Raw genomic sequence first — 226711 nt, 5'->3', positions numbered from 1 at the left:
CCTGCGCGACGGTCTGGTGCGCGACCTGCGCATGTCGGTGAATAGCCTCGAATCCCTGCCGCGTATCTATGATCGCTGCGTGGAAGCGATGGCCGAATTACGTCATCCACGCGCCTGATCGCTCAGGCCACTCAGGCGCGCGAAGCGGCAAGCGGGCGCGTGGGCGACGGAAGATTGAAGCATTGGATATTCGGGGCTGACACATCGTGTCGATTTCGGTCGATTTGGACGGTATGTCAGCCACGCAACCCCTTTTATGGAGATTGCCATGCAACAAGACCCGATCGTCATCGTTTCCGCTGCCCGCACGCCGATGGGCGGCCTGCAAGGGGTGTTCGGCGATGTCGCCGCGCCCCAGCTCGGTGCCGCCGCCATCCGTGCAGCCGTCGAACGCGCTGGCCTGAAGCCGGAGCAGGTCGACGAAGTCGTCATGGGCTGCGTGCTGCCCGCCGGTCAGGGACAAGCGCCCGCGCGTCAGGCCGCGCTCGGTGCAGGCCTCCCGCTCGCAGCCGGTGCCACCACCGTCAACAAGATGTGCGGCTCCGGCATGCGTGCCGCGATGTTCGCGCACGACATGCTCGCTGCCGGTAGTGCCGACGTGATCGTCGCCGGCGGCATGGAAAGCATGAGCAACGCCCCCTATCTCCTGCCCAAGGCGCGCGCCGGCATGCGCATGGGCCACGGTCAGGTCATCGACCACATGTTCTTCGACGGTCTGGAAGACGCTTACGACAAGGGCCGCCTGATGGGCACCTTCGCCGAGGAGTGCGCCGACCGTTATGCCTTCACCCGCGAAGCGCAGGACGCCTTCGCCATCGCCTCGCTCGAACGCGCGCAGAACGCCACGAAAGACGGCTCGTTCGCATGGGAAATCACCGCCGTGACGGTGCCCGGCCGCAAGGGCGACACCGTCGTCGAGCAGGACGAACAGCCGTTCAAGGCCAACCCCGAAAAGATTCCGACACTCAAGGCCGCCTTCCGCAAGGACGGCACGGTCACGGCCGCCAACTCGTCGTCGATCTCCGACGGTGCCGCCGCACTCGTGCTGATGCGCGAATCGACCGCCAAGCACCTCGGCCTCACACCGCTCGCCCGCATCGCCGGTCACAGCACGTTCGCGCAGCAACCGGGCCTGTTCACCACGGCACCGGTCGGCGCGATGCGCAAGCTGTTCGAGAAGACCGGCTGGTCGACGGCCGATGTCGATCTGTTCGAGATCAACGAAGCCTTTGCCGTCGTTGCGATGGCCGCGATGCACGAGTTCGATCTGCCGCACGAGAAGGTCAACATTCACGGCGGCGCATGCGCGCTCGGCCACCCGATCGGCGCGTCCGGCGCACGCATTCTCGTCACGCTGATCGGCGCACTGCGCAAGACCGGTGGCAAGCGTGGCGTGGCGAGCCTGTGTATCGGCGGTGGCGAAGCGACGGCGATGGCCATCGAACTCGTCTGACCGACTCGTCTGATCAACGTACGCGTCTGAACTCACGCCGGCACCCAACGCCGGCCCACCGTTTTAACGGGGACCTATCGACGTCATGAAAACAGCGCTCATCATCGGTGCCTCACGCGGCATCGGCATGGAATTCGTGCGGCAGTATCGCGAAGACGGCTGGCGCGTGTTCGCCACCGCACGCAGCGAGGACGGTCTGGCCGCCCTGCGTGAACTCGATGCCGAAGCCCTGAAGCTCGACGTCACGCGCGTGGAGTCGTTGTCCGGCCTGTCGTGGCAACTCGACGGCGTAGAACTCGACGTGGCGGTCTACAACGCCGGCGTGAACTCCGAACGCACGACCGGTCTCGCGCCGATCACGAAGGATGAGTTCGACCGCGTGTTCCACACCAACGTGCTTGGCGCGATGCAGGTCGCGCCGCTCGTGCTGCCCTTTGTGGAAGCGGCGGGCGGCAGCTTCGGTTTCCTGTCGAGCCGCATGGGCAGCGTCGAACTGATGGAGTCGAACGGCAGCTGGTTGTATCGCGCAAGCAAGGCCGCTGTGAATTCGGTCGTCAAAGCCGTGTCGCTCGAAGCGCAGCGCGCCACGTGCGTCGCCATGCACCCGGGTTGGGTACGCACCGACATGGGCGGCGAGAACGCCGACATCGACGTCGAGACGAGCGTGTCCGGCATGCGCCGCGTGCTGGCCCGCGCCCCGGGCGAGCGCGCCACGCACAACGGCGGCTTTTACAACTACGACGGCACGCCGTTCCCCTGGTAAATCACGCAACACCGTAGCACTTGCAGCACCCGTAGCACCCATAAGACGCTGTTGCCACACCGCCGTATCTTTTGATTCGCGGGCCAGAAACGTCACTCGGAAACGGAGCCAACATGACGTCCGCCATCGACTTTTATTTCGACTTCGCATCCCCGTACGGGTATTTTGCGAGCACCTGCATCGACGACATCGCTTCGCGCAATGGGCGTGGCGTCGCGTGGCATCCGATTCTGCTCGACATCGTCTACAAGGTGAACGGCACGGGCGCACCGGTGCAGCATCCGATCAAGACGGAGTATCTGAAGAACGACGTGGCGCGCACCGCGCGCTTTCACGGCATCGACTACAAGCGGCCGACGCATTTCCCGATCCCGACGCAGGCCGCCGAGCGCGCCGTATTGTGGGTGCAGGACCATCGCGGCGGCGACTTGTCGGCAGAGTTCGCGAAGTCGATCTTTCGCGCGCTCTACGTCGACGACGTGAACATCGGCGACCCGGCGGAACTGGTACGGCTCGGTGAGGCGCTCGGCATCGACGGCGCAGCCCTCGACATCGGCATGCACTCGCCCGCCGCCAAGGACCACCTCAAGGCGGAGATCGATCTGGCGATGGCGCGCGGCGTGTTCGGCTCGCCGTTCGTGATCGTGGACGGCGAACCGTTCTGGGGCTTCGACCGTTTCGCGCAGGTCGAGGCCTGCCTGAAGCACGGCAGGATCTGACACCGAAACACCACAAGGCAATTCATACGATGGCAAGCCCCCAATCGCCGCAAGACAAAGACCGTGAAGGCTGCCCGTGCGGCGGCCTCGCGTTCGAGGATTGCTGCGCACGTTACCTCGAACACGGCGAGATTCCGCCCACGGCTGAAGCGCTGATGCGCTCGCGCTATACGGCGTTCGTGCGCCAGAACGCGCCGTATCTGCTCGACACGTGGGCGGCACGTACGCGGCCTGCCGCGCTCGACTTCGGCGACGCCCCGCAGTGGCTCGGCCTTCAGGTCAAAGCGCATCTGCAACGCGACGAACACCACGCCGAAGTCGAATTCGTCGCCCGTTACAAGGTCGGCGGACGCGCCCATCGGCTGCACGAACGCAGCCGCTTCGAGCGCACCGACGACGGCCGCTGGCGCTACATCGACGGCGACCTGTTCGACTGACCTGGCGACGACATCCAGCACATCGCTCATTGCGTCGCTCAGCACAAGCACTCAACTAAAACTCACACTCCACCGGATTTCGTCACATGCCGATTCTCGAAAGCAAACTCAACCCGCGCGGCGAAGACTTTGCACGCAACGCGTCCGCGATGCAGACCGTGGTCGACGAACTGCGCGCGCGCATTGCACAACTGGCCGGTGGCGGCGGTGAGGCCGCACGCAAGAAGCACACCGGCCGCGGCAAGCTGCTGCCGCGCGATCGCGTGCAACAACTGCTCGATCCGGGCTCGCCGTTTCTCGAACTCTCGCAACTCGCCGCGACCGGCATGTATCACGACGACGCCCCGGGTGCGGGCATCATCACCGGCATCGGCCGTGTGTCCGGCCAGGAATGCGTGATCGTGTGCAACGACGCCACCGTCAAGGGCGGCACGTACTACCCGATGACGGTCAAGAAGCACCTGCGCGCGCAGGAGATCGCCGAGCAGAACCACCTGCCGTGCATCTATCTGGTCGACTCAGGCGGCGCGAACCTGCCGAATCAGGACGACGTCTTCCCCGATCGCGATCACTTCGGTCGCATCTTCTACAACCAGGCGCAGATGTCGGCGCAGGGCATTCCGCAGATCGCCGTGGTGATGGGCTCGTGCACCGCTGGCGGCGCGTATGTGCCCGCGATGAGCGACGAGTCGATCATCGTCAAGGAACAGGGCACGATTTTCCTCGGCGGCCCGCCGCTGGTGAAAGCGGCCACGGGCGAAGAAGTGAGCGCCGAAGATCTCGGCGGCGCCGACGTCCACACGCGCCTGTCGGGTGTCGCCGATCACTTCGCGCAGAACGACGCACACGCGCTGTCCATCGCGCGCAGCATCGCCGCAAACCTCAACCGTCGCAAGCCGGCGACCGTCGCGACCAAGACGCCGGTCGAACCGAAGTACGACGCGCGTGAACTGTACGGCGTGATCCCCGCCGACACGAAGAAGCCGTTCGACGTGCGCGAAGTGATTGCGCGTCTGGTCGACGGTTCCGAGTTCGACGAATTCAAGGCGCGCTACGGCACCACGCTGGTGTGCGGTTTCGCACACCTGTGGGGCTACCCGGTCGGCATCGTGGCGAACAACGGCATTCTGTTCTCGGAGTCTGCGCAGAAGGGCGCGCACTTCATCGAGCTGTGCTGCCAGCGCAAGATCCCGCTGATCTTCTTGCAGAACATCACGGGCTTCATGGTCGGGCGCAAGTATGAGAACGAAGGCATCGCCAAGCACGGCGCGAAGATGGTGACGGCCGTCGCCACTGCGAACGTGCCGAAGTTCACCGTGATCATCGGCGGCTCGTTCGGCGCGGGTAACTACGGCATGTGCGGTCGCGCCTACTCGCCGCGTTTCCTGTGGATGTGGCCGAACGCACGCATCTCCGTGATGGGTGGCGAGCAGGCGGCGTCGGTGCTCGCCACGGTCAAGCGCGATGGCATCGAGGGCAAGGGCGGTCAGTGGAGCGCAGAGGAAGAAGACGCCTTCAAGCAGCCGATCCGCGATCAGTACGAGCGTCAGGGGCATCCGTTCTACGCGAGCGCGCGCCTGTGGGACGACGGCGTGATCGATCCGGCGGACACGCGCACGGTGCTCGGTCTCGGCCTGTCGGCCGCGCTCAATGCGCCGATTCCGGAAACGCGCTTCGGCCTGTTCCGGATGTAAAGCGCGCGTCACCGTCCACATCGGCTCATCGAGGAATTCCGTCATGCAACTCGCTACGCTCAAGTTCAGTGTCGACGCCCACGTCGCCACCGTCACGCTCAACCGTCCGGACGTGCGCAACGCGTTCAACGAAACCGTCATCGAAGAACTGACCGGCACGTTTCGCGCGCTGGCCACGAACGACGACGTGCGCGCCATCGTGCTCGCCGCTGAAGGCGTCGCGTTCTGCGCAGGTGCCGATCTGAACTGGATGAAGAAGATGGCCGGTTACTCGGACGCCGAGAACCGCGCCGACGCCATGACGCTCGCCGTCATGCTCAACACGATCTATCGCTGCCCGAAGCCGGTGATCGCGCGCGTGCAGGGCGACACGTATGCGGGCGGTGTGGGTCTCGCCGCTGTGGCGGACATCGTGGTCGCTGTCGACACGGCGCACTTCTGCCTGTCCGAAGCCAAGCTCGGCCTGATTCCCGCCACCATCGGCCCGTATGTGATCCGCGCGCTGGGCGAGCAGGCGTCGCGTCGCTATTTCGTGACGGCGGAACGCTTCACGGCCGCCACGGCGCAGCGTCTCGGTCTGGTGCACGAAGTCGTGGCCGCCGATGCGCTCGACAGCACCGTCAGCGCGCTGGCGAAGGCGCTCGTCGACAACAGCCCGAACGCCGTGAAGGAGTGCAAGCGCCTTGTGCAGGACTTCGCCGGGCGCGCTATCGACGAGGCGGCCATCGCCGATACGGCCGAGCGCATCGCGAAGATCCGGGCCTCCGACGAGGGTCGCGAAGGGGTGCGTTCGTTCCTAGAGAAGCGCTCGCCGTCGTGGCGCGACGCTTCCTGAGCGCACGGCACAAAAACGGCCTGTTTCGACGGTTACAAATTTTTTTTGGGAGGGGTGACGGCGGAGATGCCTGAACGTTATCGGCGGGTTTTGCGAAATTGTCGATAACGTCTCTTTACGGCTCATAAAACAGCGAGTTTTCGCACCAAATCCGCCTATTGCCCTGCCAAATCGCTTTGCCTACCATGCGCCCATCCCCCACCTCCGGCCACGTGCAGCAGCGCAGCGCGCCATGCCCCGCACCGGCCAGCCAGACGGACGACGAACGTCGGGCATCTCGCCCGGTTCATCACCCGTCACGGCCCTCAAAGGAGTCAAAGATGGACGCCACCCCGCGCCCTCCCCACGGTCCCGGCGATCTCGCCGCGCGCAGTCTGCGACAGGTCTGGCACCCCTGCACGCAGATGAAGCAACAGGCAAAGCTGCCCCTCGTCGCGCTGTCTCACGGCGAAGGTCCCTGGCTCGTCGATACCGGCGGCGAACGCTATCTCGATGCCATCAGTTCATGGTGGGTCAATCTGTTCGGTCACGCGAACCCGCGCATCAATGCGGCGCTGATCGATCAGTTGGGCCGCCTCGAACACGCGATGCTCGCCGGTTTCACGCATGAGCCCGTCGTGTCCTTGTCCGAGCGTCTGTCGGCATTGACCGGCGGCGTGCTCGGCCATGCGTTCTTCGCGTCCGACGGCGCGTCGGCCGTCGAGATCGCCCTGAAGATGAGCTTTCACGCGTGGCGCAATCAGGGTCACAGCGACAAGCGCGAATTCGTTTGCGTACGCAATGGCTATCACGGCGAAACGCTCGGCGCGCTGGCCGTGACCGACGTCGCCCTGTTCCGCGACGCTTACGATCCGCTGCTGCGCCATGCGCACGTCGTGGCCTCGCCGGACGCGCGTCAGGCCCGCGACGGCGAGACGGCCGTCGACGTGGCCCGCTGTGCCGCCGCCGAACTCGACACGCTGCTCACCGAGCGCGAAGGGCGAATCGCCGCCGTCATCGTCGAGCCGCTGGTGCAATGCGCCGCCGGCATGGCGATGCACGATCCGGAATACCTGCGCCTCGTGCGCGCGCTGTGCGACAAGCACGGCGCTCACATGATCGCGGACGAAATCGCCGTCGGCTGCGGCCGCACCGGCACGTTCTTCGCGAGCGAGCAGGCCGGTATCTGGCCCGATCTGCTCACGCTCTCCAAGGGCATCAGCGGCGGCTATCTGCCACTCTCGCTGGTGCTCTCGCGCGACGCGATCTACGACGCCTTCTACGACGACGACACCGCGCGCGGCTTCCTGCACTCGCACTCGTACACCGGTAATCCGCTGGCGTGCCGTGCCGCGCTGGCCACGCTCGACATCTTCGCGGACGACGACGTTCTGGCCCGCAACACCGTGCGCGCTGCGCGCCTGACGCAAGCCCTCGCACCGCTGGCCGACGATCCGCGCGCGAAGCACTTCCGTCATCGCGGCATGATCTGGGCTTTCGACGCTGTGCTACCGGACGCCCCCGGCGCGGCCGGAGCCTTCGCGAAACGCTTCTACACCGAAGCCCGTGCGCGCGGCGTGTTGCTGCGTCCGATCGGCTCGACGGTGTACCTGATGCCGCCGTACGTACTCGACGACGGCACCACCGACTGGCTGGCGACGCAAACGCTCGCGGCTTTCGACGCAACGATGCAGCAGGAGGTGGCCGCATGACGACCCATCCCCCACATCCCCTGCTCGACCGCCTCGACGCCGGGCTCGCCGAGATCGACCGTCAGCATCTGCGCCGCCGTCATCGCGTGGTGAGCACGCCGTGCCAGCCGCATGTGAACGCCGACGGCCGCGACGTACTCGCCTTCGCGAGCAACGACTATCTCGGGCTGGCCGCGCACCCGAAGGTCGTCGAAGCGCTCATCGAAGGTGCGCAACGCTATGGCGCTGGCAGCGGTGCGTCGCACCTCATCAGCGGCCATTCGCAGGCGCACGCGGAACTCGAAGACGCGCTCGCCGACTTCATGTCGCCGCATCTGGTCGACGGTCGCGCGCTGTATTTCTGCACCGGCTACATGGCCAATCTGGCGACGATCTCCGCGCTCGCCAACAAGGATTCGGATATCTTCTCCGAAGCGCTCAACCACGCCTCGCTGATCGACGGCGCACGGCTCTCGCGCGCGAAGACGCACGTCTATCCGCACGGCGACGTCGACGCCCTCGCAGCATTGCTCGAAGCCAGCACCGCCGAGACGAAGCTGATCGTCACCGACGGCGTGTTCTCGATGGACGGCGATATCGCGCCACTGCCGCAGTTGCTCGCGCTCGCCGAGCGTCACAACGCGTGGCTCATCGTGGACGATGCGCATGGCTTCGGCGTCGTGGGTGACAACGGACGCGGCGTGTTCGAACACTTCGATATGCGCTCGCCGAACCTGGTGATCATCGGCACGCTTGGCAAGGCCGCTGGCGTCGGCGGTGCGTTCGTCGCCGCGAATCGCAGCGTGATCGAGTGGCTGATCAATCGCGCCCGTCCGTATATCTTCACGACGGCGGCAGCGCCCTCGCAGGCGCACGCGTTGCTCGCGAGCCTGAAGATCATCGCGGGCGACGAAGGCCGCGAACGTCGCGCCACGCTGCAAGCGCGCATTGCGCAACTGCGCGATTCGCTCACGCTCAAGCACTGGCATCACATGGTCTCGCCCACGGGCGTGCAGCCGATCATCCTCGGCGAGAACGCCGCCGCACTGCACGCGCAGGCCGGGCTGGCAGAAGCCGGATTGTGGGTGCCCGCGATTCGTCCGCCGACGGTCGCACCGGGCACGTCGCGCCTGCGCCTCACGCTCAGTGCCGCACATACGGCCGAAGACGTGGCGCGCCTGACCCGCGCCATCAATCAACTCGACAACGACTGGACGGAGCACGCGCATGGCTGAACGCAACCTCATCACCGCCGCCAATGCCCCGACCGAGCGTGCGACGCCCGCGCGTCACGCGTTCTTCGTCACGGGCACCGACACCGAGATCGGCAAGACGCTCGTCTCGTCGGCGTTGCTGCATGCCGCAGCGCGTCGCGGACTGGTGTGCGCCGGGCTGAAGTCGGTGGCCGCAGGCGCATCGGAACACAACGGTCGTTTCGTCAATGAAGATGTGGAGCAGTTGCACGACGCGAGCAATCTGAAGCTGCCCGACGACTGGTACTGCCCGTACGTGCTCAAGGACGCCACCGCACCGCACATCGCTGCTGCCGCCGAAGGCATCGACCTCGATTGCAGCGTGATCCGGGCGGGCTATGCACGGGTTGCCGCGCGAGCGGACCTCGTGATCGTCGAAGGTGTCGGCGGCTTTCGGGTGCCGCTCGGCCCCGATGCCAGCGCGCCCGACACCGCCGATCTGGCGCGTCAGCTCGGCCTGCCGGTGATCCTCGTCGTCGGCCTGCGTCTGGGCTGCATCAGCCATGCGCTGCTCACCGCCGAGGCGATCACGTCGCGCGGTCTCACGATTGCCGGATGGGTCGCTAATCACGTCGATCCGGAGATGCGTCATGTGGACGCGAATGTCGATGCGATTGCCGCGCGACTCGGCGCACCGCTGCTCGGACGCGTGCCGCATCTGCCTCACCCCGACGCGGCGACCGCCTCCGGTTATCTCGACATTGCGCCATTGGTCGACAGCGCACTGCATCGCACTGCGCAAACGTCGTCCGGCCCTCGCCCGCATACGGCCCCCTGAGCGCGATCCACACACCGTCATCGCGCCAACATCGAACACACAGAATTCAAGGAATCTCACCATGCAAGTTCACGCACACACCGCCGCTCACGGCCACGACGAAGCGCTGCGCCGTAACGACACGCCCTGGACCGTCGCCGACATCGAAGCGCTGTTCGCCCTGCCGTTCAACGACCTGATCTTCCGCGCACAGCAAGTGCACCGCGAGCATTTCGACGCCAACGCCGTTCAGCTCTCGACGCTGCTCTCGATCAAGACCGGCGGTTGCCCGGAAGACTGCTCCTACTGCCCGCAGTCGGCGCGCTACGACACCGGCGTGGAAGCCGAGAAGCTGATGCCCGTCGAAGAAGTGGTCGCCGCCGCACAACGCGCCAAGGAAGCCGGTGCTACGCGCTTCTGCATGGGCGCCGCGTGGCGCAGCCCGAAGCCGCATCAGGTCGACGCCGTGGGCGAGATGGTGCGCAGCGTGAAGGCGCTGGGTCTGGAGACGTGCGTGACGCTCGGCATGCTGCGCGACGGTCAGGCGCAGCAACTGCGTGACGCAGGTCTCGACTACTACAACCACAACCTCGATACGTCGCCGGAGTTCTACGGCCAGATCATCACGACGCGCACGTATCAGGACCGTCTCGACACGCTCGCCCGTGTGCGCGACGCCGGTCTCAAGGTGTGCTGCGGCGGCATCGTCGGTCTGGGCGAGACGCGCCGTGAGCGCGCCGGTCTGATCGCGCAGCTCGCGAACATGTCGCCGTATCCGGAGTCGGTGCCCATCAACAACCTGATGAAGGTCGAGGGCACGCCGCTGGAAAACAACGAGAGCGTCGATCCGTTCGACTTCGTGCGCATGATTGCCGTGGCGCGTATCACGATGCCGCGCGCAATGGTGCGTCTGTCGGCCGGGCGCGAAATGATGGACGACTCGCTGCAATCGCTGTGCTTCCTCGCCGGGGCAAATTCGATGTTCTACGGCGAAAAGCTGCTCGTGACGCAGAACCCGCAAGCCGAAGCCGACCGCGCGCTGCTCGCGCGTCTCGGTATGCGCACGTCGACCGAGGAGAAGCTCGGTGCGGAGAATGCTGGCGACGCTGGCGAGTGCGACGCATTGAAGCCCTGCGCGACCCACTAAGCGGAGCAACGCAGTTGCCGCGCAAGCGTTGAAGGATGAAAGCCGCCACATCGATCAGATCGCACAAGACGATCCGATGTGGCGGCAAAGCTGAATAGCAAAGAGAATGGTGCCAATGCGCTGACGCCCCGTCACAAGCGGGGACGTTAGCCCTCGGCGCCGCCCAAATCGATCATTTTCCGGAGGCAACATGTTCGACAAAATCCTCATCGCCAACCGCGGCGAAATCGCGTGCCGTGTGGCCGCCACGGCTGCACGGCTGGGCATCCGCACGGTCGCTGTCTATTCCGACGCCGATGCACACGCCAAGCATGTGGCCGTGTGCGACGAAGCGGTACATGTCGGCGGTGCGGCCGCGCGCGAAAGCTACCTGCGCATCGACGCCATCATCAATGCCGCCAAAGCCACGGGCGCGCAGGCGATCCACCCGGGCTACGGCTTCCTGTCCGAGAACGAGGCGTTCGCCGCCGCCTGCCATGAGGCAGGCATCGTCTTCATCGGCCCGCCGGTCGGCGCCATCCACGCGATGGGCAGCAAGAGCGCCGCCAAGACGCTGATGGAAGGCGCGGCCGTGCCGCTAGTGCCGGGCTATCACGGCGACAATCAGGACGCCGCCTTCCTCCACGCGCGCGCCGACGAAATCGGCTACCCGGTGCTGCTCAAGGCCAGCGCCGGGGGGGGCGGTAAAGGCATGCGCGTGGTCGAGCGCACCGAAGAATTCCGCGCCGCGCTCGCCTCGTGCCAGCGCGAAGCGGCGAGCAGCTTCGGCGACGAACGCGTGCTCGTGGAGAAGTATCTGACGCGTCCGCGTCACATCGAAATTCAGGTGTTTGCCGACACGCACGGCAACTGCGTCTATCTGTTCGAGCGCGACTGCTCGGTGCAGCGCCGTCACCAGAAGGTGCTGGAAGAAGCACCCGCGCCGGGCATGACCGAAGCGCGTCGCCGTGCCATGGGCGAAGCCGCGTGCAATGCCGCACGTGCTGTAGGTTACGTGGGTGCAGGCACCGTCGAGTTCATCGCCAATCAGGACGGCTCGTTCTACTTCATGGAGATGAATACACGTCTTCAGGTGGAGCACCCCGTCACGGAAATGATCACTGGCCTCGACCTGGTCGAATGGCAACTGCGTGTGGCGGCCGGCGAAGTGCTGCCACGCAAGCAGGACGAGCTGCGCATTCACGGTCACGCGCTCGAAGCACGTATCTACGCCGAGAATCCGGATAACAATTTCCTGCCGTCGACGGGCACGCTCTCGACGCTGCGCCCGCCCGCGGCGGTGCAGTTCGAAATCGGCGGCACGACGTCGCCCGCTGGCGTGCGGATCGACTCGGGTGTGCGCGAAGGCGACACCATCTCTCCGTTCTACGACCCGATGATCGCCAAGCTGATCGTGTGGGGACAGGACCGCGACGAAGCGCTCGCGCGCATGCGTCGTGCGCTGGGCCAGTACCGTGTGGTCGGCGTGCAAACGAACATCGCGTTCCTCGGACGTCTCGTGGCGAGCGAGCCGTTCGCCGGGGCCGATCTGGACACGGGCCTCATCGAACGCCATCGCGACACGCTGTTCCCGGCCGCAGCGCCAGTGCCCGCCACGACGCTCGCGCTGGCCGTCGCCGCGCAGCTCGCGCGCGAGACCGTCGTCGGCTTCCGTAAGTATCAGGACAGCATCGACCGTCATTCGCCGTGGCAACTCGCGACGGGCTGGCGGCTGAACGGCGACTATCAGCGCACGCTCTCGTTCGATCATGGTGAAACGCGCCTCGACGTCGTGCTCACGAGCGGCGCACAGGCCAGCACGCTGACCGTCGACGGGCAAACGTTCCCGTACCGCTACACCCACGACGCCGGCGTGTACCGCGTGACGCTCGGCGAGCGCCGCGTGCAAGGCCACGTCGACTTCGAACACGAGACGGCTCACGTCTTCGCCGACGGTCAGTCGTGGACGCTGCGCTGGCACGATCCGCTCGCGCAGGCAGGCGCGCAGGAAGGCGGCGAAGGCCGTCTGACCGCGCCGATGCCGGGCAAGGTCATCGCCGTGCTTGCGGTGGCAGGCACGAAGGTCGAGAAAGGCGCGCCGCTGCTCGTGATGGAAGCGATGAAGATGGAACACACCATCAGCGCACCGGCCGACGGCGAGATCGAAGAAGTGCTGTACGCCGTGGGAGATCAGGTGCCGGAAGGCGCGCAGTTGCTGGCGTTCAAGCGGTGAGTTTTCCAGCGCGATAAGTCCTGCGTCGCGCGCGACGCCTCGGCTTTACGTCGACGTCGCGCCGACGTCATGCTGAATCACGCCGAGTCACACCGAATCGTGCGCCGACGCGCTGAGGATCGTCTGACGCCGGAATTGCTCCGGCGTCAGTCCCGACTGGCGCGTGAACATCTCGATGAACGCCGACGGTGTGGCGTAGCCCAGATCGAACGCAATCGACTTCACCGTCCGCCCCGCCTCCAATCCCTCGATGGCCCGCAGAAAGCGCATGCGCTGCCGCCATTGCCCCAGCGTCATCCCCAGCTCCGTCAGACAGTGACGCGCCAATGTGCGCTCCGTCATCGACATCGTCTTCGCCCATGCGGCGAGCGTGCGGTTGTCGGCAGGTTCGCTTTGTAACGCTTCCAGCACACGCACCAGCGACGGCGAACTCGCCTGCGGCAGAAAGCGTGGCTCCGCCGGGGCCAGCGCGATCTGGTCGATGAGCACCTGCGCGAGCCGACGGTCGGCATCCGTTTCCGGACACGCGACACCGCGCTCAGCGAAGTCCAGCAGGATCGCGCGCAGCAAGCCGCTGATGCGCAACGTCGCCGCCTTCGCCGGGAGGGCACTGGCGAGCGAGGCGTCGATGTACACCGATCGGTAAATCACGGCGTCCGCATTGAAGCTCGCGTGCGTCGCCTTCGGCGGCACCCACACGGCGTACTGCGGCGGCGAGAGAAAGCGTGTGCCCTCGATCTCGATCTGCATGACGCCGTTCGCCACGTAACTGAACGTGCCCCAGTCGTGACGATGCGGCACCCAGGCGGTCTGCGCGTCGAACTCGTCGTAGCGGAAGTAGACCGGGTACGGCAGCGTCTTGAAGGTCGGCCAGTTGTAGCGAACGGTCATGGTGAGGGGCAGAACGGGGCGCCTGCCCGTGCGGGTCGATGGCGTCCATATTACAGTTCGCCGGTCTCCTCTGCGCAAACTCGCGTCCGGTGTCATGCTGCTGGCTGACGCGCGTCGCCCCGGCGGGGGTTCAATGGACTCGACCGGCCCGGCGGCCGCTGGCCCCACGCGCTGCAACGCATTCCTTTGCATCAGGAGAACACATGAATATCGGATTTCTCGGACTCGGCACGATGGGTGCCCCGATGGCACGCAATCTGTTGAACGCAGGCTTCTCGCTGCGCGTATGGAACCGTTCGCGCGGCCCCGTGGACGCACTTGCGGCCGAAGGCGCCACGCCGACGGCGAGCCCCGCTCAGGCCGCGCTGGGCGTCGACGTGCTGATCGCCATGTTGGCCGACGACGAGACGTCGCGCACGGTGCTGTGCGATGGCGGTGCGCTGCACGCGCTCACGCGCGGTGCCATCGTCGTGAACATGGCCACCGTCTCGCTGGATTTCGCTCGCGAGATGCGCGTACAGTGCGAAACGCTGGGACTGCGTTATCTGGCAGCACCGGTGCTCGGACGCGTAAACGTAGCCGAAGCCGGAAAGCTCAACGTGCTGGTGGCGGGCGAGGCGTCCGTCATCGATACGGTCCAGCCGCTGTTCGATGTGCTCGGTCAGCGCACCTGGCGGTTCGGCGACACGCCCGAGCAGGCAAACGTCGTGAAGCTCGCGTCGAACTTCATGATCGCCAGCGCCATCGAGTCGATGAGCGAAGCGGCCGCGCTAGCACAAGGGCACGGTGTCGCAGGCAGCGACTTCCTCGAGATGGTCACGTCGACGGTTTTCAACACGCCCGCCTACACCGGATACGGCGGGGCGATTTCGAAGCAGGTGTTCGAACCGGCCGGCTTCAAGCTCGCGCTCGGCGCGAAGGACGTGCGTCTCGCGTTGCTCGCGGGCGAAGCCGCAAACGTGCCCCTGCCGTTCGCGAGCGTGCTGCGTGACAACCATCTCGACAGCCTCGCGCACGACGAGGGTCAGCTCGACTGGGCTGCGCTTTCGCGCGTCGCCTTGCGCCGCGCCGGTTTGCCGCGAGTTCAGGACGCAGCCGGCAAGGAAGATAAAGACCGGTCCTGACGTTAGCTACGCGTCCAGCGGGGAACTTCGTCAGCACGCTTATCGCGGTGTTTGCACAAGGTTCCTAAGGAGGGTTCCTAGAAAATCTGGCAGCGGCCTCGGACGGCGGTCGCTGCCATGCGGATCTCCGGTGTTTCGGAATTTTCATAAGGAATCCGAACAGGTGTTCGCCAATATTCTCGGTGTCGATTTCAACCATGCGCGCCAACGCGCTCGACATCATGAACCAACGTCCACACCTGAACACCGGCCTGCGCACTCTCGCGCTCGCCGCGACTCTCGCGTTGCTCGCACTGCCGTCCGGCGTCAGCGCACAAAGCAATGTCACGCTCTACGGCACGATCGACTCCGGTGTCGTGCATGCGAACCACACGGCGGTCCCGAACGGTCCTGAGTCGTTCACCGGCATCACAAGCAACATCATCGGCGGCAGCCGCTGGGGCCTGCGCGGCACGGAATCGCTGGGGCGCGGCCTCTCAGCGCTGTTCCAGATCGAAAGCGGTTTCAATGCCGTCAACGGCTCGATGGGCAACGGCGGCCTCGCGTTCGGGCGCAAGGCCATCGTCGGTCTGCGCAGCGATGCGTGGGGCGAAGTGACGATCGGCCGGCAGTACGATCCGGTCGTCAATCTCGTGCAGGGGCTGACCGCAGACGGCTACTTCGGCGGTTTCTTCGCCACGCCGGGCGACGTCGACAACTACGACAACGGCGCACGCATCAACAACTCGATCCGTTACGCCACGCCGAACTTCGGCGGTCTGCAATTCGAAGGCATGTATGCGACCGGCAACGTCGCGGGGAAGACCGGTGCAGGTCGCTCGTACGGCCTGGCCGGGGCCTACAGCAACGGTCCGATCGCGCTCGCGGCCGGTTACTTCTTCGCGGACGGCGGCAGCAATCGTGGCAACCCGCTCGCCAACGGCGACTGGCCGTATCGCGAGTGGACGAGCAGCGCGGGTTCGCTGTTCAATTCGCCGATCAATGCCGGTTTCCGCACGGCAAGCAAGGTGAGCATTGCACGGGTGGGCGGTAAGTACGCGATCGGTCCGGCAATTCTCGGTGTGACGTTCTCGAACGCGCAGTACGCGAGCGACGCCATGTCGCTGTTCACCGGCACCGCGAAGTTCGACAGCGTGAATGCGTTCGCCACCTATGCGCTCACACCGGCCATCAATACCGGCATCGGCTACAGCTACACGCGCATGCGCGCCGACGGCTCCCTCGGGGCGCATTACAACCAGTTCAATGCGGGCGTCACCTATGCATTGTCCAAGCGCACGTCCACTTACGTGATTGGCGGCTATCAGCAAGCGGTCGGCAAAACCCTGAATCAGGGACAAGCCGTGGAAGCGACGGCCTCGGTCGGTTCCTACGGCATCGACGCCGGTGCCCGAACGCAGTTGCTGCTGGGCATGGGGCTGAAGCACAGCTTCTGATCGTTCGTCTCCGGCCAAATCAGCCAATCGGCCCAAACCCGTGAAGGCATGCGGGTTTCGGCCGATTTTCCCTTGGATTCAACGATCTTTAAATTCAAACGATCGTTTGGAATATTGGATTAATGAGTCTAAAAAAATACACTATTTACGATTTTAAGGGTTTACCCTATTCGGGAATCTATTTAGAATTCACTCCATTGAAGTTACATGCAGTCGCAACCGGCGCTCACCACGCTTTTTGATTTCCCTTCGAATTCGATGCGTATCGGTTCATCCCGGATCGTCTCGGCGCTGCACTCAACGGGGAGAAGTGTTGTGGTTTTCGTCAGTTGGTTGGTTGTCGCGGCATTGGCCGTTTCGGTGTCGGCAGCGCGTGTGAAGCAGTTGCATCGCCGTGCAGTGCGCAACGCCTCGGCAGCGCACATGGACCGCGTGTTGCGCTATCGCCGTAGCCACCGTGTCACGCCGTGCCCCCGCATTCAGTTTAAGGACGCCGCGTAATTCAGCGTCGTCTTGCAGCAGGTGGTAGCAGTAGCAGTAGCAGTAGCAGTAGCAGTAGCAGTAGCAGTAGCAGTAGCAGTAGCAGTAGCAGTAGCAGTTCGGAAGTCTTGTAGTGCTCGTAGTTCCGCTTTATCCGCAGTAGCAGTTCAGCAAGTCGCAGTATGAGTCGTTTGAAGTCTGCATCGCTGTACACGCATCAACCGCAGTCCTGTAGTTCAGAAGGTCTCGCATCACCGCAGTACCCTGCAATATCTAAGCAATATTCAAGCAACATCCAGCAATACCAAAGCAATACCCGCAGTTGCAATTCGCAGTACCGCAGTACTCATGCTGTATTCCGGCGCTTGTGTGATGGCCGGATGGAGAGTCAGCCCTCCCTGTTGTTACGAGGCATCGCTCTCACGCGTTAGTGCCGTACCGCCGCCCGCGCTGTATTCAGGCGGCGGATTGCGCGCCCACAGCCTCGTATTGCCCACGCGTTACTTAAATCAACCCGACGCCACGATCAGACATCGCGTGCATCGGCGGACCGAAATCGTCCTTACCCTGACGACGTTTCGTTCGCTCGACGTGTCCGCCATGTGCGCCGCAAAGGCCCGATCCCACGCAGTCGGATCCGGCTCGCCCGCGTTATCGCGCGGGCGTTTGGCATGCGCCTACCCGCGCGTCATGCCCGATGTATTAAAAAGAGAAAATTGAAAGTCATGAACACCGACCCAGAGCGCATCACCCTCACCATCAGTCTGCATCCGAACGACCTGAAGCAACTCGATCACGCGTGTCAGCGTGTGGGCATGCGCCGTGAAGATTTCTGCGTGCTCGCCACGCATCTGGAAGGCGCTCGCGTGCTCAATGGCGAAGGTCTGGCTGCACTGGCCCGTCCGTTCAATTTCGCCGCCGGCCTGCCTGCGGCGCTGCGCGGCGCGTTCGCACGCCTGTGCACGCGCTAAGTCGCTGAGCGACCGATACGCTAAGCGCTAGGTGCCTTCGGTATCGTTGGCACCCTTACCGCCTGCACCGCCCGTACCACCCGCACCGCCGGTCGCGTCCTCGCGATCCGGCGCAGCCCCAGCGCCGGACATGCCGAGCGCGCCGGCATCGAGCACCACCATCCCGTCGCGCCCCTGACGTTTGGCCCGATACAACGCACGATCGGCTTGCTGAAGCCACGCCTGCGGGGTATCGAAAGCGCTCGAAAAAGGCACGAGTCCGATACTCACCGTGCACTCCGTGAGCGACACCCGAAGCGCTTCGTCCTGCTGCATCTGCGCTTCCGCCTGCGCCACGCGGGCGCGCAAATCGGCGAGCAGCCGATGCATCAGATCCCGTCCCGCGACTTCACCGGTGTTGACCAGCACGGCACCGAACTCTTCCCCACCGTATCGTCCGACTGCGTCGATCTCACGCAGACGCTGACGCAACAATCCGGCAAAGCGACGTAGCGCCGAGTCGCCTGCTGCGTGGCCGAGCGTGTCATTGATGCGCTTGAAGTGATCCAGATCCATCAGCACCAGACACGCCGGTTGCCCCGTGTGAGCGCAATGCTCGTGGATGTCGGCCAGCCGCTGCTCCCACGCACGTCGATTGAGCAGTCCCGTCAGGCCATCGTGCCGCGACAGGTACTCCATTTCCCGCGAGCGCTGCGACAGCTTCTGTGCCAGGTCATACGTGACCTTGCCAAGTGCGACGGGATAGAGAATCACCATCGGCAAACTCGTGATGACGTTGAAGGTATCGGACGCGGGGGCCCAGGCGAATCCAAGCAAGGCGATCCCGATCAGGCCGCCCACGACATTGGCCAGTAGTCCCTGAAGGAAAAGCCGCACGCCGCCCGCGCCGATGTTATCCATCGACATCATCGCGAGAACGACGACGCTGGGCAGCAGGTTGAACTGCATCGCAGCGACCCAGAAGCCGCCGAATGCCGCGTCGATCATTAGATTCGTGCGCTCGGCCCGGTAAGGGACCGGACGCGATAACGCGAGCACGCAGGCCAGATGCGGCCAGACGAAACCGTGGAAGATCACCAGCGCCCACAACCACAGCGGCGTGGGCGGATCGAGTCGATAGAAGACACCGGCGACACAGAAGAATCCGATGCCGAGACCGATGGTCCGCAAACGATAGATGCGTCGTACGAAACGCTTGCCCTTGCCGGCGACGGCCGGATCGATACCCGCAGCGGAAGACGCCAAAGCGGCGGTCCCCGTCCTTCTGCGGTGTGGCGTGCCGTCGGCGCGCGCGTTGCTGTCTTGCTGACTCACTGACACCATGCTGCTCCGATCGACCCTCACGAACCACGGACCACGAATCAAGAACGACGGACTACGAAATGCGCGCACGATGCCTTTCGCACCGTGGGGCCGGGCGTTGCGCTTCGTGTGTTCGAAGACATCCGCAGGCGCTCGTTGCAAGGGCCCGGAGGCGCCATTCTACCTGCGGGCAATGTCCGTGAGCGATTCCGAAGTGCCTGGCGTCGAGCGGGGCGATGGGGGACGCCGACGTCGCGTCCGAAATCCCTTATCGTTTGTCCGAAATTCGCTATGCGACGGATACCGTTAGGGCGGACAATTTGCCTCAGTTCGCAAGTCACCCGCCGGTCGGCCTGTCGACAGTTCGACCCGTAGTTCGTTAGACCGCTCGACCGGCACATCGCATACATCATGGCTAATTTCATTCTGCCGCTGACCGCAGTGCTTATCTGGTCGGCCAACGTGATCGTCAACAAGCTCGCCGTCGGTCATATCTTCCCTGCCGAAATCGCCTTCCTGCGCTGGTTCGCCGCCGGGCTGCTGCTCACGCCGTTTGCGTTGCCCGCATTGTGGCGCGCTCGCCGTCAATTTGTGCCGCATATGGCGCAGTACGCCACCCTTGGCGTGCTGGGCATGGCGATCTATCAGGGGCTCGCCTATTCGGCGGCGCATTACACGAGTGCCACCAATATGGGGATCATTCTGGCGCTGCTACCCCTCACGACGCTCGCGCTCGCCGTCATGCTGCTGGGCGACGCCCTGACCGCCGGCGCGCTGGCCGGCGGCTTGCTGTCGATCGGTGGCGTGCTGCTGGTCGTCGGGCACGGCTCGCTGCTGCATCTCGCCGATCAGGGCATCGGTGTGGGCGACGCCATGATGGTCGCCGCCATGCTGGCGTACGCCGTGTACTGCGTGCTGTTGCGCAAATGGCATCTGCCGCTCGCGCCGCTACCATCGCTGTACGCGCAGATCATGTTTGCCGTCGTTGCGCTGCTGCCGTTCTACCTGATTTCGGAGAAGGCCGGTGTTTCGATGGATAACCTGCCGGAACTGGCCTTCGCGACGATTCCAGTGTCCATCGCCGCCCCGTTTATCTGGATGATCGGCGTCGCCCGCATCGGCCCGCGTCGCGCCACGGTCGTCATCAATCTGGTGCCGATCTTCACAGCGCTGATCGCCGCCTTCGGTCTCGGAGAGCACCTTGCCGGTTATCACCTTGTCGGCGGTGCGCTGATTCTCGCAGGGGTCGCACTCGGCGAAAACTGGCATCTGCCGATTCGCAAAGCGCGTGAACCGATGCCTGTGGTGGCGGATGAATTGGGAAGTGTCCGATAAATTTTGCGCTATTAGCGTCACCGACTCTTTATAGAGGCCCGCCCGTCACGCATGGGGAGGAGAGCGATATAACGTCGCAGGGCGCGGGGGGATTGATTACGCTGTGTGACTCGTCAACGGAGTTCGCCATGCAAACCAATCCACTCGCCCAGTTCGGAGACCATCTGGCCCGCTTGCGTAAGGCGCGCGGCTGGTCGCAGGAGAAGCTTGCCCTCGAGAGCGGTCTGGCACGCTCGTACGTCAGCGGTATCGAACGGGGCAGACGCAATGTCGCCCTCGTCAATATTTGCGTGTTGGCAGACACCCTGGGCGTGCCAACGTCCGAAATGCTGCGTTTTGCACAAGCGGCCGCCGGTGCTGAAGATGTCGCGGTCGCCTCCGAGCGCACCCCGCTGCCACAGATCAGCCGGTCACTGTGCAAACTGGAGAACCGCGATCAGGTCTGGCTCGCGGAGATCATTCGCAGTCTCAGCTCGCGTCTGAGTCATGCCGCCCCGCCGTCCGCTACGAGCGCGTACGCACCCGCGTCCCAAGACACGGCATCCGCTGGCGCACATGCGCAGGCATACGACGACGACGCGATCGATGACAGTGAAGACCTGGACGCTGTCGACGATGCGGATTCCGAGGATCGTGTGGATGGCATCGAACATGCTGCTCACCGTGACGTGACTCACGCGTCTTTCGACGGCAGTCTGGCCCGCGCCGCCATGGACCCCGCCTTCGACACCGGATTTCCTGTCCGACATCAAACCGCCTCCGCCTCGCCAGCCCGCCACCCCGGAATGACCGAAGCGTCGTCAGACGTCGACGTCACGCATGCCGACGCGCAAGCGAGCGGCGTCTCACATCGCATTGCAGACCCGGATCGTCGTCAGGAAGGCGAAATGGATCGAACGGATCAAACGGATCGCTCATCACGTGCTGCCGCAGCGCCGGGCCCGGACGTCGTGGCGCAAGAGAACCCATCGCGCTGGCCTGCCAGAAGGGAAGAACGCGATTGAGGGGGCGATTGAAGGGCCGATTGAGGGGGCAATCGAGAGAGGCTCGAAAGCGTGCGCCATCGCGACGCCATTAGTGCTTAGGACATCGCGCAAAGTCCCTCGGCCATACGGGGGGCGATGCGCGATGATTCGTCTCGTAAAAGTGACTGATTAACCTATTAAAAATAGCCGCCCTTGCGCGAGCCGCGTCGTCGACGAACGGAGCGTACGTGGCGGCGCGCGCATCAACGACGACAGGAGTGACAGCGCGTCGACGTCTACCGCAATTCCACGAGGCTCGACACAATATCCGGCTCGACTCGTCATCATCGAGTGACATCCCAACGCGGAACCTTTCAGAATCCCCGCTCTACTTCTACCGGTCAGACCAGTGTCACACTGCGCGGCGCTGGCTGACGGAGGGCGACAAGGCGTCTCGCAGCGCGCCGGAGCCATCGCGCGGTACGTGAACTAGCGCCGCCACCATCATCGGAATGACTGCATTCGTTGTGCCTTCTCCGAAAGTCCGCAAAAAATCTGCGCGACGCTCCCGGTAGTTCGTGCCTCACAAACGAGGGACACCCGAGGCACCGTCCCCGATGCCGGATTTTTGTTCCAATCTTCTCGTCCCGAACAAGGAAACTTTTTTATGGACACCAATTTATTTCGATTCGGCAGACATCTCGCCGGTTTGCGCAAGAAGTACAACTGGGCGCAAGACAAGCTTGCGCTGGAGAGCGGTCTCGCACGTTCCTATCTGAGTGGTGTCGAGCGCGGCAAACGCAATATCTCGCTGCGCAACATCTGCATTCTTGCCGACACGCTGGGGCTCCCCCCGCATGAGCTACTGGCGTTCGATGCGTCGAACGGTATGGCGGCGGACATCGGTGCGAGCGTGTCGGTCCCGTGCGATCCGTATCCGTCGCTCAATCGCGCCATGCAGAAGTTGTCCGACCGCGATCAGGCGTGGATGGCCGATCTGGTCCGCACCCTGAGCCTGCGGCTGGGCCACGGCTTGTTGCGTGACGAATGAATGTGAAAGACGCGCTCGCCGGATCAGTCGTTGCCGAGGAAGGCGTCGACCGCGCGGTGAAACGCGATCGGATTGGCGAGGTTCATGCCGTGCGACGCGTCCTGAATCACCATGCGACGCGCTTCCGGCATCGCATAGGCCAGCGCGTTGAGCACATCCGGATACGGCGCCGGACTTTCCGCGCCGCCCATCAGCAACACCGGTGCGTGAAGCGCGCCGAGCGCGTCGATCGGCAGCGGCGTGCGCGGCTCGGCGACTTGTCCGATCAGGGTGCGCGCATTGTCGCGCACCATCTGCTTGAACCAGGGCACCATGCGACGCCACGTGTCCGGACCGCTCACCGTGTCGATAAAGAGTGCGAGACCCCCGTCGATATCGCCCGCTTCGATGGCTTTCAATGCCGCTTCACGGAAATTGCCGCGCTCGCTGTCGAGCGGAATCTGCACGGGGCCACCGCTGATTTCCACGCCCGGATCGGCGAGGATCAACGAGCGGACGGTGTCGGGTGCGAGCAAAGCGGTGCGCAGCGCGACATAGCCGCCGCGCGAATGGCCAAGCACATGCACGGGGCCAACACCGAGCGCCGTGATGAAGGCCGCGAGGTCTTCGGCGTGTTGCTCGCCGGAGAACTCTCCGTCGTGACCGTTCCAGGCTTCGGGAAAATAGTGACGCAGGCTGACCGAGATAACGCGCCGACGTTGCCCCAGCGGGGCCATATTCGGCTTGAAGTATCGGTAATCGCAGAGCGATCCGTGAACCAGCACTAGCGGTGCGCCGACAGCATCGGCGGGTGCGGGAGTTTCGACGTAGGCCATCGGATAGCCGTTGACGTCGATCGTTTGCGGTGCAGGAACCGGCATGGGGATACATCAGGTAAGACGAAGGCGCCAGTATACCGAGCTTGCGGCCCCTTCGCTGCGACGCGCCACGGGCATGACGCGCCTCTCGGAGGCGTTCCGCCGGACCGCGATGGCGCGCGTCCCGTCGCGCACGAGCCGAGTGCAATGGCCCCGCGACGGCCCCCCCCACACCTGACACAGGGCGCTGCACGGCCTGGTGTATGCTTGCGGCTTTCTTCAATCCTGCGGTTTCCCGGCATGGCGCTCAAAGCCACTATCTTTAAGGCCGAGGTGCAAATCACCGACCTCGACCGTCACTACTACGCATCCCACAACCTGACGATTGCCCGTCATCCGTCGGAGACCGACGAGCGCATGATGGTGCGCGTGCTCGCGTTCATGTTGTACGCGGGCGAGCGTCTCTCGTTCGGCAAGGGCATTTCCACGGCCGACGAGCCGGATCTGTGGGAGCACGACTTCGGCGGCGATATCGTTCGCTGGATCGATGTCGGCCAGCCGGACGCCCGTCGTCTGGTCAAAGCGGCCGGCCGTGCCGAGCATGTCGACGTGATCGCCTACGGCGGCAAGCCGGCCGCCGTGTGGTGGCAGGCCACCGAGAAAGAGATCAACCGTCTGTCGAACCTCACCGTGCGGATGCTCGACGACGAATCCGCCGAAGCCCTGACGGCGCTGGCCTCGCGCACGATGCGCCTGCAATGCACGATTCAGGACGGCGAAGTCTGGGTCGCAGACGACAGCCACAATTTCGCGGTGAAGCTCGAAACGCTGCGCGCGGCCACCCGCGACTAAGCCTTTGGCTCAGGCCTCGCCCGAATACATGGGCGAGCCTAAGCTGCGTTACACTTGACGTTAACGTAAATCGAGTGAACGCAGCTGTTGCGACGGCACGCGTCCACCCACGCCTGCCGCGCACCTCATGGACATCCTGATCTTCTCTCCGGACGGCAAGACTGCCGCCTATGAAACCGGCCTCGCCGAGCATCTGCCGCAGGCCAACATTCGTGGCTGGCAGCCGGGCGACACCGCCCCCGCCGACTACATCGTCTTGTGGAAGCCGAACGCCGAAGTCCTGCAACCCCGTGAGCGTCTGAAGGCGATCTTCAACATGGGCGCGGGTGTCGACGGCGTGCTCGGCGCGCACGGCGAGAGCGCGCACCGCCTGCCGCCCGGTATTCCGCTCGTGCGCCTCGAAGATGCCGGTATGGCCGACCAGATGGCGCAATACGTCAGCGCCGCCGCCCTGCGGTATTTCCGCCGCCTCGACGACTTCCAGACCCAGCAAACCGAAGGCCAGTGGAAATTCCAGAAGCCGAACCGGCTCGCAGACTTCCCCGTCGCGGTACTGGGTTACGGCACGCTCGGCGCGCATGTGGCCAAAGCGCTGAAGACGTTCGGGTTTCCGGTGCGCGCATGGAGCCGCAGCGAGCGTCAAGACGACACGGGCATCACCCTCTATCACGGCGCTCATGGCGATTCGGGCTTCGACGCCTGCGTGTCGGGCGCACGCATTCTCGTCAACCTGCTGCCGCTCACGCCGCAAACGGTGGACGTGCTGAACGCCGACCTGTTCGCGAAACTGGCGCAGGGCGCGTACTTGATCAACGTGGCGCGCGGCGCGCATCTGGTCGACGACGATCTGCTGGCCGCCCTCGACAGCGGCCAGATCGCCGGGGCCACGCTCGACGTGTTCCGCACTGAGCCGCTGCCGGCCGAGCATCCGTTCTGGCGTGCCCCGAAGATCACCGTCACGCCGCACATCTCGGCGCTGACACTACGTGACGAGACCGTCGCGCAGATCGCAGGAAAAATTGCCGCGATGTCGCGCGGCGAAGCCATTACCGGCATCGTCGACCTGACACGCGGCTACTGAGCGAACGAACGAGCGTACAAACCAACGACTGAGCCGCCACCCGAACGCGTCGCGGCCGCCCCCCACCAGACGAATTAGAGGAGACCGATCCCCATGTCCGCATCTCATCTGCCCCAACGTGTGAAAGTGGTCGAAGTCGGCCCGCGCGACGGCCTGCAAAACGAAAAGCAGCCCGTCGCCACAGACATCAAGATCGCACTGGTCGACCGCCTCTCGGCTGCGGGCTTCGCCAACATCGAGGCGACGTCGTTCGTCTCGCCGAAATGGGTACCGCAGATGGCCGACGGGGCCGAAGTCATGGCCGGCATCACACGTCGTCCGGGCACGATCTATTCGGTGCTCACGCCGAACATGCGCGGCTTCGAGGGCGCTGTCGCTGCGAAGGCGGACGAAGTGGTGATCTTCGCCGCCGCGAGCGAAGCCTTCTCCCAGCGCAATATCAACTGCTCCATCGAAGAAAGCATCACGCGATTCGAGCCGGTTGCCCGCGCCGCCAAAGACGCTGGTCTACGTCTGCGCGGCAGCATTTCGTGCGCACTCGGCTGCCCGTATCAGGGTGAGGTGCCGGTCGCGAGCGTAGTCGACGTCGTCAAACGACTCGCCGCGCTCGGTTGCGACGAGATCGACATTGCCGACACCATCGGCGTCGGCACGCCCACCCGCACCCGCGAAGTCATGGACGCCTGCGCGAAGGCGTTCCCCATCGAGCGTCTGTCGGGGCACTTCCACGACACCTACGGTCAGGCGACGGCCAACATCTACGCCGCATTGCTCTCGGGCATCTCGATCTTCCATTCGTCCGTCGCCGGTCTCGGCGGCTGTCCGTATGCCAAGGGGGCAACCGGCAACGTCGCGACGGAAGACGTGCTGTATCTGCTGCAAGGGCTGGGCATCGAGACGGGCATCGATCTCGAAGCGGTCGTGCACACAGGCGACTTCATTTCGCAAGCCATCGGCCGCCCGAACGCCTCGCGCGTGGGCCGCGCCATGCTCGCAAAGCTGAAAGACGCCGCTGCCTCGACTAACTGACGTCTGCCCCAGAAGCGCCCCCACGGACCCGATCGAACCGACCATGAGCGACACGCCACAAATCCCCGAATCCGCCGACGAAGACCAATTGCCCGAAGGCGCGCGCCACGTCGCGCGGCTACTCGCGGGCATGGGCCACGACCAGCCGATCGTACTGCTGCCCGCCACCGGCAAGACGTCGGCCGAAGCCGCCGCCGGCCTCGGCTGCGAGGTCGCACAGATCGCCAAGTCGATCATCTTCCGTCGCGCGGCGGACGACACGCCGGTGCTCGTCATTGCCAGCGGCATCAACCGCGTGGACGAAAAGAAGGTCGCCGCGCAAGTGGGTGAACTCGCCCGCGCCGACGCCCGCTTCGTCAAGGAAAAAACCGGTTACTCGATTGGCGGCGTGAGCCCGATCGGACACGTCGTATCGCCTGTCACGCTGATCGACGAAGATCTGCTGAAGCTCGCGAGCCTGTGGGCCGCCGCCGGCCACCCGCACGCTGTGTTCAACCTGACGCCGCAGCAGTTGGTGGCGATGACGGGCGCGCCGGTCGTCGACGTCGCTCTGCGTGGCTGACCGTAGCTAAGCGTCGCCGACGACGCACGATCGACCTGCGGTCGACACACCGTCACCGCTCACAAGAACAAGGAGACCTGCCATGCCGAGCCCCGAACTTGTGCCGGGCCTGACATTCGAGTGGACGTATCGCGTGCCGAAGAAGGCCGTCGTCCCCGAACTCTACGACGATGTCGAGCTTTGCCGCGACATGCCAGCGGTGCTGGCTACGGGCTATCTCGCAGGCATTCTGGAATGCGCGTGCCTTCAGGCGATCCGTCCGTATCTGGACTGGCCGCGCGAGCAGTCGCTCGGCACGCTCGTCTCCTTCACGCATCTGGCGGCGACGCCGGCGGGCGACACGCTGCGCATCCGGGGCAAGCTGATCGACGTCGACGGGCGTACGCTGCGCTTCGAAGTTGCCGCCTGGGACGGTCTCGACAAGGTCAGCTCAGGCACGCACGAGCGCGTGATCGTCGATCAGGAACGCTTTCACGGCAAATTGCGCGAGAAAGCGGCCAAGCTCGGCCTGCCCATCTGAAACCGACGCGCCACGCGCCCCCACTGCTCATGACCTCGTTCGATTCCCCCGTCCCGTCGCCCTGCACCAACATCTGCCGCATGAATCCCGCGACGGGTTGGTGCTCGGGCTGCTGGCGCACCATCGACGAGATCGCGGCGTGGTCGACGATGGCGGACGACGCCAAACGCCTCGTCTGGTCGCTATTGCCCGCGCGACGTGCGGAGCATGAGCCGCCACCTGAGATGCATCGTCGCGTGGTCGTGAACAAGCCGGGTACCGGCGACGCTTAGCGGCTTTCGCAACACGCGCCGACACTCACGCCAATACTGCTCAACTATCGTCCCGACTACTGTCATTACTCATGGGAAAAATCGTTGCCGTCGGCGAGACGTTCTCCGCCAACCATCACTTCTCGCCGGATTCGATCCGCGAGTTCTCCACGCTCGCGCACGACTTCAATCCGCTACACCTCGACGCCGAGTACGCCGCTGCCGATCCGCGTTTCGGGGGACTGATCTCGTCGGGCACGCAGCAGATGTCGTATCTCGCCGCATTGCTCGCCACGCACTACTCGAAAACGGCACAACCGCTCGGCCTGGAGTTCGACATGAAGCTGCGCCGCGCCGTGCATGCGGGCGACGACATCACCGTGCGCTGGACGGTCACCGACAGTTTGTGGAAAGAGAAGCTGGCAGGCGACATCGTGTCGCTCGACGGCGAGGCCGTGAATCAGCACGGCGAGACGGTGATCGCGGCCACGGCCAAGATTCTCGTGTGCCCCAAACCGGCCTGATCGCTGACGCAAGCGAAAGAACATCCCATCGCCTAACGAGATACGCCCAATGACCTCGCTTACCCTGCCCGCCGGGTTGCGCGTGTTCGAGCGCGGCTGGCTCTCATCGAACAATGTGCTGTTCCTCGGCCATGAGCCCGCGCTCGTCGATAGCGGCTACGTCAGCCATTCGGAACAAACGCTGGCCCTCGTGGCGCACGCACTGCCCGAAGGCCAGCCGCTCGCGCGCCTCATCAACACGCATCTGCATTCCGACCACTGCGGCGGCAACGCCGCCTTGCAGGCCCGCTACGGCTGCCGCACGTGGGTGCCCGCCGCCGAGGCCGATCCCGTGCGTCACTGGGACGAACGCCGCCTGTCGTTCGACGCGACCGGCCAGCAATGTGCACGCTTCACGTTCGACGACACACTCTCGCCCGGCGACACTGTGCCGCTCGGCGAACACGAATGGCTGGTGCTTGGCGCGCCCGGACACGATCCGCACGCGCTGATGCTCTACAACGCCGCCGACGGCATTCTCATCTCCGGCGACGCGCTCTGGGAACGCGGCTTCGGCGTGATCTTCCCGGAACTCGACGGCGAGTCGGGATTCATCGAGCAGGCCGCCGTGCTCGACCTCATCGAACAGTTCGACGTCTCAATGGTCATTCCCGGGCACGGCAAGCCGTTCGACGACGTCGACGGTGCACTCGCTGCCGCACGCGGCCGTCTCGACTATCTGCAAAGCGATCCCGCCCGCAACGCCCGCAACGCGTTGAAGGTACTGATCGTGTTCAAGTTGATGGCCGAAGGACAGATGACGGGTGCAATGCTCAAGGCGACGCTCGATACCGCGCGCGCCTGGCGCAATGCGGCGGCGATGCTCGCCCCGCCGTCCGGATGGCCCGCGTTGCTCGACGCGCTCGTCGCGGAATTGGCTAAGGCCGGTGCGCTGCGCTACGACACCGAAACGGACACGTTGCACGCCGTCTGAGCCGGTGTGCGTCCCGCTTCGTCGGCAAAAAAATAACGCCGCTCGCCAGTGACGGCAAGCGGCGTTTGAGGACGTGACGTGCCGGACGAACGCTGCGGTCGCTAACGCGGCGCTCGTCCTGCGACACCGGCTACCGGTGTCCCCTGGCACGCGTCTTTATCGTAGTCAGCACAGAGCGTCGACCCAAGAGGACTTTCCCTGATACGGAGACAAAAGGCGCGGCGGAACCGAAGCTTTCTTCGAGACGCAGTGCGCCGAGCCGCCATCGAATCCCCCTATAATCGAACGATCGTTCGCGAAAGTGCGTTGCCGTATAGGCGACACGCGCGTCCGGCAATTGCGCGTCGACGCAAGGCATGCAACGGACACCGCCCCCACGGAACGTTCTGTTCAAGGAGACTTCATGGCCCTTCCCAAGATTCTGCAAAACCTGGCGTTGCCTGTCGTGGCGTCGCCGATGTTCATCGTGAGCTATCCGGAACTGGTGCTCGCGCAGTGCAAGGCCGGTATCGTCGGCTCGTTCCCCGCGCTCAACGCGCGCGAGCCGCAGATTCTCGAAGACTGGTTGTCGCGCATCACCGAAGAGCTTGCGTCGTACAAGGCCGCGAACCCGGATGCCGTCGTCGGCCCGCTCGCCGTCAACCAGATCGTGCATCAGTCGAATCAGCGGCTTGAACACGACGTGCGCGTGTGCGTCGAGCATCGCGTACCGATCTTTATCACGAGCCTGCGTGCGCCGCCCAAGGAAGTGCTCGACGCGGTGCACAGCTACGGCGGTATCGTGCTGCACGACGTCATAAATCTGCGTCACGCCAACAAGGCGCTCGAAGCCGGCGTGGACGGTCTGATACTTGTGGCGGCGGGCGCGGGCGGGCATGCGGGCATGCTCTCGCCGTTCGCGCTCGTGGGCGAAGTGCGCAAGATCTTCGACGGCCCCATCGTGCTCTCGGGCTCGATCGCCAACGGTGGCTCGATTCTCGCCGCGCAGGCGATGGGCGCAGACCTCGCCTATATCGGCACGCGCTTCATTGCGTCCGCTGAGGCGAATGCGAGCGAGACGTACAAGCAGGCCATCGTCGACGCCAGTGCCAACGACATCATCTACACGAACCTGTTCACCGGCGTGTCGGGCAACTACATCCGCCAGAGCATTCTGAATGCGGGCCTCGATCCGGAGAACCTGCCCACGGCCGACAAGACCGCGATGAACTTCTCCAAGGCGAAAGCGTGGAAGGACATCTGGGGCGCGGGTCAGGGCGTGGGCTTGATGGACGACGTACGTCCGGCGGCGGACATCATTGCGCGCCTCAAGCAAGAGTACGACGACACGCGCAGGCGTCTGGCGGGCTGACGTAGCTCGGCGCGAGATCGCTTGCGTCTCGCGCCGGATAGCAACGCCGACATTCCCTCGCAAATTCGCAGAACCGACAGCGCTATCCAACGAAACGCAAGCATCCGCGCGCATGCCAGTGGCAAGCTCCTCCCCCCGGGCCGGCGCATGACGCTGTCGTCGACGACACATGCACGGCCCGCCTTGTGTGTTTTACGGAGGCCTTCCTATGTCGCATGTGCCACACCATCGCGCGATCGGTTCCGCGCCCTGCTACAGACTCTCCCCCACCGCAAATCGTCGCCAGAGCAGCCGCTTCGGCGTGCATGAGTTTCCGCGTCATTTTCGCGGAACGCGCGCTTCGCCGCGTGCGCACGTGTCGGCGGCAAACGGCCCGTGCCGAAGCGCCCCGAGCAAAGCATCGTCCCCGATGCACTGGCAGACGGTGTTCGCGCTGACCGTCGTCGCCAACCTCGTGCCGCACACGCTGGCAGGCCCGAGGCTCCCGTTCTCGCGAGACAAGCAGCGCCTGGACGACGACATCGGGAACGACACCGTCCTCCATACCTCTGGCACCTTCGCTGGCACGGCAGATGACGTGCAGCGCGCTCCCGCACCGCATTCCGCCATTAAGTCCGACTACTCCATGCCTGAACTGATGCGCGCGTTCGGCGCATCGAGCGCACCGTTCCAGAATCTTGCGCAGGTGATCAACGAGATGAACGTCCTCGTTGCCGGCGAAGAACTCGACCGTGAAACGCTGGAGACCGTAAAAGATGTCGGTGCCTTCATCGACATGGTGACGGCGTTGATTCCATCGGTACAAAGCGCGCGGCTCGGCGGTCATGTGGCGGAGGCTGCCGCCGATGCGTCGGAGGGCAAGCCCACGAATGCCGAGCGCATCGGCGCATTGATCCAGATGAGCGATCCACGCGCGCTAGGTGTGTCGGTGCCCATGCAGGCCGGTGAGCCGTCGGCGGATCTTGTGCCTTCGGCGTGGGTGCCGGCTGAGCGTCCTGCCTCGGGTCATGACGTCCTCGACGTCGAGCACACCAACAACGGCATTAACGTCGAACCCAAGGCGGAAGGCGACGCCATTTCCGCAGCACCCGCCGCCGCCCCTGCAAACGCGCTCGAACCGCCGCGAAGCGGCCATCCGGCAAGTCTCTCCGAACATCGCATCGACGGCGAAAGCGATCATCTTCGAGGGTACGAACAAGCGCTCCCGCCGGGGGCGCACCCCGACACGTCGCATCCACAGTTGTTCGTCATCGACGCCCGACACTATCTCGGCGGAGAGGTCGGCTTCTATCGCCTGAGCGCGTCACCGCAAGCGAATCACTGGTTGGTCGACGCCCCGCGCGGCACCCGCGCTCAAGTACCGGTGACGTACGACCCAGAGACCGGGAGATGGCAGGCGCAAGCACCGTTGCGGCTATGCGGCGGCGGTTGCGGTCCGAGCCGGGAGTCGACGCCCGACAGCGTTGCGATGAGTCAGAACCAGATCGCGGACGCCATCCGTCACATTCCCGATCGCGATGTGCGGGACTCGATTCAGCTCGCCTACCGCGATCTGAGTCAGTTGCATCTGATGCGTACCAATCGCGAAGATCTGCGCCCGCTACGCGACAACTCCATCGTCGAGCACCGCCAGATTCTGGTGCCGCAGCTCATGCGTCTTGATCCATATGCCACGCTCTTCGAGCAACAGCGCGAAGCGGCCGAGATCACGGCGATTCACTACGACGCTTACATCGACACCGGTGTGTACGACCTCAGTCCGGAAGCATTCTGTCAGGAGAACGCCGAGATTCTGTTTCACTACCTGCTCGCGCGCGGCGTGCCCAGTCATCACATCCGCATCATGACGGTGCAACCCAAGAGCCAGCCTGCGCATGTCATGGTGATCTATACCGAATCGGATCATTTCATCGATCTTCTCGATCTGTCGACGCCCCAACCGCCGATCGAGGGCAGCGTCGACGGCATCAGCTCGGAGCGCTTCACCGCCGCGCTGTTCCTCACACGCGACTCCACCGTTCTGCTCGACCCGTGGAGCCGGGTCAAGGCGTCTTCGTTCGCCGATACGGACAGCATCGAGGAACTGATGACCGACCTGGATATGGCGCTTGCCGATACGGGACACCGTTCCGGCAAGCCGTTCAGGGTGGCGCTCACGCGCCCCTACCCGGCACCTCGCGATCGCGCGCTCGCTGCGCGGTCGAGTCCGAGCGGATCACGTGGCTCGCGTGGTTCGCAAGGCTCCGGCGGATCTCAGGAATCGAAGGGTTCCGACGGTTCCGGCAGCAGCGTGATTCAGACGTCGACGGCGACGTGAAGCGGCTGCTTTCATCGGATGAAACGCTTCGCGGGTATCCGGCATTTACATCGCTATCCGAAATAACGATCATCCAAAAACGATAATCGATCCGACCGATGCGCAAGCCCGGCACGTCGGTGCGATGGCAGTCTTCATCTCCCGGGCCACCGAAACGTCATGGTGCTGCACATGCGCCATGACGTTTCGGTGGCCCACCACTTCGGGAGAGGACGCCATGCCGTACGCCTTGCATCACAGTCCCCGGCACTTCACACCCCACTACGGGCTGTCACCCGCACGTCAGCATCGTGAGTCGTCGTCCGGCGCGTCCGACGGCTTTCATGTCACCTTCCGTCGGGCCCGGTATGCACGGCGCGCCGGCCATCACACACACGATGTCCCGCAAACACACCGCGCATCGAAAGTGGCACAGCGTGCGCCCGGCATCTGGCCGACCGCATTCGCGGTGTTGTTCGTGGCCAATCTCGTGTCGCCGGCTGCGGGTGCCATCCCGCGTCGAAATCTCGTCTCCGACGCGAATGCCGACCACTCCTTTCTTTCGCAACGCGCATCAGGTCCGGCTTTCGCGCCGCAGATCGAAGCGTCAGAAAACGGTACGTCTACGCCTGACGACGTCGACATCCGTCTCGTCGATCGTACCTACATCAAGACCGCCTACACGTTGCTGGACTTGCTCAGGATCGTCGCCGCATCGCGCTCGCCGTTCGAGGAATTCGGCGCTTCGCTGGGCGAGGCGTACGAAGTCTTCGCGGACGAATCGGTCGCCCCCGAAACACGCAAGTCCGTCACGCGCGGCGGCAAGGTGCTGGACTTATCCACGAGTCTGATTCCTCAGGTGCGCCTGAGCCGCGTACCTGGCGACATTTCGTATGTAGCTGCCCAACAGATCGAAGGCAAGCCGACCGTTGGGGACGACATGGTGATGTTGATGCGCGTGCTCGATCCACGCGCGTGGCAAGGCGATCCACAGACGGAAGTCGTGGTACCTCGCGTGGCGGCCTCGGACGCCGAGACGCTTCACACGCCTATCCAACCGAAGCCGCGTGCAGGGCAAGGCCCAGTGCAGGTGATTCGTCGTCCGGCCCCATCAGAAATGCATGCACTGGATGTCGACGGTCTCGGACACGAAGCGGACACTTTGCCGGCAGCCCCCTTCGAAGCATCGGCCTCACCCGACGTGCCAGGCGGCTCGCTCCAGGTTGCCGCCGGGGGGCATTCGGATGATGTACCCATGCGTGGCCAAGCGCCGGATGTCGTGGCCGTTCCCCTGCCGCGCCCGAACTCGCACCGCCGAGACCTGCTGCGAAGTCCGGCGTCCGTCGTCCGTCGAAAGGGACGAACACGCCCCTGTGGCTAGCCCCGAAAGACGAGCGCATCGGGGCCGTCGAGTTGCCGGACAATCTGGTCGCAGAGAGGCCGACGAGCCGCTTCGCCATCCGAGGCGAGTTCGACCATCTAGACGGCTACGAGCAGACGTTCACGCAGGCGGAGTTGCCCACGGACAAAGCGACGCGTCTTGTCTTCGTCGGCGGCCATCGCTACCTGCGCGGCGAAGCGGGCTACTACCGCATATCGCAGGGCCTCAGCGGCGATCACTGGCTCATCGACGCGCCGCGTCAAACGCGGGCGCAGGTGCCGGTGACTTACGATCCAGTGACCGATCAATGGCGTGCGCACGAGCCGCTACGCGCATGCGGCGGCGGTTGCGGGCCGAGCCGTCCCATCAGCCCCGACAGCATCGCCACGAGTTTCGACAGCATCTTCTCCGCCACCATGCACGTGACCGATGAGGGCGCACAGGAAGCCATTCACAACGCCTTCGCGGACCTGAGTCGCCTGCATCTGACGCGCTCCAACCGCCCCGATCTGCGCGCATTGCGCGACAACTCGATCATCGATCACCGCGCCGCCCTGCGCGTGGCGATGCGTGACATCGACCCTCAGTTGCCACTCGTCAAACAGCAAAGTCTGGTCGCCGAAGCCACGGCACGGTACTACTACTCCCATCCGTTTGCCGAGGCGTTCTGTCAGGAAAACGCCGAAATTCTCTTTCACTTCCTGCTTCAGGACGGCGTGAGCAGCGACCAGCTTCGCATGATTACCGTCCAACCGAGGAACCGTTCGCCGCACGTCATGGTGCTCTTTACGGAGTCGCATCGTTTCATCGACATGCTCGACGCATCGACGCCTCGCCTTCGCGAGAGCCTGCGTCCGGACGGCCTCTCGTCGGGACAGTTCGCGTGGGCGGCCTACATGACCCGCGACACGACGCTGCTGCTCGATCCGTGGAGCCGCAACAAGGCTGTCTCGTTCGTATGGGCCAACGATCCGCAAGACGTCGTCGACATTCTGGACGTGGCTTTCGCGGACATCGGCCATCGCAACGGCAGTCCCTACACGGTATCGATCACCCGGCCGCTTGCCTCGCGCCGAAGCTCGCCCGGCAGTCAGTCCAGTCTGGGGAGTTCCGGCAGTTCCGGCACGAGTTCGGGCACCTCGCGCAGCTCGCTGTCCTCCTCAAGCCCTCGCCTGAGCGCGTCGATCCGGCCTGCGGCAGGACAGCGTCGCGCTTCCGTACCGAGGGATCCCGAACCGCCGGGAAATGAATCGTCCGAACCCGCGTCACAAGCCGACTGACACATCGCTCGCCTCATCCCTATCTTCGGAGACGTTGCTATGCCTTATGCCTCGTATCGTCGTGCCACCTCCGTCGCGCCCGCTTATCCCCTCCCGCACGCCGTCCAGCATCGCAAGGCGTCGACGCGCACCGACGCCGGCAGGCATGTGCAGACGGAACGACACTTCAGCGCCGCGTTCGCTCAGGCACGTCTCGCGACGCAGTCATACCCTTCCCGCACTTCACTCACCTCGCAAAGCCATTCGCCCGCGATGCAGGGCCGCTCACGACACAGCCCCCCTGTCGCATCCACGCAGACCGTCTGGCCGGCCGCTTTCGCGCTCATGCTCGTCGCCAACCTGATCACGCCCGTCAACTGCGTCGACCCGGTCGCCGCCTTCGTGCCGAAAGCCCCACGTCGCTGCCAGGACAATGATGCGGCGGAAACCGATGCGCCCGGCTGTGCGTCGCAGGCGCAGCCAATGCCAGACAGCATCGACACCGCCGTTCGCGCCGATCCTCGCGTACTGGCGCGTCCCCTTGCCAGTGCGCTGCGACCCGCGCGAGTGAGCACGGTGGGCAAGAAGATCGCGAAAACGACGGTCGATAAGCCCCGCGCGCCGATGCCCTCCGTCCACATCGAATCGCCCGAGAAATCCTTGAAGGATCTCGAGAAAAAGGTGGCTGCGACCGATCTGGAACGCTTGGTCGACCATGCCGACGTCGACGCTCCCGCACCACAAGCTTCACCTGGCGACATGTCCGGCGAGACGCCCGACTTGTTCATCGCCGGCGAGCAAACGTATTTGCTGGGATACGCACAGCACATCCCGAAACACCGCCTGCCGTCCGGTGGTGTTAAGCGATTGGTGATCGTCGACGGTCAGCAGTACCTGCGCGGCGAGAACGGCTTCTACCTCGCGAGTCCGGCGTCGAACGCCGACCATTGGCTCGTGGATGCGCCGCGCCGCACGAAGGCGCAGGTGCCGGTCACGTATGACCCGCACCTGGATCTTTGGGTCGCGCATGAGGCACTGCGCTTGTGCGGCGGCGGTTGCGGAAGCAGCCGTGTTACGACGCCCGACAGCATCGCAATGAATCGTCACGAGGTCGATGCGGTGCTCAGTCATCTGCGAGACGACGATGCGCAGAACGCTATTCTCTCGGCCTACAACGACGTGTCGCGTCTGAAGCTGCTGCGCTCCAACCGACCGGATCTCCGGCAATATCGCGACTTCTCGATCATCCCGAATCGAGAGGCGATCCGCACCGCCCTCCAGCACATTCCACCCGACACACCGCTCTACGAACAGCAACGACTCGCCGCGGTCATCACGGCGAGCCATTACCGTCTGAATCTGGGCACGGAAGCGTTTTGTCAGGAGAACGCCGAAATTCTTTTTCACTTTCTGATCGAAAACGGCGTTCATGGCGATTGCATCCGCATGATTACCGTTCATCCCAAGGGGCGCTCGCCGCATGCGCTCGTACTTTATACGGAATCCGAAGAATTGATCGACGCGCTCGAACTTGCGACACCGGTCGAATACGAAGGCGCCGGTGCCGACGGCATTTCCGGCAACAATTTCGCCGGACTCATCATGAATGCGCAGGACACGACGATTTTGCTCGATCCGTGGAGCCGAGTGAAAGCCGTCGGCTTTGCGCTATCGAAAGACCCGCAGGAGACACAGCGCGTGCTCGACGCGGCCTTTGCCGATGTCGGGCACCGGCCGGGCGAGGCCTACCGCGTCTCGCTCACGCGCCCGCTCGGGCCGCGCCGCACCGGGACAAGTCGAAGGGGGAGTCTGGCGAGTCAGGGAAGTGCCGGAACGGTGTCGAGAACGTCGAGTTCGGGGGGCACGTCGGGGGCACGGGGTTCGTCGAGTTCGCTAGCATCTCTCGATGGGCAAAAATCGCCGCTGGGCAACGAGCGCGAGAACGAGAACAAGGGCGCGGACGGCGCATAAGCGCCGCCAGTCGGTCACATCGATCACATCAATCGCATCGGCCGGCGCGCGTTGCACGCGCCGGCTTCACCACTTAATACGTGTAGACGCCACGTCCCGTCTTGCGTCCCAGATAGCCGGCCGCGACCATCTCCTTGAGCAGCGGGCACGGACGATACTTCGAGTCCGCGAACTCTTCGAAGTACACGTTCATCACCGACAGGCAGACGTCCAGACCGATCATGTCGGCCAACGCGAGCGGGCCGATCGGATGATTGCAACCGAGCTTCATGCCTTCGTCGATTTCTTCCGGCGACGCGAGATTCTCCGCGAGCACGAAGAACGCTTCGTTGATCATCGGCACCAGAATCCGGTTGACGACGAAGCCCGGCGCGTTCTTCACCGTGATCGGGGACTTGCCCAGTTGACGCGCCAGCGCGTCGACGCGCGCATGCGTCTCGTCGCTCGTTTGCAGTCCGCGAATCAGCTCCACGAGGGCCATGAGCGGCACCGGGTTGAAGAAGTGCATGCCGATGAAGCGGTCGGGGTTCGCGACGACGGCCGCCAGCTTCGTGATCGAGATCGACGACGTATTCGACGCGAGGATCGCCCCCTCCTTCACCGCCCCTTCGAGCTGCTTGAGAATCTTGACCTTCAGGTCGAAGTTCTCGGTGGCCGCTTCGATCACGATGTCGGCCGTGCCCAGCGCAGCGTAGTCGGTGGACGTCGTGATGCGCGCGAGGGCGGCGTCCTTGTCGGCGGCGGTGAGCTTGTCTTTCTTGATGAGGCGGTCGAGGCTGCCGGCGATCGTCGCCACGCCCTTTTGCACGGCCGCGTCGCTGATGTCGACCATCGTCACCGGCAGTCCGGCCACCGCACAGGCCTGTGCGATGCCGTTACCCATCGTGCCAGCGCCAATGATGCCTACGTGTTGAATCGTCATGTCGTCTCTGCTCCGTTTGTGCTTGAAAGGTGGCGTGGGATACCGTCTTGCGCGGTGCACAAATCATAGCGCGGACACGTCGGATCGGTGACACATGAAACCGCTGTGCGGAATGGCCAACGCGATTGATAAGGCGCGTCCTGTACATCGCCGTCGCGCAAAGAAAAAGGGGCAGACCCCACGGTCTGCCCCTTCGTTGATTCCACCGTCACGCGCATGGGATGCGCGCGCGTCGTGGCATCAGAACTTCATGCGAATGCCACCACCGAAGGTGTCGCCGCCCGACATCGTGCTGACCTTGTCGTTCATGTATGCGGCGTAGATATCGGTACGCTTGGACAGGTTGTAGTCATAGCCCAACGCCCACGTCTTGCGGTTGACGTTGCTCGCGCCCGAGCTCTTCGTGTACGCGTACGACGCGAGCACCTTGCCATTGCCCAGCGGCACCGACACGCCGAGCTGGCCACCGTTCTCCGACACACCGCCGCCGGTGATGTTGTTGCGGATGTACTGGTACTGACCGAAGAACTTCACGACTTGCAGGTCGTACGTCGCGCCCAGTTGCAGTGCTTGCTGGCTGCGAAAGCCCGTGATGCCGGCCATGTCGTCCGGCACCGAGTCGAACTTGACCTGCTGGTAAGCGACGGTCGCGGCGAACGGACCGTTGAAGTACAGCGCGGAGGCGCTCCACTTGTTCTGGCCGGTTTCGCCCGCCTTGTTGCCGAAGGCGTACGAGACTGCGCCCGTCAGGCCCTTGAAGTTCGGCGTGGTGTACATCACGGCGTTGCTCCAGCCGGAGTCGCCCACAACGCCCTGACCGGCCTGACCGATGAAGGTGTGGAACACCATCGGGCTGAAGGTGTACGAATCGACGAACGGGTTGAACAGAATCGTCGAGACGAAGTACGACGTGGTCAGACGACCGATCGTGACGGTACCGGCCGTGTCCGACTGCAAGCCGACGTAGGCGTTGCGCGAGAACATCGAGTCGCCCTGGAAGCGGCCGTACTGACCGTTCTGCGGACGGAAGAAGTCTTCCAGCACGAAGACAGCCTTCAGGCCGCCGCCGAGGTCTTCGTTACCCTTCATGCCCCAGTACGACGTCGACATGCCGCCGCCACCCTGCGTCCATGCCCGGTCGCCGCCCGGGTTCTTGACCGCGCCCACCCAGGCGTCGACCTGACCGTAAAGCGTGACGTTCGATTGTGCGAGTGCCGGTGCGCTCACCGCCCCCATGCACGCGCCCAGAACGAGTGCCCCACCCATGCCCTTGGCCATACTGCGCTTCATTGACTTCTCCTTGGTTTATGTATTTTGTGTGCCTGCTCCCGCCCTGCACGGGACCTTGCTGGCGCCCTTTCGAGAAGCGCCTCCCTGATAAACGGCCGTGATTCTCGCACAGCCCCGCCGTGCGCAGAAAGACCGGAACGGCAAGGAAAAAACACCACACGAAGTGGCTGAGAAATGGTGGGGAGACAAAATTCGGACGACCATCCGCGCCACAATTAATCCTGGTATAACGGGATCGATATAAGGCGTATATTGCGGGGTTAGCAATCGCTCACATTCGCCGTGAGAAGCACGAATCATGGGCGTCGCTCAAGCGCGACTGGCGGATGTCTTTGGGGAGAGGAGAACGCATCCAATGTTGCACATGTGCAACATTCGGTGCAGATCGGGGACGACTGGGGAGGGGTTCGGGGGTGGTGCGCAAGGATTGGCGGCGAGACTGGCGACGCTTCGGCTGCGCCTCATGGGGTCGCTTAGAAGCCACGTCCCCGGCGTGCACCGCCTTCATTGCCGCGCTGGCCGCGCGGCTCACCCTGCGGCGTGTACTGGCGCTCGCGGGGCTCGGCCGGTGACGCCCAGTTCGGGTAAGCGGCCTGCCCACGCCCACGGTCCGCGTTGAAACGGCTGATGTCCTCGCGCAGCGACGCCTTGTTCACGTCCAGCATTTCGCGCCCACGCCCGCCATCGGCCCAGGCAGGGTAGGCACACACCAGCAGTAACAGGAAACAACAGCGAAGTCGCGCACTCATTTGGGTTCAGCCACATCTCCCGACCGCTACGGTGGGGCCGGTTGCACGAGGTGCGTTCTGCATCGGCGGGTTGCCAATGCGCCATACACCTCATGAGTGACTTTACCGGGACAGTCGAATGAGCGTCGACCGAAAAAGTGTTAATACGCGATGCGGTCTGCAACCGTTTGTAACCGGGATGTCATCGCGAAACTCGGGCGATTCCGGCTTGCCGGACAGATCAACGCAAACTCAGCGCAAACCCAAGCCCAGCATGGATGAGCGGGCGACGGCGTGTCGAATTACTTGTCGCCGATCTGCTTTTCCACCGACAGCGAAATCTCGCGCATGCGGTCGCCGCGCGGCGTCACGAGATCCTGCGCTGTGATGGTGAAATTGACCGGACGTGCGTACTTCCGGCTCGCGCTCTGCCATTCGGCGGGCAGCCCGGCCGGGTTCGTCGTGGTGGTGCGCATTGTCGTCACACCGCGCGTGCAGCGGGCCACGTCGGTCGCGAACTTCTGCGCCTGATTACGCAAATCCATCGGCGTGATCTTCTGGTAATCCCAGATGCACTCGTAGGTCGGTGCCAGTCCAGTCGCGCGAAACACCTTGCAATCGCCACCGGGCACCGAATACGTCGCCTGATAGCTCTCACCGCGCTCGCTCTTGGCCACTAGCGGTCCCGACACGTCTTCAAAGCCGGTTTGGGCGCTCTTGGCCAGCATCAGAATGCCTTCGCACTGGTCGGCAGCAAAGGCCGACTGCGCAGCACACAGACTTGCCAGCAAAGCCCATCGTTGAAAAGAATTCGTTGCCATTATTGGAATGTTTGACTGTGGTACGGCGCATTAGTGGTGACCGAGGTGACCGGGTCATGCGGGCGCGGACCACTTTCGATATCGCCTGGAATGGTGACATTAGAACGCAAAGTGCGCGCGGACGAAACCACGGTCACAAGGGAAAACGTGCGCCATTTCGAGTCCGGAAGTGCCTGATAGTTCGCATCGTGGGTCAACCGTGCGCTCATCCAAAAAGCCGATTGGCGTATGGCGCACGCGTCCTATACTCAAAGCGCAGTCAAACTGCATAGGCACGGCCGGGGACCGATGGTGGTCCGAAGCATGACGGCAATGCCCCTCGGTGCCAAGTCTCCTTGGCCCATACCATGCCGCGCCGGTACACGCGGCTGGCGATGCCCCGACGGGGCCTCAACCGGCGGCTTAGCCCGCCGGTTTCCATTTGTGCCGACACTTCTGCGCTGCCCTCATGCCGATGGACTAAGCGAAAGTGCGGATTTCGCCGCGCGTGCCGGTCTGCAACTATCGAATCACAAGACCAATATTTACCGGGCACTCACCTTCGGGAAGTCAACGGAGCGTTTGTGTACACCAAGGGTTACGGCACACCGCACCTGATCGACTTCGTTCGCGGTCATGGTGGCACGCTCGCGCACGTGCTGGGTGCGCTCGGTAAATTTCGCCACCGTCACGGCCACTGGCCGTCGCGTCTGTTTCTCTATCCCGAAACGCTTGCTGCGCTGGTGCAGGATCTCACGCCGCTCGGCTTCTACCGTGTTCAGCAACGGCTCGACGTCATCGCCGATCTGGAGCGCGATCTGTTTTGCGGGGACGATTGCGGCAACGTCGCGATCTACCGCGTACAGGTGGCCTCGGATCCGGCCGAAGTCGACGCTGCGGCCATCTGGCTGGGTCTGATGCTCCCCGAGGCGCTGCAAACGGACGGCCGACCTCGCCCCTCGGCCACGCCGGCACCGCCGCGCTGACGACGGCACTCGCGTTGTCGGCCGCTGTCACAGAAATATCGTGATCCGCAGCTAGTCTGGCCTGCCGCCGGTGACCGATTCATGACACCGGCGGGACGGCGGCTCACTTCTTCATCTCATTTTTCAAATGACTCGGACGATTTGACTGCGCGGGGCGCTAAGCCTGCGCACCTTTGTACCTCCGCACTCTTTTACGCCGGAGAGATGTCATGAACCGACTCGCGATCGTTCTGGATGGACTGATGCTGCTCTACCTGGCGGCGGCCACCGTTGTGGGCGTGCAATCGAGCGCCGCCGACGGGCACGAAATGCTGACCAGTGTGCTGGGCGTGCTGCTCGCCCTGTGCGTGCTCGGCGTCATTGCGGCCCCGTTTTACGTCTCGCTGGTCGTGCTCGTCGCACAGTCCGAGCGACACCTGAAGCTCGCCGCGTGGCTGCATCGCGTGCTGCTGACGCTCATGGTCGCGCTCACGCTCATCTCGCTGCTCGCGCGCGACACCATCGAGGTCTCCGCACCGCTGTTCGTGCTCGTTGCGCTGGTGTGCGTCGTCAACCTCGTCGCGCTGTCCAGACGGCGCACGCACTTCGAGACGTTCCATCTGTTCGAGCATTGAAACGGTCGACGTGGCCGTTGGCGTCAGTGTGGGTGGCCGTCTGAATTGCCGTCGTCGACAGTCGATGTAACCGATGGTGTGCCGCACGTCGATTTGCGAGTGGCGCGCGGGCGATGCTAGACTGCGCGGCATGAATCGCTGGCGCAAACTCCTCGTGCTGTTGCTGTTGTGCGTAACCATGCCGTTGCAGGCCATGGCCGCACTGCGCACGCATTGCGCGCCGGGAACGCCCGCGGCTTCGATGCAGAGTCCGTCCGCTGCGACGGTTGATGCGGTTGATGCCATGGCAACCATGGCGATGCATCACGCAATGATGTCCGGCGACGCAATGTCCGGCATGCATCATCACAGCGACGAAACCGCGACGGCCGTCACGGCCAGCGACACGGGCGACGCCACGCATGCGTCATCGCAGACGTCGCAGACATCGCACAATCACCACGCGAGTTGCTCGGCCTGTGCGGCGTGCGTCGTCTGCACCGCGCTGCCGCAAAGCGTCGTACTGCGCGTGCCGGACGCACAGCCGTCCGCCGCTATTCCGTTCCTTCGCACATCTGCGACCAGCGCCATCGTCCCTGTCCTCGAACGCCCTCCCAAAGCCCTCGCCGTCTGACGGCTTCGCATGACGACCTGTGTCGATGCGGCATCACCTGATGCCTGCACGCGCCCACGGTCGACTTCCAGCCGTCTCCGTTCCCCCCGTCAGACTGATTTACGAACTGCCTCGCGACCGGCACGGCCACGCTTGATCCGCCTGCTGCGGTCGATGTGTCGATTGCGGTCGCTGCTGTTGAGGCGACCGCCACGTCCATCACATTCGTCACGCGCGTCGTAAGTCCGTCTGCCCGATGAACATGCGGTGCCGTGCCGTGCGCTCAGCCTTCCGAGGCGCGTGTCGCTACGCCTTGCATCGCCAGATCGACGAGTCTTTCGATGACGTTTCTTTCCTTACGACGGCACGCCTGGTGTGTGCCCGTCGCGCTATCGCTGTGGGGTGTGAGTTCGCCTCCCGCCGTCGCCGCTGAACCGGCGACATCAACGGTTGTCCCCGACGATCCCGCGTCTCCCGACGCTCCTGCCGGACCGATACCCGCCCCCGTGCTGGGTGACTTCGCCCGCCCCGCGTTGTCCGTCGCCACCAGCGACTGGCGCATGGTGAACGCCAGCGTTTCGGGCATGCCCGAGATGTCCGGATCGGGTCATGCCATGACGAGCCACAGCGGGCATGTCACAAGTCCGCCCGCCAAGACGGGGCACGAAGCGATGGGACATGCCATGCCGATGGCCCCCTCGCCCGCGCCCATGGCATCGGGCCACGAGGGCATGGGGCACGCCATGCCCATGACGTCGCCGTCCGGTACACCTCGCGACCCGCATGCCGCTCATGGCGGACAGGGAGGGCCGCAATGACGAGCGCTCTCTTGTCGCCCAAAACAGCGAGGGCTTCCACATCTCTCACGCGCCATGTCACAGCATCCAGGCCGCGCCATCTCCTGCGCCGGACGCCGATGGTCGTTGCCGCGCTGGCGACGCTGGTGCTGTCCGGTTGCGCAACGTTCAGCGACGACAGCGGCTTTGCGCCCGTCGCAGACGCCACGCAGCAGCGCCTCGGCAAGTCGGCCGTCTGGGCACGCGACGACGCCGCCACACAAGCGCTCGCCAAACAGCGCGACGATTTGCTGGCACGTCCGCTCGACATCGATACCGCCGTCCAGCTCACGCTGCTGAACCATCGCGGCTTGCAAGCGACGTACGCTGAACTCGGCATTGCCGAAGCCTCGCTCGTTCAGGCGGGACGTCTGCCCAATCCGCGCTTCTCCTTTCAGCGCGTGCAAGGCGGAGGCGACGTCAGCATCGAACGCACGTGGGGCATCGATTTCGTCCGTGTTCTGACGATGCCGCTCGCTTCGCGTGTCGAAGCGCGCCGGTTCGCACAGGTGCAGGCGCAAGTCACGCAAGCCATCGTCGAGCAGGCGACGCTCACGCGCCGCGCATGGATCGATGCCGTTGCCGCGCAGGAGCGCGTGCAGATCCTTGAGCAGACGAGCCTCGCTACGCAAGCTGCCAGCGAACTCGCCGACGGCATGGCACGCGCGGGTAACTTCAGTGCCATGCGACGCACGCAGGAGAACCTCGTCTACGCCGATACGGCCGCGCGTCTCGCACGTGCCCGCGAGCAGGCGAACGCGGCACGCGAACAGCTCGCGCGGCAAATGGGTCTCTGGGGGCAGCAACTGAGCTTCACGCTGCCGCAACGTCTGCCCGCCTTGCCCGCGACCCGCCCTGCATGGCCCGACGCCGAAGCGCAGGCCATCCGCGAACGCGCCGACGTGCGCGCCGCACGCGCAGCGCTCGACGCAACCGCAAGCGACCTCGGCCTGACCCGCGTCACGCGCTTCGTCAACGTGCTGGACACGGCGTATCGCAACAACAGCGCCACCGGTTCACCGAGCGAGCGTGGCTATGAAATCTCGCTGGAAGTGCCGCTGTTCGACTGGGGCTCGACGCGCATCGCCGGGGCCGAAGCGCGCTATCGCCAGAGCGTTGACCGTCTCGCCGACACGGCCGTTGCCGCACGTGCGGACGTTCGCACACGTCGTGCGCAGACGCTCGCTGCGTGGGACATCGCCGAGCATTACCGCACGACCATCCTGCCGATGCGCCAGCGCGTGTCCGACGAATGGCTGCTGCGCTACAACGGCATGCTCGCCAGCGTCTTCGACCTGCTGACGGATGCGCGCGAGCAACGCGACACAGTGCTTGGTTACATCGACGCGACGTCCGACTACTGGCTCGCCGATGCGGCATTTCGCGAGAGTCTTGGCGGCGGGATGCCCGAATCATCGGCGTCACGCTCGCCGACGGAAGCTCCCATGCCGATCGCCTCGCCCTCGTCTGCTGCGCCATCAGCGCCCGCCACGCCACCTGCTCCCGCGCAGCCCGCTTCATCTCAACCGTCTCACCAACACGGAGGTGGCGCATGACTTCGCGCCGACGATTCCTGCGTGATGCCAGCCTCGCCGTCGTAGGCGCGGCCGCCGTCGAACGCACCAGCCTTGCAGCACTGCCGGAGGCCGCCACCCGCAGCGACGCCAGTACCGCCAAACCGCTCGCCCCGCCCAACGGACGCCCCTACCGCCCCGTCGTCACGCTCAACGGCTGGACACTCCCATGGCGCATGCGCAACGGCGTCAAGGAATTCCACCTGGTCGCAGAACCCGTGGTGCGCGAAATCGCGCCCGGCATGCAGGCCAACCTCTGGGGCTACAACGGCCAGAGTCCGGGGCCGACCATCGAAGTCGTCGAGGGCGACCGCGTGCGTCTGTACGTGACGAACCGGTTGCCCGAGGCCACGAGCGTGCATTGGCACGGCCAGCGTCTGCCCAACGGCATGGACGGCGTAGCTGGCCTCAACCAGCGCGCCATCGCACCGGGCCAGACGTACGTCTACGAGTTCGAAGCGAAGCGCCCCGGCACGTTCATGTATCACCCGCACGCCGACGAAATGATGCAGATGGCCATGGGCCTCATGGGCTTCTGGGTCACGCATCCGAAAGACCCGTCGTTCATGCCGGTCGATCGCGACTACGTATTTCTTATCAACGCCTATGCCATCGACCCCGGCACGCGCACACCGCGTGTGAACGAGATGACGGACTTCAATCTCTGGACGTGGAACAGTCGTGCGTTTCCCGGCATCGACCCGCTGGTGGCCCGTCAGGGGGACAGGGTGCGTATTCGGATCGGCAACCTCACGATGACGAATCACCCGATTCATCTGCACGGACACGAGTTCAAGGTCACCGGCACCGACGGCGGCTGGGTGCCGCCCACCGCGCAATGGCCGGAAGTCACCACCGACGTGGCCGTCGGACAGATGCGCGCCATCGAGTTCGACGCCACCGAACCCGGCGACTGGGCCTTTCACTGCCACAAGTCGCACCACACGATGAACCCGATGGGCCACGACGTGCCGACCATGCTCGGCGTGAATCAGCGCGAGATCGCGAAAAAGATCACCCGCATCATTCCCGACTACATGGCGATGGGCGAAACCGGCGCTTCGATGAACGGCATGGAGATGCCGATTCCCGAGAACACGCTGCCGATGATGACGGGCACCGGTCCCTACGGCCCCATCGAAATGGGCGGCATGTTCACCACCCTCAAAGTGCGGCAAGACCTGCCGCGCGACAGTTATCGCGATCCCGGCTGGTATCGCGCGCCACGCGGCACCGTCGCAAGTCCGTGGCAAGGCAGCACTTCAGCGTTACCCTCTACCCATCGCCCGCCCGCAAGCGCAGGCAAAACCGGAGTCAAATCATGATTCGTCCGATCTTCACGTCGCTGTTCAACGGCTCGCTCGCCGCGCCCCTCGTCCTTGGTGCCGCCACGCTTGTGCTCAGTCTGCCCGCGATGGCCGACGATCCGCACGCCATGCACATGCAGCACGGCCACAGCAGCGAAGCAGCCGCCATCGGTGAGCCCGGCAACGATGCGCAGGCCACCCGCACGGTCGACGTCGACATGCGCGACACCATGCGCTTCTCGCCAGCCACGCTGACGGTGAAGCGTGGCGACACGGTGCGCTTCGTCGTCACGAACAACGGCAAGGTCCGTCACGAAATGACATTGGGGACGGCGGCGTCGCTCGCCGAGCACGCGAAAATGATGCAGCAGATGCCGGGCATGACCCACGCCGAGCCGAACGCGGTAACGGTCGAACCCGGTCAGCGCAAGACGCTGGTGTGGCACTTCACGCAAGCCGGAACGGTGGATTTCGCTTGCCTTGAGCCGGGGCACTTCGAAGCGGGCATGCGAGGGGTGGTGAACGTCCGCTAATGCACGATGCGGCGCGACGGCGAGCACCGGTAAGCGATGCAGCGAGACGTATAGCGATAGCGAACCGCCTCGTCAGTCGTCGCTTCGCACAAGTCCGCCGCTGAGGGCTTCGGTGGCGTCGGCCTCGAACGCTTCGACGTCGCGCACCTTGAGCCGCAGGCGCAGGGTGACGGCGTCGTCGTAGGCGGCGTCGAGCACCTCCGCCGCGTGTCGCTCCGCCAACCGGCGCAGCGTTGCCTCGTGCGCAAACGAACAACGGTAACGAGGTTCGACCGTCGGTTCGACCGCGGTGAGCGTTGCAAGCTTTAGCGCTTCGCTCACCGCTTGTCCGTATGCGCGTGTGAGGCCCCCCGCGCCCAGTTTGATCCCGCCGTAGTAGCGCACCACGACCGCGAACACGTTCGCCAGCCCCTTGTGCATGAGGACGTTGTACATCGGCTTGGCGGCGGTGCCTCCCGGCTCGCCGTCGTCGTCGAAACCCGACGCCCCCTCGCACAGCAGCACCCAGCAGTAATGCGTGGCGTTCGGATAGCGCACCCGCAGTGCGTCCAGTTCGCGCATGGCCGCTTCGCGCGATGCCACGGGCATGACAATGCCGATAAACCGGCTCTTTCTAATGTCCAGCTCGGTCTCTACCGGCGCTGCCAAAGCGTACATACGACAGTCTTCCCCTTACAGCGTGACCTCGCCACGCGCGATTTCAATGACGTTGCCGCCCACACGAATCTCGCGGTCCGCGGTGACTTCGAGCGTCAGACGGCACGCACGCTCGATAGCGTCGCCCTGCGACACGCGCGCGCGCACGGGCAGCGGATAGCCCTGCCCGATCAGCCAGCCACCCAGATTGGCGCATGCCGAACCCGTGCCCGGATCTTCGCTGACACCGCCACCCTGTGTGGTGAAGAAGTAACGCGCGGTGACCTGCAACTCGTTGCCCTGGCGATCGTCGATGGAGAACACATAACCCGTCTTGCGCTCAAGGCTCGAGAGCGGCCAGCGCTCCAGCTTGGCACTGTCGGGCTGGGCGCGGGCGACGGCGTCGGCATCGCGCACCGGGATCAGCAGCTGATCGGCCCCGGTATCGACCCACTGCGGCGACTGCGCGAGATCGTCGCGGCTCAGGCGCACGAGCGCGGCGATATCCGAATCCGCTTCGGTGGCCTTCTGGATCTTCGGCTCGCCCGACGACGGTGCGGTCAGCGTCCAGTGATCGCCCTGCGCCTGCACCGGCACGAGACCGGCGGCGAACTGAAGCGTGACGTTATCGCCCAGACCGCGCAGCGAACGCAGCACGTGCGCGGTGCCAAGCGTCGGATGGCCCGCGAAACGCATTTCGTAGCCAGGGGTGAAAATGCGCACGTGAGCGTCGGCCGTCTCCGAGGGAAGAATGAACGTCGTCTCGGACAGGTTGAACTGACGGGCCAGCAATCGCATTTCCTCGTCGCTCATGCCGCGCGCGTCTTCGAACACGCACAACGGATTGCCGCCGAACGTGGATTCGGCGAAGACATTGACGATACGGAATGCGTAACTGCGACTCATGGCGATGCTCCAGTAAGAGGTGGATCGTGACGGAATCGAACATTGATGCGGCCACCCATGCTTCGTGAGCACGGGCCACCGCCGGTTGGCCGGTCGTCTGGCCTTTCGAAAGAAGGCTCGTAGTCTCGCACATCGCGCCGCAGCACGGGCGTCCCGCGCCGCGCTAACGCTCACTTTCGGTGTTTTGCACCCCCGGCCCTCGGAATCGTCCGATCTCCGGGTTGAAAACACGCTGGAATCAGCGTCGATCAATTGACAACCATAGCGAGACAATAATTCTCAAATCAGATGGATTGTGGTTCTCTCAGGGGACTCTAAAATGTCATTCATCGAGGCCAACACAGCCTCCTAACCAAACGATGAAGTGACAGGAGCCCATCATGCTGGACATCAGAAAAGCTGCAGACCGAGGCGTTGCCAACCATGGCTGGCTGAACTCGCACCACACGTTCTCGTTCGCGAATTACTACGATCCGAAGCAAGTCGGCTTCTCCGATCTGCTGGTGATCAACGACGACCGCGTGGCACCGGCACAGGGCTTCGGCAAGCACCCGCACCGCGACATGGAGATCTTCTCGTACGTGCTCGAAGGCGCGCTCGAACACCAGGACACCATGGGCACGGGTTCCGTGATCGAGCCGGGCGACGTGCAGTTGATGAGCGCAGGCCGCGGCGTGGCGCACAGCGAGTTCAACCACTCGAAGACCGAATCGGTGCACTTCCTGCAAATCTGGATCGTGCCGAACCAGACGGGCATCGCACCGGAGTATCAGCAACAACGCTTCACGGCGGAAGAAAAGCGCGGCCAGCTGCGCAAGATCATCTCGCCGGACGGCAGCGACAACTCGCTGCACATCCATCAGGATGCGCGCGTGTACGCCGGGCTGTTCGACGGTGACGAGTCGGCCACGCTGACGCTCGCACCGAACCGCTACGCCTACGTGCATGTGGCACGCGGCAGTGTGAGCGTGAATGGTGTGGCGCTGGGTGAAGGGGATGGTGTACGAGTGCGCGATGAGACGGCACTCACGCTGTCCGGCGGCAACGATGCCGAAGTGCTTGTGTTCGACCTGCGTCCGGTGGAAACGCCTGATTTCTAAGGCGCGGATCGTGCAGATCGCGCTGATCGCGCGGGTCGGCAACGGTGGTCGTGGCGTACGGGCAGCTTCCCGCCGTGCGCCACACCTCGGGCACCGCCTTCCCTCGGTGCCCACGCGGCCGGTACCTCACGGTGCCGGCCGCATCTTTTTCTAGCGTCGACGAACGCGATCGAGCGTCGACAAGCGAGCGCGCTTTAGGCGTCGCGCATCGAGAGCGAGCAGGCGTCCCCGCGGGCATCGCGACTCACGGTAACTCGCGACAGCCCCACGAGATGCGGCGCGAGTGCGCGCCAGATAAACGCGCAGAGATTCTCCAGCGTTGCCGGACCGAGTCCGGCGACATCGTCCAGCAGACGGTGATCGAGGCGTTCGCTCACCCGCGTAAGGGCCGTGTCGAGTTGCGCCAGATCGAGCACCATGCCCGATTCGCTCATCGGCGCGCCGGTGACTTCCACCGTCGCGCGATAGCTGTGCCCGTGGATGCGACGACTCGCATCCATGCTCGGCGGATCGATGTCACGGCGGTTCAGTGTGTGCGCCGCCTCGAACACAAAGCTGCGCGACAACGTGAACTGCGCGCGCGTCTCGGGGGTGGCGTGCGAGCGCGCACTCCGCTCTGACGGCTCAGGCGTTCGCTTCAACGCGCGCTCGCGCGGCCCGCCCGGCTTCCCCGCGTGGGTACGACTCATGCGCTCACGCCTCGTCGGCCATTTCCAGCGGCAGGGCGTGCTCGTCGTCACGCCACGCCTTATCGCCCTGCGCGAGTTCGACGGCGCTCAGGTGGCAAGCGCTGAATGCCTTTTCGATGGCATCGCGATCCAGATCGCGCCCGATGAACACCACTTCGTTGATGCGGTCACCCCACGGCGCTTCCCAGTTCGATTCGATGGCCGTGCGTTGCGGGTCGCCCGCGGGCGGCCACAAATCCGGATCGGCCGCAGCCCACCATTGGCCGACCGACTCCAGCGTCGCCGTATTGCCTGCGCGCGAGTAAGCGAGCGCCCATGCCGGACGATTAGCCGCCCAGACGTAGCCCTTCGCGCGAATGAGTCCGTCGAACGGCATCGACATGAATGCCGCGAAACGCGCCGGATGCATCGGCTCGCGCTGACGCAGCACGAAACTCGTCACGCCGTACGTATCCGCTTCCGAATCGTGTTCGCCCACGAGCGCTTGCGCCCAACCGGCCATCTGCTCCGCGCGCACGGGGTCGAACAGGCCAGTCCCCAGCACTTCGTTCAGCGGCACCTGACCGCGCTCGCCCAGCACGATCTTGGCGGACGGATTGAGACCGGTGATGAGTGCCTTGACGGCATCGAGTTGCAACGCGTCGACGCAATCCACCTTGCTCACCACGACCACATCGGCGAACTCGATCTGCTCGGTCAGCAACTCTGCGAGACGGCGCTCGTCTTCCTCACCGGCGACTTCACCACGTTGCGCCAGCGTGTCCAGCCCGTTGAAGTCCTTCAGCACGTGCAAGGCGTCGACAACGGTCACCATCGTGTCCAGACGCGCAATGTCGGCAAGCGACTGCCCCGCTTCGTCGCGGAACTCGAACGTGGCGGCCACCGGCATCGGCTCGGCAATGCCCGTCGATTCGATCAGCAGATAGTCGAAGCGGCCGTCCTGTGCGAGTTCGCGCACGGCGATCAACAAGTCTTCGCGCAACGTGCAGCAGATGCAGCCGTTGCTCATCTCGACGAGGCGTTCTTCCGTACGCGAAAGCGCCGCCCCAGCGTTGCTCGCGCCTCGCTCGACGAACGATGCGTCGATGTTGACTTCGCTCATGTCGTTGACGAGGACCGCTACGCGCAGGCCGTCGCGATTGCGCAGCACATGGTTGAGCAGCGTGGTTTTGCCTGCACCGAGGAATCCGGAAAGGACGGTGACGGGCAGACGGCTATCGGCAGCGGAAGCGCCGCCGCTTTGGGAGAGAGGGTGAGTCATGACAACAAAGTCCTGTGGTCTTGTGGGGCATGCGTTCGCCCGAAGGATGCGCGCCGACGTCGCCCCACTGGAGGCGGGTGCTGCCACACCGGTGCCTGGGTTGACCGGTACGGCAAGGCGTGACGCCGTTGGCGCGCGCCGTCGGGGGGACCGGCGCAGCGTCACGTCAAAAGCTGGCGCGTCAGCGCGCATTCGTGGCGATGCCAGTCATTCACCGGACATCGCGCGGCCGGAGCCGACATCGACGCTCAGACGACGCGCGTTTCACACTCCTCTGGCGCGCCGTCGCGGATTCGTCTTCAGCCAAATAAAGGGGCCAACTCAGCAGCCGATTAAATGCAACAGAGTTGCAATATGGCGCGATGATACGGCGAGCCATCTTGTTTTGCAACTCAGTTGCACATAACCCACAGGTTTCGGTCCGGACGTTCGCCCCCGCGCCCTACGTCACAGGGGATTCGACATCGACGCGCTATCGACGGGTTATCGACCCGGCAAGGGCGCGACATGATGCCGCGCACGCCGTCCGGCGGTGGAACCGGCAGGCCGCTGCGCCTGTCTGCAAGGTCTGCGATACTGCGCGAGCGGCGCGCCGGTGTGCTTTGGGCGCCATTGCCTCTGACGGTTGGCTCACGCAGTTCGACAATCCTCGCGGGCCGCCGCTGCCGGGTGGCCGCACTCAGAACCACTCAACACGTTTCCGTCTCTTTAGCCGAATTCGATATGCGCACTTCCAACATTGCTTCCTCCGCTGTTCAGGCCCGTCGTGCAACCGGTGCGCTGCGTCGCGCGACGCAGGGGCTTACTGTTGCCGCTGTCATTGGACTGGCCAGCTTGTCGCAGGGGGCCTGGGCGCACGCGCACATCGCGTCGAGCGAACCGGCCGCACAGACCACCGTCGAAGCACCGAAATCGGTGCGTGTAACGTTCGACTCGGCGCTCGAAGGCGCGCTCTCGAAGCTCACCGTCGTCGACGCCAAGGGCAACGCCGTCACGCAGGCCAAGCCCGAACTCGATGCCGCTCGCAAGACGCTCACGCTCGCCGTCCCGACACTCGCCGCCGGGGACTATCAGGCGAACTGGGTGGCCGTGGCGAGCGACGGTCACCGTACCCAGGGCAGCTTCAAGTTCACCGTGAAGTGATGCCGGCAGATCTGGCCGCCGGCACCTGGCAGCCCGCCACGGCGGGCTTGCTGAATCTCGCGCTGGCACTGGCCCTCGGCGTGTTGCTGTTGCGCAGCCCGCATGCGGTGCGCAGTGGCCTCACGCGGCGCGTGCTGCCTGCGTTCGCGGCCGGGCTGGCCGTGCTCGCGTGGATCGCCTACGTGCTGGCAAGCACGGAGGCGATGACGGGTGGCGAATGGGAAGATTCGTCGGCGATGTTCAGCGACGTGTGGGTCGTGCTCACGCAGACGCATTTCGGTCGCGCCCAGTGGGTGGCCGCCATCGGTGCGGCACTGCTGTGCGTGGGCGCGTGGACATGGTACGAAGCGCGGCGGCGTCTGCGCGCCGTCATGCCGATTGCCGACGACCCGCGCGATCGGCATCACCGTCGAGAGCATCTTCAGGAACGGTACGGCCGGTGGATCTATGCCGCCGGTGCCGTGATTCTTGCGCTTGCGCGCGCGAGCACGGGACACGCTGCCGATGCGTCGATGCCGTGGCTCGCCATCGGCGTGCATACGCTGCACGTGGCAGCGGCGGCGTCGTGGACGGGCGTGGTGCTGGTCGCCGGATGTGTGATCCCGGGCTGGCGTCACTGGCCCGTCGGGGCACGTGCCGCCTACGGCGAGCGATTGTCGTCGGTCGCCACGCTGGCGATGCTCGTCGCGCTCGTCACCGGCGCGTTCAACGCATGGCGCACGCTCGGTGAGAATGCGTCGCTCTGGTTCAGCGCGCAGAATGCCCCTTATCTGGCGTGGCTGATCACGAAGCTGGTCCTCGTGGCGTGTGCGGCGTTGCTGGGGGCGTGGAACCGCTGGCACTTTCTGCCGCGTCTCGCGCTCGACACCGGCGATACGACGCTCGATACGAGCGCCTTCGCACGCGTGGTCGCGATCGAGGCCCTTGTGCTGGTGATGGTGATGAGCTTCGCCGCGAAGCTCGGCACGACCATGCCGCCGGGCGTCTGACGAAGGACTTCGAATTCGATAGCAAGAAACGGAGCGCAGCATCGCGGCCGTCTCCCTAGACTGAAAGCCAGTCATCAGCCCTCGGGAGATCCTTGTGATGCACTTCTATCCTATGACCGCCAAACGTCCGTCCCCCAAGCACCGCGACCTGCACGACAACGACGCCTCGCACGGTAAATCGTCGGATAAGCGCACGGGACCGGCAACGTCCCGCTACGCCACCGACGACGCCAAGTGGGCTGCCGTCGTGGCGCGCGACAAGCAGGCGGACGGCGAATTCTTCTACTCCGTGCGCACGACCGGCGTGTTTTGCCGTCCGTCGTGTGGTGCGCGGCTGGCCCGCCGCGAAAACGTTGCTTTCCACACGGATATGGCGGCGGCCGAGCGCGCGGGCTTTCGTCCCTGCAAACGCTGCAAGCCCGATCAGGGCGCGCTCGACGCGCGTCATGCCGCGCTGGTGACCGCCGCCTGCCGCCGCATCGAGGCAGCCGAGGTGCCGCCGTCGCTCGAAACGCTCGCCGCAGAGGCAGGACTCAGCCCGCACTACTTTCACCGGCTCTTTCGCTCGGTGACGGGGGTGACGCCACGTGGCTATGCGAACGCCCGCCGCGCAGAACGCGTGCGTGACGCGTTGCCTGAAGCGGACAGCGTCACATCGGCCTTTTACGACGCCGGCTTCAACTCCAACGGCCGCTTCTACGCCAGCGCCGACGCCCTGCTCGGCATGAAACCTGCGGCCTTCCGCGCGGGCGGCAAGGCGGAGTCGATCCGTTTTGCCGTCGCACAGTGCTCGCTCGGCGCATTGCTCGTGGCGGCGACTTCGCGCGGTCTGTGTGCGATTTCGCTGGGCGACGATCCCGACGCACTCGTGCGCGAATTGCAGGATCGCTTCCCCAAGGCGGAACTCGTCGGCGCGGATGCCGAATTCGAGCGCTGGGTGGCGCAGGTGGTCGGCTTCGTCGAGTCGCCGCACATCGGCCTGTCGTTGCCGCTCGACGTGCGCGGCACCGCGTTCCAGCAGCGTGTGTGGCAAGCGTTGCGCGACGTGCCCGCAGGCGAGACGGCGAGCTACGCCCAGATCGCCGAGCGCATCGGCTCGCCGCGTGCCGTGCGCGCCGTGGCGCAGGCGTGTGCGTCCAACACCCTCGCCGTGGCGATTCCGTGTCACCGCATCGTGCGTAACGACGGCGCGCTGTCGGGCTACCGCTGGGGCGTGGAGCGCAAACGCGCGCTGCTCGTGCACGAGCATGAAGAACGGAGCGAGCGACACGACAGCGACCATCGTTCGGCCAAGGTGAAGCTGTGAGCGTTCGTGTGACGTCGCTCGACTGGGCCGCGCTGGAAGACGAACTGAACGCTTTCGGCGCAGCCCGCATTCCTAACCTGCTCAATGCCGACGAGTGCGCAGCGCTGTGCGAAATGTACGGGCAGACGAACGGACGCACCGGCACCACACCGACATCCGAACGGTTTCGCAGCCGGATCGTGATGGCACGTCACGGCTTCGGGCAAGGTGAATATCAGTATTTCGCCTACCCGCTGCCGCCGCTCGTCGCCGAATTGCGCGAAGCGTTCTACGCGCCGCTACGTGACATTGCGCACCGCTGGTACAAGGTCATGGGCATCGACACCCGCTATCCGCCGACGCATCGCGCCTATCTCGCGCAATGCCATGACGCCGGTCAGCGCCGCCCGACACCGTTGCTTTTGCGATACGAAGCCGGCGACTACAATTGCCTGCATCAGGATCTCTATGGGGAGCATGTCTTCCCGTTACAGGCGGCGATTCTGCTGTCGCAGCCCGGCGAGGACTTCACCGGTGGTGAGTTCGTGCTGACGGAGCAACGTCCGCGCATGCAGTCACGTGCCGAAGTGGTGCCGCTCACGCGCGGCGACGCGGTCGTCTTCGCTGTGCATCACCGGCCAGTGAATGGCACACGCGGCGTGTATCGCGTGAACATGCGGCACGGCGTGAGCCGTGTGCGCAGCGGCCATCGCCACACGCTCGGCGTGATCCTGCACGACGCGACCTGACATCCACCGCCTCCTCTGACATCGCAATGACGCTCGACCTCTTCGGCAACGATGCCGACGACGACACCACCAACGCACCCCAAGCCGACGAACTCGGTCCGGGCGCGTTTGTGCTGCGCGGCTTTGCCCGTTCGCGTCTCGCTGCGCTGCAAACGGATATCGATGCGGTGATTGCGCAGGCGCCGTTGCGTCACTGGCTGACGCCGGGCGGCAAGCGGATGTCGGTGGCCATGACCAATTGCGGCGACGTGGGATGGATCAGCGACAAGATGGGTTATCGGTACGGCACGCACGATCCGCTCTCAAAGCAGCCGTGGCCTGCGATGCCAGCGTCGTTCGTCTCGCTCGCAAGCGACGCGTCCGAGGCGGCCGGCTATCGTGACTTCTCGCCCGATGCGTGCCTCATCAACCGCTATACGCTCGACGCGCGACTGACGTTGCATCAGGATCGCGACGAACGCGAGTTGGGCGCGCCTATCGTGTCTGTCTCGCTAGGCTTGCCCGCGGTCTTCCTGTGGGGCGGTCTGCAAAGGGGAGACCGCACGCGGCGCGTGCGGCTGGAGCCGGGAGACGTGGTCGTGTGGGGCGGTCCCTCACGACTCGTCTATCACGGCATTGCGAGCGTCGAAGGCAGCTTCGACGCGCAAGCCGTGCGTTACAACCTCACGTTCCGGCAGGCGCGCTGATCGTCGTGATCACCCCGCGCGTCAGCGTCACCTGCCTGCCTCGTCTCAATAGCCGACCGTGAAACGCGCGCGCGGGTGCTGGTTCTTCTCAAGCTCGTCGACCAGCGCAATCGCGTAGTCTTCCATCGAGATCCAGCTCTTGCCGTTGGCGTCGACGAGCAGGCCATCGCCACCGATGCGGAACTTGCCCGTGCGCTCGCCCGGCTCGAACAGCGCCGACGGCGACAGGAACGTCCAGTTCAGCGCCGAATCCTTCGGCTCGGCGCGCAACACTTCCAGGAAGACGCGACCGGCACTCGCTTCGGGCTTGTACGCGTCCGGGAATTCCGGCGTGTCGATGAGCGCCTTGCCCGGTGCGATCTCGAGACTGCCCGCACCGCCCACCACCAGCAGACGCGGCACGCCTGCGCGCTTCACGGCGTCGACGAGTTTGGCGGCGTCCATCGAGACAAAGCGACCGGCGCTGATCACGGCATCGTGACCGGCGAGCAGCGGCGCGAGCGACGACGGATCGGACGCGTCGCCGTGCGCGACGGTGAGACCTTGCTCAGCTTCGACACGCTCCGGATTCCGGGCGATGCCCGTGACCGTGTGACCACGTTGCAGCAGTTCTTCGGCAACGCGCGTACCGACGCGGCCAGTGATACCAATCAGTGCGACTTTCATCAGGATGCTCCTGCGGATGAGGGGGGATGACTTGCGGGTGAAATTCGGGTGATTCAGATTGCGCAGCCGTCGGGGCCGCATTGCGGCAACGTGCCAGCGTCGCCAACGGCGGTGGGCTGCACCGCCAGCAGACGCTCGCGCAGCGCATCGCGCCAGGCATCCGGCTGACCGAGATAGCGGCCGGGTTCGAGCCGTTCCAACTGGCCGTCGATCTCCAGCGCGAACGTCGGGAAACCGCTGCCGCCCAGACGCGTGAGCCATGCGCGGCTATCGCGGAAGTGCTGCATGAGCGCGTTGGTGTCCTGTGCGTCGAGTGCTTTGCCGAAGGCGTCGCGGTCCAGCCCGAGGTCCGCCGCGAGATCGACCAGCACATCGCGATCGGCGATGCGTTTGCCGTCGACGTAATGCGCGCGCTGCACGGCGGCGAACATGTCGAGGCCGCGTCCCGCGAGCGCTTCGGCCGCCAGCACGGCGGCTGTGGGCGGTGCTGAATCGAATACGGCGGTGCCGTCACGCAGAAGACCGTCGAAGTAGGCGTCGCCGAACGGCTGGCCGGTCAACGATGCGATCCGGTGATCGTGCGGCATGACGTAGTTGCGCAGCTGCGGCGTGACGGGCTGTGCGTTCGGGCCCGCCATCATGCCGCCGCCGTGAAACGCGACGTCGAGACCGGCCACGTCGCGCGCAGCACGCACGAGGGGCGCGGCGGCGTAGCACCAGCCGCACAGCGGGTCGGCGATGTAATGCAACGTGGCTTGATGCGTCGTTTGCGAGGTAGCCGAAGTCATGGTGAGGTTCCTGTGTGTTGCAGCGCGGACGTCAACGACGATTTCGCGCTTTCCATGACTGCCATCGTAGTCGCGCCACTCGCGCAAAAAAAGCCCATAATGACGATCACTTTGTTGCATCGATCGAGCAAATCATGGACCGTCTGACGGCGATGCGGGTCTTTACGGAAGTGGCGGAGCGCGGCTCGCTGACGGCGGCGGCACAGCGGCTCGATATGTCGCGTGCGATGGTCTCGCGCTACCTCGCCGAACTCGAAGCATGGCTCGGCACCCGCCTGCTGCATCGGACAACCCGCGCCGTGAGCTTGACCGATGCAGGTAACGACGCCCTGCCGCGCTGCCGCGAAATGCTCGGCATCGCGGACGATCTGGCGTGCGCATCGAACGCCGACAGCACGCCGCGCGGCCTGTTGCGTGTCGCGTGCAGCACGTCGCTCGGGCAGGCGTTTCTGGCCGCCGCCGTTACGCGCTTCATCGTGAAGCACCCCGGCGTGGCGATCGATCTCGTGGTCGCGGACCGCACCGTCGATCTGGTAGACGAGCGCATAGACCTCGCCATTCGCGTGACGACCGAGCCGTCTCCCGGCCTCATCGCCCGCAAGCTTGCGACGTGCCATTCCGTCATCTGCGCCGCGCCGTCCTATCTGCAACGTCATGGCACACCGACGCGCGCCGAAGACCTCGCGCTGCACAACTGCCTGACGTACACCTACTTCGGCAAGAGCCTCTGGCAGTTCACGCACGACGGCGTGCCCCTCGGCGTGCCCGTGGGCGGCAATCTGTCGGCCAATGAAGTGAACGTGGTGTTCGCCGCGACGCTCGCAGGCGCAGGTATTTCGATGCAGCCGGTCTACTCGGCGCTGCCGCACCTGCGTGACGGTTCGCTTGTCGCGCTGCTACCCGATTACGTGCCGCGCGAAATGACCGTCTACGGCGTCTACATCTCGCGCAAGCAGATGCCCAGCGCCCTGCGCGCGCTGCTCGACGATCTGGTCGGGCAATTCCAGACGGGGCTCTTTCAGGACACGGGCTATCCGGGACGTCAGGCCGTCTAGTCGATCCGGACGCCACCGCTCGCGCATCGTCAGGCTCATCGTCTCATTAAGGTTCGGCGCGATCTGCAAGCGCGACGGCCCCGACCTGTTTCACACTGCGTGACGCATCGACGATGTCACCGAAATGTCACATTCACCGCGTACAAACGTCGCTTGCCTCGCCCGCCCGGGCAAGCCGACACGTTAAGGTTCCGTAGTCACCTGCGGTCCCTGCCCGTCAGTCCTTGCCGACCGGTCGCGGGCGCTTACGCGCGCCCCACTGCCCGACACGTCAAACAAGGACATCATGACGCACGACACCACGCCCCAGCCGCACGATCCGGCACTCGACGCCGACCTCTCGCACGACGACGATCCGACGAATCCGCAGCGTCGCCGCATTCTGCAAGGCCTGGCCGCCATCGGTGCCGCCGGTGCCGCTGGCGCTTCGCTGAGCGGCTGCGCGACCGAAGGCGGTGCCGGTGCGCCGACCGCCGTCGCCGCAGGCGGCACGTTCGACGCCCAGCTCAAGGCCAATGTGAAGACGGTCGTCGTGATCTATCTCGAGAACCGCAGCTTCAACAACCTATTCGCCGACTTCCCCGGCATCGAGAAGCCGCTGTCGAAGGTGGCCGCATCGAGCTACACCCAGCTCGATCGCGACGGCAAGACGCCGATGTCGCTGCTCCCGCCGGTGTTCGACGGTCTGGTGCCGCGCTCGCAGATGATCGGCGGCAAGAAGTACCACATCACCGAGAAGGACATCGCGCGCCAGCCGAACGCACCGTTCATGCTCAAGGACATCGAGGGCAAGCTGCTGCCGGAGTCGGTCATCACGCGCGACCTGTGGCACCTGTTCTGGCAGAACCAGATGCAGATCAACGACGGCGCGAACAACCAGTTCGCCGCGTGGGCCGACTCGGGCGGCCTGGTGATGGGCTATTACGGCGACACGGCCAAGACGCTCGACATGTACAAGATCGCGCAGCAGTACACGATGTGCGACAACTTCTTCATGGCGGCCTTCGGCGGCTCGTTCCTGAACCACCAGTTCCTCGTGACGGCACGCCCGCCGATGTATCCGAACGCCGCGCAAAGCCCGGCCAAGGACAAGGTCGCCGTGCTGGCCGACGGCCCGCAGGGTGTGCGTCTCGCGATTGCGCCCGACTCGCCCGCATCGGCTGCCGACGGCAAGCCGAAGTTCGTGCGTGACGGTGCGATCACGCCGGACAACTTCGCCGTGAACACGATGATGCCGGCGTATCAGCCGTCGCCGATCAAACCGGCCGCGTCGGGCGACAAGCGTCTGGCCGATCCGTCGAACCCGGCGACGCTACCGCCGCAGAACTACGCCACCATCGGCGACCTGCTCTCGACGAAGGGGGTATCGTGGGCGTGGTATGCGGGCGCATGGCAATCGGCGCTCGATCACAAGGGCGGCGCGGACAAGCCGAACTTCCAGTACCACCATCAGCCGCTCAACTACTTCGCCCAGTTCGCACCGGGCACGGCAGCACGCGAGGCGCACCTGCGCGATGGTGGTGAAGGCGACAGCCCGATCTCGAACAAATTCATCGCCGACGCGATTGCAGGCAAGCTCCCCGCCGTCACGTTCTACAAGCCGCAAGGCAACCTGAATCAGCACGCGGGCTATTCGGACGTGGAGTCCGGCGACCAGCACGTGGCGAACGTGCTCGCGCACCTGATGAAGTCGCCGCAGTGGAACAACATGGTGGTCGTGATCACGTATGACGAGAACGGCGGCTGGTGGGATCACGTAGCCCCCCCGAAGGGCGACCGCTGGGGTCCGGGCTCGCGCATTCCGGCCATCGTCGTGTCGCCGTTCGCCAAGCGCGGCAACGTCGATCACACGTTTTACGACACCACGTCGGTCCTGCGTTTCGTCACGCGTCTGCACGATCTGCCGACGCTCGAAGGCATCGCGTATCGCAACGCCGCCTTCGCAGCGCGCGGCACGAACCCGCCGGGCGACCTGACGAAGACGCTGAACTTCGCGTAATCGGCGCTGCGGTCAGCGATAAAAAAAGGGCACCTTCGGGTGCCCTTTTTCATGGTGTCGACGCGCGCGGCGCGGCGGTCATTCGTGCTCACTCCAACTCATCGAGCTCGTCCGAGCGCAGCAGCAGTTTGTCGAGCAGACGCTCGTACACACGCATCTCGTCGTCGCTCAGCGCTTCGAACAACCGTTCGTAATGCGTGCGTGCGGCATCGATCACCACGCGCCACACACGCTCGCCTTCCGGCGTGAGCGTCACTTTGACGGCGCGACCGTCGTGTTCGTCCGGGGCGCGACGCACGAGCCCTCGCGTGACCAGCCCGTCCGCCCCACGGCTCGCCTGGCTTTTGTCCAGATTCGCCCGACGCGCCAGCTCAGAATTCGACAATGCCCCGGCCGTGCCCACCGCCGCCAGCACACGCGATTCCGCCAGACTCAACTGCGCACTGTCCGCGTACGACTGCCCAATACGCCTGTCGTGCTGCTTCATCAGGCGGTGCATCTTGTACGTCAGGAACTGGTCGAGCGATTTGTGGGATGGCCGCATTTCAGTGTTTTCCCCTAGACGAAATGGGTCGATATTTGGTTGCGAACGCAACCTTAGCACACTAGAATTGTTGCGTTAGCAACTAAATGCTCGATGACGTTCCTCGTCATTCGCGCGCTGTGCCTGCGCCGCCTCCCCGCTGACACGAGGCCCCACGACACACGCGCCGAGCGGCTTTTCGGGTGCCGCATCACCATGCATAAACCAGAGACCACCCCGCGCGCGTCGCTGTATCACACGTATCGCGTCTATCCCCATTTTGCGCCGCAGGGCGACGCCCCGACCGTGCCCGTCACCATTGTGGGCGGCGGTCCGATCGGCATGGTCACGGCGTTGGCGCTCGCGCGTCACGGTGTGCGCTGCGTTGTGCTGCAAGCCGAACAGCAAGTCTCCGAAGGCAGTCGCGCGATTGTCTTCACGCGCCGCTCGCAGGAAATTCTGCAAGCGGTCGGCGTGGCCGACGCCGTCGTCGCCAACGGTCTGCCGTGGACGAGCGGTAACTCGTACTATCGCGGCCAGCGCGTGTTCCGCATGGAGTCTCCCGTCGATGAGGATGACCGCTTCGCGCCGCTCATCAACCTCCAGCAAAACGTGCTCGAGAGCTATCTCGTCGACGCCATCGAGCGCGAGCCGCTCGTCGAGATCCGCTGGGGCAACAAGCTGATCGGACTGACGCAGGACGACGAAGGCGTCGCGCTGCAAATCGATACGCCCGAGGGCGAGTACACGCAGCGCACGAGCTGGCTCGTCGCCGCCGACGGTGCACGTTCAACCGTGCGCACTGCGCTCGGCTTGCGCTTCGAAGGCGCGAGCTACGAGGGCCGCTTCGTCATCGCCGACATTCGCATCGACCTCGATCTGCCGACCGAACGTCTCGCCTTCTTCGCTCCCGACTGGAACCCGGGCAACACGGTGCTGATGCATCGTGAGCCGGGCGATATCTGGCGGGTGGACTATCAATTGCCGGTCGACGAGACGTCCGAACACGCTCTGCAACCGGAGACGATTCGCGCGCGCATCAACGCGCAACTCGACATGATGGGGCTCGGCGGCAAGCCGTGGGAACTCGACTGGTGCTCGGTGTACTCGGCGCGCGCGCTGACGCTGCCCGACTACGTGCACGGACGGGTGCTCTTCGCCGGCGACGCCGCGCACCTGCTGCCGATCTTCGGCGTGCGCGGAGCCAACACCGGTTTTCAAGACGCCATCGATCTGTCGTGGAAACTCGCGGCCGTCGTCAAAGGTGCGGCCCCGACGCCGTTGCTCGCGTCGTACACGCACGACCGAGTGGGGGCTGCACGCGAGATCATTTCGGAAGCGGGCAAGAGTACGCGCTTCATGACACCGCCGTCGCACGGATTCCGCGTGCTGCGCGACGCCGTGCTCGATCTCTCGCTCGATCATGAGTTTGTACGGCCGCTGTTCCACTGGCGCACGTCACGCGCGCACGACTATCGTCACTCGCCGCTCAACAGCTCGAACGACGACAACGCGACGATGTCCGCAGGCCCGACCGTCGGCGCGCCGACGCCGAACGTGAAGCTCGGCGAGAACGACTATCTCTACGACCATCTCGGCGCGGCGTTCCATCTCGTGACGTTCGGCGATGCGCCGCTCGACGACGCCCTGCGTCAGGCCATCGTGACATGGCGCGAGCGCGGCGTGCCCGTCAAGGTCATCGCCTTCGCGTTGTCCGAGCACACCGTGGCGGGTGCCGACCTCACGTTGCCCGACCCGACAGGCCATGCCGCTGCCAAGTACGGCGCGGCCGATGGCACGGCGTACCTCGTACGCCCCGATCACCATATCTGCGCCCGTTGGTTGCAGCTCGACGCCCCGCGTCTGGCCAGCGCCCTTGCGCAGGCGACGGCGCTCACCTGAACGCCCCGCTCTCCAAGGAAGCTCGTCATGACCGCTCAACAAACCGCCATCGCAGGCCTCGAAGACATTTACGACACCCTCGCGCTGGCGATCGACGCCACCCCGGCCGACAAGCGCGAGTTGCTGCTCGCCAAAGTCGTGCTGCTGCTCGCCAACGAGGTCCGCGATCCGCAACGCGTGATCGATCTCATTGCGCAGGCCGCGGGCAGCACGCAGGTGCAAGCCGCCTGAGTACGGCACACCGTTCCTTTCGGCGTCCGCCCACGATGGCGGACCCAACCTCAAAACACCGCCACACCCAACAAGGCGGGGAGCGCTGGAGAAGACACCCATCATGAGTCGTATCACGCCCGCCGCCGGTCTTGCCGGCGGTATTGCCGCATCCGTCCCCGACGCCCGCGCTCGCGCAGACGCCCCGGTCCACCGCGTCGCCAGCGAGGCGATGGAGCGTGACGTCGTTCGCAAAGTCTCGCGGCGTTTGCTCGGCTTTCTGTTCGTCCTGTTTCTGTTCTCGTTCCTCGACCGCATCAACGTCGGCTTCGCCGCACTCACGATGAGTCAGGACCTCGGGCTCACGAGCACGATGTTCGGCATGGCCTCGACGGTTTTCTATCTGACGTACGTGCTGTGTGGCGTGCCGAGCAACCTCATGCTCGTGAAGTTCGGCGCGCGTCGCTGGATCGGTGCGATTCTGATCGCGTGGGGTCTCGCATCGAGCGCGACGATGTTCGCGCATGACGCAACGAGCCTCTACCTGATCCGTGCCATCGTCGGCATTACCGAAGCAGGCTTCCTGCCGGGCATGCTGCTGTACATGGGCGACTGGTTCCCGTCCGCCGCGCGTGCACGCGCCAACGCGTGGTTCATGATCGCGATGCCGGTGACGTCGGCACTCGGTGCCGCGGCATCGGGCTATCTGCTGCGCCTCGATGGCGTGGCCGGACTCGCAGGCTGGCAGTGGCTGTTCGTACTCGAAGGACTGCCGACGGTGCTGCTCGGTCTCGTCACCTGGTGGTATCTCGACGACAAGCCGTCCGACGCGCGCTGGCTGAGTGCCACCGAGAAGCAGACACTCGGTGCGATGATCGAACGTGATCGCGCTGAAGCGACGGCACGACAAGCGAGTGCCACGTCGAACGCGAACACCAGCATGTGGCGCGCGATCTGCACGCCGAGCGTGGCGAAGTTCGCGCTCGGATACTTCTGCCTCGTCAACACGCTCTCGCTGGCGTCGCTGTGGATTCCGCAGATCGTGAAGAGCTTCGGCACGACGAGCAGCAACGTCACCATCGGTCTGCTTGCCGCCATCCCGTCCGTGTGCACGATTGCGGGCATGATCTGGTGGGGACGCCGCTCCGACCGTCTGCAAGAGCGACGCTGGCACCTCGTGCTGCCGATGCTGTTCTCTGCGGCGGGCTGGGTCGTCACGTGCTTTGCGCCGGAACCGTCGCTGCGTCTGGCAGGGGTGGCGATGGCGTCGACCGGCGCGTACACGGCGATGGCGATCTTCTGGACGGTGCCGGATCGCAGCCTCGCGCCGCACACTCGCGCACTGGGACTGGCCGTGATCAATGCGGTCGGCAACCTCGGTTCGGCATTGAGTCCCATCGTGGTCGGCGTGCTCAAGGACTGGACGCACTCGTTCACCTCGGGGCTGATGTTCGCCGCCGTGAGCCTGCTCGTCGGCATCGGCGTGTTGTGGTTCGCGCCACTGGGGCAGCGCAGCGCGCGTTAGTCTTCCCTGCCGGTTGAGGCATGGCGGTCACAGTTCCGGGTCATAATGCAAAGCGTCCGACCGATCCGAAAGATCCGACACATCTTTGCGTCCAAGGAACCCCGCCATGCCCGTGACAACACCGGTGGCCGCTCAGGGCCCCACGCTCGTCGTGCTCATCGACGCCGATAACGCCGCACCCGCCATCGTCGAAGGCCTGCTCACCGAAGTCGCCAAGTACGGCGTCGCCAGCGTGAAGCGGATCTACGGCGACTGGACCAAACCGAATCTCGACGGCTGGAAGAAGTGCCTGCTCGAATACTCGATCCAGCCCATCCAGCAATTCCGCTACACCGTCGGCAAGAACGCCACCGACAGCGCCATGATCATCGACGCGATGGATCTGCTCTACACCGGGCGCTTCGACGGCTTCTGCCTCGTCTCCAGCGATAGCGACTTCACGCGGCTTGCGTCGCGCATTCGCGAGCAGGGACTGATCGTGTACGGCTTCGGCGAGCGCAAGACACCGCAGCCCTTCGTCACCGCATGCGACAAGTTCATCTACACCGAGCTGCTGCGTCAGGACGATGAGCCGGACGACGACGAAGCGCCCACGCCGCGCAAGCGTCGCAGTGCCACCGAACTCAAGCGCGACACGCGACTCGTGCGGCTGCTGCGTAATGCGGTGACCGCTGTGTCGGATGAAGACGGCTGGGCCAGCCTCGGCGCAATGGGCAGCCACATCGCCAAGCAGGCACCCGACTTCGACGCACGCAACTATGGCTTCGGCAAACTGAGCGATCTGGTCGCGACCATCGGACTGTTCGATGTGGAGCAGCGCGCGGGCAGCGGCGGCAACAAGGGTATCTGGGTGCGCATCAAGCCGAAGCGGGGCGCTTCCGGGACCGCCGCCAAGCGAGGAGAATGAGCACGCGACGGCGCATCCACGCGCGTTTCGTTAAGTTTTTTTTCGCAAAACGCTTGCCAGCCTCGGAAATACCCCATATACTCGCGGTCTTTCTAGGCTCGTAGCTCAGTTGGTTAGAGCACCACCTTGACATGGTGGGGGTCGTTGGTTCGAATCCAATCGAGCCTACCAACGATTAAATGCAAAAGGCGTCACGCGAATTTCGTGTGACGCCTTTTGTGTTTTCAGCGACGGATTTTTTCGTCGACCGTCGCTGATCGTTGCGTTCCGCACGCCTCGCCGGTCCGTCCACCGGCGTTACAAAACGACACATCCCCAACACACTCGTAGCACCTGCTACGCGAGGCCGTCGCTAGACTGGCTTCAACGGTTTCAACAACGTGGCCCACGCCACCACCGAATCAACAAAGCAGGACTCATGGAGGACACCATGAAACGCATTCTGATCATCGCTGCCCTTGGCGCTGCTGCCGCCGTCGCTTCCACCGCTGCATCGGCGCACGTGGACGTCGGCCTCTATCTCGGCGTGCCCGCGCCGGTCGTCGTGGCACCGCAGCCGGTCTACGTCGCACCGCGCCCGGTGTATGTCGCCCCGCGCCCCGTGTACGTCGCGCCGCAACCGGTGGTCTACTACGGTCGCGACCGCTATGACGACTGGCGCGAACGCCGCTGGGAACACCGTCGCTGGGAAGAACGCCACGATCGCGGCTGGCATCGCGGCTGGTAATCGACGTCAATCGGCATCCATCGACGTCATTTGATCGCATGGCGCGTCTGCGCCGGGCAAAAGAACGAAGCGGCCCGCCGGTTGGCGTCGGCGGGCTTTTTAGCGGGAAGCGGCCCTGTCGCTTTCCGCGTTCTTTTGTCAGACGTTCGCTCGTCGATCGCCAATCGACCGCTCAAGCAGCGCGTCATCTCATTCATCGCAGCTCGCGATTCCCCCTAAGCACTGCGTCAGCGCCACCGCGTCGCCACCTCAGGCAGCTCCCGCTTCATCCACTCCACGAACGCACGCGTGCGCGACGGCAACAAGCGCGCATGCGGATAGACGATGTTCACCGGTCGCGCCGGTCCTTCGTAGTCCTTCAACACGCGCACGAGCCGCCCCTCATCCATCGCCTGCGCCACCTGATATGACAGGAAGCAGCCGTAGCCCATGCCGTCGACACACGCTTCGACGGCCGTCATGCCATGGCTGATTTCGAGATTGCCGTCGACGGGCACAACGAACTCCCTTCCCCCTTCCCAGAAGCGCCATTGGCCGTAACCGCCGCCGTGCGAGAGGATGCAATTCTTGCCGAGCAGATCGCGCGGATGCGTCACCTCGCCCTGCTCGGCAATGCACGCAGGACTCGCGACCACCACGCGGCGAATGGCCCCGATGCCCTGCGCGACGAGCGTGGAGTCGTCGAGCGGCGAAATCCGGATGCCGACGTCGATGCCCTCCTCCCACAGATTCACCACGCGGTCGTTGAGCAGGAGGCGGCATTTGACGTTCGGGTACGCGCGCAGGAACCGGAACATCGCCGGCGCGACGTGCATCTGCCCGAACAGCACCGGCGCAGTGACGACCAGCGTACCGCTCGGCGCTTCGTGACGTGCCGCCAGACGCGCCTCGGCCTCGTGCAACTCGCTGAGGATCTGACGGCAGGTGTCGAGATAGGTGCGCCCCTCTTCGGTGAGCGCGATGCGACGCGTCGTGCGATTGAGCAGCCGCACTTCCAGGGAAGTCTCTAGCGCCGCCAGCGTACGCACCACGGCGGGCAGCGATGAATCGAGCGCGCGTGCCGCCGCACTCAGGCTGCCCTGATCGACGATCGCCACGAAGGTTTGCATTGCGCGAAGTTTGTCCATGCGGCGCATCATTACTCCGATTTTCGGAGTAGTCAAATCAGGTTCACGATATTTATCCGGAAATCGACTGGATGGACAATTGTCCTATTGCGTGACGGTTCCGACGCTGGGGCTGCCGCATCCACTCACTCACGGAGATGCCCAATGACCCGCCCCACCGACATTCACGCCTACGTTCCGGCGCGCCCCGCACGTCCGATCAAGTTCTATCGCTTCGTGCTATCGGGGCATTGCCATCGCATCGAACTGATGCTCAATCTGCTCGACTTGCCGTATGAAGCGATCGACGTCGATCTGGCGACCGGCGAGAACAAGCAGCCGGCGTATCTCGCCATCAACCCGTTCGGTCAGGTGCCGGCCATCGACGACGACGGCGTGATCCTCGCCGATTCAAACGCGATCCTCGTCTACCTCGCGACCCGTTACGACGCACAGCACGCCTGGTTGCCGCACGACGCCGTGGCGGCTGCCCACGTGCAACGCTGGTTGTCGGTGGCCGCTGGCGATCTCGCGTTCGGTGCAGCGGCGGCGCGTGTGGCTGTCGTCTTCAACCGTGGCGTCGACACGACCGCGATGGTCGAGCGTGGCGTGTTGCTGCTCACGCGTCTCGAAGCGCATCTCACCGCACCGAACGCCACGCCGTTCGTCACGGCCGCTACGCCGACGATTGCCGACATTGCGCTGTACTCGTATCTGGCACACGCCCCCGAAGGCAACGTGTCGCTGCAACCGTATCCGGCCGTGCGCGCGTGGCTCGCACGCATCGAAGCGCTGCCGCGTTTCGTACCGATGCCGGCAACGGCGTGTGGTCTGAACGCGGTTGCCGCGTGAAGGCTGAATGAAGGCTGAATGAACGTCGCTTGCGTCGCCAGGGCCGTGTCCGATGCATTGCCCGAGCGCCGCCAGAACTGAAGGAGAGCATCATGAACGCCCCCGCCCCCTCACCGCTTCAATTGGAATCGCCCTTTCACGCGGGCGAAATGTACGTGCAGACGCTCGCCGGCTCCCGTGAGCAGTTGGCGGAGGTGGGGGCGCGCGTGATTCGTCTCGCGATGCCGGATCAGCATCGGCAGTTCTTCGCGCAGTTGCCGTTTCTCGTCATGGGTGGGCTGGACACCCACGATCAGCCGTGGGCTACGCTGCTGAGCGGCACGCCCGGCTTCGCGCATTCGCCCGATCCGACGCTGCTGCGCGTGAATGCCTTTCCGCCGCCGACCGATCCGCTGCACGGCGCGGTGACGGTGGGCGCGCCGATCGGCTTGCTGGGGATCGAGCCTTCGACGCGGCGTCGCAATCGCGTCAACGGCCCCATCGGCGAAGTCGATGCGCAAGGGTTCACGCTGCGGGTCGCGCAGAGTTTCGGCAACTGTCCGCAGTACATCCGCAAGCGCGAAGCGACTCCGCAGGCGCACGACGTGCCGCCGGTGGCCGAACCGCCGCAAACGTCGCTCGACGACGGTGCGCAATGGCAAATCGCGAGCGCCGATACGTTCTTCATCGCGACGCATTACGCAGGCGATGGGGCCACCGAGCGCAGCGCTGGCACCGACGTCTCGCATCGCGGCGGCAAGCCGGGGTTCGTGCGTGTGGAGGACGCCAAGACGCTGGTGTGGCCCGACTTTCGCGGCAATTCGTTCTACAACACGCTCGGCAATCTGCACGCGAATCCGCGCGCCGGGCTGGTGTTCGTCGACTTCGCGTCGGGCGACTTCCTGCATGTTGCGGGCGACGCCGAAGTGCTTTGGCATGACGAAACACAAAGCGGCTTCGAAGGCGCGCTGCGACTGGTGCGTCTGCATGTGCGCGAAGTCCGACGCGTGCGCGGTGCGTTGCCAGCCGCCTGGCGCGACGGCGAGGCATCGCCCAGCGTCGAGCGTACGGGCGCTTGGCCGACCGCTTGAGGTCGCCGGTGTCGGGCGCTTGCCCGCTTCAATACCTCCGTGTAAAGTGTGTTCACGCTCGTCGAGTGACGGGCGTGACTTCGTACCCATCCGATCCCTCCATCGATCCATGACTGCTCACGTATCCGTCCGTCTTGCCGTATCGCCGCCGCAACGCGGTGTCGGTGCTCGACTGCGCGGACGTTTTGCAGCCGTCGCACCTCCTCCCCCGCCGTCTGGCGTGGCACCGCCCGCCGTGGTGGTCGCCGACGCTGTCGTGGCTGTTGTGGCCTGACGCTACGCACGGCTCGCTGGGTGTCCGTCACCCGGCACAACACTTTTTCATTCGAATTTCAGCGGGTTCCGGTCGTCTGCGCGCTTTGCGCGAGACGCGATGACCTTGTGTCGATGTCTCGATGATGTCGTCTCGATGATGTCGCTCGGGCTGTGTGCCACTTCAGGCATACGACGTCGGCGATCTCGTGATGACATCGCGACGCAAACATCGCGCGGCACACCGGACACGCTGCTCAGGGGAAGATCGATGCAACTCGATGGTCTTGCATTGCGCCGGCATGGCGCGACGCTCTTGTTCGTTCTGTTGTGGAGCGGCGGCGCACTGGCCGCCAAATGGGGGCTGGCGCACGCGTCGGCGTTCGCGTTTCTCGTCATTCGGCTGGGGGTCGCGCTCGCGGCACTCACGCTGATCGCACTGACGCGTCGCCAATGGTGGCCAGCACCCGGCACCGGCTGGCAGGTGGCGGGCACGGGCGTGCTGCTCATCGGCGGCTATCAGGCGTCGTATCTGCTGGCGCTCGCCAGCGGCATCACACCGGGAGCGCTCGCGACGGTGCTCGGCGTCCAGCCGATCCTCACGCTCGTGGCGCTGGAGCGTCGTCATAGTGCGCGACGTCTGCTGGGTCTGGCGGTCGCGCTGGTCGGGCTGGCGCTCGTCGTCGCGCAAAGCCTGATGTCGGCGCGACTGTCGGCAGCAGGGTCTGTGTGGGCGCTCACCGCGCTCGCCTGTATGACGCTCGGCACACTCGCGCAAAAAGGGTCGCGGCAAACGCCCCTCGACGTGCTGCCGCTGCAATACGCGGTCGGGCTGGCGCTGGCATTGCTCGTCGCTCCGACGCAACCGTGGCATATCGACGGCACCCAAGGCTTCTGGCTGCCGCTGCTCTACATGGGCCTCGTGATTTCGGTCGGCGCGACGTTGCTGCTTTACCGAATGATCGCGTCCGGCAATCTGGTGACGGTGACGAGCCTGTTCTATCTGGTGCCCGTGGTGACTGCGCTGCTCGACTGGGGCATCTTCGGGCACCGGCCGACGGCGCTGGCCGTCGCGGGCACCGCAGCGATTCTGATGGGCTTGCGGCTGGCGCTCCGGTAGCGTACTCAGCGGCCATCTCGGCTAAGATTGTCATTCTCAGGGTGACAATGAGCATTGAAGTGCGCTCGTTGTCACCCGTCATTTCTTGAAGACGGAAATCCTGCCGATGGACCTGCTCGACGACATGCGCATCTTCGTCAGCGCCGTGGACGCCATGAGCTTTACCGGTGCGGCCGCGAAACTCGGGCTCTCGAAGCAGTTCGTGAGCCGCCGCATCTCTTCGCTGGAGCAATCGCTCGGGGTGCGCCTGCTGCTGCGCACGACCCGGCGGCTGGCCGTGACCGACCTCGGACGGGTCTATTACGAGCGCGCCCGGCGCATCCTTGAAGACGTGGAGGCCGCGAATCTGGCCGTGAGTAGTCAAGGGGAGCGCCCGCGCGGTAATTTGCGGGTGTCCGCCCCGATGTCGTTCGGCACGATGTTCCTCAGCTCGGCGATTCCGTCGTTTCTCACGACGTATCCCGACGTCACCATCGAACTCGAACTGAACGACCGCACCGTGGACATCATCGGCGAAGGCTACGACGTGGCGGTGCGCATCGGCGCGCTGGCCGACTCGTCGCTGATCGCCCGCACGGTCGCGCCCATGCGCATGGTCACGTGCGTCAGCCCCCGCTATCTCGAAACCCACGGCGCACCGCAGACGCCTGAAGATCTGAGCGATCACACGTTGCTGCCCTACGGCCACAGCCAGCGCGTGAGCTGGCACTACTCGCGTGACGGGCAGCCGCTGGAGATTCCGGTGTCCGGTCGGCTTCGCGTGAACAACGGCGAGCTGGCGCGCGACGCGGCGGTTGCCGGGCTGGGCGTGACGTGGCTGCCGGTGTTTATCGTCGCGCCCGCCTTGCTGGGCGGACGTCTCGTCACGGTGCTCGACGACTTCGAGCCGCCGCCGTCGTCGATTTATGTCGTCTACCCGCAGCATCGTCAGGCATCGCTCGTGATCCGGGCGTTTTCGGACTTTCTGGCGGCGGCGTGCGGCGTCGCGGGCACGCAGTGGTGAGCGGCGAAGGATGACAGCGTGGGAATGTCATCCCGGCGTGCGGGAATCCGACCGAGGTGATGGACAATTCACCGATAAAGGGTGGATAAAACATGATCGGATCGCGCCCAAAAGGCCATCAGACTTGACCATCCATAGCCCGGACGGGGATACTTGACAGGTTAAAAACCCAGCTTTTTCACGCCGATGACCACGATTCTGCAACACATCCCCACGGGACAACGGGTCGGCATCGCCTTTTCGGGCGGTCTCGACACCAGCGCTGCGCTGCTTTGGATGCGCCAAAAGGGCGCGATTCCCTACGCTTACACGGCCAATCTGGGTCAGCCGGACGAACCCGACTACGAAGAAATCCCGCGTCGCGCGATGGGTTACGGTGCCGAGAACGCCCGCCTGGTCGACTGCCGTGCGCAACTCGTGGCCGAAGGCATTGCCGCCCTGCAATCGGGCGCGTTCCACATCTCGACGGCCGGCGTCACGTACTTCAACACCACGCCGATCGGCCGCGCCGTCACGGGCACGATGCTCGTGGCAGCCATGAAGGAAGATGGCGTCAATATCTGGGGTGATGGCAGCACGTACAAGGGCAATGACATCGAGCGTTTCTACCGCTACGGTCTCTTGACCAACCCGGGCCTGCAAATCTACAAGCCGTGGCTGGACCAGACGTTCATCGACGAACTCGGCGGCCGCAAGGAAATGTCGGAATTCCTGATCGCCAACGGCTTCGATTACAAGATGTCGGTCGAGAAGGCCTATTCGACGGACTCGAACATGCTGGGCGCGACGCACGAAGCCAAGGATCTGGAACACCTGAACTCGGGCATCAAGATCGTTCAACCGATCATGGGCGTGCCGTTCTGGCGTGACGATTGCGCGATCAAGGCCGAAGAAGTCACGGTGCGCTTTGAAGAAGGCCAGCCGGTGGCGCTCAACGGCAAGACGTTTGCCAACGCCGTCGAACTGTTCGAAGAAGCCAACCGCATCGGCGGCCGTCACGGCCTGGGCATGAGCGACCAGATCGAGAACCGCATCATCGAAGCCAAGAGCCGCGGCATCTACGAAGCTCCGGGCCTCGCGCTGCTGTTCATCGCATACGAACGCCTCGTGACCGGCATCCATAACGAAGACACCATCGAGCAATACCGCGAGAACGGCCGCCGTCTGGGCCGTCTGCTGTATCAGGGCCGCTGGTTCGACCCGCAGGCAATCATGCTGCGCGAGACGGCCCAACGCTGGGTGGCACGCGCCGTGACCGGCGAAGTGACCATCGAGCTGCGTCGCGGTAACGACTACTCGCTGCTGAACACGACGTCACCGAACCTGACGTACAAGCCCGAGCGCCTGACGATGGAAAAGGGTGACTCGGTCTTCACGCCGCTCGACCGTATCGGTCAGCTCACGATGCGCACGCTCGACATCGTCGACACGCGCGAGAAGCTGATGACGTACGCCAAGGCCGGTCTGCTGACGTCGACCAGCGACGACGCACTGCCGCAGCTCGAAGGCAAGAAGGACTAAGCGGTCATTCACCGCATCGCTCGTCAGGGCGATGCGGCACGTGTTACCTGCTGCAACAGGCGGCGCGCCCCGAAAGGAGCGCGCCGCCTTTGTTTTTGGCGTGTCACGAGTGACGCGATAAGATACGGGCGAAAATAGGCTGCATCCCAAATTAATCGAAACCCTCCCCGCAATCGGGGTGCGCGTCGGCTCCGGACACCGGGGCGCGCGCATGCGTCGGAGACCCTGCATTGGTACGTCTGATTCTTTTGTTGCTTGGCGTGAATTATTTGCGTCGCCGGGCCCGAGCGCTGATCTGGATCGGCGCGATCTTCTTCGCCTTCGGCATGGCGTTGATCGTCGACGCGCTCGACGGTGTGGTGCACTTCCCGCTCAAGGTCTTCGCGTGGCTGCTGCTGCTCGAAGGGCTGGCGACGCTTGCCATCGCCACCATTGGGGTGGGCGGTCAGCGTCTCGTACGGGGGCTGAAGGGCGGCACCTTTACCGTCGCGGCACTGCTGGTCCTGCTGTTCGATCAACACAACGGCAACTTCTGGTTGTCGATGCTCTTCGGCACGCTGTTCCTCGCCGACGGCCTGCTGCAATGCGTGGCGGCGTATGTGGTGCGCTATCCGCGCTGGGCGTGGGCCATTGCCGGCGGTGCGCTGGAAATCGTCGTCGCGATCTTCTTCTATCAGCCCTACCCGACCCACTACAAAGGCACCCTGCCGTACGCCATCGGGCTCGGCCTCGTCTTCACCGGATGGAACGTGCTCGTGCTGGCCATGCGGGCGCGTCGCATGCGCGGCGACTTCCGCGTCGAACAGATTCTCGGCAGCCCGGAGGACAAGCGCCGCCTGTGGAGCGAGCGTCCGCGTGCGCCGCGCTGGGACGGCCCGCCCGCCGACTCCGAGCCGGCGCTCACGGTGCACGTGTGGACGCCTTCGGGGTCGTCCAAGGCCCCGGCACGCCGTCATCCGGTGATCGATCGCTACATTGCGGCTGTCGACAAGAACGGTGTGATCTCGACGGGACACGCGGCGCTGGAGAGTCACGAAGGCGTGTACGTCAGCCTGTACCCCGCCAAGGAAATCGACCGCTCGCCGGATCAGTTCGGACAGTTGCTGCGCGCCACGCGCGAGAACGACGTGCCTGGCACCTTCCAGCCGAACTACGCCACGGAGTCGAAGGCGTGGTGTCCGTCGACGGTCAAGGTGCGTATTCGTAACTACAGCCCGCAGCAATTGGCCGCTTTCTGGCAGACCTATCAGCAGAACGCCACGTATAACCTCACGCACCGTAACTGCTCAAGCAGTGTGGCCAAGGCGCTCGAAGCCGCGATCGAGGGCCGTGTGGGGCAGTTGCACGACGGCGGCGATGCCGGCTGGTGGACGTTCGTCCGCCTGTGGCTCACGCCTGAATTGTGGGTGGCCGCGCAACTGCGCAAGCGTGCGAAGACGATGGCCTGGACACCGGGTCTGGTGCTCGATTACGCGCGTGCGGTGAGCATGCTGGTCGATCCGCGCCCGTTCGGCTGGATCACGATGACGTCGCTGGCGCTGCGTCGCATGCGTCGCTCGCGCCGCGCATGGCGCGAGGCCGAGCAGGCCGCCTCGCAAGCGCAAGGCAACGCAACACACGCATCGCACGGCTGACGTCGGATCGAGACTTTCCCGGGGGGACGGTGTAACGTCACCCGTATTGGCACACGCAAGAGCAGCAGGCACCCGGGCAACGCGCGAGCGCTGCCCGCCCGAGCTTCAAACGCATTACCCAATACGAGGACTGTTCAACATGCTCAATCGCCTGTGGCGCTATGTCAGTGCCGCCCTGTTCGCCAGTCTGGTCATCGGCCGCGCAGCACACGCGATCACGCCCGAGGCCGCGCCCGTCACCATTCCGCACGGCGCGATTGTCGAGCGGCAACCGCTCAGGGTCGACTACGGACTTCCCGAAGCCGGCGAGCAATTCAGCATCCGTTACAGCTCCATCGACGGTGTCGGCGGTATTGAAGCGCGTGAAGACACCGGTGCCGTGTTCCTCCCCAAGGGGCCGACGCCCCCCGGCGGCTGGCCGGTCGTCGTCTGGGCACATGGCACGGTCGGCATTGCCAGCACCTGCGCGCCATCGCTCAACGTGCGCAGCGCACGCGACATTCAGTATCTCGGCACCTGGCTGTCGCTCGGCTTTGCGGTGGTCGCGCCCGACTACGCGGGTCTTGGCTCGCAGGGGCTGCATCACTATCTGAACGCCCGCGCCGAAGCGTATAGCGTGCTCGACAGCCTGCTCGCCGCCCGCAGCGTCTTTCCGTTGCAGAACCGTGTGATCTTCGTCGGGCAATCGCAGGGGGCGCATGCAGCGTTCGCCGCAGCGGGCTTCCAGCCGCTCTATGCCCCGGACGTGAAAGTGATCGCCACTGTCCTCACCGGTACGCCGTATTTCAACGCACAGACGTCCGCGGCCACCCTCTTTGCGGGGCAGCCCGATCCGGGCGCGCCGGACCCGAAGATTCCGTACGCGATGTACATCTTCCTGTCGGCCGCCGACCGCGATCCGTCGTTGAATCCCGCGAAGTACTTCTCTCCACAAGCGCTACCGGTGCTCGAGGAGGCCCGCACGCTGTGCATCGATACGCTGACCGATCACTCGACGGCCGCCGGCCTGAACGCCGGGAACAGCATGCAGCCGGGTATTCAGAAGCTGCTGGACAGCCAAACGCCGTCACTGCGCTATCCGACGCTGAGCGTCAAACATCCGGTGTTCATCGGTATGGGGATGGAGGACATCGACGTGCCGGTCATCATGCAGAAGGCATTCGCGCGGGATGTCACCAAGGCGGGCACGAAGACAACCGTGCGCATGTACGACGGACTCGATCACGACGCGACGGTCAATCCGTCCCTGCGTGACTCGGTGCCGTTCATCCTGCAACTGATGTCGACGAAAAGGCGTGCATCCGCACAATAACTAGAGGGATGGCTCTGGAGGCTGCGGTGCACTACGATGGTTCATCGCTGGACAAAGCCAACGCAAACCATTGACCCAAAAGAAACTTTCTTTTCGTTGCACCTACGCAACATGGAGGCGCTTACGTAAAAGTACATATGGTGCGATGCAACACGTCGTCCCATACTGAACTCGTCTCCTCCATGTCTCCTCCTGATATGGATTAAGCCCGCAACGCGCGGGCTTTCTTTTTTTGCGCGATCAGTCGATCGCTGCCGCGCACGCATCCGTCGGCGTCGCCAGCGCACCGCCAACCCCCGGAATGATCTTCAGTCCCGCCGAGGCCACACGGCAGGGTGCCGCCAGCAAACCGCATCCCGCCACCGACGTCACGAACGGCAGAATCGCGAATAGCGCCCACCAACGACGCAGATTGCGCGGTGCGGGCTTCGATGCCTGCCGACCGCCAAGGGCCGAATCGTCCGACTCCACCGAACGGCGAGGCTCGAGAGGGGCGGATGCATGGCTCGTCTCAATCGTACGGGCCGTACGGGTCGTATAGGCGTAAAGCGTCGCGATGGCCTTTCGGCTCATCGTATAAAACGTCGTCATGGGGGGCGTCCTGAGAAGGGCTAGTTGCCGGAATGACCGGCGGTTTGGGTGAGTTCTGTCAGTTCGGAGGTCGCAGGTCGGGTAGCCATCGCGCAGTCTTGGGAAGTACGCGCCGGGCGAATATCTCAGGCCGCCGGCGTCGTATGACCGATGTACGTGAAACGCGGCACTGGGCCGTGCTCCGTCATCACCGGTTCATTCCAGATGCGCAGCAACCGCGTGCTCATCGGCAAGCCTTCACGTGGGTAAAGCCGCGTGTAGACGACCACGGGTTCGTTCGTCTCGTCGGCACGGGCAATGCCCAGCGCGAGATAGCAATTCCCTTTGTAGTGACGATAGACACCGGGGCGAAACGCCTCGATTTCGGGCGTCGATTCCGCCGACGCCGCTGGCACATTCGAAAACATCGTTCTCTTCTCCTGCATTCCTGCATACGACTACCACGCGCAGCCGCGCATGAGACACCCTACGCCAGCATCGGGTTCCGACGCTTCAACGTCTCAGCGCGGCACTACGAGTCCCACCGACTTCGCCAATGGCGCGGGTGAAATGCCCGATGCGCCACGGAAAGGCTCATCCAGATTCACGATGAGTGCGACCACCATCCCAATTGCGCCCATGTGAATCGCGATGATGAGATTGCTTTTCCACGACCCCGGATAACGGCCGTTCATTGCCATCGCCGCGAGCATGAACAATGAGATGACCCACCAGAACACACCCGGTACCGTCTTTGTCGAGTTCTCGAACCGCCCTTGCCTCGCCTCTTCCAGTCGGTCCAGCAACGTGCGAATCGAGCTGGCGCTATCTTCGTGTCGCGCAATCACGCGGCGCGTGGCACCGACGAACGCCGTCAGCGCCGCCTCGGTGTTCGGCGAAAGATCGGGATCAGCCGTGCTCAACGTTTTCCATTCGTCCGTGACGGCGGAGGTCACGTAACCGCGTAGAAGCACACGCGCCGACTGCGCGTCGGCGTCGCCCACCGCTTTCAGCTCACGATCGAGGCGTCGCACCACCGATGCTTCGTGCAACGCCTGATCGTCGGCATGGCCGAGATTGGCCCGCACGTCGGTCAGCACATGGGCGAGCACGAAGACGATAAACGCTAGCAGGCTCCCGTGGACCACGTCGGCCACCGTGCCGCGCACCTCCGTCGGATCTGCGAGACGGTCGAACAGAACGACGCGCGCGAGCCAGGCGACGGCAACGGCAAGCAACGCCGTGCCGAGCGCCAGGCCGACGAGCAATAGTCCCGTCGGCAGCAACGTCATCTGATCCACCATCCACTGCATCCTTGTCTCCTGCTTCCCTGCTTCCCGGCATCGGCATGGTCGCGACAAAATCTCACGACACTCCCACGACAACCCGTTTCTTCGGTATTCCGAGCAGCGCGAGCGCAATGCTCCGCCGCCGATGCGGCGACTATACCTGATGCACAGAAGACGGCAACTTTAGAAAATTTCCGCGCCTGACAGCGGAAACGTGACGAAAGATTTCACAGCACTGCGCGATGCGAAAGACCGTCCCTACAGTGCTTTCGTCAGCAGCACGGTGGTGAAGCCGCTGTCCCATTCCTCGTCGGGATAGGTGGCCACTTCCCGATACCCATTGCGGACATAAAACGCGCGGCTCTGCACGTTGAACGTGTCGGTCTCGAGTCTTGCCAGCGGGTGGCCGAGCGACCGCATTGTCGCTTCTGCGTGTGCGAGCAGCAACGCACCGACACCGCGTCGCTGCTGAGAAGGTGCCACGTGCAATGCATCGATGAAATCACCCACCACGTGCACCATGCCGACGACATCGTCATCCGACGCGAACGGAACAGCCACCACGAATTCGGGCCAATGCGTCTGCACATAGGCGCGCGTGCGTTCACCGGAAGCGAATGCCGCCGCGACCTCCGGACGCAGCATCGGCGCCCATGTCGTCCGATACGTCTGCATGAGAAGGTTCGTCACGGTATCGATATCGGATTCACGTGCTTCACGCAGCACGATGTCGGAACGATGTTCAGGACCAGGCATTGCGAAGCTTCCTTGCAACGTCGATGTGCACCGTGACGTCACCGACCGGCCCGCGCGGCACATCGTCCTCACGCGGCTTCGGGAAAATGTCGTACAGCGGCAGCATCTTGTCGGACACGAAACGGCTGCGCGTGCCGTACACGTGGCGATCGCCCAGTCCGGTTTGCTGATGGACGTAGAACCGCTGCGGCACGACCAGTTGCAGCGACTCTTTTGCACGTGTCATCGCCACGTAGAGCAGGCGTCGCTCTTCCTCGATGTCTTCGTCGTCGCCAGTGCTCATATCGGACGGAATACAGCCATCGACCACGTTGAGCACGTACACCGAATGCCACTCCTGCCCCTTGGCGCTGTGAATCGTCGACAGGATCAGGTAATCCTCGTCGAGGAGCGGTGGACCGGATTGCGCGCTTGTGGCATCGGGGGGATCGAGCGTCAGCTCGGTCAGGAACTGCTCGCGCGAGCCGTACGTATTGGCGATGCGCGCGAGTTGTTCGAGATCGGCCTGACGCACGGCGGCATCGTCGAAACGTTGCGTGAGCAGCGGCGCGTACCAGCGCAGCGCCAGATCCACGTCTGCCGGCCACGCCAGGCGCATGTCGTGCAGCGTCATAAAGACTTCGACGAACGCTCGCCACTCCGTGGCGGCACCCGACGGTGGCTTGAACTCGGCCAGCACCTGCGCGGGTGTGGCTGACTGCGCCATGGCATCGAGCAACCGCGTAGCGCTCACAGGCCCGATGCCGGGGATCAGTTGCGCGACGCGAAAACCCGACAGACGGCTCGCCGGGTTATGCGCCCACCGCAAGATCGACAGCATGTCCTTCACGTGCGCCGCTTCGAGAAACTTCAATCCCCCGAACTTCACGAACGGAATATTGCGACGAGTAAGCTCCAGCTCCAGCGCCGCACTGTGACTGCCCGTGCGAAACAGCACCGCCTGTTGCGTGAGTCGCGTGCCGGTCTCACGTTGCGCCAGCACCTGATCGGCGACCCAGCGCGCCTGCCCCGATTCGTCGCTCACGTTGACGAGTTGCGGCAACCGGTCCGACGGCCGGTCCGTCCACAACGCCTTCGCGTAGCGCTCGTTCGACTCGGCGATCACGGCGTTGGACGCATCGAGAATCGGCTGCGTCGAACAGTAGTTACGCTCCAGCGTCACCACATGTGCCGGCTCGGCAAACTGGCCCGGGAAATCGAGGATGTTGCGGATCGTCGCCGCGCGAAACGCGTAGATCGATTGCGCGTCGTCGCCCACGACCGTCAGACCGCGCCCGTCCGGTTTCATCGAGAGCAGAATCTGCGCCTGCAAGCGATTGGTGTCCTGATACTCGTCGACGAGCACATGATCGAAGCGCGCATCGAGTTCGCGCGCCAGTTCCGGCGCGCCCATCGTCTCCGCCCAGTACAGCAGCAGGTCGTCGTAATCGAGCACGTGCTGCACTTGCTTCGCATCCACATAGCCGCCGAAAAGCTGCTTGAGTTGCGCCTCCCATTGCGCACACCACGGGAAATGCTTCGCAAGCACTTCGGCCAGCGGTGCCTGACTGTTCACCACGCGCGAGTAGATCGACAGACACGTGCCTTTGAGCGGGAAACGCGACTGCGTGGCGGAAAAACCCATATCGTGCCGGACCAGCCCGAGCAGGTCCTCGGCGTCGCTGCGGTCATGGATGGTGAACGCTTCCGACAGCCCGATGCGCGGCGCGAAATCGCGCAGCAACCGTGCGCCGATCGCATGGAACGTACCTGCCCACGGCAGCGACGGCGGTTGTGTCGACGACAGCCCCAGTACCTTCTGCAACACGGCCCCCACGCGCCGCTCCATTTCCCCGGCAGCACGTCGCGAGAAGGTGAGCAGCAGGATGCGGTTGGGGTCTGCGCCACGCACGATCAGGTTCGCGACCCGGTGCGCGAGCGTACTCGTCTTGCCGGATCCCGCCCCGGCAATCACGAGCAACGGACCGCCAGGCGCGCCATCGTCGCCCACGCCGAAGTCGACGGCTTCACGCTGACGGTCGTTGAGTTCGGCCCACGGATCGCGGGCGGCGGCGGACGGCTGTTCTGACATGCGAGTTGGCGGATGAACGGCGGGAAAACGGGGTTAGGTACGCTCAAAGAGTACTGTATATTTATACATTATAACGATGGGTTTTACGCCCATCGAGCCCCTAGCGAAATTCGGATGAATCCTCGCTGTTTCCCTCGTCGACAGCCCGCCACCCGCCCACGGCCCTTATGACCATCCGCACCGGCACGTCCTCCTGGACCGACCCCACGCTCATCGCGTGCGGACGGTTCTACCCGCCGGGCGTCGTTACACCGGCCGCACGCTTGCGCCATTACGCTTCGCAATTCGATCTGGTCGAGGTCGACAGCAGTTACTACCGGCTACCGGACGCCGACATCGCCTGGCGATGGACGCAACGCACGCCGTCCGCCTTTCGCTTTCACATCAAGGCGTTTCGCGCCTTCACCGGGCACCCCACCCCACTCGCTGCGCTGCCGTCCGATATCGCGCAGGCGTTGTCGTCACATCCGGCGTCGCATCAGGCGCATCGCCATCCCGCAACGCCGGACGGTGCCCAAATTGCTGCTGCCGACATCCCTACGGAGTTACGCGACGAGTTGTGGCGACGCTATCTCGAAGCCGTCGAGCCGTTGCGCCAAAGCGGGCAACTGACGGCCATCCACTTCCAGTTCTCGCCGAGGGTGCAGAACGACCGCGCCGGACGCGCACTCGTTTTCGAGACCGCCCGACGACTGGACGGGGAGCGCCACGCCATCGAATTTCGCCATCGCAGCTGGTTCGATGCCCCCTCGCGCGAGGCCGCGACGCTCGCCATGCTGAGGGAGACGGGCGCAGCGCACACGATCGTCGACAGCCCGTCGGGGTTCGATAACACCGTGCCCGCCGTGTGGGCCACGACGCGCGACGACCTGTGCGTCGTGCGTCTGCACGGGCGCAATGCCGCCGCGTGGAATCGCCGGGGCCTCACGGCGTCGTCGGGCCGCTTCGTCTACGAGTACAGCGCGAGTGAACTGATCGACATCTCTGCTCGCGTTGAACGGATCGCAGCGCTCGTCGACGACACGCATGTGCTCTTCAACACCAATCACGAAGATCAGGGGATGAAGAACGCCTCCGCGTTCGAACGTGCCCTCGCCGATCTGGCCCGCCTGCGTGCTTAAGGGCGACGTGCCTTGCCAGACGATGACGGATTCGCCCTGAGCGCCTTGCGCCACGCCGGCAGATCCGCAAGCCGCGTGCCTTCAGGCACTTCGCCATGTTTGCTGTGACCCACACGTTGCGCGCGATAGATGCCCGTGTGACCGGAACACAAATACGCAAGCACGCACGCGATAGCTGCGTAGCCCCCGATCTGCGGACCGAAAATCTCGATTGCCATTAACGTCGACGCAATGGGTGTATTCGCCGCCCCCGCGAATACGGCGACGAAGCCGATGCCAGCGAGTACTGCCGCCGGGAGCAGCAGCACATGGGACAGCGCATTGCCCATCGTCGCGCCGATGTAGAACAGCGGTGTCACCTCGCCGCCCTTGAATCCGGTTCCGAGCGTGATCACCGTGAAGATCGTCTTGCCGAGAAAGTCGTACCACGGCAGCGATGTCTGGAAAGCGTCGACGATGGTCGGAATACCCAGGCCGAGATACTGCGGCGTCCCCAGCGCCGTGGCCGCCACAGCCACCAGCAAGCCGCCGACGAACGGACGCAGCGGCGCATACGCGATGCGTCGTTTCATGAACGCGGACGTGGCGTGCGTCGCCTGTGCGAACGCCATACCGACCAGCCCGCAAAGCACGCCCGCCGCAGCGGCACTCAAAGCACCGGCAAGCGTGATCGACGGCGCGAACGCCGTCGGCGCAATCGTGTAGACGGTGTGGTGCACGCCCCACGCGTGGGTCACCGCGTCGCCCACGAGGGCAGCTACGAGGCACGGGAGCAAGGCGTCGTAACGCAATCGGCCGATGGCGAGCACTTCGAGGCCGAACACGGCACCCGCGAGGGGCGTGCCGAACACCGACGCAAACCCGGCGGCGATCCCCGACATCAGCAACACACGGCGTTGCTCGCCCGACAAGCGGAAGACGTGCGTCAACTGATCGGCCAGCGCGCCGCCCATTTGCACGGCCGTACCTTCGCGCCCGGCAGAGCCACCGAAGAGATGCGTGACCACCGTACCGAAAAGCACGAGCGGCGCCATGCGCAACGGCACGACCCGTTGCGGATCGTGAATCTCGTCGATCAGCAGGTTGTTGCCTGCTTCGACGCTCGCGCCGAGCCGTAGATAAAGCCAGCCGACCGCAAAACCGGCGACCGGCAACAGCCAGAGCAGCCAGGGGTGGACGAGGCGCGTATTCGTCGCGAGATCCAGCACGACAAGGAACAGCGCCGAGGCACTGCCCGCCATCACGCCGACGAGTGCTGCGAGCGCACTGGCATGCGCGGCGCGCGGCAATACGCCGAACAGATCGCGCAGGGAGGACCACAAAGGAGAATCGCGAAACATCTTCACAGGTTCGAACAGAGATGAACAACGTCGTCGACACATGGCCTGAACGCGAAGGGGAACCGTCTGCGGAATGCGACTTGAGGGGAACGAGAAAAACGCCCGTTCGCATAGCCCGCAACCTCCCGGCACGCCAGGATCTTGCAGGCATCATCAGCCCCGTTGCAGGGCGGTTTGCGAAACGAACGCCGGAGGAATGCCATCTCCGTGCAGCAATCGTGATGCTATCAGGAAGTGCGCGCACTCACAATGCGTGACATTTTTTGGGACGAAATGCCGAACCCGATCGGCGGATTCCGATAAATCGACCAAGTGCCGCTTTTCCCCCGCCCTCGCCCCTAGAATCGGCCTCAGATTCACGGAGGACAGCATGGTGGCGGACAGGGAATATGTGGAGCGGGTGAGGGATTATGGGTGGGAGGACGTCGGTGAGTTGTGGCGAGACGTCAAGCAACGTTCAACGCCCGGATGGGATCCGGGGAAAGCGCTTGAGTATCTGGTGCTGAAGGGGTTTGAGTTGAGTGGAGCGCAGGTCCGATGGCCCTACAGCGTCGACCTTTTCGGAACAAAGAACGTCGAGCAGATCGACGGGGTCGTGTACGTGGCCAACATCGCCGCGATGATCGAATGCAAAGACTATTCGACGCCTGCAAGTCGGGCGAGCCGGAAGTTGGCATACGGTCCCATTGCGAAATTGCAGGGACAGCTCGCGCGGCGTCCTTCTGCCCTGATCGGCTGTCTGTTCACCACGGGAGAATTCAGTCGATCGACGCTTGCGTTGGTCAATTTCACCAAGCCATCGACCATCTTGTGTTGGACCAGTCGCGACATCGACCAATGCGTTCGTCGGAAAGACTTCTCTGAAGCGCTAGAAAGCAAGCTTCGTGCGTGTATCGAAGACGCTACGCATTTCCACATCTCACCAAATCACAGCGGAGCGTGAATATGTTGAAGCGAAATATCGTGTGCCCATCATCGGACGGCGCGAACCTCCTCAAAGCCTGGATACCGCAACACGTTGTGGACTCGTCAATCTTCTATCTGAGCACAAGTCAGACGCTCGCAGACTGCCATGCCGCCCCGATCCTCCGGCAGAACGAACTACAACTTCTGCTGATTCGCAACGCCTATACCTATCATGAGGAACTGATCCTGGACATGGAAGGTGATTCAGAGGAGATGCTGTCTCTGTACTCGTCAGAGCGACGATTCGAAGTAGAGGTCGTGGCGCCTGCGCTTGAATGGATGCTCTTCGAGACACCGGAAATCTTCGAGACAATCTTTCGCGACAAGGCCACGTCCCGGCTTCAGTTAATCGGCTCCTATGAACCTGATCGCGCGATCCGGGAAGCCGGCACAACCGTCAACGACATCATTGCTCGCGTCGACGACAAGACCCGCGAATTGCTCCGCGCGACGCCCACGGCACAGCGAATTCTTAAGCGAATTGAACAGCTCGACGAAAAGGCCTTCACATAAGACAACGGCGAGGATGGTGCATAGCATCATCCTCGCCGTCATCGCCATCGATACAGCATTACCCGATGCGCGTCACTTCTTCCCAGCCTTCACCGCCTTCTCGATGCGCGCACCGACATCCGGATCGACCTGCTTCCAGTAGTCGAACGCGCGCTCCAGTACCGGACTGCGGACACCGCCGAGCAGGGCACCGGAGACGGTTTCAACGAGACGCGTACGGGACGCTTCGTCGAATACGTTGCGCACGAGGTCGCCCGGTTGCGAGAAGTCGTCATCGTCCTTGTGCAGCGTGTAGGCACTGCGGACCATGGCACCGTCGGATTCCCAGCCGTCTTCGGCAGCCCCCGTCTGATCGGCGTACGGACGTCCGCCGCTGTTGGGTACGTACACCGGCGCGTTGCCGCTATGCTCAAAAGCCATGTGACCGTCGAACATATACGTCTGCACCGGCACCTTCGGGCGGTTCACCGGCAGTTGGTGGAAGTTGGTGCCGATGCGATTGCGTTGTGCATCGTTATAAGCGAATGCACGTCCGAGCAACATCTTGTCCGGCGACAGACCAATGCCCGGCACGGTGTTGCCCGGCGAGAACGCCGCTTGCTCGATTTGCGCGAAGAAGTTCTCCGGATTGCGGTTGAGCGTCATCTTGCCCACCTTGATCAGCGGATAGTCCTTGTGCGACCACGTCTTCGTCAGGTCGAACGGATTGAAGCGGTACTGCTTCGCATCTGCGTACGGCATGACCTGCACTGACAGTATCCAGCTCGGGTTATCGCCGCGTGCAATGGCGTCGAACAGATCGCGACGGTGGAAGTCGGCGTCCTGACCGGACATCGTTGCGGCTTCGGCGTTGGAGAAGAACTCCATGCCCTGCTGCGTGTGGAAGTGATACTTGACCCAGAATTTCTCGCCGCTGGCGTTGACCCACATGTAGGTATGCGAACCATATCCGTTCATGTGACGCCAGGTACGCGGCAAGCCACGGTCGCCCATCAGATAGGTCACCTGATGCGCGGACTCCGGATTGTTCGTCCAGAAATCCCACTGCATGTGGTTGTCGCGCAGGCCCGAATCCGGCAGACGCTTCTGGCTGCGAATGAAGTGCGGGAACTTCATCGGGTCGCGCACAAAGAAGACCGGGGTGTTGTTGCCAACGAGGTCGTAATTGCCTTCGTCGGTATAGAACTTGAGGGAGAATCCGCGCACGTCGCGCCAGGTGTCGGGACTACCGGCTTCGCCTGCGACCGTTGAGAAACGCGCGAGCATGTCGACCTTCGCGCCCTTCTTGAACAGCGACGCCTTCGTATAACGGCTCACGTCTTCCGTCGTTTCGAAAATGCCGAAGGCACCTGCACCCTTGGCGTGCGGCTGGCGCTCGGGGACCTTCTCCCGGTTGAAGTGCGCCATTTGTTCGAGGAAATGAACGTCATGCAACAGGAGCGGGCCATCCGCCCCGACCGAAAGCGTGTTTCGGTCGCTTGCCGCCGGTGCACCGGCGCCGGTCGTCGAGCCGGTGTCCGGACGGTCTTTCTCTTTGCTCATACATACCTCCGATATGAAGGTGGGTGGGGAGAGGGAGAGAATAGGAGTCAGCAAAATCGCAAGTGGTTCAAAGCATAATACAAGACGGCGAAATGCACTCCCCGGCATCCGGTGCGTTGAATATTCGTCAACTTGCGATGGATCAAGCTTCCCGGTCTCTCCGTGCCTCTCCCCTCCAAGCCCCGCCCCCCAACCCTCACTATCGCAAGGCTTACAGCGCAGAAAACCCGCCGTCCACCACGATCTCAGCGCCGAGCATGTAGCGCGAATCGTCGCTCGCCAGGAACAGCGCCGCGCGGGCGATATCTTCCGGCGCGCCGAGATGGCCCACGGGAATACGCGACGCAATCTTCTGCTTCGCCTGCGCGACCTGTTCTGCCGAAGCGCCGCCGCGCGCGTGAATCGGTGTGTCCGTCGCACCGGGACTCACGGCGTTCACCCGAATCCTTCGCGACAGCAATTCGCTCGACCACGTCCGCGCCAACGACCGCACGGCCGCTTTCGACGCCGAGAGCAACGACAAGCCGGGCGTGCCGACCTGATTCAGCCATGACGTGTTCAGGATCACAGATGCGCCGTCGCGCAACACGGGCGTCACCGACTGCATCGAAAGGAAGACACCCTTCACGTTGATGTCCATGAGCGTGTCGTACTGCTCGGGCGTAGTGCCGTCGAGCGGTGTGGAGAAAGCGACGCCCGCGTTGGCGAAGAAAACGTCCAGTGCACCGAACGTCTGTTTGACGACATCCTGCATACGCTGCATGTCGTCGACGTGTCGCACATCCGCCTGAATCGTGACGATGCGCTCGCCGAGTTCGGCGCGCACTGCGTCGAGTTTGGCGGCGTCGCGTCCCACGATGGCAACGTGCGCGCCCTCTTCCACGAACAGTCGCGCCGTCGCGAGACCGATGCCACTTGCCGCGCCGGTAATCAGCGCCGTTTTGCCTTCGAGCTTCATTTGCATCCTCCTGACGATGGTTATGCGTGGCGGCCAGCCATCACGCCGCCGTCTACCGGCAGCACCGTGCCGGTGATCCACGAAGCTGCGTCAGAGGCCAGAAACAGAATGGCCTCGGCCACATCGCGCGGCTGGCCGTTGCGGCCAAGGGGGTGAAACGCGTTGAATTGGGGCAGCGTCGCCTTCACCTCGTCGTCGCTCATAAAGGTGTTGTAGACCGGCGTTTCCACAACGCCGGGCGCGACCGTATTGATGCGAATGCTCAACGGCGCAAGCTCGATGGCGAGATTGCGCGTCAGCGCATGCACACCAGCGTTCGCGGCCGAGTAGGCGGACGACGGTGTCGCGCCGACGGCCTGCAAAGCCCACAGCGACCCCGTCTGCACAATCGCACCGCCACCCCGCACCGACATGGCTTTGGCCGCCGCCTGCGCCATGAAGAACTTGCCTTTGAGGATGATGTCGAGGAAGCCGTCGTAATCGGCTTCGGTCAGCGAGAGGAACGCTTTCGGGCGGAACACGCCGGCGTTGTTCACGAGAATGTCCACGCCGCCAAAGGCCGATGTCGCCAGATCCACCAGCGCCTGCGCCGTCTCCGGACGCGCGATGTCGCCCGCCAGATAGCGCACGTTCGCACCACTCGTATCGATCTGCGCGGCCGCCGATTTGAGCTTGGCTTCGTCGCGCCCGCCGATGACGACCTTCGCACCGGCAGCGACGAGTCGCGTCGCCACTTCTTTGCCGATGCCCGAACCACCACCTGTCACGATGGCAACCTTGGAAGAAAAACTATGCATTTGCTGACTCCGGAGAAACGTTGAGGTGTCGCCGGACGGTGCCGCAATCCACGCAATTAGCGAAAATTCCCGTCCTTCGATGACTGCATTGTTCGCCTCGGGCAATCGCTTCACAAATCAGTCATTCTGCGTCGCATCAAAAGAAAATCTTTCTCACAGGGGCTCACATGAAAGCGCCCGTATTCCTGAACGCCTTGCGCGCGTTCGAAGCCAGTGCCCGGCACCAGAGCTTCTCCGCAGCCGCAGGCGAACTGAATGTGACGCCGGCGGCCGTCGGTCAGATGGTCCGCAGTCTCGAAGCGTGGCTCGGCGTGCCGCTCTTCGAGCGCAGCGCGTCGGGGCGAGCGCGACTGGTGCCGACGCAGGCCGCTCAGCGCGCGTTGCCCGATCTGCGCGACGGCTTCGACCGTCTGAATCTGGGATTCGCCAAGTTGCGCGAAGGCTCGACCGTCGGCGTACTGACGGTTGCGGTCAGCCCGGCCTTTGCCGCGAAGTGGCTTTTGCCACGCATCGACCGGTTTCAGACGGCGTGGCCCGACACCGACGTGCGGCTCGACACCAACCTGAAGCCGGTGGATTTCGTCGCACAAGGCATCGATATCGGCGTGCGCTACGGACTTGGCCATTGGCCGGGACTGGTGGCGGAGAAGTTGATGGACGAGGCCGTTTTTCCGGTCTGCGCACCGTCGCTATTGCGTGCGCATCCGGCACTGAAGACGCCAGCGGGATTGAAGGGGATGACGCTGATTCACGACTTGTCCGTCGACCGGAGCACCGGCTACGTGACGTGGCCCGCGTGGTTCGAACGCGCAGGACTCTCGACGCTGGAGACGCGCGCCGGGCTGAAGATCAACAACTCGGCGGCGGTATTGCAGGCGGCGGTCGACGGACACGGCGTTGCGCTCGCGCGCAGCGTGCTCGTGCGCGACGACCTCGCGGCGAACCGTCTGGTACGGCTCTATCCCGAGGTCGATTGTTCGTCGCCGCTCGCGTACTACGTGGTGTATCGCGCCGAGTGCGCCACGCTGCCGCGCCTCGCGGCGTTTCGAGAATGGTTGCAGCAGGAGGTTGCCGCACTGGGCATTGACGGCATTGACGGCACTGACCGCAATGTGCCCAAAGGGATTACGCCGCCAGCGCGCGGCACTGGCAAACCACGCGCTCGAAGCACGCAATCGCAAAATCGACGGACGCCTCGGAAGTAAACCGTCCAAGACTCAGTCGCACGGTGCGGCTCGCCGCTTCGCTGTCCAGCCCGATCGCGCTCAGCACGTGCGACGGTTGCCCGGAGGCCGAATTGCATGCCGACGTCGACGACACCGCGAGATTGCCATTGAGCATGAACGTGAAAAAGCCGGGGTGGCCGATCGTCAGGCTGAGCGTGTGGGGAATGCGACGGGCGTTCGCAGCGTTATGCACCACGCCATCGAGCACCAGCACACCGTCGAGCAGACGACGACTCAGCGCCTCGATACGCACGGTGTCGACCGTCATGTTCTGCATCGCCAACTCGCACGCCGTGCCCATGCCGACGATCTGATGCGTCGCCAGCGTGCCCGAGCGCAGACCGCGCTCATGACCGCCACCGTGCATCTGCGGCGCGATGCGCGACATCGCGTCCTTGCTCACATACAGGGCACCGATGCCCTTCGGGCCATACACCTTGTGCGCCGACATCGACAGCATGTCGATGCCCATGGCCTTCACGTCGATGGGGGTCTTGCCGAGCGCCTGCGCGGCGTCCACGTGCAGCAGCGCGCCTGCGGCATGCACGACCTTCGCGATGGCCGCGACGTCGGTCAGCGTCCCCAGCTCGTTGTTCACAAGCATGACCGACACCAACCCCGTATCCGGACGCAGCGCCGCCGCCACGATGTCCGCCGTAATCTCGCCGGTCGCCGAGGGCTTCAGATAGGTGACGGGTGCCCCGCGCTTTTCCAGACACGCCATCGTGTCGAGAATCGCTTTGTGCTCCAGCACGCTGGTGATCAGATGCGGGCGCGCCTGCCCCAACTCGGCATATCCCTTGAGCGCGAGATTGTTCGATTCGGTCGCGCCGGATGTCCAGACGATTTCAGCCGCATCGGCACCGATCAACGACGCGACCTGCGAACGCGAGCGCTCCACGAGACGGCGAGCGCTCACGCCTGCCGAATGCGAACTGGATGCGGGATTACCGAAAACGCCGTCGATGCCCAGACAGTCGGCCATCGCCGCGATAACGGCCGCGTCCGCCGGCGTTGTCGCCGCGTAATCGAAGTAGTGAAGTGTTTCGTTCTCGCGCATGATCGGCCCCCGCCAAAAAAGAGTGCATCGATCGTACGCGCGGGAGTGGGGAAAAGGCTTGCAGAATTACCCGTCGTTATGACGTTTCGTGGAATATCCTTCCCACAAAACCATATAACGAGAAAATTTCATCCACGAAACGTTAGTCAGCCTCATTCACCGGGAACCGGACGGTGACCTCCAGACCGCCCCCCGGGGCTTCGCCGAGCGTTACGACGGCGTGATGTTTGCGTGCGATTTCCTTGACGATAGCGAGTCCGAGCCCGGAGCCGTCGGCGGTGGATTGGGTGAGCGCCGTGGACTCGCGGCGATAGAAGCGTTCGAACACGGCGTCGCGCTCGTGCGCCGGAATGCCGGGGCCGTTGTCGACGATCTGAAGCATCGGCCCGTCGAGATTGTCCTGCGCGCCATTCGCAGCGCCCTCGACGCTTGCGCTACCCGCGCTGTCCACATGCCCCGTCCGCCCGCCGCGCCGCGTACGCACGGTGATAATCGCACCGTCCCCTGCATAACGAATGGCGTTGTCGATCAGGTTGCCGCACAACTCCGCGAGCAACTCACGTTGCGCCAGTACGGTCACAGGACCGTCGTGCTCGAAGCCGAGATCGATCCCCCTCGAACGGGCCACCGGCGACCAGTCGAGCGTGACGCTGCGCGCCGTCTCGTCGAGCCGCGTGGGCACCACCGCCACGGGCGGACCGTCCTCCGCTTCCAGACGCGACAGCGAGAGCAACTGCCGCACGCTCTTCGCCGCCTGCTTCACCGCCTGATTGAGACGTTCCACACGCTCACGCGCCTGCGCGCTCAACGATTCGCGCAGCGTCAGCTCGGACTCCGCCTGAATGATCGCCAGCGGCGTCTTCAACTGATGCGCGGCGTCTGCAAAGAAGCGCTGACGCGACGCCTGCATGCGCCCCACCCGTCCCACGTACTGATTGATGGACTCGACGAGCGGCTTGACCTCGGTCGGCAGATCGACGTTTTCGAGCGGCGTCGTGTCGTCCTCCTCGCGCGCGGCGACCTTGGCCGAGAGCCGGTTGAGCGGACGCAGGCCACGCGTCACACCGAGCCACACAATCGCGAGCGCCAACACCACCAGCAGCACTTCCTGCTGAAGCGCGCCGGTCAGAATCTGGCGGGCAAGCTCGTGACGCGCCTCCGTCGTCTCGCCGACCACGATCCACACGACGCGCGTCTTCGCGTTCGGCACGTCGTGGACCGGCAACTGAAGTGCGCCCATGCGCAACGTCTCACCGCGATACGTCGCGTCGTAAAACGCTGTGTGATACGGCTCCGGCGCAAGGCGTGCGGGCGGCAACGGCAGGTCGTGATACCCCGTGACGGCACGGCCATCGTTGTCGCCGCCCGCCACGCCGTCGCCACCCTCACGAATCACGTAGTAGATCTTGCCGCCACGATCCGACTCGAACATCTCCAGCGCGAGATACGGCAGATTGACCTGCACCTCGCCGTCGATCAGTTGCGTGCCTTCGCGAATCGACTTGATCGAGAACTCCAGCGAGCGGTCGAACGCCGAGTTGGCCGCGCTCATCGCACGCTGATACGTCAGCCACGTGTCGAGCGCGAGCAGCCCCAGCAACGGGAACAGCAGCCAGAGCGCCAGTTGGCGGCGAAGATTCGGTTGCGGCATGCGGTGACGGAACGTCCGAAGTCAGTCGACGGAAGGTGCGGGCGGTGCTGAGGGTGCTGGGGGAGCAACATCCGCCTTCTCTTCCAGCAGATACCCCAGCCCGCGCAACGTGACGATCGCCACGCGGCTGCCTTCGAGCTTCTTGCGCAGACGGTAGACGTAGATCTCGATGGCGTCCGGATTCACGGACTCGTCGATGCCGAAGAGCTTCTCCGACAGCGCTTCCTTGTTGATGGCGCGTCCGCTGCGCAGGATCAGCACTTCGAGCACGGCGCGCTCTCGCTTGGTCAGCGCAAGCAGCTCGCCATCCAGACGAAAGCTGCGCTCCACGCCGTCGAACACCAGCGGCCCGCACGTCACATCCGCGCTTTCGTGATGCTGAGAACGACGGATCAACGCGCGCGCACGCGCTTCCAGCTCATCGAGTTCGAACGGTTTTGAAAGATAATCGTCGGCCCCGAGATTGAGGCCTTTCACGCGATCTTCGAGCGAGCCGTGCGCGGTGAGGATCAGCACCGGCACCCGATTGCGGCGTGCGCGCAGCCGACGCAGGATCTCGAGTCCGTCCAGACGCGGCAGCCCCAGATCGAGAATCACGAGCGAATACTCCTGCGTGCGCAGCACGTGATCGGCCGCTTCGCCGTCGTGCATGCAATCGACGGCGAAGTTCGCCTGCGTCAGCGCTTCGGAGAGCGATTTGGCCAGACTCGGATTGTCTTCGACAAGCAGGATGCGCATGAGAACTAGGGAAATCCATGACCCCAAAATCGGGGCTCCGGCCGGATTCGACACGAAATCGAAAGCGAATTGAAAGTTTCGGCAAATTAACATGCGCCACGCGAAAACGACAAACCCCTTGCAAGGGGTCCTCCGGAGGATGACATGAAGCAAACGACAATGCCCCGCGCCCTGCTTGCGACGACGCTTGGTGCAGCACTCTTCTCGGCAGCGCTCTCCGCCGCCCATGCGCAGGTGCCCGCCGGCTATCCGGCGAACTATCAGGCCACCATCGACGGTGCCAAGAAGGAAGGCAAGCTGATCGTCTACTCGGTGACGGACACCGCGCTGGTGCGCCCGCTCATCAAGGACTTCGAGTCGATGTACGGCATCAAGGTCGAGTACAACGACATGAACAGCACGGAGCTGTACAACCGCTACATCAGCGAGTACGCCGCGAACAGCACCAGCGCCGACGTGCTCTGGAGCTCCGCCATGGACCTCCAGGTCAAGCTCGTGAACGACGGCACCATGGCGAGCTACGAGTCGCCCGAAGCCGCTCACATTCCGCAATGGGCGCAGTACCAGAAGCAGGCCTACGGCACGACATACGAGCCGCTCGCCATCGTCTACAACAAGCGCCTGTTGCCGGCGGGTGAAGTGCCGCAAACGCGTATGGAACTGATCAAGCTGTTGCAGACGAATGCCGCCAAGTTCAAGGGCAAGGTCACGACCTACGACATCGAAAAGTCGGGCGTGGGCTTCAACTACCTGACGCAGGACGTGCGCGTGAACCCGGAAGTGACGTGGGAACTCGTCGGCGCGATGGGCGCACTCAACCCCAAGCTGCAATCGAGCACGGGCGCGATGATGGAGCGCATCTCGTCGGGTGAAAACCTGATCGGATACAACATTCTCGGCTCGTACGCGTTTGCCAAGGCGAAGAAGGATCCGTCCATCGGCTACGTCTATCCGCGTGACTACACGCAGGTCGTGAGCCGTCTCGTGACGATCTCCAGGCAGTCAAAGAACCCGAACGCCGCCAAGCTGTGGGTCGACTATCTGCTCTCCAAGCGCGGTCAGACGCTGCTCGCCAATCAGGCCAACCTGTTCTCGATCCGTGCGGACGTCGACGGCGAAACCTCGATGGCGAACCTCACGCAGCAACTCGGCGCAGCGCTCAAGCCGATTCCTATCGGCGCTGGCCTGCTCGTCTATCTGGATCAGTCGAAGCGCCTTGAATTCCTCAAGCGCTGGCAGCAGTCGATCAAGCGTTGATACGCGAGCGCCGACGCTACTGCATCCGTACTCAGTTTTTCTAAGCCACAGGCCTCAAGTTCGGCAGCCGCGCCCTTGCCTCGTCTCCTGACGACGTAACGCGCGGCTCGCCTCTCCCCAAGCCTTTCTCGATATGCGCCCTGCGGGGTGCAGGGAGACCCTCATGCTGTCGTCCTCTACTGCCAACCGCGCTGAGGCACCTGCCGGCCCCACGCCTGCGGGTTCCGCCCCTCACGTGGCGCCCCCCTGGCGCGCGCTCGCGGCCACCTCGCGCTGGCTCGTCATCACCGTGCTCACGATTGCGGTGTTGCTGCCCCTGTCGTTCATCGTGTTGCAGAGCCTGCTCTCCGCTCCGTTTTTCGACGCCAGCCGCACGTTCGGCATCGACGGCTACCGCTTCATCTTCACCGATCCCGACTTCTGGTCGGCCGTGAAGAACTCTTTCATCATCGCATTCGGGATGCTGTTCATCTCGATCCCGTTCGGCGGCATTCTCGCCTTCCTGATGGTGCGCACCGACCTGCCCGGCCGTCGTTGGCTCGAACCTCTGCTGCTCACGCCGGTGTTCGTCTCGCCGATGGTGCTCGCGTTCGGTTATGTGGTCGCTGCCGGCCCGGTCGGCTTCTACTCGGTGTGGTTCCGCGAACTGACGGGCCTCGACGCCCCGTGGTCGGTCTACTCGATCTTCGCCATCACCGTGATCGTGGGCCTCACGCACGTGCCGCACGTCTACCTGTACTCGTCGGCCGCGCTGCGTAATCTCGGCTCCGACGTCGAAGAAGCCGCCCGCGTGGCCGGTGCTCGCCCGTTCCGCGTGGCGCTCGACGTCAGCCTGCCGATGACCATGCCTGCGCTGCTGTTCGCAGGCGTGCTCGTGTTCTTCCTCGGTTTCGAAGTCTTCGGTCTGCCGCTGGTGCTCGGCGATCCCGAAGGCCATCTGGTGCTCGCCACGTACCTCTACAAGCTGACCAACAAGCTCGGCGTGCCGTCGTATCACCTGATGGCGGCCGTGGCGATGTGCATCGTGGCCATCACCTTCCCGCTCGTGCTGTTGCAACGCCACCTGCTCAAGCGTGCAAACAAGTTCGTGACGGTCAAGGGCAAGGCCGGACGTCAGACAGTGTTGCCGTTGGGCATCTGGCGCTGGATCGCGCTGGCTATCGTGGCCGTGTGGCTGATCGTGACGGTGTTCGTGCCGATCTCCGGCATCGTGCTGCGCTCGTTCGTCACGCACTGGGGCGAAGGCGTCGCGCTCGGCGAAGTGCTCACGCTCGCGAACTTCACCGAGCTGTTCGAGCAGGACAACCTCGTGCGCGCCATCCTCAACACGCTGGGTATCGGTGTGATCGGCGGGGCGCTGGCCGTGGGCTTCTACTCGCTCGTCGCCTTTGCCGGTCATCGCCGCAACGACTGGGCCGCGAAGCTGCTCGACTACCTCGTGCTGTTGCCGCGCGCCGTGCCGGGCCTGCTCGCCGGTCTCGCGTTCCTGTGGATCTTCCTTTTCGTGCCGGGACTGCGCGAGCTGAAGAACTCGATGTGGAGCATATGGGTGGCCTACACGGTGGTGTGGCTCGCCTACGGCATGCGTCTTATCCAGAGCGCACTGCTGCAAGTCGGCCCCGAGCTGGAAGAAGCCGGGCGCAGCGTGGGCGGCACGCGTAGCCGTGTGAGTCTCGACGTCACGCTGCCGCTGGTGCGCTTCGGTCTGCTCGCCGCGTGGCTGCTCATCTTCATGATTTTCGAGCGCGAATACTCGACGGCCGTCTACCTGCTCTCGCCGGGCACGGAAGTCATCGGTTCGCTGCTCGTGTCGCTGTGGGCGACCGGCGCGGTCGATCAGGTCGCCGCGCTCTCTGTCATCAACATCGCGATGGTCGGCGCCGGTCTGGGCGTGGCGTTGCGCTTCGGAGTCAAATTGCATGGATAAGCTCATCGTCGACAACCTCTTTCTGAGCTACGGCGCCAACCCCATCCTCAAGGGGGTGTCGTTCGAACTCAAGGCCGGTGAAGTCGTGTGTCTGCTGGGTGCGTCGGGTAGCGGCAAGACCACCTTGCTGCGTGCCGTGGCCGGCCTCGAGCAACCGTCGCAAGGCCGCATCGCGCTCGACGATCAGGTCTTCTTCGACGGCGGCAAAGGCGTCGATTGCCCGGTCGAGCAGCGCTCGCTCGGTCTGGTGTTCCAGTCGTACGCGCTGTGGCCGCACCGCACCGTGGCGGACAACGTCGGCTACGGCCTGAAGCTGCGCAAAGTGGGCGCAGCGGAGCGTCGCGAACGGGTGCAGAACGCCCTCGACCAGCTGGGCCTCGGTCATCTCGCCGAGCGCTTCCCGTTCCAGCTCTCGGGTGGTCAGCAGCAACGCGTCGCCATTGCGCGTGCGCTCGTCTACAACCCGCCGGTCATTCTGCTCGACGAACCGCTCTCGAACCTCGACGCCAAGCTGCGCGAGGAAGCCCGTGCGTGGTTGCGTGAGCTGATCGTCTCGCTGGGCCTGTCGGCGCTGTGCGTCACGCACGATCAGACCGAAGCCATGGCGATGTCGGACCGCATTCTGCTGCTGCGCAACGGCCGCATCGAGCAGGAAGGCACGCCGGCGGAACTCTACGGATCGCCGCGCTCGCTCTATACCGCGGAATTCATGGGCAGCAATAACCGGATCGACGCTAAGGTCAGCACCGTGGACGGCGATCTCGTCACGCTGGCGGGCGACGGCTTCGCACTGCAAGCGCGCGCACGCGACACGCTCGCACCGGGGCAAGACGCGCAAGCCGTCATCCGCCTGGAGCGCGTGCAGGTGGCCGACGGCCCGGGCCACAACCGCGTGAACGCCCAACTCGTCACGTCGATGTATCTCGGCGACCGCTGGGAGTACCTGTTCCATTGCGGCGCGCTGCGCTTCCGTGCGTTCGGGCACGTCCCGCGTGAACCCGGCAACCACTGGGTGGAATTCCCGGCCAACGACTGCTGGGCGTTCGCGCAATCGAACGGCTAAGGGAGACATCGCCACGCAGGCACGCTTTTCATGCGACGCGCGGGCGCTCTCCCGCGCAACACCACGAGAAAGAGAAGAGAGGAGACAACAATGAAACGAAGCAGTATGGCGCGCGCCGCGCTGATCGCTGTGGGCGCACTGGCCGCGCAGGCGCACGCCCAATCGAACGTGACGATTTACGGGATCGTCGACGCCGGTGTCGAGTATGTGAATCACGCCGCCGACAACGGCGGTGCAATGCGTGCGGTCTCGGGCGGCAAAAACACGTCGCGCTTCGGCTTCAAGGGCACCGAAGATCTCGGTGGCGATCTCAAGGCCGTGTTCAACCTCGAGAGCGGTATCAATGTCGTAAATGGCCAGTTCGACGACGGCCCCGGCGCGATCTTCGACCGCCGTGCCACCGTCGGTCTGGCGCACAAGAAGTGGGGCCAGTTCACGCTCGGTCGCACGTTCACCACGACTTACGACTACATGCTCCAGTTCGACCCGATGGGCTACGCGCCGAACTACTCGTGGGCGACGAGTGCAACGGCCACCGGTGGACGCAAGGACGGCCTGTTCTCCCGCTCGGCCAACGCTGTGCGCTACGACGGCGAGTTCAATGGTCTGAAACTCGGTGCAATGTATGGCTTCGGCAACGTGGCCGACAGCATGAAGACGTCGTCGAAGTACGACTTTGCCATCGGTTACGAGAACGGTCCGTTCGCCGTCGTCGCCACGTACGACCGTCAGAACGGCGCGGGCAATAGCGTGACGCCGGCCGACACGACGGACTACATTCAGGGGATTCACGCCGGTGCGAGCTATCGCTTCGGCGGGGCCAAGATCATGGCCGGGTATCGCAACTACAAGAAGACGTTCGTGACCGCAGGCACTGCGTCGCTGCGCAGCGACATGTACTGGCTGGGCGCGTCGTACGACTTCACCCCGGCGTTCACGCTGTATGGCGCGATCTACCATCAGGACATCAAGGACGCGAGCGACGCCGATCCGACGCTCATCTCCCTGCGCGCGCAGTATGCGATGTCCAAGCGCACGGCGCTGTATCTGTCCGGTGGCTACGCATTTGCTAAGCACGGCCAGAAGGTCAGCCTCTCGCGCGACCTGACGGGTGCAGCAGACACGCAGGTCGGCGTGACGGCGGGCATCCAGCATCGCTTCTAAAACGCCGTAGCGACGTTTCCCATCGCTTCAAATTGCTTTAAACCGCTTCACATCGCTTCAAACCTCTTCGCATTTGCGTCAGCCAATGCGTTTCCTCAACGACGGCCCGCCGATGGCGGGGCGCACCGCTTGCCGGGCCGTCGTGCTTTTTTCCTCCTTTGGCAACACCAGCGACATCAGGAAAGCGATTCGATATGCGTCGAATGCGCGTAGACCTGACCGAAGCGATTCGCCAGGAAGTCCGGCAAGGCGATCTGTTCCTGACGCACGAAACCGCGCTGCGGGAGTTGCTTCGCGAAGAACATGTCGACGGCCGCGCAAATGGCCGACGCCGTCGTGATCTGGATGGCGCTCGCGCTGTGACCGTTGTTGCGCTCTGCGAAGATCTTGCGCGCGAACACTTCCTGCGTGAGCACACCGCGACGCAGTCCGTTCACCACCACGAAAATAAGCACCACGTCCTGCAAGGTGCTTGGAATCGCGCGCTTCAGGATCGTCTTGATCGTCTCCTGATCCTCCTTCAGACGCAGCTCGTTCAGCAGCACCTTCATCAACGCACCGTGTCCCGGATAGCGCACCGACTTGTAGTCGAGGTCGCGCACACGCCCGGCCAGCGTTTCGCATAACGTGCCGAGACCGCCCGAGGTGTTGAAGGCCTCGTATTCCACCCCGTCGAGCGAGAAGTGTTCGAGGTCTTCGAGCGGCTGCACGCTCAGCCGCGCGCCGTCGCGAATCGCCTCGCACGGCTGACAGTATTCGTTGATCAGCCCGTCGACGCTCCACGTCAGGTTGTACTTCAACGAGTTGGTCGGAAAGGCCGGAAGCGCACCCACGCGCATCTTCACCGAGTCGACGCGGTCGAACGCCGCCGCCAGATGATGCGCCGCGATGGCGATGAAGCCCGGTGCGAGTCCGCACTGCGGCATCAGCGCTGTCGACGCGCCTTCGGCCAGTTGCGCAATCGCATGCGTGGCTGCTACGTCTTCCGTCAGATCGAAGTAGTGACAACCGGCCGCCGCGGCGGCGGTTGCTGCGCTCGTGGCCATGGTGTACGGCAAGGCGTTGACGACAGCGTCGAAACCCGTAACAGCGCGTTGCAATGAGCCCGTGTCGTTGCCGGTAAGTTCGACGAATGCGTGCGCGTATTCGCGCACCGCTTCATAGGACTGCGCGTTGCGGTCGAACACCGTCACCCGGTAATCGCCACTGTCATGCAGCAAACGCGCGATGGTCTGGCCGATGTGTCCCGCACCCAGCAAGGCGATCTTCTTCATGTTTTCCCCCATTTCAGGAACGTCGGTCGATGCGTCCACACCGTATGAGGCGGGCCGCGCCAATGCCTTAATTCTAGGGAGAGGTACGGATGAAATGTAGCGTCAAATCGACGATATCTACAATATTTATGACGAAATGACGAATTATGCTGCCGATACTGCCATCTCACGGATACCGCATCGAGACATCGATGTCGGGCAAGTCACGCCGGAGGTTTGTCCAACGGCGCACGATTCGCGCACTGATGAGCATTTTTCGAAAGCTCATGCCGATCACACCCATCAATAATTCCACTCACCCACCGCATCCCGCGTGGGTTTCGCCTCCCTGACCCATCTTTCCCAAACATGGCTTCCGATCGATCCGGCACGACGGCCAGCGTCTCCGCTCAGACACGCAATCGCTACGATCGGCTGAGCCGAACGATGCATTGGCTTTTTGCGTCCGCCATTCTCTACACGCTGGTCGCCGGATACGCGTTGCACATCATCGACGACTCGCATCTCTGGCACATCGTCTCGATCACGAACATGTCGATCGCCACGGTGCTGCTCGTGTTGTTTCCGGTTCGCTGCGTCTGGGCTGCGATCCGCACCTCGCCTGCCGAAATCGCCGGCGTCTCCAGAGCACAGGGGGCACTCGCGAAGTGCACCCACAAGATGCTTTATTACCTGACCGGTCTGGTGCTCGTGAGCGGCTTTCTGATGGTCCCGCACGGCTATCTGCTGTTCGGCCTCTGGTACATCGAAACGCCCTTCGACGACGAAGTCATCACGCAACACTGGTTCGACATTCACCGCTACGCCTGTTACGCGCTTGCGGGTTCGGTGGCCTTGCATATGGCCGCCGTCGTCAAACATCAATGGATCTCCAAGACCAATGTCGTGCAACGCATGACATGAGCGCATGGGCGCCCGATTTCGGGAAGCCTCCCAAACGCAACGAGTGGGTTAACTGTCAAGATTCAGACATCCACTCTCAGAAAAACCGAAGTGTCGTGACAAGCGCTGTGATAGCGAATCCGCGCATTTCGCCTCGGAAACGTCCGACATCAGAGAGGCGTACACGGTGCCACGACGGTGCCACGCAACGTCGAGTCTCTAATATTTTTTGGAGTGCTATGCAATTCTCCGCCTCATCGTCCGCAAAGTCGCTTTTTGCGATGACACTGGCCGCCGCGGCTTCGACCGCAGCCTACGGCCACGGTGCCATCGAATCGCCCATGGCGCGACAGTACCAGTGCAAGCTCGACGGCGGGCACTGGCAGTCGTCGGACGGCTCGGCCGTACCGAATGCCGGGTGTCGCGCCGCCTGGCAAATCCTCAAGGACGAGAATCCGCATCGTCAGTTCGACCAATGGAATGAATTCGCGGGCTTCGCCCCCAATCAGGGGCAGAACCTCGAAGATGTCAAGCGCACCATCCCGAACGGTTTGCTGTGCGCCGGCGGCGACCCGACCAAGCGCGGCATGGATGCGCCGCAGAGCGCCGGCTTCCGCAAGACAGAAATCCAGAACGGCAAGATGACCCTGACGTGGTACGCCACGGCCACGCACAATCCGTCGTTCATGCGCGCCTTCATCACGAAACCCGGCTGGCAGAACACACAGCCGCTTCGCTGGGAAGACCTCGAACCGATCTATGAAGGCGAGACGCCGATGCCGGTGGACGATCGCTATCGGTACGAGCTGCAACTGCCGCCGGGCCGCACGGGCGACGCCATCATCTACAGCATCTGGCAACGTCGCGACTCGGGCAACGAGGGCTTCTACAACTGCGCAGACGTGACGTTCAAGGGCGACGGCGGACCGCCGCCATCGCCGTGGCATTACAAAGGCCCCTTCGTCACACCGAGCCTGACGCCGGTCGCGGGCGACAAGGTTCGCTTCCGAGTTCTGGCCGGACCGGGCAAGCAGGAGATCGTCGACGAGCGTATCGACATCACGGCGCAGAACCTCTCTTCGTGGACGTGGACCTTCGCCGAGGCGATCAGCGCCAAGCACGGTGCCATCGTTCAGATCGGCAAGAAGAGCGACAGCGATGTAATCACGTTCGATCGTAACGACATCCCGGGCAATGCCTCGTGGGCGACCGACAAGAACGCCGTCGCCGTCACGAGCCTGATTCCGGGCGGTGGCGATCCCGATCCGGTGGCACCGCCAGAGGCAAGAATCTCGGGCGCGTCGACGGTCAAGCCGGGTGAAACGCTCACGCTGACGAACGCCGGCACGAACGGGCCGAACTATCGCTACGACTGGCACGTGCACGGCTTCACGCCGATGAACGGCACGGCTTCAAGCTGGTCGGGGCAGGCACCGTCTGCACCGGGCAAGGCCACGGCAACGCTGGTCGTGACGGATATCGAAGGGCGCACTTCGCGCGCGTCGCACGACATCACGATTACCGGCGACGGCGGTGGGCAACACCCGGTCTGGCCGGCCGGACTGGGGTCGTACAAGGCAGGCGATGTCGTGACCGGACTGGACGGTCAGGCGTGGGCGTGCAAGCCGTTCCCGCACGGTGCGTGGTGCAACATCGCGCCGAACACAACGCCGTCGCAGTGGCCGTATGCGCCGGGCGGATCGGGCGTGCCTGCGGACGAAGCACAGCGCGCATGGAAACTCGCCAACTAAGCGCGGCGTTGGCCCTGACCGGACGTTGATCGAACGTTGATCGAACATCGACCGGACATTCGCGGCCCGAGTCCCGGCGGCACGTCGACGGCATTGTCGTCTTCGCCGGGATTCGCGCGGTCGTTGGCATCATCAGGAGTCTCGATTTGTCATCCTCCCCACGCCCCCTTACGTCCTACCGCCTTCATCGCACACCCGACCGACGCGCGCATCAAGCAGGCTTCACGCTGCTGGAGCTGCTGGTCGTGCTGCTCATCATCGCGTTGCTCGCGGGTTACGTCGGTCCCAAGCTTTTCTCGCAGGTCGACCGCGCGCGTGAGAAGACGGCCGTCGCACAAATGAAGTCGCTTTCCGACGCGCTCGGCCAATACCGGCTCGACATCGGCCAGTACCCGACCGAGGAGCAAGGCTTGCAGGCGCTCATGGCAGCACCGGCGGGCGTCGAGCACTGGCAGGGGCCCTATCTCGCCAAGGCACTGCCCAACGATCCGTGGGATCACCCGTACGTCTGGAAGAATCCGGGCACCAGTCACGACGTCGAGATCGTGACCTACGGCCCCGGCGGTGAAGGCGATACCGCGAAAGCCATCGTCTATGGCTTCTGAGCACGGACGTCACGACATGAAGCCGATTGCCCATGCCGCCGCCGCTTTCGCAATCGTCATTTCGATGACGTCGACCCCCGCGCTGGCCGATTGCTGGGACATCGCCGCCGACCGTTATCAGCTCGACCCGCTACTGCTATACGCCATCGCCCAGGTCGAATCGAATCTCGACATGAACGCCAGCAACGTCAATCGCAACGGCACCCGCGATATCGGGCTGATGCAGATCAACAGCATCCATTTGCCGACGCTCTCCCGTTACGGCGTGACCGAGCGCCGGTTACACGAAGACGCCTGCGCGTCGATCATCACCGGCGCGTGGATTCTCGCAGGCTTCGTGCGTCAGTACGGTTACGGCTGGGAAGCCGTGGGCGCGTATAACGCGGGCACAGGACCGGCACGCGCCCCGCTGCGCCAACGCTACGCCGACAAGGTGCGCAAACGTTATGCCGTGCTCGTGGCCGAACGCGACCGACGCATGACGCTGGCAGCCTGTCGCGCGTCCGGCGACGAAGCAAGTTGCGACAACGCGGCGGCCGCACGACGATGAAGACGTTCGAAGTTCGGGTCATTCGCGGTGCACAGGTGTGTGTCGAGCGCATCGACGCGACCGATGCCACGCAAGCGCGCCTGCGCCTCGAAGCCGACGGGTGTCACATCGTGTCGATACGCGCGACCGGTATATCGCTGATATCGCTGCGTTTGCCGTCCCGTCGTCCCCCGTTCGCGCTCGCGCTCTTCGCGCAGGAGCTCGGCACGTTGCTGGAGGCAGGGCTGACCGTCGTCGAAGCTATCGAGGCGCTGAGCGAGAAGGCCTCGCGCGCGTCCGACAAGCAACTGTTCGACGCCCTGCTGCACGCGATGTACGAAGGTCAGTCATTCTCATCGGCGCTGAGCCGCGCCCCTCACGCGTTCGCTCCGCTGTTCGTCGCCAGCGTCGCCGCCTCCGAGCACACGGGCCAGCTCGCCAGCGCGTTACAGCGCTACCGGCAGTACGAACATCACATCGACACGCTGCGCAAGCGCCTCCAGTCCGCGATGATGTATCCGGCCATCGTGCTCGCAGTGGGCGCAGTCATCCTCGTCTTCCTGTTGTTCTACGTCGTGCCCCGCTTCGCCGGGGTACTGCAATCGTCGCTTCACCTGCCGGCCTCGGGTCGTTTCATGGTCTGGTGGGGCGCGCTGGTCGACGCCCACGGCCCGTGGCTGCTCTCGGGCCTGAGCCTCGTGGTGACGGCGTTCGCATTCGCTGTGCGCTCGCCGTTCGTGCGACGGCACTGGCTGGCGGTCCTGTGGCGTCTGCCGAGGCTTCGCGAGCAACGCGAGCTATTCGTCCTCACCCGCTTCTACCGGACGCTGGGCATGCTGCTCGGCGGCGGCATGCCGGCCGTCGACGCCATCGCACTCGCCAGCAGTCTGCTTCCGCACAGCTTTGCGGCGGCCAGTGCGGACGCGCTCGCGAAGGTCCGCGCAGGCGTGCCGATGTCGGACGCCTTCGAGCAGCATGGACTGACGACCGCCGTCGCGGTACGGCTGCTGCGCGTGGCCGAGCGCGGCGGCGGCATCGACGCGATGTGCGAGCGCATTGCGCAGTTCCACGACGAGTCGCTGTCCCGGGCGCTGGACACCTTCAGCAAGGTCTTCGAACCGCTGCTGATGCTCGTGGTCGGCGGCGTGATCGGGCTGGTCGTCTTCCTGCTGTACATGCCGATCTTCAGTCTGGCCGACAGTCTCCAGGGATAGCGCGATGAATGCGATGACATCGACGACGACCACCTTCGCGGCGCAGCTCGTCACATGGCAGCAAGCCGCGCGCGATGCCGGCGAGTCTCTTGACGATTACACCGCGCGCCTTCTCCTTGCCGACAGCGCGCAGCTCGACACTGTGGCCCGTGCAGCGGATGTTGTTCCGCTCGCGCCCGATTCTCCTGAGATCGGGTCGCTGGCCCAGCGCATCCGCTTCGACCTCCTGTCGCTTGCCGACGCGGTACGCCATCGTGTGCTGCCGGTGTGCGTGGACGACGTCGGCTATCTGGTCATTGAGCGGCCGTTCGATCTCTCCGTGCGAAGCTGGTGCGTCGTCCATCCTCTCGCCAGCCGTCTGCGGCCTGCCATGACGATGCCCGGCGTCGTGGCCCGAGCGCTCGACGAGGCGGAACGCCGCGAGCGGGTACTGGAGACGTCCGCCGGTGCCGACGACACCACGGACACGCTGCGGCACGCCACCGAGATCTCGCGCGCCAGCATCGCCGGGCATGACGACGCCGTCGTCCGTCTGGTCGATGCCGCGCTGCTCGACGCGTTACGTTCGCGCGCAAGCGACATCCACGTCGAGACCACCGCCGACGGTCTCGCCATCCGCTACCGGATCGACGGCGTGCTGCATCTGGTCGGGCGCTGGTCCGGCAAGGAGGACGCCGAACAGGCAGTGTCGCGACTGAAGGTGCTTGCCGGGCTGGATATCGGCGAGCGACGCGTGCCGCAAGACGGTCGCTTCAAGGCGCGAATCGAAGGCGGCGACATCGACTTCCGCGTCTCGGTCATGCCAAGCATCCATGGCGAAGACGCCGTGCTCCGAATCCTCGACAAGCGCCACCGAAATGCCAACCTCACGTTCGCATCGCTCGGGCTCGACGACCACACGGTGGCGGGCATTCGCGCCACGCTTGCCAAACCGCACGGCATGCTGCTCGTCACCGGCCCGACGGGCAGCGGCAAGTCCACGACGCTCTATGCAGCGCTGGCCGAGAGCAACACCGGCGAGCGCAAGCTCATCACCATCGAAGACCCGGTGGAATACGAGTTGCCCGGCGTGTTACAGATCCCTGTGAACGAGAAGAAAGGACTGACGTTCGCGCGTGGCCTTCGTTCGATCCTGCGCCACGACCCGGACACGATTCTCGTCGGTGAGATTCGTGACGGCGAGACCGCGGCGATTGCCGTGCAGGCAGCGCTCACGGGGCATCTGGTGCTCTCGTCGCTGCACGCCAATTCGGCATTCGGTGTGCTGGAGCGCTTCCTTCACATGGGTCTCGATCCCGCGAGCGTGACCGAGGCGCTTCAGGCGATCGTCGCCCAACGGCTCGTGCGACGTGTCTGCGAATCGTGCGCCACCCTCTGCGCCCCGCCTGTCGACGTATCCGCCGCCCGTCAACTCGACGCTCACGAACTCACCGGCGGCAGGTGGCGGCAAGGTGCGGGGTGCGACGCTTGCCGCCACACCGGCTACGCAGGTCGCATCGCTGTGGCCGAAGTGCTGACGCTGGACGATGCGATTCAGGCCGCGCTGCTGCGACGCGCGTCTGCCGCACAGATGCGCGACATCGCCCGCAACAGCGGTCATGTCCTGATGCAGGACACAGCGCTCGCCGCCGCACGTAACGGACTGACCACTTTGCAGGAGATCACCCGTGTCTTTGGGATTTCGTGATCACGTCGTGCTCGTGGAGCGCGACGTCGTGTATGCGGCCTCTCGCGCCGTCAGCCTGCCGGGGCGCAACGTCGAGGTCTGGCGAACGCGCATCGATGCGGGCGGCGCGGAGGGTTGCGCGCAATTGTTCGATAAGTTGCCACGCGGGCGTCTCTCCCGCTTCGACCGGCTCCATGTACTCGCCGGTTTCGGCATCGCGCATTACCGCGTGGTGCATTGGCCCGAGGGTGCCAGTTCGCTTGCCGACCTCAGAGCGCTCGCGGCGGCGGCATTCATCGAACGTTTCGGCGACGCCGCACGCCGGTGGACGATCTCCATGACGCCGGGTGTCTTCGGCAGCCCTCACATTGCAGTGGCCGTCGACAGCGACTGGCTGATGGCCATGAAGGCACTCGCCGAGCAGGCCCGCATGCGTTGGGTATCGTGCCGTGGCGTGCTGCACGAGGTCGCGCGACGCACGCTCGATGCCAACACGGCAAACGTCACGATTGCCGTGCGTCACCCGCACGGGTTGTCGTGTCTGTTGCGACGCGACGGTCGGTGGCAGGACGCGTGTGCCTTGTCGTCGACGGGCTCCACCGTGTCGCATACGTTGACCAGCGTGCCGTCGCTCTGCGGTGCCTCTCCCGCCCCTGTTCGGATGTTCGACGCGTCCGGCGGGGAGGCACGCTGCGACGACGCCACCTCTCCCGCCGCGTCGCCCCATCCGTGGTTGTGGGAGACGGCATGAGGCACGTCTCGCGCTGGCGACGTCGGGCCGCCATGCCCATCGAATTGCGCGACACCCGCACCCGCGTCCGATGCATCGCCGTCGTCGTCATCACAGCGGTCCTCGTCGGTGCATGGCAACTCTGGCACGACGTGCAGGCCTTACGCGTTGCGCGACAACAGACACAGACGCTGACGCACGCGCTAGCAAGTGCCGAGCAACGTTGGCGTCGTGAAACGCGCGCTGGGCAGGCTGCCATGGCAAGCGGTGAGTCATCGACATCGACCGCGCTGTCCCTCATCGACCGACTGGGTCCCGCGCTTTCGCCCGACGTCGCGCTGCGCCGCCTCGAAGCGACGCCCGCCACGAATACCGTGACCCTCGCGTTCGAATCGCGGGACGTCACCAGCATGATCGCGTTCGCCACGCGGCTGGAACCGATGTTCGACATTCAGTGGCATCGCAGCGCGCCGAAGACGACTGCCACCACAAGCGTTGTCGAAGCGTCGATGACCCTCAAGCTGCGTGAACGGAGGGGATCGTGAATCGTCGTCCGTTGTCTCCCGGCGCTCACTCGCTCGACGCCTACATCGTGCGCGTCAGATGGCGTTTATCGGCCGCCGTCGATTGGGCTGGGGCGAGTGCCCTATGGGGGCTTGCTGCGCTCGTGATCGTTGTTGTGGCCAAATTCGCATGGCTCGCACCGGCGCTGCATCGCGAGCATCAACAGATCGACGCCAGGCAAGCCGAACTGGCGAGGCTGACGCAGCGTGTATCGGCGGCAGCTGCATCCGATTCGGCGAAACAAGCGGCCGCCGGATCGCCGCCGGGATACGCGCTAGCGCTCGGCAAGGTGTTCGATGTGCTGGACGGGAGCGGCATGCAAGTCGCGGACGTGCAGTATCAGATTGCACGTCCGCGCTCGGCGAAGGACGGACGCCCCCATCTCGTCGTGACGCTGCCAGTCGTCGGCACCTATCTCGACATTCGCCGCGCGCTGGGGCAGTTGAGCACGATGCCCGGCATCGGTATCGAAGCGCTCATCCTTGAACGCAAGCAGGTCGCAGACGCTCGTGTAACGGCCCGCCTGCGGCTCACGCTCCGGGAGGACGACGCATGAGTTCGCGCGCGTCTCGCCTCATCGTCTGGGGATTGCTCGGGATCACATTGCTCGTTTGCGCATGGCTCGCGTGGCGGGACCGCAGTGTGCAGGACGACGGCTTACAACTCACGGCGAGGTCGCCGACCTCAGCATCGAAAGCGACGCACGCCGCTCGCGCCGATGCGCCCGAGGCGTCGGTGCCTCCCGACCTCTTCCCCCCGCACCCGTGGAATGCGCCGGCGAAGGCGACCGTGAGCGCACTACCGCCGGTCAGGCCCGCTTCGCATCCGCCCACTGTGGCGGCACCTCTCTTCGAAGTCGCCGCCGTATGGCGCTACGACGCGCAGCCACCCATCGTCGTGCTCGCGCAGCAAGGCCACAGTTGGGTGATGTGCGCCGCCTGCGATGCGCCGGGACGCGTACGACCGGGCGACACCTTCGCCGGTGGCTACCGGCTGGATCGCATCGACGCGCATTCGCTCGTCTACACGCTCAAGGCCATTTCGCGAACGACAACGCTGGCATTGCCTACCCCCGATATGCACGACGTGCCCGCCCGCTGATCACCATGTTCAAGACGTACGACCGCTCCATCGCCTCTACCGCCTCTACCCCCGTCACGCCCGCCAAGCTCACGCGACTGGCGTTGCTCTGTCTCGTCCCGCTGCTCGGCGCGTGCGCCACACCGCGTGCTCTGTCCGACAGCGAAGCCGCCGTTGGGCGGGGCGACCTCACCGGTGCCGTCACCCTGCTATCAACACGACTGCTCGAAGATCCCGAGAGCATCGAGTTGCGCACCCGTTACCTTTCGCTGCGTCAGCAGCTCACTGCGCAGTATCTGCAACGCGCTGGCGACGCCATGACGCAAGGCGACGACACACAGGCACGGCATTGGCTGGCACAGACACGTCAGCTCGATCCCTCGAACGGCATGGCAGCGCAAATGCTCGACCGACTGGAGACGCAGGCGCGTCTGCGCGACCAGCTTGTCGACGCGCAGGCGAAGGCCTCGGTCGATCCTCAGGCCGCCATACAGATCGTCTCGCGTGTGCTGCGCCAGTTGCCTGACTGGAAGGAAGCGACCGCGCTTGCGAGTCAGCTGCGCGACGCCACCGATCACAAGACAACCGACAACGCGCTCAGCCCCGCGTTTCACAAGCCCGTCTCCCTGAACTTCAAATCGCGACCGCTGACGGAGATCTTCGAGATGATCTCGCAGATCACGGGCATCAACTTCGTGCTGGATCGCGACATCGATGCGTCGGCCACATCCGGTCTGAATGCGACGAGGACCACCGCCGAAGACGCCATCAATCTCCTGCTCGCCACCAACCGGCTCGAGAAGCAGGTGCTCAACGCGAACACGCTGATCGTGTTTCCTGCAACCGCCGAGAAGCTCGGCCAGTACCGCTCGCTGACGGTGCAGACGTTCTTCCTGAGCTACGCCAACGTCAAGCAAGCCGCCGCACAGATCAAGCAGATCCTGCGGCCGCGCGACATGTACGTGGACGAGCGTCTGAGCGCGATCACGGTGCGCGACAGTGCCGAGGCGGTCGATGCCGTCGCCCGCTTGGTCGAACTGATCGACCTGCCGACGTCGGAAGTCACGCTCGACGTTCAGGTGCTCGAAGTCATCAACGACGGGTCTCTCAATCTCGGCATCGACTATCCGTCCGGCGTGTCGCTGAATCTGTCGGACAGCGTGAAAGACCCGTCCGGCGGTATTTCGCTAAGCAACCTCGGGCGTTTGAACGCCGACGCGCTTACGCTGGACTTCGCCGGGCCGCTCGCGCGCCTGAACCTGCTGCAAAAGGCGAACAAGACGCAGATTCTCGCCAACCCCCGCATTCGCGTTCGCAATCACGAGAAGGCCACCATCAGCATCGGCGAGCGCGTGCCGGTGGTGAGTACGACCAACGCGAACGGCGTGGTCACCGAATCGGTCAGCTATCAGGACGTCGGCCTCAAGCTCGATGTGGAGCCGAGCGTCAGCCTGAACAACGAGATCGTCATCAAGGTCGCGCTCGACGTGAGCAACATCACGAATCAACTGGAGACCAAGGGGGGTCTCATCGTCTACAACCTGAGTGCGCGTGCGGCGAAAACGACGCTCAGTGCACGCAACAATGAGACGCAGGTGCTGGCGGGGCTGATCAATCGTCACGGTCAGGACAAGAAGGCGGGGATTCCCGGGTTGAGCCAGATCCCGTTTCTCGGGCGTCTCTTCGGCGGCGAGAGCAACGACTCGACGACCACTGAAGTCGTGTTGCTCATCACACCGCGTATCGAGCGCAGCCTCGCGCTGCCTGCCTCGCGCGTGAGTCGCTTCGACAGTGGCACGGAGCAGCGCCCCGGCGAGCAACTGCGCCTCGGGAATACGACGCACATGGTCATCTCCAACGGCACGAGCGGTGCTGTGCCAACCACAGGCGGCAATCGGCCCGGCGCCCTCCCGCCGCCGTTCGCAGCGCCATCGCGCAACTGGCGGCCGGTCCCACCACCGCCGCCGTCACTCGGCACCGATGCGCGACCCGCGTCGGCTCACCGGCCAGCATCGGCCTCCGATTCCACGACGTGGGCCGCGGATGCCGCGAAGGACCACGCTCCCGGCGCGCAAACGCCGCCCGGTGCCCGCGACGACGCGTCACCTGCCGTGATGGGTGGCAAGACGTTCGGGCCGCAGCCGCAAGGGAAGTGAGCGTGATATCCCGCATTCGTCATCCAACGGGAGAGCCTTCGTCGCGTGCGGCGCAACGCGGCTTCACGCTGATCGAGATGAGCGTGACGCTCGCGCTGCTGGCGTTGCTCGCAAGCGTGGCCTTTCCACTCACGCAGATGGCGCAGCGCCGGGTCCAGGAGGCCGAGCTGCGCCGGTCGCTGCGCGATATCCGGCAGGCCATCGATGCGTATCACAAGGCGTCGGAAGGGGGGATCGTCGCGCGCAAGGCCGATGCCACCGGCTACCCGCCCGACCTCACCGCGCTGGTTGACGGCGTGCGTGACGCGCGTGACCCGTCCGGCTCGCGTCAGCTTTACTTCATGCGTCGTCTACCACGCGATCCGATGTGTCATTGCCCGTCGCTCAGCGCCATCGAGACGTGGCGTGTGCGCAGCTACGACAGCCCGCCCGACGCGCCGTCCGAAGGCGACGACGTATTCGATGTCTACTCCTCCAGCGACGCCGAGGCACTTGATGGCACGTTCTATCGCGATTGGTAAGGTTGGTAAGGCAAGCCGCCCGCGCATTCGTGCGGTGCCGAAAATGCGGCAGAGGCGGCAGCGCGGATTCACGTTGATCGAACTGCTGGTGGTGCTGGCGATCATTGCATTGCTGCTCTCGATTGCCGCACCGAAGTATTTCCGTCAGTACGACAAGGCACGCGAGACGGTCATGCGTCACAACCTCACTGTGCTGCGCCATGCGCTCGACGACTATCGGGACGATCGCGGCGAAGCGCCTGCATCGCTCGATTCGCTCGTCTCCGACCGCTATCTGAAGGCGCTGCCCCTCGATCCGATCACAGGGCGAACCGACACCTGGCGGCTCGTTCCGGGTGACGACGACCAGCCTGCCGAGGTGCACAGCGGTGCGACCGGGCAAGCGCTCGACGGGAGCGACTATGCGACGTGGTAGCGCCAACCGCGCGACGCGCGTGGGCCGTCTGCATGCGCAACGCGGCAGCGCGTATTTCGGCATGCTCGTCGCGGTGGCGATCTTCGGGCTGATGCTCACACAGATGGCTGCGTTGTGGACGTCTCAACGCCAGCGTGAGCGCGAAGCCGATTTGCTTGCCAAGGGAGACGAGATACGTCGCGCCATCGGCAGCTACTACACGTCCGGTCCGGCCGCGGGTCGATACCCACCGTCGCTGGACGATCTGGTCGTCGACAAACGACAGGCACGCACGCTTCATCACTTGCGACGCGCCTATCGCGACCCGATGACGGACAACGAATGGCGCACGGTGCGGTCGCCGGACGGCGGCATCATGGGAGTGTTCAGCAGTGCTACGGGAAAGCCGTTCAGGCAGCAGGGATTTAGCGAAGCCGATAAGGCATTTGCCAATCAGAGCAGTTATGCAGGATGGGTATTTCTGTACACGCCGCAAGCAGCGCGACGGTGAACGGTGGACGTTCGGCAGACACCGATGGCTTGTTGGTTCTGTCGGCGATTCCTTTTTACGGCATTCATGTGTCATGAAAATGAAATTGCGGACATTTTTCGGGACGTGCACCGAGACGTTGCATCGAGCAGACATCGCATGCGTCTTTTCGTTAAGACACCTATGGAATTCCGGTTTGGTTCGATATAGTTCGGCCCGAACCCACGGGGCGCCCGTCCACAGGCGAAGGGTTCGAATTGATTAATAAGTTTTCGATAGAGGATTCGACCGATGAAAAAGACGCAACTGGCCGCCGCACTGGCTGGCGTGATCGCAGCCGCTGCAGCAGGTGCTGCGCATGCGCAAAGCAACGTTTCGCTGTACGGTGTGCTCGATGGCGGTCTGGCCTACGTGAGCAACGTTGGCGGCAGCAAGAACTTCACCACGGCTGACGGCCTGCAATCGGGCAACCGTTGGGGCCTGAAGGGTTCGGAAGATCTGGGCGGCGGCACGTCGGCCATCTTCACGTTGGAAAACGGTTTCAACATCACGAACGGCGCACTGGGTCAGGGTTCGCGTGAATTCGGCCGTCAGGCATTCGTCGGTCTGTCGAACAAGACGTACGGTAGCGTGACCATCGGACGTCAGTACGACTCCGTGGTGGACTACGTGAGCGGCCTGACCTCGGCCAAGCAGTTTGCAACGAAGCTCGGCGCTCACGTCGGCGACGTTGACAACCTGTACAACTCGTTCCGCATCAACAACTCGATCAAGTACACGAGCGCCAACTACGCCGGCTTCTCGTTCGGCGGCCTGTATGGCTTCTCGAACCAGGCCAACAGCGGCAACGGCACGGGCTTCTCGAACAACCGCGCATGGAGCCTGGGCGCGAGCTACGCCAACGGCCCGTTCAAGTTCGGTATCGGTTACCTGGAAGTCGGTACGCCGAACGGCGCGAACACCGGCGGTGCAGTGGCTGGCGACTACAGCGGCGACTTCTACTCGGCCAAGATCGGCACGGCAACGGTCGGTGTGGACAAGCAACGCGTGTTCGCCACGGGCGGCAGCTACAAGTTCGGCCCGGCGAACGTCGGCTTCATCTACAGCAACACGCAGCTGAAGTACGTGGGCGGCACGGGCGCACGCGTGTCGAACTACGAACTGAACGGCACGTACAACCTGACGCCGTCGCTGCTGCTCGGCCTGTCGTACACGTACACGGACGCCAGCACGCGTAGCGCCACGCTCGCCAACCTGAGCCCGAAGTACCACCAGGTCAACGCCGCAGTGGACTACCTGCTCTCGAAGCGTACGGACGTGTACCTGGTCGGCATCTATCAGAAGGCGGCTGGCGACGCGACGGGCGCATCGATCAACGGTGCGGGCGGTGCGTCGAGCACGAAGACCCAAACGGCTGTGATCTCGGGCCTGCGCCACAAGTTCTAAGCCAACGTCTTCGCGAGATGTTTAGTAGTTGATTGAGCTCCAGTATTTAAGGGAGTCCCGAAAGGGGCTCCCTTTTTTTCGTGGGTTGGTCTGGCGTTGGTGTCGTTTCAAGCCGATGGATTCGGTGGACCTGTCAAGGTTTACAGGTGCATAAGCGATGGTCTGCAACTAGATTGAAGAGGCGTTACCGGCTGTTTTCCTGATTCGCGTGCGCTTTGTGAAGATCGTGCACATCCGAAAATGTCGTTCTGATTTTGATTTGGATCGGAATTCATCATGGCAAACATTAGTATTCTTCGCGTCACCAAGCCGATCACTCGCTCGTCAGAGGGTGAACTTGAATTCGTAGGGACAGGATTCACGGGCGCATCGAAGGTTCACTTCATCGACCCGGCGGGAAAGAAGTTCACCGCAAAGAGCTTCAACGTCATCAACGACGAAATGCTCACCTGCGTTTGCCCGGTATTCAGTGAGAGCGGGTTGGCAAAAGCGTACATCACCGTGAACGGCGTGGATTCAGCCGCTGACAAAGAAGGGCCACTTTCCGCCTCGAGCGCTAGCGACGAATCGGACCTCGATGCACGTACCCTCACATACACCCTTCCCAAACAATTCGCGAACGAGTTTGAAGTTCTTCCGTTGGGCTTCGGACCGAATGATCCGAGGCCAAAGATTGGACTTCCTACGTAATTAGGCGTTCAGTGATAACTCGGTTGACGCGAATATCGCGGGCTTGCCAGAGCATCACGAACCCCACACTTTTCGGAGCGTGGGGTTTTGTTTCTTTCAGCGCCCATTCGGTTCGGCCGCCGTCGCTATGTCGCCGCATTCGGTCAACCTGTCACGGTTGACAGGTGCACAAGCGACGGCTGGCAACTACATTGGAGACGCGCAGGTCGCTGATTTCTTGATTCTCGTGTGCGGTGTGCAAGTTACGCACGCTCCGAAATGCTATTCCAACTTGGACAGGAGTTCGTCATGGCAAACATTTCTGCTGTGAATGTTACTGAGGCTGTCACTCGCTCTTCGGAAGGGGAACTCGAAATCAGAGGGACAGGATTCACCGGCGCATCGAAGATTCACTTCATCGACCCTGCGGGAAAGAAGTTCACTGCAAAGAGTTTCAACGTCATTGACGATGGAAAACTCACCTGCGTTTGCCCGGTATTCAGTGAGAGCGGGTTGGCAAAAGCGTACATCACCGTGAACGGCACGGATTCAACCGCTGACAAAGCGACGCCGCCTGATACTTCAGGGCTCAATCTCAACAGGCGCACTCCGTCGCGCTTCCTCGAATGCCAACTTCCCCGGCAATTCGAAAACGAATTTGAGGTTCTGCCGCTGGGCTGCGGACCCAATGATGCGATGCCAATTCACGGATAACTTCTTGACTTGTCGAAGGTTCGGCAACTAGGTGCTCGGCGCGTATTCCGCCAGATTACTGCGTCATCACAAACGCCACGCTTTTCGGAACGTGGGGTTTTCTCTGTTTGGTCGCGTTACCCCTTGCATCTTGCCGAATACAAGTTCGGTCCGGCTAATGTCAACTTCCTCTGCAGCGGTGCACAGCTGAAGTGCGTAGGCCGCGCGAGTGCGCGCATAGCGCCGGGAACACGAGAGCGACGCTTATGAGCAAAGCAACATCTGCCCCCAACTTGACCGGGCAAATGCCACTGAATTAGTATCGCGGCTGAAAACTACGTACCAGCGGGTGCGAAAAACGTAGCGCCGCCCGGGCAACCGGGTCCCACCGGGAGTGGGAGTTCTGCGACATGGCAGATAGAGAATCCCGCATGCGACGGCCACCTTTCGGTGGCCGTTGGTTTTTGTAGCGCGCCGCCTGTCCTTCCCAACCTCGAAAAATACGGCGTAAAGCACTTTGTGCCCCGACGTTTCGACACACCGTTAGCGCAATTTCGGCTTGCATCTTGCTAAAGTTTGAGTAGACTCAATACTGTACAAAAATACAGTATTTCGCATCGACTGGAGGAGCACAAAGTGAATCAAACTGCCAAAGGGCTTTTCGATGTCCAGCTCGGGCCGGAAGCGTTGAGTGCCGTCGCACAGGACACCGGGCTCGGGCGCATGTCGTTGGACAAGACGTATCACGGTGATTTGAGCGCCACGAGTCAGGGCGAGATGCTGGCGTTTCGCAGCGGCACGCCCGGCTCCGCCGGTTACGTCGCGATGGAAACCGTGCGCGGCACGCTGCATGGACGCAATGGGACGTTCGTCTTGCAGCACAGCTCGACGATGACGCGCGGTGTGCCCACACAGTCGATTACCGTCGTACCCGATTCCGGCACCGATGCGCTGACTGGCCTGACCGGTAACCTCGTCATCGAGATCACCGACGGGAAGCACGCTTACGACTTCAGCTACGCCCTCCCTGACGATCCGTCCTCCGCAGGAGAAGCGACATGAGCCATCGAGGCCGCGATCGCCAGATCGACAACATCGAGTTCAACGTCACCGACATTGCACGCAGCAAGGCGTTCTACGGCAACGTGTTCGGCTGGGCCTTCACCGACTACGGCCCGACGTACACCGAATTCACTGACGGTCGCCTCACAGGCGGTTTCACGACGGGAGAAGCGGTTCGCCCCGGCGGCCCGCTGGTGATCCTCTACGCAGACGACCTCGCCGAAACACAGCGCCGTATCGAAGCCGAAGGAGCGACGATCAGCCGTCCCGTGTTCTCGTTCCCCGGCGGTCGCCGCTTTCACTTCCTCGATCCCGATGGCTACGAACTCGCTGTCTGGTCGGCAGCGGCGTAGGCTGTAAGCGTCAGGCGTCCATCGCACTAACAGCGCCGACGTCGCTGCGCTGACAAAACAAAAGAGGCACCCGAAGGTGCCTCTTTGCGGTCTAACTGACACGACAAGGCCTCAAACACCGGCCCCAGTCACATCACTCCACCGTGACCGACTTCGCGAGGTTACGCGGCTTGTCGACGTCGGTGCCACGCGCGCAGGCGGTGTGATACGCCAGCAATTGCAGCGGCACGACGTGCAGAATCGGCGACAGCTGACCGTAGTGCTCCGGCATACGAATCACGTGGAGGCCTTCGGCATTCGCGATCTCCGTGTCCGAATCCGCAAACACATACAGCTGGCCGCCACGCGCACGCACTTCCTGCATGTTCGACTTCAGCTTCTCCACCAGCGCGTCGCGCGGGGCCACCGTCACGACCGGCATCTGATCCGTCACCAGCGCCAGCGGACCATGCTTCAGCTCACCCGCCGGATACGCCTCGGCGTGGATGTACGAGATTTCCTTGAGCTTGAGTGCGCCTTCCAGCGCAATCGGGTAGTGCAGACCACGTCCCAGGAACAGCGCATTTTCGCGACGGGCAAACTCTTCCGCCCACGCAATGATCTGCGGCTCCAGCGCCAGCACGCTGTGCAGTGCCGACGGCAAGTGACGTAGCTGCGTCAGATAGTCCGCCTCTTGCGCAGCGCTCAGACGGCCACGCAACTTCGCAATCGTCAGCGTCAACAGGAACAGTGCCGTGAGCTGCGTCGTGAACGCCTTCGTCGACGCCACACCGATTTCCGTGCCCGCGCGCGTGAGGTAATGCAATGCGGTCTGACGCACCATCGCGCTCGTCCCCACATTGCAGATCGCCAGCGTATTCGTCATGCCCAGCGATTGCGCGTGTTGCAGCGCCGCCATCGTGTCGGCCGTCTCGCCCGACTGCGAGATCGTCACGACCAGCGTCTTCGGATTCGGCACGCTGTCACGGTAGCGGTACTCGCTCGCCACTTCGACCTGCGTCGGAATCTGCGCCAGCGACTCCAGCCAGTACTTCGCCGTCATGCCCGAGTAGTAGCTCGTGCCGCACGCCAGAATCAGAATCGAGTCGACGTTGCTGAGCACCGCTTCGGCCTTCTCGCCGAAGAGCGTCGGCGAAATGCCTTCGACGCCTTCCATCGTGTCGCCAATCGCACGCGGTTGCTCGAAGATTTCCTTCTGCATGTAGTGACGATACGGTCCCAGCTCCACGGCCCCCGTGTAAGCCTGAACGGTGCGCACTTCGCGCTCGACCGCCGCATCGTTGCGATCCACGATCTTCACGCCATCCAGCGTGAGTTCAACGACATCGCCCTCTTCCAGATAGATGAACTGATCGGTCGTGCCCGCCAGCGCCAGCGCGTCGGATGCGAGGAAGTTTTCACCCTCGCCCACACCGACAACGAGCGGCGAACCCGCACGTGCACCGATGACGCGATGCGGCTCCTGCTTGCGGAACACGGCGATGGCATAAGCGCCATGCAGACGACGCGTCGCCAGACGAACCGCCTGATACAGATCGCCGGCCGCGCCGTTGGACAGAATGTGGTGAATCAGATGCGCAATGACTTCGGTATCGGTTTGCGACACGAACTCATAGCCAAGACCGCGCAATTCGTCGCGCAGGCTTTCGTGGTTCTCGATGATGCCGTTATGCACCAGCGCCACTTCGTCGCGCGAGAAGATCGGGTGCGCGTTGTTCGTGACCGGTGCACCGTGCGTTGCCCAGCGCGTGTGGGCAATGCCCGTCTCGCCTGTCAGTTGCGTTTGCGCAAGCTGCTCGTCGAGGTCGGCCACACGCGACACGCTGCGTGCGCGTTGCGGCACGCCATCCTTGAGTACAGCCACGCCGCAGGAGTCGTAACCACGATATTCAAGACGACGCAAACCTTCGACCAACACCGGTACAATATTTCGCCGCGCTACCGCGCCGACAATGCCGCACATATTCGTCTTCCTCAGTGCCAGAAACTCTGACTCGTTCTATCGGATGAGATCCGTGTTCACTCACCAGCGCACGCCCATCGAGCGCGCGCCGACACATAACCGCCGATTTTACTGCTTCTGCTTGCGCGGACGGACATAACCTGTCTTCGCTTCCTGCGTCTTGCCGTTGAGCACCAGCGCGTCTTCCGGCGTGTCCTTCCAGACGGTCGTACCGGCGGCGATGGTCGTGCCGCGCCGGACCGTGACGGGCGCGACGAGCTGCGTGTCCGAACCGATGAAGACGTCGTCCTCGATAATCGTGCGGTGCTTGTTCGCGCCGTCGTAGTTGCACGTGATCGTGCCCGCACCGATGTTCACGCGTGCGCCCACGGTCGAATCGCCGACATACGCCAGATGGTTCGCCTTCGAGCCCTTGGCCATCGATGCGTTCTTCACTTCCACGAAGTTGCCGATGTGCACGTCGTCCGCCAGATCGGCACCCGGACGCAGACGCGCGTACGGCCCGATGACGGCATCCGACCCGACCACTGCGCCGTCCAGATGACTGAACGCCTCGATACGGGTGCCCGCACCGATAGTGGTATTGCGAATGATGCAGTTCGCCCCGATGGTCGCACCGTCGCCGATCGTGACCTTGCCTTCGAAGACACAGTTCACGTCGATGGAGACATCGGTGCCGCAGGTGATTTCCCCACGCACATCGAAGCGCGCCGGATCGATCAGCGTGACGCCAGCCGCGAGCAACGCACGCGCCGCATTGCGCTGATAGTCGCGCTCCAGTTCGGCCAGTTGCGCCTTGTCGTTCACGCCGTTCGGCTCCCACGCAAACGCCGGCTGCGTGGTGACGACGGACACGCCGTCAGCCACCGCACAGGCGATCACGTCGGTCAGGTAATACTCGCCCTGCGCATTCTGATTCTTCAAACCGCCGAGCCAGCCCTTGAGGGCGCGCGTCGGTGCAACGATGATGCCCGTATTGATCTCGCGAATCGCCAGTTCAGCTTCGTTGGCATCCTTCTGCTCGACGATGCGCTGCACGTTGCCTGCCGCGTCACGAACGATGCGGCCATAACCCGTCGGGTTGTCCAGATCGACGGTAAGCACGCCCAGCTTGTCGTTGCCCGCCGCATCGAGCAGCCCTTGCAACGTTTCGAGGCGCGTAAGCGGCACGTCACCGTACAACACAAGCGTCGGCACCGATTCGTCGAGCTGCGACGCCGCTTGCTGCACGGCATGGCCCGTGCCCAATTGCTGCGCCTGCTCTGCGAACAGGATGTCCTCACCGGACACGGCTTCGCGCACGGCGTCACCACCGTGCCCGATCACGACGATGAGCTTGCCCGGGGAAAGTTGACGCGCGGTCGCAATCACGTGCGAGAGCAACGGGCGGCCAGCCAGCGGCTGCAACACCTTGGGCAACTTCGAGCGCATGCGCTTACCCATGCCGGCGGCGAGAATCACAATATTCATAGCGTCGATCAGTCGTCGAATTGCGTAAATTGATTAATGCGGATAATGCCAGCGTCGTCCTCATCGCCGCAGGGTGCTTCGTCGAACGCAATGTCGCCGAGCGGATCGGGTTGCCCCGTCGCACGCAAATTCCGGAAGTCGTGAAGGTTCGTGTCCATCAGATGCGACGGCACGACGTTCGACAACGCGCTGAAAATCGACTTGATGCGCCCCGGGTGCTGCTTTTCCCACAGGCGGATGAGCGACTTCATCTCGGCGCGCTTCAGGTTCGGCTGGCTGCCGCACAACGTGCACGGAATGATCGGGAACTGCTTGTACTCGGCGTAACGTTCGAGATCCGGTTCGCGCACATACGCGAGCGGTCGGATCACCACGTTCTTGCCGTCGTCCGATTGCAGCTTCGGCGGCATGCCCTTGAGCTTGCCACCGTAGAAGATGTTCAGGAACAGCGTCTCGATGATGTCGTCGCGATGGTGCCCCAGCGCGATCTTCGTCGCACCGAGTTCGCCCGCCACACGATACAAAATGCCGCGACGCAGACGCGAACACAGCGAGCAGGTGGTCTTGCCTTCGGGCACCACGCGCTTGACGATGGAATACGTGTCCTGATTCTCGATGTGGAAGTCCACGCCGATGGCACGGAAGTAATCCGGCAGCACGTGTTCGGGGAAGCCGGGCTGCTTCTGATCGAGGTTGACGGCGACGATCGAAAAATCGATCGGGGCGCGCTCGCGCAGCTTGAGCAGGATGTCGAGCATGGCGTAGCTGTCCTTACCGCCGGACATGCACACCATCACGCGATCACCCTGCTCGATCATGTTGTAGTCGCCGATGGCCTGCCCCGTCAGACGGAACAGACGCTTTTCGAGCTTGTTGTTCTCGAACGCGAGCTTCTGCGCTTTCTTCACGCTATCGGCGGCAGGGGCGTTGCCGGTCGCGGCCAGTGGCGCGCCGGTCTCGGGCATGACGGCACTCATGTCAGGCATCCTTCATCTGAAACACTTCGATGCCGACCGAGTGGCAATCGGGGTAGACGTCGGGCTTCTCGGTCGACACACCCACGGCACGCACACGCGGATGCGCCAGCAGCGCACGCGCGACGTCGTCGCAAAGGGTTTCCTGCAAATGAATGTGGCCCTGCCCCACACGCTTGGCGATGGTCTCGCGCATGAAGTCGTAATCCACGACTTCGTCGAGCTTGTCTTCCGTGGGCGTGCTCTCGGCGAGCGGGACGAACAGTTGCACATTGATCAGCACGCGCTGCTCGCCACGCTTTTCGTGATCGTGCACGCCGATGTTGATGAACACCTCGTAGTCGCGCAGGAACATGCGACGGCAGTCCATCAGGCGGGGGTGGGAAAGAGCGCTATGCATTTTGAAGACTCGTAATGACAATCAACGAGACCGGTCGGCGTCGGCCGGCTCGGTCAGAAATTTCACGTCACGCGACGAACTCGCGAGATGTTGGCCGCCGTCCACATACAACACCGTGCCGGTGACGGCCGGTGCCTGCGCCAGATAGGCGACGGCATCGGCGATATCGTCCGGCGTGGACGACGCGCCCAGCGGCGTAGACGCATGGGCGGCAGCAAAGCCCGCCGGGGTCTGGTCGACGGACAGGAGCGTGACACCGGGGGCGACGCCGACCACACGCAGACGCGGTGCAAACGCTTGCGCCAGCAAGGTCGTCGCCACGTCGAGCGCCGCCTTCGACAGCGTGTACGACAGATAATCGGGGTTCGGATTCGCCAGCTTCTGATCGAGCAGATTGACGACGACGCCACGCCGGTCCTCACCCAGCGCCGCGTGCATCTCGCGCGCCAGCACCAGCGGCGCGCCCGCATTCACGCGCATGTGGCGCTCCAGCGCCTGATAGCCGAAATCGTCGGCGCAATCGTACTCGAAGCGCGATGCGTTATTCACCAGACACGTCGGCACGCCCAACGCCTCACGACAACGTCCGATCAGCGCGATGGTAGCGGTTTCGTCGGCGAGCGACGCCTGCAACGCAATGGCGCGGCGGCCCATCGCCTCGATGGCGGCCACCGTTTCGAGCGCTTCGTCGTGCGAGCGCTCGTAGTGCACGGCGACGTCCCAGCCCAGGCTCGCGAGCTTCAGCGCGATGGCGCGTCCGATGCGGCGCGCGCCGCCGGTCACCAGCGCAACACGCGACACGCGTGGCACGTCGGACGTGCGAGCGGCGTCGTTTGCGTCGGGGACAGGGCGTGGCGTCGATGCAACGGTCATGCGGCGAATTCCTGTATCAGAGCAGGCGGATGAACGAACTTCGGGCGGTTGGGCGCTTCAGCGGCAGCGGGACACGACAGTCTGCGAACTTACGACAACGCTTCGAACTGAGATCGAGCGTTGCGCAAACTGGTGAAAAACACGCAAAAACAATCGAAAACGAACAAAAATCGGCGTAAAACACGTCGAATTCGCCCGCAGACGCACTATCTCAACCATAGCAGCCAGTCTGCACCGTCTCCGTTACAATGCCCGCATGAATCAGGCCGCACCGAAACCCCATAGTTTACCCGTTCCGGAGACGGACGCGCTCGAACACTCGCGCCGCCTCACGGCATATCTTGCCGACGCCATCGACGCGGACGGCGGCTGGCTGCCGTTCGATCGCTTCATGGAACTGGCGCTATACGCGCCCGGCCTCGGCTACTACGCTGCCGGTGCCGCCAAGTTCGGACGCCTCGCCGCCGACGGTAGCGACTTCGTCACCGCGCCGGAACTCACGCCGTTCTTCGCGCGCACGCTCGCGCGCCAGATCGGTGAAATCTTCGAACAGACGGGCGACGCGCAGGTGCTGGAGTTCGGTGCCGGCTCGGGACGCCTCGCCGCCGACCTGCTGCTCGCGCTCGAAGCCGAAGGCACGCCCTGCGAGCAGTACTCGATCATGGAACTCTCGGGCGAGCTTCGCGCCCGCCAGCGTGCCACCATCGAGAAAGCGGCACCGCATCTGCTCGATCGCGTGACGTGGCTCGATCAGTTGCCCGACGCCTTCCACGGCACGATGATCGGCAACGAAGTCCTCGACGCCATGCCTGTGCGCCTGTGGGCGCGCCGTCCGGATGCCAACGGTCAGCCGGTCTGGTTCGAGCGCGGCGTCGTGCTCACGGCGGAAGGCTTCGCGTGGGAGGAGCGGCTTTACACCGGCCCGCTGCCGGAAGCGCTCGACGCATTGGCCGATCTGCCCCCGACGCAGGAATATCTGACGGAGACGCATGAGGCCGCCGCGGCCTTCGTGCGCAGCGTCGCGCCGTTGCTGGCGCGCGGCGTGCTGCTGCTGATCGATTACGGTTTCCCCGCTCGCGAGTACTATCACCCGCAGCGCGCAAGCGGCACGCTCATGTGCCACTACCGTCATCACGCGCACGACGACCCCTTCTATTACCCGGGCTTGCAGGACATCACAGCGCACGTGGAATTCTCGGGCATCGCCGACGCTGGCGTGGAAGCCGGTCTCGACCTGCTGGGGTTCACGTCGCAGGCGCGCTTCCTGATGAATGCGGGCATCGTCGACCTGATGAGCGCGCTCGATCCGACGGATCCGAAGACGTTCCTGCCTGCGGCCGCTGCCGCACAGAAACTGCTCTCCGAGGCCGAGATGGGCGAACTCTTCAAGGTCATCGCCTTCGGACGCGCGATGGACGAATGGGCCGGTCTGGTCGGCTTCGTCAACGGCGACCGCAGTCACGCCCTCTGATTACACCCAACCGAGAGGCCGCCCGATGTTTCGCTGGATGTTCACCATCTTCTTCGCGATCTGCGTCCTCTCGGCGGCTGCTCCCTGGCTGACCAAGCTCGGCATCGGCCGCCTGCCCGGTGACGTGCGTCTGCGCTGGCGCGGCAAGGAAATGGTCTTCCCGTTCGCCTCGACCGTGCTGCTCTCGCTCGTCTTCAACCTGCTGATTCGTTTGCTGTAACAATCACCGCATCCCGCAACGGCCGCAACACCCGTTGCAACGCCGTTCTTCGACACGCCTCGCTCGATCCCGCCGCTTCTCCCCGTCATCCCCCATCAGTCCCCGTAAGTCCCCGCCAACGGTTCGTCGCGCCTTCGCGTCTCACCCCGTGAGGCATGCCCTGTCGTTTTTCAGGGTTAACTACGATTTGATCATTTGTTGCAAAAAAATTAACATGAAACAAATGATTCAATCATGAATCACGGGAAGACCATTTCAGGAGCAGGACATGATCAAGACGCGATTGACCGGGGTGATGCGCGCAACGCTGGCCGTAGCGATGACGTTGGTGGCTGGTGCGGCGCTGGCGCAGGGCGCATCGGAGACGCTGCAAAAGATCGAGAGCAGCGGCGTGATTTCCATCGGCCATCGCGAATCGTCGATCCCGTTCTCGTATTACGACAACGGCCACAACGTCATCGGCTACTCGCAAGACCTGTGCAACAAGGTTGTCGACGCGGTCAAAACGCGTCTGAAGAAGCCGGATCTGCAAGTCCGCTTCATCCCCGTCACGTCGCAGAACCGCATCGCGCTCGTGCAGAACGGCACGGTCGACATCGAGTGCGGCGTGACGACGAACCTCGTTGCGCGTCAATCGCAGGTCAACTTCTCGAACACGTTCTTCATCGCCGGTACGCGCCTGCTCGTGAACAAGAATTCAGGCATCAAGGACTTCCCGGATCTGGCGGGCAAGACGGTGGTGACCAATGCCGGCACGACCTCGGAGCGCATCCTCAACAAGATGAACAACGAGAAGAAGATGGGCATGAACGTGATTTCCGGCAAGGACTACGGCGAGTCGTTCACCATGCTTCAGGGCGGACGCGTTCAGGCATTCATGATGGATGACGTGCTGCTCGCCGGTGCGCGCACGATGGGCCGCAATCCCGACGATTGGATCGTGACGGGCAAGCCCCAGTCGTTCGAAGCGTACGGCTTCATGATGAAACACGGCGACGCCGAGTTCAAAAAGCTGGTCGACGACACGCTGGCCGGTGTGATGAAGAGCGGCGAGATCAACGCCATGTACAAGAAGTGGTTCGAGACGCCGGTGCCGCCGAAGAACATCAACTTCAATTTCCCGATGAGCGAACAGCTCAAGCAGCTCTACGCCAACCCGAACGACAAGGCGTTCGAGTAAGCCTGACGAGATAGCGAAGCAAACGACGAGGGGCATGCGAGATTCGGAAATCTCGCATGCCCCTCTGTCGTTCGGGCCGATGGATGGCTTAGCTGCCTTAGCTAGCTTGGTTGCCTTAGTCGCCTTCGCCGCCCAGTCCGGCCGCTTCGACGGCATCGATGCGCGCCGCCTGAACCGCTTCGCGAATCTTGCCTGGGTTGTCCGCGTATTGACCCGCCACAGCCCCGGCATCGATGCTGCGCGCCGCGTCAAGCGCCGCCAGCAAACGCTCGCGTTGCGGATACGGCGCTGTTGCGAAGTCGCCGCCACGTCCACGGGCATCGGCCTCGCACGCTTGCAGCACTTCGAGGAACCGCTCCGGTTTTCGCAGCGCGTCGCATCGCTCCAGCAGACGCACCAGCGCCCCCGCCCCAAACTTCTGACTCGCATGGATGTTGCCGTGCTCGCGCGCCACGACCTGCGCGAGCTCACGGCACTCGACCGGCACGCGCAACCGCGCGCACAACGGACCGAGCAAACCGACGCTGCGTCCCTCGTGTCCGATGTGACGCGGCAGAACGTCTTCCGGCGTCGTACCCTTGCCGAGATCGTGCGTGAGCGCGGCGAAACGCACCGGCAGCGAATAGCCCTGCTGCGCGGCGTAATCGAGCACCATCATTACGTGCACGCCGGTGTCTACTTCCGGATGGAAGTCGGCGCGTTGCGGCACGCCCCATAGCTGGGAGACTTCCGGCAGAATGCGCGCGAGCGCCCCCGCCTCACGCAGGACATCGAACATGCGCGACGGGCGATGCTCCATCAATCCGCGCGAAATTTCCTGCCAGACGCGCTCGGCCACCAGCGCATCGACCTCGCCGTTGGCCGTCATCGTCTGCATCAGCGCCATCGTCTCGTCGGCGACGGTGAAGTCGGTGAAGCGCGCGGCGAAACGTGCGCAGCGCAGTATGCGCACCGGATCCTCCGCGAACGCCTCGCCAACGTGACGAAACACGCGGGCGTCCAGATCGCGCTTACCGCCGTAGGGATCGACCAGTGTGTCGGACAGACTATCGTCCGGCAGCACTTCGCGCGCCATGGCGTTGATGGTGAAGTCGCGCCGGATCAGATCCTCTTCCAGCGTAACTTCCGGTGCAAAGTAGAACGCGAAGCCGTGATAGCCGCGCGCCGTCTTGCGCTCGGTGCGCGCCAGCGCGTATTCGGCTTGTGTCTTGGGATGCAGAAACACCGGGAAGTCGCGCCCAACCGGACGGAAGCCCTGTTGCACCATCTCTTCCGGCGTCGCACCGACCACGACATAGTCGCGGTCTTTCACAGGCAGTCCCAGCATGGCATCGCGAATCGCGCCGCCGACGGCGTAAATCTTCATGGGCGCACGTCGTAGAAAGCGACGCTCTGCGTTTCCGCACGCCCGGCCGCTACCCACGCCTGCACGGCAGGCACTTCGCGGATGCGTTGTGCATACGCCTGCGCATGTGCCGACAACGCCGGCTCGAACGTTGCGAAGCGCATCACGATGGGGGCATAGAACGCGTCGGCAATCGAGAAATCACCAAAGAGGAACGGACCTTCGTAGCGCGCGAGGCAGTCTTCCCAGATCGCTTCGACGCGGCGCACATCGGCGAGCGCTTCCGGCGTCGCACCGGCACCGGGCCAATGGGCGGCGACGTTCATCCACATATTGGTGCGCAACGCGGTGAAACCGCTGTGCATCTCGGCGCAAATGCTGCGCGCGTGCGCGCGGGTGCCGAGCGACTTCGGCCACAGTGGCAAGTGCGGATAGGCGTCGGCCAGATACTCGCAGATCGCGAGCGAATCCCAGACCGTGATGCCGTTGTCGATCAGACAAGGCACTTTGCCCGTCGGCGAATAGCGCAGGATCTGCTCGCGCGAATCGGGCTGTGCGAGCCACACGTTCTTCTCTTCGAACGCGATGCCGAAGTGCTTGAGCAGCACCCAGGGACGCATCGACCAGGAGGAGTACTTTTTGTTGGCGATGATGAGTTGCATGAGGACTTTCCTTGCCCGCGCAGCACCTGAGCGCCGCGCGTTGGCCTTTGATGGCGAAACGATGAGCTGATGAAGCGATATTGCGGCTGACGGTGCTACGTCGGCGGCTGGGCCGGGTCTAGCGTCCGGCGAAGCGGCGATAGTCGGCCATCCGCTTTTCCCAGTTGCCGCCGTTCAGATAGTCGACGGCGATTTCCAGCCCGTTGGGCGTCAGATCGAGTTCCGGGGCCAGCGGGCCGGTCAGCACGTTGTCGACGGTCATCGAGTCGAGGTTGTCGCGCGTAATGATCGGCTCGCCCGGCAGCTTCTCGAAGATCGCGGCCTGAAGCCGTGCGGTGCTGTCCGGCAGCGGCAGAATGGGACGCTCGCACCCGCACGCCGCGCCCGCAAAGCGCACCAGCGCTTCGAGCGTGTACACCTCCGGCCCGCCGAGTTCGTACGTCTTGCCGAGGGTGGCGTCGCACTCCAGCGCCGTTGCGAACGCCTGCGCGACATCCACCACATAGACCGGCTGGAAGCGTGCTTTCGCACTCGCCAGCGGCACGACCGGCAGACGCCGTTGCAGCTTCGCAAACGTATTCAGGAAATGGTCACCGGGGCCGAAAACCACCGACGGACGAAAGATCGTCGCCGCAATGCCCGACTCACGAATGACCGCTTCGCCGTCGCCCTTCGAGCGCTGGTACATGCTCGGGCCGTTCGAGTCCGCGCCGAGCGCGCTCATGTGGATCAGACGGGTCACGCCACGGTCGTTGCAGGCCTGCGCGATCTTGCGCGGCAGTTCCACGTGCGCCCGTGCAAACGCGCGGCCGTAGGGCGTGCCGCGGTCGCTATGCAGAATGCCGACGAGATTGATGACGGCATCGCTGCCGGCGATCACACGCTCAAGGGCGCGCGGGTCGTGCACGTCGCACTCGACGAGCTCCACGCCGGGCAGCACGCCGAGCGCCTTGGCGGCTTCGACACGCCGCGTCGGCAGACGCACGGCATGTCCCAACGTGACCAGCCGGGCCACCAGATGGCTGCCGATGAAACCGGTGCCACCGACGACACAAACGTTATAGCGCATGCGTCACCTCCGCGTTATGACTGTGGGTTCGCGGACCCGGCCAAACCCCGAAGACAGCGATTGGCCGTCACTGGGGCAGGATGACGCCGAGCCGCTCCTTGAGCGATTGCGGACGGCCCGTGATGATGGCCGAGTAATACGTCGTATTCGACAACACGTTCTCGACATACTGACGCGTCTCGTTGAACGGAATCGTCTCAGCGAAGATCGCGCCTTCGACCGGGCGCTCGAGGGTGGAGCGCCACGTGCGCGGCCGTCCCGGACCGGCGTTGTAACCGGCCGACGCGAGCACGGCCGAGCCGTCGAACTTATTGTAGATGTCCGACAGGTAGCTCGTACCCAGACGGATATTGGTGTCGATGTCGTGCATCATGCCCGGGCTGTAGTCGATGCCGATCTGCTTGGCGACCATCTTCGCCGTAGCGGGCATGACCTGCATCAGACCACCGGCTCCGGCGGACGAACGGGCATTGATGATGAAACGCGATTCCTGACGGATCAGGCCGTACGCCCAAGCCTCGTCGAGATCGACGATCTTCGAGAAGCGATCGACCTTGTCGCGGAACGGCATCAGATAGCGCAGCGAGAAGTCGTGCTCCACCTTCGTGCGATCCGCCGTATTCACTGCGCGGTCGAACAGTTCGATACCGTTGGCATACTGGGCGGCGGCGATCAACTGGCGGTCGGTCATGTTGCGCAGTTCCCAATTCCACTCGCGGTTGCCTTCGAAGCGCAGCCCCATGTCGTAGAACTTGGCAGCCCGCAGGAAGCCGGGGTTCGAGCGGTTGGCGTCGATCTCGGCACGCGTGACCACCGTGCTCGGCGGCAGCGTCGTCTTGTTACCCAGCTCCTCGTTCGCCAGTTGACCGTAGAAGTTCGGTTGCGACGCGATCTTCTGGAACTGCGCACGCGCGGCGTCGCCCTGCCCGGCTTCGCGCAGCGCGCGACCGTACCAATAAGTCCAGACACCGTCGTCGCGCAACGCGGCCGGCATCGCTTCGATGCCTGTGCGCACGAGATTCCAGTCACCCGCGCGCAACGCCGCGCGAATCTTCCATTCCTGCGCCGTGTTCGAGAGCTTGGCGTTGCCCGCCTGACGGTACCAGTTGATCGCCATCGGGTTCTGCGAGAGCGCACCGCGCATGCCGATCGCGCCCCAGCCGATGGCACGTTCGTCCTTCGACAGGTTGCCCGCGATGCTGCTGAAGCTGCTCGCGGCGAGCATGGCGTCCGAGCGGGCCATGCGCACGGTGGCGAGCAGCGCCAGTTGACGCGACGCCTCCGAGCCATCCACGCCGCGCGCCAGAATCTGCGCCGGACGCGTGGCCGCCATATCGAGCAGCGTGTCGTCCGGACGCGCTGCACCCAGCGCATCGGCAATCTGCTTGCCCAGCGAGGTGTAGTTCTCCTCGTAAGCCAGACGAATCTGATGCCAGACTTCCTGACGCGGCAACTGACCGCTCGCGGCCAGCGTATTGATCATGTCGATGCAACCCTCGCCGTAGTTCTTCGGCGTGGTCAGCAGATCCATGGCCGCCTGCGTGACGTTCTCCCCGCGCGAAGCGCGCGACATCAGCGCGTAGCACTTGACCTGGGTGTCGTCGTCGAGGGCGAACTTCGGATATTCGGCGTCGAACGTGCGCCAGTCGTGGCGCTTGCCCAGCACCAGCAGCCAGTCGTTGCGCATGCGATCGGCAATGGCCTGACCGTCATACGTGCGCAAGAAGGCGCGGATATCGTCGTCGGGAGCGTCGAGCAGCGCCTTGCCCGAACGGTCGAACATGCGCGGCTTGATCTGGAAATACTGGACGTACGACGGCACGTCGTAGTCGGTGAGCATCGCGGCGAGGGCAGCGGCACGCGGGGCGTCGTTGCTGCGGGCCGCTTCGCGTAGCTGGACGAAGATGTCGTCCGGCGAGCGCTGCGACAGCGCATCGGCGGACGGCGCCGAGCGGCTTGCCGCCGCCTGCGCCTTGGGACGCCCTGTCGCCTGGGTCGTGCTGCAGGCCACCAGCGCGGCAGCGGTGAGGGCGAGCGCGGCGGCGCGATATACTCGGGTCAAACGTTCGGACATCTTCGTGGAGCGTCGGGTAAAAAGTGAATTCAAGCATAGCACGGGACCCCGCCCAATCGGCGGCCCAGACGTCTGGAAATGAGGCGGATGCAACGCCCGCGAACGCACGCCCGAAGGCCTTGCTGCGTCGCTCGCTGCTCGACGCCCGCAGCACCCTCGCCGCACGCGCCGAGCTTGACGCCGCACTCGCCACCCGGCTGACTGACGAACTCGCGCGCCGCGCCCCGCGCTGCATCGGCTTTTATTGGCCCATTCAGGACGAATTCGACGCTCGCGGCGTCGTCACTGCATGGCTGGCCGCCGCCGCACCTGATCGGCCCAGACTCGCGGCCCTGCCGGTCGTCACAGCCCCGGCCACGCCGCTCGTCTTCCACCGCTGGACACCCGACACCCCCATGGTGGAAGGCCGCTACCGTATTCCGGTGCCGCGCGACACCGAAGTGGTCGTGCCCGACCTGCTGCTGGTGCCCTGCGTCGGCTTCACGCGCGAAGGCCTGCGCCTCGGCTACGGCGGCGGCTTCTACGACCGCACGCTGCATGCGATGAAGCCCGCCCCGCAAACGCTCGGCATCGCCTACGACATTCTGGAAGTTCAGGACCTCAGCGCCGAAGCGCACGATCTGGCGCTCGATGCCATCGTGACGGAATCGGCAATCTACGCCCGCCCCCTCGGCAACCAACGCTAATTCATGACAACGCTCAAGATCCTGCCGCTTGGCGACAGTGCGCTCGTGTGTGAAGCGGGCACCAGCCCCACGTCGGCCAACCTCGCCACGCAACGCCGTGTCTGGCATGTGGCGACGCTGGCCCGCGACTGGCCCGACGTGCGCGAAGTCGTCCCCGGCATGAACAACCTCACGCTGCTCTTCGATCCGATTGCCACCGATATCGAGGTGCTGAGCGAGCGCCTGCGCGACGCCTGGCAGACGCAACCCGCCGCCGGCGAAGTCGGACGCGACATCGAAATCCCCGTCCAGTACGGCGGCAAGCACGGCCCTGATCTCGCAGACGTGGCCAAACACGCGCGCTTGCAACCGAAGACGGTCGTACAACGCCACACCGCGCCGGAGTACATCGTCTACTTCCTCGGCTTTCAGCCGGGCTTCGCCTATTTGGGCGGTCTGGACGATTCGATTGCCGCACCGCGCCGCGCGGAGCCGCGGCTGTCCGTGCCCGCCGGTTCGGTCGGCATCGGCGGCAATCAGACCGGCATCTATCCGCTCAAATCGCCCGGCGGCTGGCAGATCATCGGCCACGCCACCAGCGCCCTGTTCGACCCCGCCGCGACGCCCCCCGCCCTGTTGGCACCGGGCGACCGCGTGCGCTTCACTATCGCGAGTCTCGACCTGTGATCGACATCCAGCGTGCCGGCCTGCTCACTACCGTGCAGGACCTGGGCCGAACCCGTCAGCGTGAATTCGGCGTCGCCAGCGGCGGCGCCCTCGACCCGCTCGCCTGCGCCGTCGCCAACCGGCTCGTGGGCAACGCCCCGAACACCGCCACCCTCGAAATCACGATGGGGACGTGTGTGATGCGCTTCACGTCGGCCACCCTCGTCGCGCTGACCGGCGCGGACTGCCACGCCGATCTCGACGGTACGCCCGTGTGGTCGTGGTGGCGCTTCCCCGTCGCGAAAGGCCAGACGCTGACGTTGCGTCCCTCACGCTTCGGCATGCGAACCTATCTGGCCGTGGCGGGCGGCATCGACGTGCCCGAAACGCTCGGCTCGCGCAGTACCGATCTGAACGGCGGCTTCGGCGGCTTCGAGGGCCGCGCCCTGCACGACGGCGACCGCATCGCCATCGGCCACCCGAGCGCCACCGCACGCAAGGCCGAGCCATTGGGCGTGCGTCCGCCGCTGTGGCTGTCCGACCCGCTCGCGCACCGCGTGCGCGTGTTGCCCGGCCCGGAGTACGACGACTTCACGTCCGTCACGCACAAGAGCTTCTGGGAGAACCCGTGGCAGGTCACGCCCAACAGCAACCGCATGGGCTACCGTCTGTCCGGTCCGGAGCCGCTCGCGCGCAAGAAGAACCGCATGCACGACCTGCTCTCGCACGGCGTGTTGCCGGGCGTGGTTCAGGTGCCGCCGTCGGGCCAGCCGATCATTCTGCTGGCCGACGCGCAGACGACCGGCGGCTACCCAAAAATCGGCACGGTGATCAGCGCGGATCTCTGGCGGCTCGGGCAGGCACGGCTCGGCAGCACGCTGTACTTTTCGGAATGCACGGCCGCCGAGGCGCGCGAAGCGCTGCGCGAGCAACTGCGCTATCTTGAGCAGATCGAACGCGCACTCGCGTGGCACGACCGCGGCATTCTGAGTACGCCGAAAGTGGCCGCCATTACGCGCAAACGCACTTGAATACGCAGACTTGAACACGCAAGACAGGCTGTCCCCGCAGGAGAAGGCATGATGAAGATCGACCTGAACGTCGACCTCGGAGAAGGTTGCGATTACGACGAAGCGTTGCTCGCGCTGGTCAGCTCGGCCAACGTGGCGTGTGGCTGGCATGCGGGCGACGCAGGCACGATGCAGCAAGTGGTGCGCTGGGCGCTGGAGAACGGCGTCGCCATCGGCGCACATCCCAGCTTCCCCGACCGCGAGAATTTCGGACGCACCGAAATGCGGCTCCCGCTCGACGAAATCCGCGCGGCCATGCTTTATCAGATCGGTGCGCTCGCCGCGATAGTGCGCGCGCAGGGCGGCTGGCTCACGCACGTCAAGCCACACGGGGCGCTCTACAATCAGGCGGCGCGCGACCGGGCACTCGCTGAGACGCTGGTCGAAGCGATTCGCGCGTTCGACACCGATCTCGCCGTCTACGGTCTGGCGGGTGGTGAACTCGTGAAGGCAGCGCGCGCGGCTGGCATGCACGCCGTCGAGGAAGTGTTCGCCGACCGTGGCTACAACCCGGACGGCTCGCTGGTCAAACGCGGCACCCCCGGCGCACTGATCGAGCGCGAAGAGGACGCGCTCGCACAAACGCTGATGATGGTGCAGGCGCAGCGCGTGCGCGCCATCGACGGCACGCTCGTCCCAATCCACGCGCAAACCGTCTGTCTGCATGGCGACGGCGAACACGCACTGGAATTTGCACAGCGCATCCGCAGTTTCCTGCTGGACGAAGGCATCGAGATCGCGCCGGTGCGCTGACACCGCACACGATCATCGTCCACGAACGAAAAACGCCGTCGCCGGGCATCCCGGGACGGCGTTTTCGCATACTGTGGACGTCGACGCCAGTGAGATCCACCGGCATCTGTCCGACAACTTACTGACCGAGTGTCGGCATGACGAGCGACGACGTGGCATTCGCCGGACGGCCTTCCGACCAGCGACGCGTGACCACCTTCGAGCGCGTGTAGAAACGCACCGACTCCGGCCCGTAGATGTGCTGATCGCCGAACAGCGAATTGCGCCAGCCGCCGAACGAGAAGTACGAGACCGGCACCGGGATCGGCACGTTCACGCCGACCATGCCGACTTCGATTTCGTCTTCGAAACGACGTGCAGCGCCGCCCGACGTCGTGAACACTGCCGTGCCGTTCGCGTACGGATTACGGTTGATGAGCGCAATCGCCTCTTCCAGCGTGTTCACGCGCACGACCGACAGCACCGGCCCGAAGATCTCGTTGCGATAGATCGACATATCCGGCGTGACGTTATCGAACAGGCACGGACCGATGAAGAAACCGTCGTCGCGCTGGGCGACCTTCAGGCCACGGCCGTCCACCACGAGCTTCGCGCCTTCGTCCACACCCGCGTCCACGAACCCCTTCACCTTGTCGCAATGCACGCGCGTGATGAGCGGTCCCATTTGCGCGACGGGGTCGGTGCCGTCGCCGACCGGCAACGCCTTCGCGGCTTGTGCGAGACGCGCCACCAGTTGGTCGGCCACGTCACCCACTGCAACCGCCACCGAGATCGCCATGCAGCGTTCACCCGCCGAACCGTACGCTGCACCGATCAGCGCGTCGACGGTGAAGTCGAGATCGGCGTCCGGCATCACCACGCCGTGGTTCTTCGCGCCGCCAAGCGCCTGCACGCGCTTACCATGCGCCGACGCCGTGCTGTAGATGTACTGCGCAATCGGCGTGGAGCCGACGAACGACACAGCGTTCACGTCCGGGTGCGTGAGCAGCGCATCGACGGCCGCCTTATCGCCGTTCACGACGTTGAGCACGCCGTCGGGCAAACCGGCGTCCTTGGCCAGACGCACCAGCAGCAGCGCCGCCGACGGCACCTTCTCCGACGGCTTGAGCACGAACGTGTTGCCGCACGCCACGGCCATCGGGAACATCCACAGCGGCACCATGGCCGGGAAGTTGAACGGGGTGATACCCGCGCAAACACCCACCGGCTGATGGATCGAGTACGTGTCGACGCCGGTGCCGACTTGCGGCGCGATCTCGCCCTTGAGCAGGTGCGGGATACCGATGGCGAACTCGACCACTTCGATGCCGCGCGTGACTTCGCCACGGGCGTCGTCGAGCGTCTTGCCGTGTTCTTGCGTGATCAGTTGCACGAGCGCTTCGCGGTTCGTCTCGAGCAGTTCACGGTACTTCATCATCACGCGAGCGCGCTTCATCGGCGGCGTGGCGCGCCAGCCCGGCAGCGCGGCACGTGCAGCGGCGACGGCCGTTGCGACGTCCTTCGTACCGCCCAGCGCCACCTGACGAATCACTTCGCCGGTCGCCGGGTTCGTCACTTCGCCAAAGCGCAGTTCGGCTTCGCCCGACGCGACGCTTGCGCCGCCAATCCAATGCTCGATACGTTCGGTGCTGACTCGTTGGTTCATGTCGATTTCCGTAAATACTGTGTGAATGCGTGGGTGCAGGCTTATGCCGACTTATGCCGTCTCGCGGATCGCTTCCGCGACGATGCCGAACAACTCGTCGATCTGCGCTTCGCTGATGATGAGCGGCGGCGAGAACGCGAGGATGTCGCCGGTGTAGCGGATCAGTGCGCCCTTCTCGAAGCACTTGACGAAGATCTCGTGCGCACGTGCGCCGGGCTTGCCGTCGCGCGTCGCCAGTTCGATGCCGCCGACCATGCCGAGGTTGCGAATGTCGACGACGTTCGGCAGATCGCGCAGACCGTGAATCGACTTTTCGAAGTGCGGGGCGAGCTTGGCAGCGCGCTCGAACAGGCCGTCGTTCTTGTAGAGGTCGAGTGCGGCGCAAGCGGCTGCCGCCGCCAGCGGGTGGCCCGAGTACGTGTAACCGTGGAAGAACTCGATGGCACCCGTGTTACCGGCGTCGACGATGGTGTCGTGCACGGTCGTCTTCACGGCGACGGCCCCCATCGGCACAACCGCGTTGTTCACGCCCTTGGCCATCGTGATGATGTCCGGCGTCACGCCGAAGTACTGGGCGGCGAACGGCTTGCCGAGGCGGCCGAGGCCCGTGATCACTTCGTCGAAAATCAGCAGGATGCCGTGCTTGTCGCAGATCTCGCGCAACTTTTGCAGATAGCCTTGCGGCGGCACCAGCACGCCGGTGGAGCCGGCCAGCGGCTCGACGATCACGGCAGCGATGGTCGACGCGTCGTGCAGCGTGACGATGCGCTCCAGTTCGTCGGCCAGATGCGCGCCCCACGTCGGCTGTCCCTTGGTGAAGGCGGCTTCCTTGATGTTGAGCGTGTGCGGGAGGTGATCGACGGCGGGCAGCAGTTGGCCGGAATACGCCTTGCGGTTCGGCGAGATGCCACCGACCGAGATGCCGCCGAAGCCCACGCCGTGATAGCCGCGCTCACGACCGATGAGGCGCGTGCGCTGGCCTTCGCCGCGTGCGCGGTGATAGGCGAGTGCGATCTTCAGTGCGGTGTCGACCGATTCCGAACCCGAGTTCGTGAAGAACACGCGATCGAGGCCTTGCGGCGTGATCTCGGCGATCTTGGCGGCCGCTTCGAACGCTTTCGGGTGGCCCATCTGGAACGTCGGCGCGAAGTCCATTTCACCGGCCTGCTGACGGATCGCTTCGACGATCTCGGTGCGGCAGTGACCGGCGTTCACGCACCACAGCCCGGCGGTGCCGTCGAGAATCTGACGATTGTCCGACGACGTGTAGTGCATGCCTTCGGCCTTGACCAGCAGTCGCGGCGAGCTTTTGAACTGACGGTTGTTGGTGAACGGCATCCAGAACGCCGTCATATCGAGATTCAGGTCTTTCATGTTCATCGCGGGGGCTCCCCAGGGGCGTGTCACGATCAGGAGGTCCCGGGTTGGCGACGCGAAGCCGCTCCCACGGGTGGATGGGATCGATGCTACGAGAGGCGAACCGGTACAGACATGTACAGTCACTCGGAAAATGGTTATTCTGTATCGGTCAATTGCCTCAACTGTATTGGCAACAGCCGATGAAGCGGACACCCGGCAGCCCCGCACCACGTGGGCTTGGGCCGAATGGCGCACCGCTCGGGATTTACCCGTACACCGCAGATTGAGTGTTCGATGGGTGCGCATGTCGCACGTCCGCTCGCCGTCCTTACCCGTACTTTCGTCAAACCATGGTCCAGCCGCTCGCCTTTACCCTGAACCGCACGCAACCCGAAGCGCTCGTCGACCAGATCGTGCGGGAGGTCGAGCGGGCATTGCAGCGTCAGACGTTGCACGCGGGTATGCGTATGCCGTCGATCCGGTCGCTGGCGAAGGCGCACGGCATCAGCACGTTCACGGTGGTGGAGGCGTACGACCGTCTCGTCGCGCACGGCACACTCGTGGCCCGGCGCGGCGCGGGGTTCTTCGTGGCCGGGGCGGCAGACGCGCGCGAGACCGGTTCGGCCAGTCCCGGTGGCAGTCTGTCGATGGGGGCTGCCGCGAGCGAAGTCACCAACGCCTGGTTACTCTCGGAGATCTTCGCGGACGACTCCATTGCGGTGAAAAGCGGCTGCGGCTGGCTGCCCGACAGTTGGCTCGACGAGGACGGTCTGCATGGCGCACTGCGTTCGCTGTCGAAGGGACCGGGCGCCCATTTCGCGCACTACGGGCATCCGCACGGGTACGGACCCTTGCGTCAGTGGCTCGCGCGCCGCCTTGGCGAGTTGTCCATCGACGCACCGCCCGAGCAGATCGTGCTCACGCATGGCGCGACGCAGGCGTTGGATCTGGTCGTGCGCACGTTGCTCAAGCCGGGCGACACGGTGCTGGTCGAGGCCCCTGCGTACTGCAATCTGCTGGCGGTGTTGCGGCTGGCGGGATTGAACGTCGTCGGCATTCCTCGCACGGAAGCCGGGCTGGACCTCGCGGCGCTGGAGCAGGCCGCGCAGACGCATCGCCCGCGCGCGCTGTTTGTGAACCCGGCGTTGCAGAATCCGTTGGGCACGTCGCTCACACCGGCGTCGGCGCATCGCATCTTGCAGTGTGCCGAGCAGCATGGCTTCTGGATCGTCGAAGACGACATCTATCGTGAGCTTGCCCCGGCGGGCACGCCCTCATTGGCAGCAATGGATGGTTTATCGCGCGTGATTTACGTCTCCAGCTTTTCGAAGACGATCTCACCGTCGGTGCGTGTGGGGTATCTTGCGTGTTCGCGCGATCTGGCGCATGAGATTGCCCGCAGCAAGATGGTCGCGGGGCTGACGTCATCCGAGATCAACGAGCGCATCGTGCACGCGATCCTGACCGAAGGACGTCATCGCAAACACATCGAGCGTCTGTCGGACCGCCTGACGCGCTCCCGCGCACGTCTCATCACCCAACTTCAATCACACGGCGTGACGCTACTCGCACAGCCCGAAGGCGGCATGTTCGTGTGCGGCAGCTTGCCGGATGCGACCCAACCCGCCCGCGAGTTGGCGGAAGCTGCGCTACTGGAAAGCATCATGCTCGCCCCGGGCGAGTTCTTCCTCGCCCACAACGAACCCTGCCACTGGTTCCGCTTCAACGTCGCGTACTCGGATGACGCACGGTTGTTCCGGTTTCTGGATAAGGCGGCGGCGGGGAAGCTGGCGGCGTGATTTACTCACGGCCAGCGCTCACCTCCGTCCATGGAACCAACAACGCGAATCGATGACGCGCGTTGTCGTGAAACACGATCCGGTTCCTTAAGACGTCCATGCCAATCGCACCAAGACTCACTACGCCGCCTTCGCGCGGAACAGCTTGAGAGGCGACCGGATGGCGGGAGATCGGCTGACCGTTAATCGTGAAGTCCACGAGTCGCGTGCGATCGTCGCTGTCGATCGCTTGCCCCAACAAGTCGACAGATCTGCGTCGAGCCTCGCCGACCACTTCACTGCTGATGATCGGCAGAGGTAACGTTGTCGCGTACGCCCCCGAATCGACAACCATGGGAATCCGCGCACCCTTAAATTCCACTGGAATTGCCATCACATGATGGATATTGGGCAATGCCCTTCCGTCGACAACACGAATCCGCCCAACGACCTCAGGGTCGAAGCGTGCGCCAACAAGAAAACAGTCGTCCCTGAAGTTCATCACCGACACATCGCCGCCAGCCAGATACTGTGGACTGACAATCCCTGAGAAGCCCTCGGCCATCAAAGGCGTCTCGTCAATGACGTAAATTGTCTGGGTCGTGCGGCGCCCCTCCGCGTCCTCCAACGCGATAACGCGTTGACGTGCGTGCGCAGAGGACGCGATTGTGTTCAGAACATGGCTACCGACGTTCGGCTCGCCCTCCTCGGGGACGAAGCGTTGATCCCAAATGACATGGCGATTCGACCCCGAATCAAGCAGCATCCGAGCGGGCTTCCCATCTATCGATACCGTAATGAACGGATCGCTCTTTCGCTCCGCGTTGCCGTACTGAATCGCTGACTCGAACACGGGCCTAACCGTTGGCCACACTTCGCTGCACCGCGCTGAACTGGCGTGAGCGAATAGCGGCTGGATGGACATCAGTGAAAGAAGTGAAGAGAAAACGAATTGTGCAAGTCGCTTGGCAAGCATAAAGGAGGCGAATCCAATGAGGTGATATTCACGATCTGTGAAGTATCAACGAGCCTCCGGCATTCCGAAATCGGATGATTCCGAAATTGCCCCTGCAATTGGCGACTGAAGCGTCAACGGCCACCTTCGACAGTTGACCCTCGCCTCCTTACGCCTCACACCCCACCCCAAACCGCTCCCGATACGCCACCGGCGTCACACCGTACTGACGTTGAAACGCGCGGCGCAGGTTCTGTTCGTCGCCGAAGCCGACACGTGCCGCGATACGTTTTAGCGACGCATCCGAATCGAGCAACGCGAAGCGCGCTGCTTCCAGACGCATGCGTTCCACGGCCTTCGCAGGTGTTGACCCGGTGCGGGCGAGATAGCTTCGGGCAAACGTTCTCGGACTCATGTTCGCCTGCTCCGCCAGTCGCATCACCGACAGGTCACCGTCCAGCCGCTGGGACATCCATTCATGCAGATCGCCGAACGGCGCGCCCGCCGCGACCTGCTCCTGCAACGGCGGACTGAACTGCGACTGCCCACCCGCGCGTTTTAGAAACACCACCAACCGACGCGCTGCCTGCAACGCCACATCCACGCCGCAATCGTCTTCGATCAACGCCAATCCGAGATCGATGCCCGCCGTAATCCCGGCCGACGTCCACACCGGGTCCGCGCGCACGTAAATCGGATCGGACTCGACCAGCACCTCCGGATAGCACGCCTGCAACATCGCCGTATCCAGCCAGTGCGTCGTAGCGCGTCGCCCATTGAGCAACCCCGCCGAAGCCAGCACGAACGCCCCCACGCACACCGAACACACGCGCCTCACGCGCGGCGCATAGTCGCGTAACCAGTCGCCTACCGGCCCCGGTACCGCCGGACGATGCGCCACCGCACCGCCCACCGCGATCAGGGTGTCGACCTGCATCGCGTCCAGCGCCCGCATCGGCTCCGTATGCAACGTGATGCCCGACCCCGTCTCCACCGGACCGCCATGCTCCGACACGACCACAGTCTTGTAGGGCGCGTCCTGCCCCTGCTCCGTGGCGTTGCGGATGACAGCGTGAAACGCGTCGAGCGGTCCCGCAAGATCCAGCAGAACGAACGGCGGCACAAGAAGAAACGCGACGAGACGAGGTTGGCTCATGGTGAACAGTCGGTGAACGGTCAGTCGACAAATCGAAATCAGGCCGTCGCGTGCGCCGGACGGCGCTTCGCATCGACGGCGTACCACACGGTCGCCAGCGCCGCGATCGTCAACAACGGGAACGTCGCCTGATTGATCGTCGCCCAGCCGAAACGCGCCAGCAATTGCCCCGCGAACAGACTCGCCAGTGCGGTGCCTGCAAAGGTAATGAATTCGTTGGCGGCCTGCGCACGTGCGCGCTCAGCCGGACGGTACGACATCGTGAGCAACGTCGTGCCGCCCACGAACATGAAGTTCCAGCCGACGCCGAGAAACGCCAGCGCCGCATAGAAGTATGCGAGGCTCGTCGACATCAGCGCCAGCACACCGCACAGCGCCGACATGCCAATACCGAGCAGCAGCACCGGCACCACACCCCAACGCTTCACGAGATGACCGGAGAAGAACGACGGCGCATACATGCCGACCAGATGCCATTCGATGATGTGCGCACCGTCGTCGATGCTGTGGCCGCACGCGACGGCTGCAATCGGCGTCGCCGTCATCACGAACATCATCACCATGAAGCCGATCAGATTGTTGGCAAGCGCCGCCACGTAAATCGGCTGGCGCATGATCTCGCCCAGCGGACGCGCAGGCAATTCCGCCACACCGCCCGCCGCCCCACCTGCTGCATGCACCGGCAAGTCACGCAGGAAGCCAACGAGTAGCAACAACGAGATGCCCGAGAGGATCGTCACGACGAGATACGAACCCGCGAACGTCACCGGCGCGAGCCAGTCCTTGCTGCCTGCTGCGAGCGCCGGTCCGATCACAGCGGCCAGCACGCCGCCCGTCAGCACGACGGAGATAGCGCGCGGCTTGTCTTCGACGGGCACGACGTCCGCCGCCGCCAGCCGGTAGTAACGCGCAAACGCCTGAAACACACCCACGCACGCCGTGCCCGCGCAGAACATCGCGAAGTGCTTCTCGTAGATCGCCATCACCGACACCAGCCCGCCCACGGTGCCGAACAGTGCGCCCAGCGCGAAGCCGAGCCGCTGGCCGAAGCGTTGAATCAGCATCGAAGCGAAGATCGTCGTAATCGCCGAAGCAACGGTAATGAGCGAGAACGGCAGCGTCGCATAGCCCTTGTCGGACGCGAGCATGTAGCCGACGAGACCCGTCAGCGTCAGGTCGACGGACAACGCCGCCGTGTAGAGCGCCTGACAGGCGGCGAGTACGGCGGCATAACGTCGGCCCAGTCGACGGCGCTGGTGCTCGGCAGGCTCGGAAGGTGGCGCGGTGCGCCCGGCAGCGGAATCGGTCATGGTGTGATGTCGAGTGAGTGAGTAGTCTTCAGTCGCCGCCATCTTGCCGCCAGCCCATTTGGCACGAATGCCAATCATGCATCAAAAAATGCCAGAACGGCGTGTCACATGCCCTCCGGCGGGGTACTTCCTCACGTCGATCTTCGGTGCGTGCATGGCGCGTGACCGCCCCCCCCCCCCGGGGAAACCGGTCTCGTTACCGTCGTCTCATCCGCTGCGGCCTATACTTTTTGAACCACTTCGCGTGGCGCTCTTCGCTCGCGGTGGTTCATGCATGCGTCATCAGTCTGTTTGTGCGAGGAGAGCATCATGGCTCGCAAATTCATCGATTGCCGGGAATTCCCCAGCGAAATGAACTGTTCGGTCGCGCTTAGCGCAGACTCCGAAAGCGAATTGCTGGAGGCCGCCGTGCAGCATGCGGTCACGGTCCACAAGCATGCCGATTCGGCAGAGCTTCGTTCGCTTCTGACATCCCTTTTTCATGACGGCACACCGCCAGTAGAATCGCCGCGCAAAGCCTGACGCCCTCGCGCACGAACGGACACGTCGACGCGCCAAGTCGGTGCGCACCAATACGGCGCGCCGTCGCACCACCGTGTCTCGCGCGCACGGCGGACCTCCTGAAAATCTTCCCCCACCGCCCCCGTCGCCACGCCATCGGCGCGTGATGGCACATAGTGACGGGACGCTGGCACGACCCTTGCGTTAATTCCCCGATACCGGATCGACCGGTCTAACCAGGAAAGGGGAAGACGTACCATGAAACGACGCACGCTACTCCAGATGGCGGCCCTCTCGGGCGCCGCATCGCTCACCGGCATGGCGCCCAACTTGTTCGCGCAGAGCAAGCAGCCCATCAAGGTCGGTATCCTGCATTCGCTCTCGGGCACGATGGCCATCTCGGAGACGTCGCTCAAGGACGTCGCGCTCATGACCATTGCCGACATCAACGCCAAAGGCGGCGTGATGGGCCGACCGCTCGAAGCCGTGGTCGTCGACCCCGCCTCGAACTGGCCGCTCTTCGCCGAGAAAGCCCGCCAGTTGCTCACCAAGGACAAAGTCGCCGCCGTATTCGGCTGCTGGACGTCGGTGTCGCGCAAGTCGGTGCTGCCCGTCTTCGAAGAACTCAACGGGCTGCTCTACTACCCGGTGCAGTACGAAGGTGAAGAGATGTCGAAGAACGTCTTCTATACGGGTGCTGCGCCGAATCAGCAGGCGATCCCCGCCGTGGAGTACGTGATGAGCAAGGAAGGCGGCAGCGCCAAGCGCTTCTTCCTGCTCGGCACCGACTACGTCTACCCGCGCACGACCAACAAGATCCTGCGTGCCTTCCTGCACTCGAAAGGTGTTGCCGACAAGGACATCCAGGAGGTCTACACGCCGTTCGGCCACAGCGACTATCAGACCATCGTCGCCAACATCAAACAGTTCGCGCAGGGCGGCAAGACCACCGTCATCTCCACGATCAACGGCGATTCGAACGTGCCGTTCTACAAGGAACTCGGCAATCAGGGCCTGAAGGCGACGGACGTGCCGGTCGTGGCGTTCTCCGTTGGCGAAGAGGAACTGCGCGGCATCGACACCAAGCCGCTCGTGGGGCATCTGGCCGCGTGGAACTACTTCATGTCGGTCAAGAACCCGACCAACGAAGCGTTCAAGAAGGAATGGTTCGCCTATGTGAAGGCCAAGGGCCTGCCCGGCGGCGACAAGCGCGTGACGAACGATCCGATGGAAGCCACCTTCGTGGGCATGCACATGTGGAAGCAGGCCGTCGAGAAGGCAGGCAGCGTCGACGTCGACAAGGTGCGCACCGCCATGATCGGCCAGACGTACAAATCACCGGACGGCTTCGACATGGTCATGGATGGCAACCACCACCTGCACAAGCCGGTGATGATCGGCGAAATCCGCCCGGACGGTCAGTTCAACGTGGTGTGGAAGACGAAGGCACCGGTACGCGCTCAACCGTGGAGCCCGTTCATTGCGGGTAACGAAGGCAAGCCCGACAAGGTCTGATCTTCCTTCCATTCCTTGCGCCGGAGCCGCACTCCGCCCTCCGGCGCATGCAGAGGTTTCGCATGATAACGATAAGACGCTGGACCGCTGCCGCCCTTGTCCTGCTTTCGCTGGGCGCTGCGCTGACAATCTCCCAACCCGTGCGTGCTGCCGTCACCGACGCCGACCTCACCGCCCTCGCAGGCGACGACTTCGACGCCAAGGCACAAGCCATCGATCACCTTGCCGCCGACGGTTCGCCGCAGGCGGCCGCGCTCCTCAAGGCACTGGCCGACGACTCGGCCGTGACGGTGGGCGAGCGCCTCGCGATTCAGAAGGACGACAAGTACGTCGATCCGATCACGGGCGCGCCGGTCAAAGCCGACGACGCCGGATCGCTCACGCTGAACAACGTGCTGCGCGCCAAGGTTGCGACGGCCGCCGCCGCCGGTGCGCTGCTGTCGACCGATCGCGACGCGCGCGCACAAGCCATCGACACGATGTTGCAGAACCCGTCGCCCGCGTTCAAGACGCTGATCGAGCAGGCGCGTCAGAAGGAAACCGATCCGGCGTTGCGCAAACGTCTCGATCAGCTCTGGGCGCAGTCGGCGCTGCACGACACCGATCCGAAGAAACGTCGGGAAGCCATCGACCTGATTGCTGCCGCAGGCGATCCGCAGATGCGCGATCTGCTGCTGCCCATCGTCGCCAAACAAGCGGACGGCACTTACGCCGAGCCCGACGCCACCGTGCGCAGCGCTGCCGACATCGCGCTCACGCAACTGGCCGCCGCACAACGCCGCAGCGAGTTCTTCGGCACGGTGTTCGCCGGTCTGTCGCTCGGCAGCGTGCTGCTGCTCGCAGCCCTGGGGTTGGCAATTACGTATGGCCTGATCGGCGTCATCAACATGGCGCACGGCGAGTTTCTGATGGTCGGCGCGTATGCCACCTACGTCGTGCAGACGCTGTTCCAGCGCTTCCTGCCGGGCGCGTTCGACTTCTATCTCGTCGCCGCCGTGCCCGCCGCGTTCGTCGTGGCCGCCGCGCTCGGGTTCGTGCTGGAGCGCACCGTCATCAAGCATTTGTACGGACGCCCGCTGGAGACGCTGCTGACCACGTTCGGTATCAGCCTGTTGCTGATTCAGGGGGTGCGCACGCTGTTCGGCGCGCAGAACGTCGAAGTCGTCAATCCGTCGTGGATGAGCGGCGGCGTCGCCGTGCTGCCGAATCTGATGCTGCCGTACAACCGCATCGTGATTCTGGTGTTCGCGCTGGTGGTGGTGGCGCTCACGTGGTCGGTGCTCAATCTCACGCGCCTCGGCCTGTTCATTCGCGCCGTGACGCAGAACCGCTCGATGGCCGCGTGCGTCGGCGTGAAGACGGGGCGCGTCGACAGCTACGCCTTCGCTTTCGGCGCGGGCATCGCCGGTCTCGGCGGCTGCGCGCTCTCGCAGATCGGCAACGTCGGCCCGGACCTCGGTCAGAGCTACATCATCGACTCGTTCATGGCCGTGGTGCTGGGCGGCGTGGGACAACTCGCGGGGACGATCGTCGGCGCATTCGGTCTGGGCATCGCCAACAAGCTGCTCGAACCCGTGTGGGGTGCGGTGCTCGCGAAGATCGCCGTGCTGATCCTGATCGTGCTGTTCATCCAGAAACGCCCGCAGGGCATGTTTGCGCTCAAAGGGCGCAGTGCGGAGGCCTGAATGCAGACGTCTAACTTTCTTCCCGAAGGCGTCGCCCCGACGACACCACTGGACGTGCCCGCGCGTGCACGCCTGCTGCCGAAACACGTCGCACCGGTCCTGCTGGCCTTCGTGCTGGCGGTGATGGTGATCGTGCCGGTGTGTGCGCTGGTGTTGCCAGCCACACATCCGTTGCATCTGTCGGCATACGCCATGACGCTCGCGGGCAAGATCATGTGCTACGCGATTGCCGCGCTGGCGCTCGATCTCGTGTGGGGGTACTGCGGCATTCTGAGCCTCGGTCACGGCCTGTTCTTTGCGCTCGGCGGCTATGCGATGGGGATGTATCTCATGCGCGGCATCGGACGCGACGGCGTGTATCACAGCGACCTGCCCGACTTCATGGTGTTCCTCGACTGGAAGGAACTGCCGTGGTACTGGACCGGCACCGAGCATTTCGCGTGGGCGATGTTCCTCGTCGTGGCGCTGCCGGGCGTAGTGGCGTGGCTCTTCGGGTATCTGGCGTTCCGCTCGCGCGTGAAAGGCGTCTATCTGTCGATCATCACGCAGGCGCTCACGTTCGCTGCCATGCTGCTGTTCTATCGCAACGAGACCGGCTTCGGCGGCAACAACGGCTTCACCGACTTCAAGCGCATTCTGGGCTACTCGATCACTTCGGCGAACACACGCACGGTGCTGTTTCTGGTGACGTTCGCCGTGCTGGTCGGCGCGTTTCTGTTGTGCCGCGCATTGGTGGTCTCGAAGTTCGGACGCGTCGTCACCGCCATTCGCGACGGCGAGTCCCGCGCCATGTTCCTCGGCTATCGTCCGCTCAGCTACAAGCTGTTCGTGTGGACGCTGTCGGCCATGCTGTGCGGCATCGCCGGTGCGCTCTATGTGCCGCAGGTCGGCATCATCAACCCGAGCGAGATGGCCCCGGTCAACTCCATCGAAATGGCGATCTGGGTCGCCATCGGCGGACGTGGCTCCCTCATCGGTGCGATTGCCGGTGCGTTCATCGTCAACGGCGCGAAGAGCTTCTTCACCGCCTACTTCGCCGAATACTGGCTGTTCTTCCTCGGCGCGATGTTCGTGCTGGTGCCGCTGCTGCTGCCGCAGGGCGTGATGGGTCTGGTCACGCAACTCACCCGTCAGCGCGCTCGCCACGCCCCCGTCGCAGCCGAAGGCGATGTGCCCCATCCCGTTTCCGGAGACCGCGCATGAGACCCGATTACGACATCAGCTGGCAGCAGGCCGATGCGCCGGAGGCCTCCGTCTCGGTCAGTGGCGAAGCGACGGGCATGTCCCACCTCGTGGTACCCGGCGAGATCGACACGTCGCACGGCCTCATCCTGTATCTGGAGAACATCTGCGTTTCGTTCGACGGCTTTCGTGCGCTGAACGATCTGTCGCTGTCGATCAAGACCGACGAGCTGCGCTGCATCATCGGCCCCAACGGCGCGGGCAAAACGACGATGATGGACGTCATCACCGGCAAGACTCGCCCCGACTCGGGACGCGCCTTCCTCGGTCAGACACTCGACCTCACCCGACTGGACGAACCCGCCATCGCGCAGGCGGGTGTCGGGCGCAAGTTCCAGAAGCCAACCGTGTTCGAGCATCACAGCGTCTGGGAGAATCTCGAACTCGCGTGTGCGGGGGACAAGCGCTGGTTCCGCGCGCTGTGGGCTGTGCTGACGCCGACCATCAAACGCCGCGTCGAGGAGGTGCTGGCGCTCACGCATCTGGAACATCAGGCGCATGTGCGTGCGGGTCAGCTGTCGCACGGCCAGAAGCAGCGGCTGGAGATCGGCATGTTGCTGATGCAGCAGCCGCAACTGCTGTTGCTGGATGAGCCCGCCGCAGGCATGACCGACGAAGAGACCGCGCAACTGGCCGAGTTGCTCAACCGTCTGCGCGGCCATTGCTCGATGATGGTGGTCGAGCACGACATGGCGTTCGTCGCCGCGCTCGCAGGGGAGGCAGGTCTCGTGACGGTGATGGCCGAAGGCCGGGTACTCGCCGAAGGCACGCTCGACGCCGTGCAACGCGACGAACGCGTGATCGAATCGTATCTGGGACGCTGACCATGCTGGAAATTCACGCACTCAATCAGTTCTACAGCGGCAGTCACATCCTGCGCAACGTGGAGTTCACGGTGCCCGACGCGCAACTCACCGTGCTGCTCGGACGCAACGGCGTGGGCAAGACGACGCTGCTCAAATGCCTCATGGGCGTGGTGCCGGTGAAGTCGGGCAGCATCGCATGGCGCGGCAAGACACTGACATCGGCCCCCTCGTATGCACGCGTGTCGAGCGGCATGGCGTACGTGCCACAGGGTCGCGAGATCTTCCCGCGCCTCACCGTCGAAGAGAACCTGCTGATCGGTGCGGCGAGCCGCCCGTCGCGTGAAGCGAAGCGCGGTGTGCCGGACGACATCTACGAACTATTCCCCGTGCTGCGCGACATGAAACAGCGGCGCGGCGGCGATCTGTCCGGCGGACAGCAACAACAACTGGCCATCGGACGTGCGCTCATGAGCGACCCGCAACTGCTGATTCTGGATGAGCCGACGGAAGGCATTCAGCCATCGATCATCAAGGACATCGGACGCACGCTGCGACGCCTGGTGGACGAGCGTGGCATGACGGTGTTGCTGGTCGAGCAGTACTACGACTTCGCGCTCGAACTCGCCGACCACTATCGCGTGATGAGCCGTGGTGCCATCGTCGCAAGCGGGCTGGGCAAGGACATGGAAGCCGACGGCGTGCGGCACATGGTGGCGGTGTGATGGCGTCGGCGACAACCGGCTGGCACGCCGAGCTGACGCTCGGCTTCGAGCGCCATGACGCCCGCACGGTGCTCGCGACGCGCCGTCATCAGGGGCCGCTCGTGGTGCAGAAGTCGTTGCATCCGGAAGGCCCCGGCATCTGTCATGCGGTCGTCGTGCATCCGCCCGGCGGCATCGCGGGGGGCGACGCGTTGTCCATCGATATCGACGTCGGCCACGACAGCCACGCCGTGCTGACGACGCCCGGCGCAACCAAGTGGTACAAGTCGCAGGGCCGCTTCGGCACGCAGGACATTACGCTGACGGTGCACGACGGCGCAAAGCTCGACTGGTTGCCGCTGGAGAACATCGTATTCGAGCATGCGGATGCGCGTCAGCGCGTGACTGTGCGGCTCGGCGAGAACGCGACCGTCATCGGCTGGGACGCGACGCTGCTCGGCCGTCAGGCGGCAGGTGAGCAGTGGACACAAGGCCACTGGCGCTCGAACTTCGCACTGCGCGACGCGCAGGATCGTCTGCTGTGGGCTGAGCAGGCAGTGCTCGGCGCGGAGGATGCACAGCGCACCGGCGCGACCGGCCTCGCGAGCTTCCCCGTCTTCGCCGCGCTCTGGGCGGTCGGCCCGGCGTGTACGCGCGAGCTGGCCGAGACATTGGCCGAGGAACTGCCATTCAGCGAGGATATCCGTGCGGGCATCACGTGCCTGCCCGGCAATGTCCTCGTCTTGCGCGTGCTCGGCCGTGAGATGGAAACGGTGCGCCAACTGCTGATCGCGCATTGGCTCAAGCTGCGTCCTATCGTGCATGGTGCACCGGCGGAACCGCTGCGGATCTGGGCGACGTGAAGTCGTTGGCGACAACCGCACGCTGCCGATGCCGGGTAATGCCGACGGCGCAGCCATCCTCCAACGCACCATTACAGTGACAACATCGGCGTCGTACCGCCGATGTCGCCCCATTTCGCACCAATATCGGGCACGCCTCGAACGCATCAAGCGTTCCGCACATCGCGCACGTCGTTGACCGACGGACCCCGCCGCGACTTCCCACAAACCTGCGCACCACGCGACAGCGTCAGGCACGAATCCTGCTACCTCACTGTATCGACCGGTCTGACCAGACGCGTCGATCTTTTGCATTCCCCCTTCACCTCATGCCGCCTAATGCACTACGTCCTTGATTTCGCCGACCTGCGGCAGTACTTCGCGCTGTTCGTGCGCGGTGCCGCGCTGACGATTGCGCTCACGGCCGTCTCCACGGTCATCGGCGTAGTCATCGGTGCGCTGTGCGCTGCTGCGCGCGAGGAAGGCTCGAACGGGTTCAAGTTCTTCGCCGGACTCTACGTCGAGCTGTTCCGCAACACGCCGTTCATCGTTCAGCTGTTCTTCATCTTCTTCGGGCTGCCCAGCATCGGCATTCATATCGACGAGACGAGCGCTGCCATCATCGCCATGAGCCTGAACCTCGGCGCATACGCGACCGAGATCATTCGCGCCGGCATGCGCGCCGTGCCGCGTGGGCTTTCCGAAGCCGGCCTCTCGCTCGCCATGACGCGTGGGCAGATCCTGCGTCATGTGATCCTGCCGCAAGCATTCGCCAAGGTGTTCCCCGCGCTCGCCAGCCAGATCGTCATCGTGATGCTCGGCTCGGCCGTCGTCTCGCAAATCTCCGTCCCCGATCTGTCGTATGCGGCCAACTTCGTCCAGTCGCGCACGTTCCGCGCCTTCGAGAGTTACCTGATCGTCACCGCGCTCTATCTGGTGCTCGCCATCGCGCTTCGTCGTGTGCTGATGCGCGCCGCTCGCCGACTGTTTCGCGGCATGGTGAAGGGAGGCGCGCGATGATCGAGTTTTCGATAGCGGACATGCTGCGCGGTCTGATCCTCGCCGGACGCTGGACGCTCGCGCTCTCCGCCATCGCCTTCGTGTGCGGGGGACTGGTCGCGCTGTTGCTGCTGGTGATTCGCGTCGGACGTGTGCAATGGGCTGCGCGCGCCGTGGCGCTTTACATCGAAGTGTTCCAGGGCACGCCGCTGCTCATGCAGCTCTTTCTGGTGTTCTTCGGCCTGCCGTTGCTCGGGCTGGAAGTGTCGCCGTGGGTGGCGGCGGCAGTGTGTCTCACGCTCTACACGAGCGCGTACCTGACGGAAATATGGCGCGGTTGTGTCGACGCCATCCCGCACGGTCAGTGGGAAGCGTCGTCCAGTCTGGCGATGCGTCACAGTGAACAGTTGCGTCACGTGATCCTGCCGCAGGCGCTGCGCATCGCGATTGCGCCGACGGTCGGCTTCTCGGTGCAGGTCGTCAAGAGCACGGCGCTCGCGTCGATCATCGGCTTCGACGAACTCACCAAGACCGGCACCATGCTTACCAATGCGACGTTCCAGCCATTCACCGTGTACGGCCTCGTCGCGCTGCTCTACTTCGCTGCCTGCTATCCGCTGTCGCTGTGGGCGCGTCATCTCGAAAGGAAACTCCATGTCGCTAATTAAGGTCCGGGGCATGCAAAAGCGCTTCGGCGAAAACCCCGTGCTGCGAGGCATCGACATGGAAGTCGAACGCGGTCAGGTCGTTTCGATCATCGGTAAGAGTGGCTCGGGAAAAAGCACGCTGCTACGCACACTCAACGGTCTGGAGCGGTTCGATGCGGGCAGCGTGGACGTGGACGGCGTGCTGGTCGGCGCACGCGACACCGATCTTCGCGCGCTGCGTCTGAAGGTCGGCATGGTGTTCCAGCAGTACAACCTGTTTCCGCATCTGACGGCGGGCGAGAACGTGATGCTCGCGCAGAAGGTCGTCAAGAAGACCGCGAAGCACGACGCCCGCGAAGTCGCCCGCACGATGCTGGCCAAAGTGGGGCTGGCCGACAAGTTCGACAGCTACCCGTCGCAACTCTCGGGCGGCCAGCAACAGCGCGTGGCGATTGCCCGTTCACTTGCGATGCATCCTTCGGTGCTACTGTGCGACGAGATCACCTCGGCGCTCGATCCCGAACTCGTCGCGGAAGTGCTCAAGGTGCTGGAAGACCTCGCCGCCGAAGGCATGACGCTGATTCTCGTCACGCACGAGATGCGCTTTGCCCGCCACGTATCGGACCGCGTGGTGTTCATGCATCAGGGGAAGATCTGGGAGTCCGGCGATCCGGAACAGCTCTTCACACAGCCTGCAACGCCGGAATTGCAGCGGTTCATCGCGCAATGACATTCAACCCTTTGCTCACCCTTCGCACCGAAATTCACTCGTCACGATGAAGCTCACTCCCCGCGAAAAAGACAAGCTGCTCATCTTCACCGCCGCCCTGCTGGCCGAGCGCCGACGCGCTCGCGGCCTGAAGCTGAACTACCCCGAAGCCGTGGCCTTCATCAGCGCCGCGCTGATGGAAGGCGCGCGCGACGGACGCACCGTCGCCGACCTCATGCACTACGGCACCACATTGCTCACGCGCGACGACGTCATGGAAGGCGTGCCCGAGATGATTCCCGACATTCAGGTCGAAGCCACCTTTCCCGACGGCACCAAGCTCGTCACCGTGCATCACCCGATTCCGTGACCTGACTTGACGGTGCACGTGTATCGCATCGCCTGTCATCGATAACCATAGACAACAACATTTCGCTGCACTTTAAGGATGCCCCCCATGGCCCGCCTCGAAAACACGTCTGACGCGCACATTGCGCTCCCCGCCTCCGCCCGCTCAACCGGCGCAGGTCGTCTTCGCCACCCTATGGCTCGCGTGGCCACGGGCCTTGCGCTGCTTGCCACATCGGGTGTCGCGCTGGCCCACCCGGGTCATCCGGGCCATGACGCCGTGAGCAGCTTCGCCGCCGGCTTCCTGCACCCGCTGACCGGCGCGGACCACCTCTGCGCGATGATCGTCGTGGGGTTGTGGAGTTCGCTGACGTCCAAACGCGTCTGGGCCGCGCCGCTCGCCTTCGTCGCCATGCTGGCCGCTGGCGGCCTGCTCGGCATGATGCATTGGTTCTCCCTGCCGGGTGTCGAGCCGATGATCGCCGTCTCGCTGCTCGTTCTCGGGCTGATGCTCGCGACACGCGCGCAACTGCCGGGATGGGCAGGCGCAGCGGTCGTCGGCACGTTTGCCGTCTTCCATGGTTTCGCCCACGGTGCGGAGCTTCCCACCGAAGCCAGCGCGATGCATTACATGGCCGGCTTCCTCGTCGCGACCGGCATGTTGCACTGCATTGGCATCGCTGCGGGTGTGGCGCTGCGCCATCGCACGGTGTGGGTGCCGCGCGTGCTGGGCGCGGGTGTGTTGGCTTATGGCGTGACGCTGCTCGCCGCAGCGGCCTGACGCCGGTTGCTGCCGCCAGGAGACGCCCATGATTCCCGGAGAACTGCTTCCCGCCGCTGGCGACATCACGCTCAACGAGGGGCGTGAGACCGTCAGCGTGACCGTGGCCAACACCGGCGACCGTCCGATCCAGATCGGCTCGCACTTCCACTTCTATGAAGTCAACGATGCCCTGCAATTCGACCGCGAAGCGGCGCGCGGCTTTCGGCTGAACATCGCCGCCGGCACCGCCGTTCGCTTCGAGCCGGGGCAACAACGCACGGTAGAACTCGTGGCGCTGGCGGGCGACCGCCGCGTCTATGGTTTCGCGGGTCGCGTCATGGGGGCGCTATGAAAATCTCTCGCCGCGCCTACGCGGAAATGTTCGGACCGACCACGGGCGACCGGCTGCGTCTGGCCGATACGGAACTCATCGTCGAGATCGAACGCGACTACACGATCTACGGCGAAGAGGTGAAGTTCGGCGGCGGCAAGGTGATTCGCGATGGCATGGGGCAATCGCAGCGCACGCGTGCGGACGTGGTCGACACCGTGATTACCAACGCCGTCATCATCGACCATTGGGGCATCGTCAAAGCGGACATCGGTCTGAAGGACGGACGCATCTGGGGCATCGGCAAGGCCGGAAATCCCGACATTCAGCCCGGCGTGACGATCCCGCTCGGGGGTGCTACGGAAGTCATCGCCGGTGAAGGCATGATCGTCACCGCAGGTGGCATCGATTCGCATATTCACTTCATCTGCCCGCAGCAGATCGAGGAAGCGTTGTCGTCGGGTGTCACGACGTTGCTCGGCGGCGGCACAGGCCCCGCGACGGGCACCAATGCGACCACCTGTACGCCGGGGCCATGGCACATGGAGCGCATGTTGCAGGCCGCCGACGGCTGGCCCATCAACCTCGGCTTTCTCGGCAAGGGCAACGTCAGTCAACCCGAGCCCTTGATGGAGCAGATCGAAGCCGGGGCCATCGGTCTGAAGCTGCATGAGGACTGGGGATCGACGCCCGCAGCCATCGACGCGTGTCTCTCAGTGGCCGACGCCACCGACACCCAAGTCGCGATTCACACGGACACGCTGAACGAAGGCGGCTTCGTCGAAGCGACAGTCGCCGCCATCAAGGGCCGCACGATCCACACGTATCACACCGAGGGCGCGGGCGGCGGTCATGCACCGGACATTCTGAAGGTGTGCGGCGAACCGAATGTGCTGCCGTCGTCCACCAATCCGACGCGGCCTTACACCGTCAACACGCTCGACGAGCATCTCGACATGCTGATGGTCTGCCATCACCTCGACCCGGCGATTGCGGAGGACATTGCGTTTGCCGAGTCGCGCATTCGTCGCGAGACGATTGCGGCCGAGGACATCCTCCACGATCTCGGCGCGCTGTCGATGATCTCGTCGGACTCGCAGGCCATGGGGCGTGTCGGGGAAGTGGTGATGCGCACCTGGCAGACGGCGCACAAGATGAAGGTGCAGCGCGGTGCGCTGGGGACGGACCCGTCGGCGTCGGACAACTTCCGCGTGAAGCGGTACGTCGCGAAGTACACCATCAACCCGGCAATCACGCATGGCATGGCGCATGAAATCGGGTCCATCGAAGTCGGAAAGTGGGCCGATCTGGTGTTGTGGGAACCGGCGTTCTTCGGCGTGAAGCCATCGCTGATTCTCAAGGGCGGCATGATCACGACGGCGCTGATGGGCGACCCGAACGCGTCGATTCCGACGCCGCAGCCGGTGCATTACCGCGAGATGTTCGGCGCACGAGCGGGGGCGCTAGCACGCACGTCGCTGACGTTCGTCTCCCAAGCAGCGTACGATGGCGACGTGGCTGGCCGTTTCGGGCTGGCCAAACGCATCGTGCCGGTGCGCAATATCCGGCAGGTGACCAAGGCCAACATGATCAATAACGACTGGCTGCCGAACATCAGCGTCGATCCCGAGACCTATCAGGTCATCGCGGACGGGCAATTGCTGACGTGCGAGCCCGCCACCGTGTTGCCCATGGCCCAACGCTACTTTCTTTTCTGATTTCGCCGAGCCATGTCGCAAGATTCCGAATCGTCCGCTGCTGAGAACCCCCTGTCGTCGACTGCGGCTTTGCGTCGCGTCGAGAAGCGCTTCGAAGCGGGACGCATCGCCGCCCCGCTCGCGCGCCGCGCCCCGGCACTCGTGCTGCCGTTCGACGCGCGCAGCAAGAGTCGTCTTCGCGCGACGCTGGAGACGGGGGAAGAGGTCGCGCTGTTCCTGCCGCGCGGCACCGTGCTGCGCGGAGGCGATGTGCTCGTCGCGGACGACGGCGGATTCATCCGCGTGGAAGCGGCGGCGGAGACGGTGTTGCTCGTCAGCGCGCCGACGGCCCTCGCGCTCACCCGCGCCGCGTATCACCTGGGCAATCGTCATACCCCGGTGGAAGTGGGCGACGGGTACCTCAAGCTTGAATATGACCCGGTCTTGCGCGACATGCTGCTGCGGCTCGATGTCGATGTCGCCGAAGCACTGATGCCCTTCGAGCCGGAAGCCGGTGCTTACGGTGGCGGGCACAAGCACGGTCACGACGCGACCTACGCCGAAGACTTCGAACTCGCGCAGCGGGTGTTTCACGAGCATCACGGTCATGACCATGATCACGGACATGAGCACGGGCACGTTCACGGTCCGGGCTGCGGTCATGATCACTCGCATAGTCACGACCACAATCATGTGCATGGCCCGGGCTGCGGTCACGATCACTCGCATGCGCACGGCCACGATCACGGACACGTGCATGGGCCTGACTGCGATCATGATCACGCGCATTCCCACGATCATGATCACGCGCACGACGATCGTCATGAACATGGCCCGGACTGTGGTCACGATCACGCAACCGTTGCAGGCGGCGAATCTCCGACAGTGAGCCCAAGCGATGACGGCAAGCCTGCCCAGCCCTCTCACTGAGCCGGTCGCGGCAGCGTCGCTGCAATCACTTGCGGCGCTGCTTCACCTCGCCTCGCCTGCGCTGCCTATCGGTGCCTTCAGCTATTCCCAGGGCCTCGAAGCAGCGGTCGAGCACGGCATCATCCACGACGCCCCCAGCGCCGAGCGCTGGATCGCCAGCCAGCTCGACGGCGTCTTCACGACAGGCGAAATGGCCTTGCTCGCGCGCCAATGGCGTCACTGGCAGGCGCGCGACGTCGCGGCGTTACGCCAGGTCAACGACTGGCTGCTCGCCACACGTGAGACCGCGGAACTGCGCGCCGAAACCGAACAGATGGGCTGGTCGCTCACCCAACTCGCGGTGTCGCTCGAATGGGGCGATGCCGAACAGCGTGCGCATCTGTCGTCGCTCAAACCGATTGCCCTGCCGACGGCCTTCGCCTTCGCTGCACTGACGCATGGCGCGCCGTTGCCGGATACGCTCGTCGCTTACGCGTTCAGTTGGCTGGAGAATCAGGTCGCCGGCGCACTCAAAGCCGTGCCGCTCGGGCAACTGGCGGCACAGCGCGTCATCGTTGCATTGCGTCCGCGCGTGGTCGACGCCGCCCATCGCGCCGCGTCGCTGCCGGACGATCAGATCAATACGTTTTCCCCGGCGCTCGCCATTCTGGCGTCACGCCACGAAACACAGTACTCACGGTTGTTCCGTTCGTAAGACGCGAGTTTCGCGTCGCCCTATTCGTCAGTTCCTGCGCCAACTTTCACTCACCGCCACCACGACATTCGCCATGACGACATCCGCCAATGCCCGTCGCACCAAGAAGAATCCGCCGCTGCGTGTCGGCATCGGAGGCCCGGTCGGCTCCGGCAAGACCACGTTGACCGAGATGCTCTGTAAAGCGATGCGCGATCGCTACGACCTCGTCGTCATCACGAACGACATCTACACGAAGGAAGATCAACGTCTGCTGACGGTCGCCGGCGCGCTGGAGCCGGAACGGATTCTCGGTGTGGAGACCGGTGGTTGTCCGCACACCGCCATTCGCGAGGACGCCTCGATCAACCTCGAGGCCGTCGAGCGCATGCTGGATCGCTTCCCCGATGCGGACGTCGTGATCATCGAGTCCGGCGGCGACAACCTTGCCGCGACGTTCAGTCCCGAGTTGTCGGACCTGACGATTTACGTGATCGACGTCGCTGGCGGCGAGAAGATCCCTCGCAAAGGCGGCCCGGGCATCACGAAGTCCGACCTGCTGGTGATCAACAAGACCGACCTTGCACCATACGTCGGCGCGTCGCTCGACATCATGCGCTCCGACACCCAGAAGATGCGCGGCATGCGTCCGTTCGTGATGGGCAACATGAAAGAGGGCAAGGGCCTTCAGGAAATCATCAGCTTCATCGAAGCGCGCGGGATGCTGGCGTGACGCGATGCTCGCGCCGCCAGCATTTTCCGTTAAGCGTTAAGCGGATAGTCCCTGGGAGGCCAGGGACGATTCACGCTTCGTAAAGACATGATGGTGATGGCATTCTCCTTCAACCGGTAGATCATTTGGTAACGCTTGTGAGGCACGATCACTCGTGCGTCGTCCGATTTATGGAGGCGCCCCAGTCTTGGAAAGGTACGCAGATTTCTCAAGGCGCGTTCTACACAAACATTCAGACTCAAAGCTGCGCGGGGATGGGCGTTCGACAACTGATTCCAGATGATGAGACGTTCTCGCAGCGCATAGTCTGACCAACGAATCGTCACAGTCACAGCGTACTCAACAGTCTCCGGTTGTATTCCTCGAACTCTGCACTAACAATTTCATCCGGCACGGTACGCCCGGCTTCAATGTCCCTCAGTCCCATCAGCACCCCGAAGAACTCTTCTACATCGAGTTCATCGGGATCGTGTGGCGTCTCAAAGTACCCGGGGTTTAGATCAATAGAGCATCCGGTCTTTACGACTTCGCTAGGCAACTTGCGGCCAGCGGCGACATCCGCGAGTCCGCGAATCGTCGCTTCGTACAACATCTGCGCTTCGCGGCGAATTTCTGCTTCCTCTTCCGGGCTGATGTCGAGTGGCGGTATTGGGATGGGTTCATACGCCGACTGGTGGCGTGGAAAACGGTCGGAGGACTGCTGTTCAACAATCTGCATCGTGATTCCTGACTAGGATTTGGGCGGGGGGCCACTCACGCGAGTGTTGCCAAATTAATCGTCAGGAAGGGGGCGAGTCAATCGGGTCGGGAGATTTCTCGGGCGATTCCTAAGCGGATCGCCCATTTTTCAGATGTCCCGACCGGATTACCGCTGGGCGACCGAAAACCCGTGTTCGCGAAGGAGTTGGAGCACCCCGTGCGGGCCGCCCAGATGCAACGTGCCGACCGCGACGAACACCGGCTTGCCCGGATCCGCGAGGAACAGCATCCGCGCCAAAAAACGACGGTTGCGTGAGTAGAGAATGCGCTCGTCGATGGCATCCGCCAACGTCGCATTGCGTCGCACTTGCAGCGCTTTACTCTGCGACCAGTCGAACACCAACTCGGCATCACCCGCGCGCCACAGACGGTGCAATTCCTCCACCTGCGCCGTCGCCTTCTTCGGCGTGAGCACCAGCTCCTGCGCCAGCAACTCGTTCTGCTGAGCCGCCGTCAGACCGGTGAACGCGTCCATCTGCTCGGCCAGCGACTCGAGACCGACGATGCGGCCGCGATAGATGTTCTCCAACTGGTTTTCCGTGCCGTACTCGGTTTGCAGGTCGGCGCCCATCGAATCCAGTGTCTCGACGAGTAGCGCCGCCAGCCACGGACGCATGTGGCGAATCTCGGCGAGCATCGCCGGATTACCCTTGAGACGGTCGCGCAACTGGCGCCAGAGCGGCGCAGGGATCAGCCTCGGCAGGCAGGCGCGCGAGCACATGCCGTATTTCTGGACGTCGTCCTGCGACATCGTCAGATCGTCGGGTGACAGCTCGAACGCCACCACCTTCGACACGCGCAGCGCATCGACCACCACTTTGCGGAACGGATAGTCGTCGGGTTTGCCCACGTGCAACGTGCCCATCACGTAGATGGTCATGTCACCCTTGCGCGCTTCATAGAACGGGAGATTGGCGCCCGGCGGCGGTTCGCCGGGCTCGGGGACCACCAACGGGAACGTTCGCGGTGCCACCGCGCGCGGAACGGCGGTCGTCGCCGCATCCAGCGTGACGGCCAGCGTCATCAGCAAGCAACCCAACAGCCAGCCGGTCAATGCAACGCCCCGGCGCACATGCGTCGCGCGTGGTGGTCCACCCAATCTCGTTATCCCTCTATCTCTTCGACCCGATGGCACGCCACCCGACGTCCTTCGATCTCTCGCAATTGCGGCACTTCCTGACGGCATCGGTCGACGGCATACGGACAGCGCGGCGCAAACGCACACCCCGGCGGTGGGCGCAGCGGCGACGGCAACTCGCCGATCAGCGGAATCTTCACACGCCGCTCCGACGCCTTGATTGCCGGCGTCGCCGACATCAATGCCTTCGTGTACGGATGCAGCGGCTTGCCGAACACGGCGGCCTTGGGACCGTGTTCGACCGCGCGGCCGAGGTACATCACCATGACGTCGTCGGCCACATGCTCGACCACCGCGAGATTATGCGACACGAATACGTAACTCGTCGCGTATCGGTCCTGCAAATCCATGAAAAGATTCAGGATCTGTGCCTGAATTGAGACATCCAGGGCCGAAACCGGCTCGTCGGCAACCACAATGGCCGGCGACAGGATCATCGCCCGGGCAATCGCCACCCGCTGGCGCTGACCGCCCGAGAACATGTGCGGATAACGCGCCACATGCTCCGGACGCAGGCCGACGGTGCGCATCATCGCAGCGATCTTCTCGCCCCGCTCGGCGCGGCTGAGCGACGTGTTGATCGCCAGCGGCTCGTCGAGCGCCTGTCCCACCGTCTTGCGCGGGTTGAGCGACGCGTACGGGTTCTGGAACACCATCTGGATGCGCGTGCGCAGCGGTGCCAGCTCGCCCGCCGATGCCGTCGTGGTCTCCGTCGCATCGACGAAGAGTCTGCCGGACGTGGGCGTCTCGATCAACGTCAGCACCCGCGCCAGCGTCGATTTGCCGCACCCGGACTCGCCGACCACAGCCAGCGTGCGCCCCGCTTTCAGTTCGAACGACACGCCGTTAAGCGCCTTGACGCTCGCCTGCCCCCTCAGCAACCCGCGGTTGACCGTGTAAAAACGCGTCAGATCCTGCGCGGCCAGCACCACGCGGTCATCTGGCGCACCTGCCTGCGGACTGGCCGGAGGCGTCGCAAATACCGTTTCGCTCATTGCGCCCCTCCCGTCGACTGTCCCATCGCCACTTCACCCGTGCCATGCGGCAACGGCTTGAAACACCGCACCATCGGCGAACCTACCGCCCCCGGCCCGACATAGGGCGTCAGCGCAGGCTGCACTTCGCGGCAGTGGTCGTCGGCGTAGGGACAACGCGGCGACAACAGACAGCCCGCCGGGCGGTCCTCGCGCCCCGGCACCACGCCCGGCAGCGTGTGCAATCGGCGCACACCCCGGTTGTGCTCCGGAATCGCCGAGAGCAGCGCCTCCGTGTAAGGGTGATGCGGCGCGTCGAACAGCGCCGGCACCTGCTGGACTTCGATGACCTGCCCGGCATACATGACGGCCACCTTGTGCGCGACTTCCGCCACGACCGCGAGATCGTGGGAAATCAGCACGAGCGACATGCCATAGTCCTTCTGCAGTTGCAGCAGCAAGGCCATGATCTGGGCCTGAATGGTGACGTCCAGTGCGGTCGTCGGCTCGTCGGCGATCAGCAGTTTAGGACGGCACGCAATCGCCATGGCGATCATGACGCGCTGGTTCATCCCGCCCGACAACTGGTGCGGATAGGCACCGAGCCGGTTGGCGGCGTCGGGAATCTCGACCTGCTCCAGCAGCTCGACGATCCGCTCACGCAGCGCCCGCCCGCGCAATCCCATGTGACGGCGCAGCACCTCGCCGATCTGATAGCCGATGGTGAAGCTCGGGTTCAGACTGGTGAGCGCGTCCTGAAAGATCATCGAGACGTCACGCCCGACGATATTGCGACGCTCGCGTTTGGACGCGTGGAGCAAGTCGCGTCCGTCGAATCGGACTTCATCGGCGGTGACGTGACCGGGCGCGTCGATAAGGCCCATGAGCGCGAGCATCGTCACACTCTTGCCGGAGCCGGATTCGCCGACCACGCCAAGGATCTCGCCCTGGCCGACGTCGAGGTCGATGGCGTCGACAGCACGTGCGCCGTCGAAGTCGACCGATAGATTTCGAATGGAGAGCAGGCTCATGCGATGCGTTTCAGTTTGGGGTCGAGGGCATCGCGCAGGCCGTCGCCGACCAGGTTGATGGCAAGGACCGAGATGACGATCGCGAGTCCCGGCAGCGTCACAATCCACCAGGCACTTTCCATATAGTCGCGTGCGGACGCGAGCATCGAGCCCCACTCCGCGAGCGGGGGCTGCACGCCAAGGCCGAGAAAGCCGAGCGCCGCCGCGTCGAGAATGGCCACCGAGAAGCTCAGCGTCGCCTGCACGATGAGCGGTGCCGCGCAGTTCGGCAGCACCGTCGAGAACATCAGGCGCAGCGTGCCCGCCCCGGCCATGCGCGAAGCAACGACGTATTCACGCTGCAACTCGCCGATGGCCGCCGCGCGCGTCAGACGCACGTACGCCGGCAACGTTACGATCGCAATGGCGATGGTCGTATTGGCCAGACCCGGGCCGATGACGGCCACCACAGCCACCGCCAGCAGCAGCGACGGCAGCGCCATCATCATGTCCATCAGACGCATGATCGGCGTGTCGAGCCAGCGCGGGAAAAACGCCGCCAGCAGCCCGAGCAGAATGCCGGGAATCAGCGAAAGCACTACCGACGACAGACCGATCCAGAACGACAGGCGCGCGCCGTGAATCAGACGCGAAAGAATGTCGCGTCCGGCCTCGTCAGTGCCGAGCAGAAAGCGCGTGTTGCCACCCTCGAACCATGCCGGCGGAATCTTCACGAAGTCGCGGTATTGCTCGATGGGACTGTGCGGGGCGATGAACGGCGCAAACAGCGCAGCCGCGAACATCAGCAACAGGATGATGGCCGCGACGGTTGCGCCACGGTTAGCGGTAAAGCTGCGCAGGAACTCCCGGATCAGGCGCGCGCGCGGCGTGGCCGTGACGGCGGCGGGAGGCGGCAGCGTAGCAGGCGTGTCACTCATTGTTGACCTCCTCAGTGCCGGATGCGCGGGTTGACGACGCCGTAGAGCACGTCGACCAGCAGGTTGACCAGAATCACGCCCGTCGCGATGAGCAGAATGCCGCCCTGCACTACCGGATAGTCGCGTCGGAGAATCGCATCGATCAGCCACTTACCGATGCCGGGCCACGAGAAGACGTTCTCGGTCAGCACCGCACCCGCGAGCAGCGTGCCGACTTGCAGCCCGATCACCGTGATGACGGGAATCAGCGCATTGCGCAGCGCATGCACGACGATCACGCGCCACGGCGACAACCCCTTCGCGCGCGCCGTGCGAATGTAGTCTTCACGCAGCACTTCGAGCATCGCGGAGCGCGTCATGCGAGCGATCACCGCGAGCGGCACGGTGCCGAGCACGATGGTGGGCAGAATCAGGTGGCTGACCGCCGAGCCGAACGCGCCCTCGTCTCCCGAGAGCAAGGTGTCGATGAGCATGAAGCCGGTCACGCTCGGTACGTCGTATTCCACGCCGATGCGCCCCGATACGGGGGTCCATTGCAGATCTACGGAGAACAGCATGATGAGCAGCAGCCCCCACCAGAAGATCGGCATGGAGTAGCCGGTGAGCGCAGCCCCCATGGTGGTGTGGTCGAGCATCTTCCCGCGCCGCAGCGAAGCGGCAACGCCTGCCGGCAAACCGACGGCGAGCGCGAAGATCATCGCGCAGAGGGCCAGTTCCAGCGTGGCCGGGAAGCGGGCGAAGAACTCGTGCAGCACGCCTTCGTTGGTGACGATGGAGCGACCGAGGTCACCCTGTGCGGCGTGCTTCAGATAGACGAAATACTGCGTGGTGAGCGGCTGGTCGAGTCCGAGCCGCTTCATCGCTTCGGCGTGCATGACGGGATCGAGATTGCGCTCGCCCACCAGCACTTCGATCGGATCGCCAGGAATGAGGTGAATGAGCGCGAACGCGAGGACGGTGATGCCGATGAACGTCGGGATCACCATGCCTAGTCGTCTCAGGACGAATCTCAGCATAGGAATGTTCCGTGGGGGCGTCGCGCGCCGCCGGTCCCCGGCGCAGGGACAAGTGGCGCATTGCCGCGTTAGTCAATCTTGTCAGTCGTGGACGATCTTCTGTCCGGGTGCTGCAAACTGGCCCGGGCGCGGCGGCCGGGCCAGTTCGCTTTCTTCTTGTCGTTAAAACGTCATCCGGCTTAGTCGAGTGACACGCCGGCAAAGCTGTTACGGCTGAACGGGCTGAGCTTGAAGCCCTTCACGTTCGTGGCCATCGGCTTGTACTGCGTCGAGTGCGCGATGGGCGAGAACGGCAGTTGCTGCGCGAAGATGTCCTGCGCCTGCGTGTAGAGCTTGGTGCGCTCCTTGACGTCGGTCGTCTGACGCGCCTGCTTGATGAGATCGTCGAACGGCTTGTAGCACCACTTCGAGAAATTGTTGCCGTTCATCGAGTCGCAGCCGAGCAGCACGCCGAGCCAGTTGTCCGGATCGCCGTTGTCGCCGGTCCAGCCAATGAGCATGGCATCGTGTTCGCCAGCCTTGGCACGCTTGATGTACTCACCCCATTCGTACGTCACGATGTTCGCCTTCACGCCAATCTTGGCCCAGTCGGCCTGAATCATCTCGGCCATCAGCTTGCCGTTCGGGTTGTACGGACGCTGCACCGGCATGGCCCACAGCGTGATCTCGATACCCTTCACGCCCGCCTTGTCGAGCAGGGTCTTGGCCTTCTCGGGATCGTAGCTGGCCGACTTGATGTTCTTGTCGTAGGACCATTGCGTCGGCGGCATCGGTGCACCGTTCGACAACTGGCCGGCCGAGCCGTACACGGACTGGAGGATCGCCTTCTTGTTGATCGCCATGTCGAGCGCCTGACGCACTTCCACGCGATCGAGCGGTGCCTTCTTGACGTTGTACGCCACGTAGCCGAGGTTGAAGCCCACCTGATCCGGCATCTTGATCTTCGATGCCTTGCCCTGCGCCTGGATGTCGGCCTTGAGCGCATCGACGTCTGCCGGACGCGGATACGTCACGACCTGGCATTCGTTGCGCTTGAGCTTCTGGATACGCACGTTGGCGTCCGTCGTGATGGCGAACACCAGCTTGCCCACCTTCGGCGGCAGGTTCGTGTTCCAGTACTCCTTGTTGCCGTCCAGACGCAGCGTGGCGTCCTTCGTGTAGCTGCGGAAGATGAACGGGCCGGTGCCGACCGGCTTGAGCGCGATGTCGCGCGGGTTGTTCGCGGCCATCAGCTTGTCTGCGTATTCCTTCGAGAGGATCGACGCGAACGACATGGCCAGGTTCTGGATGAACGGGGCGTCGACCTTCTTGAGCACGAAGCGCACGGTGTACGGATCGACGACCTCAATGCGTTCGATGTCCGCCTGCAAGCCCATGTCCACGTAGTACGGGAATTCCGCCGGGTAGGCCTTGCGGAACGGCATCTCACGGTCGCCCATGCGGTCGAACGTGAACTTCACGTCTTCGGCGTTGAAGTCGCGCGTGGGCTTGAAGTAGTCGGTGGTATGGAACTTCACACCCTTGCGCAGGTGGAAGGTGTAGATCTTGTTGTCCGGCGAGATGTCCCACTTCTCGGCCAGCGACGGCATCGTGCCCGTCTCGCCCGGTACGAAGGCAACGAGGCGGTTGTAGATCGCGTCGGCGGGATCGAAGTCGGTGCCGGTGGTCAGTTGTCCCGGATCGAAACCGGCGGGGCTGCCCTCGGAGCAGTAGACGAGAGTCTTGTTCGGGAGCTCGACGGCTGCCGCGGGCGGGATCACTGCCGCTCCGGCGAGCACGGTTGCAGCCAACAGCAAACGCAGGGTGTGAGTCTGTTTCATAGGCTCCTCGTATTTTGAGTTGACGCCCGGCGACGATCAGCCGCCGAGCCCACGAGGGATATTACTTAACCTTCACCTACGGAACAACACGCCAAATCCCTACTAAATTGCCCATTTGTGGCGTTTTTGATTAGGAAATCGCCCAATATTGATTTGGATTGACTTCCTGAGCGCTCATCAGGCAGCAAACATTGCGCGCCCCGCCCGGCCGCGCCTCACAGGCCGAGGCGCTGCCACATGGCTTTGGTCGCTGCCGCCGCGTTGAGCGTATAGAAGTGCAGGCCCGGCGCGCCCTCCTTGAGCAGTCGCTCGCACAGGGCCGACACGACATCGAGACCGAAGGCGCGGATCGCTTCGCGGTCGTCGCCAAAGCCTTCCAACCGCTTGGCAATCCAGCGCGGCACTTCCGCACCGCACATTTCCGAGAACCGCATCATCTGCGAGTAGTTCGTGATCGGCATGATGCCCGGCACGATCGGCACGTCCACGCCGAGGCGAGCGACGTCGTCGACAAAGCGGAAGTAGGCGTCCGCATTGAAGAAGTACTGGGTGATGGCTGCGTTCGCGCCTGCCTTCACCTTGTTGGCGAAGTGTTCCAGATCGTGACGCGGCGACTTCGCCTGCGGATGGTATTCGGGGTAAGCCGCGACTTCGATGTGGAACCAGTCGCCCGTCTCGGCACGAATGAACTCGACCAGCTCGGACGCGTAGCGAAACTCGCCGATCTCGCCCATGCCCGACGGCAGGTCACCGCGCAGCGCCACGATGTGACGGATGCCGTTATTGCGGTACGTCGTGAGAATGTCGCGGATGTTGTCGCGGGTCGAGCCGACGCACGACAAGTGCGGTGCGGCGTCCACGCCTTCGCGCTGGATCTCGATGACGGTGTCGAGCGTGCCCTGCTGGGTCGAGCCGCCCGCGCCGAACGTCACCGAAACGAACTTCGGGCCGAGCGGAAACAGTTGCTCACGCGTCGCGCGCAGCTTCTCGGCGCCGTCGGCGGTCTTGGGCGGGAAGAATTCGAAACTGAAGGAAGGTTGCGTCATGATCGTCTTGTTATCGTGGGTGCCGTTCATGCCGCACGCCTGGCGTGCACGAAGAACTCCCGGTTGCCGTCGCCGCCGGCGATGGGACTGTCGAGCCATGCGGCCACCGTCAGTCCGAGCGCGTCACAGGCGGTGCGGATTTTTGTCTCCACTTGCGCGTACTGCGCGGTGTCTTTCACGAGGCCACCGCGTGCGATGTGCTCCCGTCCCACTTCGAATTGCGGCTTCACCAGCATCAGCAGGTCGCCCCCCGGCGCGAGCAGCGGGGTCACGGCGGGCAGCACCAGCGTGAGCGAGATGAACGACACATCGCCCACGATCAGATCGAAGCCTGCCTCGGGTACGGCGTTCAGTCCGCCGTCCATTGCCGCTTCCGCCAAACGCTCATCGAGCATTTCGCGCGACAGATGCCGCGCATTGATCCCTTCGAGCGACGCGAGCCGTGGCTCGCCCATCAAACGCGGATGCAGTTGTCCGTGCCCCACGTCGACGCCGACGATCTGCGCCGCGCCCGCCTGCAACAGGCAGTCCGCGAAGCCACCGGTCGACAGGCCGACGTCGAGCACCACGCGGCCCGTCATGTCGAGTCCCGTCGTGGCGAGTGCACCGGCCAGCTTGAGGCCGCCGCGCGACACGTAACGGTCCTCGTCCGGCAATCCGTCCGCTGCCGCACGCACTTCCAGTTCCTCGTCGCTCGCCACTGGCTGACTGGCTTTCTTGAGCGCCGTCTCGGTGCCGGCGTAATACACGCGTCCGGCATCGATCAGACGTTGAGCAACGGTGCGCGACGCCGCCAGCCCTCGGGAGACGAGGGCCTGATCGGCACGAAGAGCTTGCGACATGACTACGGATTTCCTGCAAAGAACCGTCGACGGATGGCCGTCGACACTTACACGTTGGAGACGCGATCGCCGAACACCAGCGCCGAGAGAATCCACGAAATCAGGCTGTACAGCAGCGAGCCGAAGAGCGCCGCCCAGAAGCCGGAGACTTCGAAGCCCTTGACCACATGTGAGGCCAGCCAGAACAACAGTGCGTTGATGACGAAGATGAACAGGCCCAGCGTCACCACCGTGACCGGCAGCGTGAGCACGACGAGCAGCGGGCGCAGGAACGCGTTGATCAGGCCGAGCACGACCGCAACGATCAGCGCCGTGCCGATGCCCTTGAGCTGAACGCCCGACACGATGTACGGCAAAACGAGAAGCGCGATGGCATTGATGAGCCAAATCAGCAGCAGACGCATGGCAAGCTCCGTAAAACTTGCCGGTGCACGGCAGTCATGCCAGCACCGGCGGTGGAAAATTCAGGAACAGCAAAAGCGGGTAATGCAGAGGTATCCGGGGCAAGCGCAACGGCAACTGACGCCGTCGCACCGCCCTTCCATCCATACCACTCAATACTACTCAGACCACGCGCCGCTCTGCGCCGGTGCCTCGCACTCCTCCGTGCGGGACATCGGCGACCAAGCGGCGCGGCACATCAATAACGGTAGTGCGAAGGCTTGAACGGACCGTTCTTGTCGACGCTGATGTACTTCGCCTGATCGTCGCTCAGCACGGTCAGCTCGGCACCGATGCGGCCCAGGTGCAGACGTGCGACCTTCTCGTCCAGATGCTTCGGCAGCACGTACACGCTGTTCTTGTACTTGGCACCGTGCACGAACAGTTCGATCTGGGCGAGCGTCTGGTTCGTGAACGAGTTGCTCATCACGAACGACGGGTGACCCGTGGCGCAACCGAGGTTCACGAGGCGGCCTTCGGCCAGCAGAATGATGCGCTTGCCGTCCGGGAAGATGATGTGATCGACTTGCGGCTTGATGTTTTCCCACTCGTACTTGCGGGTCGACGCCACGTTGATTTCCGAGTCGAAGTGACCGATGTTGCAGACGATGGCCTGATGCTTCATCGCGGCCATGTGGTCGTGATCGATCACGTGGAAGTTGCCCGTTGCCGTCACGAAGATGTCGGCCTTGTCGGCCGCGTATTCCATCGTCACGACGCGGTAGCCTTCCATGGCGGCTTGCAGTGCGCAGATCGGGTCGATTTCCGTGACCCACACCGTCGCGCCCAGACCGCGCAGGCTTTGTGCGCAGCCCTTGCCCACGTCACCGTAACCGGCCACGAGCGCGATCTTGCCCGCGATCATCACGTCGGTAGCACGCTTGATACCATCGACCAGCGACTCACGGCAGCCGTACAGGTTGTCGAACTTCGACTTGGTCACCGAATCGTTCACGTTGATGGCCGGGAACGGCAGCGTGCCGTCCTTTTCCATCTGGTACAGACGGTGCACGCCGGTGGTGGTCTCTTCGGTCACGCCCTTGATCTGCGACAGGCGCTTGCTGTACCACTGCGGATCGATTTCGATGTGACGCTTGATGGCGGCGTACAACGCGACTTCTTCTTCGTTGGTCGGGTTAGCCACGACCGACAGATCCTTCTCGGCCTTGCTGCCCAGAATCAGCAGCAGGGTGGCGTCGCCGCCGTCGTCGAGAATCATGTTGGCGAACTCGCCGTTCGGCCATTCGAAGATGCGGTGGCTGTATTCCCAGTACTCGTCGAGCGACTCGCCCTTGAACGCGAACACCGGAATGCCGGCAGCCGCGATGGCGGCGGCGGCGTGATCCTGCGTCGAGAAGATGTTGCACGAAGCCCAGCGGACTTCGGCGCCCAGCGCGGTCAGCGTCTCGATGAGCACGCCCGTCTGGATGGTCATGTGCAGCGAGCCGGCAATGCGCGCGCCCTTGAGCGGCTGGCTGGCCTTGAATTCGGCGCGCGTGGCGACCAGACCGGGCATTTCGCTCTCGGCAATGGTCAGCTCTTTACGGCCCCATGCCGCCAGATTGATATCGGCAACGTGGAAATCGGAGAATTTCGAATCGACTACGGCGTTCATCACGCCTCCTTTCTCTAAAGTCTAGATAGTTGGGACGTGAGCGCCGTTCTCGGGGCCCACGCGCCAACGATCCGGGGGGTAATCCGGCGGCCGGCGGGGCCAATAGGAAGGATCTTGAGCCTGGCAGCACTTCGGCTGTCGCAACGCTCCTCAAGACCCCGGCATTGTAGCAAAACTGATGCGCGAAGTTACGGCAGGAGCGACGTCCGAAGGGTTATTTTTGTCAGACGGGAAGATGGGCGATCAGCGGCGCGGCGAGCACCATGAGCACACCGTTGATCATCATGACGAGGCTGGCGACGACGCCTTCTTCGCCACCGATCTGGCGCGCCTTGGCCGTACCGAAGCCGTGAGCGCCTGCGCCGAACGGCGCACCGCGCGCCATACGCGTACGCAGCGGCAGCCACGACAGCAGCGCCTCGCCCAGCAACATGCCGATCAGCCCGGTGATGATGACGAAGAGGCCGACCAGATCGCGCGAACCACCGACCTGATCCGACACGACGAGCGCGAACGGCGTCGAAATCGAACGGGCCAGCAGGCTGCGCGCCATCTCCGGCGGCAATTCGAACAGCCGCGCGAGGACATACGAACTACCGACGGCCACGACCATGGCGACCAGCACGCCGAACGTCAGCGCAAAGGCATGGCGGCGAATGATGTCGCGATGCTCGTAAATCGGCACCGCAAAGGCGATGGTCGTCGGTCCCAGCAGCCATACGAGCCAGCGGGAATCGGCAATGTACGTCGTATACGAAATATCGCCGCCGATCATCACGCCGATGACGAGGATCGGCGCGAGAATCGCCGGACCGAGCCATACCTTGCCGAAGCGCGCATAAAGGCGCTTCGACACGTAATAGAAGAAGACAGTGAGAACGAGCAGCAGGAGCGCCGTATGATTCATGACAATTCCCGGCGAATGCGATCAGCGTGAGTGGCGGCGCGGATGACGTTGGATGCGAAGTCCATCGGCAACATCAGCGTGCATCGTGCGCACGGCGGGCCGGAATCCGGGCGAAGGCCACTTTCAGACGGCGCTCGGCGCGGCAGGCGAAGTCGACGGCCAGCGCGGTCGAGACCATCACGAGCGTGGTGCCGACACCGATCACGGCCAGCAGTTGCAAACCTTCCTCACGCAGCAGATCGGTGTATTGCATGACGGCGGCGACCAGCGGCACGAAGAAGAGGATCATCTCGGCCAGAAACCAGTCTGCGCCGCGCTTGATCTTCTCCGTCTTCAGCACGCCGCTCATAAGCAGCGCCACAACGACAAGCAGGCCCAGCACACCGCCCGGCAGGGGCAGATGAAAATGACGCGATGCAGCATCGGCCGCCAGATAGATACCCGTCAGGAGCGCGATTTGCCAGAGCACACCGACGACGCCCTTGCTACGGCGATACAGACGGCTGGCGATCATCTTGGTCATGGCTGACTCCCTAAGGGTTTTCCTGGATATTGGAAGCAGTATAGGAAGCGGCGCAACATAAATATAATGAATTAGTCGTATCAGAACGATTCCAAATTGGAATAATTTAAGTATTAACCCTAATAGTGCATAAGGAAGCCATACAGGACGGGGCTTTCCGCCGAATTGCACCATTAGGGTGCAACCGAGAGAACCAAAATGGAACTGCGTGCGTTGCGAGGATTTGTGGAGGTTGTGCGACAGCAGAGCTTCACGGCGGCGGCCGAAGCGTTGTTCGTCACCCAGCCGACGGTGAGCAAAATGGTCAAAGCGCTGGAGGACGAACTGGGCACACCGCTCATGTTGCGCGAGGAGCGCGGCATGGGGCGTCGGCTTCAACTGACCGATGCGGGACGCGTCGTCTTCGAGCGCGGTCAGGACGTACTCGCCGCGCACGCACGTCTGCAACAGGAGCTGGCGGATCTGGAGACGGTGTCGCGCGGCGAGCTGTCGATCGGCATCCCGCCGTTGGGGGGCGACCTCTTCATCCCGGTGATCGGTGCGTTCCATCAGCACTACCCGGATATCGAGATGAAGCTGTTCGAGACCGGCTCGCGGGCCATCGAGCAGGCGTTGCTGGCGGGCGAGATCGAGCTGGGCGCGGTGCTTCTGCCCATCGATCCGACGGTGCTGGACGTACTACCCGTCTGTCATTACCAGTTGCGTCTGATCGCGCCCCGGGAGTCTCGCTGGGAAGGCCGTGCTTCTGTCGGTCTCGGTGAATTGCGCGACGAGCCCTTCGTCTTCTACGGCGAAGGGTTTGCCTTATCGGAACTGGTGATTGCCGCGTGTCAGCGCGCGGGGTTCACGCCGAAGATTGCGGGCCGCTCAAGTCAGTGGGACTTCATCGCATCGATGGTGGATAACGGCGTAGGGATTGCGCTGCTGCCGGAGCCGTTCTGCGCGCGGCTGGACCCGAAGCGTTTCGTGATAACGGATGTGCGCGATCCGGAGATTCCGTGGGATCTGGCGATGGCGTGGCGACGCGACTCGTATCTGTCGCATGCGGCACGACGCTGGCTCGCGTTGGCGCGCGACATCCTCGGGCCAGGTGGCGACGGCGAAGCGAAGGCCGCTATCGCGGGCGGCGCGCGACGCAAGTAACCGGGGTTTAGCGGACAGCCGGACGCACGGCCCATCCGGCACGCACGTGTGGCTGTCGTCCGCCGGGATTCGGCGATTGCGGTATCCTTGCCGCTGACAAATTTCCCCCTTTTGCCGTTGTATCGCGTCCATGGGATGCGAGAGCGGCGCGACACCTCGACTCTCATGCGCATCATTACCGCGAATCTGAACGGCGTGCGATCCGCCTCCAAGAAGGGCTTCTTCGAGTGGTTCGGCAATCAGAACGCCGACATCCTGTGCGTGCAGGAAATCAAAGCCCAGTTGCCGGACATGACGCCGGACTTCCTCAAGCCGCACGACTATCAGGGCTATTTCCACTACGCCGCGAAGAAGGGTTACAGCGGTGCCGGTGTGTACGTGCGACGTGAGCCCGACGACATCGTGATCGGCTGGGACAACGCCGAGTTCGACGCCGAAGGTCGTTATGTCGAAGTGCGTTACGGCAACCTGTCGGTGATCTCGGTCTACATCCCGTCGGGGTCGAGTGGCGAGGAGCGTCAGGCGGCCAAGTTCCGTTTCATGGCGGACTTCATGCCGCACCTGCTGGCGCTCAAGGCCGAGGGACGCGAAGTCGTGCTGTGCGGTGACGTGAACATCGCGCACAAGGAAATCGACATCAAGAACTGGAAGGGCAACCTGAAGAACTCGGGCTTCCTGCCGGAAGAGCGCGCGTGGCTCACGCAGTTGTTCGACGACCACGGCTACGTGGATGTCTTCCGCACACTCGATCAGCGTGCGGAGCAATACACGTGGTGGAGCAACCGCGGGCAGGCGTATGCGAAGAATGTCGGTTGGCGCATCGACTACCAGATCGCCACGCCCGGCATTGCTGGCAAGGCGAAAACGACCTCGGTGTTCCGCGACATCAAGTTCAGCGATCACGCGCCACTGATCGTCGACTACGACCACGCGCTGTAAGCACTGCGCTTCGTAGAATCCGGAAAAGCAAAGGCCAATCCTTGATGAGGGATTGGCCTTTTTGTTGGGTGAAAGACGTCACAAGAACACAGCGGCGTCGACCTGAAAGCGCTCTGCAAGCTTCTTCGCCACGGTCTTGCTGATCGCGCGCCGTCCCGAAAGAATGTCGCTCAGCAGCGTTTGCGACGCGACGTCGAGCAAGTCCTTTTGCCGAAGCCCATGCTCGGCCATCAGGTGCCGTAGCACTTCACGGGGCTCCGCATCTGGAATCTCGACGTATTGGGACTCCCACAGCTCAATCAGATCCGTGACGATGTCGAACAGCGACATGAGTGGGTTGGCGTGATCGCCTTCATCAAGATTGTCCGCCAGCACATCAGCTAAGCGCACCATCTGGCGATAGTCGGCCACGCTACGGATCGGGCGCAAATGCGCTTGCGCCTGCAACTGCGCCCAGGTCTGCGCCATCAGCGGCAAATTCCCAACGGCTTGTCTTCTTTTCATGATCGTCGATTCCCTTTGCTCCAGGCGTCGTACTCACGATGCGAGAAAACACCTCGAATGTAGAGCTTCTGCTGATCGTAGTGGAGGCAGGCCACGATGCGGAATTTGTTACCACCGACGTTGAACACAGTGAATCGCGGGGGGACATAGTCCGCACTACCGAACCACTGCTTAAGTTCGGAGAGGTTCTCCGCCCGGCACGTTGAAGCCAGTCGATACCACGCCGTCATCACATCTTGCGCGTCCGGACGACTCAACCAGAACTCTCTGAGTCGCGCCTTGGAAATCACCCGCATGCCCCCGCCTTTCCATGAATTCGAATTGGTCGATCATTGGGGGGACGCGAGAATATATCGCAAATTGCGATGTTTCGTAGGTGTGAACAGTCTGAAAAAAAGCCGGTTCGTTCGAACCGGCCTTGGAGCCATCCATTAATTGTCGATAGCGACCTGGTATATCACCGTGCCCCACCCGCAGCAGGCACACCATCGCCACCGTCGTCGTCAGCACCCCACGGGGCGACTTTGGGCAGGAGCAGCATGCCCGGAATCGCGAGTGCCGTGCAGATGAGGAAGAACGTCAGCCAGCCCACACCGTCCACGATGTAGCCCGTGCCCGCGTTCGCGAACGTGCGTGGCACCGACGCGAGACTCGTGAACAGTGCGAACTGTGTCGCCGTGTAACGCGGATCCGTCGTGCGTGCGATGTAAGCCGTGAATGCCGCCGTCCCCAACCCCGCCGTGAACGCCTCGAACGCGATCACCGCGCCCAGCCCCGCCACCACCGCACCGGCCTCGGCCAGCCACGCGAAGCCCAGCACCGACACCAGTTGCAGCACGCCGAACACCCACAACCCTCGGTTGATGCCTAACTTGATCAGCCAGATCCCGCCGATGATGCCGCCCGCCACGCTCGCCCAAAGGCTCGTCGCCTTCGCCACCACGCCGATCTGCGTCTTCGTGAAGCCCAGATCCAGATAGAACGACGTGGCCAGCGACGTCGCCATCGAATCGCCCAGCTTGTACAGAAAGATGAACGCCAGCACGAGCAGCGCCTGCGACCAGCCGCCACGCGTCACGAACTCGTGGAACGGCTCCACGACCGCCTCGCGCAACGTCTTCGGCGGCGTGCCGCGAATCTCGGGCTCCTTCACCACCAGCGTCATCACGATGCCCGGCAGCATGAACGCCGCCGTCGCGAAGAACACCTGCGACCACGGCAGATGGTCGGCCATGATCAGCGCCAGCGATCCCGGCACCAACCCCGCCACCTTGTAAGCGTTCACGTGCATTGCCGTGCCCAGCCCCTGCTCGCGATCGGACAGCAACTCGCGTCGGTAGGCATCCAGACAAATATCCAGACTCGCGCTGAAGAACGCGAGCGCCGCTGCCAGCGCGGCAATCGTCATCAGATCGCGCTGCGGTGAATACGTCCCCATGATCGCGACCGCGCCCGCCACCAGCAACTGCGTGACGAACATCCACCCGCGACGCCGCCCCGGCTTCCATCCCAGAAAATTGGGCGCGAAGCGGTCCATGAGCGGGGCCCACAGAAACTTCCACGTATAAGGGAACTGGATCAGCGCGAACAGGCCGATCGACTTGAGATCCACGTGCTCACTGCGCAACCATGCCTGCACCAGATTTAGCAGGATGAAAAGCGGCAAGCCGGAAGTGAAACCGAGAATCACGCAGATGAGCATCCGCGTGGGGTGGAAGACGCGCCCGTCGTCGGGCCGCAGCGAATCGGTCATGGAAAGGACAATTGGGGCCAGCCGCCTGCGATGCACGGCGCCCGGCCCCCGACGTCCATTGCTGCACGGGGTCCGGCGCTACGCTGCCCCGCAAGCTGCCGTCGGTTCAGGAACGCTTGACGCGATAGACCGCAAGACTACCACGCCAGTTCGCGCCCACCGACACCAATCGCCCGTTGTGGAGTACCGCGCGATCCAGAATCTTCACGCCGACGTCAGGCGCCAGCGCTTCGAAGTCCTTGATCGTCAGCACACGCACGTTCGGCGTGTTGTGCCACTGGAACGGCAGACTCTTCGACACCGGCATGCGGCCCTGCAACACCGACAGCCGGTGCGGCCAGTAACCGAAGTTCGGGAACGACACGATCGCTTCGCGTCCCACGCGCACTGTCTCACGCAGAATGTCCGCCGTGCGGTGAATGGTCTGCAACGTCTGCGACAGAATGACAGTATCGAAGCTCTGATCTTCGAACAGCTTCAGGCCGTCTTCCATGTTCTGCTGAATGACGTTGATGCCGCGCTGTGCGGACGCGAGGACGCCCGCGTCGTCGATCTCGATGCCGTAGCCGCTCACGTCGAGTTCGTCGGTCAGCAGACGCAGCAACGATCCGTCGCTACAACCGAGATCGAGCACCTGCGAGGACGGTTCGATCCATCGTGCGATAACGCGAAAGTCGGGGCGATCTGCAAGCGAGGCCGAAATGCGATGACGCGACGCCGCCAGTTGCGCGGCCTGCGCGCTGTTGGTCACGTGATTGGCCGGTGTAGTGGACTGGCTCATACGCCGACCTCCTGAGCGATACGTTCGTAATAAGCGCGCACCAGATTGTGATACCGCGCATCGGTAAGCAGGAAGGCGTCGTGACCGTGCGGGGCATCGATCTCGGCGTAGCTCACCGTGCGGCGCGTGTCGAGCAGCGCCTTGACGATCTCGCGCGAGCGCGCCGGGGCGAAACGCCAGTCGGTCGCGAACGACACGATCAGATATTTGGCGGACGTGTGCGACAACGCCTTCGCCAGGTCGCCACCGACCGTGCGCGCCGGATCGAAGTAATCGAGCGCGCGCGTGATCAGCAGGTAGGTGTTGGCGTCGAAGTACTCGGCGAACTTGTCGCCCTGATAACGCAGGTACGACTCCACTTCGAACTCCACATCGAAGCTGAAGCGGTAGCCGTCGTCCTTGCCGTTGCCATTGCCGTTCCCGCCTCCGCCCTTCACCTCGTCGACTAGCGCTTCGGCGCGTCGCAGCGCGCGGCCGAATTTGGTCGCCATGTCCTCGTCGGACAAATAGGTGATGTGCCCGATCATGCGCGCCACGCGCAAGCCGCGACGCGGCACCACACCGTGCGCGTAATAGTCGCCGCCGTGGAAATCGGGATCGGAGAGGATCGCCGAGCGTGCGACCTCGTTGAAGGCGATGTTCTGTGCCGAGAGCTTCGGCGTGGACGCGATCACCAGACAGTGCCCCACCCGCTCGGGGTACATGATGCTCCACGCCAGCGCCTGCATGCCGCCCAGACTGCCGCCCATCACGGCGGCAAACTTGCGGATGCCGAACGCGTCGGCCACACGGGCCTGCGCATTGACCCAGTCTTCGACCGTCACGACAGGAAAGCGCGCGCCGTACGGCGTGCCGGTGGCTTCGTCTAGGCTCATCGGCCCGGTCGAGCCGAAGCACGAGCCGAGATTGTTCACGCCGATGACGAAGAAACGGTTGGTGTCGAGCGGCTTGCCCGGACCGACCATGTTGTCCCACCAGCCGATGTCTTTGGGGTTGTCGGCAGCGATGCCGGCCACGTGATGCGACGCATTGAGCGCGTGACACACCAGCACGGCGTTGCTGCGATCGGCATTGAGCTCGCCATAGGTCTCGACCATGAGGTCATAGCCCGCGAGCGTGCTGCCGTTTTGCAATGCCAGCGGCTCAGCGAAATGCATCCGCTGCGGCGTGACGATTCCGATTGAAGATTCCATAAATCCCTGTCCGAAACATGCCGGGGGCAGCGTCATCGTCGAGACAAATCGACGGACGGTGTCCAGAAGCGTTCTGTGCGGGAAAAGGGGTCGACGGAAAAACGGCGGGGTGCGCGAACGACCTCTTTAGCCGCATTTTTATTGAATGTCCCACGACGGAGATCCTCCGTCAGAGTCATTCGCGCGCCCGCAAGCGAGTCACCAAATCGGCGCGCCAATCATCGCAACAAGGCCGGACGATATGTCGTCAGCCCTGTCACGCGTTGCAAAAGTATAACGTAATCTGCGCACAGGGCGCAGACGAGCCACCGCAGCCCAGATTAGCGCAGCAGCGCAGCCACTTGCGGCTCGGCCCCTTCGGCCGGCGAGCGCTTGAAGCCGCTCTTGGCAAAACGGTGCCAGCGACCCAGCACATACGAGACGAGCAGGTTGGCGCGCGAATTCGCGTCGAACGTTTCAGGCAGCGTGCCTTGTGCGGCAGCCAGGCGCAGCACCTGACGCAGCGACGCTTCGATGCGGTCGAGCAACTGGTTCATGCGCTCTTGCAGACGCTCGTGTTCGCCGACCAGTGCTTCGCCGGTCAGCACACGCGTCATGCCGGGGTTCTTCTCGGCGAAACCGAGCAGCATCAGCACGATGGCGCGCGCTTGCGTCACGCCATCCTGATCCTGTGCGGAAATCTGGTTGATCAGGCCGAAGATGGTCTGTTCGATGAATTCGATCAGGCCTTCGAACATCTGGGCCTTGCTCGCGAAGTGGCGATAGAGCGCCGCTTCGGAGACATCGAGACGCGCCGCGAGCGCGGCCGTGGTGATCTTCTCGCCCTTGGGCGTTTCAAGCATGGCCGCGAGGGTCTGCAACACCTGCACGCGGCGCTCGCCCGGTTTGGGACGGGTGGTCTTCACCGGCGCGGGCGCGGGCATGGCCTCCAGCGCGTCGGCGGTGCCGAAACCGGCGCCGTTCGAAGAGTTTTCCTGCTGCATCGTCTGGTCGTTATCAGTTGGGATTATGTAATCGTCGCGCGGCCAGGGGCTGGCGGGGAACCTGACTGAGCCCTCACCGGCCCGTCACTTGCCCCTCACATGCCTGGCACCTGCCCCGGTCGCCAGGTACGCCCTTAACTCGCGCAGAGATTGTACTTTGATATCTACGAAGTGTGGGCGGCCACTTCGCGCCATGACCTTGCCAAGACTGTTTCTCACCGGCAGATGCCCCGTGATCCAGACCGTCTTGATGCCGAAATGACGCAGGTGCTTCAGGTGCGAGCGCGTGTCCTCGACAAGCCATGTGTTCGCGGGTGTCAGTCCCTCACGCACGAGCAGACGGCGCAACATCGTCGGGTCGGGTTTGGCCCGCCAGCCACGACGGTCCGCCATGTCTTCGATGCTCACAAACCGCTCGAAATGACGGCCAATTCCCAAAGCCTCGACGATCGGCATGGCGTAGTGCGCCGGTGCGTTGGTCAGCAAAATCTTGCGTCCCGGCAGACCGGCCATCAGACGGGCAATGCCGCGCTCGGCGCGCAGCACCTCGGCCAGCGGCGGCAATTCATGGACTTGCGCAAGAAATTCGTGCGGATCGATGGCGTGATGCCGGATCAGTCCGAGCAGCACCGCGCCGTAGCGCTCGGTGTACGTCGAGCGCAAAAGGTTCGCTTCGTCGTGCGGCAGGCCCAGCTTCTCGACGATATAGGCGGTCATCGCGCGGTTGATGCGCGGAAAGATCGCGTGAGACGCGCGATGCAGCGTGTTGTCCAGATCGAACAGCCAGACCGGACCGCGCGTGCCGTGCTCGCTACGGGCGAGGTGCGCCCGGCGTCGCCGGCTCAGAACGTGAGAAGAAGACACGGAGATAGCGGAATTTTGCGAGGAGATACGTGAACATGACCGTCGTCGCGAGCGCAACGGGGTCTCAGCAAGCCAAGATGCTAGCGCGCGCCGCTCACTTTGACAAATCGGCTCAGCCTGCCTTATCCCCGCCTCCGGTCCCTCTGCGCTCCGGCATCTGTCGCGCCGTCAGCCCGCGCGCGCCTTCGCGCGCACCCGCAGCAGACTGACGCTCCCCCCCAGCGCCGCGAGTATCGTCGCGCTCACCATCGCCGCGCGCGCGCCGTCATCGCCATAGAGATCGAACAACAACGCCACCACGGCCGCCCCGAGCGTCATGCCGACGGTTCGGGCAATCGTCATCAGACCGCTCGCCGCGCCGCTGCGCTCGCGCGGCGCGCCCATCATGATGATGCGGTTGTTCGGCGTCTGGAAGAAGCCGAAGCCCACCCCGCAGATCACCATCCGCCAGGCGATGCCCCAGTCGCTCGCGTCCGCAGGCAACCACGCCAGCGAGGCCAGCCCCACTGCGAACACGCCCAGTCCCAGCGCACTCATGCGCGCGCTGTCGAAGCGATCCGATAGCCGCCCCGCGAGCGGCGCGATGAACACGATCACCAGCGGCCATGGCGTGATCAGCAGCCCCGTCGCCGCCTCACTGCGCGCGAACGTGTGCTGCAACAAGAACGGCATGCCGACGTAGGCCAGCGTCTGCGCCATATAACAAGCGACCGACGTGAGCGACGACAACGCCAGCACCGGCACCCGCATCAGATCGAGCGGCAGCATGGGCGTCTGACGACTGCGTTGATGCCGCACGAGCACCACCGCCACGACCAGCCCGAGCACGATCTGCAACGCGGCGACACCGTGATGCCCGGCCTCGCCGACATGACCGAGCCCGATGATGATGAGCGCGAGTGTCGCGGCGTTGAGCAATGCACCGGGCACGTCGATGCGCCGCTCGGCCCCCGGCGTGCGTGGTAGGAACCGGTACGACGCGCCCAGCGCAACCAGCCCGATGGGCAGATTGATGGCGAACAGCCAGCGCCAGTCGCCCAGGGTGAGAATGACGGCCGCCACGCTCGGCCCGGCCGCCGTCGACAGGGCGACGGTCAGGGCCAGCAGCGAGATCGCGCGGCCACCCATGTGCGGCGGGAACACCATGCGCAGTAACGCGGGGACAATCGTCGACATGCACGCACCGCAAAGCCCCTGCACCACGCGCGCCGCGACAAGCCACGAAAGCGAGGGCGCGAGCGCGCAGCCGAGCGACGCCAGCGTGAACCCGGCCACGCCGCACAGGAACACGCGCCGATAGCCGAGCTTTTCGCCCAGTGCCGCCAGCGGCAGCACGGCCATCGCAAAAATCAGTTGGTAAGCATTGACGACCCACACCGTCGAGGCGGGATCCGCGACGAGGTCGCGCGCGATGGTCGGCAATGCCACGTTGGCAATCGACGCATCGAGATTGCCGAGGAAGGTGCCCAGCAGAATGGAGGGCACGGCAATACGGCGTGCGCTCGCGCACAGACCTTCGGCCAGCGTCGCGGCGGGTGCCATCGGTTGCGTCATACGGCGGACTTCATCAATCGTTTTGGAGGGAAGAATGGAAAAAATCTCGGCCCGGGATTCGCTTCTCGCTCGCCAGTGCCTGCTTGGCATCATAGCCCGGGCCGGGCAGGAAAATCATGCGCAATGGTGCCGCTCGGGGAATGTTCGGCTGCACACGGTCATGCCGCACGACGTCTGCCGGATCACTCGCTCGTTATGCGCGGCACGCCACCACGACGCCGCCGCGCAACAGAGAGTGACGCAGCACCGCGTCACGTGCGATTCGCCCCCCCGGACGCCCCACACGTGCTCGCTACGCGGTGCCGCGCTTGATAAGACTCAGGCGTCAGAACGTGTGCTGAATGCCCAGCATCGTACCGAACTGGTTGCCACCGGTGACGACCGAACCGCCCGCCGCAATCGCCACTGCGCCGTTCTGGCTGTTCGCCACCCAGCCTGCCATGCCATACAACGACGTACGCTTCGAGAGCGAGTACGTGGCGCGACCGATGAGCATCGTGGCGTTAGCCTTGCTCTTCAGCTGGTAACGAATGGCCTGTGCGTCGAACGCCCAGGTGATCGTCGGCAGATACGTGAAGCCGATGAAGTAGATGTCCGAACGCAGCGATGCAGCGTCGGCGCTCACGTTGCGGTGAATCCAGCCACCGCCCACGCGACCCGTCGACCACTTGTAGTACGCGTTGATGACCGCGTGCGAATCGGTGTAGTTCGAGCTGGTCAGCGGTGCGGCTGCGCCGGTGTTGCCGCGCATCTGGTCGTACGACGCCGAAATGCCGAAGTTCTCGTAGTCGTAACCGAGCAAGCCCGTGAATTGCTTACAGGCCTGATAGTTGCCGGCGACGTTACCCGCGCAGTTCGTGGCCGACGGTCCGCCCGCGGCCGAGCCATCGCGCCCGAAGCTGTACGTTGCACCGACGGTCACGCCGGAGAACTTGCCCATGTACCCGATGGCGCTGTCGCTACGTGCGTTGGCGATGTACGGGTCGATACTGGCGAGCGAGAAGATCGACGGTCCGATCACGTCCGCGTTACCCGTCACGTAGAACGTCATGTTGTTCTGACGGCCGATGAGCACGGTGCCCCACGAACTCGACAGACCGACGTTGGCCTGACGACCGAACAGACGTCCGCCGTAGTTCAGACCACCCGTGCCCGGCTGAAAGCCGTTTTCCAACGTGAAGACGGCCTTGAGACCGCCGCCCAGATCTTCGACGCCCTTGAAACCGAAGCGCGACGGCACCTTGCCCGTGAGGGTCGGTTCGCCGACGAAGCTGCCGCCATTGGCAGCATTGTTGTAATAGGCGATGCCGGTATCGACGATCCCGTACAGCGTCACGTTGCTTTGCGCGTGCGCCAGGCCTGCACCCAGCAGCAGGCCAGCGGCCAATGCGTGTTTCACTTTCACTTCTGTCCCCTTGTTTTTAAATACACAGCTACTCCAAACCTCAACCTCCAGAGCGCCAACGACGTCGACGGTCCGGCCTTTGTTGGGACGGCACTGCGGCCGCCTCCGGTACTGCATTGCTTGCTCTTTCGGGTCACCGCTGCCGCCTCCTGTGCTGCTATTCGGCCTCGGTCCCCGTTGTTTTATGGCGCGACGTGAGGTGCTGTTTTTTTCCTCACGTCACGCTTCATGCTTCGCGTACGAAAGTGAAACGCGCTTCGCGCCGGGCGATGCGCCATCCCTGCGCCGTGCGCACAAACGTGTCCTCGAATTCGCCCATCACCTGACGGCCCTGCGCCGGACGTCCGAACGGTCCCGGCACGTCCCGTGCCGACCCGCTCCAGAGCAGCACGGTGCTGCTGCCGATGGCACCGGTCGCAGACGTCACCTCGATCAGCACGTTGCCGACGAGATGGCGCGTCAATCGGTCTGCCGGACGGTCGGCGTACGCCGCCGCAATCGCCACCGGGCCGACGAGCGTCTCGCCGTTGGGGCGCACCAGCACGCCCTTCTCGGCGAACAGCGCCGCCAGTCCCTGCGGATCACGACGGTCGTTACACATGACGAAGCGCATCACGAGGTCGTGACACGCTTGCTTGGCGAGCAACGCGTCGAGCGTTTGCTGATCGACGGCGTCGGGTGTTGATGCAATTTGTGCGGGTTGCGTGTTCTGCGTCATGCCGTCATCCCTTCGGTCGACGGCAAAGACAACCACGCACGCATGGCGGCAGCCACAGCTTCAGGACGTTCCATCGGGCTCATATGACCGCTGTGCTCCACCACGCTCAGCACCGCACCCGGGATCAGCCCGGTCATGATTTCGTGACGTGCGAGCGGGCTCCACGTGTCCTGTCGTCCGCACAGCACGAGCGTCGGGCAACGCACGTCCCCCAGTTGTGCGGTGGCATCCGGACGACCCAGCAGCGCATGGATCTGCGCAGCGAACTGATCGGGGTTGCTGCGCTCGATCATGTCGAGAATGGCGTCGAAGAGCGGCGTGCCGATCTGGTCGGGATGCACCATGCCCGTCGCCCAAACCTGTCCCATCGCGCGCATGCCCGCTTCGCGCGAACGGGCAAGCAACGTAGCGCGACCGCTACGCTCCTTCTCGGCGGCTTCGCCCTCGGGCAGTGCCTGATAGCCGGTGTCCAGTAATGCAAGATGGCTCACGCGTTGCGGTGCTCGGCGCAAGACTTCGAGCGCAACGCGCCCGCCCATCGAATGTCCGGCCAGTGCGAAACGCGGCTCGGGCGTCGTCGCCAGCACGTGATCGGCCATCGCGCCAATCGTGTCGAGCGCGCCCCACGCGGGCACGCGGCAATCGAATTCCGGCAGCAACGCGGCCGTAGCGGCCCATGCCACCTGATCGCAGAGCAGGCCGGGGAGCAGCAGCAGCGGCAGACGTTCCTGGCTCATACCGCGTCCCCCTTTGCCCACACGCGCGTCGGAATGCAGACGTCGCCATCGAACAGCCAGCGCGCGGTGCGCAGCAGGCCTGCACCGGTGACGTCGGTCTGCCCTTCGGCATCGAGACCGAGCGTCAGACGTACAGTGAATTCGCCCGTCGGATGTTCGATGGACACGAGTGGTGCGTCGCCATCCGGCACCACGGCCATCTCGTGACAGACGGTGCCCGGCAGCGCTGCTGCCGTCGCCACGCTGACGGCAGCCAGCACACCGATGGACGAATGGCAGCGATGCGGAATGAAGCAACGCGTGGCGAGTGCACCGCCGTCTTGCGGGGCCGCGACGAGACACATCTTCGGCACCGTGCGCGAACGCACGTCACCCAGGTTCATGCGCGGACCGACGGCGAGACGAATCGCTTCGATGCGTTCACGCATCGACTGGAACTGCGCATCCGCTTCGAGTTGCTGCCAGGACTCAGTGCCTGTGCAACCGAGGTCCGCTGCACGCATCAGTACGAGCGGCATGCCGTTATCGATACACGTGACGGTGACGCCCTCAACGACTTCCTGACGCGGCCCCGTCGGAAACAGCGCGCCGCACGACGACCCGGCGGTGTCGCGGAACATCAGTGGAATCGGTGCTGCGGTGCCGGGCACGCCGTCGATAGCTACATCGCCGTCGTACTTCGCGATGCCGCCCGGGGTCTGCACGGTGGCAACCGCCACCTGTCCCGTGTTGACCATGTGAATACCGACGTCGGTCACGTCGCCCGTTGCAGCGACGAGTCCTCGCTCGATCGCAAACGGGCCGACGCCTGCGAGCAGGTTGCCGCAGTTCTGTCCGTAGTCGACACGAGCTTCGTCGACTACGACCTGCGCAAAGAGATAGTCGACGTCGGCATCCGCACGCGTCGCACGCGAGACGATGGCGACCTTGCTCGTGAGCGGGTTCGCACCGCCCATACCGTCGATCTGACGCGCATCGGGCGAGCCCATCGCAGCTAGCAGCACAGCGTCGCGCGTGGCGGCGTCCGTGGGTAGATCGTCGGCAAGGAAGTACAGCCCCTTCGAGGTGCCTCCCCGCATGACGGCGGCGCGAATGCGCGTCTGTGAGTGCTTCATGTCGGACAAGTCGCGCCCCTCACTCGCCTTGCAACTCGTCGAGCGAGTCGACATAGCGCAAGCCCTTCGCGGCGAGACGCTCGCGCATCTTGTAGTAGTCGAGGCCGAGCGTGCCGCCCGCGAGGACACCGCGCTTGTAGGCCTCATCCGCACCGCGTGCAGCGGCCGCCTTCGCGACAGCCTGTGCCGTGGCGAACGGCACCACGACGACACCGTCGTCGTCGGCCACGATCACGTCGCCCGGATTGACGATCTGGTTCGCGCACACGACCGGCACGTTCACCGAGCCGAGCGTTTCCTTGACCGTGCCCTGCGACGAGATGGCCTTCGACCACACCGGGAATTTCATCTCCGTGAGCGTGCCGATGTCGCGGCAACCGGCGTCGATGATCAGCCCGGCAACGCCGCGCGCTTTCATCGACGTGGCGAGCAAGTCGCCGAAGTACCCGTCGTCACACGGCGACGTCACGCCGACCACGACGATGTCGCCCGGTTGCGCCTGCTCGACCGCGACGTGCAGCATCCAGTTATCGGACGGCGGTGCAAGCACGGTCACGGCGCTACCGGCCACCGCCGCACCGGCGTAGATCGGACGCAGATAGGTGGCCATCAGACCGAGACGGCTTTGCGCCTCGTGCACGGTGGCGCTGCCTGCGCTGCGCAGAATGTCGAGCGTAGCGGCATCGACACGGGGAATCTGACGAACGACGACGCCGCGAATCATGACAGTTGCTCCGTAACGACCGGCGTGAGACGCATCAGCCCTTCCGCGTACTTGATGTCGCGCGACGCGGTGATACCGATGTTGCGTTTGGCTTGCACACCACGTTGCAGCGCCACGCGCGTGTAGTAATCCCAGAGGTGTTCCTGACCGGCCATGCATTCGATGGCGGCGCGCTTCTTGTCCCACACCGGCGTGATGTCGACGAAGGTGTTCGGAATCCACTCGCACTGCTCGGTCTGATGCGGCTCGAACGCGAGCACAGCCGGCGCACCTATGATCTTCTCGCCCGGCTTGTGGCCTTCGGCCTGTGCGATCACGCGGGCTTCCTGCGTGACGTGCATGGCCAGCGGGTGATCGAAGTTGTACGGGTCCTTCTCCGAATGGCTCAACACGAAGGCGGGCTGCACATCGCGATAGATGTCGACGAGCTTGAATAGCGTCTCGTCGGATACACGCATCGGGTAGTCGCCGATATCGAGAAACTCGATCTCTGCGCCAAGAATGTCGGCCGCGCGTTGCGCCTCTTCACGGCGTGCGGCCTTGACCTTCGCTTCCGTCATCTCAGCGCCCTTGCGCCAGAGCTTGGCCGACTCGCCGCGCTCGCCGAACGACAGGCAGACGATCTTCATGCGATAGCCCTGCGCGACGTGCGTGGCAATCGTGCCCGCTGCGCGCCAGACGAAATCTGCCGAGTGGGCGCTGACGACGAGGCCAGCCAATCCCGAGTTGCTGCTGTGCTGTGTTGTGCTCATGTGTTTGACTCTGATACGTGTTGCGCGGCCCGGCGACGCTCGCTCAGGCGCTTTCCAGTCCGACCAGCGTGCCGAGCAATTCCGGCGACGCGGCCAGATCGCTGCTGCGTCCCGCCCAGACCTGACGGCCCCGGTCGAGCACCAGCGCGCGGTCGGTGAGTTCCAGTCCCAGTTCTGCGTGCTGCTCCACGAGCACCACGCCCATCCCACCGTCTGCCCGCAGCTTCCAGAACGCGTCGACCAGTTGATCGACGATGACGGGCGCGAGCCCCTCGAACGGCTCGTCGAACAGAATCACGCGGGGGTTGCCGATCAGTGCGCGGCCGATGGCGAGCATCTGCTGCTCGCCGCCCGAGAGTTGATTGCCCAGATTGCGACGGCGCTCCTTCAGACGCGGGAACAGGTCGTAGACGCGCTCCAGCGTCCAGGCCCCTTTGTCGTCGGCCGCATTAGCCACGTCGCCCATCGCCGAGACTTGCAGGTTCTCTTCGACGGAGAGCGACTTGAAGATTTCGCGCTCCTGGGGCACCAGCGCCAGTCCGGCGCGGGCGCGCTTGTAGGCGGGCCATGCGGTGATGTCGTCGTCGCGATAGCGCAGCACGCCGCCGTGACGCGTGGTGAGGCCGAGCAGGCTCAGCAGCAACGTGCTCTTGCCCACGCCGTTGCGTCCGAGAATCGCGACGGCTTCGCCAGCTGCCACACGCAGGCTCAGGTCTTCGAGCACGATGGTCTCGCCATACCCGGCACTGAGTCCGCCGGCTTCGAGCAGAATGTCAGTCATGATGGCGACGTCCCAGATAGATATCGCGCACGCGCGGATCGCTGCGCACTTCGTCCTTCTCGCCTTCCATCAGCACCGCGCCTTCGACCAGCACCGTAATGCGGCGCGCGAAGCGGAAGACCAGATCCATGTCGTGTTCGATGACCATCACCGCAACGTCTGCGGGCAGGCGCTCCAGCAGTTCGAACAACTTTCGGCCTTGCCCCGACGGCACACCGGCGACCGGTTCGTCGAGCAGCAGCACCTTCGGATCGAGCGCCAGACCCAGCGCGATTTCGACCTGACGACGCTGGCCGTAAGCGAGTTCGTTGATGCGTTTTCCAGCGAGGTCGATCATGCCGAGGTCGCGCAGACGCTCCGCCGCTTCCTCCACCACCGCCGGGCGATTCGCCAGCGGGCGACCGATGCGACCGTCGAGCCCGCGTCGCGACGTGAGCGCGAGGCCCACGTTCTCTGCGACGGTCAACGTGTCGAACAACGTGTTGAGCTGGAACGTGCGTGCGAGACCGAGCTTCACGCGCTTGTGCGACGGCATCGACGTCACGTCCGTGCCGCCCACGCGCACTACGCCCGCGTTCGGCTTGAGCACGCCCGTGAGCAGGTTCATCAACGTGCTCTTGCCCGCACCGTTCGGTCCGATCAGCGCGTGACGCGCGCCGACAGGCAGCGACAGCGTGACATTGCGCGTGACGTCCAACTGGCCGAAGCGCTTCGACAGTCCCTGAATTTCGAGTGCAGCGCTCACGGCGTCACCTCCTTGTCCGTGGTCGTTGCCTTGGTGTTCTCAGTCGGCGCAGGGACGGCGGCGGGTGCCGATGCCGAGCGACGCAGACGCGCCGCGAACCGGTCCACCAGACCGATGAGACCATCTGGTGCGAAGCGCACCACAACGATCAGCAACACGCCGAGTGCCGCGAGCCAGTTCGTCGGGTCGATAGCGGCGATGCGGTCGGACAGCACCATGAAGACAACCGCGCCGAGCACTGCACCGTACAGACGTCCGGTGCCACCGAGCGCGAGCATCACAAGCACGTTGGCCGAGAGCGTGAACGACAGCGTGTCGAGCGCGACGATGTTGTTGACCTGCGCCGAGAGTGCCCCTGCCACACCGGCAAGCGCAGCGGCAATCGTGTAGAGCATCAGACGACGCAGACCGACGCGCACGCCCAGAAGCGACATGCGCATGGCGTTCTCGCGAATGCCCTGCACCGTCAGACCGAACGGCGAGTTCACGAGGAACTGCGTGAGCAGATAGACGACGAGCAGCACCGCGAGCGCGTACAGATACGCCGTGTGACCGTAGATGTCGAACTCGAACATGCCGAGCACCGGCGAGATGCTGTAGCCCGTCAGACCGTCGTCGCCCATCGTGATGGACTTGGCGATGTTGCCCGCTTCGTACAGCAACGTGGCGCACGCGAGCGTGAGCATGATCTGCGTCAGTCCGCTCACCCGCAGCACCACGATGCCGGTGATCAGTCCGACAAGTGCCGCAACCACGGCACCGGCCACCAGACCCAGCAGCGGATTCGGCGAGACGTGCAGCGCGAACAGACCGGCCGCATAGGCACCGCTACCGAAGAACGCCGCGTGTCCCAGCGTCTCGATGCCGCAGTAGCCCTGCACGAGATCGAGCGAGAGCGCGAAGATGATCATGATCAGCACGCTCGTGGCGAGCGCCAGATACAGATCGGCGAAGAAGTACGTAGCGACAGCGGCGAGCAGCAGGAGCGCGTCGAGCATGCCGAGGCGCTTGCGACGCAGGGCCGGTGCGACTTGTGCAGCACCCGCCAGCGCTTGCGAGGGTTTCGTATGAGACATCGTCACCCTCCCCTTACGCACGACCGACCAGCCCTTGCGGGCGGATCAGCAGAATGGCCAGCACGGCCAGATAGATCATGAAGGCGCCGAGCGCGGGCACGTAGTAGCGGCCAAGCGTGTCGATCAGACCGAGCAGCAGACCGGCGTAGAGCGAGCCGCGCAGGCTGCCCAGACCGCCAGCGGCGACCACGATCAGCACCAGCACCAGATACTTCAGGCCGTAGTACGGCTCCAGCGGGAGGATCTGGCTCGACAGTGCACCGCCCAGCCCCGACAGGCCGCAACCGATGGCGAACGTAATCGAGAACACGAGCGGCACGTCGATGCCCACGCAGCGCGCCATGCGCGGGTTGTCGACGGCGGCGCGCAACTTCGCACCGAACGACGTGCGCTCCAGCCCCAGCCAGATGCCGAAGGCCACGACCGCGCTGCACACCAGCGCGAAGATGCGATAGACGGACACCGAGAACGCGCCGAAGTCCCACGTACCACGCAGGCCCTGCGGCACCGGAATCGTCTGCAACTCCGTACCTGCCATGTGCTTGGCAATCGCGCAGATGATGAACGCGAGGCCGATCGTCATGAGCAGCTGCCCCAGACCGTTGGCCGTGTAGACCCAGCGATACAGCGTGCGCTCAAGGATCGCGCCGAGCACCATCGTGCCGAGCACGCCGACGAGCAGGGCGACGAAGAAATCGAGGCCGGCACGCTGCATGGCCCACAAGGTGAAATAACCGCCGATCATGGCAAAGGCGGAGTGCGCGAGATTGACCACGCGCATCACGCCGAGCGTGACCGTGAGGCCCACGGAGATGAGAAACAGCAGCATCCCGTAGGCCACACCGTCAATCGACAACGACAGGAAAGTGGCAAGCGATTGCGTCATGAGGAATTACCGAAACCTAACGAACAGAGCGAACTTTGGGGGGCGTCGCCTGCGTTACTTCGCGGCCACTTCCGGGTGGCTGATATGCCACGGTTCGACCACCGACTTGTACGTGTCGATCGGCTTGTTGCCGAGCTTGCCGTCGATGGTTTCCACGCGACGGATGTACACGTTCTGCACGATTTCACGCGTCTTCGGATCGATCGACACCGGACCGCGTGCGCTCACCCACGAGTACCCCTTCACGGCGGCGATGGCGCGGTCGGCGTCCTTCTTGCCCCTGGTCGCCTTGATCATCTGAGCGATGAGCGTCATCGAGTCGTAGGCCGAGACCGAAGCGATCGACGGCAGTGCGCCCGGGCCGTACTTCGCCTTGTAGGCCTTCACGAACGCGGTGTTCTCCGGCGTCGTGAGGAACGGCGAGTAATGCAATGCGGTGATCGTGCCCAGTGCGCTGTCGCCAATCGCGGGCAGGTCCGATTCCATCGTCTCGGTCGTGGCGAAGAGCTGGATACCCGCCTTGTCGAGTTCGCGCTCCTTGAATGCCTTCACGAAACCGGCCGACATCGGACCAACCGGCATGAACATGAAGACGGCATCCGGCTTGGCGTCACGCACGCGTTGCAGATAGCTGGAGAAGTCCGTCGTGCCCAGCGGCACCTTCACTTCGACGGCGACCTTGCCGCCCGCCTTCTTGAACGTCTCGCTGTAAGCATCGATGGCGTCATAACCGGTGGCGAAGTCAGCCACCACGATGGCGGCGTTCTTCACGCCCTTCTTCGCGGCGTACTCGACAAGCGGCACGCTCACGGTCCACTGCGTGAAGCCGGTGCGCACGAAGTACGGCGACTTGAGCGTGACGCTGGACGTGCCCGAGTTACCGATGACGAGCGGCGTCTTGGTCTGGTTCACGACATCCGCCATCGCCAGCACGTTCGGCGTGAACGAGCCACCGAACAGGTACTGCACCTGATCGCGCACCACGAGTTCCTGTGCGAGCTGACGCGTGCGTTGCGGGTTCACGCCACCTTCGTCGCGCTCCAGGAGCACAATCGTATCGTCGCCGACTTTGCTCTTGTTCTGCTCCATCCACAGGTTGAGGCCGCGACGGTATTCCGTGCCCCACCACGACGCGGAGCCGGAGAACAGGCCCAGCACGCCGACCTTGATTTCCTCGGCACGTGCGACCGAAACGGCGGTGAATTGGCAAGCGCTCGCAAGTGCCACAGCGAGCCAGAGATGGCGCTTCATCATGGTGTCGTCTCCTCGTCGGCGTCGTAGCACCGATCCATTTTTCATGAAGCCGCGCCGGGGGTTGGCGCGCCTTTTCTATGTACCGGGACAGCTTAGGCAGACGAAATGAGCGCGTCGAACGACCTTCTCGCGTCGAGCGTTGCGTTTTTCGTATATCCCCGAGATTTCCCCTACGTTGCGAGACGTTTTTTTCGAGGGGAATTTCGCGCTGCGGGACGAGAGACGTTTCGCGAGTGGAACGCCCGCCGCACAAGGCACGACGGGCAGTCGTCAGGAGGCGTCGCGCCGTCGGAAAATCGTGCGCGAGCGAGTGAGGCGAGACATGCAAGTCATGGCGAATCCGGCGATTTTCGCCGCGCTCGCCGGGGCATCGGCGAGCGACCTGCAACGGATTTACGTCGGATGCTGCATCGTCGGCGCAAGCGCGCGTAATTCGTCGAGCAACTGCTCTGCGGCTGGCGAAAGCAAACCGTCGCGGCGCGTCGCCACGCCGATGGAACGGCGCGCGTGTTGCAACGTTACCGGCACCACGGCCAGTTCCCCCGTGCGCAACTCCGACGTGATCTGCACCGGCGAGAGCAACGCAAGACGGTCGCTCGACGACAGCAACCCGCGCACCACCGGTGAACTGCTCGCATGCACCTGCGTGTGCGGCAGCGCGAGACCTTCGGCATGGAACACGCGCTCGAACACGCCACGCGCCGGTGTGCACGGCAGCGGGCTGACCCAGCCGTACTCGGCCAGCTCTGCGAGCGTGGGCGTCTTTCCGGACGTCAGGCACGGATGGTCCGCGCGCGCGACCACCGACAGGTGATCTTCGAAAAGCGCTTCCTGACGGATATCCGGCGGCACGTCGTTGGCACGCAGCGCACCGACGATCATGTCGACGTCCGCCTGACGCAACTGACGCACGAGTGCTTCGTACGTGCCGTCGACCACCGTCACCGTGAGATAAGGCGACTTGTACAGCAGGCTGTCGATAGCCTTCGGCAACAGAAAGCCGCTCGATAGCGGCAACGCCGCCACAATGACGGTGCCTTGCTGACGTCCGCCGAACGGCGCAAGTTCGTCTTCGGCAATCGCCAGTTCGGCGAGCGCGCGTTTGACGGGACCGAGCAGCGCAACCGCCTCATCGGTCAGACGCGTGCCGCGCGGCGTGCGCCGGAACAGCTTGATGCCGATGAGGTCTTCGAGCTGATCGAGATTGCGCTGGATGGTCGGCTGCGAGCATTGCAGACGCGTCGCCGCCAACGGACCGCTGCCCAACTCTGCGACGGCGATAAAGCTCGTGAGTTGCTGCGGCGCGACCACGGCTGCGAACCGGCTTGCGGCACGCGCGCCGCCGTCCGCTTGCGACGCCGTCGCCGCAAAGGCTTCGCGATAACCGTTCGCCAGCTCCGCGAGCGCACGCGTCGCGCGCACACCGAGCCGTTGCCCGGCCGCGTTCGGAATCATCCCGCGACCGCTGCGGTGAAACAGCGGAAAGCCCAGCTCTGCCTCGATGTCCGAGATGGAGCGGGCCACGGCCGATTGCGAGAGATGCAGCATGCGGGCCGCGCGTGCGACGGAATCGCACTCCAGCACCGCGACCATCGCGCGCAACCCGCGCAGCTTGCGAACCAGCAGTGTGGCGTCGTTGCTTTGCGGCGCACGGCTCCACGTACCGCGTTCGTGACACGCAAGCCGTGGCGCCGGCGGCGCGTTGGTCAGACTGATGGCGGTATCGATCGCCATGTCAGCGCATGGTCGGCACGCGACGCGTGGCCATAAATTCTTCGAGCGATTCACCGCGCATGAGCGCATAGACTTCGAGATTCGTCTTGCGCACCACGCGTGCAAACTTCTCCAACACGAAGAAGTTCACGCCATGACGCACGAGGCCGAGCCAGTCCTGCGCCTGCACCATCGCCTGCTCGTCGGCCGTGAGACCGGCAGCGGTCATGGCGGCGACCGGATCGTTGAGGAACGTCTCGCGATTCTCGGCGCGAATCATGTGCCAGAAGAAGCGATTGAGCTTGAGCGTGCGGTTGCTCACGCGCAGATCGAACGCGTAAGTGCCGGTGATCGCTTCGATGCCTTCGAGTTGCGGATTCATGCAGCGTCATCCTCGTAGAGCGCGACGGTCATGGCGGTCGTCGTCGCGAGGTAGTAGTTCAGATGCAGACGCTTGATGCGCGGGCCCATTGCGCCACGCATCGACAGCCACATGATTTGCTCGACGCTCTCCGCGCCGCCACGCTCGACGTAGTCCACGTGCTTGAGTTCGGTCAGCTTTTCCGGCTCACGCTCCAGCAGATCGAGGAATTCGCGATCCCACGATTCGTCGTTGTAGCCCGCGCGCTCGCCGTGGATCTGATGCGAGAGACCGCCCGTGCCCACGACGACCACTCGCAGATCTTCCGGATACGACTCGATGGCGCGACGCACCGCCTGCCCGAGGCGATAGCAACGACGGCCCGTCGGCAGCGGGTATTGCAGCACGTTGATGGCAATGGGGACGACCGTGCCCGGCCAGTCCGGCTTGTGCGGCCACAGCAGCGGCAGCGGCGACGCGCAGCCATGATCGATCGGCTTGTCCTGAAACACCGTGATGTCGAACTCGTCGTTCACAAGCGACTCGGCGATGTGTGCCTGCAACGCCACATCACCGCGAATCGGCGGCAGCGGACGCAGCCCTGCGCCTTCGTCGGCTATCGGGAACGACTCGCCCACGCCGAGCGCGAACGTCGGGTACATGTCGAAGAAGAACGTCGTGGCGTGGTCGTTGTAGAAGAACACGAGCACGTCCGCCTGCTTCTCGGCGAGCCACTTCGCCACCGGCTCGTAGCCCTGGAACAGCGGCGCCCACGCGGGATCCTGCTGCTTGCCCTTGTCGTACGCCACACCGATGGTCGGCACGTGCGACGTCCCGATCCCCCCAATGATCTTTGCCACGCTGAATGTCTCCGTTTCTTGTCTTGTCATGCCCGGGCCGCAGAATGAAACCGCCCGAATTTATGCAGGGCCGAGTCTATCCGGGATCCCGTATTCGCATAAACAAGGGTATTTACTGATGCGTTTACGAATTACGGGATCCCATAATGAAAAAAAGCCGGTACTGGCACGTCCAGTCTGTCCGGCACGCATGTAAGCGAACGAAAGGAGACGCATGCTGCATCCCACACCGACCACGGTCCAACTGCGCGAAATGATCCTCAAGGGCGAACTCGCGCCGGGCGAGCGTCTGGCCGAAGCTAAGCTGGCCGAGCAACTGGGTGTCTCGCGCATGCCGGTACGTCAGGCGTTGCCGGTACTCGCGGAAGAAGGGCTGGTGGTGCGCGCCGGACAACGCGGCTACGCAGTGCGGGCGCACACCCGCGACGAGAGCGTCGAAGCGCTGCATCTGCGCGGTGCGCTCGAAGGTTATGCCGCGCGTCTGCTCGCCGAGAAAGGCGCGAGCGCGGAGCTGCTGACGCAATTGCGCGAGCTGCTGGCCGAGGGCGATGCGCTGCTGGCGGATCACCAGATGACGCCCGAAGTGCAGATCGGCTACGCGTCGCTCAATGCACGCTTTCACGATCTGCTCGTCACCGGCGCGCGCAATCCGTTGCTCGAGGGGTTTATCGCGCGCTGCAATCTGGTGCCGTTCGTGGCCCCGCGCACGGTGGCGTTCGGTCATGAGGATCGACGCCAGTACGCCGACATCATCGCGTACGCGCATCGTCAGCATCACGCGATTGTCGAGGCGATTGCCGCGCGCCAGCCCGACCGCGCCGAATTCATGTGCCGCGAGCACATCGTCACACAGGAACACAGCATGGGCGCGCAGTTGCTTTGATGCGCTCACCTTAGTCACCCCTATCCCATCCATCCGAATCGAAACGAGAGTGCGCCAAACCCTCCCTACGAAGGCGCACCAAGGAGACAAACGATCATGTTCCTCAAAAACACCTGGTACGTCGCATGCACCGCCGACGAGTTCACTGATAAGCCGCTGGGCCGCAAGGTCTGCAACGAAGCGATGGTGTTCTTCCGCGACGGCAACGGTAACGTCGCCGCGCTCGAAGACTTCTGTCCGCATCGCGGCGCAGCGCTGTCGCTGGGCTTCGTCAAGGACGGCCACCTCGTGTGCGGCTATCACGGCCTGACGGTGGACGGCGGCGGCAAGTGCACGAAGATGGTCGGTCAGCGCGTGGGCGGCTTCCCGAAGACGCGCTCGTTCCCGTGCGTCGAGCGCTATGGCTTCGTGTGGGTCTGGCCGGGCGACGAAGCGCTGGCGAACCCCGATGAAATCCCGCACCTGGAATGGGCCGTGAGCGACAAGTGGGCGTATGGCGGCGGTCTGTATCACATCAAGTGCGACTATCGTCTGATGATCGACAACCTGATGGATCTGACGCACGAGACCTACGTGCACGCGACGAGCATCGGTCAGGAGGAGATCGAGGAAGCGCCGCCGAAGACGACCGTCGAAGGCGACATGGTCATCACGGCGCGTCACATGGAGAACATCAAGGCCCCTCCGTTCTGGGCGAGCGCGCTGCGCGCCAACGGTCTCGACGATCAGGTGCCGTGCGACCGCTGGCAGGTGTGCCGCTTCACGCCGCCCAGTCACGTGATGATCGAAGTCGGTGTCGCGCATGCGGGTCATGGCGGCTACGACGCGCCTGCCGACAAGAAGGCCGGCAGCATCGTCGTCGACTTCATTACGCCGGAAACCGACGAGTCGATCTGGTACTTCTGGGGCATGGCGCGCAACTTCAAGCCCGAAGACGCCGAGCTGACTGCCGCGATCAAGCGTGGGCAGGGCGGTATCTTCGCCGAAGACCAGGAAGTGCTCGAAGCGCAGCAGCGCAATCTGTCGGCATATCCGGAGAAGAAGATTCTCAAGCTGAACATCGACGCGGGCGGCGTGCAATCGCGCAAGGTGCTCGACCGTCTGATCGACGCCGAGCGCGCGGGTGCAGCCACCGGCGGCGTGGAGAACGCAGCATGAAAGTCCGGCTGGCGAACAAACGCGATGTCGCGACCGACATCTGCGAATTCGAACTGGTGAGTGTCGACGGCAGCGCGCTGCCGGACTTCACCGCCGGGGCGCACATCGACGTGCATGTGGCCGATGGCCTCATCCGTCAGTACTCGCTGTGCAACGCGCCCGGCGAAACGCATCGCTACTGCGTCGGCGTGTTGCGCGATCCGCAATCGCGTGGCGGGTCCGTAGGCATGCATGCGCTGACGGTCGGCACCGACATCGAGATCAGCGCACCGCGCAATCACTTCCCGCTCGTGGACACCGCAAAGCACAGCATACTGCTCGCGGGCGGCATCGGTGTGACGCCGATCCTCTGCATGGCCGAAGCGCTCGCGGCGAGCGGTGCGTCGTTCGAAGTGCACTACTGCACGCGCGAACCGGCGCGCACCGCGTTTCGCGATCGCTTCGCTAGCGCTGGCATCGCCGACAAGACGCAGTTCTACTTCGATAGCGAAGGTGCTCGCGCCGACCTCGATGCGATTCTCGCGCAGCCGTCCGGCGGCAAGCATCTGTACGTGTGCGGCCCGGCCGGTTTCATCGACGCCGTGCTGACCCGCGCAGAGGCTGCGCAATGGCCGGAAGGCAACGTGCATCGCGAGTACTTCGCAGCGCCCGTATCGGCCAACACCGACGGCGAAGGCGACAAGCCATTTCAGGTCAAGTTGCATTCGAGCGGCCGCGTGATCGACGTGAAGGTAGGCGAGACCATCGTCGCCGCACTCGCAGCACAAGGTGTCGAAGTGCAGATGTCGTGCGAGCAAGGGGTGTGCGGCACATGTCTGACGCGTGTTATCGACGGCACGCCCGACCATCGCGACGTCTATCTCACCGACGACGAACGCGCCACGAACGATCAGATCCTGCCGTGTTGCTCGCGCAGCAAATCGCCCGTGCTGGTACTCGATCTCTGATCGAAATCGTCCCGCAATAAACCAACAGCCCCGCGTCGTCATTCGAGCGGGGCTGTTGGTTTTCATCGACGTTAGCGACGTCAAAAGTGCGTTACATCACACGATGCCGGGTCTCGCGCACGAGTACCGTCGAGATCAACGCCATCGCCGCCAGCACGAGGAAGTAGACGATCACAGGCCAGATCTGACCGTGACTCCAAGCCAGCAGACTCGCCGCAATCATCGGTGCGAGACCGCCACCGAGCACCGTCCCGATCTGCTTACCGAGCGACACGCCCGAGAAGCGCACGCGCGTGTCGAACAACTCCGAGAAGAAGCTGCCTTCCGGGCCGAACATCATCGGGTGGATGATGCCCGCGCCGATCACGATGGCGCACACGACGAGCGCCGTCTCCTTGCTGCCCATCATCAGGAAGAACGGATAGATGAAAAGCGCCGTGGCGGCGAGTCCCATCAGGAACATCGGACGGCGTCCGAGCTTGTCCGACAGCATGCCGAACGCGGGAATCGTGAGCATGGCGAGGATGTTTGCGTACAGCACGCCGTCGGCCATCACGTTGCGCGGCAGGCCGAGCGTCTTCGTGCCGTACGAGAGCGAGAAGATCGCCACCAGATAGAAGAAGCTCGTCTCGGCCAGACAGATGAAGAACGTGACGAGCGTCGGACGCCAGTAATGGGTGAGCACTTCCGCCACCGGCACCTTCGCGATATCCCGATGCTGCTCAGCCGCCTTGAACGTCGGCGATTCTTCGACCTTCAGGCGCACGTAAGTGCCGAGCGCGACCAGCAGCAGACTCACGAGGAACGGCAGACGCCAGCCCCACGACAACAAGTCCTCTTCCGGCAGACGGGTGATCAGCACGATGGCGAGCGATGCACCGACGATCGAGGTCGGCCCCGCCGCCTGAATCAACCCGCCGAAAAGGCCGCGCAAGTGCGCAGGCGCGCCTTCCACCGTCATCAACAGCCCGCCGACGGACTCGCCGCCTAGCGCGAAGCCCTGAATGAAGCGCAGCGTCACGAGCATGATGGGTGCCCACATGCCGACCATCGCATACGTCGGCAGCAGTCCGATGAGCGTGGTCGCCACGCCCATCAGAATCAGCGTGAACAACAGAATCGACTTGCGTCCGATGCGGTCGCCGAAGTGACCGAAGACGATGCCGCCGATAGGCCGCGCAAGGAAGCCGACGGCGAAGGTGGCGAACACCGCGATCATGCCCGTCATCGAATCGAGCTGCGGGAAGAACAGCCGGTCGAACACGATGGGCGCGAGAAAGCCGTAGACGAAAAAGTCGTACCACTCGATGGCGGTGCCGAAGCAACTCGCCGCCACGACGCGACCGAAGTTCGGGGCAGCAGCGGCGGGGGCATCCGTGGCATGCGGCTGACCGGACGTAGCGGACGGTGAAGATGCAGCGCTCACCCCCGCAGGGGCGGTTTCAAACGGTTGTGACACGGTTGTCTCCTCCGGCCGTCTATTCCGGTCTCCCGGCTGCGGCGGTATGGTGGTCTTTCGTAACGTCAGAACGGGTAATGACGCGGGGTGGTCTGCACCGTCATCCAGCGCAGATCGGTGAACTCGTGAATGCCTGCTTTGCCGCCGAAGCGTCCCCAGCCGCTCGACTTCACGCCGCCGAACGGCATTTGCGCTTCGTCGTGCACGGTGGGGCCGTTGATATGGCAGATGCCCGACTCGATGCGTTTGGCCACCCCCATCGCGCGCGCAATGTCGCGGCTGAACACGGCAGACGACAGGCCGTACGCGTTGTCGTTGGCGCAGGCGATGGCGGCCTCGTCGTCCTTCACGCGCACAATGCCCTTGACCGGGCCGAACGACTCTTCCGCGTAGATCGCCATGTCCGGCGTAACGTGGTCGAGCAGCGTCGCGGGCATGAGCGTGGTCTCGGCGCGGCCGCCGCACAGCAGCTTTGCGCCTTTGGCGAGGGCATCGTCGATCAGCGCGTTGCATCGCTCGACCGTGGCCATGTCGATCACCGAGCCGAGGACAACCGGACCCTTGCGCGGATCGCCGAGCGGCAGCGAACGTGCCTTGGCAGCGAGCTTGTTGACGAAGTCGTCGGCAATCGATTCGGCCACGACGATGCGCTCCGTCGACATACAGATCTGTCCCGAGTTGGCGAACGCACCGAACGCCACACCGTTCACTGCGTCATCCAGATCGGCGTCGTCCAACACGAGGCACGGCGCTTTGCCGCCCAGTTCCAGGACGGCCGGTTTGAGATGCTCGGCGCAAAGGCCCGCGATGATGCGTCCCACACGCGTGGAGCCGGTGAAATTCACACGGCGCACGGCCGGTTCTGCGATCAGGGCTTCGACGATAGCGCCCGCGTCTTTCGGGGCGTTGGTGATGAAGTTCACGACGCCCGGCGGCAAACCGGCTTCGTCCAGCGCGTCGGCAATCAGGCCGTGCGTGGCGGGGCACAATTCCGAGCCCTTGAACACGACGGTGTTGCCGCAAGCGAGCGGCAGCGCCAGCGCACGCACGCCGAGAATCACCGGCGCGTTCCACGGTGCGATGCCCAGCACCACGCCGGCGGCCTGACGCACGCCCATCGCGAGACTGCCCGGCACATCCGACGGAATGATCTCGCCCGCGATCTGGGTCGTCATCGCAGCGGCTTCACGCAGACCCTGCGCCGCGAGGTGGACGTTGAAACCGGCCCACAGACCGGATGCGCCCGTCTCCGCCGCCATCGCGGCCTGAAACTGTTCGACCTTCGCTTCAAGGTGGTCGGCGGCCTTCATCAACAACGCACGACGCTCGCCGGGGCCAGTGTTCGACCACGCGGGGAACGCCTCCCACGCGGCGCGCACTGCGGCGCGCGCCTCTTCGACGGTGGCAGCGGGGGCGCGCGAGGCGACACCACCATCGAGCGGGTTACGTCGCTCGAACGTTGCGCCGCTCGCTGCGCTAACGCGCTTGCCTGCGATCAGCATCGTGAGGGCTTGCGGATCTTGTTGGATGGACATGGTTTGACGTCTCCTTAATTCGATGTGGGTCGCGCGATGCCGTCTTGGGATGGCACGCTGTCGCCGTGCATCATGCCACCACGAGTTCGACGAGACGCGTCTCGCCGCTGGCAATGGCGTGCGACAAGACGTCGCGCAACTCGCTGCCCTGCTCGACGCGCTGCGCGCGCAGCCCCATACCTTCGGCCATACGAACGAAGTCGAGATCGGGCAAATCGGTGCCTTGCACCGGGTCTTTCGGGCCGAAGCCGAACGACGGCGCAAAATCCTGCAACGCGGCGTAGCGTCGATTGTTCAGGATGACGAAGGTAATCGGCAGACGTGCCTGCGCTGCGGTCCACAACGCCTGAATCGAGTACATCGCGGAACCGTCGCCGATCAGGCCGATGATGCGGCGTCCCGGATGCGCCATCGCTACGCCGACGGCGGCGGGCATCGAGTAGCCCAGGCCACCGCTGTTCATCGTGTAAAACGTGCCCGGTAGCGTGAACGGCAGGTATTGCTGCATCACCGAGCGCGCGCTCGGGGCTTCCTCTACGACGATGTCCTGTGCGTCGCGCACTTCGGCGAGCGTTTGCAGCGCGAAGGCCGTCGTCATCGGCTCACCCGGCGCATTCGATGTGGCCACAGGCGGCACGGCACGCGCGGGCGGTACGGCGCGCTCGTTCGGAACGTCACGTACCAGCAGCGCTTCTACCCCCAAACGCACATTGCCTACGACCGACGCGCCGACCGGCGTCCACGCGGCAACGCCCGGGTCTTCGATCAGTTGGAACAGCGATGCGCCTTCCGGCACATGCGGGCCAGCGCCTTCCACGTGATAGGTGAATGCGGGTGCGCCGATCACCAGAATCAGATCGTGTCCGCCGAGCAGGCCGACGATCTTCTCGCGCATCGGCGGCAGGAAACCCGCGAACAGCCGATGGTCTTCCGGGAAAGCGCAGCGGGCGCACATCGGCGCAGTGAAGACGCGCGCATTGTGACGCTCGGCGAGTGCGACCACAGCATCGAAGGCCCCCGCACGATCGATCGACGAGCCGACGACGAACGCCGGACGCTCACATGCATCGAGCGCCGCCGCGAGTTGTGCGAGCGCGCCCGGGTCGGCCTGCACGCGCGTGCTCACCTGACGCGGCGGCAGCGCCTCGGCCGGACGATCCCAGTCATCCACCGGAATCGACACGAACACCGGCCCCCTCGGCTCCTGCATGGCGATGTGATAGGCACGGGCGAGCGCCAGCGGCACGTCTTCGGCGCGCGCTGGTTCGAGACTGAATTTGACGTACGGCTGCGGCAGTTCGGTCGCACGCACGGACGCGAGGAACGGATCGAACGGCAGGATCGAGCGGGCTTGCTGACCGGCCGTCACGATGAGCGGCGTCTGATTCTTGTACGCGGTGAAGATGTTGCCCATCGCGTTGCCGACACCGGCGGCGGAATGCAGATTGATGAACGCTGCGTTGCCGGTGGCCTGTGCGTAACCGTCCGCCATGCCGACGACAACCGCCTCCTGCAAACCCAGCACGTACTCGAAGTCTTCGGGGAAGTCGCGGAACAGCGGCAGTTCCGTCGACCCCGGATTGGCGAAGACCTTGGTCATGCCGTGGCGGCGCATCAGGTCGATGACGACCTCACGCACGGTGAGTGTGTCGGCAGTGCCAGCGGGCTGACCGGCGCGAAGTTCTCGGCTGTCTTTCATGGATTCGGTTGTCTCGTGCTGCCGTCGACGCGCGGGCGTGACGGCATGGTTCTGGTGGTGGCTCGCGGCGCGCTCAGGTGAGTGATGAGGCGAGCGATCAGACGAGCGATCTTGCGAGTATAGGCAGACGATATATGCACCGGAATTGCTTTTGCGTGCCGAAGTCATTACGCTTTTGCATGACTTTGCATTGCCCGTTTTATCGCGTCATCCTTCGGTCGGTTTCATCTCAACTCGGGGAGTTCCGTCGTCCGCCATGAGCCTCAATCTTCAGCAACTGCGCGCCTTCACGACCATCGTCGCGACCGGCAGTCTGGGGCGCGCCGCTTTGGAACTGCATCTCACGCAGCCCGCGCTTAGTCGCACGATCAAGCGTCTCGAAACGGATCTGGGCGCACCGTTGTTCGAGCGGCATAGCAAGGGGATGGAGTTGACGGCATTCGGGCAGGCGCTACTGCCGCACGCGATGCTGCTGGCACGCGAAGCCGAACACGCGCGCGAGGAGATCGACGCGTTGCGTGGCCTCGCCAAGGGCACGATCAAGGTGGGTGCGGTCGGTGCCATCGCGAGTCACGTGCTGCCGCTCGCCGTCGACCGGGTGCTCACGCGGTGGCCGAATCTGCGCGTGGAAATCATCGAAGGGGTTTGGGATCGGCTGGCGCAGGGTCTTATGCGTCACGAGATCGATCTGGCGCTGTCGACCGTCGCACCGGATACCGACGACATCGTGGCTGTCCCCGACTGCCACTGGGAGGACGACAGTTATGTCGTCGCGCGGTGCGACCATCCGCTGCGAGAGCGAAAGACGATTACGCTGGCCGACACGCTCGACGAGCGCTGGGCAATTCCGCCGCGTGGCACCGCCCCCTACGCGCACATGCAAAGCGTGTTCGCCGCGCACGGACTGGGATTGCCGAACATCGTGGTGGAAACGCGCTCCGTGCCGGTGCTCAAGAGCATGGTCGCGCGATGCGGCTTTCTGACGTGGATGCCCGAGCCGATGTACGACGTCGAGGCGCAGGCGCGCGTGATGGACACGCTACCGATTGCGACCGTGCGCGCCACGCGCACGCTCACCGCATTCCGACGTCGTCAGGGGATCTTGCCGAGTCCTGCGGCCAAGCTGCTCGATGAGTTACGGAAGCTGACTGCGCCGGATTGAGGGGACGTTGGCGCTCGGTGTGACCGCCGCGCCGGGCAACCTCGAAGCGCGCTCAAGCGCCAACGCCAGCGCCGACGATATGTGCACGGTGGTACGGCGTGCCGCCGTACTCCTTGGGGCCATGAATCGTCTCGACGCGCTCGATGCGCCACGGCACGGGCTGCGCGAAGCGCGGGCCGTCGTAGGCGAAGGTATGGAACTCGCCGTTCTCGCCGCAGGCGTCGACACCGTCCGGCAAATCGGCCAGCAGCGACGCATCGTACTCCCGGCCGACGAACTCCGGCCCGAGGTGTCGCCCGTCCACACACACGAGCACAGCACGATAACCGAGCGAGATGAACTCGTGCGCGAGCGTGAGGCGTTCGCGCTGCCAGAGCGGTAACACGGCCGTCATGCCCGCCGCCGCGCACACCTTCTCCTCCCAGTCGCGATGTGGCTGAAGATCGATGTCGCCGAACAGTCCGTGTGTGATGCCCTCCGCGCGCATCGCCTGCAACTGCGCGATGAACGTCGCTTCATATTCACGCCAACCCGCCAGACCGATGTCGAGCGCGATGCCGAGCGAATCGGCTTGCGCCTGCATCAGCTCGCGCGGCAAACCGTGCGAGCGTGAGCTGTCGCCCGTCTCGTCGAACATCGCCAGCAGACGCCGCACGTCGTAATGCGGTTCGCCGCCGGTGTCGCACGACATGGCGTGATGCAAGGCAAGGCAGGAATCCTTGCCACCACTCCAGGAAAAGAAGGCAGGCGTCGGCATGGTGTCTTGTGAGGTTGAAAGTGAGGTGGCACGCTCGCCGCATGGGGCATGGCGCACAAATGCAAAGCGGACCCCGAAGGGTCCGCCGCTTGAATCAGTCTGTCGTCATGACGTCCGGCTCAGTGCGAGCGGATCATCGTGCCGAACGGCTGCTCCGTCAGAATCTCCAGCAGCACCGAGTGTTCGATGCGGCCGTCGACGATGTGCACCGACTTCACGCCGCTCTTCGCCGCGTCGAGCGCCGACGAGATCTTCGGCAGCATGCCGCCCGAGATCGTGCCGTCTGCGAACAGGTCGTCGATCTCGCGGGCCGACAGGTCGGTCAGCAGATTGCCGTCCTTGTCCATCACGCCCGGGATGTTGGTCATCATCACCAGCTTCTCGGCGCCGAGCACCGTGGCAAGCTTGCCCGCGACGAGGTCGGCGTTGATGTTGTACGCCTGACCGTCTTCGCCCACGCCGATCGGCGAGATCACCGGGATGAAGGCATCGTCCTGAAGGGCGCGCACGACCGCCGGGTTGATCGAGTCCACTTCACCGACGTAGCCGATGTCGAGGAACTGACCGGCGTTCTCGCGATCCGGCATCATCATCTTGCGGGCGTTGATCAAGCCGCCGTCCTTGCCGGTGAGACCCACCGCCTGGCCGCCGTACTCGTTGATCAGCATGACGATGTCCTGCTGGACTTCGCCGCCAAGCACCCACTCGACGACTTCCATCGTCTCTTCGTCGGTCACGCGCATGCCCTGGATGAACGTGCCCTGCTTACCGATCTTCTTGAGCGCCTGATCGATCTGCGGGCCACCACCGTGCACCACCACCGGATTGATGCCGACGAGCTTGAGCAAAATGACGTCGCGCGCGAAACCGCGCTTCAATCGCTCTTCGGTCATGGCGTTGCCGCCGTATTTGATGACCACGGTCTTCCCGTGATACTTGCGGATATACGGCATCGCCTCAGCCAGAATTTCGGCCTTGAGAGCGGGTGCGATGTCGTCGATGGAATTCAGTTGCAGATCGGACATGGCAGGAAGGTTCTTCTCGCAAATGGAGCAGGTGGACCAGGAAACAGGGCGAATTGTACAGCCAAGAAGCCTTGGCGTGCGGGGGTTTGACGGGTTTCGGAAGGGTCCGCCCCTTGCATCGGCAAAAGCCCATGGCTACCCTTCCCCACAGGTCGGTCCGCAAACGCAAAAGCGGCGATTTTCGCCCCGTCAGCGGCATAGCGCCGTTCGTGCGTATCACCCCTTTCACTTATTAAAGGACGCCCGTCAGTGGCCGATTTTTACCGTGTTCCTTCTCTACCCCGCTAGCCGCCGGGTTTGCGCGTCGCGCTCGCCCACTTGTGGCCGGTCGATGACAGCGTCCGGGCTGTTGCAGTTGTGCAACTCGCAGGCGGCCATGCGCGGCGGCGCGTCTCTCACAGGGCGAAAATCGCCAGGCGATGCAGGGGATTGGGCTGACGTCGACTGGGGGTGCCGATGATCCTCGACACGAAGGCTGAGCCGGTCGATCCGTCGCGCTGCCCACAGTGCGGTGCGGTGGTGGCGTGTGGGGCAGTGGCGCTGGGAAGCGGAGAGACGGGAAGCGGCGGCGGCGCGGATAGCACGGATAGCGCCGTGCGATGCTGGTGCCTCGACTGGCCGCACCTGCCCGCGTCGGCCCGGCTGGGCGTGGGGGCCTGCCTCTGCCCCGCCTGCCTGCGCGCAGCGCTCGTCGCCGCTGGCGTAACGGTCGACGGCACCGCCGCCGATCCGGACACCGCTATTTAGCGACGCGACGCTTACTGACTGTGCGCGCCGTGCGCCATACCCGCCATGCCGCCACCGGCCGGCGCCCCCGCCGTCAGGTCACGCACGGTGGCCTTCACCAGTTGCTCAGACGTCTTATGGTCGGCCGTCTCGAACTTCAACGTCACCGGCACGGTGTCGCCCGTCTTGAGCGGCCCCTTCAGATCCGTGAGCATGATGTGATAGCTGCCCGGCTTGAGCGCCACCGGCTTGTTGGCCTCCAGCGGCAGCCCCTTGGGCAGCGCGCGCATCTTCATCACCGTGCCTTCGAGCTTCATTTCATGCACTTCCGCGTTCGCAGCGGCGGGGGTGCTCACGCTGAGCAGCGTGGTCGCCTGATGCGCCTGGAGCGTCATATAGACGGCGGACGACGTTTGACCCGGGACGGTACCGCGTGCCCACGCGTCGGACACGTCTACCTGCGACTGTGCGAAGACCGAGGCCGACGCCATGCCAAGACTGAATGCGGCCGCCACCAAAAGCTTGTGCTTCATGCAAACTCCTTTTTGTTGTCGACGGGCTGACGGATGACCCGCATCGGTGAAGTCTGTCCGACGCCGGTCCATCCCAATCCATGTCTGTCTTTCGGATGAAGACATTGCGCGGCGAGATGTCGCGCAAAACGTGAACGACCATTGTAGTCGTGCGTCGGTAAAAGCGTGTGCCGCCCGCGTAATACCCAGCCTCAGACCGATGCGGCAGAGTGTCGCAGCGCCTCGCAACGCCCGATGGCGCGTGACCCGGACTTGGTACACTTGTCGTATGACTCATTTCCCCATCGAGCGGACGAACGTCGTCCAGCTTTTCTGGCTGCGCTGTCTGGCGATCGTCGGCCAGTTGGCGACCATCGGCGTCGCGCAACTCTGGTTAGGCGTGCGGCTTCCGCTGGAGCCGATGCTCACCATCGTCGCGCTGGAAGTGCTGTTCAACGTGCTCACGTGGATACGCGCGCGACGCGGCATCGAGCGGGCAAAGCGTCGCACCGATCTCGATCTGATGAGCCAGTTGCTGGTCGATCTGGCCGCGCTCACGGCGCTGCTGTTCTTCTCCGGCGGTGCAACCAACCCCTTCGTCTCGCTATTCCTGCCCGGCCTGGCCATTGCCGCCGCCGTGCTGCCGTGGCGCAATGCATCGCAACTGGCGCTGCTCTCGCTCGTCGCATACGGCGCACTGAACTTCCAGTACGTGCCGCTCGATCTCGCCGATCCGGGCAATCTGCTGCGTCTGCACCTTGCCGGGATGTGGGTGAACTTCGTGGTGAGCGTGCTGGTGATCGCGTGGTTCGTCTCGCGCATGTCGCGCGCCCTTCGCGCTCGCGACGCACAACTCGCCCGCGCCGAGCAGCGTCTGTTGCGCGACGAACGGATGGCCGCGCTGGGCGCGCAGGCTGCGAGCGTCGCACACGAACTCGGCACGCCGCTCTCAACGATGGCTGTGGTCGTTGGCGAGCTTCGCAGCGAGAGTCTGGGCAACGACGCGCTGAAGTCGTTCGAGCCCGATCTGCAAACGCTGGAGCAACAGATAGCGCTGTGCAAGAGCGCGATCGGTCATGTGCAGATGCGCGCGGCGGCACCCGTGCGTCAGGCGATGGCCGAATGGCTGCCTGCGTTCACCACGCAATGGCGCTTGCGTCATCCGCAGGTGCAATTCCAGTTGCACGTGCCGCCGGAGCTGACCACGCGTATCGAAGACACCGTGCAGGTCGGGCAGATCCTGACGATCCTGCTCGATAACGCGGCGTACTTCAGTCCGTCGTCGGTCACGCTCGATGTGGCCGCCACGCCCGACGACGTACGCTTCACCGTTTGCGACGAAGGCCCCGGCATGACCGCCGAGCTGCGCACCCGACTGGGCAACTCTCCCGTCATGAGCACGCACGGCGGACACGGCATGGGGCTGTATCTCGCCTTTGCCAGCGCCCAACGTCTCGGCGGCGACATCACCCTCACCCCCAACACGCCGCAAGGCACGCGCGCCGAATTGCGCCTGCCGATGGCCACTTTCTTCTTCGGTTCGCGGAGTCAGACATGAACGCCTCCCACTTCCTTCTTATCGACGACGACGTCGTCTTCGCCGAAACGCTCGCCCGCGCACTGACCCGTCGCGGCTACGACGTGCAGATTGCCGGCGACAGCGCCGCCGCCCTGCTCGCGGCTCGCACGCGTCAGTTCGATCTCATCTCGGTCGACCTGCATCTCGGCCACGACTCCGGTCTGCCGCTCATCGCACCGCTGCGCGCGCTGCAACCGAAAGCCCGCATGCTGGTGCTGACCGGTTACGCGAGCATCGCTACCGCCGTGCAGGCCGTGAAGGACGGTGCGGACAACTACCTCGCCAAGCCGGCCAATGCCGACACGATCCTTGCGTCGCTGCGCAGCGACGCGAGCGAAACGCAGGCGGACGAAGCCATCGAAAACCCGTCGCCGCTGTCGGTCGCGCGTCTGGAGTGGGAACACATTCAGCGCGTGCTCGCCGAGCACAACGGCAACATCTCGGCCACCGCCCGCGCGCTGAACATGCATCGCCGCACGCTGCAACGCAAGCTGCTCAAGCGACCGGTCAAGCAGTAACGCTGCGGACAAGGGCAACGTCACAATCGCGTGGCGGTGCCCCGGGACATCGCGTTCCCCCGTCTGCGCACGCCGGCATTGCGCTAGCGCGCACGCTCATCTTCCCTTACGCGCCACGGCGCGCCCCATGCGCCTTATCTGCAATCGCAGCGACGTCGGTTTGGCGACGCTGGCATGACTTCATCCCACACCAGGAGTGTGCCGGTCATGCGCGTATCGCCGATTCCCCCGTCGTGGTCGTACTTGCGGCAACCCGAAGACGAGCATCCACCCGACACGGCGCGCGCGTGCGCAGACGTCGCCGACTCACCGGACACCACGGTGTCGACGTCTGACTTGCAGATCGCACACGACACTGTCTCCTCAACGTCCACGCTTGAGAACCCGTCGACTGACCTGATGCCCGACCCATTGCAGCGATCTATCGTGCAGCGGCTCATGGCGAAACGCGCCACGTCGGCAGATCAGGCGAAACCGGCGAAAGCCCGGAGGTCGTTTCCTTCTCGCCCGTGCAAGCACCGCGACACGATTCTGAGAATCCCAAAAGAGGAGTACGAGAGGCTCGGCGGCATCACGGGTGTTGCCAACAAGTACGGCATTCCCCGCACGACACTCGGTAAATATGTCGATCACTTTGGCGATACTCGCCCGTCAGGGCGTGCAAGACTCGAACACAAGGAATATGCCTTCAGTCAGAACAACCTGCGCGCGTTGTCGCGCCACGGCAAAGCGCTTCGTGCCGCCGCCGGTGGATTCTCGAAACTGGCGTCGGCGCTCGGCGTGCAACGCAACCAGTTGCGGGAGGTCTTGACGCCGTCGGGAAAACTCTCGCGTGTGGGCGGGCAGATGTTGGTCGATAACACACCAATACCGCCGCGCAGCGTCGAAATTCCTCAGGAGCGATTCAATGCCCTGCTATCGGGCGTTCCTCCGGGGGCAACGCGTCGACTGCCTCCCATTCAGACCATCATTCCAATGAATGCTGCGCCCTTCATGCCCGGGATCACCACACCGACGAGCGCCCCCGCCACCTCAGCGTCGTCCTCACGCGTCGCGCAGTTCGGCGAGTGCGAAGCGCCCGCCCTTCGACCGTATGTTCGAACCGAGGGGAGTTTCTCTCCGGCGATGATCCCCGTTGTCGATTCGACCACCGCCTGGACGCGCATCGAACAGGCGCGACGTCACCATCATCTGCATCTCGCGCAAAACGTCGGAACCGGTTGCGATCCGGTGCCGAACGTGAACCTCCACTGGCTCCCCGAACAACAGGCGACCCCCTCGGCGTTTTACCGAACATCCCTCATACAATCGGCCGACGCATCGTCGTCGACCGGCTAGGCAAAAAAACACCCCAAAGTTGGCTCGACGTCCAACGTTTGGGGTGCTTGTTCATGCGAGTTGCAGGTATGACCTGTCAGCCTCGCACGATCGGTCACGGCATGCGCTTTACAGCACGTAGCGCGACAGATCTTCGTTCTGCGCCACTTCTTCCAGGAAGCGGTTCACGTACTCGGTGTTGATCGTGACCACTTCGTTGGACTGCTTGCCTGCGCTGTACGAAATGTCTTCGAGCAACTTTTCGATGACGGTGTAGAGACGGCGTGCGCCGATGTTCTCTGTCTTCTCGTTGACCGAGAACGCGATCTCCGCAAGACGCTTGATACCGTCCGGCGCGAATTCGAGCTTCACGTCTTCGGTCGCCAGCAACGCCTGATACTGCTTCACGAGGCTCGCGTCCGTTTGCGTGAGAATCGCTTCGAAGTCTTCGACGGACAGCGATTCGAGTTCGACGCGAATCGGGAAGCGGCCTTGCAGTTCCGGAATCAGATCGCTCGGCTTGGCCAGATGGAACGCTCCGCTCGCAATGAACAGAATGTGGTCCGTCTTGATCATGCCGAATTTCGTGCTCACGGTCGTGCCTTCGACCAGCGGCAGCAGATCGCGCTGCACACCCTGGCGCGAGACGTCGCCGCCGCCCACTTCGCTGCGCGTGGCGATCTTGTCGATCTCGTCGAGGAACACAATGCCGTTCTGCTCGACGTTGCGCAGTGCCAGTTGCTTGACCTCTTCGTCGTTGAGCATCTTCGACGCTTCTTCGTCGGTCAGGATCTTGAGCGCGTCCTTGATCTTGAGCTTCTGACGCTTCTTTTTCTGGTTGCCCAGATTCGCGAACATGCCCTTGATCTGCTCGGTCATTTCTTCCATTCCCGGCGGGCCCATGATTTCCATGCCCTGCGCCGGGATCTCGACTTCGAGTTCGATTTCCTTGTCGTCGAGCGCGCCTTCGCGCAGACGCTTGCGGAAGGTCTGACGCGTGGCGTTATCTTCGCCGCCCGGCTCGGCTTCCACCGACGCCGACCCGAAACGAATGTCGCGCGACGATTCGCGGCCCGTCGGCAACAGCAGATCGAGAATGCGGTCCTCGGCGCGATCTTCGGCCTTGGTACGCACCTTCTTCATTTCCGCTTCGCGCGTTTGCTTAATCGCGATTTCCGCGAGGTCGCGCACGATGCTGTCCACGTCGCGGCCCACATAGCCGACTTCGGTGAACTTGGTGGCTTCGACCTTGATGAACGGCGCGTCGGCGAGCTTGGCCAGACGGCGGGCGATTTCGGTCTTGCCGACGCCCGTCGGTCCGATCATCAGAATGTTCTTCGGCGTGATTTCCTGACGCAGGGGCTCAGCCACCTGCTGACGACGCCAGCGGTTGCGCAACGCCACCGCAACAGCCTTCTTGGCCTTGTGCTGGCCGATGATGTGTTTGTCGAGTTCCGAAACGATCTCGGAGGGGGTCATATGGGTCATGACGTTCGCCAGATTAGGGGTTCGCAAGGAGGGCGACGCCCGGCCGGACAGCTGTCGATACCCGATCAGCCACCGGCCGGCAGATCGTGCCGCAGGAGTCCACCTGCTGCGGCACGCGCGTCGTCCGTCGTTACTTCGCGGCCTTGGGCGGCAGCGATTCGATGATGTGATTGTCGTTGGTGTAGATGCACATTTCGCCCGCGATCGTCAGCGCTTTCTTGACGATCTCGGCCGGCGTCAGATCGGTATTCTCGACCAGCGCGCGTGCAGCCGCCTGTGCGTAGGAACCGCCCGAACCGATGGCCGCGACACCGCCTTCCGGATCGAGCACATCGCCGTTACCGGTGATGACCAGCGTGGTTTCCGCGTCGGCGACGATCATCATCGCTTCGAGACGGCGCAGCATGCGGTCGGTACGCCAGTCCTTCGCGAGTTCGACAGCCGAGCGCGTGAGGTGCCCCTGATGCTTCTGGAGCTTCGCCTCGAAACGATCGAGCAGCGAGAAGGCGTCTGCGGTAGCGCCCGCAAAGCCGACCATGACCTTGCCGTCATAGATCGTGCGGACCTTGCGCGCCGTCCCCTTCATCACGATGTTGCCGAGCGTGACCTGTCCGTCACCGCCAAGCGCGACCTGATCGCCGCGCCGAACGGAGACGATGGTGGTGCCGTGATATTGCTCCATGCCTGTTCCTTTTCGGGGGGCGACATACGCCCCGTAACGATTGGCCCGGACGTCGCGTCCATCACTACCGAACAACCGCTGAGCAACCGCCGGATCGGTGACGACGCGCCCTGCCGGGCGAGACGTGACTGTAGTTTAGGGCAATCGAAAGAATATCAAGAGGCGTCGACGGCATCGTGCGAGACGTGCCGTCGACGACAGGCCGATGCCGCGCAAAGCGGCATGGAGGGTGACTTTCGCGCGGCATTGCACCGCGCGAATTGAAAGCCACGAAGCAATTTCTCGGAAATTGCCTCGATTTTGCGTGACGCTCAGCGCGTCACGCCGCTTAGAACGTTGTGCGCAACCCCACGCGAACGGCACGGCCGCCCTGCGGCGCAATGTCGCGCAGCACCGAACTCGCGAGACGCACTTCCTGATTGGTCAGGTTCTCGCCCTTCAGATAAGCCAGCCACTGCGCACCGCCCGCCTTGAACTGATACGTGAGCGCAGCGCCCAGCGTGGTGTAGCCGCTCGTCGTCAGATCATTGGACGGGACACGTCCCTGATTGCTCGCATGCACCATTTCCAGACGCGCGCCCCAGTGGCCCAGTCCGTAGATCACCGCCGCCGTCAGACGCAACGGCGCGATGCGCGGCAGCGGTTCGCCCGTGTCGCGATTGCGGCCGATGGTGTAGTCACCGCGCAGTTCGACGTCGACATCGCCGTAGCCCTGCCAGACGCGCGCACGACCCTGCGCTTCGAAGCCGTACAGATCGGCGGGCACACCGGCGTACTGATACACCGGCAGCGGCTTCTCTTCGCCGGGCGCTGTCAGGCCAGTATTGTTCAGCGCGATGAAGTTCGAGAAGCGGCTGTAGAACACGCCCACGCTGCCCTTGTTGGGACCGTTCTCGTAGCGCAGCGCCACGTCGGTGGAGAAGGCCTTTTCCAGCTTCGCCTGCGCGTTGCCGATCTCGTACACGCCGGTCGCGAGGTGCGGGCCGTTCGCGTACAACTCGTAGAACGTCGGCGCACGCTCGGTGTACGACGTGTTCACCGCCACCGACCACGCGGGGGCCAGCGCGAACACCGCGCCCGCCGACACGCTGCCCGGCGTGAAGTTACGCGACGGCAGGTTTTCAAAGCGCTCGTTGCCGCCCGAACTCGGCTTCACGCTGGAATGCTCGATACGTGCCCCGAAAGAGAGCTTCACGGCCTGATTGACGGCCCACTCTTCGAGTGCGAACAGCGCCACGTTGGTGGTGTCGCTCTTCGGCACGAACGCCTCTTCACCGAGGGCGGAGAACGTGTTCTGCGAGAACTGCACACCGACCGCACCTTCGAGCGGCCCGATCTTCGCGTGACGCGCTTCGATACGTCCCTCGTAGCCGTGGTTCTTGAACGTCGTGCCCGTCACGCCATTCTCGATTTCCTTGTGCTCGTAGTCGGTGTAGCCGAAGTCGAACTTGAACGCCGTGAACGGGCCGCTCAGGTTACGCACTTCGCTGGCGAGTGCGAGACGTTGCTGACGCAGACGAATGCGCGTGTTCTCTTCGGCGACGGTGCCGTAATCGGAGTCGTAGCCGGAGTACGACAGTCCGGCGTAGCCGTTGGCCCACGTCCACGATGCGCCGGCGGCCGCGCCGCTGGTCTGTCCATCGCTATTGGGCAGGGTGCCCGACGGTTGCTTCGTGTCTTCGTCGTCGCGTGCGCGTTGCTGCGCCGAACGGGCGAAGCCGGGAATGCGCAGGTCGGCGCTCTTGCGCGCGAAGCCGTCGACGTGGAACGCGAACTGGCCGTTGCCGAATTCGAGTTGTGCTGCGCCGGCGCGCTCGCGGTTCGCACCGCCGTAGCTGAAGTCTGTCGCGCCGGAAATGCCTTTGAGCGCTTCGCGAGGGATGCGGTTATCGATGGTGTTGACCACACCGCCCACCGCGTTGCCGCCATAGAGCAACGCCGCCGGTCCGCGCACGATTTCTACGCGCTCGATGGAGAGCGGATCCTGCGCCACGGCGTGGTCGTAGGAGAGCGACGAGGCGTCAAGCGAGGCCGTGCCGTTTTGCAGCACGCGAATGCGGTCGCCGTCGAGTCCGCGAATGATCGGGCGGCTGACGTTGGGGCCGTACGACGTGGCCGACACGCCAGGCAAACCGTCCAGGGTTTCACCGAGCGTGGTGGCGCGGCGCAGGGCCAGCGCGCGGCCGTCGAGTTCGGTGATCGGGGCGGCGAGATCGGCGGCGGCGCGGCCGAGCGGGTTGCCCGTGACGAACGTGGCGGGCAGCGCAGCTTCGGGGGCGGCCGAGGGTTTGGCCGAAGCAGCCGCGACTGCCGGCGTGTCCGTGGACGCTTCCGCCGCCTGAACGGACAGGCTGGTGATGGCGAAAGCGCCGAAGGTGAGCGCCGCCGCCAGCGGCAGCGGTGCGAGTCGGGGCGACGTGCGGCGGTGTGCGGCGGACGTCACGTCTGAAGTCAGGGCGAGCGAGGTCGTCGCGCGTTGACGCGCGGCACGAAGGGTAGAGATGGCCATGTCGGTCTTGTGCTTGTAATCGGTCTGATGGGGCCGGGGCCCCTTGTATCGGCGCGGCATCAGGACGAATGGACGCGCGGCAACCGCCCGGCGGCGCGTCGCAAGTGGCGACGGCACGCATGGGCGTTCGTGCAGGTGGACATTCGTCGGATGCGCGCGAAGGCAATGCGAACGCGTCGACCAAACGTCTCAGACGACGGGGCGACGATTCACAAGGCTATGCGCGAGGATTCAGACCGTGACCGGTGGGGCGCGGGAGTCGAACGGCAGGACGACGGCGCTCGCGTGGCTTCGCCCGTTGAGGTGCAACGGCGCGTGCGCCGTGCTGGCGTCGCCTGCCCATTGGAGCACCGCCACGGCCATGGCAGCCGCGAGCGTCGCCCCTTCGAAGAGATGACAGTGATGGTGGTGTGTGCCGAAACTGGTGTGTGTGGTCCGTGCAGATTGCACGGACCAGTCTGCTGCGACGGCGGCGTCAGACGCGTCCGCATCGTCTGCGGTGTCGCCATCGTCGGCGACATTTGCAACGCTGGCGATGTCGGTCGCGTTCGTTGCCGCGAGTCCACCGCTGCGTCCCGACGTGTGTTGCCCGACGCCGGACAGCTCGCGCGCGTGCGCAATCTCATGTTGCAGGCCCCACATCTGCACGCAAAGCAGTGCGGTGATGAGCCAGACGATCCATCCGCTGCGGCCACGACCCGCGCGCATGCGCTTTCGCGCACGCCATGGGCGAGGGTCGGAGTCGATGGAAGGCATGAGTGACAATAATTGCAACTGAGTTGCAATTTTGCCATAAAGTGACATCACCCGCGAGCGCTATGAGTAGAACGGGGAGGATAACGGCGGAGGGTTAGCGGTGGAGGGTTAGCGGCTGGGGGAAGACGTCAAAGAAAGAAAAAAGGCATGTCGCGAAGACATGCCTTTGATCGACTGAGGCCACCGGGCACCGCCACCGCGCGGTTGCCGGGGCCAGCTGGCCGACGATCAGTCGCCGAACAGCTTTTGACGCAGTTCGCGACGCTCTTGCGCTTCGAGCGACAGCGTTGCCGTCGGGCGGGCGAGCAGACGCGGTACGCCGATCGGCTCACCGGTTTCTTCGCACCAGCCGTAGTCGCCCGAGTCGATGCGGGCGAGCGACTGCTGGACCTTCTTCAGCAGCTTGCGTTCGCGATCGCGAGTGCGCAGCTCGAGCGCGTGTTCCTCTTCGATGGTCGCGCGGTCGGCCGGATCCGGAACCACCACGGTTTCCCGCAGGTTCTCGGTCGTCTGCCCGGCGTTACGCAGAATTTCGGCTTGCAGCTCTTCCAGACGATTCTTGAAGAATTCGAGTTGAGCCGCATTCATGTAGTCCTTGTCGGACATCTTCAGAATTTCGGCCTCGGTCAAAAGTCGTTGCTTGCTCATGGGTTTCTGTGGCGTCTCTTTCGGATGATCCGGCGATGCCCCTGTAGCGGGTGGCACGTCTTGCTTACCGGCAATGCCGCGGGCGGCTTCTTGGGTTACTTTCCTGCCGGGCGATTTGGGCGGCGCCTTCTTCTTGGCGGCGGCCTCGTCGCCCGTCTTCGATTTGCCTGCTGGAGCACGCTTGGCGCCCGCTTCCGGCACCGGTTCAGACCGGCGCGTGGGGCGTGCGGTGGCAGTCTTGCGAGAGGCGGTGGCCATGACGGTGCTCCCCTGCCTACCCCCGGAATGCCGCGTCGATTCGCTGGCGGCGGTCCCAGTGGGCAGGTATTGTAACCGAATCGTTAGACAGTCCCGATTAAGGGCTTTCCCGTCACCGGATTCGGCGATTCCGCTCAGACCAGACAGCGTTCCAGCCCTTGCAGGATGATGTCTTTCGGCAGTTCCGCGCCAATGAACACCATCTTGGTGTTCGGCGTCTCGCCAGGTTGCCACTTCGTGCCCACGTCGCTACCCATCATCTGGTGAACGCCCTGGAACACGACCCGACGGTCGATACCGCGCATGTTTAATACGCCTTTATAACGCAATAAGCGTTCGCCGTACACCTGCAGGATGCTCCCGAGGAAATCCTCGAGCTTGGCCGGATCGAATTGCTTTTCGCTGCGGAAGACGAACGACTTGATGGCGTCGTCGTGGTGCGCGTGATGATGGTGGTGATGATGCCCGTGGTCGTGACCTTCGTGGTCGCACTTCCCATGGTCATGGTCGCAGTGCGCGTGATCGTGCGCATCGTCGTGATTATGACCGTGATCGTGCCCATGGTCGTGCGCATGCTCGTCGGCGGCCAGGAAGTCCGGATCGATATCGAGCTTGTCGTTCAGGTTGAAGCCGTGGATGTCGAAGATCTGCTTCAGATCGGCCTGACCGAAGTCCACCACCTGCTGCGGCGCGCGCGGGTTCATGTGGGTGAGACGGTGCTTGAGGTCGTCGAGGGCGTCCGGCGTCACCAGATCGGCCTTCGTGATGAACAGTCGGTCGGCAAACCCCACCTGACGCTGCACCACTTCGTGCTGATCGAGCTGCTGCTGGCCGTGCTTGGCGTCGACCAGCGTGATGATGGCGTCCAGACGGTAGGTGTCTGCGACTTCGTCGTCGATGAAGAACGTCTGTGCCACCGGGCCGGGGTTGGCCAGGCCGGTCGTCTCGATGACCACGCGGTCGAACTGGATCGAGCCGGCGTCGCGCTGGCTGTTCAGATCGGACAGCGCCTGCACCAGATCGCCACGGATCGTGCAGCAGATGCAGCCGTTGCTCATCTGCACGATCTGCTCGGCGTTGTCCTGCACGAGGATGTCGTTGTCGATGTTCTCTTCACCGAATTCGTTTTCGATGACGGCGATCTTCATGCCGTGCGCTTCGGTCAGGATGCGCTTGAGCAACGTAGTTTTACCGCTGCCGAGAAAGCCGGTCAGGATGGTGACGGGAGTCATGAATGCAATGTCCTGTGATGAAGCGGCGCATCGGAATGCGCCGGCGGCGGCGTGTGCCGTGTCAGTTGGTGGCGCCGGCGCACTGGGCGCAGGTGCCATGAATCAGCAGCTCGACCTGTTCGCCCACGAAACCCTTGGGCAGGCGCTTGAGTTCGCGCTCACTCAATTGGGGATGCTGGGGCCAATCGTCAAGACAAAAAGTTCGATGGCAGCGTACACAGCGGAAATGACCGTGCTGCGTATGCGGACGCGGCGCGCTCGCACGCTCGGGATCGACGTGCTCGGCCATGACGAAGCGGAAGATTCGGTCGTCGCCCGCCTGCTTGATCGCCCAGCCCTGCGCGACCAGCCAGTCGAGCACGCGGTAGGCCGTCACGCGGTCGAGCGGATCGGCGTCGGTGGCCAGATCGGCCAGCACTTCCTGATGAGTGAGCGGGCGGCCTGCCTTGAGCAGCAAGGCCAGCACACGAACACGCCCCGAAGTCACGCGGCCCGATTGCTCCTGCAAGCTCGCACGGGCAGCTTCCAGATACGGTTGTAATTGAGTAAGGCTCATGAATCGATTTAAGCACAGCGCCGTCAGCGCTGCAACCGAGTTGCAAATTGGTCCCAACGGCTCCGCATAGGCCATATTTCAGCCGGGGCTGGGGGATATTAGCCGACGAATACGGTGAGCTTCAGGCCACGTGACGGGAAGTGAACGGGCAATGCGTCATACAATTGACACAAAAACCCCCCTTCGTCATGTCGCTCACCGCCCTCGCCTTCGTCGTCATTGCTGCGTTTTTGCATGCCACCTGGAATTTCGTCGCCAAGCGCATCGATACGCGCGAAGGCGGCGGCCCGCAGCTAGTTTTCCTCTACGCCCTGCTGACCGTCGTGATCTACACGCCGCTGGCGTTGTATTTCCTGATGGGAACGCAAGCGAGCTGGCCGTCTGCGCTCGGCTGGGGGGTCATCACCGTCAGCGCCCTGTTGCATTACGGCTACACCCTGGTCTTGCAGCGCGGCTACCGCGTGGGCGATCTCTCGGTCGTCTACCCGCTCGCACGCGGCACCGGCCCGTTGCTGTCGTCCATCGGTGCCATCGTGCTGCTGGGCGAACGCCCGGGCTGGCTGGCGCTCGTGGGCATTGCGCTGGTCGTGTGCGGCGTGCTCGTGATTGCCGGTGGCGAACGTCTGTTCCGGCGCGGCAGCATGCACGCGGGGGCCGGCTGGGGCGTGCTGACGGGCGGATTCATCGCGGCATATACGTTGGCGGATGCCTACGCCATCCGCACCTTGATGCTCGCGCCGCTCGTCTATTACTACCTGGAAAACGTGCTGCGGGTCGTGTTGTCCGCGCCGACGGCATTCGCCCGTCCCGCCCGCATCGCCGTGCTGTGGCAAGCCAACTGGCGCAAGATTCTGATCATTTCCACGATCTCGCCGATGTCCTACTTCCTGATCCTGACGGCGCTCAAATACGCCCCCGTCTCGCACGTCGCCCCGGCGCGGGAGATGTCGATGATGGTCGCCGCGCTGCTCGGCGTGCGGGTGCTGGGAGAGGGTGAGATGCACCGCCGCGTGGGCGGTGCCGTGCTGATCGCGCTGGGTGTGGTCGGTCTGACGTTGGGCTGATGCCCTGCGGACGGTCACCCCAACGAAAGCAAGTACTTACATCCTCTGCAACCAAAGCCCCTTGAGGTACTCGCCTTCGGGGAATTGCGTGAGCATCGGGTGATCCATGCCCGCCGACAGGCGGCGAAGGATACGCGCGTCGACACCGGCATCGACGGCCGCACCGGCCACGATTTTCTGGAACAGGTCGGCGTCGATTGCGCCCGAGCACGAGTAAGTGAGCAATTGACCGCCCGGACGCAGCAGACGGAAGCCTGCCATGTTGATGTCCTTGTACGCCCGCGCAGCGCGGTCGACGTGATGGGCCGATGGCGCGAACTTCGGCGGGTCGAGCACGATCATGTCGAACGTACGGCCTTCCTCGCGCAGGGCACGCAGCGTCTTGAAGACGTCCGCGTCGCGCCACTCGGCACGGGCGGCGTCGAAACCGTTCAGTTCGACGTTGCGTGCGCCAATTGCCAGCGCCTCACCCGACGAATCGATCGACAGCACGCTCTGCGCACCGCCTGCCAGCGCCGCCAGCGAGAAGCCGCCGGTGTAGCAGAAGCAGTTCAGCACGTCGCGGCCCTTGGCCTGCTGCTGAACGAGTCGACGGTTATCGCGCTGGTCGACGTAGAAGCCGGTCTTGTGGCCGTTGCGCACGTCGACGTAATACTTCACGCCGTTTTCATGGGTCGTCAGCGACTCGGGGGCTTCGGGCGGCTCGGCCCCGGCCAGCACGCCGGTGATGCTCGGCAGCCCTTCGCGCTCGCGTACCGCTGCGTCGGAACGCTCATAGACGTTCGGGCAACCGGTCGCGCCCACAAGCGCCTTGGTAATGGCGTCCTTCCAGGCTTCGACACCCGCCGCCATGAACTGGCAGACGAGTTGGTCGGTCTCGGGCTGTCCCGGTGCGGACTGATAACGGTCGACGATCAGGCCCGGCAGGCCGTCGGCTTCACCGAAGAGCAGACGCGTCGCGCCCGTGTCGTGGACCATCTCTTCGCGGTACGCCAGCGCCGCCGACACGCGACGCTTGAAGAACGCGTGATCGACCGGCTCGTTTTCGTTGAACGTCCACACGCGGGCGCGGATAGCCGACACCGGGCTGAACGCGGCGCGCGCCAGGAAACGGCCGTCGGCGGCCCGCACCACGACCGTGGCACCGGAGGCCGGATTGCCGTCCACACGCGCCACGGCGGTGGCGTAAATCCAGGGGTGACGGCGCAGCAAGGACTTTTCTTTGCCGGGCTTGAGGGTCAAGGTATTCATGCGGGACGGACCAACGGTTGCATTCGGGGTGACGGGCAAGTCTCGCGGCACGGCGGGCCAGTGGGCCTACGGACCGGGCTCGGCCACACGCGGGAGGCATCCGGTGCGCGGACGGCACAACGCACAACGTGCGGGACTTGCTGGGGAAGGACGCGATTCTACACCGACTCGGCACGCACGCCGTAAAGCGCATCGTCGGCCCGGCGCGACATCGCGGCCAGTCTCAAGGCTTCTTGCGCGAGCGCGGATGCGCCTGATCGTAGACCTTGGCGAGATGCTGAAAATCGAGCTTCGTGTAGATCTGCGTCGTCGAAATATTGCTGTGACCGAGCATTTCCTGCACCGCCCGAAGATCGCCGGACGATTGCAGCACATGCGTCGCGAACGAGTGGCGCAGCATGTGCGGATGCACGTGCGTGGGCAATCCAGCGGCCAGCGCATGCCGCTCCAGCCCCTGCTGCACGGCGCGCGCCCCGATACGCTTGCCGCGCGCCGACAGGAACAGGGCGTGCGGTTCGGCCGACGCCAGCGGCGCGCGCATCTCCAGCCACTGCGCCAGCGCCTGCGCGGCCTTCTCGCCGACGGGCACACGACGCCGCTTGTTACCTTTCCCCGTCACCACGACCTCGCGCTCGGCCAGATCCAGCCAGCTCGCAGAGCGGTAGCCGTCCGCCTCGACGTAACGATGATCGAGCCCCGTCAGTTCCGACAGACGCAGGCCCGACGAGTAAAGCAGCTCGAACATCGCCCGGTTGCGCACGGCTTCGGCCGACGTGCCCGTCGCGAATTCGACGAGTGCCGACGCCTGATCGGGCGACAACGCCTTGGGTAGCGGTTTGGGTTGTTTCGGCGCGCGCACGCTTTCGACGGGATTCGCGGCGAGCGCGGTACGCTGGGCAAGCCACGCGAAGTAGCCGCGCCAGGCGGAGAGCTTGCGGGCGATCGAGCGGCCCACCAACCCTTCGCTATGCAGCTTCATCACGAAGCGGCGGATGTCGCCGTGTTGCAGCGATTCAAGCGCACGGCCACTGGCAAGACGCTGTAACTGACGCAGGTCGCGCGTGTAGTTTTCCAGAGTGAGCGCCGCGAGCTTGCGCTCGCTGGCAAGCGACGTCAGATAGGTCCGGATGCCCGGCTCAAGCGGCGGCTCGGGAGGGGACTCAGGCGATGCTTCAGCGGACGAAGCGGACGACTCAGGCGACGTGTCGTTCGTCCCCCCTGCCGCCCCCTTCCGCTTGCCAGCCGACGCTCCGGAGCGCATCTCAGTCGTCGGCGCGCAGCTTGCCGAGGGCAGCGCCGGCGAGTTCGCCGATCTGCGTGAGGAAGTCGGTCGCCATACCTTCGTGGAAGCGGCGCGCGTCTTCCGAACCCATGACGAGCAGGCCGAAGACCGGGCCGTCGGTCACTTGCGGGTCGCGCAGCGCGAGCAGCGCGACGGAAGCGGGATCGCTCGGTGCGCCCAGCCACGTCACCGCTTCGAAGCCGGTGTTCGCGCCGCAGTACGGCGTGACCAGGCTCGTCGCAAAAATCTTCACCTCTTCGCTGACGCTGCGGGCGAACTCGGCCGGTTGATACGGCGCAGCAACGTTCCACAGACGCACGGCCGCGAACGGCACATTGAAGACGTCGCGCAGACCACGGGCAATCGCCTCGGGCAGCGCGTGCGGGTCACGCTCGCCCAGCAGACCGAGGGTCCAGCGGTGCAGCTTGCCCGAGATATCGTCGTTTTCGTGGCCGTAGCGCATCAGTTCGGCGAGACGTCGCTCGATCTGCTTGGTCTTCTCGCGCTGCATCTCGATCTGACGCTCCTGCAACGACACCGCCCGCTGGCCGTGCGGGCTGGTGAGCCGCACGCCAGCCAGCAATTCGGCATGGCGCTCGAAGAAGTCGGGATGCGCAATCAGGTATTCCGCAATATCTCGGTCGTTCATGAATGTCCGTCTGCTGTTCGTCAACTGCCGCCTGTCGTCCCCGGCATTCAATGTCCCGAACACAAGGGTGACGTGCGGCCGCCTGGGTCGCTAAATCAGAATCCGTCTGAAACCAATGCCATGCTGCCTGCCCTGACGCCGAAGACGTCAGACTTCGATCGTCCCTTCGAAGACCGTGGCAGCCGGCCCCGTCATGATGACCGGACCGCTTGCGCCGTCCCAGTCGATGGTGAGCGTGCCGCCGTGCGTCTCGATGGCGACAGGCGCCTTGAGCAGACCGCGACGGATGCCCGCCACCGCCGCCGCACAAGCACCCGTGCCGCACGCCAGCGTCTCGCCCGCGCCGCGCTCGTACACGCGCAGCCGCGCTTCGTGCGGGTTCACCACTTGCAGGAAACCGGCGTTCACCCGGCGCGGGAAGCGCGGGTGACGCTCGACCAGCGGGCCGTCCGTCTCGACCGGCGCGGTGTCGACGTTATCCACCACCTGCACGGCGTGCGGATTGCCCATCGAGACCACCGAAATCCAGGTCGTCTTGCCGGCGACGTCGAGCGGCCAGAGCGTGTCGTCGCCTTCGCGGCGGCCTTCCAGACCGGCCGCGTCGAACGGCACGTCGGACGGCGTGAGAATCGGTGCGCCCATATCCACGCTGACCTGACCGTCTTCGCGCATCGTGAGCGTGATCACGCCCTGCTGCACTTCGACCTTCACCGTCTGCTTGTCGGTCAGGCCGGTGTCGCGCACGAACTTGACGAAGCAGCGTGCGCCGTTGCCGCAATGCTCGACCTCGCCGCCGTCGGCGTTGAAGATGCGATAGCGGAAGTCCACGCCCGGCATCGTCGAACGTTCGACGAGCAAAAGCTGGTCCGCGCCGACGCCAAAGTGGCGGTCGGCGAGCGCACGCCACTGTTCGGGCGTGAAATCGATGGTCTGCGAGATGCCGTCGATCACGACGAAGTCGTTCCCGGCGCCTTGCATCTTGGTGAATTTGAGCTTCATGCCGCTATTGTAGTGGAGAAGGTCGACGCGCATCCGGTGCCGGTCAATAGACGCCCGGCTGCCCCTCGGGGCGCGTCTTGAAACGCTTGTGGACCCAGTAATACTGCTCCGGCATCTTGAGAATCTGCTCTTCCAGGAAGGCGTTCATGCGACGCGCGTCGGCGTCCGGGTCGCCGCTGGGGTAGTTTTCCCAGATCGGGAACACCTTCAGACGGTAGCCCTTGAAGTTAGGCAGCACTTCGCCGATGAACGGCAGAATCTGCGCCCGGCCGACTTCCGCCAGCCGCGACACCGACGTCAGCGTGCAGGTCTCGACCCCGAAAAACGGCACAAACGTGGAATTTCGCGCGCCGTAGTCCATATCGGCCGCCAGCATGACCGGCTTCTTCTTGCGGAACATGCGCAGCACGTCGCGGGCGCTGTCGCCGCGCGGGATCATCTCGGCGTCGAAACGGCCGCGCTGCTCGCGCGCCATCGCGTCGAACGCCGGGTTCGACATCGGCGTGTAGAGCGAGGCGCAGGGCCGGTGCAGCGAGTAGTTGATGAACACGGACGCCGCCTCGATCCCCACGAAGTGGAAGCCGAGCAGGATCGTGGGGGGCATGTCCGGGGCGCGCAGATCGACGGCCGAATCGAGTTCGATCAGGCGTTCGAGCTTCTTGCCGCTGCCGAACCACTGGACGCTGCGCTCGGCGTAGCTCCGGATGGCGTGGACGAACGACGCCTTCGCCACGCGCTCGCGGGTGGCGTCGTCCCAATGGGGGAAGCACAGGCGCAGATTGGTGTGCACCACCCGCTTTCGGGAGCTTGGAATCCGGTACAACACATGCCCGATGCCCGCGCCGAAACGCGCGACCCAGCTATAGGGCAGCAGGTTGAGTCCGCGCAGCAGACCCACGCTGAGGTAGTACCCGAGGGATTTCTTGGGAGTGGTAGCCATGTCGCAAGCAGGATTTCTTCAGGGGCGTATAATAAGCGACATCGCCGAGTTAACTGACAACTTGCGGGGCGATTCGAGTGAGCCACCATACATAGGCAGCCCATTCGACCAACTTTCCGCTAAAGCGTCGCCGCTTCTCCTCCGATGACGGCAACGTGAGTCGCCAAATACGTTAGAGGAGCCACAAGTGGCGAACGACTATCTCTTTACCTCCGAATCCGTCTCCGAAGGTCACCCGGACAAGGTCGCCGACCAGATCTCGGATGCCGTTCTCGACGCCATCCTGACGCAAGACAAGTACGCGCGCGTTGCTGCGGAAACGCTTTGCAACACGGGTCTCGTCGTGCTCGCAGGTGAAATCACCACGACCGCTACGGTCGACTATCAGCAAGTCGCACGTGAAACGATCCGCCGCATCGGTTACGACAACACCGACTACGGTATCGACTACAAGGGCTGCGCCGTGCTGGTCGCCTACGACCGCCAGTCGCCGGACATCGCCCAGGGCGTGGACCGCGCACACGACGACAACCTCGATCAGGGTGCGGGCGACCAGGGCCTGATGTTCGGCTACGCCTGCGACGAAACGCCGGAACTCATGCCGCTGCCGATCTACCTGTCGCACCGTCTGGTCGAGCGCCAGTCGCAAGTGCGCCGTGACGGTCGTCTGCCCTGGCTGCGTCCGGACGCCAAGTCCCAGGTCACCATCAAGTACGAAAACGGCCGTCCGCACAGCATCGACACCGTGGTGCTCTCGACGCAACACGCGCCGGACATCGCACTGGAAGCGCTGCGCGAAGCCGTCATCGAAGAAGTCATCAAGCCGGTGCTGCCGGCCGACCTGATCAAGGGCGACATCAAGTTCCTGGTGAACCCGACCGGCCGTTTCGTGATCGGTGGCCCGCAAGGCGACGCCGGCCTCACGGGCCGCAAGATCATCGTCGACACGTACGGCGGTGCTGCACCGCACGGCGGCGGCGCGTTCTCGGGCAAGGATCCGTCGAAGGTCGACCGTTCGGCAGCCTACGCTGGCCGTTACGTCGCGAAGAACATCGTGGCCGCCGGTCTGGCTTCGAAGTGCGTGATTCAGGTCTCGTACGCCATCGGTGTGGCGCGTCCGACGTCGGTCATGGTCAACACCTTCGGCACGGGCAAGATCAGCGATCAGCGCATCGCCGAGCTGGTCGAGAAGCACTTCGACCTGCGTCCGAAGGGCATCATCCAGATGCTCGACCTGCTGCGTCCGATCTACGAAAAGACTGCCGCTTACGGTCACTTCGGCCGCGAAGAGCCGGAATTCTCGTGGGAAGCCACCGATCGCGCCGACGCCCTGCTGGCCGACGCCGGTCTGCGCGCTGTGGCCTGATTCGGCTAAATCGCTTCACGGCCAACGCCGGTTTCGACCGGCGTCAGCCAAACAAAACCCCCGCCCGGGTCACACCGGCGGGGGTTTCGTTTTGGGCAATTGGACCGTACTGCGGCGCTTGTGCTGCGACGAAGCGCCCGCCCCTCAGCGCAGCAACAGCTTCATCATCGCGGCGAACCGCTTGCCGTACGGGGGATTGAGCAGACCGCCGCCATTCCAGCGTGCCTGACGGAAGATCGGCTTCTCCTTCGAGAACGTGCGAAAGCCCGCCTCGCCGTGATAGCCGCCCATGCCGGACGGCCCCACGCCGCTGAACGGCAACGAATGCTCGGCGACGTGCAGCAGCGTGTCGTTGATCGTCACTCCGCCGGAGATGGTGCCCTCCACCACCTGATCGATGCGCGCATTGTCGGTGTCGAACATGTATAGCGCGAGCGGACGCGGACGCTCGTTCACGTATGCAATCGCAGCGTCCAGATCATCGTAGGGCACCACCGGCAGCAGCGGCCCGAAGATCTCCTCACGCATCACGCGCATGCCGTCATGCACGCCCGTCAGCACGACAGGCGGCAGACGTCTGCGCTCGACTTGCGCCGGGGCGTCGAACAAGGCGTGCGACGTCGCGCCCTGCGCGGCCGCCTCGCCTGCCAGCCCGGACAAGCGCTCGAAGTGACGCGCCGACACGATGCTCGTGTATTGCCGGTTGTTCACGGCATCCGGGTAGAGGTGCGACGCCACCTGTCGCGCCGTCGCCACGAACGTGTCGAGCTTCTCGCGCGGCACCAGCACGTAGTCGGGGGCGACGCACGTCTGCCCCGCGTTGAGCAACTTGCCGAGCATGATGCGCTCCACCGCGTGCTCCCAGCGCGCCCCCGGCCCGATGATCGCGGGCGACTTGCCGCCGAGTTCCAGCGTCACCGGCGTGAGATGCTCGCTCGCCGCGCGCATCACGTGGTGCCCAATCGATGTCGCCCCGGTGAACAGCAGATGGTCGAACGGCAGCGACGAAAAAGCGCGTGCGACCTGGGCGTCGCCGGTCACGACCGTCACCCATTCCTGCGGGAATGTCTCGGCAATGGCTGACGCAAACACTTCCGCAAAACGCGGCGTGACTTCCGACACCTTGATCATCACGCGGTTGCCTGCGGCCAGCGCATCCGTGAGCGGACCGATGGCAAGAAACAGCGGGTAGTTCCACGGCACGATCACACCGACCACGCCCAACGGCTGGGGGACGATGGCACGCCGCGCAGGTAGCAGCCAGAGGTTTGCCCAGCCCGATGAGCCTCGCATCCAGCGACGCGTGTGCGACAGCGCATGCTTGAGATTGCCCAGCGATGGGAACAGTTCGAGCATGTCGGTCTCTTCTTTCGACCGCCCGCCAAAGTCCTCGTCGATGGCCTTAGCGAAGGGCTCGCGATACTTGTGCAACATGCCGAGCAGCGCCGTCAGATGACGTTTGCGAGTCGGCCAGTCGACGTGCGGAGCGGCGTCGTGCGCGTGGCGCATCGCGTCGAAGCGGGGCAACAGCATCGCGCGCGCCAGATCGTCGTCATGCGACACCTGCAACGTCGCGGCTTCATGCAGCCCGCCCCCGCCCATCTCGTCCTTGTGTCCCATGCCGTTCCTCCCTGCGACTTGCCGGTGCGTGAGTGCGCCGGTCGCTGTCGTCGATATGCCGTCGATGTGTTGTCGTTATGTGAAGCCAGTGCGTCGATGCGTGACGCTTTCGCGCGATGCTTCGGGTCTTACCTGCCGCCTTACCTCACGCCTTATGCAAGAAACGCTCTGTCGAGCCACGCGCGTTGTACACCGACAGGTATCGTGTCCGGCATCACGCCGTAGACACGTCCGCCTGCGTTAGCAAACCGGCTCTCGACGAACCCGTGCGCCAGCGCGGACGGCGCATGCTCCAGCAACAACGCGGCCTGTGACAGCAACACGATCTGTTGCGCGATGGCACGCGCGCGCACCGCATGCGACGCGGGATCGGCGGCGAGCCATCCGTGCAACTGCGCGAGCGCAGCGCGCAGCGTCGCGTGCGATCCGACGCGCTCGCCGAGCCACTGAAACCAGCTTTGCGCGACGTCCGGCTCGCGGCTCATGGCGCGCAGCACGTCCAGACACATCACGTTGCCCGAGCCTTCCCAGATCGAATTGACGGGCGCTTCGCGATACAGACGCGCCAGCGGCCCCGTCTCGACATACCCGTTGCCGCCCCACACCTCCATGCATTCGCCGGCGAGTTCGAGCGCGCGCTTGCACACCCAGAACTTCGCGGCCGGCAGCACGATGCGTCGCCATGCGCGCTCGACAGGCGAGTCGTCGTCCGACAAACTCGCATCGAAGGCACGCGCGAGCCGCATCGCCAGCCACGTCGCTGCCTCCGACTCCAATGCGAGATCGGCGAGCACCGCCGTCATCAGATCCTGATCGACGAGTTTCGCGCCGAACGCCGTGCGATGCCGCGCGTGGT

Annotated in this window: 218 protein-coding genes, 1 tRNA gene, 3 pseudogenes and 2 riboswitches (2 of these 224 running past the window's edge); of the genes and pseudogenes, 124 read left to right on the top strand and 98 right to left on the bottom strand. The window is 64.0% G+C overall.

Translation table 11 applies throughout. The features are described 5' to 3' along the window. The 12 genes and pseudogenes from can to PAQ31011_RS07785 all read left to right on the top strand — a co-directional run. Nucleotides 1-118, top strand: the 3' portion of a protein-coding gene (gene can / locus PAQ31011_RS07840) for a carbonate dehydratase (RefSeq protein ID WP_150575290.1). Its footprint begins 563 nt before the window's first position; 118 of the gene's 681 nt are visible here — the last part of the coding sequence; the start codon falls outside the window, past its left edge; it ends in the stop codon at nucleotides 116-118. A gap of 150 nt (nucleotides 119-268) precedes the next feature. Beyond that, complete coding sequence (locus PAQ31011_RS07835) at nucleotides 269-1453, top strand: acetyl-CoA C-acetyltransferase (protein WP_246179437.1); 1185 nt, start codon at nucleotides 269-271, stop codon at nucleotides 1451-1453. Between the two features lie 85 nt (nucleotides 1454-1538). Next, nucleotides 1539-2216, top strand: a complete 678-nt coding sequence (locus PAQ31011_RS07830) for an SDR family oxidoreductase (protein WP_150575288.1) — start codon at nucleotides 1539-1541, stop codon at nucleotides 2214-2216. Between the two features lie 113 nt (nucleotides 2217-2329). Beyond that, entirely contained in the window at nucleotides 2330-2935 is a 606-nt protein-coding gene (locus PAQ31011_RS07825) for a 2-hydroxychromene-2-carboxylate isomerase (RefSeq protein ID WP_150575287.1), read from the top strand. Between the two features lie 29 nt (nucleotides 2936-2964). Next, a complete protein-coding gene (locus PAQ31011_RS07820) occupies nucleotides 2965-3372 on the top strand; it encodes a YchJ family protein (protein WP_150575286.1) in 408 nt (135 codons plus the stop codon). Between the two features lie 86 nt (nucleotides 3373-3458). Beyond that, entirely contained in the window at nucleotides 3459-5066 is a 1608-nt protein-coding gene (locus PAQ31011_RS07815) for a carboxyl transferase domain-containing protein (RefSeq protein ID WP_150575285.1), read from the top strand. A 43-nt stretch (nucleotides 5067-5109) separates the two neighbouring features. Then, nucleotides 5110-5901 carry an enoyl-CoA hydratase/isomerase family protein gene (locus tag PAQ31011_RS07810; protein WP_150575284.1) on the top strand — a complete coding sequence of 264 codons (792 nt, stop codon included), beginning with the start codon at nucleotides 5110-5112 and terminating at the stop codon, nucleotides 5899-5901. A 320-nt stretch (nucleotides 5902-6221) separates the two neighbouring features. Further along, nucleotides 6222-7592, top strand: a complete 1371-nt coding sequence (gene bioA, locus PAQ31011_RS07805) for an adenosylmethionine--8-amino-7-oxononanoate transaminase (protein ID WP_150575283.1) — start codon at nucleotides 6222-6224, stop codon at nucleotides 7590-7592. After that, on the top strand, nucleotides 7589-8806 hold the full coding sequence (bioF, locus tag PAQ31011_RS07800) for an 8-amino-7-oxononanoate synthase (RefSeq protein ID WP_150575282.1): 1218 nt from the start codon (nucleotides 7589-7591) through the stop codon (nucleotides 8804-8806). The genes bioA and bioF overlap by 4 nt, the downstream gene beginning before the upstream one ends. Continuing rightward, nucleotides 8799-9602, top strand: coding sequence for a dethiobiotin synthase (gene bioD, locus PAQ31011_RS07795; protein WP_246179436.1), 804 nt, complete (start codon nucleotides 8799-8801; stop codon nucleotides 9600-9602). Before bioF ends, bioD begins: the two co-directional genes overlap by 8 nt. Before the next feature lie 136 nt (nucleotides 9603-9738). Next, nucleotides 9739-10728 (top strand): annotated as a pseudogene (bioB, locus tag PAQ31011_RS07790) (biotin synthase BioB); the annotation flags it as partial. 190 nt (nucleotides 10729-10918) lie between these two features. Continuing rightward, nucleotides 10919-12940, top strand: a complete 2022-nt coding sequence (locus PAQ31011_RS07785) for an acetyl/propionyl/methylcrotonyl-CoA carboxylase subunit alpha (RefSeq protein WP_150575280.1) — start codon at nucleotides 10919-10921, stop codon at nucleotides 12938-12940. Between the two features lie 87 nt (nucleotides 12941-13027). On the opposite strand, the gene PAQ31011_RS07780 is transcribed toward PAQ31011_RS07785, so the two are convergent. Continuing rightward, the gene (locus PAQ31011_RS07780; protein ID WP_150575279.1) at nucleotides 13028-13831 is read right to left on the bottom strand and encodes an AraC family transcriptional regulator; all 804 of its coding nucleotides are present in this window, start codon (nucleotides 13829-13831) and stop codon (nucleotides 13028-13030) included. 203 nt (nucleotides 13832-14034) lie between these two features. Between PAQ31011_RS07780 and PAQ31011_RS07775 the strand changes: the two genes are divergently transcribed. The 4 genes from PAQ31011_RS07775 (at nucleotide 14035) to PAQ31011_RS07755 (ending at nucleotide 17842) form a co-directional block, all read left to right on the top strand. Further along, nucleotides 14035-14955 carry an NAD(P)-dependent oxidoreductase gene (locus tag PAQ31011_RS07775; protein ID WP_150575278.1) on the top strand — a complete coding sequence of 307 codons (921 nt, stop codon included), beginning with the start codon at nucleotides 14035-14037 and terminating at the stop codon, nucleotides 14953-14955. A gap of 221 nt (nucleotides 14956-15176) precedes the next feature. Beyond that, on the top strand, nucleotides 15177-16391 hold the full coding sequence (locus tag PAQ31011_RS07770) for a porin (protein WP_150575277.1): 1215 nt from the start codon (nucleotides 15177-15179) through the stop codon (nucleotides 16389-16391). Between the two features lie 207 nt (nucleotides 16392-16598). Next, nucleotides 16599-16892, top strand: a complete 294-nt coding sequence (locus PAQ31011_RS07765; RefSeq protein WP_150575276.1) for a hypothetical protein — start codon at nucleotides 16599-16601, stop codon at nucleotides 16890-16892. Nucleotides 16893-17596: 704 nt separating this feature from the next. Further along, nucleotides 17597-17842 carry a hypothetical protein gene (locus PAQ31011_RS07755; protein ID WP_150575275.1) on the top strand — a complete coding sequence of 82 codons (246 nt, stop codon included), beginning with the start codon at nucleotides 17597-17599 and terminating at the stop codon, nucleotides 17840-17842. Nucleotides 17843-17869: 27 nt separating this feature from the next. Here PAQ31011_RS07755 and PAQ31011_RS07750 read toward each other — a convergent pair whose 3' ends face one another. Next, nucleotides 17870-19165 carry a diguanylate cyclase gene (locus tag PAQ31011_RS07750; protein ID WP_150575274.1) on the bottom strand — a complete coding sequence of 432 codons (1296 nt, stop codon included), beginning with the start codon at nucleotides 19163-19165 and terminating at the stop codon, nucleotides 17870-17872. Nucleotides 19166-19555: 390 nt separating this feature from the next. Here PAQ31011_RS07750 and PAQ31011_RS07745 point away from each other — a divergent pair, with 390 nt between their 5' ends. The 3 genes from PAQ31011_RS07745 (at nucleotide 19556) to PAQ31011_RS07735 (ending at nucleotide 22495) form a co-directional block, all read left to right on the top strand. After that, complete coding sequence (locus PAQ31011_RS07745; RefSeq protein ID WP_150575273.1) at nucleotides 19556-20479, top strand: DMT family transporter; 924 nt, start codon at nucleotides 19556-19558, stop codon at nucleotides 20477-20479. A 128-nt stretch (nucleotides 20480-20607) separates the two neighbouring features. Further along, nucleotides 20608-21483, top strand: a complete 876-nt coding sequence (locus PAQ31011_RS26950) for a helix-turn-helix domain-containing protein (protein WP_343031666.1) — start codon at nucleotides 20608-20610, stop codon at nucleotides 21481-21483. Between the two features lie 628 nt (nucleotides 21484-22111). After that, nucleotides 22112-22495, top strand: coding sequence for a helix-turn-helix domain-containing protein (locus tag PAQ31011_RS07735; protein ID WP_150575272.1), 384 nt, complete (start codon nucleotides 22112-22114; stop codon nucleotides 22493-22495). A gap of 23 nt (nucleotides 22496-22518) precedes the next feature. Here PAQ31011_RS07735 and PAQ31011_RS07730 read toward each other — a convergent pair whose 3' ends face one another. Continuing rightward, nucleotides 22519-23355, bottom strand: coding sequence for an alpha/beta fold hydrolase (locus PAQ31011_RS07730; RefSeq protein WP_150575271.1), 837 nt, complete (start codon nucleotides 23353-23355; stop codon nucleotides 22519-22521). A gap of 237 nt (nucleotides 23356-23592) precedes the next feature. On the opposite strand from PAQ31011_RS07730, the gene PAQ31011_RS07725 reads away from it, so the two are divergent. The 13 genes from PAQ31011_RS07725 to PAQ31011_RS07665 all read left to right on the top strand — a co-directional run bounded on the left by PAQ31011_RS07725 (nucleotide 23593) and on the right by PAQ31011_RS07665 (nucleotide 37342). Beyond that, a complete protein-coding gene (locus tag PAQ31011_RS07725) occupies nucleotides 23593-24144 on the top strand; it encodes a YaeQ family protein (RefSeq protein WP_150575270.1) in 552 nt (183 codons plus the stop codon). Nucleotides 24145-24271: 127 nt separating this feature from the next. Then, nucleotides 24272-25225, top strand: a complete 954-nt coding sequence (locus tag PAQ31011_RS07720) for a 2-hydroxyacid dehydrogenase (protein ID WP_150575269.1) — start codon at nucleotides 24272-24274, stop codon at nucleotides 25223-25225. A gap of 93 nt (nucleotides 25226-25318) precedes the next feature. Next, on the top strand, nucleotides 25319-26254 hold the full coding sequence (locus tag PAQ31011_RS07715) for a hydroxymethylglutaryl-CoA lyase (RefSeq protein ID WP_150575268.1): 936 nt from the start codon (nucleotides 25319-25321) through the stop codon (nucleotides 26252-26254). A gap of 43 nt (nucleotides 26255-26297) precedes the next feature. Next, nucleotides 26298-26816 carry a YbaK/EbsC family protein gene (locus PAQ31011_RS07710; protein WP_150575267.1) on the top strand — a complete coding sequence of 173 codons (519 nt, stop codon included), beginning with the start codon at nucleotides 26298-26300 and terminating at the stop codon, nucleotides 26814-26816. Nucleotides 26817-26898: 82 nt separating this feature from the next. Beyond that, a complete protein-coding gene (locus tag PAQ31011_RS07705; RefSeq protein ID WP_150575266.1) occupies nucleotides 26899-27336 on the top strand; it encodes a thioesterase family protein in 438 nt (145 codons plus the stop codon). A gap of 29 nt (nucleotides 27337-27365) precedes the next feature. Then, nucleotides 27366-27608 (top strand): DUF1289 domain-containing protein, encoded by a 243-nt coding sequence (locus PAQ31011_RS07700; protein ID WP_150575265.1) that lies wholly within the window; start codon nucleotides 27366-27368, stop codon nucleotides 27606-27608. 71 nt (nucleotides 27609-27679) lie between these two features. After that, nucleotides 27680-28111 (top strand): MaoC family dehydratase, encoded by a 432-nt coding sequence (locus PAQ31011_RS07695; protein WP_150575264.1) that lies wholly within the window; start codon nucleotides 27680-27682, stop codon nucleotides 28109-28111. 49 nt (nucleotides 28112-28160) lie between these two features. Next, the gene (locus tag PAQ31011_RS07690) at nucleotides 28161-29084 is read left to right on the top strand and encodes an MBL fold metallo-hydrolase (RefSeq protein WP_150575263.1); all 924 of its coding nucleotides are present in this window, start codon (nucleotides 28161-28163) and stop codon (nucleotides 29082-29084) included. Nucleotides 29085-29487: 403 nt separating this feature from the next. Continuing rightward, on the top strand, nucleotides 29488-30435 hold the full coding sequence (locus tag PAQ31011_RS07685; RefSeq protein WP_150575262.1) for an NAD(P)H-dependent flavin oxidoreductase: 948 nt from the start codon (nucleotides 29488-29490) through the stop codon (nucleotides 30433-30435). Nucleotides 30436-30844: 409 nt separating this feature from the next. After that, nucleotides 30845-32752, top strand: a complete 1908-nt coding sequence (locus tag PAQ31011_RS07680) for a hypothetical protein (protein WP_150575261.1) — start codon at nucleotides 30845-30847, stop codon at nucleotides 32750-32752. 217 nt (nucleotides 32753-32969) lie between these two features. Beyond that, entirely contained in the window at nucleotides 32970-34112 is a 1143-nt protein-coding gene (locus PAQ31011_RS07675) for a hypothetical protein (protein ID WP_150575260.1), read from the top strand. Nucleotides 34113-34144: 32 nt separating this feature from the next. Further along, nucleotides 34145-35392: a hypothetical protein gene (locus PAQ31011_RS07670; protein ID WP_150575259.1), complete on the top strand. Its 1248-nt coding sequence runs from the start codon at nucleotides 34145-34147 to the stop codon at nucleotides 35390-35392. A gap of 39 nt (nucleotides 35393-35431) precedes the next feature. Beyond that, nucleotides 35432-37342: a hypothetical protein gene (locus tag PAQ31011_RS07665; protein WP_150575258.1), complete on the top strand. Its 1911-nt coding sequence runs from the start codon at nucleotides 35432-35434 to the stop codon at nucleotides 37340-37342. A gap of 73 nt (nucleotides 37343-37415) precedes the next feature. Here the strand turns inward: PAQ31011_RS07665 and PAQ31011_RS07660 are convergent, their stop codons facing one another. The 4 genes from PAQ31011_RS07660 to PAQ31011_RS07645 form a co-directional block, all read right to left on the bottom strand. Then, nucleotides 37416-38264, bottom strand: coding sequence for a 3-hydroxybutyryl-CoA dehydrogenase (locus tag PAQ31011_RS07660; protein ID WP_150575257.1), 849 nt, complete (start codon nucleotides 38262-38264; stop codon nucleotides 37416-37418). Between the two features lie 240 nt (nucleotides 38265-38504). Continuing rightward, entirely contained in the window at nucleotides 38505-39554 is a 1050-nt protein-coding gene (locus PAQ31011_RS07655; protein ID WP_150575256.1) for a porin, read from the bottom strand. Nucleotides 39555-40027: 473 nt separating this feature from the next. Then, entirely contained in the window at nucleotides 40028-40303 is a 276-nt protein-coding gene (locus PAQ31011_RS07650) for a hypothetical protein (protein WP_150575255.1), read from the bottom strand. A gap of 281 nt (nucleotides 40304-40584) precedes the next feature. Next, on the bottom strand, nucleotides 40585-41073 hold the full coding sequence (locus tag PAQ31011_RS07645; RefSeq protein ID WP_150575254.1) for a hypothetical protein: 489 nt from the start codon (nucleotides 41071-41073) through the stop codon (nucleotides 40585-40587). A gap of 593 nt (nucleotides 41074-41666) precedes the next feature. Here PAQ31011_RS07645 and PAQ31011_RS07640 point away from each other — a divergent pair. From PAQ31011_RS07640 to PAQ31011_RS07610, 7 genes are all read left to right on the top strand, one after another. Beyond that, nucleotides 41667-42068: a hypothetical protein gene (locus PAQ31011_RS07640; protein WP_150575253.1), complete on the top strand. Its 402-nt coding sequence runs from the start codon at nucleotides 41667-41669 to the stop codon at nucleotides 42066-42068. Between the two features lie 209 nt (nucleotides 42069-42277). Beyond that, complete coding sequence (locus tag PAQ31011_RS07635; RefSeq protein ID WP_150575252.1) at nucleotides 42278-42682, top strand: hypothetical protein; 405 nt, start codon at nucleotides 42278-42280, stop codon at nucleotides 42680-42682. A gap of 130 nt (nucleotides 42683-42812) precedes the next feature. After that, complete coding sequence (locus PAQ31011_RS07630) at nucleotides 42813-43295, top strand: hypothetical protein (protein ID WP_150575251.1); 483 nt, start codon at nucleotides 42813-42815, stop codon at nucleotides 43293-43295. A 320-nt stretch (nucleotides 43296-43615) separates the two neighbouring features. Beyond that, nucleotides 43616-44092, top strand: a complete 477-nt coding sequence (locus PAQ31011_RS07625; RefSeq protein WP_150575250.1) for a hypothetical protein — start codon at nucleotides 43616-43618, stop codon at nucleotides 44090-44092. Nucleotides 44093-44190: 98 nt separating this feature from the next. After that, complete coding sequence (locus PAQ31011_RS07620; RefSeq protein WP_150575249.1) at nucleotides 44191-45666, top strand: TolC family protein; 1476 nt, start codon at nucleotides 44191-44193, stop codon at nucleotides 45664-45666. Then, nucleotides 45663-47009, top strand: a complete 1347-nt coding sequence (locus PAQ31011_RS07615; protein ID WP_150575248.1) for a multicopper oxidase family protein — start codon at nucleotides 45663-45665, stop codon at nucleotides 47007-47009. The genes PAQ31011_RS07620 and PAQ31011_RS07615 overlap by 4 nt, the downstream gene beginning before the upstream one ends. Continuing rightward, entirely contained in the window at nucleotides 47006-47524 is a 519-nt protein-coding gene (locus tag PAQ31011_RS07610) for a cupredoxin domain-containing protein (RefSeq protein WP_150575247.1), read from the top strand. Before PAQ31011_RS07615 ends, PAQ31011_RS07610 begins: the two co-directional genes overlap by 4 nt. A 72-nt stretch (nucleotides 47525-47596) precedes the next feature. On the opposite strand, the gene PAQ31011_RS07605 is transcribed toward PAQ31011_RS07610, so the two are convergent. Continuing rightward, nucleotides 47597-48181 carry an IMPACT family protein gene (locus tag PAQ31011_RS07605; protein WP_150575246.1) on the bottom strand — a complete coding sequence of 195 codons (585 nt, stop codon included), beginning with the start codon at nucleotides 48179-48181 and terminating at the stop codon, nucleotides 47597-47599. Between the two features lie 15 nt (nucleotides 48182-48196). Beyond that, nucleotides 48197-49066, bottom strand: a complete 870-nt coding sequence (locus PAQ31011_RS07600; protein ID WP_150575245.1) for a PhzF family phenazine biosynthesis protein — start codon at nucleotides 49064-49066, stop codon at nucleotides 48197-48199. A gap of 380 nt (nucleotides 49067-49446) precedes the next feature. On the opposite strand from PAQ31011_RS07600, the gene PAQ31011_RS07595 reads away from it, so the two are divergent. Beyond that, nucleotides 49447-50166, top strand: a complete 720-nt coding sequence (locus PAQ31011_RS07595) for a pirin family protein (protein ID WP_150575244.1) — start codon at nucleotides 49447-49449, stop codon at nucleotides 50164-50166. Nucleotides 50167-50360: 194 nt separating this feature from the next. On the opposite strand, the gene PAQ31011_RS07590 is transcribed toward PAQ31011_RS07595, so the two are convergent. Then, complete coding sequence (locus PAQ31011_RS07590; RefSeq protein WP_150575243.1) at nucleotides 50361-50855, bottom strand: 6-pyruvoyl trahydropterin synthase family protein; 495 nt, start codon at nucleotides 50853-50855, stop codon at nucleotides 50361-50363. 4 nt (nucleotides 50856-50859) lie between these two features. Continuing rightward, nucleotides 50860-52116, bottom strand: a complete 1257-nt coding sequence (locus PAQ31011_RS07585) for a GTP-binding protein (protein WP_150575242.1) — start codon at nucleotides 52114-52116, stop codon at nucleotides 50860-50862. 723 nt (nucleotides 52117-52839) lie between these two features. Here PAQ31011_RS07585 and PAQ31011_RS07580 point away from each other — a divergent pair. The 5 genes from PAQ31011_RS07580 to alkB all read left to right on the top strand — a co-directional run bounded on the left by PAQ31011_RS07580 (nucleotide 52840) and on the right by alkB (nucleotide 56968). Further along, complete coding sequence (locus PAQ31011_RS07580) at nucleotides 52840-53259, top strand: copper resistance CopC family protein (RefSeq protein ID WP_150575241.1); 420 nt, start codon at nucleotides 52840-52842, stop codon at nucleotides 53257-53259. After that, the gene (locus tag PAQ31011_RS07575) at nucleotides 53259-54248 is read left to right on the top strand and encodes a copper resistance D family protein (RefSeq protein ID WP_150575240.1); all 990 of its coding nucleotides are present in this window, start codon (nucleotides 53259-53261) and stop codon (nucleotides 54246-54248) included. The genes PAQ31011_RS07580 and PAQ31011_RS07575 overlap by 1 nt, the downstream gene beginning before the upstream one ends. Before the next feature lie 97 nt (nucleotides 54249-54345). Beyond that, complete coding sequence (ada, locus tag PAQ31011_RS07570; RefSeq protein ID WP_246179435.1) at nucleotides 54346-55554, top strand: bifunctional DNA-binding transcriptional regulator/O6-methylguanine-DNA methyltransferase Ada; 1209 nt, start codon at nucleotides 54346-54348, stop codon at nucleotides 55552-55554. Beyond that, nucleotides 55551-56282: a 2OG-Fe(II) oxygenase gene (locus tag PAQ31011_RS07565; RefSeq protein ID WP_150575239.1), complete on the top strand. Its 732-nt coding sequence runs from the start codon at nucleotides 55551-55553 to the stop codon at nucleotides 56280-56282. The genes ada and PAQ31011_RS07565 overlap by 4 nt, the downstream gene beginning before the upstream one ends. A 26-nt stretch (nucleotides 56283-56308) precedes the next feature. Continuing rightward, nucleotides 56309-56968 carry a DNA oxidative demethylase AlkB gene (gene alkB / locus PAQ31011_RS07560; RefSeq protein WP_150575238.1) on the top strand — a complete coding sequence of 220 codons (660 nt, stop codon included), beginning with the start codon at nucleotides 56309-56311 and terminating at the stop codon, nucleotides 56966-56968. A gap of 45 nt (nucleotides 56969-57013) precedes the next feature. Here alkB and PAQ31011_RS07555 read toward each other — a convergent pair whose 3' ends face one another. Beyond that, nucleotides 57014-57634, bottom strand: a complete 621-nt coding sequence (locus PAQ31011_RS07555) for an NAD(P)-dependent oxidoreductase (RefSeq protein WP_150575237.1) — start codon at nucleotides 57632-57634, stop codon at nucleotides 57014-57016. Nucleotides 57635-57687: 53 nt separating this feature from the next. Further along, on the bottom strand, nucleotides 57688-58422 hold the full coding sequence (locus PAQ31011_RS07550; RefSeq protein WP_150575236.1) for a DsbA family protein: 735 nt from the start codon (nucleotides 58420-58422) through the stop codon (nucleotides 57688-57690). A 134-nt stretch (nucleotides 58423-58556) separates the two neighbouring features. Between PAQ31011_RS07550 and PAQ31011_RS07545 the strand changes: the two genes are divergently transcribed. Both PAQ31011_RS07545 and PAQ31011_RS07540 read left to right on the top strand, forming a co-directional pair. After that, nucleotides 58557-59477 (top strand): LysR family transcriptional regulator, encoded by a 921-nt coding sequence (locus tag PAQ31011_RS07545; RefSeq protein ID WP_150575235.1) that lies wholly within the window; start codon nucleotides 58557-58559, stop codon nucleotides 59475-59477. Between the two features lie 286 nt (nucleotides 59478-59763). Continuing rightward, nucleotides 59764-61476, top strand: a complete 1713-nt coding sequence (locus tag PAQ31011_RS07540; RefSeq protein WP_150575234.1) for an acid phosphatase — start codon at nucleotides 59764-59766, stop codon at nucleotides 61474-61476. Nucleotides 61477-61564: 88 nt separating this feature from the next. Here PAQ31011_RS07540 and PAQ31011_RS07535 read toward each other — a convergent pair whose 3' ends face one another. Then, nucleotides 61565-62020 carry a MarR family winged helix-turn-helix transcriptional regulator gene (locus tag PAQ31011_RS07535; RefSeq protein WP_150575233.1) on the bottom strand — a complete coding sequence of 152 codons (456 nt, stop codon included), beginning with the start codon at nucleotides 62018-62020 and terminating at the stop codon, nucleotides 61565-61567. 195 nt (nucleotides 62021-62215) lie between these two features. On the opposite strand from PAQ31011_RS07535, the gene PAQ31011_RS07530 reads away from it, so the two are divergent. From PAQ31011_RS07530 to PAQ31011_RS07505, 6 genes are all read left to right on the top strand, one after another. Beyond that, nucleotides 62216-63901, top strand: coding sequence for an FAD-dependent monooxygenase (locus PAQ31011_RS07530; protein WP_150575232.1), 1686 nt, complete (start codon nucleotides 62216-62218; stop codon nucleotides 63899-63901). A 27-nt stretch (nucleotides 63902-63928) separates the two neighbouring features. Next, on the top strand, nucleotides 63929-64132 hold the full coding sequence (locus PAQ31011_RS07525; RefSeq protein ID WP_150575231.1) for a DUF2783 domain-containing protein: 204 nt from the start codon (nucleotides 63929-63931) through the stop codon (nucleotides 64130-64132). 103 nt (nucleotides 64133-64235) lie between these two features. Then, nucleotides 64236-65636, top strand: coding sequence for an MFS transporter (locus PAQ31011_RS07520; protein ID WP_150575230.1), 1401 nt, complete (start codon nucleotides 64236-64238; stop codon nucleotides 65634-65636). A 106-nt stretch (nucleotides 65637-65742) separates the two neighbouring features. Further along, entirely contained in the window at nucleotides 65743-66543 is an 801-nt protein-coding gene (locus PAQ31011_RS07515; protein ID WP_150575229.1) for an NYN domain-containing protein, read from the top strand. Nucleotides 66544-66637: 94 nt separating this feature from the next. Next, nucleotides 66638-66714 (top strand) — tRNA-Val (locus PAQ31011_RS07510). Nucleotides 66715-66973: 259 nt separating this feature from the next. Continuing rightward, entirely contained in the window at nucleotides 66974-67270 is a 297-nt protein-coding gene (locus tag PAQ31011_RS07505; protein WP_150575228.1) for a hypothetical protein, read from the top strand. A gap of 227 nt (nucleotides 67271-67497) precedes the next feature. On the opposite strand, the gene PAQ31011_RS07500 is transcribed toward PAQ31011_RS07505, so the two are convergent. Continuing rightward, a complete protein-coding gene (locus PAQ31011_RS07500) occupies nucleotides 67498-68397 on the bottom strand; it encodes a LysR family transcriptional regulator (protein WP_150575227.1) in 900 nt (299 codons plus the stop codon). Nucleotides 68398-68541: 144 nt separating this feature from the next. On the opposite strand from PAQ31011_RS07500, the gene PAQ31011_RS07495 reads away from it, so the two are divergent. The 7 genes from PAQ31011_RS07495 to PAQ31011_RS07465 all read left to right on the top strand — a co-directional run bounded on the left by PAQ31011_RS07495 (nucleotide 68542) and on the right by PAQ31011_RS07465 (nucleotide 77140). Further along, nucleotides 68542-69228: a glutathione S-transferase family protein gene (locus PAQ31011_RS07495; protein WP_150575226.1), complete on the top strand. Its 687-nt coding sequence runs from the start codon at nucleotides 68542-68544 to the stop codon at nucleotides 69226-69228. A gap of 92 nt (nucleotides 69229-69320) precedes the next feature. Further along, nucleotides 69321-70298, top strand: coding sequence for a pyridoxamine 5'-phosphate oxidase family protein (locus tag PAQ31011_RS07490; RefSeq protein WP_246179434.1), 978 nt, complete (start codon nucleotides 69321-69323; stop codon nucleotides 70296-70298). A gap of 523 nt (nucleotides 70299-70821) precedes the next feature. After that, the gene (locus PAQ31011_RS07485; protein WP_150575225.1) at nucleotides 70822-71670 is read left to right on the top strand and encodes a DMT family transporter; all 849 of its coding nucleotides are present in this window, start codon (nucleotides 70822-70824) and stop codon (nucleotides 71668-71670) included. Nucleotides 71671-71776: 106 nt separating this feature from the next. Further along, a complete protein-coding gene (locus tag PAQ31011_RS07480; RefSeq protein ID WP_150575802.1) occupies nucleotides 71777-72673 on the top strand; it encodes a LysR family transcriptional regulator in 897 nt (298 codons plus the stop codon). Between the two features lie 186 nt (nucleotides 72674-72859). After that, nucleotides 72860-74194, top strand: a complete 1335-nt coding sequence (gene argG, locus PAQ31011_RS07475) for an argininosuccinate synthase (RefSeq protein WP_150575224.1) — start codon at nucleotides 72860-72862, stop codon at nucleotides 74192-74194. Nucleotides 74195-74424: 230 nt separating this feature from the next. Continuing rightward, on the top strand, nucleotides 74425-75828 hold the full coding sequence (locus PAQ31011_RS07470) for an HdeD family acid-resistance protein (protein ID WP_150575223.1): 1404 nt from the start codon (nucleotides 74425-74427) through the stop codon (nucleotides 75826-75828). 139 nt (nucleotides 75829-75967) lie between these two features. Next, nucleotides 75968-77140 (top strand): alpha/beta fold hydrolase, encoded by a 1173-nt coding sequence (locus PAQ31011_RS07465; RefSeq protein ID WP_150575222.1) that lies wholly within the window; start codon nucleotides 75968-75970, stop codon nucleotides 77138-77140. Nucleotides 77141-77380: 240 nt separating this feature from the next. Here PAQ31011_RS07465 and PAQ31011_RS27005 read toward each other — a convergent pair whose 3' ends face one another. From PAQ31011_RS27005 to PAQ31011_RS07440, 5 genes are all read right to left on the bottom strand, one after another. Further along, nucleotides 77381-77551, bottom strand: coding sequence for a DUF6726 family protein (locus PAQ31011_RS27005; protein WP_370855714.1), 171 nt, complete (start codon nucleotides 77549-77551; stop codon nucleotides 77381-77383). A gap of 305 nt (nucleotides 77552-77856) precedes the next feature. Continuing rightward, the gene (locus PAQ31011_RS07455) at nucleotides 77857-78138 is read right to left on the bottom strand and encodes a DUF1653 domain-containing protein (RefSeq protein WP_150575220.1); all 282 of its coding nucleotides are present in this window, start codon (nucleotides 78136-78138) and stop codon (nucleotides 77857-77859) included. 93 nt (nucleotides 78139-78231) lie between these two features. Further along, nucleotides 78232-79023: a bestrophin-like domain gene (locus PAQ31011_RS07450; RefSeq protein WP_150575219.1), complete on the bottom strand. Its 792-nt coding sequence runs from the start codon at nucleotides 79021-79023 to the stop codon at nucleotides 78232-78234. Nucleotides 79024-79257: 234 nt separating this feature from the next. Next, nucleotides 79258-79755, bottom strand: coding sequence for a GNAT family N-acetyltransferase (locus tag PAQ31011_RS07445; RefSeq protein WP_150575218.1), 498 nt, complete (start codon nucleotides 79753-79755; stop codon nucleotides 79258-79260). Next, a complete protein-coding gene (locus PAQ31011_RS07440) occupies nucleotides 79742-81826 on the bottom strand; it encodes an ATP-dependent helicase (protein WP_150575217.1) in 2085 nt (694 codons plus the stop codon). The genes PAQ31011_RS07445 and PAQ31011_RS07440 overlap by 14 nt, the downstream gene beginning before the upstream one ends. A gap of 167 nt (nucleotides 81827-81993) precedes the next feature. Here PAQ31011_RS07440 and PAQ31011_RS07435 point away from each other — a divergent pair, with 167 nt between their 5' ends. Then, nucleotides 81994-82947 carry a DUF72 domain-containing protein gene (locus tag PAQ31011_RS07435; RefSeq protein WP_150575216.1) on the top strand — a complete coding sequence of 318 codons (954 nt, stop codon included), beginning with the start codon at nucleotides 81994-81996 and terminating at the stop codon, nucleotides 82945-82947. Here the strand turns inward: PAQ31011_RS07435 and PAQ31011_RS07430 are convergent. Beyond that, nucleotides 82944-84287 carry a voltage-gated chloride channel family protein gene (locus tag PAQ31011_RS07430; RefSeq protein ID WP_246179433.1) on the bottom strand — a complete coding sequence of 448 codons (1344 nt, stop codon included), beginning with the start codon at nucleotides 84285-84287 and terminating at the stop codon, nucleotides 82944-82946. The two genes, PAQ31011_RS07435 and PAQ31011_RS07430, sit on opposite strands and share 4 nt — an antisense overlap. A gap of 137 nt (nucleotides 84288-84424) precedes the next feature. After that, nucleotides 84425-84503, bottom strand: a riboswitch (Fluoride riboswitch). A 154-nt stretch (nucleotides 84504-84657) separates the two neighbouring features. On the opposite strand from PAQ31011_RS07430, the gene PAQ31011_RS07425 reads away from it, so the two are divergent. Beyond that, nucleotides 84658-85230: a hypothetical protein gene (locus tag PAQ31011_RS07425; protein ID WP_150575215.1), complete on the top strand. Its 573-nt coding sequence runs from the start codon at nucleotides 84658-84660 to the stop codon at nucleotides 85228-85230. A 2-nt stretch (nucleotides 85231-85232) separates the two neighbouring features. Then, nucleotides 85233-85766: a hypothetical protein gene (locus PAQ31011_RS07420; protein ID WP_150575214.1), complete on the top strand. Its 534-nt coding sequence runs from the start codon at nucleotides 85233-85235 to the stop codon at nucleotides 85764-85766. Between the two features lie 72 nt (nucleotides 85767-85838). Here PAQ31011_RS07420 and PAQ31011_RS07415 read toward each other — a convergent pair whose 3' ends face one another. The 3 genes from PAQ31011_RS07415 to PAQ31011_RS07405 form a co-directional block, all read right to left on the bottom strand. Then, entirely contained in the window at nucleotides 85839-87308 is a 1470-nt protein-coding gene (locus PAQ31011_RS07415) for a catalase (protein ID WP_150575213.1), read from the bottom strand. 211 nt (nucleotides 87309-87519) lie between these two features. Further along, nucleotides 87520-88266 (bottom strand): SDR family oxidoreductase, encoded by a 747-nt coding sequence (locus PAQ31011_RS07410; RefSeq protein ID WP_150575212.1) that lies wholly within the window; start codon nucleotides 88264-88266, stop codon nucleotides 87520-87522. A 20-nt stretch (nucleotides 88267-88286) separates the two neighbouring features. Then, nucleotides 88287-89063 (bottom strand): SDR family NAD(P)-dependent oxidoreductase, encoded by a 777-nt coding sequence (locus PAQ31011_RS07405; RefSeq protein ID WP_150575211.1) that lies wholly within the window; start codon nucleotides 89061-89063, stop codon nucleotides 88287-88289. A gap of 167 nt (nucleotides 89064-89230) precedes the next feature. Between PAQ31011_RS07405 and gcvA the strand changes: the two genes are divergently transcribed. Further along, nucleotides 89231-90268, top strand: coding sequence for a transcriptional regulator GcvA (gene gcvA, locus PAQ31011_RS07400; protein WP_150575210.1), 1038 nt, complete (start codon nucleotides 89231-89233; stop codon nucleotides 90266-90268). On the opposite strand, the pseudogene PAQ31011_RS07395 reads toward gcvA, so the two are convergent. The 3 genes and pseudogenes from PAQ31011_RS07395 to PAQ31011_RS07385 all read right to left on the bottom strand — a co-directional run. Continuing rightward, nucleotides 90192-91349 (bottom strand): annotated as a pseudogene (locus tag PAQ31011_RS07395) (cysteine desulfurase family protein); the annotation flags it as partial. The gene gcvA and the pseudogene PAQ31011_RS07395 overlap by 77 nt on opposite strands. Nucleotides 91350-91491: 142 nt before the next feature. Continuing rightward, nucleotides 91492-93000, bottom strand: a complete 1509-nt coding sequence (locus PAQ31011_RS07390; protein ID WP_150575208.1) for a sensor histidine kinase — start codon at nucleotides 92998-93000, stop codon at nucleotides 91492-91494. Between the two features lie 21 nt (nucleotides 93001-93021). After that, a complete protein-coding gene (locus tag PAQ31011_RS07385; RefSeq protein WP_150575207.1) occupies nucleotides 93022-93738 on the bottom strand; it encodes a response regulator in 717 nt (238 codons plus the stop codon). A gap of 159 nt (nucleotides 93739-93897) precedes the next feature. On the opposite strand from PAQ31011_RS07385, the gene PAQ31011_RS07380 reads away from it, so the two are divergent. From PAQ31011_RS07380 to PAQ31011_RS07365, 4 genes are all read left to right on the top strand, one after another. After that, entirely contained in the window at nucleotides 93898-94995 is a 1098-nt protein-coding gene (locus PAQ31011_RS07380) for an ABC transporter substrate-binding protein (protein ID WP_150575800.1), read from the top strand. A gap of 163 nt (nucleotides 94996-95158) precedes the next feature. Next, nucleotides 95159-96922: an ABC transporter permease gene (locus tag PAQ31011_RS07375; RefSeq protein WP_150575206.1), complete on the top strand. Its 1764-nt coding sequence runs from the start codon at nucleotides 95159-95161 to the stop codon at nucleotides 96920-96922. After that, nucleotides 96915-97985, top strand: coding sequence for an ABC transporter ATP-binding protein (locus PAQ31011_RS07370; RefSeq protein ID WP_150575205.1), 1071 nt, complete (start codon nucleotides 96915-96917; stop codon nucleotides 97983-97985). The genes PAQ31011_RS07375 and PAQ31011_RS07370 overlap by 8 nt, the downstream gene beginning before the upstream one ends. Before the next feature lie 90 nt (nucleotides 97986-98075). Further along, nucleotides 98076-99149: a porin gene (locus tag PAQ31011_RS07365; RefSeq protein ID WP_150575204.1), complete on the top strand. Its 1074-nt coding sequence runs from the start codon at nucleotides 98076-98078 to the stop codon at nucleotides 99147-99149. A gap of 176 nt (nucleotides 99150-99325) precedes the next feature. Here PAQ31011_RS07365 and PAQ31011_RS07360 read toward each other — a convergent pair whose 3' ends face one another. Then, nucleotides 99326-100423 (bottom strand): saccharopine dehydrogenase C-terminal domain-containing protein, encoded by a 1098-nt coding sequence (locus tag PAQ31011_RS07360; RefSeq protein WP_150575203.1) that lies wholly within the window; start codon nucleotides 100421-100423, stop codon nucleotides 99326-99328. Between the two features lie 348 nt (nucleotides 100424-100771). On the opposite strand from PAQ31011_RS07360, the gene PAQ31011_RS07355 reads away from it, so the two are divergent. The 19 genes from PAQ31011_RS07355 to PAQ31011_RS07270 all read left to right on the top strand — a co-directional run bounded on the left by PAQ31011_RS07355 (nucleotide 100772) and on the right by PAQ31011_RS07270 (nucleotide 117228). Continuing rightward, nucleotides 100772-101326, top strand: coding sequence for a cytochrome b (locus PAQ31011_RS07355; RefSeq protein WP_150575202.1), 555 nt, complete (start codon nucleotides 100772-100774; stop codon nucleotides 101324-101326). 260 nt (nucleotides 101327-101586) lie between these two features. After that, nucleotides 101587-103056 carry a lytic polysaccharide monooxygenase gene (locus tag PAQ31011_RS07350; protein ID WP_174990011.1) on the top strand — a complete coding sequence of 490 codons (1470 nt, stop codon included), beginning with the start codon at nucleotides 101587-101589 and terminating at the stop codon, nucleotides 103054-103056. Between the two features lie 146 nt (nucleotides 103057-103202). Beyond that, nucleotides 103203-103661: a type II secretion system major pseudopilin GspG gene (gene gspG / locus PAQ31011_RS07345; protein WP_150575200.1), complete on the top strand. Its 459-nt coding sequence runs from the start codon at nucleotides 103203-103205 to the stop codon at nucleotides 103659-103661. Continuing rightward, entirely contained in the window at nucleotides 103651-104211 is a 561-nt protein-coding gene (locus PAQ31011_RS07340; protein ID WP_246179430.1) for a transglycosylase SLT domain-containing protein, read from the top strand. The genes gspG and PAQ31011_RS07340 overlap by 11 nt, the downstream gene beginning before the upstream one ends. Further along, entirely contained in the window at nucleotides 104208-105404 is a 1197-nt protein-coding gene (locus tag PAQ31011_RS07335; RefSeq protein WP_150575199.1) for a type II secretion system F family protein, read from the top strand. The genes PAQ31011_RS07340 and PAQ31011_RS07335 overlap by 4 nt, the downstream gene beginning before the upstream one ends. A 4-nt stretch (nucleotides 105405-105408) precedes the next feature. Further along, the gene (locus tag PAQ31011_RS07330) at nucleotides 105409-107091 is read left to right on the top strand and encodes a GspE/PulE family protein (protein ID WP_150575198.1); all 1683 of its coding nucleotides are present in this window, start codon (nucleotides 105409-105411) and stop codon (nucleotides 107089-107091) included. Further along, nucleotides 107072-107821 carry a hypothetical protein gene (locus tag PAQ31011_RS07325; protein ID WP_150575197.1) on the top strand — a complete coding sequence of 250 codons (750 nt, stop codon included), beginning with the start codon at nucleotides 107072-107074 and terminating at the stop codon, nucleotides 107819-107821. Before PAQ31011_RS07330 ends, PAQ31011_RS07325 begins: the two co-directional genes overlap by 20 nt. Continuing rightward, the gene (locus tag PAQ31011_RS07320; protein WP_150575196.1) at nucleotides 107818-108345 is read left to right on the top strand and encodes a hypothetical protein; all 528 of its coding nucleotides are present in this window, start codon (nucleotides 107818-107820) and stop codon (nucleotides 108343-108345) included. The genes PAQ31011_RS07325 and PAQ31011_RS07320 overlap by 4 nt, the downstream gene beginning before the upstream one ends. Next, nucleotides 108342-108920 (top strand): hypothetical protein, encoded by a 579-nt coding sequence (locus tag PAQ31011_RS07315; RefSeq protein ID WP_150575195.1) that lies wholly within the window; start codon nucleotides 108342-108344, stop codon nucleotides 108918-108920. Before PAQ31011_RS07320 ends, PAQ31011_RS07315 begins: the two co-directional genes overlap by 4 nt. Continuing rightward, complete coding sequence (locus PAQ31011_RS26325) at nucleotides 108917-109465, top strand: hypothetical protein (RefSeq protein WP_174990009.1); 549 nt, start codon at nucleotides 108917-108919, stop codon at nucleotides 109463-109465. The genes PAQ31011_RS07315 and PAQ31011_RS26325 overlap by 4 nt, the downstream gene beginning before the upstream one ends. 5 nt (nucleotides 109466-109470) lie before the next feature. Then, nucleotides 109471-111600 carry a secretin N-terminal domain-containing protein gene (locus PAQ31011_RS07310; protein WP_174990007.1) on the top strand — a complete coding sequence of 710 codons (2130 nt, stop codon included), beginning with the start codon at nucleotides 109471-109473 and terminating at the stop codon, nucleotides 111598-111600. Nucleotides 111601-111602: 2 nt separating this feature from the next. Then, complete coding sequence (locus tag PAQ31011_RS07305) at nucleotides 111603-112121, top strand: type II secretion system protein (RefSeq protein WP_246179428.1); 519 nt, start codon at nucleotides 111603-111605, stop codon at nucleotides 112119-112121. Nucleotides 112122-112164: 43 nt separating this feature from the next. Then, nucleotides 112165-112536 carry a type II secretion system protein gene (locus tag PAQ31011_RS07300; protein ID WP_150575797.1) on the top strand — a complete coding sequence of 124 codons (372 nt, stop codon included), beginning with the start codon at nucleotides 112165-112167 and terminating at the stop codon, nucleotides 112534-112536. Then, nucleotides 112523-113026, top strand: a complete 504-nt coding sequence (locus PAQ31011_RS07295; RefSeq protein ID WP_150575193.1) for a type II secretion system protein — start codon at nucleotides 112523-112525, stop codon at nucleotides 113024-113026. Before PAQ31011_RS07300 ends, PAQ31011_RS07295 begins: the two co-directional genes overlap by 14 nt. Nucleotides 113027-113296: 270 nt before the next feature. Then, entirely contained in the window at nucleotides 113297-114451 is a 1155-nt protein-coding gene (locus PAQ31011_RS07290; RefSeq protein WP_150575192.1) for a porin, read from the top strand. A gap of 276 nt (nucleotides 114452-114727) precedes the next feature. Continuing rightward, nucleotides 114728-115141 carry a hypothetical protein gene (locus tag PAQ31011_RS07285; RefSeq protein ID WP_150575191.1) on the top strand — a complete coding sequence of 138 codons (414 nt, stop codon included), beginning with the start codon at nucleotides 114728-114730 and terminating at the stop codon, nucleotides 115139-115141. A gap of 288 nt (nucleotides 115142-115429) precedes the next feature. Continuing rightward, a complete protein-coding gene (locus PAQ31011_RS07280; protein WP_150575190.1) occupies nucleotides 115430-115834 on the top strand; it encodes a hypothetical protein in 405 nt (134 codons plus the stop codon). Between the two features lie 615 nt (nucleotides 115835-116449). Then, a complete protein-coding gene (locus PAQ31011_RS07275; protein WP_150575189.1) occupies nucleotides 116450-116875 on the top strand; it encodes a DUF3224 domain-containing protein in 426 nt (141 codons plus the stop codon). Beyond that, nucleotides 116872-117228, top strand: coding sequence for a VOC family protein (locus PAQ31011_RS07270; protein WP_150575188.1), 357 nt, complete (start codon nucleotides 116872-116874; stop codon nucleotides 117226-117228). Before PAQ31011_RS07275 ends, PAQ31011_RS07270 begins: the two co-directional genes overlap by 4 nt. A 133-nt stretch (nucleotides 117229-117361) precedes the next feature. Here PAQ31011_RS07270 and glmS read toward each other — a convergent pair whose 3' ends face one another. The 5 genes from glmS to PAQ31011_RS07245 all read right to left on the bottom strand — a co-directional run bounded on the left by glmS (nucleotide 117362) and on the right by PAQ31011_RS07245 (nucleotide 122908). Beyond that, nucleotides 117362-119191 (bottom strand): glutamine--fructose-6-phosphate transaminase (isomerizing), encoded by a 1830-nt coding sequence (glmS, locus tag PAQ31011_RS07265; protein ID WP_150575187.1) that lies wholly within the window; start codon nucleotides 119189-119191, stop codon nucleotides 117362-117364. A 108-nt stretch (nucleotides 119192-119299) separates the two neighbouring features. After that, nucleotides 119300-120661, bottom strand: a complete 1362-nt coding sequence (glmU, locus tag PAQ31011_RS07260; RefSeq protein WP_150575186.1) for a bifunctional UDP-N-acetylglucosamine diphosphorylase/glucosamine-1-phosphate N-acetyltransferase GlmU — start codon at nucleotides 120659-120661, stop codon at nucleotides 119300-119302. A gap of 8 nt (nucleotides 120662-120669) precedes the next feature. Further along, nucleotides 120670-121638 carry a tRNA 2-thiocytidine(32) synthetase TtcA gene (gene ttcA / locus PAQ31011_RS07255; protein ID WP_246179427.1) on the bottom strand — a complete coding sequence of 323 codons (969 nt, stop codon included), beginning with the start codon at nucleotides 121636-121638 and terminating at the stop codon, nucleotides 120670-120672. Nucleotide 121639: 1 nt separating this feature from the next. Further along, the gene (locus PAQ31011_RS07250; protein WP_039394985.1) at nucleotides 121640-122035 is read right to left on the bottom strand and encodes a dihydroneopterin aldolase; all 396 of its coding nucleotides are present in this window, start codon (nucleotides 122033-122035) and stop codon (nucleotides 121640-121642) included. A 21-nt stretch (nucleotides 122036-122056) separates the two neighbouring features. Further along, nucleotides 122057-122908 carry an SDR family oxidoreductase gene (locus tag PAQ31011_RS07245; RefSeq protein ID WP_150575185.1) on the bottom strand — a complete coding sequence of 284 codons (852 nt, stop codon included), beginning with the start codon at nucleotides 122906-122908 and terminating at the stop codon, nucleotides 122057-122059. A gap of 256 nt (nucleotides 122909-123164) precedes the next feature. Between PAQ31011_RS07245 and PAQ31011_RS07240 the strand changes: the two genes are divergently transcribed. The 3 genes from PAQ31011_RS07240 to PAQ31011_RS07230 all read left to right on the top strand — a co-directional run bounded on the left by PAQ31011_RS07240 (nucleotide 123165) and on the right by PAQ31011_RS07230 (nucleotide 125779). Continuing rightward, on the top strand, nucleotides 123165-124379 hold the full coding sequence (locus tag PAQ31011_RS07240; RefSeq protein WP_150575184.1) for a class I SAM-dependent methyltransferase: 1215 nt from the start codon (nucleotides 123165-123167) through the stop codon (nucleotides 124377-124379). Nucleotides 124380-124404: 25 nt separating this feature from the next. Beyond that, complete coding sequence (locus tag PAQ31011_RS07235; protein ID WP_044453465.1) at nucleotides 124405-124599, top strand: DUF2905 domain-containing protein; 195 nt, start codon at nucleotides 124405-124407, stop codon at nucleotides 124597-124599. A 295-nt stretch (nucleotides 124600-124894) separates the two neighbouring features. After that, entirely contained in the window at nucleotides 124895-125779 is an 885-nt protein-coding gene (locus tag PAQ31011_RS07230; protein WP_150575795.1) for a glutamate/aspartate ABC transporter substrate-binding protein, read from the top strand. 115 nt (nucleotides 125780-125894) lie between these two features. On the opposite strand, the gene PAQ31011_RS07225 is transcribed toward PAQ31011_RS07230, so the two are convergent. The 4 genes from PAQ31011_RS07225 to PAQ31011_RS07210 form a co-directional block, all read right to left on the bottom strand. Further along, nucleotides 125895-127145, bottom strand: a complete 1251-nt coding sequence (locus PAQ31011_RS07225; RefSeq protein WP_150575183.1) for a multifunctional CCA addition/repair protein — start codon at nucleotides 127143-127145, stop codon at nucleotides 125895-125897. Continuing rightward, nucleotides 127142-127786: a glutathione S-transferase family protein gene (locus PAQ31011_RS07220; RefSeq protein ID WP_150575182.1), complete on the bottom strand. Its 645-nt coding sequence runs from the start codon at nucleotides 127784-127786 to the stop codon at nucleotides 127142-127144. The genes PAQ31011_RS07225 and PAQ31011_RS07220 overlap by 4 nt, the downstream gene beginning before the upstream one ends. A 118-nt stretch (nucleotides 127787-127904) precedes the next feature. Next, on the bottom strand, nucleotides 127905-128855 hold the full coding sequence (locus PAQ31011_RS07215; protein WP_150575181.1) for a complex I NDUFA9 subunit family protein: 951 nt from the start codon (nucleotides 128853-128855) through the stop codon (nucleotides 127905-127907). Nucleotides 128856-128922: 67 nt separating this feature from the next. Next, complete coding sequence (locus PAQ31011_RS07210) at nucleotides 128923-130929, bottom strand: lytic transglycosylase domain-containing protein (RefSeq protein WP_150575180.1); 2007 nt, start codon at nucleotides 130927-130929, stop codon at nucleotides 128923-128925. Between the two features lie 122 nt (nucleotides 130930-131051). On the opposite strand from PAQ31011_RS07210, the gene PAQ31011_RS07205 reads away from it, so the two are divergent. From PAQ31011_RS07205 to pxpA, 4 genes are read left to right on the top strand one after another with little or no spacing between them, the layout of a single operon-like run. Then, the gene (locus PAQ31011_RS07205; RefSeq protein ID WP_150575794.1) at nucleotides 131052-131615 is read left to right on the top strand and encodes a 5-formyltetrahydrofolate cyclo-ligase; all 564 of its coding nucleotides are present in this window, start codon (nucleotides 131052-131054) and stop codon (nucleotides 131613-131615) included. Nucleotides 131616-131618: 3 nt separating this feature from the next. Next, complete coding sequence (gene pxpB, locus PAQ31011_RS07200; protein WP_150575179.1) at nucleotides 131619-132281, top strand: 5-oxoprolinase subunit PxpB; 663 nt, start codon at nucleotides 131619-131621, stop codon at nucleotides 132279-132281. Continuing rightward, on the top strand, nucleotides 132278-133291 hold the full coding sequence (locus PAQ31011_RS07195) for a 5-oxoprolinase subunit C family protein (RefSeq protein WP_150575178.1): 1014 nt from the start codon (nucleotides 132278-132280) through the stop codon (nucleotides 133289-133291). Before pxpB ends, PAQ31011_RS07195 begins: the two co-directional genes overlap by 4 nt. Nucleotides 133292-133342: 51 nt before the next feature. Continuing rightward, nucleotides 133343-134083, top strand: coding sequence for a 5-oxoprolinase subunit PxpA (gene pxpA / locus PAQ31011_RS07190; RefSeq protein ID WP_174990077.1), 741 nt, complete (start codon nucleotides 133343-133345; stop codon nucleotides 134081-134083). Nucleotides 134084-134201: 118 nt separating this feature from the next. Here pxpA and PAQ31011_RS07185 read toward each other — a convergent pair whose 3' ends face one another. Both PAQ31011_RS07185 and aptA read right to left on the bottom strand, forming a co-directional pair. Then, nucleotides 134202-135728: a CoA-acylating methylmalonate-semialdehyde dehydrogenase gene (locus tag PAQ31011_RS07185; RefSeq protein ID WP_150575176.1), complete on the bottom strand. Its 1527-nt coding sequence runs from the start codon at nucleotides 135726-135728 to the stop codon at nucleotides 134202-134204. Nucleotides 135729-135779: 51 nt separating this feature from the next. Next, nucleotides 135780-137108: an omega-aminotransferase AptA gene (gene aptA / locus PAQ31011_RS07180; RefSeq protein ID WP_150575175.1), complete on the bottom strand. Its 1329-nt coding sequence runs from the start codon at nucleotides 137106-137108 to the stop codon at nucleotides 135780-135782. A gap of 329 nt (nucleotides 137109-137437) precedes the next feature. On the opposite strand from aptA, the gene PAQ31011_RS07175 reads away from it, so the two are divergent. Next, complete coding sequence (locus PAQ31011_RS07175; protein WP_150575174.1) at nucleotides 137438-138886, top strand: aminotransferase-like domain-containing protein; 1449 nt, start codon at nucleotides 137438-137440, stop codon at nucleotides 138884-138886. A gap of 1 nt (nucleotide 138887) precedes the next feature. On the opposite strand, the gene PAQ31011_RS07170 is transcribed toward PAQ31011_RS07175, so the two are convergent. The 3 genes from PAQ31011_RS07170 to PAQ31011_RS07160 all read right to left on the bottom strand — a co-directional run bounded on the left by PAQ31011_RS07170 (nucleotide 138888) and on the right by PAQ31011_RS07160 (nucleotide 142286). Continuing rightward, complete coding sequence (locus tag PAQ31011_RS07170) at nucleotides 138888-139841, bottom strand: hypothetical protein (protein WP_150575173.1); 954 nt, start codon at nucleotides 139839-139841, stop codon at nucleotides 138888-138890. A gap of 148 nt (nucleotides 139842-139989) precedes the next feature. Next, the gene (locus PAQ31011_RS07165; RefSeq protein WP_150575172.1) at nucleotides 139990-140976 is read right to left on the bottom strand and encodes a GlxA family transcriptional regulator; all 987 of its coding nucleotides are present in this window, start codon (nucleotides 140974-140976) and stop codon (nucleotides 139990-139992) included. A gap of 38 nt (nucleotides 140977-141014) precedes the next feature. Further along, complete coding sequence (locus tag PAQ31011_RS07160; RefSeq protein WP_150575171.1) at nucleotides 141015-142286, bottom strand: MFS transporter; 1272 nt, start codon at nucleotides 142284-142286, stop codon at nucleotides 141015-141017. 309 nt (nucleotides 142287-142595) lie between these two features. Here PAQ31011_RS07160 and PAQ31011_RS07155 point away from each other — a divergent pair, with 309 nt between their 5' ends. The 17 genes and pseudogenes from PAQ31011_RS07155 (at nucleotide 142596) to ureG (ending at nucleotide 157408) form a co-directional block, all read left to right on the top strand. Further along, nucleotides 142596-142808 (top strand): DUF1059 domain-containing protein, encoded by a 213-nt coding sequence (locus PAQ31011_RS07155; protein WP_150575170.1) that lies wholly within the window; start codon nucleotides 142596-142598, stop codon nucleotides 142806-142808. A gap of 327 nt (nucleotides 142809-143135) precedes the next feature. After that, nucleotides 143136-144302, top strand: a pseudogene (gene urtA, locus PAQ31011_RS07150) (urea ABC transporter substrate-binding protein); the annotation flags it as partial. A 62-nt stretch (nucleotides 144303-144364) separates the two neighbouring features. Continuing rightward, nucleotides 144365-145987, top strand: coding sequence for an urea ABC transporter permease subunit UrtB (urtB, locus tag PAQ31011_RS07145; protein WP_150575168.1), 1623 nt, complete (start codon nucleotides 144365-144367; stop codon nucleotides 145985-145987). Next, complete coding sequence (urtC, locus tag PAQ31011_RS07140) at nucleotides 145988-147190, top strand: urea ABC transporter permease subunit UrtC (RefSeq protein ID WP_150575167.1); 1203 nt, start codon at nucleotides 145988-145990, stop codon at nucleotides 147188-147190. It begins immediately after the preceding gene. Further along, nucleotides 147187-148053 (top strand): urea ABC transporter ATP-binding protein UrtD, encoded by an 867-nt coding sequence (gene urtD, locus PAQ31011_RS07135; protein ID WP_150575166.1) that lies wholly within the window; start codon nucleotides 147187-147189, stop codon nucleotides 148051-148053. Before urtC ends, urtD begins: the two co-directional genes overlap by 4 nt. A 2-nt stretch (nucleotides 148054-148055) precedes the next feature. Further along, entirely contained in the window at nucleotides 148056-148757 is a 702-nt protein-coding gene (gene urtE / locus PAQ31011_RS07130) for an urea ABC transporter ATP-binding subunit UrtE (protein WP_150575165.1), read from the top strand. Next, complete coding sequence (locus PAQ31011_RS07125; RefSeq protein WP_150575164.1) at nucleotides 148757-149599, top strand: urease accessory protein UreD; 843 nt, start codon at nucleotides 148757-148759, stop codon at nucleotides 149597-149599. Before urtE ends, PAQ31011_RS07125 begins: the two co-directional genes overlap by 1 nt. Nucleotides 149600-149917: 318 nt before the next feature. Beyond that, nucleotides 149918-150598: an amino acid ABC transporter permease gene (locus tag PAQ31011_RS07120; RefSeq protein WP_150575163.1), complete on the top strand. Its 681-nt coding sequence runs from the start codon at nucleotides 149918-149920 to the stop codon at nucleotides 150596-150598. Continuing rightward, the gene (locus PAQ31011_RS07115; protein WP_150575162.1) at nucleotides 150595-151245 is read left to right on the top strand and encodes an amino acid ABC transporter permease; all 651 of its coding nucleotides are present in this window, start codon (nucleotides 150595-150597) and stop codon (nucleotides 151243-151245) included. The genes PAQ31011_RS07120 and PAQ31011_RS07115 overlap by 4 nt, the downstream gene beginning before the upstream one ends. Beyond that, the gene (locus PAQ31011_RS07110) at nucleotides 151232-151954 is read left to right on the top strand and encodes an amino acid ABC transporter ATP-binding protein (RefSeq protein ID WP_150575161.1); all 723 of its coding nucleotides are present in this window, start codon (nucleotides 151232-151234) and stop codon (nucleotides 151952-151954) included. Before PAQ31011_RS07115 ends, PAQ31011_RS07110 begins: the two co-directional genes overlap by 14 nt. Nucleotides 151955-152000: 46 nt before the next feature. Then, nucleotides 152001-152303, top strand: coding sequence for an urease subunit gamma (locus PAQ31011_RS07105; RefSeq protein WP_039394912.1), 303 nt, complete (start codon nucleotides 152001-152003; stop codon nucleotides 152301-152303). A gap of 174 nt (nucleotides 152304-152477) precedes the next feature. After that, on the top strand, nucleotides 152478-153062 hold the full coding sequence (locus tag PAQ31011_RS07100; protein WP_174990076.1) for a HupE/UreJ family protein: 585 nt from the start codon (nucleotides 152478-152480) through the stop codon (nucleotides 153060-153062). Nucleotides 153063-153090: 28 nt separating this feature from the next. Next, entirely contained in the window at nucleotides 153091-153396 is a 306-nt protein-coding gene (locus tag PAQ31011_RS07095) for an urease subunit beta (RefSeq protein WP_039394909.1), read from the top strand. Continuing rightward, nucleotides 153393-155093, top strand: a complete 1701-nt coding sequence (ureC, locus tag PAQ31011_RS07090; RefSeq protein ID WP_150575160.1) for an urease subunit alpha — start codon at nucleotides 153393-153395, stop codon at nucleotides 155091-155093. Before PAQ31011_RS07095 ends, ureC begins: the two co-directional genes overlap by 4 nt. Nucleotides 155094-155162: 69 nt before the next feature. After that, nucleotides 155163-156002, top strand: coding sequence for an urease accessory protein UreE (gene ureE / locus PAQ31011_RS07085; RefSeq protein WP_150575792.1), 840 nt, complete (start codon nucleotides 155163-155165; stop codon nucleotides 156000-156002). Beyond that, on the top strand, nucleotides 155971-156696 hold the full coding sequence (locus tag PAQ31011_RS07080) for an urease accessory protein UreF (RefSeq protein WP_150575159.1): 726 nt from the start codon (nucleotides 155971-155973) through the stop codon (nucleotides 156694-156696). The genes ureE and PAQ31011_RS07080 overlap by 32 nt, the downstream gene beginning before the upstream one ends. 73 nt (nucleotides 156697-156769) lie before the next feature. Further along, complete coding sequence (gene ureG, locus PAQ31011_RS07075) at nucleotides 156770-157408, top strand: urease accessory protein UreG (protein WP_150575158.1); 639 nt, start codon at nucleotides 156770-156772, stop codon at nucleotides 157406-157408. Nucleotides 157409-157437: 29 nt separating this feature from the next. Here the strand turns inward: ureG and PAQ31011_RS27000 are convergent, their stop codons facing one another. The 14 genes from PAQ31011_RS27000 to PAQ31011_RS07005 all read right to left on the bottom strand — a co-directional run bounded on the left by PAQ31011_RS27000 (nucleotide 157438) and on the right by PAQ31011_RS07005 (nucleotide 170437). Then, a complete protein-coding gene (locus PAQ31011_RS27000) occupies nucleotides 157438-157734 on the bottom strand; it encodes a type II toxin-antitoxin system RelE/ParE family toxin (protein WP_425495096.1) in 297 nt (98 codons plus the stop codon). 2 nt (nucleotides 157735-157736) lie between these two features. Then, nucleotides 157737-158126 (bottom strand): hypothetical protein, encoded by a 390-nt coding sequence (locus tag PAQ31011_RS07065; RefSeq protein WP_150575157.1) that lies wholly within the window; start codon nucleotides 158124-158126, stop codon nucleotides 157737-157739. A 147-nt stretch (nucleotides 158127-158273) separates the two neighbouring features. Next, nucleotides 158274-159353 carry a TraB/GumN family protein gene (locus tag PAQ31011_RS07060; protein ID WP_425495091.1) on the bottom strand — a complete coding sequence of 360 codons (1080 nt, stop codon included), beginning with the start codon at nucleotides 159351-159353 and terminating at the stop codon, nucleotides 158274-158276. Next, nucleotides 159272-160300, bottom strand: a complete 1029-nt coding sequence (locus PAQ31011_RS07055; protein ID WP_174990002.1) for a peptide ABC transporter ATP-binding protein — start codon at nucleotides 160298-160300, stop codon at nucleotides 159272-159274. Before PAQ31011_RS07055 ends, PAQ31011_RS07060 begins: the two co-directional genes overlap by 82 nt. Next, nucleotides 160297-161310 carry an ABC transporter ATP-binding protein gene (locus tag PAQ31011_RS07050; protein WP_150575156.1) on the bottom strand — a complete coding sequence of 338 codons (1014 nt, stop codon included), beginning with the start codon at nucleotides 161308-161310 and terminating at the stop codon, nucleotides 160297-160299. Before PAQ31011_RS07050 ends, PAQ31011_RS07055 begins: the two co-directional genes overlap by 4 nt. Then, complete coding sequence (locus PAQ31011_RS07045; RefSeq protein ID WP_150575155.1) at nucleotides 161307-162227, bottom strand: ABC transporter permease subunit; 921 nt, start codon at nucleotides 162225-162227, stop codon at nucleotides 161307-161309. The genes PAQ31011_RS07050 and PAQ31011_RS07045 overlap by 4 nt, the downstream gene beginning before the upstream one ends. Before the next feature lie 11 nt (nucleotides 162228-162238). Beyond that, nucleotides 162239-163243: an ABC transporter permease subunit gene (locus PAQ31011_RS07040; RefSeq protein ID WP_150575154.1), complete on the bottom strand. Its 1005-nt coding sequence runs from the start codon at nucleotides 163241-163243 to the stop codon at nucleotides 162239-162241. A 179-nt stretch (nucleotides 163244-163422) separates the two neighbouring features. After that, entirely contained in the window at nucleotides 163423-165063 is a 1641-nt protein-coding gene (locus tag PAQ31011_RS07035) for an ABC transporter substrate-binding protein (protein ID WP_150575153.1), read from the bottom strand. Between the two features lie 215 nt (nucleotides 165064-165278). Next, a complete protein-coding gene (gene metF, locus PAQ31011_RS07030) occupies nucleotides 165279-166109 on the bottom strand; it encodes a methylenetetrahydrofolate reductase [NAD(P)H] (RefSeq protein ID WP_150575788.1) in 831 nt (276 codons plus the stop codon). Between the two features lie 26 nt (nucleotides 166110-166135). Continuing rightward, nucleotides 166136-166951, bottom strand: a complete 816-nt coding sequence (locus PAQ31011_RS07025) for a TlyA family RNA methyltransferase (RefSeq protein ID WP_150575152.1) — start codon at nucleotides 166949-166951, stop codon at nucleotides 166136-166138. 47 nt (nucleotides 166952-166998) lie between these two features. Beyond that, nucleotides 166999-167355: a phage holin family protein gene (locus PAQ31011_RS07020; protein WP_039394882.1), complete on the bottom strand. Its 357-nt coding sequence runs from the start codon at nucleotides 167353-167355 to the stop codon at nucleotides 166999-167001. A gap of 236 nt (nucleotides 167356-167591) precedes the next feature. Beyond that, a complete protein-coding gene (ahcY, locus tag PAQ31011_RS07015; protein WP_150575151.1) occupies nucleotides 167592-169007 on the bottom strand; it encodes an adenosylhomocysteinase in 1416 nt (471 codons plus the stop codon). Between the two features lie 31 nt (nucleotides 169008-169038). Further along, nucleotides 169039-169165, bottom strand: a riboswitch (S-adenosyl-L-homocysteine riboswitch). A gap of 65 nt (nucleotides 169166-169230) precedes the next feature. After that, the gene (locus PAQ31011_RS07010) at nucleotides 169231-169914 is read right to left on the bottom strand and encodes an LrgB family protein (RefSeq protein WP_052252431.1); all 684 of its coding nucleotides are present in this window, start codon (nucleotides 169912-169914) and stop codon (nucleotides 169231-169233) included. Between the two features lie 73 nt (nucleotides 169915-169987). Continuing rightward, complete coding sequence (locus tag PAQ31011_RS07005) at nucleotides 169988-170437, bottom strand: CidA/LrgA family protein (protein WP_150575150.1); 450 nt, start codon at nucleotides 170435-170437, stop codon at nucleotides 169988-169990. Between the two features lie 198 nt (nucleotides 170438-170635). Here PAQ31011_RS07005 and PAQ31011_RS07000 point away from each other — a divergent pair, with 198 nt between their 5' ends. Together PAQ31011_RS07000 and PAQ31011_RS06995 are read left to right on the top strand one after the other, a co-directional pair. Further along, on the top strand, nucleotides 170636-171580 hold the full coding sequence (locus PAQ31011_RS07000; RefSeq protein WP_150575149.1) for a LysR family transcriptional regulator: 945 nt from the start codon (nucleotides 170636-170638) through the stop codon (nucleotides 171578-171580). 165 nt (nucleotides 171581-171745) lie between these two features. After that, complete coding sequence (locus PAQ31011_RS06995; RefSeq protein ID WP_246179426.1) at nucleotides 171746-172519, top strand: exodeoxyribonuclease III; 774 nt, start codon at nucleotides 171746-171748, stop codon at nucleotides 172517-172519. A gap of 78 nt (nucleotides 172520-172597) precedes the next feature. Here PAQ31011_RS06995 and PAQ31011_RS06990 read toward each other — a convergent pair whose 3' ends face one another. The 22 genes from PAQ31011_RS06990 to PAQ31011_RS06885 form a co-directional block, all read right to left on the bottom strand. After that, complete coding sequence (locus PAQ31011_RS06990) at nucleotides 172598-173023, bottom strand: helix-turn-helix domain-containing protein (RefSeq protein WP_150575147.1); 426 nt, start codon at nucleotides 173021-173023, stop codon at nucleotides 172598-172600. Beyond that, complete coding sequence (locus tag PAQ31011_RS06985; protein WP_150575146.1) at nucleotides 173020-173319, bottom strand: type II toxin-antitoxin system HigB family toxin; 300 nt, start codon at nucleotides 173317-173319, stop codon at nucleotides 173020-173022. The genes PAQ31011_RS06990 and PAQ31011_RS06985 overlap by 4 nt, the downstream gene beginning before the upstream one ends. 161 nt (nucleotides 173320-173480) lie before the next feature. Next, nucleotides 173481-174776, bottom strand: coding sequence for an AmpG family muropeptide MFS transporter (locus PAQ31011_RS06980; protein WP_150575145.1), 1296 nt, complete (start codon nucleotides 174774-174776; stop codon nucleotides 173481-173483). Between the two features lie 106 nt (nucleotides 174777-174882). Next, nucleotides 174883-175557, bottom strand: a complete 675-nt coding sequence (gene metW, locus PAQ31011_RS06975) for a methionine biosynthesis protein MetW (RefSeq protein WP_246179425.1) — start codon at nucleotides 175555-175557, stop codon at nucleotides 174883-174885. Next, on the bottom strand, nucleotides 175554-176750 hold the full coding sequence (gene metX, locus PAQ31011_RS06970; RefSeq protein ID WP_150575144.1) for a homoserine O-succinyltransferase MetX: 1197 nt from the start codon (nucleotides 176748-176750) through the stop codon (nucleotides 175554-175556). Before metX ends, metW begins: the two co-directional genes overlap by 4 nt. Nucleotides 176751-177070: 320 nt before the next feature. Next, nucleotides 177071-177733: a nucleoid occlusion factor SlmA gene (gene slmA / locus PAQ31011_RS06965; RefSeq protein ID WP_039394856.1), complete on the bottom strand. Its 663-nt coding sequence runs from the start codon at nucleotides 177731-177733 to the stop codon at nucleotides 177071-177073. A gap of 84 nt (nucleotides 177734-177817) precedes the next feature. After that, on the bottom strand, nucleotides 177818-178597 hold the full coding sequence (locus PAQ31011_RS06960) for an HAD-IA family hydrolase (protein WP_150575143.1): 780 nt from the start codon (nucleotides 178595-178597) through the stop codon (nucleotides 177818-177820). Nucleotides 178598-178765: 168 nt separating this feature from the next. After that, nucleotides 178766-180151: an MFS transporter gene (locus tag PAQ31011_RS06955; protein WP_246179424.1), complete on the bottom strand. Its 1386-nt coding sequence runs from the start codon at nucleotides 180149-180151 to the stop codon at nucleotides 178766-178768. 325 nt (nucleotides 180152-180476) lie between these two features. After that, nucleotides 180477-181556, bottom strand: coding sequence for a porin (locus PAQ31011_RS06950; RefSeq protein ID WP_425495090.1), 1080 nt, complete (start codon nucleotides 181554-181556; stop codon nucleotides 180477-180479). 226 nt (nucleotides 181557-181782) lie between these two features. Beyond that, nucleotides 181783-182274, bottom strand: coding sequence for a nuclear transport factor 2 family protein (locus tag PAQ31011_RS06945; protein WP_150575142.1), 492 nt, complete (start codon nucleotides 182272-182274; stop codon nucleotides 181783-181785). Next, nucleotides 182271-183011, bottom strand: coding sequence for an alpha/beta fold hydrolase (locus PAQ31011_RS06940; protein WP_150575141.1), 741 nt, complete (start codon nucleotides 183009-183011; stop codon nucleotides 182271-182273). The genes PAQ31011_RS06945 and PAQ31011_RS06940 overlap by 4 nt, the downstream gene beginning before the upstream one ends. Continuing rightward, a complete protein-coding gene (locus tag PAQ31011_RS06935; RefSeq protein ID WP_150575140.1) occupies nucleotides 183008-184126 on the bottom strand; it encodes a 4-oxalomesaconate tautomerase in 1119 nt (372 codons plus the stop codon). Before PAQ31011_RS06935 ends, PAQ31011_RS06940 begins: the two co-directional genes overlap by 4 nt. 19 nt (nucleotides 184127-184145) lie before the next feature. After that, complete coding sequence (locus PAQ31011_RS06930; RefSeq protein ID WP_174990000.1) at nucleotides 184146-184850, bottom strand: 4-carboxy-4-hydroxy-2-oxoadipate aldolase/oxaloacetate decarboxylase; 705 nt, start codon at nucleotides 184848-184850, stop codon at nucleotides 184146-184148. Then, nucleotides 184847-185602, bottom strand: coding sequence for a PIG-L deacetylase family protein (locus PAQ31011_RS06925; protein WP_150575139.1), 756 nt, complete (start codon nucleotides 185600-185602; stop codon nucleotides 184847-184849). The genes PAQ31011_RS06930 and PAQ31011_RS06925 overlap by 4 nt, the downstream gene beginning before the upstream one ends. Before the next feature lie 43 nt (nucleotides 185603-185645). Beyond that, a complete protein-coding gene (locus PAQ31011_RS06920; RefSeq protein ID WP_150575138.1) occupies nucleotides 185646-186383 on the bottom strand; it encodes an ABC transporter ATP-binding protein in 738 nt (245 codons plus the stop codon). After that, the gene (locus PAQ31011_RS06915) at nucleotides 186376-187128 is read right to left on the bottom strand and encodes an ABC transporter ATP-binding protein (protein WP_150575137.1); all 753 of its coding nucleotides are present in this window, start codon (nucleotides 187126-187128) and stop codon (nucleotides 186376-186378) included. Before PAQ31011_RS06915 ends, PAQ31011_RS06920 begins: the two co-directional genes overlap by 8 nt. Beyond that, a complete protein-coding gene (locus PAQ31011_RS06910) occupies nucleotides 187125-188204 on the bottom strand; it encodes a branched-chain amino acid ABC transporter permease (RefSeq protein ID WP_150575136.1) in 1080 nt (359 codons plus the stop codon). Before PAQ31011_RS06910 ends, PAQ31011_RS06915 begins: the two co-directional genes overlap by 4 nt. Before the next feature lie 13 nt (nucleotides 188205-188217). Further along, nucleotides 188218-189090, bottom strand: coding sequence for a branched-chain amino acid ABC transporter permease (locus PAQ31011_RS06905; protein ID WP_150575135.1), 873 nt, complete (start codon nucleotides 189088-189090; stop codon nucleotides 188218-188220). A 54-nt stretch (nucleotides 189091-189144) separates the two neighbouring features. Further along, a complete protein-coding gene (locus PAQ31011_RS06900; RefSeq protein WP_150575134.1) occupies nucleotides 189145-190344 on the bottom strand; it encodes an ABC transporter substrate-binding protein in 1200 nt (399 codons plus the stop codon). Between the two features lie 393 nt (nucleotides 190345-190737). Beyond that, nucleotides 190738-192078, bottom strand: coding sequence for a LysR family transcriptional regulator (locus PAQ31011_RS06895; RefSeq protein WP_150575133.1), 1341 nt, complete (start codon nucleotides 192076-192078; stop codon nucleotides 190738-190740). Between the two features lies 1 nt (nucleotide 192079). Then, a complete protein-coding gene (locus PAQ31011_RS06890) occupies nucleotides 192080-192439 on the bottom strand; it encodes a protocatechuate 3,4-dioxygenase (protein ID WP_150575132.1) in 360 nt (119 codons plus the stop codon). Beyond that, nucleotides 192436-193278, bottom strand: a complete 843-nt coding sequence (locus PAQ31011_RS06885) for a gallate dioxygenase (protein WP_150575131.1) — start codon at nucleotides 193276-193278, stop codon at nucleotides 192436-192438. Before PAQ31011_RS06885 ends, PAQ31011_RS06890 begins: the two co-directional genes overlap by 4 nt. A 214-nt stretch (nucleotides 193279-193492) precedes the next feature. Here PAQ31011_RS06885 and PAQ31011_RS06880 point away from each other — a divergent pair, with 214 nt between their 5' ends. From PAQ31011_RS06880 to PAQ31011_RS06870, 3 genes are all read left to right on the top strand, one after another. Continuing rightward, a complete protein-coding gene (locus PAQ31011_RS06880) occupies nucleotides 193493-194161 on the top strand; it encodes a GntR family transcriptional regulator (RefSeq protein ID WP_039394814.1) in 669 nt (222 codons plus the stop codon). Between the two features lie 96 nt (nucleotides 194162-194257). Beyond that, nucleotides 194258-195319, top strand: coding sequence for an aromatic ring-hydroxylating dioxygenase subunit alpha (locus PAQ31011_RS06875; RefSeq protein ID WP_150575130.1), 1062 nt, complete (start codon nucleotides 194258-194260; stop codon nucleotides 195317-195319). Beyond that, entirely contained in the window at nucleotides 195316-196266 is a 951-nt protein-coding gene (locus tag PAQ31011_RS06870) for a PDR/VanB family oxidoreductase (protein WP_150575129.1), read from the top strand. The genes PAQ31011_RS06875 and PAQ31011_RS06870 overlap by 4 nt, the downstream gene beginning before the upstream one ends. A 91-nt stretch (nucleotides 196267-196357) precedes the next feature. Here PAQ31011_RS06870 and PAQ31011_RS06865 read toward each other — a convergent pair whose 3' ends face one another. The 3 genes from PAQ31011_RS06865 to mdlC form a co-directional block, all read right to left on the bottom strand. Continuing rightward, nucleotides 196358-197725, bottom strand: coding sequence for an MFS transporter (locus tag PAQ31011_RS06865; RefSeq protein ID WP_246179422.1), 1368 nt, complete (start codon nucleotides 197723-197725; stop codon nucleotides 196358-196360). A gap of 65 nt (nucleotides 197726-197790) precedes the next feature. Continuing rightward, a complete protein-coding gene (locus tag PAQ31011_RS06860; protein WP_150575128.1) occupies nucleotides 197791-199260 on the bottom strand; it encodes an aldehyde dehydrogenase in 1470 nt (489 codons plus the stop codon). Between the two features lie 70 nt (nucleotides 199261-199330). Beyond that, nucleotides 199331-200959, bottom strand: coding sequence for a benzoylformate decarboxylase (mdlC, locus tag PAQ31011_RS06855; RefSeq protein WP_150575127.1), 1629 nt, complete (start codon nucleotides 200957-200959; stop codon nucleotides 199331-199333). Nucleotides 200960-201215: 256 nt separating this feature from the next. On the opposite strand from mdlC, the gene PAQ31011_RS06850 reads away from it, so the two are divergent. Beyond that, nucleotides 201216-202121, top strand: a complete 906-nt coding sequence (locus PAQ31011_RS06850; protein WP_150575126.1) for a LysR family transcriptional regulator — start codon at nucleotides 201216-201218, stop codon at nucleotides 202119-202121. 52 nt (nucleotides 202122-202173) lie between these two features. Here the strand turns inward: PAQ31011_RS06850 and PAQ31011_RS06845 are convergent, their stop codons facing one another. Together PAQ31011_RS06845 and argB are read right to left on the bottom strand one after the other, a co-directional pair. Continuing rightward, nucleotides 202174-202878, bottom strand: coding sequence for a Dph6-related ATP pyrophosphatase (locus PAQ31011_RS06845; protein WP_150575125.1), 705 nt, complete (start codon nucleotides 202876-202878; stop codon nucleotides 202174-202176). A 119-nt stretch (nucleotides 202879-202997) separates the two neighbouring features. Continuing rightward, nucleotides 202998-203903 (bottom strand): acetylglutamate kinase, encoded by a 906-nt coding sequence (gene argB, locus PAQ31011_RS06840; RefSeq protein ID WP_150575124.1) that lies wholly within the window; start codon nucleotides 203901-203903, stop codon nucleotides 202998-203000. Between the two features lie 594 nt (nucleotides 203904-204497). Here argB and PAQ31011_RS26715 point away from each other — a divergent pair. Further along, on the top strand, nucleotides 204498-204650 hold the full coding sequence (locus PAQ31011_RS26715; RefSeq protein WP_246179420.1) for a hypothetical protein: 153 nt from the start codon (nucleotides 204498-204500) through the stop codon (nucleotides 204648-204650). An 11-nt stretch (nucleotides 204651-204661) separates the two neighbouring features. Here PAQ31011_RS26715 and PAQ31011_RS06830 read toward each other — a convergent pair whose 3' ends face one another. Next, nucleotides 204662-205162: a copper chaperone PCu(A)C gene (locus tag PAQ31011_RS06830; RefSeq protein ID WP_150575122.1), complete on the bottom strand. Its 501-nt coding sequence runs from the start codon at nucleotides 205160-205162 to the stop codon at nucleotides 204662-204664. A gap of 268 nt (nucleotides 205163-205430) precedes the next feature. On the opposite strand from PAQ31011_RS06830, the gene PAQ31011_RS06825 reads away from it, so the two are divergent. The 3 genes from PAQ31011_RS06825 (at nucleotide 205431) to PAQ31011_RS06815 (ending at nucleotide 208576) form a co-directional block, all read left to right on the top strand. Then, a complete protein-coding gene (locus tag PAQ31011_RS06825; protein ID WP_150575121.1) occupies nucleotides 205431-206699 on the top strand; it encodes an ATP-binding protein in 1269 nt (422 codons plus the stop codon). After that, nucleotides 206696-207238, top strand: coding sequence for a response regulator transcription factor (locus tag PAQ31011_RS06820; RefSeq protein WP_039407290.1), 543 nt, complete (start codon nucleotides 206696-206698; stop codon nucleotides 207236-207238). The genes PAQ31011_RS06825 and PAQ31011_RS06820 overlap by 4 nt, the downstream gene beginning before the upstream one ends. 174 nt (nucleotides 207239-207412) lie before the next feature. Beyond that, nucleotides 207413-208576 carry a hypothetical protein gene (locus tag PAQ31011_RS06815; protein ID WP_150575120.1) on the top strand — a complete coding sequence of 388 codons (1164 nt, stop codon included), beginning with the start codon at nucleotides 207413-207415 and terminating at the stop codon, nucleotides 208574-208576. Between the two features lie 108 nt (nucleotides 208577-208684). Here the strand turns inward: PAQ31011_RS06815 and hslU are convergent, their stop codons facing one another. The 7 genes from hslU to PAQ31011_RS06780 all read right to left on the bottom strand — a co-directional run bounded on the left by hslU (nucleotide 208685) and on the right by PAQ31011_RS06780 (nucleotide 216684). Beyond that, the gene (gene hslU / locus PAQ31011_RS06810) at nucleotides 208685-210043 is read right to left on the bottom strand and encodes an ATP-dependent protease ATPase subunit HslU (protein ID WP_039394776.1); all 1359 of its coding nucleotides are present in this window, start codon (nucleotides 210041-210043) and stop codon (nucleotides 208685-208687) included. A gap of 130 nt (nucleotides 210044-210173) precedes the next feature. Then, on the bottom strand, nucleotides 210174-210725 hold the full coding sequence (hslV, locus tag PAQ31011_RS06805) for an ATP-dependent protease subunit HslV (protein ID WP_039394773.1): 552 nt from the start codon (nucleotides 210723-210725) through the stop codon (nucleotides 210174-210176). A gap of 328 nt (nucleotides 210726-211053) precedes the next feature. Beyond that, nucleotides 211054-213234, bottom strand: a complete 2181-nt coding sequence (locus PAQ31011_RS06800) for a TonB-dependent receptor (RefSeq protein ID WP_246179418.1) — start codon at nucleotides 213232-213234, stop codon at nucleotides 211054-211056. A 231-nt stretch (nucleotides 213235-213465) separates the two neighbouring features. Further along, on the bottom strand, nucleotides 213466-213942 hold the full coding sequence (locus PAQ31011_RS06795; protein ID WP_150575119.1) for a hypothetical protein: 477 nt from the start codon (nucleotides 213940-213942) through the stop codon (nucleotides 213466-213468). 276 nt (nucleotides 213943-214218) lie between these two features. Further along, nucleotides 214219-214638 carry an RNA polymerase-binding protein DksA gene (gene dksA / locus PAQ31011_RS06790; protein ID WP_039401961.1) on the bottom strand — a complete coding sequence of 140 codons (420 nt, stop codon included), beginning with the start codon at nucleotides 214636-214638 and terminating at the stop codon, nucleotides 214219-214221. A 392-nt stretch (nucleotides 214639-215030) separates the two neighbouring features. Next, on the bottom strand, nucleotides 215031-216128 hold the full coding sequence (locus PAQ31011_RS06785; RefSeq protein WP_150575118.1) for a CobW family GTP-binding protein: 1098 nt from the start codon (nucleotides 216126-216128) through the stop codon (nucleotides 215031-215033). A 61-nt stretch (nucleotides 216129-216189) separates the two neighbouring features. Then, on the bottom strand, nucleotides 216190-216684 hold the full coding sequence (locus PAQ31011_RS06780) for a Fur family transcriptional regulator (protein WP_046290399.1): 495 nt from the start codon (nucleotides 216682-216684) through the stop codon (nucleotides 216190-216192). A gap of 188 nt (nucleotides 216685-216872) precedes the next feature. Between PAQ31011_RS06780 and PAQ31011_RS06775 the strand changes: the two genes are divergently transcribed. Then, on the top strand, nucleotides 216873-217748 hold the full coding sequence (locus tag PAQ31011_RS06775) for a DMT family transporter (protein WP_150575117.1): 876 nt from the start codon (nucleotides 216873-216875) through the stop codon (nucleotides 217746-217748). A 36-nt stretch (nucleotides 217749-217784) separates the two neighbouring features. Here PAQ31011_RS06775 and PAQ31011_RS06770 read toward each other — a convergent pair whose 3' ends face one another. From PAQ31011_RS06770 to PAQ31011_RS06750, 5 genes are all read right to left on the bottom strand, one after another. Next, nucleotides 217785-218999: a class I SAM-dependent rRNA methyltransferase gene (locus PAQ31011_RS06770; RefSeq protein ID WP_150575116.1), complete on the bottom strand. Its 1215-nt coding sequence runs from the start codon at nucleotides 218997-218999 to the stop codon at nucleotides 217785-217787. A gap of 223 nt (nucleotides 219000-219222) precedes the next feature. Then, the gene (gene xerC, locus PAQ31011_RS06765; RefSeq protein ID WP_150575115.1) at nucleotides 219223-220260 is read right to left on the bottom strand and encodes a tyrosine recombinase XerC; all 1038 of its coding nucleotides are present in this window, start codon (nucleotides 220258-220260) and stop codon (nucleotides 219223-219225) included. A gap of 1 nt (nucleotide 220261) precedes the next feature. Beyond that, a complete protein-coding gene (locus tag PAQ31011_RS06760; RefSeq protein ID WP_039394754.1) occupies nucleotides 220262-220930 on the bottom strand; it encodes a DUF484 family protein in 669 nt (222 codons plus the stop codon). A 147-nt stretch (nucleotides 220931-221077) separates the two neighbouring features. Then, on the bottom strand, nucleotides 221078-221929 hold the full coding sequence (gene dapF, locus PAQ31011_RS06755) for a diaminopimelate epimerase (protein WP_150575114.1): 852 nt from the start codon (nucleotides 221927-221929) through the stop codon (nucleotides 221078-221080). A 43-nt stretch (nucleotides 221930-221972) separates the two neighbouring features. Then, nucleotides 221973-222869, bottom strand: a complete 897-nt coding sequence (locus tag PAQ31011_RS06750; RefSeq protein ID WP_150575113.1) for a lipid A biosynthesis lauroyl acyltransferase — start codon at nucleotides 222867-222869, stop codon at nucleotides 221973-221975. A gap of 187 nt (nucleotides 222870-223056) precedes the next feature. Here PAQ31011_RS06750 and metK point away from each other — a divergent pair, with 187 nt between their 5' ends. Next, a complete protein-coding gene (gene metK, locus PAQ31011_RS06745) occupies nucleotides 223057-224235 on the top strand; it encodes a methionine adenosyltransferase (protein WP_150575112.1) in 1179 nt (392 codons plus the stop codon). Between the two features lie 144 nt (nucleotides 224236-224379). On the opposite strand, the gene PAQ31011_RS06740 is transcribed toward metK, so the two are convergent. Beyond that, the gene (locus PAQ31011_RS06740) at nucleotides 224380-225768 is read right to left on the bottom strand and encodes a coniferyl aldehyde dehydrogenase (RefSeq protein ID WP_150575782.1); all 1389 of its coding nucleotides are present in this window, start codon (nucleotides 225766-225768) and stop codon (nucleotides 224380-224382) included. 239 nt (nucleotides 225769-226007) lie between these two features. Beyond that, nucleotides 226008-226711 carry the 3' end of an isovaleryl-CoA dehydrogenase gene (locus PAQ31011_RS06735; protein WP_150575111.1) on the bottom strand. 961 nt of this gene lie beyond the right edge of the window, so only the last 704 of its 1665 coding nucleotides appear in the window; the start codon falls outside the window, past its right edge; it ends in the stop codon at nucleotides 226008-226010.

The sequence above is a fragment of the Pandoraea aquatica genome, assembly GCF_902459565.1.
Classification (GTDB): Bacteria; Pseudomonadota; Gammaproteobacteria; order Burkholderiales; family Burkholderiaceae; genus Pandoraea; species Pandoraea aquatica.
Note: the sequence above shows the minus strand (reverse complement) of the source record. Positions and strands in the feature narration are given on the sequence as shown.

What these genes read in the sequence shown, in the direction of transcription:
- pxpB (WP_150575179.1), top strand. Translation starts at nt 131,619, where the DNA reads ATGACAACGCTCAAGATCCTGCCGCTTGGCGACAGTGCGCTCGTGTGT.
- PAQ31011_RS07125 (WP_150575164.1), top strand. Translation starts at nt 148,757, where the DNA reads ATGGCGTCGGCGACAACCGGCTGGCACGCCGAGCTGACGCTCGGCTTC.
- aptA (WP_150575175.1), bottom strand. Translation starts at nt 137,108, where the DNA reads ATGAACATGAAAGACCTGAATCTCGATATGACGGCGTTCTGGATGCCG.
- PAQ31011_RS07100 (WP_174990076.1), top strand. Translation starts at nt 152,478, where the DNA reads ATGGCTCGCGTGGCCACGGGCCTTGCGCTGCTTGCCACATCGGGTGTC.
- PAQ31011_RS07515 (WP_150575229.1), top strand. Translation starts at nt 65,743, where the DNA reads ATGCCCGTGACAACACCGGTGGCCGCTCAGGGCCCCACGCTCGTCGTG.
- PAQ31011_RS07175 (WP_150575174.1), top strand. Translation starts at nt 137,438, where the DNA reads ATGGTCCAGCCGCTCGCCTTTACCCTGAACCGCACGCAACCCGAAGCG.
- PAQ31011_RS07320 (WP_150575196.1), top strand. Translation starts at nt 107,818, where the DNA reads ATGAGGCACGTCTCGCGCTGGCGACGTCGGGCCGCCATGCCCATCGAA.
- PAQ31011_RS07095 (WP_039394909.1), top strand. Translation starts at nt 153,091, where the DNA reads ATGATTCCCGGAGAACTGCTTCCCGCCGCTGGCGACATCACGCTCAAC.
- PAQ31011_RS07210 (WP_150575180.1), bottom strand. Translation starts at nt 130,929, where the DNA reads ATGTCCGAACGTTTGACCCGAGTATATCGCGCCGCCGCGCTCGCCCTC.
- PAQ31011_RS07155 (WP_150575170.1), top strand. Translation starts at nt 142,596, where the DNA reads ATGGCTCGCAAATTCATCGATTGCCGGGAATTCCCCAGCGAAATGAAC.
- PAQ31011_RS07835 (WP_246179437.1), top strand. Translation starts at nt 269, where the DNA reads ATGCAACAAGACCCGATCGTCATCGTTTCCGCTGCCCGCACGCCGATG.
- PAQ31011_RS26325 (WP_174990009.1), top strand. Translation starts at nt 108,917, where the DNA reads ATGAGTTCGCGCGCGTCTCGCCTCATCGTCTGGGGATTGCTCGGGATC.
- PAQ31011_RS06880 (WP_039394814.1), top strand. Translation starts at nt 193,493, where the DNA reads ATGCTGCATCCCACACCGACCACGGTCCAACTGCGCGAAATGATCCTC.
- PAQ31011_RS07170 (WP_150575173.1), bottom strand. Translation starts at nt 139,841, where the DNA reads ATGCTTGCCAAGCGACTTGCACAATTCGTTTTCTCTTCACTTCTTTCA.
- PAQ31011_RS07340 (WP_246179430.1), top strand. Translation starts at nt 103,651, where the DNA reads ATGGCTTCTGAGCACGGACGTCACGACATGAAGCCGATTGCCCATGCC.
- hslV (WP_039394773.1), bottom strand. Translation starts at nt 210,725, where the DNA reads ATGGAGCAATATCACGGCACCACCATCGTCTCCGTTCGGCGCGGCGAT.
- PAQ31011_RS06785 (WP_150575118.1), bottom strand. Translation starts at nt 216,128, where the DNA reads ATGACTCCCGTCACCATCCTGACCGGCTTTCTCGGCAGCGGTAAAACT.
- metF (WP_150575788.1), bottom strand. Translation starts at nt 166,109, where the DNA reads ATGACGCAACCTTCCTTCAGTTTCGAATTCTTCCCGCCCAAGACCGCC.
- ada (WP_246179435.1), top strand. Translation starts at nt 54,346, where the DNA reads ATGCACTTCTATCCTATGACCGCCAAACGTCCGTCCCCCAAGCACCGC.
- PAQ31011_RS07225 (WP_150575183.1), bottom strand. Translation starts at nt 127,145, where the DNA reads ATGAAGATTTACGCCGTCGGCGGCGCGATTCGCGATGCCATGCTGGGA.
- ureC (WP_150575160.1), top strand. Translation starts at nt 153,393, where the DNA reads ATGAAAATCTCTCGCCGCGCCTACGCGGAAATGTTCGGACCGACCACG.
- PAQ31011_RS07300 (WP_150575797.1), top strand. Translation starts at nt 112,165, where the DNA reads ATGCGGCAGAGGCGGCAGCGCGGATTCACGTTGATCGAACTGCTGGTG.
- PAQ31011_RS07745 (WP_150575273.1), top strand. Translation starts at nt 19,556, where the DNA reads ATGGCTAATTTCATTCTGCCGCTGACCGCAGTGCTTATCTGGTCGGCC.
- PAQ31011_RS07500 (WP_150575227.1), bottom strand. Translation starts at nt 68,397, where the DNA reads ATGGACAAACTTCGCGCAATGCAAACCTTCGTGGCGATCGTCGATCAG.
- PAQ31011_RS07310 (WP_174990007.1), top strand. Translation starts at nt 109,471, where the DNA reads ATGTTCAAGACGTACGACCGCTCCATCGCCTCTACCGCCTCTACCCCC.
- PAQ31011_RS07530 (WP_150575232.1), top strand. Translation starts at nt 62,216, where the DNA reads ATGCATAAACCAGAGACCACCCCGCGCGCGTCGCTGTATCACACGTAT.
- urtB (WP_150575168.1), top strand. Translation starts at nt 144,365, where the DNA reads ATGATAACGATAAGACGCTGGACCGCTGCCGCCCTTGTCCTGCTTTCG.
- PAQ31011_RS06800 (WP_246179418.1), bottom strand. Translation starts at nt 213,234, where the DNA reads ATGGCCATCTCTACCCTTCGTGCCGCGCGTCAACGCGCGACGACCTCG.
- PAQ31011_RS07705 (WP_150575266.1), top strand. Translation starts at nt 26,899, where the DNA reads ATGCCGAGCCCCGAACTTGTGCCGGGCCTGACATTCGAGTGGACGTAT.
- PAQ31011_RS07730 (WP_150575271.1), bottom strand. Translation starts at nt 23,355, where the DNA reads ATGCCGGTTCCTGCACCGCAAACGATCGACGTCAACGGCTATCCGATG.
- bioF (WP_150575282.1), top strand. Translation starts at nt 7,589, where the DNA reads ATGACGACCCATCCCCCACATCCCCTGCTCGACCGCCTCGACGCCGGG.
- PAQ31011_RS07410 (WP_150575212.1), bottom strand. Translation starts at nt 88,266, where the DNA reads ATGAAGCTCGAAGGCAAAACGGCGCTGATTACCGGCGCGGCAAGTGGC.
- xerC (WP_150575115.1), bottom strand. Translation starts at nt 220,260, where the DNA reads ATGCGCTCCGGAGCGTCGGCTGGCAAGCGGAAGGGGGCGGCAGGGGGG.
- PAQ31011_RS07285 (WP_150575191.1), top strand. Translation starts at nt 114,728, where the DNA reads ATGGCAAACATTAGTATTCTTCGCGTCACCAAGCCGATCACTCGCTCG.
- metW (WP_246179425.1), bottom strand. Translation starts at nt 175,557, where the DNA reads ATGAGCCAGTCCACTACACCGGCCAATCACGTGACCAACAGCGCGCAG.
- argB (WP_150575124.1), bottom strand. Translation starts at nt 203,903, where the DNA reads ATGTCCGATCTGCAACTGAATTCCATCGACGACATCGCACCCGCTCTC.
- PAQ31011_RS07280 (WP_150575190.1), top strand. Translation starts at nt 115,430, where the DNA reads ATGGCAAACATTTCTGCTGTGAATGTTACTGAGGCTGTCACTCGCTCT.
- PAQ31011_RS07600 (WP_150575245.1), bottom strand. Translation starts at nt 49,066, where the DNA reads ATGAGTCGCAGTTACGCATTCCGTATCGTCAATGTCTTCGCCGAATCC.
- PAQ31011_RS07630 (WP_150575251.1), top strand. Translation starts at nt 42,813, where the DNA reads ATGAATCGCTGGCGCAAACTCCTCGTGCTGTTGCTGTTGTGCGTAACC.
- PAQ31011_RS07215 (WP_150575181.1), bottom strand. Translation starts at nt 128,855, where the DNA reads ATGCGCTATAACGTTTGTGTCGTCGGTGGCACCGGTTTCATCGGCAGC.
- PAQ31011_RS07335 (WP_150575199.1), top strand. Translation starts at nt 104,208, where the DNA reads ATGAAGACGTTCGAAGTTCGGGTCATTCGCGGTGCACAGGTGTGTGTC.
- PAQ31011_RS07650 (WP_150575255.1), bottom strand. Translation starts at nt 40,303, where the DNA reads ATGAGTGCGCGACTTCGCTGTTGTTTCCTGTTACTGCTGGTGTGTGCC.
- PAQ31011_RS07080 (WP_150575159.1), top strand. Translation starts at nt 155,971, where the DNA reads ATGACGGCAAGCCTGCCCAGCCCTCTCACTGAGCCGGTCGCGGCAGCG.
- metX (WP_150575144.1), bottom strand. Translation starts at nt 176,750, where the DNA reads ATGGAATCTTCAATCGGAATCGTCACGCCGCAGCGGATGCATTTCGCT.
- ahcY (WP_150575151.1), bottom strand. Translation starts at nt 169,007, where the DNA reads ATGAACGCCGTAGTCGATTCGAAATTCTCCGATTTCCACGTTGCCGAT.
- PAQ31011_RS07405 (WP_150575211.1), bottom strand. Translation starts at nt 89,063, where the DNA reads ATGCATAGTTTTTCTTCCAAGGTTGCCATCGTGACAGGTGGTGGTTCG.
- PAQ31011_RS07700 (WP_150575265.1), top strand. Translation starts at nt 27,366, where the DNA reads ATGACCTCGTTCGATTCCCCCGTCCCGTCGCCCTGCACCAACATCTGC.
- PAQ31011_RS07485 (WP_150575225.1), top strand. Translation starts at nt 70,822, where the DNA reads ATGCAACTCGATGGTCTTGCATTGCGCCGGCATGGCGCGACGCTCTTG.
- PAQ31011_RS07715 (WP_150575268.1), top strand. Translation starts at nt 25,319, where the DNA reads ATGTCCGCATCTCATCTGCCCCAACGTGTGAAAGTGGTCGAAGTCGGC.
- PAQ31011_RS07115 (WP_150575162.1), top strand. Translation starts at nt 150,595, where the DNA reads ATGATCGAGTTTTCGATAGCGGACATGCTGCGCGGTCTGATCCTCGCC.
- PAQ31011_RS06940 (WP_150575141.1), bottom strand. Translation starts at nt 183,011, where the DNA reads ATGAGCCAGGAACGTCTGCCGCTGCTGCTGCTCCCCGGCCTGCTCTGC.
- ureG (WP_150575158.1), top strand. Translation starts at nt 156,770, where the DNA reads ATGACGACATCCGCCAATGCCCGTCGCACCAAGAAGAATCCGCCGCTG.
- PAQ31011_RS07350 (WP_174990011.1), top strand. Translation starts at nt 101,587, where the DNA reads ATGACACTGGCCGCCGCGGCTTCGACCGCAGCCTACGGCCACGGTGCC.
- PAQ31011_RS07050 (WP_150575156.1), bottom strand. Translation starts at nt 161,310, where the DNA reads ATGAGCCTGCTCTCCATTCGAAATCTATCGGTCGACTTCGACGGCGCA.
- PAQ31011_RS07005 (WP_150575150.1), bottom strand. Translation starts at nt 170,437, where the DNA reads ATGACCAAGATGATCGCCAGCCGTCTGTATCGCCGTAGCAAGGGCGTC.
- PAQ31011_RS06750 (WP_150575113.1), bottom strand. Translation starts at nt 222,869, where the DNA reads ATGGCTACCACTCCCAAGAAATCCCTCGGGTACTACCTCAGCGTGGGT.
- PAQ31011_RS06920 (WP_150575138.1), bottom strand. Translation starts at nt 186,383, where the DNA reads ATGACTGACATTCTGCTCGAAGCCGGCGGACTCAGTGCCGGGTATGGC.
- PAQ31011_RS07535 (WP_150575233.1), bottom strand. Translation starts at nt 62,020, where the DNA reads ATGCGGCCATCCCACAAATCGCTCGACCAGTTCCTGACGTACAAGATG.
- PAQ31011_RS07675 (WP_150575260.1), top strand. Translation starts at nt 32,970, where the DNA reads ATGCCGTACGCCTTGCATCACAGTCCCCGGCACTTCACACCCCACTAC.
- PAQ31011_RS07765 (WP_150575276.1), top strand. Translation starts at nt 16,599, where the DNA reads ATGCAGTCGCAACCGGCGCTCACCACGCTTTTTGATTTCCCTTCGAAT.
- PAQ31011_RS07010 (WP_052252431.1), bottom strand. Translation starts at nt 169,914, where the DNA reads ATGAATCATACGGCGCTCCTGCTGCTCGTTCTCACTGTCTTCTTCTAT.
- PAQ31011_RS06875 (WP_150575130.1), top strand. Translation starts at nt 194,258, where the DNA reads ATGTTCCTCAAAAACACCTGGTACGTCGCATGCACCGCCGACGAGTTC.
- PAQ31011_RS07505 (WP_150575228.1), top strand. Translation starts at nt 66,974, where the DNA reads ATGAAACGCATTCTGATCATCGCTGCCCTTGGCGCTGCTGCCGCCGTC.
- PAQ31011_RS06870 (WP_150575129.1), top strand. Translation starts at nt 195,316, where the DNA reads ATGAAAGTCCGGCTGGCGAACAAACGCGATGTCGCGACCGACATCTGC.
- PAQ31011_RS06980 (WP_150575145.1), bottom strand. Translation starts at nt 174,776, where the DNA reads ATGACCGATTCGCTGCGGCCCGACGACGGGCGCGTCTTCCACCCCACG.
- PAQ31011_RS06740 (WP_150575782.1), bottom strand. Translation starts at nt 225,768, where the DNA reads ATGCTGTTGCCCCGCTTCGACGCGATGCGCCACGCGCACGACGCCGCT.
- PAQ31011_RS07185 (WP_150575176.1), bottom strand. Translation starts at nt 135,728, where the DNA reads ATGAACCAACGAGTCAGCACCGAACGTATCGAGCATTGGATTGGCGGC.
- PAQ31011_RS07520 (WP_150575230.1), top strand. Translation starts at nt 64,236, where the DNA reads ATGAGTCGTATCACGCCCGCCGCCGGTCTTGCCGGCGGTATTGCCGCA.
- PAQ31011_RS07665 (WP_150575258.1), top strand. Translation starts at nt 35,432, where the DNA reads ATGCCTTATGCCTCGTATCGTCGTGCCACCTCCGTCGCGCCCGCTTAT.
- PAQ31011_RS07755 (WP_150575275.1), top strand. Translation starts at nt 17,597, where the DNA reads ATGAACACCGACCCAGAGCGCATCACCCTCACCATCAGTCTGCATCCG.
- PAQ31011_RS06830 (WP_150575122.1), bottom strand. Translation starts at nt 205,162, where the DNA reads ATGAAGCACAAGCTTTTGGTGGCGGCCGCATTCAGTCTTGGCATGGCG.
- PAQ31011_RS07295 (WP_150575193.1), top strand. Translation starts at nt 112,523, where the DNA reads ATGCGACGTGGTAGCGCCAACCGCGCGACGCGCGTGGGCCGTCTGCAT.
- PAQ31011_RS07440 (WP_150575217.1), bottom strand. Translation starts at nt 81,826, where the DNA reads ATGTCAGAACAGCCGTCCGCCGCCGCCCGCGATCCGTGGGCCGAACTC.
- PAQ31011_RS06770 (WP_150575116.1), bottom strand. Translation starts at nt 218,999, where the DNA reads ATGAATACCTTGACCCTCAAGCCCGGCAAAGAAAAGTCCTTGCTGCGC.
- bioA (WP_150575283.1), top strand. Translation starts at nt 6,222, where the DNA reads ATGGACGCCACCCCGCGCCCTCCCCACGGTCCCGGCGATCTCGCCGCG.
- PAQ31011_RS06845 (WP_150575125.1), bottom strand. Translation starts at nt 202,878, where the DNA reads ATGCCGACGCCTGCCTTCTTTTCCTGGAGTGGTGGCAAGGATTCCTGC.
- PAQ31011_RS07635 (WP_150575252.1), top strand. Translation starts at nt 42,278, where the DNA reads ATGAACCGACTCGCGATCGTTCTGGATGGACTGATGCTGCTCTACCTG.
- PAQ31011_RS07250 (WP_039394985.1), bottom strand. Translation starts at nt 122,035, where the DNA reads ATGCATAGCGCTCTTTCCCACCCCCGCCTGATGGACTGCCGTCGCATG.
- PAQ31011_RS07770 (WP_150575277.1), top strand. Translation starts at nt 15,177, where the DNA reads ATGAACCAACGTCCACACCTGAACACCGGCCTGCGCACTCTCGCGCTC.
- PAQ31011_RS07545 (WP_150575235.1), top strand. Translation starts at nt 58,557, where the DNA reads ATGGACCGTCTGACGGCGATGCGGGTCTTTACGGAAGTGGCGGAGCGC.
- PAQ31011_RS06900 (WP_150575134.1), bottom strand. Translation starts at nt 190,344, where the DNA reads ATGATGAAGCGCCATCTCTGGCTCGCTGTGGCACTTGCGAGCGCTTGC.
- PAQ31011_RS07620 (WP_150575249.1), top strand. Translation starts at nt 44,191, where the DNA reads ATGGTCGTTGCCGCGCTGGCGACGCTGGTGCTGTCCGGTTGCGCAACG.
- PAQ31011_RS07370 (WP_150575205.1), top strand. Translation starts at nt 96,915, where the DNA reads ATGGATAAGCTCATCGTCGACAACCTCTTTCTGAGCTACGGCGCCAAC.
- PAQ31011_RS07450 (WP_150575219.1), bottom strand. Translation starts at nt 79,023, where the DNA reads ATGCAGTGGATGGTGGATCAGATGACGTTGCTGCCGACGGGACTATTG.
- PAQ31011_RS06990 (WP_150575147.1), bottom strand. Translation starts at nt 173,023, where the DNA reads ATGAAAAGAAGACAAGCCGTTGGGAATTTGCCGCTGATGGCGCAGACC.
- PAQ31011_RS07420 (WP_150575214.1), top strand. Translation starts at nt 85,233, where the DNA reads ATGTTGAAGCGAAATATCGTGTGCCCATCATCGGACGGCGCGAACCTC.
- ttcA (WP_246179427.1), bottom strand. Translation starts at nt 121,638, where the DNA reads ATGAGTGCCGTCATGCCCGAGACCGGCGCGCCACTGGCCGCGACCGGC.
- PAQ31011_RS07425 (WP_150575215.1), top strand. Translation starts at nt 84,658, where the DNA reads ATGGTGGCGGACAGGGAATATGTGGAGCGGGTGAGGGATTATGGGTGG.
- PAQ31011_RS07685 (WP_150575262.1), top strand. Translation starts at nt 29,488, where the DNA reads ATGGCCCTTCCCAAGATTCTGCAAAACCTGGCGTTGCCTGTCGTGGCG.
- PAQ31011_RS07555 (WP_150575237.1), bottom strand. Translation starts at nt 57,634, where the DNA reads ATGAAAGTCGCACTGATTGGTATCACTGGCCGCGTCGGTACGCGCGTT.
- PAQ31011_RS07365 (WP_150575204.1), top strand. Translation starts at nt 98,076, where the DNA reads ATGAAACGAAGCAGTATGGCGCGCGCCGCGCTGATCGCTGTGGGCGCA.
- PAQ31011_RS07065 (WP_150575157.1), bottom strand. Translation starts at nt 158,126, where the DNA reads ATGCAGATTGTTGAACAGCAGTCCTCCGACCGTTTTCCACGCCACCAG.
- PAQ31011_RS07330 (WP_150575198.1), top strand. Translation starts at nt 105,409, where the DNA reads ATGAATGCGATGACATCGACGACGACCACCTTCGCGGCGCAGCTCGTC.
- PAQ31011_RS07060 (WP_425495091.1), bottom strand. Translation starts at nt 159,353, where the DNA reads ATGCCGTCAGGAAGTGCCGCAATTGCGAGAGATCGAAGGACGTCGGGT.
- PAQ31011_RS07480 (WP_150575802.1), top strand. Translation starts at nt 71,777, where the DNA reads ATGGACCTGCTCGACGACATGCGCATCTTCGTCAGCGCCGTGGACGCC.
- PAQ31011_RS06985 (WP_150575146.1), bottom strand. Translation starts at nt 173,319, where the DNA reads ATGCGGGTGATTTCCAAGGCGCGACTCAGAGAGTTCTGGTTGAGTCGT.
- glmU (WP_150575186.1), bottom strand. Translation starts at nt 120,661, where the DNA reads ATGAATATTGTGATTCTCGCCGCCGGCATGGGTAAGCGCATGCGCTCG.
- PAQ31011_RS06820 (WP_039407290.1), top strand. Translation starts at nt 206,696, where the DNA reads ATGAACGCCTCCCACTTCCTTCTTATCGACGACGACGTCGTCTTCGCC.
- urtD (WP_150575166.1), top strand. Translation starts at nt 147,187, where the DNA reads ATGAGACCCGATTACGACATCAGCTGGCAGCAGGCCGATGCGCCGGAG.
- PAQ31011_RS07220 (WP_150575182.1), bottom strand. Translation starts at nt 127,786, where the DNA reads ATGCAACTCATCATCGCCAACAAAAAGTACTCCTCCTGGTCGATGCGT.
- PAQ31011_RS07585 (WP_150575242.1), bottom strand. Translation starts at nt 52,116, where the DNA reads ATGACTCACCCTCTCTCCCAAAGCGGCGGCGCTTCCGCTGCCGATAGC.
- PAQ31011_RS06890 (WP_150575132.1), bottom strand. Translation starts at nt 192,439, where the DNA reads ATGAATCCGCAACTCGAAGGCATCGAAGCGATCACCGGCACTTACGCG.
- PAQ31011_RS26950 (WP_343031666.1), top strand. Translation starts at nt 20,608, where the DNA reads ATGCAAACCAATCCACTCGCCCAGTTCGGAGACCATCTGGCCCGCTTG.
- PAQ31011_RS07810 (WP_150575284.1), top strand. Translation starts at nt 5,110, where the DNA reads ATGCAACTCGCTACGCTCAAGTTCAGTGTCGACGCCCACGTCGCCACC.
- PAQ31011_RS07415 (WP_150575213.1), bottom strand. Translation starts at nt 87,308, where the DNA reads ATGAGCAAAGAGAAAGACCGTCCGGACACCGGCTCGACGACCGGCGCC.
- urtE (WP_150575165.1), top strand. Translation starts at nt 148,056, where the DNA reads ATGCTGGAAATTCACGCACTCAATCAGTTCTACAGCGGCAGTCACATC.
- PAQ31011_RS06780 (WP_046290399.1), bottom strand. Translation starts at nt 216,684, where the DNA reads ATGAGCCTTACTCAATTACAACCGTATCTGGAAGCTGCCCGTGCGAGC.
- PAQ31011_RS07725 (WP_150575270.1), top strand. Translation starts at nt 23,593, where the DNA reads ATGGCGCTCAAAGCCACTATCTTTAAGGCCGAGGTGCAAATCACCGAC.
- pxpA (WP_174990077.1), top strand. Translation starts at nt 133,343, where the DNA reads ATGAAGATCGACCTGAACGTCGACCTCGGAGAAGGTTGCGATTACGAC.
- PAQ31011_RS07120 (WP_150575163.1), top strand. Translation starts at nt 149,918, where the DNA reads ATGCACTACGTCCTTGATTTCGCCGACCTGCGGCAGTACTTCGCGCTG.
- PAQ31011_RS07595 (WP_150575244.1), top strand. Translation starts at nt 49,447, where the DNA reads ATGCTGGACATCAGAAAAGCTGCAGACCGAGGCGTTGCCAACCATGGC.
- PAQ31011_RS06905 (WP_150575135.1), bottom strand. Translation starts at nt 189,090, where the DNA reads ATGACGCAATCGCTTGCCACTTTCCTGTCGTTGTCGATTGACGGTGTG.
- PAQ31011_RS07550 (WP_150575236.1), bottom strand. Translation starts at nt 58,422, where the DNA reads ATGACTTCGGCTACCTCGCAAACGACGCATCAAGCCACGTTGCATTAC.
- PAQ31011_RS07785 (WP_150575280.1), top strand. Translation starts at nt 10,919, where the DNA reads ATGTTCGACAAAATCCTCATCGCCAACCGCGGCGAAATCGCGTGCCGT.
- PAQ31011_RS06935 (WP_150575140.1), bottom strand. Translation starts at nt 184,126, where the DNA reads ATGAAGCACTCACAGACGCGCATTCGCGCCGCCGTCATGCGGGGAGGC.
- dksA (WP_039401961.1), bottom strand. Translation starts at nt 214,638, where the DNA reads ATGAGCAAGCAACGACTTTTGACCGAGGCCGAAATTCTGAAGATGTCC.
- mdlC (WP_150575127.1), bottom strand. Translation starts at nt 200,959, where the DNA reads ATGAAAGACAGCCGAGAACTTCGCGCCGGTCAGCCCGCTGGCACTGCC.
- PAQ31011_RS07165 (WP_150575172.1), bottom strand. Translation starts at nt 140,976, where the DNA reads ATGAGCCAACCTCGTCTCGTCGCGTTTCTTCTTGTGCCGCCGTTCGTT.
- PAQ31011_RS07290 (WP_150575192.1), top strand. Translation starts at nt 113,297, where the DNA reads ATGAAAAAGACGCAACTGGCCGCCGCACTGGCTGGCGTGATCGCAGCC.
- PAQ31011_RS07465 (WP_150575222.1), top strand. Translation starts at nt 75,968, where the DNA reads ATGCTCAATCGCCTGTGGCGCTATGTCAGTGCCGCCCTGTTCGCCAGT.
- PAQ31011_RS07045 (WP_150575155.1), bottom strand. Translation starts at nt 162,227, where the DNA reads ATGAGTGACACGCCTGCTACGCTGCCGCCTCCCGCCGCCGTCACGGCC.
- PAQ31011_RS06860 (WP_150575128.1), bottom strand. Translation starts at nt 199,260, where the DNA reads ATGTCCATCCAACAAGATCCGCAAGCCCTCACGATGCTGATCGCAGGC.
- PAQ31011_RS07445 (WP_150575218.1), bottom strand. Translation starts at nt 79,755, where the DNA reads ATGCCTGGTCCTGAACATCGTTCCGACATCGTGCTGCGTGAAGCACGT.
- PAQ31011_RS07390 (WP_150575208.1), bottom strand. Translation starts at nt 93,000, where the DNA reads ATGCCGCAACCGAATCTTCGCCGCCAACTGGCGCTCTGGCTGCTGTTC.
- PAQ31011_RS07695 (WP_150575264.1), top strand. Translation starts at nt 27,680, where the DNA reads ATGGGAAAAATCGTTGCCGTCGGCGAGACGTTCTCCGCCAACCATCAC.
- PAQ31011_RS06995 (WP_246179426.1), top strand. Translation starts at nt 171,746, where the DNA reads ATGCGCATCATTACCGCGAATCTGAACGGCGTGCGATCCGCCTCCAAG.
- PAQ31011_RS07490 (WP_246179434.1), top strand. Translation starts at nt 69,321, where the DNA reads ATGAACGCCCCCGCCCCCTCACCGCTTCAATTGGAATCGCCCTTTCAC.
- PAQ31011_RS07610 (WP_150575247.1), top strand. Translation starts at nt 47,006, where the DNA reads ATGATTCGTCCGATCTTCACGTCGCTGTTCAACGGCTCGCTCGCCGCG.
- PAQ31011_RS06930 (WP_174990000.1), bottom strand. Translation starts at nt 184,850, where the DNA reads ATGATTCGCGGCGTCGTCGTTCGTCAGATTCCCCGTGTCGATGCCGCT.
- PAQ31011_RS07720 (WP_150575269.1), top strand. Translation starts at nt 24,272, where the DNA reads ATGGACATCCTGATCTTCTCTCCGGACGGCAAGACTGCCGCCTATGAA.
- PAQ31011_RS07230 (WP_150575795.1), top strand. Translation starts at nt 124,895, where the DNA reads ATGCGCGCAACGCTGGCCGTAGCGATGACGTTGGTGGCTGGTGCGGCG.
- PAQ31011_RS06795 (WP_150575119.1), bottom strand. Translation starts at nt 213,942, where the DNA reads ATGCGCGCGGGTCGTGGCCGCAGCGGATGGATCGTCTGGCTCATCACC.
- PAQ31011_RS07385 (WP_150575207.1), bottom strand. Translation starts at nt 93,738, where the DNA reads ATGCGCATCCTGCTTGTCGAAGACAATCCGAGTCTGGCCAAATCGCTC.
- alkB (WP_150575238.1), top strand. Translation starts at nt 56,309, where the DNA reads ATGACGCTCGACCTCTTCGGCAACGATGCCGACGACGACACCACCAAC.
- PAQ31011_RS07240 (WP_150575184.1), top strand. Translation starts at nt 123,165, where the DNA reads ATGAATCAGGCCGCACCGAAACCCCATAGTTTACCCGTTCCGGAGACG.
- PAQ31011_RS07000 (WP_150575149.1), top strand. Translation starts at nt 170,636, where the DNA reads ATGGAACTGCGTGCGTTGCGAGGATTTGTGGAGGTTGTGCGACAGCAG.
- PAQ31011_RS07235 (WP_044453465.1), top strand. Translation starts at nt 124,405, where the DNA reads ATGTTTCGCTGGATGTTCACCATCTTCTTCGCGATCTGCGTCCTCTCG.
- argG (WP_150575224.1), top strand. Translation starts at nt 72,860, where the DNA reads ATGACCACGATTCTGCAACACATCCCCACGGGACAACGGGTCGGCATC.
- PAQ31011_RS07825 (WP_150575287.1), top strand. Translation starts at nt 2,330, where the DNA reads ATGACGTCCGCCATCGACTTTTATTTCGACTTCGCATCCCCGTACGGG.
- PAQ31011_RS07110 (WP_150575161.1), top strand. Translation starts at nt 151,232, where the DNA reads ATGTCGCTAATTAAGGTCCGGGGCATGCAAAAGCGCTTCGGCGAAAAC.
- PAQ31011_RS07270 (WP_150575188.1), top strand. Translation starts at nt 116,872, where the DNA reads ATGAGCCATCGAGGCCGCGATCGCCAGATCGACAACATCGAGTTCAAC.
- PAQ31011_RS07775 (WP_150575278.1), top strand. Translation starts at nt 14,035, where the DNA reads ATGAATATCGGATTTCTCGGACTCGGCACGATGGGTGCCCCGATGGCA.
- PAQ31011_RS06850 (WP_150575126.1), top strand. Translation starts at nt 201,216, where the DNA reads ATGAGCCTCAATCTTCAGCAACTGCGCGCCTTCACGACCATCGTCGCG.
- PAQ31011_RS07455 (WP_150575220.1), bottom strand. Translation starts at nt 78,138, where the DNA reads ATGTTTTCGAATGTGCCAGCGGCGTCGGCGGAATCGACGCCCGAAATC.
- gcvA (WP_150575210.1), top strand. Translation starts at nt 89,231, where the DNA reads ATGAAAGCGCCCGTATTCCTGAACGCCTTGCGCGCGTTCGAAGCCAGT.
- PAQ31011_RS07815 (WP_150575285.1), top strand. Translation starts at nt 3,459, where the DNA reads ATGCCGATTCTCGAAAGCAAACTCAACCCGCGCGGCGAAGACTTTGCA.
- PAQ31011_RS06760 (WP_039394754.1), bottom strand. Translation starts at nt 220,930, where the DNA reads ATGAACGACCGAGATATTGCGGAATACCTGATTGCGCATCCCGACTTC.
- PAQ31011_RS07735 (WP_150575272.1), top strand. Translation starts at nt 22,112, where the DNA reads ATGGACACCAATTTATTTCGATTCGGCAGACATCTCGCCGGTTTGCGC.
- bioD (WP_246179436.1), top strand. Translation starts at nt 8,799, where the DNA reads ATGGCTGAACGCAACCTCATCACCGCCGCCAATGCCCCGACCGAGCGT.
- hslU (WP_039394776.1), bottom strand. Translation starts at nt 210,043, where the DNA reads ATGACCCATATGACCCCCTCCGAGATCGTTTCGGAACTCGACAAACAC.
- PAQ31011_RS07160 (WP_150575171.1), bottom strand. Translation starts at nt 142,286, where the DNA reads ATGACCGATTCCGCTGCCGGGCGCACCGCGCCACCTTCCGAGCCTGCC.
- PAQ31011_RS06775 (WP_150575117.1), top strand. Translation starts at nt 216,873, where the DNA reads ATGTCGCTCACCGCCCTCGCCTTCGTCGTCATTGCTGCGTTTTTGCAT.
- PAQ31011_RS07025 (WP_150575152.1), bottom strand. Translation starts at nt 166,951, where the DNA reads ATGTCGCAAGCTCTTCGTGCCGATCAGGCCCTCGTCTCCCGAGGGCTG.
- PAQ31011_RS07355 (WP_150575202.1), top strand. Translation starts at nt 100,772, where the DNA reads ATGGCTTCCGATCGATCCGGCACGACGGCCAGCGTCTCCGCTCAGACA.
- PAQ31011_RS07710 (WP_150575267.1), top strand. Translation starts at nt 26,298, where the DNA reads ATGAGCGACACGCCACAAATCCCCGAATCCGCCGACGAAGACCAATTG.
- PAQ31011_RS07605 (WP_150575246.1), bottom strand. Translation starts at nt 48,181, where the DNA reads ATGTACGCTTTGGCAGCGCCGGTAGAGACCGAGCTGGACATTAGAAAG.
- PAQ31011_RS07625 (WP_150575250.1), top strand. Translation starts at nt 43,616, where the DNA reads ATGACGTTTCTTTCCTTACGACGGCACGCCTGGTGTGTGCCCGTCGCG.
- PAQ31011_RS07380 (WP_150575800.1), top strand. Translation starts at nt 93,898, where the DNA reads ATGCCCCGCGCCCTGCTTGCGACGACGCTTGGTGCAGCACTCTTCTCG.
- PAQ31011_RS07035 (WP_150575153.1), bottom strand. Translation starts at nt 165,063, where the DNA reads ATGAAACAGACTCACACCCTGCGTTTGCTGTTGGCTGCAACCGTGCTC.
- PAQ31011_RS07575 (WP_150575240.1), top strand. Translation starts at nt 53,259, where the DNA reads ATGCCGGCAGATCTGGCCGCCGGCACCTGGCAGCCCGCCACGGCGGGC.
- PAQ31011_RS07105 (WP_039394912.1), top strand. Translation starts at nt 152,001, where the DNA reads ATGAAGCTCACTCCCCGCGAAAAAGACAAGCTGCTCATCTTCACCGCC.
- PAQ31011_RS07680 (WP_150575261.1), top strand. Translation starts at nt 30,845, where the DNA reads ATGCACTGGCAGACGGTGTTCGCGCTGACCGTCGTCGCCAACCTCGTG.
- PAQ31011_RS07780 (WP_150575279.1), bottom strand. Translation starts at nt 13,831, where the DNA reads ATGACCGTTCGCTACAACTGGCCGACCTTCAAGACGCTGCCGTACCCG.
- PAQ31011_RS07435 (WP_150575216.1), top strand. Translation starts at nt 81,994, where the DNA reads ATGACCATCCGCACCGGCACGTCCTCCTGGACCGACCCCACGCTCATC.
- PAQ31011_RS06815 (WP_150575120.1), top strand. Translation starts at nt 207,413, where the DNA reads ATGACTTCATCCCACACCAGGAGTGTGCCGGTCATGCGCGTATCGCCG.
- PAQ31011_RS06925 (WP_150575139.1), bottom strand. Translation starts at nt 185,602, where the DNA reads ATGAGCACAACACAGCACAGCAGCAACTCGGGATTGGCTGGCCTCGTC.
- PAQ31011_RS07245 (WP_150575185.1), bottom strand. Translation starts at nt 122,908, where the DNA reads ATGACCGTTGCATCGACGCCACGCCCTGTCCCCGACGCAAACGACGCC.
- PAQ31011_RS07590 (WP_150575243.1), bottom strand. Translation starts at nt 50,855, where the DNA reads ATGAGTCGTACCCACGCGGGGAAGCCGGGCGGGCCGCGCGAGCGCGCG.
- PAQ31011_RS07055 (WP_174990002.1), bottom strand. Translation starts at nt 160,300, where the DNA reads ATGAGCGAAACGGTATTTGCGACGCCTCCGGCCAGTCCGCAGGCAGGT.
- PAQ31011_RS06825 (WP_150575121.1), top strand. Translation starts at nt 205,431, where the DNA reads ATGACTCATTTCCCCATCGAGCGGACGAACGTCGTCCAGCTTTTCTGG.
- PAQ31011_RS07540 (WP_150575234.1), top strand. Translation starts at nt 59,764, where the DNA reads ATGACGCACGACACCACGCCCCAGCCGCACGATCCGGCACTCGACGCC.
- PAQ31011_RS07375 (WP_150575206.1), top strand. Translation starts at nt 95,159, where the DNA reads ATGCTGTCGTCCTCTACTGCCAACCGCGCTGAGGCACCTGCCGGCCCC.
- PAQ31011_RS07750 (WP_150575274.1), bottom strand. Translation starts at nt 19,165, where the DNA reads ATGGTGTCAGTGAGTCAGCAAGACAGCAACGCGCGCGCCGACGGCACG.
- PAQ31011_RS07525 (WP_150575231.1), top strand. Translation starts at nt 63,929, where the DNA reads ATGACCGCTCAACAAACCGCCATCGCAGGCCTCGAAGACATTTACGAC.
- PAQ31011_RS07660 (WP_150575257.1), bottom strand. Translation starts at nt 38,264, where the DNA reads ATGACGATTCAACACGTAGGCATCATTGGCGCTGGCACGATGGGTAAC.
- PAQ31011_RS07830 (WP_150575288.1), top strand. Translation starts at nt 1,539, where the DNA reads ATGAAAACAGCGCTCATCATCGGTGCCTCACGCGGCATCGGCATGGAA.
- PAQ31011_RS07690 (WP_150575263.1), top strand. Translation starts at nt 28,161, where the DNA reads ATGACCTCGCTTACCCTGCCCGCCGGGTTGCGCGTGTTCGAGCGCGGC.
- glmS (WP_150575187.1), bottom strand. Translation starts at nt 119,191, where the DNA reads ATGTGCGGCATTGTCGGCGCGGTAGCGCGGCGAAATATTGTACCGGTG.
- PAQ31011_RS06945 (WP_150575142.1), bottom strand. Translation starts at nt 182,274, where the DNA reads ATGACGCAGAACACGCAACCCGCACAAATTGCATCAACACCCGACGCC.
- PAQ31011_RS07360 (WP_150575203.1), bottom strand. Translation starts at nt 100,423, where the DNA reads ATGAAGAAGATCGCCTTGCTGGGTGCGGGACACATCGGCCAGACCATC.
- PAQ31011_RS07655 (WP_150575256.1), bottom strand. Translation starts at nt 39,554, where the DNA reads ATGAAGCGCAGTATGGCCAAGGGCATGGGTGGGGCACTCGTTCTGGGC.
- PAQ31011_RS07615 (WP_150575248.1), top strand. Translation starts at nt 45,663, where the DNA reads ATGACTTCGCGCCGACGATTCCTGCGTGATGCCAGCCTCGCCGTCGTA.
- PAQ31011_RS07020 (WP_039394882.1), bottom strand. Translation starts at nt 167,355, where the DNA reads ATGCGTCTGCTGCTGATTTGGCTCATCAATGCCATCGCGCTTCTCGTT.
- PAQ31011_RS07820 (WP_150575286.1), top strand. Translation starts at nt 2,965, where the DNA reads ATGGCAAGCCCCCAATCGCCGCAAGACAAAGACCGTGAAGGCTGCCCG.
- PAQ31011_RS07495 (WP_150575226.1), top strand. Translation starts at nt 68,542, where the DNA reads ATGACCCGCCCCACCGACATTCACGCCTACGTTCCGGCGCGCCCCGCA.
- PAQ31011_RS07040 (WP_150575154.1), bottom strand. Translation starts at nt 163,243, where the DNA reads ATGCTGAGATTCGTCCTGAGACGACTAGGCATGGTGATCCCGACGTTC.
- PAQ31011_RS06955 (WP_246179424.1), bottom strand. Translation starts at nt 180,151, where the DNA reads ATGACGCAACCGATGGCACCCGCCGCGACGCTGGCCGAAGGTCTGTGC.
- dapF (WP_150575114.1), bottom strand. Translation starts at nt 221,929, where the DNA reads ATGAAGCTCAAATTCACCAAGATGCAAGGCGCCGGGAACGACTTCGTC.
- PAQ31011_RS07580 (WP_150575241.1), top strand. Translation starts at nt 52,840, where the DNA reads ATGCGCACTTCCAACATTGCTTCCTCCGCTGTTCAGGCCCGTCGTGCA.
- slmA (WP_039394856.1), bottom strand. Translation starts at nt 177,733, where the DNA reads ATGCAGCAGGAAAACTCTTCGAACGGCGCCGGTTTCGGCACCGCCGAC.
- PAQ31011_RS07430 (WP_246179433.1), bottom strand. Translation starts at nt 84,287, where the DNA reads ATGTTTCGCGATTCTCCTTTGTGGTCCTCCCTGCGCGATCTGTTCGGC.
- PAQ31011_RS06910 (WP_150575136.1), bottom strand. Translation starts at nt 188,204, where the DNA reads ATGTCTCATACGAAACCCTCGCAAGCGCTGGCGGGTGCTGCACAAGTC.
- PAQ31011_RS06895 (WP_150575133.1), bottom strand. Translation starts at nt 192,078, where the DNA reads ATGGCGATCGATACCGCCATCAGTCTGACCAACGCGCCGCCGGCGCCA.
- urtC (WP_150575167.1), top strand. Translation starts at nt 145,988, where the DNA reads ATGCAGACGTCTAACTTTCTTCCCGAAGGCGTCGCCCCGACGACACCA.